Annotated in this window: 206 protein-coding genes, 9 tRNA genes and 1 other RNA gene (2 of these 216 cut by a window edge); 118 read left to right on the forward strand and 98 right to left on the reverse strand. The window is 70.8% G+C overall.

What is annotated here, in order from left to right:
- From ACWDRW_RS00275 to ffs, 6 genes are all read right to left on the reverse strand, one after another.
- Positions 1–666, reverse strand: partial view of a phosphoribosylaminoimidazolesuccinocarboxamide synthase gene (locus tag ACWDRW_RS00275; RefSeq protein WP_451717831.1) — the 5' portion only. Its footprint begins 234 nt before the window's first position; 666 of the gene's 900 nt are visible here — the first part of the coding sequence; it begins with the start codon at positions 664–666; its stop codon lies beyond the left edge, outside the window.
- 104 nt (positions 667–770) lie between these two features.
- Positions 771–2,276 carry a N,N-dimethylformamidase beta subunit family domain-containing protein gene (locus tag ACWDRW_RS00280; RefSeq protein ID WP_451717833.1) on the reverse strand — a complete coding sequence of 502 codons (1,506 nt, stop codon included), beginning with the start codon at positions 2,274–2,276 and terminating at the stop codon, positions 771–773.
- Positions 2,277–2,492: 216 nt separating this feature from the next.
- On the reverse strand, positions 2,493–4,286 hold the full coding sequence (locus tag ACWDRW_RS00285) for a hypothetical protein (RefSeq protein WP_451718646.1): 1,794 nt from the start codon (positions 4,284–4,286) through the stop codon (positions 2,493–2,495).
- 315 nt (positions 4,287–4,601) lie between these two features.
- Entirely contained in the window at positions 4,602–5,852 is a 1,251-nt protein-coding gene (purD, locus tag ACWDRW_RS00290; protein ID WP_451717835.1) for a phosphoribosylamine--glycine ligase, read from the reverse strand.
- Between the two features lie 311 nt (positions 5,853–6,163).
- A complete protein-coding gene (locus ACWDRW_RS00295; protein WP_451717838.1) occupies positions 6,164–8,416 on the reverse strand; it encodes a DNA polymerase III subunit gamma and tau in 2,253 nt (750 codons plus the stop codon).
- A 43-nt stretch (positions 8,417–8,459) separates the two neighbouring features.
- An RNA gene (gene ffs / locus ACWDRW_RS00300) (signal recognition particle sRNA small type) lies at positions 8,460–8,558 on the reverse strand.
- Between the two features lie 72 nt (positions 8,559–8,630).
- On the opposite strand from ffs, the gene ACWDRW_RS00305 reads away from it, so the two are divergent.
- Positions 8,631–8,718: transfer RNA gene (locus tag ACWDRW_RS00305), tRNA-Ser, on the forward strand.
- A 74-nt stretch (positions 8,719–8,792) separates the two neighbouring features.
- On the opposite strand, the gene ACWDRW_RS00310 is transcribed toward ACWDRW_RS00305, so the two are convergent.
- Entirely contained in the window at positions 8,793–9,254 is a 462-nt protein-coding gene (locus ACWDRW_RS00310) for a hypothetical protein (protein WP_451717841.1), read from the reverse strand.
- A 253-nt stretch (positions 9,255–9,507) separates the two neighbouring features.
- Between ACWDRW_RS00310 and ACWDRW_RS00315 the strand changes: the two genes are divergently transcribed.
- The gene (locus ACWDRW_RS00315) at positions 9,508–10,017 is read left to right on the forward strand and encodes a DUF4396 domain-containing protein (protein ID WP_451717844.1); all 510 of its coding nucleotides are present in this window, start codon (positions 9,508–9,510) and stop codon (positions 10,015–10,017) included.
- Positions 10,018–10,037: 20 nt separating this feature from the next.
- On the opposite strand, the gene ACWDRW_RS00320 is transcribed toward ACWDRW_RS00315, so the two are convergent.
- The 5 genes from ACWDRW_RS00320 to ACWDRW_RS00340 all read right to left on the reverse strand — a co-directional run bounded on the left by ACWDRW_RS00320 (position 10,038) and on the right by ACWDRW_RS00340 (position 15,614).
- Positions 10,038–11,648 (reverse strand): copper resistance CopC/CopD family protein, encoded by a 1,611-nt coding sequence (locus ACWDRW_RS00320; RefSeq protein WP_451718649.1) that lies wholly within the window; start codon positions 11,646–11,648, stop codon positions 10,038–10,040.
- 94 nt (positions 11,649–11,742) lie between these two features.
- Positions 11,743–12,495 carry an SDR family NAD(P)-dependent oxidoreductase gene (locus ACWDRW_RS00325; protein ID WP_451717846.1) on the reverse strand — a complete coding sequence of 251 codons (753 nt, stop codon included), beginning with the start codon at positions 12,493–12,495 and terminating at the stop codon, positions 11,743–11,745.
- A complete protein-coding gene (locus tag ACWDRW_RS00330) occupies positions 12,492–12,971 on the reverse strand; it encodes a cupin domain-containing protein (protein ID WP_451717849.1) in 480 nt (159 codons plus the stop codon). Before ACWDRW_RS00330 ends, ACWDRW_RS00325 begins: the two co-directional genes overlap by 4 nt.
- A complete protein-coding gene (locus tag ACWDRW_RS00335; protein WP_451717852.1) occupies positions 12,968–13,567 on the reverse strand; it encodes a GNAT family N-acetyltransferase in 600 nt (199 codons plus the stop codon). The genes ACWDRW_RS00330 and ACWDRW_RS00335 overlap by 4 nt, the downstream gene beginning before the upstream one ends.
- Entirely contained in the window at positions 13,560–15,614 is a 2,055-nt protein-coding gene (locus ACWDRW_RS00340) for a penicillin acylase family protein (RefSeq protein ID WP_451717854.1), read from the reverse strand. Before ACWDRW_RS00340 ends, ACWDRW_RS00335 begins: the two co-directional genes overlap by 8 nt.
- Positions 15,615–15,702: 88 nt before the next feature.
- Between ACWDRW_RS00340 and ACWDRW_RS00345 the strand changes: the two genes are divergently transcribed.
- The 4 genes from ACWDRW_RS00345 to ACWDRW_RS00360 all read left to right on the forward strand — a co-directional run bounded on the left by ACWDRW_RS00345 (position 15,703) and on the right by ACWDRW_RS00360 (position 18,125).
- The gene (locus tag ACWDRW_RS00345; RefSeq protein WP_451717857.1) at positions 15,703–16,413 is read left to right on the forward strand and encodes a siderophore-interacting protein; all 711 of its coding nucleotides are present in this window, start codon (positions 15,703–15,705) and stop codon (positions 16,411–16,413) included.
- 24 nt (positions 16,414–16,437) lie between these two features.
- Entirely contained in the window at positions 16,438–17,022 is a 585-nt protein-coding gene (locus tag ACWDRW_RS00350) for an HhH-GPD-type base excision DNA repair protein (protein ID WP_451717859.1), read from the forward strand.
- 55 nt (positions 17,023–17,077) lie between these two features.
- The gene (locus ACWDRW_RS00355; RefSeq protein WP_451717862.1) at positions 17,078–17,746 is read left to right on the forward strand and encodes an HdeD family acid-resistance protein; all 669 of its coding nucleotides are present in this window, start codon (positions 17,078–17,080) and stop codon (positions 17,744–17,746) included.
- Between the two features lie 79 nt (positions 17,747–17,825).
- Entirely contained in the window at positions 17,826–18,125 is a 300-nt protein-coding gene (locus ACWDRW_RS00360) for a hypothetical protein (RefSeq protein WP_451717865.1), read from the forward strand.
- A 187-nt stretch (positions 18,126–18,312) separates the two neighbouring features.
- Here ACWDRW_RS00360 and ACWDRW_RS00365 read toward each other — a convergent pair whose 3' ends face one another.
- The gene (locus tag ACWDRW_RS00365) at positions 18,313–19,893 is read right to left on the reverse strand and encodes a helicase HerA-like domain-containing protein (protein WP_451717868.1); all 1,581 of its coding nucleotides are present in this window, start codon (positions 19,891–19,893) and stop codon (positions 18,313–18,315) included.
- A gap of 104 nt (positions 19,894–19,997) precedes the next feature.
- On the opposite strand from ACWDRW_RS00365, the gene ACWDRW_RS00370 reads away from it, so the two are divergent.
- Together ACWDRW_RS00370 and ACWDRW_RS00375 are read left to right on the forward strand one after the other, a co-directional pair.
- Positions 19,998–20,294 carry a type II toxin-antitoxin system VapB family antitoxin gene (locus ACWDRW_RS00370; RefSeq protein ID WP_003999914.1) on the forward strand — a complete coding sequence of 99 codons (297 nt, stop codon included), beginning with the start codon at positions 19,998–20,000 and terminating at the stop codon, positions 20,292–20,294.
- Positions 20,295–20,435: 141 nt separating this feature from the next.
- Positions 20,436–21,080, forward strand: coding sequence for a LytR C-terminal domain-containing protein (locus ACWDRW_RS00375; RefSeq protein ID WP_451717870.1), 645 nt, complete (start codon positions 20,436–20,438; stop codon positions 21,078–21,080).
- Between the two features lie 127 nt (positions 21,081–21,207).
- On the opposite strand, the gene upp is transcribed toward ACWDRW_RS00375, so the two are convergent.
- Positions 21,208–21,843, reverse strand: a complete 636-nt coding sequence (gene upp, locus ACWDRW_RS00380) for a uracil phosphoribosyltransferase (RefSeq protein WP_451717873.1) — start codon at positions 21,841–21,843, stop codon at positions 21,208–21,210.
- A 93-nt stretch (positions 21,844–21,936) separates the two neighbouring features.
- On the opposite strand from upp, the gene ACWDRW_RS00385 reads away from it, so the two are divergent.
- The 9 genes from ACWDRW_RS00385 (at position 21,937) to ACWDRW_RS00425 (ending at position 27,117) form a co-directional block, all read left to right on the forward strand.
- Positions 21,937–22,122: a hypothetical protein gene (locus ACWDRW_RS00385; RefSeq protein WP_451717876.1), complete on the forward strand. Its 186-nt coding sequence runs from the start codon at positions 21,937–21,939 to the stop codon at positions 22,120–22,122.
- Between the two features lie 231 nt (positions 22,123–22,353).
- Complete coding sequence (locus ACWDRW_RS00390; protein ID WP_451718651.1) at positions 22,354–22,881, forward strand: tRNA adenosine deaminase-associated protein; 528 nt, start codon at positions 22,354–22,356, stop codon at positions 22,879–22,881.
- A 56-nt stretch (positions 22,882–22,937) separates the two neighbouring features.
- The gene (tadA, locus tag ACWDRW_RS00395) at positions 22,938–23,369 is read left to right on the forward strand and encodes a tRNA adenosine(34) deaminase TadA (RefSeq protein WP_451717879.1); all 432 of its coding nucleotides are present in this window, start codon (positions 22,938–22,940) and stop codon (positions 23,367–23,369) included.
- A 56-nt stretch (positions 23,370–23,425) separates the two neighbouring features.
- Positions 23,426–23,510 (forward strand) — tRNA-Ser (locus ACWDRW_RS00400).
- Positions 23,511–23,637: 127 nt separating this feature from the next.
- Positions 23,638–23,817: a hypothetical protein gene (locus ACWDRW_RS00405; RefSeq protein WP_451717882.1), complete on the forward strand. Its 180-nt coding sequence runs from the start codon at positions 23,638–23,640 to the stop codon at positions 23,815–23,817.
- On the forward strand, positions 23,814–24,107 hold the full coding sequence (locus ACWDRW_RS00410; RefSeq protein ID WP_451717885.1) for a Dabb family protein: 294 nt from the start codon (positions 23,814–23,816) through the stop codon (positions 24,105–24,107). Before ACWDRW_RS00405 ends, ACWDRW_RS00410 begins: the two co-directional genes overlap by 4 nt.
- A gap of 147 nt (positions 24,108–24,254) precedes the next feature.
- Positions 24,255–25,106 (forward strand): RNA polymerase sigma factor SigF, encoded by an 852-nt coding sequence (locus ACWDRW_RS00415; protein ID WP_451717888.1) that lies wholly within the window; start codon positions 24,255–24,257, stop codon positions 25,104–25,106.
- Between the two features lie 346 nt (positions 25,107–25,452).
- Positions 25,453–26,334: an RNA polymerase sigma factor SigF gene (locus ACWDRW_RS00420; protein WP_451717891.1), complete on the forward strand. Its 882-nt coding sequence runs from the start codon at positions 25,453–25,455 to the stop codon at positions 26,332–26,334.
- 90 nt (positions 26,335–26,424) lie between these two features.
- Positions 26,425–27,117, forward strand: coding sequence for a hypothetical protein (locus tag ACWDRW_RS00425; RefSeq protein ID WP_451717894.1), 693 nt, complete (start codon positions 26,425–26,427; stop codon positions 27,115–27,117).
- A 4-nt stretch (positions 27,118–27,121) separates the two neighbouring features.
- On the opposite strand, the gene ACWDRW_RS00430 is transcribed toward ACWDRW_RS00425, so the two are convergent.
- On the reverse strand, positions 27,122–27,316 hold the full coding sequence (locus ACWDRW_RS00430) for a hypothetical protein (protein ID WP_451717897.1): 195 nt from the start codon (positions 27,314–27,316) through the stop codon (positions 27,122–27,124).
- Positions 27,317–27,522: 206 nt separating this feature from the next.
- On the opposite strand from ACWDRW_RS00430, the gene ACWDRW_RS00435 reads away from it, so the two are divergent.
- From ACWDRW_RS00435 to ACWDRW_RS00450, 4 genes are all read left to right on the forward strand, one after another.
- The gene (locus ACWDRW_RS00435; protein WP_451717900.1) at positions 27,523–27,984 is read left to right on the forward strand and encodes a MarR family winged helix-turn-helix transcriptional regulator; all 462 of its coding nucleotides are present in this window, start codon (positions 27,523–27,525) and stop codon (positions 27,982–27,984) included.
- 22 nt (positions 27,985–28,006) lie between these two features.
- Positions 28,007–30,463 (forward strand): MFS transporter, encoded by a 2,457-nt coding sequence (locus ACWDRW_RS00440; RefSeq protein WP_451717903.1) that lies wholly within the window; start codon positions 28,007–28,009, stop codon positions 30,461–30,463.
- A gap of 84 nt (positions 30,464–30,547) precedes the next feature.
- Entirely contained in the window at positions 30,548–31,375 is an 828-nt protein-coding gene (locus ACWDRW_RS00445; RefSeq protein ID WP_451717906.1) for a YceI family protein, read from the forward strand.
- A gap of 4 nt (positions 31,376–31,379) precedes the next feature.
- Entirely contained in the window at positions 31,380–31,850 is a 471-nt protein-coding gene (locus tag ACWDRW_RS00450; protein ID WP_451717908.1) for a PPOX class F420-dependent oxidoreductase, read from the forward strand.
- Between the two features lie 8 nt (positions 31,851–31,858).
- Here ACWDRW_RS00450 and ACWDRW_RS00455 read toward each other — a convergent pair whose 3' ends face one another.
- From ACWDRW_RS00455 to ACWDRW_RS00500, 10 genes are all read right to left on the reverse strand, one after another.
- Positions 31,859–32,188 (reverse strand): hypothetical protein, encoded by a 330-nt coding sequence (locus tag ACWDRW_RS00455; protein ID WP_451717911.1) that lies wholly within the window; start codon positions 32,186–32,188, stop codon positions 31,859–31,861.
- A 72-nt stretch (positions 32,189–32,260) separates the two neighbouring features.
- On the reverse strand, positions 32,261–33,130 hold the full coding sequence (locus ACWDRW_RS00460) for an IS5 family transposase (RefSeq protein WP_451717914.1): 870 nt from the start codon (positions 33,128–33,130) through the stop codon (positions 32,261–32,263).
- Positions 33,131–33,267: 137 nt separating this feature from the next.
- On the reverse strand, positions 33,268–34,020 hold the full coding sequence (locus ACWDRW_RS00465) for a TetR/AcrR family transcriptional regulator (RefSeq protein WP_451717917.1): 753 nt from the start codon (positions 34,018–34,020) through the stop codon (positions 33,268–33,270).
- 49 nt (positions 34,021–34,069) lie between these two features.
- Positions 34,070–35,578 (reverse strand): MFS transporter, encoded by a 1,509-nt coding sequence (locus tag ACWDRW_RS00470; RefSeq protein WP_451717920.1) that lies wholly within the window; start codon positions 35,576–35,578, stop codon positions 34,070–34,072.
- 75 nt (positions 35,579–35,653) lie between these two features.
- Positions 35,654–37,795 carry an ArnT family glycosyltransferase gene (locus tag ACWDRW_RS00475; protein ID WP_451717923.1) on the reverse strand — a complete coding sequence of 714 codons (2,142 nt, stop codon included), beginning with the start codon at positions 37,793–37,795 and terminating at the stop codon, positions 35,654–35,656.
- On the reverse strand, positions 37,792–39,201 hold the full coding sequence (locus tag ACWDRW_RS00480; protein WP_451717925.1) for a glycosyltransferase: 1,410 nt from the start codon (positions 39,199–39,201) through the stop codon (positions 37,792–37,794). The genes ACWDRW_RS00475 and ACWDRW_RS00480 overlap by 4 nt, the downstream gene beginning before the upstream one ends.
- A 14-nt stretch (positions 39,202–39,215) precedes the next feature.
- Complete coding sequence (locus tag ACWDRW_RS00485) at positions 39,216–40,850, reverse strand: ATP-binding protein (RefSeq protein ID WP_451717928.1); 1,635 nt, start codon at positions 40,848–40,850, stop codon at positions 39,216–39,218.
- Positions 40,847–41,587 carry a response regulator transcription factor gene (locus ACWDRW_RS00490; RefSeq protein WP_194078854.1) on the reverse strand — a complete coding sequence of 247 codons (741 nt, stop codon included), beginning with the start codon at positions 41,585–41,587 and terminating at the stop codon, positions 40,847–40,849. The genes ACWDRW_RS00485 and ACWDRW_RS00490 overlap by 4 nt, the downstream gene beginning before the upstream one ends.
- Positions 41,588–41,699: 112 nt before the next feature.
- Positions 41,700–42,575, reverse strand: coding sequence for a DUF2797 domain-containing protein (locus ACWDRW_RS00495; RefSeq protein WP_451717931.1), 876 nt, complete (start codon positions 42,573–42,575; stop codon positions 41,700–41,702).
- A gap of 114 nt (positions 42,576–42,689) precedes the next feature.
- Entirely contained in the window at positions 42,690–43,061 is a 372-nt protein-coding gene (locus ACWDRW_RS00500) for an HGxxPAAW family protein (protein ID WP_451717934.1), read from the reverse strand.
- A gap of 99 nt (positions 43,062–43,160) precedes the next feature.
- Here ACWDRW_RS00500 and ACWDRW_RS00505 point away from each other — a divergent pair, with 99 nt between their 5' ends.
- On the forward strand, positions 43,161–43,640 hold the full coding sequence (locus ACWDRW_RS00505; protein WP_451717937.1) for a MarR family winged helix-turn-helix transcriptional regulator: 480 nt from the start codon (positions 43,161–43,163) through the stop codon (positions 43,638–43,640).
- Between the two features lie 15 nt (positions 43,641–43,655).
- Here the strand turns inward: ACWDRW_RS00505 and ACWDRW_RS00510 are convergent, their stop codons facing one another.
- Positions 43,656–44,054 carry a winged helix-turn-helix transcriptional regulator gene (locus ACWDRW_RS00510; RefSeq protein ID WP_451717939.1) on the reverse strand — a complete coding sequence of 133 codons (399 nt, stop codon included), beginning with the start codon at positions 44,052–44,054 and terminating at the stop codon, positions 43,656–43,658.
- Positions 44,055–44,155: 101 nt separating this feature from the next.
- Between ACWDRW_RS00510 and ACWDRW_RS00515 the strand changes: the two genes are divergently transcribed.
- Both ACWDRW_RS00515 and ACWDRW_RS00520 read left to right on the forward strand, forming a co-directional pair.
- A complete protein-coding gene (locus tag ACWDRW_RS00515; protein ID WP_451717942.1) occupies positions 44,156–44,989 on the forward strand; it encodes an NAD(P)H-binding protein in 834 nt (277 codons plus the stop codon).
- A gap of 160 nt (positions 44,990–45,149) precedes the next feature.
- A complete protein-coding gene (locus tag ACWDRW_RS00520) occupies positions 45,150–45,644 on the forward strand; it encodes a GtrA family protein (RefSeq protein WP_451717945.1) in 495 nt (164 codons plus the stop codon).
- A gap of 79 nt (positions 45,645–45,723) precedes the next feature.
- Here ACWDRW_RS00520 and ACWDRW_RS00525 read toward each other — a convergent pair.
- Positions 45,724–45,796 (reverse strand) — tRNA-Arg (locus ACWDRW_RS00525).
- A gap of 175 nt (positions 45,797–45,971) precedes the next feature.
- A tRNA-Ser gene (locus ACWDRW_RS00530) sits at positions 45,972–46,062 on the reverse strand.
- 171 nt (positions 46,063–46,233) lie between these two features.
- On the opposite strand from ACWDRW_RS00530, the gene ACWDRW_RS00535 reads away from it, so the two are divergent.
- Together ACWDRW_RS00535 and ACWDRW_RS00540 are read left to right on the forward strand one after the other, a co-directional pair.
- The gene (locus ACWDRW_RS00535) at positions 46,234–46,734 is read left to right on the forward strand and encodes an SSI family serine proteinase inhibitor (protein ID WP_451717947.1); all 501 of its coding nucleotides are present in this window, start codon (positions 46,234–46,236) and stop codon (positions 46,732–46,734) included.
- 230 nt (positions 46,735–46,964) lie between these two features.
- Entirely contained in the window at positions 46,965–51,464 is a 4,500-nt protein-coding gene (locus ACWDRW_RS00540) for a PAS domain-containing protein (protein ID WP_451717950.1), read from the forward strand.
- A 56-nt stretch (positions 51,465–51,520) separates the two neighbouring features.
- On the opposite strand, the gene ACWDRW_RS00545 is transcribed toward ACWDRW_RS00540, so the two are convergent.
- From ACWDRW_RS00545 to ACWDRW_RS00570, 6 genes are all read right to left on the reverse strand, one after another.
- Entirely contained in the window at positions 51,521–53,179 is a 1,659-nt protein-coding gene (locus ACWDRW_RS00545) for a long-chain fatty acid--CoA ligase (protein WP_451717953.1), read from the reverse strand.
- Between the two features lie 128 nt (positions 53,180–53,307).
- Positions 53,308–53,865: a SigE family RNA polymerase sigma factor gene (locus tag ACWDRW_RS00550; protein WP_451717955.1), complete on the reverse strand. Its 558-nt coding sequence runs from the start codon at positions 53,863–53,865 to the stop codon at positions 53,308–53,310.
- Positions 53,866–54,024: 159 nt separating this feature from the next.
- Positions 54,025–55,164, reverse strand: coding sequence for a lipid-transfer protein (locus ACWDRW_RS00555; protein ID WP_451717958.1), 1,140 nt, complete (start codon positions 55,162–55,164; stop codon positions 54,025–54,027).
- The gene (locus ACWDRW_RS00560) at positions 55,161–55,550 is read right to left on the reverse strand and encodes a MaoC family dehydratase (RefSeq protein ID WP_451717960.1); all 390 of its coding nucleotides are present in this window, start codon (positions 55,548–55,550) and stop codon (positions 55,161–55,163) included. The genes ACWDRW_RS00555 and ACWDRW_RS00560 overlap by 4 nt, the downstream gene beginning before the upstream one ends.
- Positions 55,547–56,479, reverse strand: coding sequence for a bifunctional MaoC family dehydratase N-terminal/OB-fold nucleic acid binding domain-containing protein (locus ACWDRW_RS00565; protein ID WP_451717963.1), 933 nt, complete (start codon positions 56,477–56,479; stop codon positions 55,547–55,549). The genes ACWDRW_RS00560 and ACWDRW_RS00565 overlap by 4 nt, the downstream gene beginning before the upstream one ends.
- 182 nt (positions 56,480–56,661) lie before the next feature.
- Complete coding sequence (locus tag ACWDRW_RS00570) at positions 56,662–56,988, reverse strand: hypothetical protein (protein WP_451717966.1); 327 nt, start codon at positions 56,986–56,988, stop codon at positions 56,662–56,664.
- Positions 56,989–57,347: 359 nt separating this feature from the next.
- On the opposite strand from ACWDRW_RS00570, the gene ACWDRW_RS00575 reads away from it, so the two are divergent.
- Positions 57,348–58,217: a bifunctional DNA primase/polymerase gene (locus tag ACWDRW_RS00575; protein ID WP_451717968.1), complete on the forward strand. Its 870-nt coding sequence runs from the start codon at positions 57,348–57,350 to the stop codon at positions 58,215–58,217.
- Positions 58,218–58,270: 53 nt separating this feature from the next.
- Here ACWDRW_RS00575 and ACWDRW_RS00580 read toward each other — a convergent pair.
- Both ACWDRW_RS00580 and ACWDRW_RS00585 read right to left on the reverse strand, forming a co-directional pair.
- Positions 58,271–58,355, reverse strand: a tRNA-Ser gene (locus ACWDRW_RS00580).
- A 52-nt stretch (positions 58,356–58,407) separates the two neighbouring features.
- Positions 58,408–59,895, reverse strand: coding sequence for a S1C family serine protease (locus tag ACWDRW_RS00585; RefSeq protein ID WP_451717971.1), 1,488 nt, complete (start codon positions 59,893–59,895; stop codon positions 58,408–58,410).
- A 255-nt stretch (positions 59,896–60,150) separates the two neighbouring features.
- Here ACWDRW_RS00585 and ACWDRW_RS00590 point away from each other — a divergent pair, with 255 nt between their 5' ends.
- The 3 genes from ACWDRW_RS00590 to ACWDRW_RS00600 all read left to right on the forward strand — a co-directional run bounded on the left by ACWDRW_RS00590 (position 60,151) and on the right by ACWDRW_RS00600 (position 62,931).
- Complete coding sequence (locus ACWDRW_RS00590) at positions 60,151–60,960, forward strand: glycerophosphodiester phosphodiesterase (RefSeq protein WP_451717974.1); 810 nt, start codon at positions 60,151–60,153, stop codon at positions 60,958–60,960.
- Between the two features lie 254 nt (positions 60,961–61,214).
- Positions 61,215–61,853, forward strand: a complete 639-nt coding sequence (locus ACWDRW_RS00595) for an ATP-binding protein (protein ID WP_451717977.1) — start codon at positions 61,215–61,217, stop codon at positions 61,851–61,853.
- A 112-nt stretch (positions 61,854–61,965) separates the two neighbouring features.
- Positions 61,966–62,931: a DUF5926 family protein gene (locus ACWDRW_RS00600; protein ID WP_451717980.1), complete on the forward strand. Its 966-nt coding sequence runs from the start codon at positions 61,966–61,968 to the stop codon at positions 62,929–62,931.
- 264 nt (positions 62,932–63,195) lie between these two features.
- Here the strand turns inward: ACWDRW_RS00600 and ACWDRW_RS00605 are convergent, their stop codons facing one another.
- Both ACWDRW_RS00605 and ACWDRW_RS00610 read right to left on the reverse strand, forming a co-directional pair.
- Positions 63,196–63,738 (reverse strand): hypothetical protein, encoded by a 543-nt coding sequence (locus ACWDRW_RS00605; protein ID WP_451717983.1) that lies wholly within the window; start codon positions 63,736–63,738, stop codon positions 63,196–63,198.
- 56 nt (positions 63,739–63,794) lie between these two features.
- Positions 63,795–64,460, reverse strand: coding sequence for a bifunctional DNA primase/polymerase (locus tag ACWDRW_RS00610; protein WP_451717985.1), 666 nt, complete (start codon positions 64,458–64,460; stop codon positions 63,795–63,797).
- Positions 64,461–64,963: 503 nt separating this feature from the next.
- Here ACWDRW_RS00610 and ACWDRW_RS00615 point away from each other — a divergent pair.
- The 4 genes from ACWDRW_RS00615 (at position 64,964) to ACWDRW_RS00630 (ending at position 70,814) form a co-directional block, all read left to right on the forward strand.
- Positions 64,964–66,502: a PP2C family protein-serine/threonine phosphatase gene (locus tag ACWDRW_RS00615; protein WP_451717988.1), complete on the forward strand. Its 1,539-nt coding sequence runs from the start codon at positions 64,964–64,966 to the stop codon at positions 66,500–66,502.
- A 111-nt stretch (positions 66,503–66,613) separates the two neighbouring features.
- Entirely contained in the window at positions 66,614–68,071 is a 1,458-nt protein-coding gene (locus ACWDRW_RS00620) for an aminopeptidase P family protein (protein ID WP_451717990.1), read from the forward strand.
- A 95-nt stretch (positions 68,072–68,166) separates the two neighbouring features.
- A complete protein-coding gene (gene pdxR / locus ACWDRW_RS00625; RefSeq protein WP_451718654.1) occupies positions 68,167–69,525 on the forward strand; it encodes a MocR-like pyridoxine biosynthesis transcription factor PdxR in 1,359 nt (452 codons plus the stop codon).
- Between the two features lie 68 nt (positions 69,526–69,593).
- Positions 69,594–70,814: an MFS transporter gene (locus tag ACWDRW_RS00630; RefSeq protein ID WP_451717992.1), complete on the forward strand. Its 1,221-nt coding sequence runs from the start codon at positions 69,594–69,596 to the stop codon at positions 70,812–70,814.
- Positions 70,815–71,126: 312 nt separating this feature from the next.
- On the opposite strand, the gene ACWDRW_RS00635 is transcribed toward ACWDRW_RS00630, so the two are convergent.
- The 4 genes from ACWDRW_RS00635 to ACWDRW_RS00650 all read right to left on the reverse strand — a co-directional run bounded on the left by ACWDRW_RS00635 (position 71,127) and on the right by ACWDRW_RS00650 (position 73,640).
- Positions 71,127–71,837, reverse strand: a complete 711-nt coding sequence (locus tag ACWDRW_RS00635) for an HAD family hydrolase (RefSeq protein WP_451717995.1) — start codon at positions 71,835–71,837, stop codon at positions 71,127–71,129.
- A gap of 79 nt (positions 71,838–71,916) precedes the next feature.
- On the reverse strand, positions 71,917–72,393 hold the full coding sequence (locus ACWDRW_RS00640) for a carboxymuconolactone decarboxylase family protein (RefSeq protein WP_451717998.1): 477 nt from the start codon (positions 72,391–72,393) through the stop codon (positions 71,917–71,919).
- Complete coding sequence (locus ACWDRW_RS00645) at positions 72,390–73,136, reverse strand: dienelactone hydrolase family protein (RefSeq protein WP_451718001.1); 747 nt, start codon at positions 73,134–73,136, stop codon at positions 72,390–72,392. The genes ACWDRW_RS00640 and ACWDRW_RS00645 overlap by 4 nt, the downstream gene beginning before the upstream one ends.
- Before the next feature lie 57 nt (positions 73,137–73,193).
- The gene (locus tag ACWDRW_RS00650) at positions 73,194–73,640 is read right to left on the reverse strand and encodes a hotdog fold thioesterase (protein WP_451718004.1); all 447 of its coding nucleotides are present in this window, start codon (positions 73,638–73,640) and stop codon (positions 73,194–73,196) included.
- A 229-nt stretch (positions 73,641–73,869) separates the two neighbouring features.
- On the opposite strand from ACWDRW_RS00650, the gene ACWDRW_RS00655 reads away from it, so the two are divergent.
- The 9 genes from ACWDRW_RS00655 to ACWDRW_RS00695 all read left to right on the forward strand — a co-directional run bounded on the left by ACWDRW_RS00655 (position 73,870) and on the right by ACWDRW_RS00695 (position 82,756).
- Positions 73,870–74,883, forward strand: coding sequence for an AvrD family protein (locus tag ACWDRW_RS00655; protein ID WP_451718657.1), 1,014 nt, complete (start codon positions 73,870–73,872; stop codon positions 74,881–74,883).
- Positions 74,884–74,932: 49 nt separating this feature from the next.
- Positions 74,933–75,646: an AAA family ATPase gene (locus ACWDRW_RS00660; RefSeq protein WP_451718006.1), complete on the forward strand. Its 714-nt coding sequence runs from the start codon at positions 74,933–74,935 to the stop codon at positions 75,644–75,646.
- On the forward strand, positions 75,643–76,698 hold the full coding sequence (locus ACWDRW_RS00665; protein ID WP_451718009.1) for a beta-ketoacyl-ACP synthase III: 1,056 nt from the start codon (positions 75,643–75,645) through the stop codon (positions 76,696–76,698). The genes ACWDRW_RS00660 and ACWDRW_RS00665 overlap by 4 nt, the downstream gene beginning before the upstream one ends.
- A 137-nt stretch (positions 76,699–76,835) precedes the next feature.
- Positions 76,836–77,075, forward strand: coding sequence for an acyl carrier protein (locus tag ACWDRW_RS00670; protein ID WP_451718011.1), 240 nt, complete (start codon positions 76,836–76,838; stop codon positions 77,073–77,075).
- Complete coding sequence (locus ACWDRW_RS00675; RefSeq protein ID WP_451718014.1) at positions 77,072–78,007, forward strand: NADP-dependent oxidoreductase; 936 nt, start codon at positions 77,072–77,074, stop codon at positions 78,005–78,007. The genes ACWDRW_RS00670 and ACWDRW_RS00675 overlap by 4 nt, the downstream gene beginning before the upstream one ends.
- Positions 78,004–79,245, forward strand: coding sequence for an MFS transporter (locus ACWDRW_RS00680; protein WP_451718016.1), 1,242 nt, complete (start codon positions 78,004–78,006; stop codon positions 79,243–79,245). Before ACWDRW_RS00675 ends, ACWDRW_RS00680 begins: the two co-directional genes overlap by 4 nt.
- A 48-nt stretch (positions 79,246–79,293) precedes the next feature.
- Positions 79,294–80,850, forward strand: coding sequence for an MFS transporter (locus ACWDRW_RS00685; RefSeq protein ID WP_451718018.1), 1,557 nt, complete (start codon positions 79,294–79,296; stop codon positions 80,848–80,850).
- The gene (locus ACWDRW_RS00690; protein ID WP_451718020.1) at positions 80,847–82,358 is read left to right on the forward strand and encodes an FAD-dependent monooxygenase; all 1,512 of its coding nucleotides are present in this window, start codon (positions 80,847–80,849) and stop codon (positions 82,356–82,358) included. The genes ACWDRW_RS00685 and ACWDRW_RS00690 overlap by 4 nt, the downstream gene beginning before the upstream one ends.
- Complete coding sequence (locus tag ACWDRW_RS00695; RefSeq protein WP_451718023.1) at positions 82,355–82,756, forward strand: nuclear transport factor 2 family protein; 402 nt, start codon at positions 82,355–82,357, stop codon at positions 82,754–82,756. The genes ACWDRW_RS00690 and ACWDRW_RS00695 overlap by 4 nt, the downstream gene beginning before the upstream one ends.
- On the opposite strand, the gene ACWDRW_RS00700 is transcribed toward ACWDRW_RS00695, so the two are convergent.
- Entirely contained in the window at positions 82,723–83,646 is a 924-nt protein-coding gene (locus ACWDRW_RS00700; protein ID WP_451718026.1) for a helix-turn-helix transcriptional regulator, read from the reverse strand. The two genes, ACWDRW_RS00695 and ACWDRW_RS00700, sit on opposite strands and share 34 nt — an antisense overlap.
- A 273-nt stretch (positions 83,647–83,919) precedes the next feature.
- On the reverse strand, positions 83,920–84,378 hold the full coding sequence (locus ACWDRW_RS00705; protein WP_451718028.1) for an ATP-binding protein: 459 nt from the start codon (positions 84,376–84,378) through the stop codon (positions 83,920–83,922).
- 250 nt (positions 84,379–84,628) lie between these two features.
- Between ACWDRW_RS00705 and ACWDRW_RS00710 the strand changes: the two genes are divergently transcribed.
- The 9 genes from ACWDRW_RS00710 to ACWDRW_RS00750 all read left to right on the forward strand — a co-directional run bounded on the left by ACWDRW_RS00710 (position 84,629) and on the right by ACWDRW_RS00750 (position 94,354).
- Positions 84,629–85,423, forward strand: a complete 795-nt coding sequence (locus ACWDRW_RS00710; protein ID WP_451718031.1) for a hypothetical protein — start codon at positions 84,629–84,631, stop codon at positions 85,421–85,423.
- Positions 85,424–85,568: 145 nt separating this feature from the next.
- Entirely contained in the window at positions 85,569–86,309 is a 741-nt protein-coding gene (locus tag ACWDRW_RS00715; protein WP_451718034.1) for a YcnI family copper-binding membrane protein, read from the forward strand.
- A gap of 81 nt (positions 86,310–86,390) precedes the next feature.
- Complete coding sequence (locus ACWDRW_RS00720) at positions 86,391–87,041, forward strand: SCO family protein (protein ID WP_451718036.1); 651 nt, start codon at positions 86,391–86,393, stop codon at positions 87,039–87,041.
- A complete protein-coding gene (locus ACWDRW_RS00725) occupies positions 87,038–87,490 on the forward strand; it encodes a copper chaperone PCu(A)C (protein ID WP_451718038.1) in 453 nt (150 codons plus the stop codon). The genes ACWDRW_RS00720 and ACWDRW_RS00725 overlap by 4 nt, the downstream gene beginning before the upstream one ends.
- A gap of 14 nt (positions 87,491–87,504) precedes the next feature.
- Complete coding sequence (locus ACWDRW_RS00730; protein ID WP_451718041.1) at positions 87,505–89,397, forward strand: copper resistance CopC/CopD family protein; 1,893 nt, start codon at positions 87,505–87,507, stop codon at positions 89,395–89,397.
- A 5-nt stretch (positions 89,398–89,402) separates the two neighbouring features.
- Entirely contained in the window at positions 89,403–90,698 is a 1,296-nt protein-coding gene (gene efeB / locus ACWDRW_RS00735) for an iron uptake transporter deferrochelatase/peroxidase subunit (protein WP_451718043.1), read from the forward strand.
- A 68-nt stretch (positions 90,699–90,766) separates the two neighbouring features.
- A complete protein-coding gene (pheA, locus tag ACWDRW_RS00740; RefSeq protein WP_451718045.1) occupies positions 90,767–91,699 on the forward strand; it encodes a prephenate dehydratase in 933 nt (310 codons plus the stop codon).
- Between the two features lie 577 nt (positions 91,700–92,276).
- Complete coding sequence (gene serS / locus ACWDRW_RS00745) at positions 92,277–93,554, forward strand: serine--tRNA ligase (RefSeq protein ID WP_451718048.1); 1,278 nt, start codon at positions 92,277–92,279, stop codon at positions 93,552–93,554.
- Positions 93,551–94,354 (forward strand): HAD family hydrolase, encoded by an 804-nt coding sequence (locus tag ACWDRW_RS00750; RefSeq protein WP_451718050.1) that lies wholly within the window; start codon positions 93,551–93,553, stop codon positions 94,352–94,354. The genes serS and ACWDRW_RS00750 overlap by 4 nt, the downstream gene beginning before the upstream one ends.
- Before the next feature lie 116 nt (positions 94,355–94,470).
- Here the strand turns inward: ACWDRW_RS00750 and ACWDRW_RS00755 are convergent.
- The 6 genes from ACWDRW_RS00755 to ACWDRW_RS00780 all read right to left on the reverse strand — a co-directional run bounded on the left by ACWDRW_RS00755 (position 94,471) and on the right by ACWDRW_RS00780 (position 98,646).
- Positions 94,471–94,555, reverse strand: a tRNA-Ser gene (locus tag ACWDRW_RS00755).
- Positions 94,556–94,813: 258 nt separating this feature from the next.
- Complete coding sequence (locus ACWDRW_RS00760) at positions 94,814–95,035, reverse strand: SGM_3592 family protein (RefSeq protein ID WP_451718659.1); 222 nt, start codon at positions 95,033–95,035, stop codon at positions 94,814–94,816.
- A gap of 97 nt (positions 95,036–95,132) precedes the next feature.
- The gene (locus ACWDRW_RS00765) at positions 95,133–95,852 is read right to left on the reverse strand and encodes an ABC transporter permease (RefSeq protein ID WP_451718053.1); all 720 of its coding nucleotides are present in this window, start codon (positions 95,850–95,852) and stop codon (positions 95,133–95,135) included.
- Between the two features lie 10 nt (positions 95,853–95,862).
- A complete protein-coding gene (locus ACWDRW_RS00770; protein WP_451718056.1) occupies positions 95,863–96,774 on the reverse strand; it encodes an ABC transporter ATP-binding protein in 912 nt (303 codons plus the stop codon).
- Positions 96,771–97,679, reverse strand: coding sequence for an ABC transporter permease (locus ACWDRW_RS00775; RefSeq protein ID WP_451718059.1), 909 nt, complete (start codon positions 97,677–97,679; stop codon positions 96,771–96,773). Before ACWDRW_RS00775 ends, ACWDRW_RS00770 begins: the two co-directional genes overlap by 4 nt.
- Positions 97,669–98,646: an ATP-binding cassette domain-containing protein gene (locus tag ACWDRW_RS00780; protein WP_451718662.1), complete on the reverse strand. Its 978-nt coding sequence runs from the start codon at positions 98,644–98,646 to the stop codon at positions 97,669–97,671. Before ACWDRW_RS00780 ends, ACWDRW_RS00775 begins: the two co-directional genes overlap by 11 nt.
- Positions 98,647–98,850: 204 nt before the next feature.
- Between ACWDRW_RS00780 and ACWDRW_RS00785 the strand changes: the two genes are divergently transcribed.
- The 5 genes from ACWDRW_RS00785 to ACWDRW_RS00805 all read left to right on the forward strand — a co-directional run bounded on the left by ACWDRW_RS00785 (position 98,851) and on the right by ACWDRW_RS00805 (position 104,091).
- Complete coding sequence (locus ACWDRW_RS00785) at positions 98,851–99,693, forward strand: M24 family metallopeptidase (RefSeq protein WP_451718062.1); 843 nt, start codon at positions 98,851–98,853, stop codon at positions 99,691–99,693.
- On the forward strand, positions 99,693–101,450 hold the full coding sequence (locus tag ACWDRW_RS00790; protein WP_451718064.1) for an SDR family oxidoreductase: 1,758 nt from the start codon (positions 99,693–99,695) through the stop codon (positions 101,448–101,450). Before ACWDRW_RS00785 ends, ACWDRW_RS00790 begins: the two co-directional genes overlap by 1 nt.
- A 158-nt stretch (positions 101,451–101,608) precedes the next feature.
- On the forward strand, positions 101,609–102,169 hold the full coding sequence (locus tag ACWDRW_RS00795; RefSeq protein ID WP_451718665.1) for an RNA 2'-phosphotransferase: 561 nt from the start codon (positions 101,609–101,611) through the stop codon (positions 102,167–102,169).
- Positions 102,170–102,210: 41 nt separating this feature from the next.
- Positions 102,211–103,113 (forward strand): LLM class flavin-dependent oxidoreductase, encoded by a 903-nt coding sequence (locus ACWDRW_RS00800; protein WP_451718067.1) that lies wholly within the window; start codon positions 102,211–102,213, stop codon positions 103,111–103,113.
- A 93-nt stretch (positions 103,114–103,206) separates the two neighbouring features.
- Positions 103,207–104,091, forward strand: a complete 885-nt coding sequence (locus tag ACWDRW_RS00805) for an HAD-IIB family hydrolase (protein WP_451718070.1) — start codon at positions 103,207–103,209, stop codon at positions 104,089–104,091.
- Positions 104,092–104,127: 36 nt separating this feature from the next.
- Here ACWDRW_RS00805 and ACWDRW_RS00810 read toward each other — a convergent pair whose 3' ends face one another.
- From ACWDRW_RS00810 to ACWDRW_RS00825, 4 genes are all read right to left on the reverse strand, one after another.
- The gene (locus ACWDRW_RS00810; RefSeq protein ID WP_451718073.1) at positions 104,128–105,198 is read right to left on the reverse strand and encodes a M23 family metallopeptidase; all 1,071 of its coding nucleotides are present in this window, start codon (positions 105,196–105,198) and stop codon (positions 104,128–104,130) included.
- 129 nt (positions 105,199–105,327) lie between these two features.
- A complete protein-coding gene (gene cydD, locus ACWDRW_RS00815; RefSeq protein ID WP_451718076.1) occupies positions 105,328–108,816 on the reverse strand; it encodes a thiol reductant ABC exporter subunit CydD in 3,489 nt (1,162 codons plus the stop codon).
- A 12-nt stretch (positions 108,817–108,828) separates the two neighbouring features.
- A complete protein-coding gene (gene cydB / locus ACWDRW_RS00820; RefSeq protein ID WP_451718078.1) occupies positions 108,829–109,836 on the reverse strand; it encodes a cytochrome d ubiquinol oxidase subunit II in 1,008 nt (335 codons plus the stop codon).
- Between the two features lie 20 nt (positions 109,837–109,856).
- On the reverse strand, positions 109,857–111,365 hold the full coding sequence (locus tag ACWDRW_RS00825) for a cytochrome ubiquinol oxidase subunit I (protein WP_451718081.1): 1,509 nt from the start codon (positions 111,363–111,365) through the stop codon (positions 109,857–109,859).
- A 208-nt stretch (positions 111,366–111,573) separates the two neighbouring features.
- On the opposite strand from ACWDRW_RS00825, the gene ACWDRW_RS00830 reads away from it, so the two are divergent.
- On the forward strand, positions 111,574–111,948 hold the full coding sequence (locus tag ACWDRW_RS00830) for a cyclophilin-like fold protein (RefSeq protein WP_451718084.1): 375 nt from the start codon (positions 111,574–111,576) through the stop codon (positions 111,946–111,948).
- Here ACWDRW_RS00830 and hisC read toward each other — a convergent pair.
- Positions 111,945–113,024: a histidinol-phosphate transaminase gene (gene hisC, locus ACWDRW_RS00835; RefSeq protein ID WP_451718087.1), complete on the reverse strand. Its 1,080-nt coding sequence runs from the start codon at positions 113,022–113,024 to the stop codon at positions 111,945–111,947. The genes ACWDRW_RS00830 and hisC overlap by 4 nt on opposite strands.
- 438 nt (positions 113,025–113,462) lie before the next feature.
- Here hisC and ACWDRW_RS00840 point away from each other — a divergent pair, with 438 nt between their 5' ends.
- The 3 genes from ACWDRW_RS00840 (at position 113,463) to ACWDRW_RS00850 (ending at position 116,916) form a co-directional block, all read left to right on the forward strand.
- The gene (locus tag ACWDRW_RS00840; RefSeq protein WP_451718090.1) at positions 113,463–114,575 is read left to right on the forward strand and encodes a LacI family DNA-binding transcriptional regulator; all 1,113 of its coding nucleotides are present in this window, start codon (positions 113,463–113,465) and stop codon (positions 114,573–114,575) included.
- 201 nt (positions 114,576–114,776) lie between these two features.
- Positions 114,777–115,853, forward strand: coding sequence for a metallophosphoesterase (locus tag ACWDRW_RS00845; protein ID WP_451718093.1), 1,077 nt, complete (start codon positions 114,777–114,779; stop codon positions 115,851–115,853).
- Between the two features lie 193 nt (positions 115,854–116,046).
- Positions 116,047–116,916, forward strand: a complete 870-nt coding sequence (locus ACWDRW_RS00850; RefSeq protein ID WP_451718096.1) for a hypothetical protein — start codon at positions 116,047–116,049, stop codon at positions 116,914–116,916.
- 153 nt (positions 116,917–117,069) lie between these two features.
- Here ACWDRW_RS00850 and ACWDRW_RS00855 read toward each other — a convergent pair whose 3' ends face one another.
- A complete protein-coding gene (locus ACWDRW_RS00855; RefSeq protein ID WP_451718099.1) occupies positions 117,070–118,494 on the reverse strand; it encodes a VWA domain-containing protein in 1,425 nt (474 codons plus the stop codon).
- 148 nt (positions 118,495–118,642) lie between these two features.
- Positions 118,643–120,430 (reverse strand): phosphomethylpyrimidine synthase ThiC, encoded by a 1,788-nt coding sequence (thiC, locus tag ACWDRW_RS00860; protein ID WP_451718102.1) that lies wholly within the window; start codon positions 120,428–120,430, stop codon positions 118,643–118,645.
- Positions 120,431–120,680: 250 nt separating this feature from the next.
- On the opposite strand from thiC, the gene ACWDRW_RS00865 reads away from it, so the two are divergent.
- Positions 120,681–122,057 carry a YibE/F family protein gene (locus tag ACWDRW_RS00865; protein WP_451718104.1) on the forward strand — a complete coding sequence of 459 codons (1,377 nt, stop codon included), beginning with the start codon at positions 120,681–120,683 and terminating at the stop codon, positions 122,055–122,057.
- Positions 122,058–122,171: 114 nt separating this feature from the next.
- On the opposite strand, the gene ACWDRW_RS00870 is transcribed toward ACWDRW_RS00865, so the two are convergent.
- The 4 genes from ACWDRW_RS00870 to ACWDRW_RS00885 all read right to left on the reverse strand — a co-directional run bounded on the left by ACWDRW_RS00870 (position 122,172) and on the right by ACWDRW_RS00885 (position 124,504).
- Positions 122,172–122,609 (reverse strand): SsgA family sporulation/cell division regulator, encoded by a 438-nt coding sequence (locus tag ACWDRW_RS00870; protein ID WP_451718106.1) that lies wholly within the window; start codon positions 122,607–122,609, stop codon positions 122,172–122,174.
- A 100-nt stretch (positions 122,610–122,709) separates the two neighbouring features.
- Positions 122,710–123,558, reverse strand: coding sequence for an IclR family transcriptional regulator (locus ACWDRW_RS00875; protein WP_451718109.1), 849 nt, complete (start codon positions 123,556–123,558; stop codon positions 122,710–122,712).
- A gap of 233 nt (positions 123,559–123,791) precedes the next feature.
- On the reverse strand, positions 123,792–124,004 hold the full coding sequence (locus tag ACWDRW_RS00880; RefSeq protein WP_451718111.1) for a DUF5326 family protein: 213 nt from the start codon (positions 124,002–124,004) through the stop codon (positions 123,792–123,794).
- Between the two features lie 182 nt (positions 124,005–124,186).
- Positions 124,187–124,504, reverse strand: coding sequence for a cupin domain-containing protein (locus tag ACWDRW_RS00885; RefSeq protein WP_067018163.1), 318 nt, complete (start codon positions 124,502–124,504; stop codon positions 124,187–124,189).
- A 60-nt stretch (positions 124,505–124,564) separates the two neighbouring features.
- Between ACWDRW_RS00885 and ACWDRW_RS00890 the strand changes: the two genes are divergently transcribed.
- The 5 genes from ACWDRW_RS00890 (at position 124,565) to ACWDRW_RS00910 (ending at position 128,270) form a co-directional block, all read left to right on the forward strand.
- Positions 124,565–124,942, forward strand: a complete 378-nt coding sequence (locus ACWDRW_RS00890) for a phage holin family protein (protein ID WP_451718114.1) — start codon at positions 124,565–124,567, stop codon at positions 124,940–124,942.
- 6 nt (positions 124,943–124,948) lie between these two features.
- Positions 124,949–125,440: a low molecular weight protein-tyrosine-phosphatase gene (locus ACWDRW_RS00895; protein WP_451718117.1), complete on the forward strand. Its 492-nt coding sequence runs from the start codon at positions 124,949–124,951 to the stop codon at positions 125,438–125,440.
- A complete protein-coding gene (locus ACWDRW_RS00900) occupies positions 125,437–126,588 on the forward strand; it encodes a cystathionine gamma-lyase (protein WP_451718120.1) in 1,152 nt (383 codons plus the stop codon). The genes ACWDRW_RS00895 and ACWDRW_RS00900 overlap by 4 nt, the downstream gene beginning before the upstream one ends.
- Positions 126,589–126,793: 205 nt before the next feature.
- Positions 126,794–127,699, forward strand: a complete 906-nt coding sequence (locus ACWDRW_RS00905) for a LysR family transcriptional regulator (protein ID WP_451718123.1) — start codon at positions 126,794–126,796, stop codon at positions 127,697–127,699.
- Positions 127,700–127,787: 88 nt separating this feature from the next.
- Positions 127,788–128,270 carry an NUDIX domain-containing protein gene (locus tag ACWDRW_RS00910; protein WP_451718126.1) on the forward strand — a complete coding sequence of 161 codons (483 nt, stop codon included), beginning with the start codon at positions 127,788–127,790 and terminating at the stop codon, positions 128,268–128,270.
- A 2-nt stretch (positions 128,271–128,272) separates the two neighbouring features.
- On the opposite strand, the gene ACWDRW_RS00915 is transcribed toward ACWDRW_RS00910, so the two are convergent.
- Positions 128,273–129,694 (reverse strand): globin domain-containing protein, encoded by a 1,422-nt coding sequence (locus tag ACWDRW_RS00915; protein WP_451718129.1) that lies wholly within the window; start codon positions 129,692–129,694, stop codon positions 128,273–128,275.
- Between the two features lie 678 nt (positions 129,695–130,372).
- On the opposite strand from ACWDRW_RS00915, the gene ACWDRW_RS00920 reads away from it, so the two are divergent.
- Positions 130,373–131,239: a GNAT family N-acetyltransferase gene (locus tag ACWDRW_RS00920; RefSeq protein WP_451718132.1), complete on the forward strand. Its 867-nt coding sequence runs from the start codon at positions 130,373–130,375 to the stop codon at positions 131,237–131,239.
- 168 nt (positions 131,240–131,407) lie between these two features.
- On the opposite strand, the gene ACWDRW_RS00925 is transcribed toward ACWDRW_RS00920, so the two are convergent.
- Positions 131,408–132,610: an MFS transporter gene (locus ACWDRW_RS00925; protein WP_451718134.1), complete on the reverse strand. Its 1,203-nt coding sequence runs from the start codon at positions 132,608–132,610 to the stop codon at positions 131,408–131,410.
- A gap of 187 nt (positions 132,611–132,797) precedes the next feature.
- Between ACWDRW_RS00925 and ACWDRW_RS00930 the strand changes: the two genes are divergently transcribed.
- Positions 132,798–133,250, forward strand: coding sequence for an N-acetyltransferase family protein (locus ACWDRW_RS00930; protein ID WP_451718136.1), 453 nt, complete (start codon positions 132,798–132,800; stop codon positions 133,248–133,250).
- A gap of 42 nt (positions 133,251–133,292) precedes the next feature.
- Here ACWDRW_RS00930 and ACWDRW_RS00935 read toward each other — a convergent pair whose 3' ends face one another.
- Positions 133,293–134,678 (reverse strand): serine hydrolase domain-containing protein, encoded by a 1,386-nt coding sequence (locus ACWDRW_RS00935; protein ID WP_451718139.1) that lies wholly within the window; start codon positions 134,676–134,678, stop codon positions 133,293–133,295.
- Positions 134,679–134,739: 61 nt separating this feature from the next.
- On the reverse strand, positions 134,740–136,218 hold the full coding sequence (dnaB, locus tag ACWDRW_RS00940) for a replicative DNA helicase (RefSeq protein WP_451718141.1): 1,479 nt from the start codon (positions 136,216–136,218) through the stop codon (positions 134,740–134,742).
- Between the two features lie 460 nt (positions 136,219–136,678).
- Here dnaB and ACWDRW_RS00945 point away from each other — a divergent pair, with 460 nt between their 5' ends.
- A complete protein-coding gene (locus ACWDRW_RS00945) occupies positions 136,679–138,016 on the forward strand; it encodes an MATE family efflux transporter (RefSeq protein ID WP_451718143.1) in 1,338 nt (445 codons plus the stop codon).
- Between the two features lie 127 nt (positions 138,017–138,143).
- On the opposite strand, the gene rplI is transcribed toward ACWDRW_RS00945, so the two are convergent.
- The 4 genes from rplI to rpsF all read right to left on the reverse strand — a co-directional run bounded on the left by rplI (position 138,144) and on the right by rpsF (position 139,874).
- Positions 138,144–138,590 carry a 50S ribosomal protein L9 gene (gene rplI, locus ACWDRW_RS00950; RefSeq protein WP_363162855.1) on the reverse strand — a complete coding sequence of 149 codons (447 nt, stop codon included), beginning with the start codon at positions 138,588–138,590 and terminating at the stop codon, positions 138,144–138,146.
- Between the two features lie 18 nt (positions 138,591–138,608).
- On the reverse strand, positions 138,609–138,845 hold the full coding sequence (gene rpsR / locus ACWDRW_RS00955; RefSeq protein WP_003949403.1) for a 30S ribosomal protein S18: 237 nt from the start codon (positions 138,843–138,845) through the stop codon (positions 138,609–138,611).
- 73 nt (positions 138,846–138,918) lie between these two features.
- Positions 138,919–139,506: a single-stranded DNA-binding protein gene (locus ACWDRW_RS00960; RefSeq protein ID WP_451718147.1), complete on the reverse strand. Its 588-nt coding sequence runs from the start codon at positions 139,504–139,506 to the stop codon at positions 138,919–138,921.
- A 77-nt stretch (positions 139,507–139,583) separates the two neighbouring features.
- Positions 139,584–139,874, reverse strand: coding sequence for a 30S ribosomal protein S6 (gene rpsF, locus ACWDRW_RS00965; RefSeq protein ID WP_003956532.1), 291 nt, complete (start codon positions 139,872–139,874; stop codon positions 139,584–139,586).
- 264 nt (positions 139,875–140,138) lie between these two features.
- On the opposite strand from rpsF, the gene ACWDRW_RS00970 reads away from it, so the two are divergent.
- From ACWDRW_RS00970 to ACWDRW_RS00980, 3 genes are all read left to right on the forward strand, one after another.
- Positions 140,139–140,453 carry a hypothetical protein gene (locus tag ACWDRW_RS00970; RefSeq protein ID WP_451718150.1) on the forward strand — a complete coding sequence of 105 codons (315 nt, stop codon included), beginning with the start codon at positions 140,139–140,141 and terminating at the stop codon, positions 140,451–140,453.
- Between the two features lie 178 nt (positions 140,454–140,631).
- Positions 140,632–141,753, forward strand: a complete 1,122-nt coding sequence (femX, locus tag ACWDRW_RS00975; RefSeq protein ID WP_451718152.1) for a peptidoglycan bridge formation glycyltransferase FemX — start codon at positions 140,632–140,634, stop codon at positions 141,751–141,753.
- Between the two features lie 92 nt (positions 141,754–141,845).
- Entirely contained in the window at positions 141,846–142,877 is a 1,032-nt protein-coding gene (locus tag ACWDRW_RS00980; RefSeq protein WP_451718154.1) for an alanine racemase, read from the forward strand.
- A gap of 131 nt (positions 142,878–143,008) precedes the next feature.
- Here ACWDRW_RS00980 and ACWDRW_RS00985 read toward each other — a convergent pair whose 3' ends face one another.
- Both ACWDRW_RS00985 and ACWDRW_RS00990 read right to left on the reverse strand, forming a co-directional pair.
- Positions 143,009–144,511, reverse strand: a complete 1,503-nt coding sequence (locus ACWDRW_RS00985; RefSeq protein WP_451718157.1) for a glycosyltransferase family 87 protein — start codon at positions 144,509–144,511, stop codon at positions 143,009–143,011.
- Between the two features lie 132 nt (positions 144,512–144,643).
- Positions 144,644–147,340 carry a transglycosylase domain-containing protein gene (locus ACWDRW_RS00990; protein WP_451718159.1) on the reverse strand — a complete coding sequence of 899 codons (2,697 nt, stop codon included), beginning with the start codon at positions 147,338–147,340 and terminating at the stop codon, positions 144,644–144,646.
- Between the two features lie 355 nt (positions 147,341–147,695).
- On the opposite strand from ACWDRW_RS00990, the gene ACWDRW_RS00995 reads away from it, so the two are divergent.
- The 4 genes from ACWDRW_RS00995 to ACWDRW_RS01010 all read left to right on the forward strand — a co-directional run bounded on the left by ACWDRW_RS00995 (position 147,696) and on the right by ACWDRW_RS01010 (position 151,481).
- The gene (locus ACWDRW_RS00995; protein WP_451718161.1) at positions 147,696–148,379 is read left to right on the forward strand and encodes a helix-turn-helix transcriptional regulator; all 684 of its coding nucleotides are present in this window, start codon (positions 147,696–147,698) and stop codon (positions 148,377–148,379) included.
- 44 nt (positions 148,380–148,423) lie between these two features.
- Positions 148,424–149,506, forward strand: coding sequence for an inositol-3-phosphate synthase (locus ACWDRW_RS01000; protein ID WP_451718164.1), 1,083 nt, complete (start codon positions 148,424–148,426; stop codon positions 149,504–149,506).
- Positions 149,507–149,599: 93 nt separating this feature from the next.
- The gene (locus ACWDRW_RS01005) at positions 149,600–150,862 is read left to right on the forward strand and encodes an MFS transporter (RefSeq protein ID WP_451718166.1); all 1,263 of its coding nucleotides are present in this window, start codon (positions 149,600–149,602) and stop codon (positions 150,860–150,862) included.
- A gap of 124 nt (positions 150,863–150,986) precedes the next feature.
- On the forward strand, positions 150,987–151,481 hold the full coding sequence (locus ACWDRW_RS01010; protein ID WP_451718169.1) for an LppU/SCO3897 family protein: 495 nt from the start codon (positions 150,987–150,989) through the stop codon (positions 151,479–151,481).
- A 101-nt stretch (positions 151,482–151,582) separates the two neighbouring features.
- On the opposite strand, the gene ACWDRW_RS01015 is transcribed toward ACWDRW_RS01010, so the two are convergent.
- The gene (locus ACWDRW_RS01015; protein WP_451718171.1) at positions 151,583–153,028 is read right to left on the reverse strand and encodes a CCA tRNA nucleotidyltransferase; all 1,446 of its coding nucleotides are present in this window, start codon (positions 153,026–153,028) and stop codon (positions 151,583–151,585) included.
- Positions 153,029–153,240: 212 nt separating this feature from the next.
- Between ACWDRW_RS01015 and ACWDRW_RS01020 the strand changes: the two genes are divergently transcribed.
- The 7 genes from ACWDRW_RS01020 to trxA all read left to right on the forward strand — a co-directional run bounded on the left by ACWDRW_RS01020 (position 153,241) and on the right by trxA (position 162,880).
- Positions 153,241–155,610, forward strand: coding sequence for a DUF6049 family protein (locus ACWDRW_RS01020; protein WP_451718174.1), 2,370 nt, complete (start codon positions 153,241–153,243; stop codon positions 155,608–155,610).
- A 44-nt stretch (positions 155,611–155,654) separates the two neighbouring features.
- Complete coding sequence (gene murJ / locus ACWDRW_RS01025; RefSeq protein WP_451718177.1) at positions 155,655–157,934, forward strand: murein biosynthesis integral membrane protein MurJ; 2,280 nt, start codon at positions 155,655–155,657, stop codon at positions 157,932–157,934.
- A 118-nt stretch (positions 157,935–158,052) separates the two neighbouring features.
- Positions 158,053–159,750, forward strand: coding sequence for a protein kinase family protein (locus tag ACWDRW_RS01030; RefSeq protein WP_451718180.1), 1,698 nt, complete (start codon positions 158,053–158,055; stop codon positions 159,748–159,750).
- A gap of 21 nt (positions 159,751–159,771) precedes the next feature.
- Complete coding sequence (gene sigM, locus ACWDRW_RS01035; RefSeq protein WP_451718182.1) at positions 159,772–160,497, forward strand: RNA polymerase sigma factor SigM; 726 nt, start codon at positions 159,772–159,774, stop codon at positions 160,495–160,497.
- Entirely contained in the window at positions 160,494–161,387 is an 894-nt protein-coding gene (locus ACWDRW_RS01040) for a hypothetical protein (RefSeq protein WP_451718185.1), read from the forward strand. The genes sigM and ACWDRW_RS01040 overlap by 4 nt, the downstream gene beginning before the upstream one ends.
- 142 nt (positions 161,388–161,529) lie before the next feature.
- The gene (gene trxB / locus ACWDRW_RS01045) at positions 161,530–162,501 is read left to right on the forward strand and encodes a thioredoxin-disulfide reductase (protein ID WP_451718188.1); all 972 of its coding nucleotides are present in this window, start codon (positions 161,530–161,532) and stop codon (positions 162,499–162,501) included.
- A gap of 46 nt (positions 162,502–162,547) precedes the next feature.
- Positions 162,548–162,880, forward strand: coding sequence for a thioredoxin (gene trxA, locus ACWDRW_RS01050; protein WP_186287959.1), 333 nt, complete (start codon positions 162,548–162,550; stop codon positions 162,878–162,880).
- A 79-nt stretch (positions 162,881–162,959) separates the two neighbouring features.
- On the opposite strand, the gene ACWDRW_RS01055 is transcribed toward trxA, so the two are convergent.
- The 9 genes from ACWDRW_RS01055 to rpmH all read right to left on the reverse strand — a co-directional run bounded on the left by ACWDRW_RS01055 (position 162,960) and on the right by rpmH (position 169,885).
- The gene (locus ACWDRW_RS01055) at positions 162,960–163,577 is read right to left on the reverse strand and encodes a GNAT family N-acetyltransferase (RefSeq protein WP_451718191.1); all 618 of its coding nucleotides are present in this window, start codon (positions 163,575–163,577) and stop codon (positions 162,960–162,962) included.
- Between the two features lie 319 nt (positions 163,578–163,896).
- The gene (locus tag ACWDRW_RS01060) at positions 163,897–164,985 is read right to left on the reverse strand and encodes a ParB/RepB/Spo0J family partition protein (RefSeq protein WP_451718194.1); all 1,089 of its coding nucleotides are present in this window, start codon (positions 164,983–164,985) and stop codon (positions 163,897–163,899) included.
- Complete coding sequence (locus ACWDRW_RS01065) at positions 164,982–166,055, reverse strand: ParA family protein (protein WP_451718197.1); 1,074 nt, start codon at positions 166,053–166,055, stop codon at positions 164,982–164,984. The genes ACWDRW_RS01060 and ACWDRW_RS01065 overlap by 4 nt, the downstream gene beginning before the upstream one ends.
- Positions 166,056–166,360: 305 nt before the next feature.
- On the reverse strand, positions 166,361–167,077 hold the full coding sequence (gene rsmG / locus ACWDRW_RS01070) for a 16S rRNA (guanine(527)-N(7))-methyltransferase RsmG (RefSeq protein WP_451718200.1): 717 nt from the start codon (positions 167,075–167,077) through the stop codon (positions 166,361–166,363).
- Positions 167,078–167,204: 127 nt separating this feature from the next.
- Positions 167,205–167,717 (reverse strand): Jag family protein, encoded by a 513-nt coding sequence (locus tag ACWDRW_RS01075; protein ID WP_451718203.1) that lies wholly within the window; start codon positions 167,715–167,717, stop codon positions 167,205–167,207.
- 15 nt (positions 167,718–167,732) lie between these two features.
- Entirely contained in the window at positions 167,733–169,001 is a 1,269-nt protein-coding gene (yidC, locus tag ACWDRW_RS01080) for a membrane protein insertase YidC (protein WP_451718206.1), read from the reverse strand.
- A gap of 3 nt (positions 169,002–169,004) precedes the next feature.
- Entirely contained in the window at positions 169,005–169,358 is a 354-nt protein-coding gene (gene yidD, locus ACWDRW_RS01085; protein WP_451718208.1) for a membrane protein insertion efficiency factor YidD, read from the reverse strand.
- Positions 169,355–169,726 (reverse strand): ribonuclease P protein component, encoded by a 372-nt coding sequence (rnpA, locus tag ACWDRW_RS01090; protein WP_078598854.1) that lies wholly within the window; start codon positions 169,724–169,726, stop codon positions 169,355–169,357. Before rnpA ends, yidD begins: the two co-directional genes overlap by 4 nt.
- 21 nt (positions 169,727–169,747) lie before the next feature.
- The gene (gene rpmH / locus ACWDRW_RS01095; protein WP_015659252.1) at positions 169,748–169,885 is read right to left on the reverse strand and encodes a 50S ribosomal protein L34; all 138 of its coding nucleotides are present in this window, start codon (positions 169,883–169,885) and stop codon (positions 169,748–169,750) included.
- A gap of 386 nt (positions 169,886–170,271) precedes the next feature.
- On the opposite strand from rpmH, the gene dnaA reads away from it, so the two are divergent.
- From dnaA to ACWDRW_RS01140, 9 genes are all read left to right on the forward strand, one after another.
- Positions 170,272–172,209: a chromosomal replication initiator protein DnaA gene (gene dnaA / locus ACWDRW_RS01100; RefSeq protein WP_451718211.1), complete on the forward strand. Its 1,938-nt coding sequence runs from the start codon at positions 170,272–170,274 to the stop codon at positions 172,207–172,209.
- A 907-nt stretch (positions 172,210–173,116) separates the two neighbouring features.
- On the forward strand, positions 173,117–174,247 hold the full coding sequence (gene dnaN / locus ACWDRW_RS01105; protein WP_451718213.1) for a DNA polymerase III subunit beta: 1,131 nt from the start codon (positions 173,117–173,119) through the stop codon (positions 174,245–174,247).
- A 146-nt stretch (positions 174,248–174,393) separates the two neighbouring features.
- Entirely contained in the window at positions 174,394–175,269 is an 876-nt protein-coding gene (gnd, locus tag ACWDRW_RS01110) for a phosphogluconate dehydrogenase (NAD(+)-dependent, decarboxylating) (RefSeq protein WP_451718216.1), read from the forward strand.
- A 41-nt stretch (positions 175,270–175,310) separates the two neighbouring features.
- Positions 175,311–176,432, forward strand: coding sequence for a DNA replication/repair protein RecF (gene recF / locus ACWDRW_RS01115; RefSeq protein WP_451718219.1), 1,122 nt, complete (start codon positions 175,311–175,313; stop codon positions 176,430–176,432).
- Complete coding sequence (locus ACWDRW_RS01120) at positions 176,429–176,959, forward strand: DUF721 domain-containing protein (protein ID WP_451718222.1); 531 nt, start codon at positions 176,429–176,431, stop codon at positions 176,957–176,959. The genes recF and ACWDRW_RS01120 overlap by 4 nt, the downstream gene beginning before the upstream one ends.
- Before the next feature lie 386 nt (positions 176,960–177,345).
- On the forward strand, positions 177,346–179,406 hold the full coding sequence (gyrB, locus tag ACWDRW_RS01125) for a DNA topoisomerase (ATP-hydrolyzing) subunit B (protein ID WP_451718225.1): 2,061 nt from the start codon (positions 177,346–177,348) through the stop codon (positions 179,404–179,406).
- 42 nt (positions 179,407–179,448) lie between these two features.
- Complete coding sequence (gene gyrA, locus ACWDRW_RS01130) at positions 179,449–182,034, forward strand: DNA gyrase subunit A (protein ID WP_451718227.1); 2,586 nt, start codon at positions 179,449–179,451, stop codon at positions 182,032–182,034.
- A 17-nt stretch (positions 182,035–182,051) separates the two neighbouring features.
- Positions 182,052–182,777 (forward strand): DUF3566 domain-containing protein, encoded by a 726-nt coding sequence (locus tag ACWDRW_RS01135; RefSeq protein ID WP_451718230.1) that lies wholly within the window; start codon positions 182,052–182,054, stop codon positions 182,775–182,777.
- Between the two features lie 112 nt (positions 182,778–182,889).
- Positions 182,890–182,966, forward strand: a tRNA-Ile gene (locus tag ACWDRW_RS01140).
- A 199-nt stretch (positions 182,967–183,165) separates the two neighbouring features.
- Here the strand turns inward: ACWDRW_RS01140 and ACWDRW_RS01145 are convergent.
- The gene (locus ACWDRW_RS01145) at positions 183,166–187,110 is read right to left on the reverse strand and encodes an nSTAND1 domain-containing NTPase (protein ID WP_451718232.1); all 3,945 of its coding nucleotides are present in this window, start codon (positions 187,108–187,110) and stop codon (positions 183,166–183,168) included.
- Between the two features lie 401 nt (positions 187,111–187,511).
- Between ACWDRW_RS01145 and ACWDRW_RS01150 the strand changes: the two genes are divergently transcribed.
- Complete coding sequence (locus ACWDRW_RS01150; RefSeq protein ID WP_451718235.1) at positions 187,512–188,735, forward strand: amidohydrolase family protein; 1,224 nt, start codon at positions 187,512–187,514, stop codon at positions 188,733–188,735.
- A 50-nt stretch (positions 188,736–188,785) separates the two neighbouring features.
- A complete protein-coding gene (locus ACWDRW_RS01155; RefSeq protein ID WP_451718238.1) occupies positions 188,786–188,980 on the forward strand; it encodes a ferredoxin in 195 nt (64 codons plus the stop codon).
- Here the strand turns inward: ACWDRW_RS01155 and ACWDRW_RS01160 are convergent.
- The 3 genes from ACWDRW_RS01160 to ACWDRW_RS01170 all read right to left on the reverse strand — a co-directional run bounded on the left by ACWDRW_RS01160 (position 188,917) and on the right by ACWDRW_RS01170 (position 190,787).
- Complete coding sequence (locus tag ACWDRW_RS01160) at positions 188,917–189,720, reverse strand: glycosyltransferase family 2 protein (RefSeq protein WP_451718240.1); 804 nt, start codon at positions 189,718–189,720, stop codon at positions 188,917–188,919. The genes ACWDRW_RS01155 and ACWDRW_RS01160 overlap by 64 nt on opposite strands.
- A gap of 8 nt (positions 189,721–189,728) precedes the next feature.
- Positions 189,729–190,313 carry a UTRA domain-containing protein gene (locus ACWDRW_RS01165; RefSeq protein ID WP_451718243.1) on the reverse strand — a complete coding sequence of 195 codons (585 nt, stop codon included), beginning with the start codon at positions 190,311–190,313 and terminating at the stop codon, positions 189,729–189,731.
- Between the two features lie 108 nt (positions 190,314–190,421).
- Complete coding sequence (locus ACWDRW_RS01170; protein WP_451718245.1) at positions 190,422–190,787, reverse strand: DUF6344 domain-containing protein; 366 nt, start codon at positions 190,785–190,787, stop codon at positions 190,422–190,424.
- 328 nt (positions 190,788–191,115) lie between these two features.
- Here ACWDRW_RS01170 and ACWDRW_RS01175 point away from each other — a divergent pair, with 328 nt between their 5' ends.
- The gene (locus ACWDRW_RS01175; protein ID WP_003999697.1) at positions 191,116–191,244 is read left to right on the forward strand and encodes a DLW-39 family protein; all 129 of its coding nucleotides are present in this window, start codon (positions 191,116–191,118) and stop codon (positions 191,242–191,244) included.
- A gap of 205 nt (positions 191,245–191,449) precedes the next feature.
- Positions 191,450–192,733 carry a hypothetical protein gene (locus ACWDRW_RS01180; protein ID WP_451718668.1) on the forward strand — a complete coding sequence of 428 codons (1,284 nt, stop codon included), beginning with the start codon at positions 191,450–191,452 and terminating at the stop codon, positions 192,731–192,733.
- Between the two features lie 67 nt (positions 192,734–192,800).
- Here ACWDRW_RS01180 and ACWDRW_RS01185 read toward each other — a convergent pair whose 3' ends face one another.
- The gene (locus ACWDRW_RS01185) at positions 192,801–194,147 is read right to left on the reverse strand and encodes a protein kinase domain-containing protein (RefSeq protein ID WP_451718248.1); all 1,347 of its coding nucleotides are present in this window, start codon (positions 194,145–194,147) and stop codon (positions 192,801–192,803) included.
- A 129-nt stretch (positions 194,148–194,276) separates the two neighbouring features.
- Positions 194,277–194,825 carry a helix-turn-helix domain-containing protein gene (locus ACWDRW_RS01190; RefSeq protein ID WP_451718250.1) on the reverse strand — a complete coding sequence of 183 codons (549 nt, stop codon included), beginning with the start codon at positions 194,823–194,825 and terminating at the stop codon, positions 194,277–194,279.
- A gap of 183 nt (positions 194,826–195,008) precedes the next feature.
- Between ACWDRW_RS01190 and ACWDRW_RS01195 the strand changes: the two genes are divergently transcribed.
- A tRNA-Ala gene (locus ACWDRW_RS01195) sits at positions 195,009–195,081 on the forward strand.
- Positions 195,082–195,296: 215 nt separating this feature from the next.
- Here ACWDRW_RS01195 and ACWDRW_RS01200 read toward each other — a convergent pair.
- Positions 195,297–195,992 carry a DUF5324 family protein gene (locus ACWDRW_RS01200; RefSeq protein ID WP_451718253.1) on the reverse strand — a complete coding sequence of 232 codons (696 nt, stop codon included), beginning with the start codon at positions 195,990–195,992 and terminating at the stop codon, positions 195,297–195,299.
- Positions 195,993–196,298: 306 nt separating this feature from the next.
- Between ACWDRW_RS01200 and ACWDRW_RS01205 the strand changes: the two genes are divergently transcribed.
- Positions 196,299–196,826, forward strand: a complete 528-nt coding sequence (locus ACWDRW_RS01205; protein ID WP_451718255.1) for a peptidylprolyl isomerase — start codon at positions 196,299–196,301, stop codon at positions 196,824–196,826.
- 113 nt (positions 196,827–196,939) lie between these two features.
- Positions 196,940–197,830 carry a rhomboid family intramembrane serine protease gene (locus ACWDRW_RS01210; protein ID WP_451718258.1) on the forward strand — a complete coding sequence of 297 codons (891 nt, stop codon included), beginning with the start codon at positions 196,940–196,942 and terminating at the stop codon, positions 197,828–197,830.
- A 280-nt stretch (positions 197,831–198,110) separates the two neighbouring features.
- Here ACWDRW_RS01210 and crgA read toward each other — a convergent pair whose 3' ends face one another.
- Positions 198,111–198,365, reverse strand: coding sequence for a cell division protein CrgA (crgA, locus tag ACWDRW_RS01215; protein ID WP_362246877.1), 255 nt, complete (start codon positions 198,363–198,365; stop codon positions 198,111–198,113).
- Between the two features lie 141 nt (positions 198,366–198,506).
- Between crgA and ACWDRW_RS01220 the strand changes: the two genes are divergently transcribed.
- The 6 genes from ACWDRW_RS01220 to ACWDRW_RS01245 are packed head-to-tail and all read left to right on the forward strand — an operon-like array spanning position 198,507 to position 202,640.
- Positions 198,507–199,286, forward strand: a complete 780-nt coding sequence (locus ACWDRW_RS01220; protein ID WP_451718261.1) for a DUF881 domain-containing protein — start codon at positions 198,507–198,509, stop codon at positions 199,284–199,286.
- A gap of 19 nt (positions 199,287–199,305) precedes the next feature.
- Positions 199,306–199,995: a class E sortase gene (locus ACWDRW_RS01225; protein WP_451718264.1), complete on the forward strand. Its 690-nt coding sequence runs from the start codon at positions 199,306–199,308 to the stop codon at positions 199,993–199,995.
- Between the two features lie 18 nt (positions 199,996–200,013).
- Entirely contained in the window at positions 200,014–200,211 is a 198-nt protein-coding gene (locus ACWDRW_RS01230) for a hypothetical protein (protein WP_451718267.1), read from the forward strand.
- Entirely contained in the window at positions 200,208–200,846 is a 639-nt protein-coding gene (locus tag ACWDRW_RS01235) for an aminodeoxychorismate/anthranilate synthase component II (RefSeq protein WP_451718270.1), read from the forward strand. The genes ACWDRW_RS01230 and ACWDRW_RS01235 overlap by 4 nt, the downstream gene beginning before the upstream one ends.
- Positions 200,843–201,886 carry a class E sortase gene (locus ACWDRW_RS01240; RefSeq protein WP_451718273.1) on the forward strand — a complete coding sequence of 348 codons (1,044 nt, stop codon included), beginning with the start codon at positions 200,843–200,845 and terminating at the stop codon, positions 201,884–201,886. The genes ACWDRW_RS01235 and ACWDRW_RS01240 overlap by 4 nt, the downstream gene beginning before the upstream one ends.
- Before the next feature lie 13 nt (positions 201,887–201,899).
- Entirely contained in the window at positions 201,900–202,640 is a 741-nt protein-coding gene (locus ACWDRW_RS01245) for a class E sortase (RefSeq protein WP_451718276.1), read from the forward strand.
- Between the two features lie 65 nt (positions 202,641–202,705).
- Here ACWDRW_RS01245 and pknB read toward each other — a convergent pair whose 3' ends face one another.
- The 6 genes from pknB to ACWDRW_RS01275 all read right to left on the reverse strand — a co-directional run bounded on the left by pknB (position 202,706) and on the right by ACWDRW_RS01275 (position 210,895).
- A complete protein-coding gene (gene pknB / locus ACWDRW_RS01250) occupies positions 202,706–204,706 on the reverse strand; it encodes a Stk1 family PASTA domain-containing Ser/Thr kinase (protein WP_451718287.1) in 2,001 nt (666 codons plus the stop codon).
- Positions 204,707–204,877: 171 nt separating this feature from the next.
- Positions 204,878–206,350, reverse strand: coding sequence for a peptidoglycan D,D-transpeptidase FtsI family protein (locus ACWDRW_RS01255; protein ID WP_451718294.1), 1,473 nt, complete (start codon positions 206,348–206,350; stop codon positions 204,878–204,880).
- A complete protein-coding gene (locus tag ACWDRW_RS01260; protein ID WP_451718297.1) occupies positions 206,347–207,795 on the reverse strand; it encodes an FtsW/RodA/SpoVE family cell cycle protein in 1,449 nt (482 codons plus the stop codon). The genes ACWDRW_RS01255 and ACWDRW_RS01260 overlap by 4 nt, the downstream gene beginning before the upstream one ends.
- Positions 207,796–207,822: 27 nt before the next feature.
- On the reverse strand, positions 207,823–209,409 hold the full coding sequence (locus ACWDRW_RS01265) for a Stp1/IreP family PP2C-type Ser/Thr phosphatase (protein ID WP_451718671.1): 1,587 nt from the start codon (positions 209,407–209,409) through the stop codon (positions 207,823–207,825).
- 96 nt (positions 209,410–209,505) lie between these two features.
- Entirely contained in the window at positions 209,506–210,021 is a 516-nt protein-coding gene (locus ACWDRW_RS01270; protein WP_451718299.1) for an FHA domain-containing protein FhaB/FipA, read from the reverse strand.
- Positions 210,022–210,031: 10 nt separating this feature from the next.
- Positions 210,032–210,895 carry an FhaA domain-containing protein gene (locus tag ACWDRW_RS01275; RefSeq protein ID WP_451718302.1) on the reverse strand — a complete coding sequence of 288 codons (864 nt, stop codon included), beginning with the start codon at positions 210,893–210,895 and terminating at the stop codon, positions 210,032–210,034.
- Between the two features lie 417 nt (positions 210,896–211,312).
- On the opposite strand from ACWDRW_RS01275, the gene ACWDRW_RS01280 reads away from it, so the two are divergent.
- A tRNA-Leu gene (locus tag ACWDRW_RS01280) sits at positions 211,313–211,396 on the forward strand.
- 124 nt (positions 211,397–211,520) lie between these two features.
- Here ACWDRW_RS01280 and ACWDRW_RS01285 read toward each other — a convergent pair.
- Together ACWDRW_RS01285 and ACWDRW_RS01290 are read right to left on the reverse strand one after the other, a co-directional pair.
- A complete protein-coding gene (locus ACWDRW_RS01285; RefSeq protein ID WP_451718305.1) occupies positions 211,521–212,741 on the reverse strand; it encodes a beta-ketoacyl-[acyl-carrier-protein] synthase family protein in 1,221 nt (406 codons plus the stop codon).
- Positions 212,742–213,049: 308 nt separating this feature from the next.
- Positions 213,050–214,036 (reverse strand): NAD-dependent epimerase/dehydratase family protein, encoded by a 987-nt coding sequence (locus ACWDRW_RS01290; protein ID WP_451718307.1) that lies wholly within the window; start codon positions 214,034–214,036, stop codon positions 213,050–213,052.
- Between the two features lie 159 nt (positions 214,037–214,195).
- Between ACWDRW_RS01290 and ACWDRW_RS01295 the strand changes: the two genes are divergently transcribed.
- Positions 214,196–214,960 (forward strand): SDR family NAD(P)-dependent oxidoreductase, encoded by a 765-nt coding sequence (locus ACWDRW_RS01295; RefSeq protein WP_451718310.1) that lies wholly within the window; start codon positions 214,196–214,198, stop codon positions 214,958–214,960.
- 554 nt (positions 214,961–215,514) lie between these two features.
- Here the strand turns inward: ACWDRW_RS01295 and ACWDRW_RS01300 are convergent.
- Entirely contained in the window at positions 215,515–216,462 is a 948-nt protein-coding gene (locus ACWDRW_RS01300; RefSeq protein ID WP_451718313.1) for a ScbA/BarX family gamma-butyrolactone biosynthesis protein, read from the reverse strand.
- A gap of 207 nt (positions 216,463–216,669) precedes the next feature.
- On the opposite strand from ACWDRW_RS01300, the gene ACWDRW_RS01305 reads away from it, so the two are divergent.
- The 10 genes from ACWDRW_RS01305 to ACWDRW_RS01350 all read left to right on the forward strand — a co-directional run.
- Positions 216,670–217,335 (forward strand): ScbR family autoregulator-binding transcription factor, encoded by a 666-nt coding sequence (locus ACWDRW_RS01305; RefSeq protein WP_451718315.1) that lies wholly within the window; start codon positions 216,670–216,672, stop codon positions 217,333–217,335.
- A gap of 50 nt (positions 217,336–217,385) precedes the next feature.
- On the forward strand, positions 217,386–217,730 hold the full coding sequence (locus ACWDRW_RS01310; protein ID WP_451718317.1) for a LysR family transcriptional regulator: 345 nt from the start codon (positions 217,386–217,388) through the stop codon (positions 217,728–217,730).
- A gap of 1,131 nt (positions 217,731–218,861) precedes the next feature.
- The gene (locus ACWDRW_RS01315) at positions 218,862–220,232 is read left to right on the forward strand and encodes a class II 3-deoxy-7-phosphoheptulonate synthase (RefSeq protein ID WP_451718320.1); all 1,371 of its coding nucleotides are present in this window, start codon (positions 218,862–218,864) and stop codon (positions 220,230–220,232) included.
- 166 nt (positions 220,233–220,398) lie between these two features.
- Positions 220,399–221,388, forward strand: a complete 990-nt coding sequence (locus ACWDRW_RS01320; RefSeq protein WP_451718323.1) for an AraC family transcriptional regulator — start codon at positions 220,399–220,401, stop codon at positions 221,386–221,388.
- Positions 221,385–221,657, forward strand: a complete 273-nt coding sequence (locus ACWDRW_RS01325; protein ID WP_451718326.1) for a hypothetical protein — start codon at positions 221,385–221,387, stop codon at positions 221,655–221,657. The genes ACWDRW_RS01320 and ACWDRW_RS01325 overlap by 4 nt, the downstream gene beginning before the upstream one ends.
- Positions 221,654–224,008 (forward strand): BTAD domain-containing putative transcriptional regulator, encoded by a 2,355-nt coding sequence (locus ACWDRW_RS01330; RefSeq protein WP_451718329.1) that lies wholly within the window; start codon positions 221,654–221,656, stop codon positions 224,006–224,008. Before ACWDRW_RS01325 ends, ACWDRW_RS01330 begins: the two co-directional genes overlap by 4 nt.
- A gap of 223 nt (positions 224,009–224,231) precedes the next feature.
- Positions 224,232–225,128, forward strand: a complete 897-nt coding sequence (locus ACWDRW_RS01335; protein ID WP_451718331.1) for an alpha/beta fold hydrolase — start codon at positions 224,232–224,234, stop codon at positions 225,126–225,128.
- 146 nt (positions 225,129–225,274) lie between these two features.
- The gene (locus tag ACWDRW_RS01340; protein ID WP_451718337.1) at positions 225,275–226,420 is read left to right on the forward strand and encodes an SDR family oxidoreductase; all 1,146 of its coding nucleotides are present in this window, start codon (positions 225,275–225,277) and stop codon (positions 226,418–226,420) included.
- 64 nt (positions 226,421–226,484) lie between these two features.
- Positions 226,485–226,766, forward strand: a complete 282-nt coding sequence (locus ACWDRW_RS01345; RefSeq protein ID WP_451718340.1) for a hypothetical protein — start codon at positions 226,485–226,487, stop codon at positions 226,764–226,766.
- Positions 226,766–227,086, forward strand: the 5' portion of a protein-coding gene (locus ACWDRW_RS01350; RefSeq protein WP_451718343.1) for a class I adenylate-forming enzyme family protein. It continues 1,242 nt past the right edge of the window; only the first 321 of its 1,563 coding nucleotides appear in the window; it begins with the start codon at positions 226,766–226,768; the stop codon falls past the right edge of the window. The genes ACWDRW_RS01345 and ACWDRW_RS01350 overlap by 1 nt, the downstream gene beginning before the upstream one ends.

Consider the following 227,086-nt stretch of genomic DNA (forward strand, 5'->3'; position numbering starts at 1 on the left):
GTCGGCGATGACGAGGGTGTCGTTCTCGAAGCCGAACTCGAACTTGGTGTCCGCCAGGATGATCCCGCGCTCCCGGGCGATGTCGCGGGCCCGGGAATAGACGGCGATGGTGGCCTGGCGCAGCTGGGCGGCGGTGTCGGCGCCGACCTGCCGGGCGACCTCCTCGTAGGAGACGTTCTCGTCGTGCTCGCCGACCGCGGCCTTGGTGGCCGGGGTGAAGATCGGGGCGGGGAGTTCACTGCCGTCGACCAGGCCCTCGGGGAGGGCGAGGCCGCAGACCGTACGGGTGTCGTTGTACTCCACCAGGCCCGAGCCGGTGAGGTAGCCGCGGGCCACGCACTCCACCGGGACCATGTTCAGCGACTTGCAGATCAGGGTGCGGCCGGCCCAGTCGGCGGGCGCGCCGGGCGGCAGCTCGGTGCTCAGGACGTGGTTGGGCGCCAGGTCGGCGAGCTGCTCGAACCACCACAGGGAGAGCCGGGTGAGGACCCGGCCCTTGTCGGGGATCTCGGTCGGCAGCACCCAGTCGTACGCCGAGATGCGGTCGCTGGCGACCATCACGAGGTCGCCCGCCTCGTTCTGGTACAGGTCGCGCACCTTGCCGGTGTGGAGGTGTACCAGGCCCGGAACCTGGATGGGCTCGGGCTTTTCTACGAATCCGGACACGGTTCCTCCCCGTGGTTCTGTCCAACGGGTCGATTGTCCCGTATGAGCCGCTGACCTTGGACTTGGGGTCCTGTTGGGCCGTCACCGGAGTCCTTGGCGTGGGGTCAGTCACGCTTGCAGATGCGGTCCAGGAGGTTGGCGGTGGCGCGCTGGACGCGGGTGTCGACGTGACCCGGGCGGTCCAGGGCCGGGGACCAGGCGAAGGTGCCGGACGCGAAGACCAGGGCGCCGGAGGGGGCGCGGTAGAGGGACGTCTCCTGGTGGCGCAGGACGCCCTCGCTGTCGGCGTACGGGGAGTGCGCCAGCAGGATGCGCTCCTCGTGCTCGGGCAGCGCGGTGCGCGGGAAGTAACGGTCGGCCTCGCCCGCGACCATGCCGGCGAGCTCGTCGCCGTCGTGGGCGCCGGTGGCGGCCCACAGCCAGTGGTCGGCGTTGCGGACGATCAGGGGGTGGGGCTCGGGGACCCGGCCCGCGTACTGGATGCCGACCAGCTGCTGCTCGGGGCGGTCGATCTCGCGCCACAGGACCGGCCTGCCCGGGCCCCTGCGCTTGCGGCAGGTCAGCAGGCGGTCGGGGACACCGGACGGGGAGGGGCCCAACTCCACCTGCCAGTACATGGTGTTGGCGGAGAGGAAGACCAGCGAGGTGCCGCTCTCCCTGGCCAGCTCCGCCGTGCGGCGCATGTGGGGGGACCAGTACTCGTCGTGGCCGGGGAAGACCAGGCCGCGGTAGCGGGTGGGGTCGACGTGTCCCGCGTGCAGGTCCCGGGCTTCGGCGTAGGCGAGGTCGTAGCCGTAGCGCTCGGCGAAGCGGATGAAGTCGTAGGCGTGGCCGACGTGGAGGGGCAGGCCCGCGCCCGCGTACGGGCGGTCGAAGGAGACGGTCGTCGCGGCGTCGGCCTCGCCGAGCAGCCGGCCGTCGTCGTCCCAGGCGTGGTAGAGGCTGGCGCCGGTGCGGCCGTCCTCCGGGTAGAGGTTGTACGCCTGCCAGGTGATGTCGGGCAGGAGCAGCAGCAGATCCGCGGGGTGGTTGTCGCGGACGGTGAACGGGATGTGGGAGCGGTAACCGTCGAGGGTGGTGAGGACCGCCACGTACGCGCCGATGCTCCAGTACGACGGGATCTGCAGCCGCCAGGAGAGCCACCAGTGGTGGCAGGAGACCGTGCGGTCGGCGGTGAGGGGCGGAGGCTGGACGATGCCGGAGAGCCGCGGGCTGGTGGTGATCTTCGCGGCGCCGTCTCCGCCGTAGTGGCCGATGCGGTAGATGTCCACGCTGAACTGCTGGGGCGGGTCGACGGTGATGTGGAAGTCGACGGCCTCGCCGGGGGCGACCGCGCCGGTGGAGGTGAAGCCCTTGATCTGACGGTTGACGTCGTCGGCGGAGCGGGGGCCCTCGGTGCGGCGGGCGCCGGCACGGGGGTGGGGGACGCGGTGTTCGTACGACGACGTCGGGGCGTCCTGGGTGTCGACGTACCAGGGGACCACCTGGCCCGTGTCGTCGAAGTACGTCTCCGTGCCGCGGAGCCAGGGGACGGGGCCTTGGCCGAAGGGGTCCGTGACGGCGTGCGCGAGTGCTCCCGACTCCCAGCGGCGGATCCGCTCCGACCCCATGGTCGCTCCCCTCCCTCATGCCCCCGTGGCCCTGCGAGTTGGTGGCCTGTCGGCCTGGCGCGTATGGCGTGATGGTGACGACCGGATGTCGTAAGCCCTTGCCATGTGCGCGATCGGTCCCAGCACATCACATTGCGCACGCATGCTGTCACTATTCGTTGCGAATTGGCCGAAAGTGGAATGAGAGGCTCCGGTCAGAGCCGGGCGTGGGGGCCGTCAGACGAGACGTACCGGCTTTTCCGGGCGTATACCGGCTTCGACGAGCCACGCCTTGAGGGGGGCCGGGTCGCCGTCCTCGATGAGGCTGAGGACCCGGGGGGTGAGGTCGGCGGCGCGCTCTCCGTTGACGAGGAGGGTGGGGCCGTCGAGCCAGTCCAGGCCGGGGGTGGCGCCCGCGGTGTCCATGGCGGCGCAGCAGACCATCGCGGTGACGTGGTCGGTGAGCAGCTCTCGCGCCGAGCGAGGAGGCTGGAGCGGGAAGAGGGGAAGGGCGCCGTCGTCCCAGAGGGAGGTCGGGTCGGGGGTGGGCGGGGTGCTGGGGGCGCTGTTCGCCTCCTCGCGGGCCAGTTCGGCGGTGAGGCCTGCGGCGAGGGCGGCCGCACGCTCGTTCTCGGCCTCGGTCTCGCCTTCGGCCCACATCGCGTGCGCGTCCGCGTCGCCCGGAGCGCTCTCGTCGCCGGGGAGCGCGGATGCGTCCGTGGAACTCGCCGTCTCCCCGCCCGTCGACCTCGCGGCCGCGGGCGCGTCCGTCGCCGACAGGTGGTCCAGGACCCGGGAGAGGGTGGGCCCGTCGGGACGGGGGCTCGGGCGGCGGACGCCCAGGGTGTCCAGCACCTTGTGGAGGCGGGCCGCGTCGGTGCGCCACTTGCGGTCGACCACCTCCTCCGGGTACTCCTGCCAGTCCACGGGGGACCAGTCCGGGCCCGATTCGGCGGGGCCGCCGTGGAACAGACGGGCGGCGAGGAGCGACGCCGCCTCGTCCACCGCGCCCGGTTCCTCCAGGAGGTCGCAGGCCGGGCGTTCGCCGAGGCGGGAGGCGAAGCCCTCGGCCAGGCGGTCCCGGCGGGACAGTTCCGTCAGGGCCGCCACCACGCCCGCGTCCAGGCGGGACGGCCAGCGGCCCATCCGCCAGGCCGGGAGGGCCACCCGGGTCAGCAGACGGTCCCAGCCCGCGTAGGCCAGCCCCACCTGTTCCTGGGCGACGATCCGCAGGCCGTAATCCACAGCCTGTGCACGCTCCGCCGCGGCCGCCGCCACCCCTCGCTCCATCTCCGCCGCGTGCTCCCGGCAGCTGCGCAGCAGCAGGCGCGACACTCGGCCGACGCCGGAGAGGGCCGTCCGGGTCAAGGGTCCGTGGTGGGGCGCCGATGACACCGCCACCGCCGCGTCCAGGCCCCGTACGAAACGGCGGGCCGCGGCTATGTCCGGGTGGGCGGACGGGCCCGTGCCCGCCACCACCGGGGCCAGGACCGCGCGGAGTTCTCCCACCCGCATCCACCACAGGAACGGCGAGCCGATGACCAGGACCGGCGCCGCGGTGGCCCGACGGTGGGGGCCGCGCAGGCCGCCCGTGAGCTCGTCGCGGCTTTCCGGCGCGGGCGGACCGTGGGCCGGGTGAGTGCGGTCCTCCAGCCAGCTGTCGCAGTCCGGCGTGAGCGCTATCGCGGACGGCGCCGGTACGTCGAGCCGGTCGGCCAGGTCACGCACCATCCGGTACAGGTCGGGGGCCGAGTCCTCCGCGATCGCGACGCTCGGACTGACGGCCGGCCTGGAACGGGCGACGACCAGCGCGATACCGGCCGCCGCGAGCAGCACGAGCACGGCGACACAGGTCACCACCCAGCGGGCGGCGTGCCAGCCCGAACCGACGAGGTGGCCGGTCGAACCGCCGGCCAGCAGCACCACGGCGAGCGCCGCGGGCAGCAGGGCCACGGCCAGGGCCCGGCTGCGGATCCGCAGCACCGCCAGCGCCCGCGCACGCGCGCTCTGCGCGCCCGCCTCCACACCCATACCGGTCACGACCGGACCTCACCCCCTCCCCGATGCGCCGCACGTGCCGGCCGCACTGCCTGTCCCACCTGTCCTGGTGTTGGTCACTCCCCCACTGTGGCACCCGCCACCGACATCGCAATGCCGGTGGGCCAAGTGCCGGAACGCTTGCGCCGCACCCTAGTTGGGGTGCGGGGCCCCGTCAGCCGGATGGGGCAGCGCTCACTCGATGGAATGGCTCTGGGGAAAGGTGGATGACGGACGGCAAGCATCAGGCCCCGGTTCCTGAGACGGATCCGGGGCCTGGAGGGTTCATCGGGGACGGCTGCGACAGGCCTACTCGGCGGCCGCCTTCGCCGCGATGTCCGTACGGTGCTGGGAGCCGTCGAGGCCGATGCGGGCGACGGCCCGGTAGGCGCGCTCACGGGCCTGCGCAAGGTCGCCGCCGGTCGCCGTGACCGACAGGACCCGCCCGCCCGCGCTGACCACGGCGCCGCCGTCGGACCTGGTGCCCGCGTGCAGCACGTACGCGTGCGGGGCGTCCTGGGCGGCGACCTCGTCGAGGCCGGTGATCGGATCGCCGGTGCGGGGGGTGCCGGGGTAGTTGTGCGAGGCGACGACCACGGTGACCGCGGCGTCGGAGCTCCAGCGCAGCGGCGCCAGATCGGCGAGGTCGCCCTTGGCGGCGGCCAGCAGGACCCCGGCGAGCGGCGTCTTCAGACGCGCGAGCACGACCTGAGTCTCGGGGTCGCCGAAGCGGGCGTTGAACTCGATCACGCGCACACCGCGGGAGGTGATGGCGAGACCGGCGTACAGCAGCCCGGAGAACGGGGTGCCCCGGCGGCGCATCTCGTCGACGGTCGGCTGGAGGACGGTCTCCATGACCTCGTCCACCAGCTTCGGGTCGGCCCAGGGCAGCGGGGAGTACGCGCCCATGCCGCCGGTGTTCGGCCCCTCGTCCCCGTCCAGGGCCCGCTTGAAGTCCTGCGCGGGCTGGAGGGGCACCACGGTCTCGCCGTCGGTGATGGCGAAGAGGGAGACCTCGGGGCCGTCGAGGAACTCCTCGATGACGACTCGGTCACACGCGTTGGCGTGCGCCTTCGCGGCCTCCAGGTCGGCGGTCACGACGACGCCCTTGCCGGCGGCGAGACCGTCGTCCTTGACGACGTAGGGGGCGCCGAAGGCGTCGAGGGCCTCGTCGACCTCCTCGGGCGTCGTGCAGACGTACGACCGCGCGGTCGGGACCCCGGCCCCGGCCATCACGTCCTTGGCGAAGGCCTTGGAGCCCTCGAGCTGCGCGGCCTCCTTGGAGGGGCCGAAGACCGGGATGCCCGCCTCCCGCACGGCGTCGGCGACACCGGCGACGAGCGGCGCCTCCGGCCCTACGACGACCAGCTCGGCGCCCAGCTCGGTCGCCAGCGCGGCGACGGCGGCGCCGTCCAGGGCGTCGACCCGGTGCAGCTCGGCGACCTCGGCGATGCCTGCGTTGCCGGGGGCGCAGTGCAGCGCGGTGACGTCGGGGTCGAGGGACAGGGAGCGGCACAGGGCGTGTTCGCGGGCGCCGCTGCCGATGACGAGGACCTTCACGGGGGTCAGCCTAACCGGAGCGGGGGCGGCGGCATTGTGCGGGCTGCTGAAGGGGGAGGGCGGCGGGGGTTGTGTTTTCGTACGAAGCGCACGAAGCGTGCGGGGTGTGCGGGGCGGCGGCGGGGTGATGGCGTACGCGGTCGGCGGTACGGCGGGGTCCCGCGCGCCCTGCTCTCAGCTCTCAGCTCGCGGCTCGCGGCTCCTTGCTCGGCGGCACACGACTGACGACCAGCGGCTCGCGGCTCGGCGGCTCCCGACTCACGACTAGCGGCTCGCTAGTCGGCGGCTCCCGACCAGCGGCCCGCGGCTCGCTACTCGTTCGTGAACTCCTCGACCACCGTCGCGCCCAGCTCCCGGACGATCAGGTCGTGGCCGGAGAGGGCCGACTCGTTGAGGTCCGGGTCGTCGTCCTCGGGGATGTCGTCCTCGGGGGCGACGGGGGCCGGGTACGGCTCAGGGGCGGGGGCCGCCTGGGGCGGGGCCGCGGGGGCGGACGGGGAGGGCATCGGCGCGGGGGCGGAGGGAGCCGGGGCCGCAGGGGCGGGCTGGGGAGGTGCCGGGCGGACGGGGGACGCCGGGGCGCCACCGCCGTAACCGCCGCCTCCGCCGAAGCCGCCGGTGCCTCCGCCACCGTAGCCGGAGGAGCCGCCCTGCGGGGGCGCGGCGCCGCCGCCCGACGGGTCGACGATCGCCTCGATCTTCCACTGGACGTTGAACTGCTCGGCGAGCGCCTGACGCAGGACGTCCTCGCTGCCGCTGCTCGCGAAGTTGTCACGGGCGCCGGCGTTGACGAAGCCGAGCTGGAGGGTCGTGCCGTCGAAGCCGGCCACCTGGGCGTTCTGGCTGAGCAGGATCCAGGTGAAGCGGCGGCGGTTCTTGACGGCCTCCAGGATGTTCGGCCAGAGCATGCGGGGGTCGACTCCGCCCGCGGGGGCGGCCGCGGGGGGTGCGGGCGGCCCGGGGGCAGGCTGGGGCGCGGGCGCTTGGGCAGCGGGCGCGGGCGTCGGGGCGCTCGGTGCGGGCTGGCCTCCAGTGCCGGCCGGGGTGGCGGTGGGCCAGCCGCCGGGACGGCGACCGCTGCCGGCGGTGGTGGCGGTGGGCCAGGCGCCGGGGGCGGGTGCGGCGGCGGGGACGGGTGCGGCAGGCGCGGGTGGGGCGGCCGGGGTGGGCTCGGCGGGCGTCGGAGCGGGGGCCGGGGGCTGCTCGGCTACAGGGGCGGGCTGCACAGGCGGCGCGGGCGGCGCGCTCGGGCTCCCGGGGCTCCCAGGGGCCCCCGCTCCTCGCACCGCCGCACGGGCCGCCGCCGGACCGCCGCCCTGCGCAACGGTGGGCACGGCTACCGGGGCATGGGCCTCCGGGCCGGGGACGTACCCCATGGCCGGGGTTCCCCCGCCGCCGGAGAAGTTCACGCCGCGCTCCAGCCGGTCCAGCCGGGCCATGACGGACCGCTCGTCGCCGTAGGCGGCGGGCAGCAGGACGCGCGCGCAGATCAGTTCGAGCTGGAGCCGGGGCGAGGTGGCTCCCCGCATCTCGGTCAGACCGTCGTTGACGAGGTCGGCGGCGCGGCTGAGCTCGGCGGCGCCGAAGGTGCCGGCCTGGGCCTGCATGCGCTCCAGGACATCGGCGGGAGCGTCGATGAGCCCCTTCTCCACGGCGTCCGGGACGGCGGCGAGGATGACGAGGTCCCGCAGCCGCTCCAGCAGGTCGGCGACGAAGCGACGCGGGTCGTTGCCCCCCTCGATGACCCGGTCGACGACCTCGAAGGCGGCGGCCCCGTCACCGGTGGCGAAGGCCTCGACGACGGAGTCGAGGAGCGAACCGTCGGTGTAGCCGAGAAGGGAGGTGGCCATGGCATACGTCACACCCTCCTCCCGCGCTCCGGCGAGGAGCTGGTCCATGACGGACATGGAGTCACGCACGGAGCCCTGGCCGGCCCGCACGACGAGCGGCAGCACGCCGTCCTCGACCGGGATGTTCTCCTTGCCGCACACCTCGCCGAGGTACTCCCGCAGGGTGCCCGGGGGGACGAGCCGGAAGGGGTAGTGGTGGGTCCGCGACCGGATGGTCCCGATGACCTTCTCGGGCTCGGTGGTGGCGAAGATGAACTTGAGGTGCTCCGGGGGTTCCTCGACGACCTTCAGCAGGGCGTTGAAGCCGGCCGACGTGACCATGTGGGCCTCGTCGATGATGTAGATCTTGTACCGGCTGCTCGCGGGCCCGAAGAACGCCTTCTCGCGCAGCTCACGGGCGTCGTCGACACCACCATGAGAAGCGGCGTCGATCTCGATGACGTCGATGGAACCGGGTCCGTTCCTGGCCAGGTCCTGGCAGGACTGGCACTCGCCGCACGGGGTGGGCGTGGGACCCTGCTCACAGTTCAGGCAGCGGGCGAGGATCCGGGCGCTGGTCGTCTTGCCGCAACCGCGCGGACCGCTGAACAGGTACGCGTGATTGACCCGGTTGTTCCGCAGCGCCTGCTGCAACGGGTCGGTGACATGCTCCTGCCCGATGACCTCGGCGAACGACTCCGGGCGATAGCGGCGGTACAGCGCGAGAGACGACACGCCTACGAGGTTATAGGCGCCCACTGACAACCCGACCCACGGGAACGCAAGCGCCCCCCACGCACCCGCCAGAGCCAACCTACCCTTGCTGCCTTCCGGCCCTGGGGGAGTTCAGTCAGATAGCGCCGCGTGAGGGGCTCCGCACAGAGTACCCGACGTCAGCGGGTGGGAACGAGTTCGCGAGCACACCTCTCGGTCATGTAATGTTCCGAGCGGAGGATTCGCCTAGAGGCCTAGGGCGCACGCTTGGAAAGCGTGTTGGGGGCAACCCCTCACGAGTTCGAATCTCGTATCCTCCGCCAGTGCCTCACCGGGCACGATGTCGAAGGGCCCCACTGTTCGCAGTGGGGCCCTTCGACGTTGTCCGTCCCGCCGGTCAGCCGAGCAGGCTGAGGAGGACACCACAGACCAGCAGCAGCGACGCGAGCTGCGCGATGCACCACGAGATCCGGTAACTGAGCGTCCGGCGATTGCGCACCTCGAGCAGCCTGGGGAAGATCTCGTGCGGGTGCTGCAGGTCGTAGGTGTCCGTCCAGTGCACCGAGACGACCGTCAGGCTGAGCGCTCCGGAGAGGCCGCTCGCCACGAGTGCCGCCGCCAGGAGCGGCGTGGCGCCGGGAGCGCCCGCCGGGACGGCCAGCACCACGGACGCGGCGGCCACCAGGAAGCCGTCATAGGCCAGCAGCACCTGGGCCTTGGAGTCCAGGACGCTCAGGCAGCCGTAGAGGTACTCGTGGGCGTAGACGTCCTGGGGCTCCGGCTGGAGTCGTTTCAGGGCTTCCAGATGCCCTCGTAGTTCGGTCCCCTGGAAGATGCCTTGCCGAAGCCAGGGCTGCATCCCACTCCCCTCTCTCGCGGTCCAGCGGCGCCGGTCTCCAGGCGGAGCATGACCGCGGGACCCCTTCGTGTCAGCGGCGCGCGGCCCTCGTGCCGCCCGCTTACGCCTGCCTCAGTAGGGGGGAGTCGTGAAGAGCGGTGACTCTCCGTCATTCAGTCACTCCTTCCGGAATACCCCCCTGGGGTATATGGTTGAGCGCAGTAAGCCCAGGAACTCGGGGCTCGCACCTCACAGGGGATTGGGGACCGTAGTCATGGAACACAGCGCTCACCACACCGAAGCCGCGCACGACCACGCAGCGCATGCCGGCCATGGCGGTCACGCCTCCGGTGCCTCCTGGTCCATGGCCGTCAAGGCCACGCTCCACTGCCTCACCGGGTGTGCCATCGGCGAGATTCTCGGCATGGTGATCGGGACCGCGCTGGGGTGGGCGAACGCGCCGACCATGGTGTTGGCGATCACCCTGGCGTTCCTCTTCGGGTACTCGTTCACCCTCTTCGCGGTCCGCCGGGCCGGGCTGGACTTCAAGTCCGCCATCAAGGTCGCCCTGGCCGCCGACACCGTCTCCATCGCCGTGATGGAGTTCGTGGACAACGCGATCATCGCCCTCACCCCCGGCGCCATGGAGGCCCATCTCGACGACGGACTGTTCTGGTCGGCCCTCCTGGGCGGCTTCGCCGTCGCCTTCGTGATCACCACGCCGGTCAACAAGTGGATGATCGGCCGCGGCAAGGGGCACGCCGTCGTCCACGCGTATCACTGAGGCCGCCCGGACCGCCGGGCTCAGCGCACCTGGACGCGGCGCTCCATGCTCACCTGGTCGATCTCCGAGGTGCGGACCGTGATCCTCATGGTCCAGGTGCCGGCCAGGGGGAGGTTGACGAAGCTGTTCGCCCAGTAGCCGCCCTGGTCCTTCAGCTCGGCGTCGAGGGGGCCGACGTCCTGGGCGGGGAGCGTGAAGGTGACGCGCAGCTCGGGAACCGCGGACAGACCGCCGTCCGGCCCGAGCACCACCGCCTGGAGCGAGTTGTCGCCGACCCGGCCGGGGTCCAGGGTGAGCTCGACCTTGCCGGTGCCGCCGGGGGTGCCGACGTCGAAGGGGACGGTGACGGAGACCGTGCCGCCGGCGGGGGGTGCGGGTTCCTTCGCCTCCGCCGCGGCTCTTCCGGGGAGGGTACTGGTCAGGACGGTCGTGATCACCAGGACGACCACGCCGGTGGCGACCTCGGCGAGAACGGATCGGCGGAGGGGGCGGCGGGCCCTCCAACGGCGGGACACGGCCGCGGCTGCCAGGAGGAGGGCCACCGCTGCCAGCTTGAGGATCAGCAGTCTGCCGTACGTCGTGCCGGTGAGCGTGTCCCAGGCGCCCAGGCCTCGCCAGGACTGGTAGGTGCCGGTGATGACCAGGACGGTCACGGAGGTGAGGGCGAGCCGGGAGAAGCGGTCGACGGTGGCGGGGGTCGGCTTCGCGCGGTACAGGGTGATCAGGAGGGCTATGAGGCCGCCCAGCCATATCGCCGTGGCGAGGAGGTGGAGGGTGGTGGAGGCGATGGCCACGGGGACCTGGATCCCCGCGGAGGCGTGGTCCGACGCGGCCCAGGTCAGAGCCAGTGCGGTACCGAGGAGCGCCGGTGGGGCGGTGCGGCGCCAATGCCCCTTGGCGGAACTTCCGAGCCGCGTGAGCACAGGCACCGCCAGCAGCAGCAAGGCCGCCCTCGCCAGCAGGGCCAGTCCCGGCCTGCCCGTCAGCGTGCGTTCGAAGGCCTCCCCGTCCAGGGCCGCCGCCGGTCCCTCCCCCGACTCGTACGGCGCCCTCAGCACCAGCAGAGCCACCGTCGTGGCGAGGAGGGTCCACCAGCCGACGAGGAGCGGTCTGCGCAGGGCCTCCGGCTCGGGAGGCCGGCACACCACGATGAAGGCGGCCGTGCCGATGAGCAGGCACGCCGCCAGGTACGCCAGATAGCGGGCGATCTTGTGGAGGGCGGCGGTGGCCGGGTTCTCCGCCGGGCCCGTGTCCACGGCGACCGGGGTCGCGGAGGGCTTGCCCACCGAGAAGGTGAACGCGCCCGAGACCGGGTGGCTGTCCGCGGACACCACTCGCCAGGCCACCGTGTAGGTGCCCTCGGCCATGCGGGACGGCATGGACACCCGGGCCGTGGCGGCGGAGTCCGCGTGGTCCGCGTCGTCCAGCTCCAGGCGTCTGCCGTCCGGTCCCAGGACGCGGACGGAGTCGTCGAGCAGGCCGACCGACTCCGTGAAGGTCAGGGTGAGGTGACGGGGGGCCGTTCGCAGGACGGCTCCGTCGTCGGGGTCGGTGCCCCGGAGGGCCGCGTGCGCCGAAGCCGTGCCCGCGCCGCCGAGGACGAGCAGGACCAGCAGGGCCGCCAGCAGCACCAGCCCTTGAACTCCCCGCCCTCGGACCACGTCGTCTCTCCGTCTTCCCCGGTCTCGGCCACGCGCTTACGTACGTACGGCGGCCGCGCACCGCTCACCACGTCGGCCTGGCGATCGCTCCCCCGTCCACCACCAGATCGTGCCCGGTGATCCAGGAGGCCAGGGAGGACGCCAGGAACACGCAGGCGTCGCCCACGTCCTCCGGGCGCCCGAGCCGCCCCAGGGCCGAGGCCCGCCGCCATCGTCGTACACCCTCGGGCCACGCCTCGGCCAGGCCGTCGCGTTCGATCAGGCCGGGCGAGACCGTGTTGACGCGGATGCCCACGGGACCGTACTCCAGGGCCGCGGAGCGGGCGTGCATCACCACCGCCGCCTTCGAGGCGGCGTAGTGCGCGTGGCCCTCGGCCGGGAGCCGGGCCTCCACCGAGGCGATGTGGGTCACCGAACCGCCGCCGTCCTGCCCGCGCATGATCTCCGCCGCCGCCTGGGTGCAGGCGAAGACGCTCGTCAGGTTGGCGTCCAGGACCGCTCGCCACTCGGCGGCCGTCATTCCCCGCAGTTCCCGCACCGGCTGCGCGCCCGCGTTGTTGACCAGCGCCGTGAGGCGTCCGCCGCCCCACTCCGCGGCCTCGCGCACCACCCGACGGCACTCCTCCTCGACGGTCAGGTCCCCGCGCAGGACGACCGACTCACCGATCTCGGCGGCCACTTCACGCGCGGACTCCACCGAGGTACGGGCGTGCAGGGCCACCGCGGCGCCCTGCTCGGCGAAGCGCAGGGCGATGCCCCGGCCGATGCCGCCGCCGGCTCCGGTGATCAGGGCGACCTGGCCCTCGAGCAGCTTCATGGACGGCACAGTTCCATGATCCGCGCGGCCTCCTGGGGATAGCGGGCGGTCAGTTCCTCCGCGTCGCCGTGCTCGTAGTCCTCGTAGGTGAAGCCGGGCGCCATCGTCGTACCGAAGAACGACCACGTGCCGCCCGCCACGACCCTGGCGCCCATCCAGGTGCCGGCGGGGACCGTCAGCTGGGGGTGCTGGCCGGTCAGCAGCGCCGGGCCGAGCGTCACTGTGCGGGAGCCGCCGTCGGGTTCCAGCAGGAGCATCTCCAGGGGATCGCCCAGGTAGAAGTGCCAGACCTCGTCGGCGGTCAGCCGGTGCAGCGCCGAGAAGTCGCCCGGCTCGGCGGTGAGCAGGGCGACTATGGCGGTGCCTGTCGGGCGGCCGTCCGGGCGCGGGGCGCCCGCCCAGGTCTGGCGGAACAGCCCGCCCTCGCGCGGTATGGGCTCCAGGCCGTAGTGGGCGACGAGGTCTTCCGGGGTCACCCGGGGAAGGCTACCTCCCGCCGCAGAAAGGCGAGTTGGGCCTTCTTCTCCGGCAGGTACACGTCCGGGATGTCGATCTCGGGCAGGGTGACGACCGGGCCGGGCTCGAAGCCCTGCCGCAGGAAGCGGGCGACGGCCTTCTCGTTGGCCACGTCGGGGTCCACCACGACCCGCTGCCGGTCGAGACCGATCAGGACGTACGAGGAGATCACCGCGACCAGCGCGGACGTCCAGCCGGGGCGGCCGCCCTCCGGACCGGCGGGCGCGAGGAGCAGGTGGACGCCGATGTCGCCGGGCTCGACCTCGTAGCACTCACTCACCCGGTCGGCCTCGGGCTCGTAGGTCTGGAGCAGGGCGACGGGGTCGCCGTCCCGCTCGATCAGGTAGGCGTGGTGGGTGTCGAGGGTGTCCAAGTGGGCGTAGATCTCGGCGACCTGCTCCCTGCTGAGGCCGTTCATGCCCCAGAAGGAGGCGCGTTCCTCGCTGACCCAGGCGTGCACGACCTCGGCGTCGGCCCGCGGGCCGAGGCGCCGGACGCGGACCGTGCCGAAGCCGTCGACCGGCTGTTCGTACACCGTGGGGCGGGGCTCAGACATCGGTCTCTTTCTCCAGTCGGTCGAAGTCCGTGACGACGGGGACCAGGTCTCCCCTGGTCCACAGGGGCAGTTGGTCACGCTGGTGGGGGGTGCCCGGCACCCCGCAGGCGCCGAACGGCACGACCCACAGGCTCTGTTCGCGGTCGGCCAGGTCCCAGACGTACCGGGCGGCGGGGCCGCGGGCGGCGCGGTCGGTGATACCGGGGACGGCGGAGGTGCACAGCACGCAGTCGTGGTCGCCGGAGAGTCCGGGCTCGTCGTACTCGGCGGGGAGAGCCCGCCAGGGGGCGAGGACGTGGGTGTCGCCCCACACGCCCCGCGGCGGATCGGCGGCCACCTCCTCCAGCGCGGCCCGCACGGCCTCCGGCCGGTCGACGCCGTACAGCTCCTCCGCGCGCAGCAGGTGTTCGAGGGCGAAGCCGATGCGCGGGACGAGGGCGAGCCAGGGGAGCAGGACTTCGGGGTAGGCGGGGAGCCTGGTCAGCGCGGCGAAGGCGGGGTGCGCCGCCAGGTGGCGTACGACGGCTCCGCGCACCGCCGCGTAGAGGGCGGCGGGTCCGCTGTCCGCGTCCATGCGGCGGTCCCACGCCAGGAGCGTCGCGCGGACGCGGGCCGCCTCGGGGGAGAGGCCGTCGAGGGCGGCCAGGTGGTCCATCAGGGGGGCGGCGGAGGCGAGGTGGGTGTCGGTGTGGATCGCGGGCATGTCGTCGGGCGACCACCGGCGCCGGGCGGCGAGCAGTTCGGCGATGCGGTCGGCGCGGTGCGGCGGGGCGAACTCGACGCCGAGGGGCGCGGCGGGGCCGCGCTGGTTGGCCATCACCGCGACCCCGTCGGCGAGTTCGCCGTACGGCGTCTCGTGCCAGCCCCGCCATTCGTGGCCGGGTTCCCAGGCGGGGACGAGACGGGTGCGGTTGGCCTCGGAGCGCAGCGGCACCTTCCCGGCGACGCGGTGCAGGAGGCCGCCCTCGGTGTCGGCGGCCTGGACGACGTTGACGGGCTCGGTCCAGTGGTCGAAGGCCCGGTCGACGTCGGCCACCCGGCGGGCCCGGAGGAGGGGGAGGAGCGCGCTGAAGCCGAGGTCGCCGGTGACGCGGGGCGGGTAGCGGAGGCTGACGGAGCACTCGGCGTCCGAGCCGTCGTACAGGCCCTCGGGGCCGCCGACGACCACCGGGCCGCGTTCGGTCTCGATGACCTCGACCTCGACCGGGTCCTCGCCCGCGACCTCGATCGTCTCGGTGTGCCGGGCGGCCCGGTGCCAGACGCCGTCGGGGCCGAGGGCCTCCACGCCCGCGCCGGTGCGGCGCAGCCGCTCCCGGTACAGGTCCTGGTAGTCGGCCATGGCGTTGGTGATGGCCCAGGCGACCGAGCCGGTGTGACCGAAGTGGGCGATGCCGGGGACACCGGGGACGGCGAGGCCGACGACGTCGAACTCGGGGCAGGAGAGGTGGATCTGCTGATAGACGCCGGCGTCCTCGATGAACCGGTGCGGGTCGCCGGCGACGATGGGCTGCCCGGAGACCGTGCGCTCGCCGCTCACCAGCCAGCCGTTGCTGCCGGAGGTCCCGGGACCGTCGATGGCGAACAGCCCGACGGCCTCCTCGCCGAGGTGCCGGACCGCCTGCTCACGCCAGAGCTTGGCCGGGAACCCCGCGAACAGGATGTGGATGCCGAGCCAGACGCCGAGCGGGGTCCAGGGCTCCCAGCGACCGGGGGCGCCGAGCGGCAGAGTCGCCTCCGCGAGGCCTTCGTTGACGCCTTCGACGTACGAGCGGATCCAGTCGGCCGTCTCCGTGTCCCGGCGTTCCAGCTCGGCCCAGCAGCGGCGGGCGGTGTCGTCGAGCCTGGCCCGGCGGACGAAGTGGTCCCAGGGCAGGGAGTCCGGGCCGAGGAGGGCGGCCGAGGTGCCCTGGGCGCGGCGCCGCTCCACCTCCAGTTGCCAGGCCCGGTCGAGGGCGGTCACGCGGCCCTGGGCCCGGGCGAGTTCGCCCACGTCGTCCGCGCGAAGATGCGGGATGCCCCAGGCGTCGCGGTAGATCTCGGCGGTCACCTGCCACCCTCCTGTGCTTGCGATGTGCTTTAGGTTAGCCTTGCCTAAGTTATTCGTGGCGGAATAGTACGCGAAGGGTGAAGACGCGATGGGGCAGGGGCACGGTTGGCAGGGCACGGTCCTGAAACTGATGGGCGCCAAGGACTTCGAGTTCACGGTCACCGGCGCCGAGGACGTCTCCTCCGACTACCGGCGGCTGCACCTCACCGACGGCGGGATGCTCGCGGCCACCGGGGTCCACCCGACGATGTGGGTCCGGCTGTGGTTCGAGAACGGCGGCAAGCCGCACCAGCGGGCGTACACGCTGGTCGACCCCGACCCCGAGGCCGGCACCTTCAGCCTCGAGTTCGCGCTCCACGAGGGGCGCGCCAGTGACTGGGCGCGGGCGGCGAAGGCCGGGAGCACCATCGAGGCGACGGTCCAGGGCACGGGCTTCCAGCATCCCCGGCCCGAGCCCTCGCACCTCTTCGCGATGGCCGACCCGGCTTCGCTGCCCGCGCTCAACTCCCTGCTCGCCGAGCTGGGTTCGGCCCCGGCGACCATCTGGTTCGAGGGGTCCCTGGACGGCCTGCCGTTCCGCGGTGACCCCTCCCGCCACGACGTCCGCACGGTCGCCCGCCACCAGCTCGTCGACGCCGTCCGCGCCGACCTCCCGGACCTGCTGAAGGGCACGCGGCAGCCGTACGTCTGGATCGCCTGCGACACACTGACGACCCGGACCCTGTCGGCGTACGTCCGCAAGGATCTGGCCGTCGCCAAGGACCGGCTGCACGCGCTGGGGTACTGGCGCGCGACCTGAGCCGGTACGCGGGATCATCGACCCATGGACGTCACCCTTCACCTCGCCCAGGATCCCGAGGCCGACGCGCTGCTCGGGCGCAGTCCGCTCGCCGCGCTGGTCGGGATGCTGCTGGATCAGCAGGTCCCGATGGAGTGGGCGTTCAAGGGTCCCCGCACGATCGCCGACCGGCTCGGCGCGGACGATCTGGACGCGCACGAGATCGCCGCGCAGGACCCGGAGGCCTTCGCCGCCGTGCTCTCGGACAAGCCGGCCGTGCACCGCTACCCGGGGTCCATGGCCAAGCGCGTCCAGCAGCTGTGCCAGTACCTGGTCGAGCACTACGACGGCAACGCCGAGCTGGTCTGGAAGGGCGTGACCGACGGCAAGGAGTTGCTCCGGCGCCTGGAGGAACTGCCCGGCTTCGGCAAGCAGAAGGCCCAGATCTTCCTGGCCCTGCTCGGCAAGCAGCTCGGCGTTGCCCCGAAGGGCTGGCGCGAGGCGGCGGGTGCGTACGGCGAGGCGGAGTCCTTCCGCTCGGTCGCTGACATCACGGGACCGGAGTCCCTGGCGAAGGTGCGGGCGCACAAGCAGGAGATGAAGGCGGCGGCGAAGGCCGCGAAGAAGTAAGCCGATCGGCCGTCCCCGGATGGCGGTCGTCGCTCGCCCGGTCCAACCATGAACCATGACCGAGGCACCGTCCGGCTCCGCTTGGGGCCCGGAGTACGACGACCGCAAGGTTCACGCGCAGCAGCGCGCCCCGCGCGACGGCCACGAGCCCGAGCCGCCCTTCGAGGGGCCCCTGCACGCCCTGTCCCAGGCCGCCTGGCAGATCGTGCTGGTCACCGGCATCGCGTCGCTGATCCTGGGCGTGCTGGTGCTGATCTGGCCGGGCTCGACCCTGCGCGCGACCGGCGTGCTGTTCGGGCTCTACCTCCTGGTCAGCGGGGTCTTCCAGCTCGTCTCCGCCTTCGGCACGCACAAGACGACCTCGCTGCGGGTCCTGGGGTTCGTCAGCGGCGCCCTGTCGATCCTGCTCGGCCTGTTCTGCTTCCGCGGCCCCATGCAGTCGCTGCTGCTGCTCGCCCTGTGGATCGGCATCGGCTGGCTGATCCGCGGCATCACCCAGACCCTGGCCGCCGCCTCCGACGCCTCGATGCCCGCCCGCGGCTGGCAGATCTTCCTCGGCATCGTCACGTTCCTCGGCGGCGTCGTGCTGATCGTCTCCCCCTTCGAGTCGGTCTTCGTCCTGACCGTCGTCGGCGGGGTCTGGCTGATCGTCGTCGGCGTCGTCGAGATCGTCAGCGCGGTGGGCATCCGCGGCCGGGCCCGACAGGTCCCGCACGAGCTGTGACCGGCACCGGTACGCCGAGCGGGCGGATCTCGGGCGCGGCGCGATGAACGGCGCGGCCCCGCCGGGGAGGTGACCTTCCATGAGCACTGCACGAAGCCTCCCACGCGGCCGCGCCTGGCTGCGGGCGTTCGTACTGCTGCTCGCCCTGTGCACCCCGGCGGCCCCGGCCGCGACGCCCATGGCGCCGGCCGCGGCGGCCGTCGAGTTCATCGAGTACGACGCCGTGGACGCCGCCCCGCGCCCGGCCGCCGCCCGCCGCGCGCACCGCCCGGACGCCGTACCCCCGCGTCCCGCATCGCGTCCCCGGACGGCGGTGCCCTGTTCGGAGCCGGTCCCCCACACCCCGCCGGCCCGGCGCTCAGTGGTCCTGCGCTGCTGACGGAACCGGTCCCCACCGGTCCATCCGTCAGTACGACACGAGGAGCACCCCCATGCCCGTCGACCCCTACGCCGTCCTGCGCGCCCTGGTGCGTGCCGAGGCCGCCCGGAGCACGCCGAAGCCGCAGGTCAAGCGGGACGAGCGGCCCCAGAAGGAACAGAACCGCTGAGCGCCAGGCGGAGGCGGCCTACCGCCTCCGCCGAGCCGTGCCGAAGACCGAGCGGGTGATCTCCCGCCCGATCTGGGTGCCGATGGAGCGGGCGAGCGACTTGAACATGCCGCTGCCGACGACCTGTTCGACCATCGAGGGCTCGTCCTTGGGCTCAGGGGTGGCCTTCGGGGCGCGGGCCCGCATCTCGTCCGGACCCTTGCCCGCGGGGGGCCGCTGGAGCCTCTCGTACGCCGACTCACGGTCGACGGCCTGCGCGTACCGCTCGTAGAGCGGCGACCGGCGCACCGCCTCCGCCAACGGCACCGGCGCCATCAGGGACTCGGGCGCCCGCAGCCGGGTCGCGGCGACCGGGGTCGGGGCGCCCTTCTCGCTGAGCACGGTGACGACGGCCTCGCCGGTGCCGAGCCCGGTGAGCAGCTCCTCCAGGTCGTACGCGCTGTTCGGGAAGGTCTTCGCCGTGGCCTTCAGCGCCTTCTGGTCGTCGGGGGTGAAGGCGCGCAGGGCGTGCTGGACGCGGTTGCCGAGCTGGGCGAGGACGTCGCCGGGTACGTCCTTCGGGGTCTGCGTGACGAAGAAGACGCCGACCCCTTTCGAGCGAATGAGCCGCACGGTCTGCGTGATGGAGTCCAGGAACGCGTTCGAGGCGTCGTGGAACAGCAGATGCGCCTCGTCGAAGAAGAACACCAGCTTCGGCTTGTCGGCGTCACCGACCTCGGGCAGATCGTGGAAGAGATCGGCGAGCAGCCACATCAGGAAGGTGGAGAACAGCTGCGGCCGGTCCTGCACGGCGGCCAGCTCCAGCACCGACACCATGCCCCGCCCGTCCTGCGCCGTCCGCAGGAACTCGGCCGTGTCGAACTCCGGTTCCCCGAAGAAGGCGCCCATGCCCTGCGCCTCGAACGCGGTGAGCGAACGCAGGATGACCCCGGCCGTCGCCGTCGACAGACCGCCGATGCCCTTCAGCTCGGCCTTGCCCTCGTCCGACGTCAGGAAGGCGACGACCGCCCTGAGGTCCTTGAGGTCGACCAGCTCCAGGCCCTTGGTGTCGGCGTAGTGGAAGATCAGGCCGAGGGACTGCTCCTGGGTCCGGTTCAGCTGGAGGACCTTCGACAGCAGGACGGGACCGAAGCTGGTGATCGTGGCCCGCAGCGGGATGCCGTCACCGAGTCCGCCGAGGGCGTAGAACTCGGCGGGGAAGCCGGTCGGAGTCCATCGCTGATGCACCTCCGAGGCCCTCGCGGAGACCTTCTCGCCCTGCTGCCCCGGTGCCGAGATCCCCGACAGGTCCCCCTTGATGTCGGCGAGGAAGACCGGCACGCCCTGCGCCGAGAGCTGCTCGGCGATCAGCTGGAGGGTCTTGGTCTTGCCGGTGCCGGTGGCGCCGGCGACCAGGCCGTGCCGGTTGAGCATCGGCAGCGGCACCCGGATCCGCGCGTCGGCCAGGCACCGGCCGTCCCACAGCAGGGCGCCGAGATCGAGCGCGGGCCCGGCGAAGGCGTACCCGGAGGCGATCTCCAGGGCCTCCTTCGGCAGGGCCGGTGCGCTCCCGGGCTTCTCGGGAACGGTGGCCGGCGGCATGGTTTCGCGCTCACTCATCTCAGGCACCTGTTCCGATTCGCCCCGATTTACAACATCTTTTCCAGCGTCGCACTCCGTCGCCATGGCTGCGCCCGGAACGTCTGGACCGGTAGGCTTTCCGTGTGATCTTCAAGCGCATCGGAAACGGCCGGCCGTACCCCGACCACGGCCGGGAGAGCACCCGGCAGTGGGCGGACGTCGCGCCGCGCCCGGTCCGCCTCGATCAGCTCGTGACGACCAAGGGCCAGCTCGACCTGGAAACCCTGCTCGCCGAGGACTCCACCTTCTACGGCGACCTGTTCGCGCATGTCGTGAAGTGGCAGGGCGACCTGTACCTGGAGGACGGCCTGCACCGGGCCGTGCGCGCCGCGCTCCAGCAGCGCCAGGTGCTGCACGCGCGCGTGCTCGAACTGGACTGACCCGCCGGACCGGCCTCCCGCACGGCCGATCGGCGCGATCGAGTGTCCGTCCGGTGAAGGGTTGGCCCTTTTGGGTTCTCCTGCCCGGCGTCGAATGATCATCTAGTAGGCATCACCGCCCCGGCGCATTACGCTGCGCCCATGAGCATGCTGACTCCCCCCGGCATGGGCGGCCAATACCGGATCACGGGGGACAAGTACCCGCGCATGCGCCGTCCCCGGCGGCGCGGCAGGCTGGTGCTTCTGGCCGTCGCCTCCGTCACCGTGCTCGGCGTCGTCGGCTGGGGCACGCTCCAGCTCGTCGACGTCTTCACCGGCGGCGGGGAGAAGGCCTCGGCGGCCGGCCCGAAGGCGGACTGCGCCACCCGGGCCACGCCGTCGGCCGGCGCGAGCCCCGCCGCCCTGCCCAAGCCGGGCCAGATCACCGTCAACGTGCTCAACGCCACGCCCGTCAGCGGCCTCGCGAAGAAGACCGCCGACGAGCTGAAGAAGCGCGGCTTCAAGATCGGCGAGGTGGGCAACGCGACGAAGGAGTACGACAAGAAGGTCAAGGGCACGGGGCTGCTGCTCGGCCCCGCTTCGGCCCTGGACACCTCGCTGCCCGTCCTCGCGACCCAGCTCACCACCGCCGAGCGCCGCACCGACGAGGCCCGCAAGGGAACCGAGGTCGACCTGATCATCGGCACGTCGTTCAAGAACCTGACGACGAAGACGGACGCGGAGAAGGCACTGGCGAAGCTGGCGGCCCCGCAGCCGAGCCCGGCGGCCTCGAAGAAGGCCTGCTAGAGAACGCCCCTAGGGGCAACGCACTCAGGGCGCGGGGCCGTATCGACACACGGGTCCGCCACGGGGGGCGGGACACGACGGTGCCGCAGCCGCGAACGCGACGGACCGCGGCACCCCCGGGTGGCGACTACTCCGCGGCTCCGTACATACGGTCCCCCGCGTCCCCCAGCCCCGGCACGATGTACCCGTGCTCGTTGAGCCGCTCGTCCACCGAGGCCGTCACCACGGTCACCGGCGCCCCCGCCAGCTCCCGCTCCATGACCTCGACGCCCTCGGGGGCGGCGAGCAGCACCACGGCCGTCACATCGTCCGCGCCGCGCTTGATGAGCTCCTGGATCGCCGCGACCAGCGTGCCGCCCGTGGCGAGCATCGGGTCCAGGACGTACACCTGCCGCCCGGAGAGGTCCTCCGGCATGCGCGTGGCGTACGTGGACGCCTGCAGCGTCTCCTCGTTGCGGATCATGCCCATGAAGCCCACCTCGGCGGTGGGGAGCAGCCGGACCATGCCTTCGAGCATGCCGAGCCCGGCGCGCAGGATCGGCACGACCAACGGCCGCGGGTGGGAGAGCTTGACGCCGGTGGTCCGCGAGACCGGCGTCTGGATGTCGACCTGTTCGGTGCGCACATCCCGCGTGGCCTCGTAGGCGAGCAGGGTGACGAGCTCGTCGGCGAGACGGCGGAACGTCGCGGAGTCGGTGCGCTGGTCGCGCAGCGTGGTGAGCTTGTGGGCGACCAGAGGGTGGTCGACGACGTGGAGACGCATGTCCCTAACAGTAACCGGGGCACCGCGCCGTCGGCGCTGGCATCAAACCGCCCATCAGGGGGAAAGTGGGAGGGACGTACTGGGGGTGCACACATGCCTGACAGTGAGTCGCTGGAGAACCCCGCGCCGCGGGAGACCGAAGCGGAGCGGCGTCGGCGCCGGGCCCGGTTCCTGCGCGAACTGGCCGAGGCCCGGGAGCTGCGCGACCGCGTCCAGCCCCGCCGCGCCAAGGCCGCACGGCTGCGCCACGCCATGCGCATGCGCACCTTCCGCTGGTAGCGCTCGGGACGTTCTCGGGCCGCCTGATGCCTGATCCACGCCGATGGCCGCGTACGATCCCGCTGGTGGACGATCAAAACGGGCGGACACAGGGAGCCGAAGACGTCCCCTGGACGCTCCGTTTCTGCCACGATTCCGAGTGGGTGGGGCTCGGAGCACCGCTCTCCCCGCCCGCAACCTCCGCCGGGGGGACCCCCAACCGGCACGCCTATGACCAGTGGGAGAGTCACGGTGTACTTCGCCGCACTGCTCGCGCGCACCGAAGACGGGTGGGAAGCGAGCGACACAGAGCTCGACGATGTGGAGACCTTGTCGGATCTGGCCGACCTGGCCCGTGAAGCCTCTCCCGAGGACGACACGGTGCTGGTGCTCATCGAGCAGGAGGACGCCTGGTTCGGTGTCGTCCGCATCGACGGCGAGGACGACCCTCGTATCTACGTCTCGGACGCCGCCGCCGCTGCCCGCAGCAGCTACGGCGAGATCCTGCTCACCGACGAACTGCTCGGAAAGGAGCCGGGCGAGGACGAAGCCGACCTGGACGCCCTCGACCTCGACGGCACGGAGGAGCCGGACGGCGACTCCGACGACGAGGACGGCACCGCCGCCGACGCCGTGCCGCACAGCCCGGTCGGCGACAGCGAGATCCTCGACGACCTGGGTGTCAGCGAGAAGGAGCTGAAGGCCCTGGACGCCGACGACGCGCTGGGCGCCATCGCCGAGGCGCTGGGCGCCGCGGAGGTCCTGGAGACCGTCCGCTGATCCCGGCCCTTCCCGCGGGTCCCCCGGACCCGGTACGCGACCGCTGGCGGGCCGCGATGCGGCTCGCCCTGGACGAGGCCGAACTGGCCGTCCGGGGCGGGGACGTGCCCGTCGGCGCCGTCGTGCTGTCCGCGGACGGCGAGACGGTGCTCGGCGCCGGGCACAACGAACGCGAGGCCACCGGCGACCCGACCGCGCACGCCGAGGTGCTGGCGATCCGCAGGGCCGCCGCCGAGGTCGGGGAGTGGCGGCTGACGGGCTGCACGCTGGTCGTCACGCTGGAGCCCTGCACGATGTGCGCGGGCGCGTTGGTGCAGTCCCGGGTGGACCGGGTCGTCTACGGCGCCCGGGACGAGAAGGCCGGCGCGGCGGGCTCCCTCTGGGACGTCGTCCGCGACCGGCGGCTCAACCACCGCCCCGAGGTCGTCGAGGGAGTGCTCGCCGAGGAGTGCGCGGGGCTGCTCACCGCGTTCTTCCGGAATCGGTGAACGGTCGGCGAATACCGATTTCGGAGCAGGGGCCCCGGTGCTGTAAGGTCTCCCTCGGTAGCGTGTCCGAGCGGCCGAAGGAGCTCGCCTCGAAAGCGAGTGTGGCGCAAGTCACCGAGGGTTCAAATCCCTCCGCTACCGCTTGAGAAGGGCCCCGTCGAGAGACGGGGCCCTTCGTGCGTCCGCGGGGTTCGGGCCGGGGTTCTTGAAAAGGGCGTGACGGATACACTCACCGCCGTCAACAGGGGGCGCGTGCAGGGAGGCCGCAGTGGCGGTGAATTCGAAGAAGGTCGCCGTCTATGTGCTCGTGGTCTTCGTGCTCTACGTGATCATCACGGACCCGGCCAAAGCGGCCGATTACGTGCAGATAGGGTTCGAGGGCATATCCAACGCCGCCAAGGCCATCGGCGACTTCATGACCTGGCTCGCCGACGGAGGAGACTCATGATCCGCCACCTGGTCCTCTTCAAGCTCAACGAGGGTGTCGAGCGGGACGACCCCCGCGTCCTGGAGGGCGAGAAGGCCTTCCAGTCGCTGGAGGGCAAGATCTCCGAGATCCGCCACTGGGAACTCGGCTGGAACCTCAGCGACCGCCCCATCGCCTACGACTACGCGATCAACTCCGCCTTCGACGACACCGACGCCCTGCGCCGGTACGTGGAGCACCCCGAGCACCAGGCGGGCGTGACCCTTTGGAAGGAGTTCGCCACCTGGGTGATCGCGGACTACGAGTACTGAGCCGCCGAACCCCGCAGCCCTCCGCCGTAACGGCGGGGGGCTTTTGTGCGTCTTCAGCACTACTTCACCCTCAACACGGCGTTATGCGGTGCTTGCACACAGTGCACATGTCTTGTGATGCTATGACCGCTTTTGACGGATGAGTTGATGGATCACGAGGTGGAGTTGACCGTGTCGGCCAGTACTGCGCCTCCCCAAGAAGCGGCCCCAGAAGCGGCGGCGGCCGCACCGCGCAGCCGTGGCGCCGACACCCGAGCGCTCACCCAGGTGCTCTTCGGGCAGCTCAAGGAGCTTCGGCCGGGCACGCCGGAGCACAACCGGGTGCGCGGGGCGCTCATCGAGGCCAATCTCCCGCTCGTGCGCTACGCGGCCGCCCGCTTCCGCTCCCGCAACGAGCCGATGGAGGACGTGATCCAGGTCGGCACGATCGGGCTCATCAACGCCATCGACCGCTTCGACCCGGACCGCGGCGTGCAGTTCCCCACCTTCGCCATGCCGACCGTCGTCGGAGAGATCAAGCGGTACTTCCGGGACAACGTCCGCACGGTCCACGTACCGCGCCGACTGCACGAGCTGTGGGTGCAGGTCAACAGCGCGAGCGAGGACCTCACCACCGCCTTCGGACGGACCCCGACGACCGCCGAGATCGCCGAGCGGCTGCGCATCAGCGAGGAGGAGGTGCTGTCCTGCATCGAGGCGGGACGGTCGTACCACGCCACCTCACTGGAGGCGGCCCAGGAGGGCGACGGGCTGCCGGGGCTGCTGGACCGGCTCGGTTACGAGGACCCCGCGCTGGACGGTGTGGAGCACCGTGATCTGGTGCGGCACCTGCTCGTCCAGCTGCCGGAACGGGAACAGCGCATTCTGCTGCTGCGCTACTACAGCAATCTCACCCAGTCGCAGATCAGCGCGGAACTCGGCGTCTCCCAGATGCATGTCTCGCGGCTGCTCGCCCGGAGCTTCCAGCGGTTGCGGTCCGCGAACCGGATCGACGCGTGAGGAGTGGCCGCGTGAGTGGCGGCGCCTGAGCATCGGCACCCGAGTATCGGCGCCCCAGCGAAGTTCGACCGGCAGTCGACCGAAAGCCTGAGCGAACAGTAACCGGGGAGAGCGAATCGCTCACCAGGGCGGTTCCCGACAGTTTCGCGCCGAAAAACCGTCAGACCCCTTGTTTCCAGGGCGGATTCACGTCTTACATGTCGACATGTCACTACAGCGTGTTGCCGACATGTGACATTCTGCGGGAAGCGCGTTTGCCGTGGCTTCGGCTCCGGTATTCAGGTGAAGGCTGACGTTCCTCGCAGGGGCGTTCGCCACGACCGTCCCGCGACCCAGAGGGGGTGGCATGTCCGCAGAACAGGGCAGCTCCAAGGTGCTCACGCTCACGAAGAGCGAGGCTGCGCCCGCGCTCGACGACGACGTAACGGCCCTTGTCGAGGCCGCGCCGACCCCGGCGACCTCAGGAGCCATCGACACCCGCACCCTGTCCCGCTCCCTGTTCCTGCGGCTCGCCGCGCTGGACGAGAACAGCCCCGAGCGCGCCTACGTCCGCGACACCCTGATCGAGCTGAACCTCCCGCTCGTGCGGTACGCCGCCGCGCGCTTCCGCTCCCGCAACGAGCCGATGGAGGACATCGTCCAGGTCGGCACGATCGGGCTGATCAAGGCGATCGACCGGTTCGACTGCGAACGGGGCGTGGAGTTCCCGACGTTCGCCATGCCGACCGTCGTCGGTGAGATCAAGCGGTTCTTCCGCGACACCTCGTGGTCCGTGCGCGTCCCGCGCCGGCTCCAGGAGCTGCGCCTGGCCCTGACGAAGGCCAGCGACGAGCTCTCCCAGAAGCTGGACCGCTCCCCGACGGTCACCGAACTCGCCGCGGTACTGGGCGTGTCCGAGGAGGACGTGGTCGACGGCCTCGCGGTCGGCAACGCCTACACGGCCTCCTCCCTCGACTCCCCGGCCCCCGAGGACGACGGCGGCGAGGGCTCCCTGGCCGACCGCCTCGGCTACGAGGACAGCGCCCTGGAGGGCGTGGAGTACCGCGAGTCCCTGAAGCCCCTGCTGGCCAAGCTCCCGCCCCGCGAGCGCCGCATCATCATGCTGCGCTTCTTCGCCAACATGACCCAGTCCCAGATCGGGGAGGAGGTCGGCATCTCCCAGATGCACGTCTCCCGGCTGCTGACCCGGACGCTGGCCCAGCTGCGGGAAGGGCTCATCTCGGACTGAGGCCCGAGGGGCCTACGAACTCGGAGGGTTCGAGGAGTCCTAGGAGTGCGAAGGGTTCCTTTCTGACGGAGCGTCAGCCACCATGGCGCGATGCTTCGGCCCACGACATGGACGTACGGCCGCGCGGGCGCACTGCTCACCGCCTCCGCGGCCGCCGTGTGCCTGGGCGGCCTCCTGGCCGCGTGCGCGGGCGACGGGGGCGGCGACGGTTATGTCGCTGTGGGGGCTCCGGGCGCGGTTCCCGCGACGGCGGCGCCCACCGGCGAGGTGACGCTGGTACCGCTGGAGCCGGAGGGGCGTGCCACCGAGGGCGACTCGCGCACCGAGCACGAGGATTCCGGGCAGGAACCGAGCAGCGCCCCACCAGCACCCGGCGATCCCCCCAACCCGGCGCCGTCGGCGGCACGCGCCAACCCCGGCCGTACGCCCGCGAGTTCGGCCGCGCCGACGCCCAGCGGCTCGGCGACAGCCGCCCCCGCCGCGCTCACCTGGTCCGAACCGGAGCGGGCGGGGGCACAGCAGCGGTGGTGCGAGAAGGTGACGCTGGAATTCCACAACTCGGGTGGCGATCCGGTCCGTTCGGGCACCGTGACCTTCGGGACGCACATCATCGGGGCGCTCGGAGTCGACTGGGGGACCGTGGAGTCGGCCGAGGAGCTTCCGGCGCCGATCGAGGGCGGCGCGCGGAAGGGGAAGACCTGGACGGTGTGCGTCGACGCGTGGCGCGTGCCCTTGGGAATGCACGTGGAGACGCGGGACGTGACCGTCCGGTGGGAAGGGTGAGGGGTTACTTCAGCGCCAGCCACGCCACGGCGGCGACGACCGCGACGGCGACGACGATGCCGATGATCAGGCCGATGCGGGGACCGCTGGAGGCGGCCGCCTGCTGACGCCCCTGCGGCGCCTCGTCCACGAACGCACGGAACATCTGGGTGCTGCCGGCGGGGTCGTAGTTGCCCTGGGGGCCCTGGGTGTTAGCCATGGCCCGAAACCCTAGCGAATCCGGGGGTGCCGCCCAAGTGCGGGCCCGGCACCTGCACCGACGCTCACGGAACCCGCCCCACCTGCACATTTACGGTCGCAATACTTGCCTTTGCCAAGTTTTTATGCCGTGCTCACCGAATTTATTTGCCTGTAGCAACCAACGGCTTCTACGGTTGCCCCAAGCAACGAAATCCGGGAGGTGCGATGGCCGAACAGGCGCAGTACGAGGAGCTCGTCCGCCAGTTCAGCGCCTTCGGCGCCGTGAAGCGGGAGATGGGGCGGACGCTGCCGTCCGACTGTCCCAGCGGTTCCGCCGCCGTACTGACCCTGCTGGACCGGCACGGGGACATGCGCATGAGCAAGCTCGCCGAGCTGCTCGCCGTCGACATGTCCGTCACCAGCCGGCATGTCGCGCATCTCGCCGAGCGCGGCTGGATCGACCGCTCCCCGGACCCCGCGGACAAGCGCGGCCGCATCCTGCGTCTCACGCCGGCCGGGCGGGCGCAGGTCGACGAGCTGTCCCGGCGGACCACCCAGGTGCTCGCCGACCGGCTGAGCGACTGGAGCGACGAGGACGTCGCCCGGCTCACCGGGCTCATGGCACGGCTACGGCGTTGCTTCGACCAGCACGACCAGTCCCCCCGTACACCCGCGACCACCGCGTAGAAGCGCTAAGAGAAGGAAGTCCATGGCTACGACCACACCAGCCGGTGTGCGGGCTCATGCCAAGCACGGAGGAGGCTCCGGCGAGGCTCCCATGACGCATCGGCAGATCATGGAGGCGCTCTCCGGGCTGCTGCTCGGCATGTTCGCCGCCATCCTGTCCTCCACGATCGTCTCCAACGCCCTGCCCGAGATCATCCAGGACCTCGGCGGCGGGCAGAGCGCGTACACCTGGGTCGTGACCGCCGCGCTGCTGGCGATGACGGCCTCGACCCCGCTGTGGGGCAAGCTCGCCGACCTCGTCAGCAAGAAGGCCCTCGTCCAGATAGCCCTGGTCATCTACATCGCCGGATCCGTCGTCGCCGGTGTGTCCCAGAACTCCGGGATGCTCATCGGCGCCCGCGTCATCCAGGGCCTCGGCGCCGGTGGTCTGACCGCGCTCGCCCAGATCATCATGGCCGCGATGATCTCCCCCCGGGAGCGCGGCCGGTACTCCGGCTACCTCGGCGCGACCTTCGCCGTCGCGACCGTCGGCGGTCCGCTGGTCGGCGGGGTCATCACCGACACCGACTGGCTGGGCTGGCGCTGGTGCCTGTACGTGGGCATCCCGTTCGCGCTGATCGCCCTGCTCGTGCTGCAGAAGACGCTGCACCTGCCGGAGAGCAGGCGCAAGGTCAAGGTCGACTGGACCGGCGCCTTCTTCATCACGGCCGCCGTCTGTCTGCTGCTGATCTGGGTCACCTTCGCGGACGACAAGTACGCCTGGCTGTCCTGGCAGACGTACTCGATGGTCGGCGGCGCCCTCGCGCTCGTGCTGGTCTTCCTCTTCGTCGAGACCAGGGCCGCCGAGCCGATCATCCCGCTGCGCCTGTTCCGGAACCGCACGATCACCCTGGCCTCGCTGGCCTCGCTGCTCGTCGGTGTCGCGATGTTCGCGGGCACCGTCTTCTTCAGCCAGTACTTCCAGCTGGCGCGGGACGAGTCCCCGACCATGTCCGGCGTCATGACCATCCCGATGATCGCCGGTCTGTTCGTGTCGTCGACCGTCTCCGGCGCGGTCATCACCAAGACCGGCAAGTGGAAGGCCTGGCTGGTCACCGGCGGCGTGCTGGTGACCGCGGGGCTCGGGCTGCTGGGCACCATGCGCTACGACACCGAGTACTGGCACATCGCCGTCTTCATGGCGGTCATGGGCCTCGGCATCGGCATGATGATGCAGAACCTGGTCCTCTCCACGCAGAACCAGGTCGCCCCGCACGAGCTCGGCGCCGCCAGCTCGGTCGTCACCTTCTTCCGGTCCCTAGGCGGCGCGATGGGCGTCTCGGCGCTCGGCTCCGTGATGTCGACCCGGATCAGCCACTACGCCACCGACACCATCGGCTCGCTCAGCCCGCGGGAGCAGGCGGCCGCCGCCAAGGCCGTGGGCTCCGGCGAACTGCCCGACATGGACGCGCTGCCCACCCACATCCGCACCTGGCTGGAGAGCGCCTACGGCCACGGCATCGCCGACATCTTCCTGTACGTCGCCCCGATCGCCTTCCTCGCCTTCGTCGTGACCCTCTTCATCAAGGAGGTCCCGCTGCGGACGTCCGGCGCGCTGGCGCAGGCGGCGGAGGGCGCCAAGGGGGAGGCGCCGGCGGTTGTTCCGGCGCCGGTTCCGACGGCTGTCGCCGTGGCCGAGGCCCCTGTCGTGGAGGAGGGCACCGTGCGGGTCACCTCTGGTGGCGTCCCCGTGCGCGGATTCGTCCGCGGCGCCGAGAGCGTGCCCGTCCCGCGGGCCGCGGTCACCCTGATCTCGCTCTCCGGACGGCAGTTGGGCCGCGCGGTCGCCCAGGCCGATGGCTCCTACGGGGTCGACGCGCCGGCCACGGGCTCGTACGTCCTGATCGCCTCCGCCGACGGCTTCCAGCCGCAGGCGTCCACCATCGTCGTCGGCGAGGATCCGCTGACGTACGACATCCTGCTCAGCGGCACCAGCGGGCTGAGCGGTGTGGTGCGGGCCGCCGAGGGCGCGCTGCCGGTCGAGGACGCGATGGTGATCGTCACCGATGTGCGGGGGGACCTGCTGGCTACCGCGGCCACCGGCGAGCAGGGCGAGTTCGCCTTCGGCGAGCTGGTGCCGGGCACGGTGACCGTCGCGGTGAACGCCGCCGGGTTCCGGCCGCGTGCCCTCCCGGTCGAGATCGGCGGCACCGGTGTCACCCGGGTCGAGGTCGACCTCGATTCCGGCGCGCGGGTCCAGGGCGTCGTACGGGCGCCGGGGGGTCCGCTGGCCGACGCGCGGGTCACGCTCGTGGACGCGGCGGGCAACGTCGTCGGCACGGCGACGACCGGGACGGACGGGGCGTACGCCTTCACCGACCTGAACGGCGGCGAGTACACCGTCATCGCGACGGGATACCCGCCGGTGGCCTCGGCGCTCACGGTCGGCGGCCGGGGTGTCGACGACCACGACATCGAACTCGCCCACCCCGGCGAGTAGTTCCGACCCCGGCCCGTGAAGCACGCTCTGAGCGGAGGTGTGCTCCACGGGCCGGTTTTTCTTTGAGCTCGAGGAGTACGTGAGATGGGACTGACCGCGAGGATCCGTACCCGGGACGGATGGGCCGTGTCGCACGCGGTCGTCACGGTGACGGACATGACCGGTACGCAGGTGCTGCGGGCCGAGGCGGACGCGGAGGGGGCGGTACGGGACGCGACACCGCTGGCCCCCGGTTCCTACACCGTCATCGTCACCGCCGTCGGGTACGCGCCCGCCGCGGTCGGCGCGATCGTGACCGCCGGGGGAGGGCGGGCCGAGGTCGGCACGGTGACGCTGGCGCGGCGGGGCGGGACCGAGCTGCCGCCGCCGGGGCCGTGGACGGTGGACCCGGCGCACTCGACGGTCGGCGCGGTGGCCCAACATCTGGGGATCTCCAGCGTGCGCGGGCGGTTCACCGACTTCGCCGCGACCGTGGAGATCGCGTCGGACGACGTCACCAGGTCACGGGTGGAGGCGGTGATCCGGGCCGGCTCGATCGACACGGGGAACTCCACGCGGGACGAGCATCTGCGGTCGGCGGACTTCCTGGACGTGGCGCGTTTTCCGGAGATCACCTACCGGTCGACGGGTCTGACGGCGGGCGTCGGCGCGGATCGCTGGACCGTGCACGGTGAGCTGGGGCTGCACGGCGTCGTACGCCCGGTTGACCTGGACCTCGCGTATCTGGGGACGGGCGCCGACTCGTGGGGCGGTACGCGGGCCGCGTTCCGGGCGACGGCTCAGTTGCGGCGGGAGGACTTCGCCATGCACTACAACCAGGTCGTCCAGGCGGGGATCGCCGCCATCGGTACGACACTGCGGGTGGAGCTGGATGTCCAGGCGGTGCGGGGCGAGTCGCTGCCCCTAGGCTGAGGCCATGGCACCGAACATCGCGACGAACACCCGTGTCTCGCTCGAGGAGTTGCTGGACTTCGTACGGCCCCGTCATCGCGCGATCCTGATGACCCGGCGGGCGGACGGCGGCACCCAGGCCTCGCCGCTGACGTGCGGGGTGGACGACTCCGGGCGTCTGGTCGTCTCCACGTATCCGGAACGGGCGAAGACGCGGAACGCCAAGCGGGACTCCCGGGTGAGTGTCCTCGTGCTGAGCGACGACTGGAACGGGCCGTGGGTGCAGGTGGAGGGGACCGCCGAGGTGATCGACTCCCCCGAGTCCGTCGAGCCGCTGGTGGAGTACTACCGCAACATCGCCGGCGAGCATCCGGACTGGGACGAGTACCGCGCGGCGATGGTGAAGCAGGGCAAGTCCATCATCCGGGTCACTCCGGAGAAGTGGGGCCCGGTGGCCACGGGCGGTTTTCCGGCGCGGCTGGTCGAGGGCGCCTAGGCCGTGTTTTAGAACTCGCTGACCTGCTTGGTTGGCCGTCCGGGGATGTCGCGGGCGGCCATCCAGATGGTGAGGTCGTGGGCGATGTCGTTGATGCTGGTCGCCGTGGTGACCTCGTGCTCGTTGCGGGTGGTATCACGGCGGACGATCTCAAAGCCGCCTTCGTTCAGAACGGCCACTGAGGTGAACCAGGCAGGGTCGTCCTCGTCGGGCTGGACGACCACGAAGGTGTTGTCGGAGTCGTTGAGGTCGCTGATCAGCATGAACAGCGCGTCCTCGGAGGGGTCGTCGATGCGGTCGCCGTTCTCGCTGTCGGCGCCGTAGTACTGAGCCCCCATCGTTGCCTTCCCCTCGCCCTGTTCACCCTGATTGCAGCCAGCATGGCATGCGCAGACGACGCCTCGGAGCGGTCATAACCACTCGCCGATGGCCGCGATCAGGACGGTCGCTTCGAAGCGGACCGCGAGTTTGTCGAAGCGAGTGGCGACCGCCCGGTTGCGCTTGAGCCGGTTGATCCCGCATTCGACCGCGTTCCGGGCCTTGTAGTCCTCGCGGTCGAAGGCTGGAGGCCGCCCGCCAGCCTTCCCTCGCCGTTTGCGGTTGGCGGCCTGGTCGGCAGGCTCCGGGATCGTGCACCGGATTCCCCGCTTTCGCAGGTAGGCCCGGTTGGCGCGAGAGGAGTACGCCTTGTCGCCCCGCACTCGCAGCGGGCGGACACGGGGACGGCCGGGCCCGGTGCGCGGTACTCGGATGCCTTCCAGAACGGCGGTGAACTGAGGACTGTCACCACGCTGACCTGCGGTGACCAGCAAGGACAGCGGCCGTTGGCCCTGTTCGCAGGCCAGGTGAATCTTGGTGGTGAAGCCTCCCCGGGAACGGCCCAGGCCGTGGTCCTCGGGTTCGGTGCGGGTCCCGCCCGGCGGTTCCTTCTGGGCCTGGCCGTCGCGGCGGGCACCCGCGGCGTGCTGGTGGGCCCGGCAGATCGTGGAGTCGACGTTGACCTCCCACGTGATCAGCCCGTCCGCGTCCGCCCGGACCTGCAGCCGGGTCAGCAACAGAGCCCAGGTGTCGTCGCGTTGCCAGCGGCGGAAGAGTCCGTAGACCGTCTGCCACGGCCCGTACTCCGACGGCAGATCCCTCCACGGCGCACCGGTCCGCACCCGCCACCGGATCCCATCGATCAGCCTCCGCCGGCCCAACGACGGCCGCCCCAACACCGCAACCGGCAACAACGGCTCCAGCACCGCCCACTGCTCATCAGAAAGATCCCCTCGCCCCACACCGAGATCATCACTATGCAAGGCGAGGAACAGAACCGACTTTCAAAACACGGCCTAGTCGTCGGGGGCCCGGGGCTCGTGCGCGGCGGCCGGGCCGTCGTGGCCGGTCGCGCGGTGCCCCGCGCCCCCGAGTGGGATCACTTCCCGCGCGCCACCATCGCCTCGATGCCCGCCACCAACAGGTCGAGGGCGAAGGCGAAGTCGCGTTCCAGCATCTCCTCGACCGTGTCTCCGCCTCGGGCGGCCATGATGTCCTTGGCCTCCTCGATGACCCCGGCCGTCGTCGGGACCTCGCTCACCGTCGTCATGGCGTGCCGGAAGTAGGCGTCGGGGGTCATGCCGGTGTCCTCGACGCGGCTGAAGAAGTGGCCCTCGATCGTGCCGTAGCCGTACACGAACTGGAAGACGGCCGAGATCGCGCCCGTCACGCCCTCGGCGGGCAGGCCCGTCTTCCTGATCACTCGCTGGACCACCCGGGAGAAGGCCAACGAGTTGGGGCCGATGTTGAGGTAGGTCCCGGCCAGCGGGGACAGCCAGGCGTGGCGGACCAGCAGGGCGCGGTACTCCCGGGCCAGCGTGCGCAGTTGGTCGCGCCAGTCCTCGTCCGCCTCCGGATCGGGCAGCCGCAGTTCGCCGTAGACCGCGTCCAGGGCGAGTTCGAGGAGGTCGTCCTTGGTGTCTACGTACCAGTACACGGACATCGCCGTCACGTTCAGCTCGGCCGCGAGCCGGCGCATCGAGAACTTCGCCAGCCCCTCCGCGTCCAGCAGCCGCACGGACACGTCGGTGATCCGCCCGCGGTCGAGCGTGGCCGGCTGACCTCCGGAACGGCCGCTCCGGCGCCCCTTGTCCTCCAGCCAGACGCTTGCCCGCGCAGCTGCCTTACCCATGACGCACCTTCCTGGACTTTCACAACACCGATCCCGAGCTAGTGCCGCACTAGGGGGCGACCACCACCCCCGAGTCTGCCCGCTCGGCCCGACGCAGCAACGCCGCCGCGACCAACCCCCCGAGCAACACGGCCAACGCCCCTACCAACTGGCTGGTCTCCAGGCCGGAGGCGAGCGCGTCCTTGATCCGCGTCCGCTGCGCCTCGCCGTCCGCCGAGGCCAGCGCCGCCGGCAGACTGCTCGCCGCCACCGGAATCAGCGTCGCGAAACGGGAGTTGAGCACGGCCCCGAGCACCGCGACGCCCAGGCCGTTGCCGAACTCCGCCAGCGTGCCGTTGATCCCGGCGCCGACCCCCGCCTTCTCCCGGGGGATCGCGCTCATGATCGCGTGCGCCATGGCCGGGTTGGCGATCGCGCAGCCCACGCCGATGAGCACCAGCCCCAGCAGGGTCCCGGTGTAGCCGCCCGAGGCGAGCGTCGCTGTCGACACCAGCCCACCGGACATCAACACCATCCCGAGCAGGATCGACATCGGCGTCCCCAGCTTCGCCGTCCACTTCGCCGAGACGCCCGTGAAGTTCAGCGCCACGACCGTCAGCGCCAGCGGCGCGGTCCGCAGACCCGCCTCCAAGGGGCCGTATCCCAGGACGAACTGGAGGTGCTGCGTGAGCAGGAAGAGCGCGCCCCCCATGCCGAAGGTGATCAGGACGGCGCCGGCGACCGCGCCGGAGAACCGGCGGTCCCGGAAGAAGTGCAGATCGAGCATGGGGTAGGGGATCCGGCTCTCCCAGTACGCGAAGACCGCCAGCACCACGACGGCGACCGTGCCCGTCGCCAGCACCCGGCCGGACGTCCAGCCGTGCTCGGGACCGGAGATGATCGCGTAGACCAGGGAGGCCATGCCGATCGTGGAGAGCAGCGCGCCCAGCAGGTCGGGACGGTCGCCCCGGGGGTTCTTGGACTCGGGGACCAGGGCCACGACGGCCACCAGGCCCAGCGCCGCCACCGGCAGGTTGATCAGGAAGATCGCGCCCCACCAGAAGTGGTTCAGCATGAAGCCGCCGATCAGCGGGCCGCAGGCGAACCCGAGTGCGTTGACCGCGCTCCAGATGCCGATCGCCTTCGGGTGCTCCTCCGGCGCGAAGATCTGCATCGCCACCGCGAGGGTCGTGGTGAGCAGCAGCGCACCGCCGACGCCCATCCCGGCGCGGGCCGCGATCAACTGGCCGGTGTTCTCGGCCAGTCCGGCGATCAGTGAGCCGATGCCGAACAGGGCGAGGCCTGTGATCAGCATCTTCTTGCGGCCGTAGCGGTCGGCGGCGCTGCCCGCGGTGAGCAGGAGACCGGACTGCACCAGCGAGTACGCGTTGATCATCCACTGGATGTCGGAGGTCGCCGCGTCCATCTCCGTGGTGAGCGTCGGGATCGCCACGTTCAGGATCGTGTTGTCCAGCAGCACGGTGAGCTGGGCGAGACAGATGACACCCAGGATCAGCCAGCGCCGGGGGTGGCCGTGGGATGCGGGGGTGGAGGTGGCAGCGGAGGTGGACGCAGACATGCTGTACACCGTATAGCGACTCCCATACGGTGTACAGCACGTTCTTGTCGGGGCCGGGCCGCCGTCGTTTCCGCCTCAGCCGCTCGCCTTCTGCGTCAGGTCGTAGAAGGTGGCCGAACCGGCCGTCACCTGCTTGAAGTTGGCCTCGACCCACTCCGTGATCTCGGCGGACGTACCACTGTCGCCGCCGCCCATGCCGCCGCCGGAGCCGCTGGAGATGAAGTAGTGGATCCTGCCCTCCGCCACGTACTCCTTGAACTCGGCCAAGGTCGGGGACGGGTCGGTGCCGTTGAAGCCGCCGATCGCCATCACGGGTTCACCGGTGGAGAGCTGGAAACTCGCGGCGTTCTGGGCGCCGATGGCCGCGGCGGCCCAGGTGTAGTGGTCCGCGTTCTCCTCCAGCAGTTCCCTGGCCTCGTCGGAGACCGCGGCGCCGTTGAGCAGACCGCCCATACCGCCGCCGCCCATGCCGCCGTCGCCGTTCTGCGGGCCCTGCTGGTTCTGCTGGTTCTGCTGGCCCTGAGGGCCCGGCACGCCTCCGCCGAAGCCGCCGTTGCCGCCGGTCCCGCCGGTCGGGGGTTGGGCCATGCCGCCGCCCTGCTGGTTCTGCTGACCACCCTGCTGACCCGGCGTCCCGCCACCGGCACCGCCACCGGGGAAGCCACCGCCGCCGGGACCGCCGCCCCGGCCGCCCTGCACGGACGGGCCCGCGGTCACGATCGACCCGGTGTGGGCCTCGCCCACCGTCGTGAGGGTGTACGCCGCCGGCCCGGCCAGCGCTGCCGCCAGCCCCAGGCCCATGACACCCAGCGCCAGTCGACGCCCGAGCCGGTTCACGAGGATCAGGCCGAGAGCCGCCGCCAGACCGCCCACCAGCACCAGCCACCTCAGCCAGGGCAGGTAGTCGGAGGACCGGTTGAGCAGGACGTAACCCCAGGTGGCCGTCGCGGTCATGGTGGCCGCCAGCGTCAGCGACGCCCACCCCTTGTCCCGCTTCTCCCACAGCAGCGCCGAGCCCATACCGATGAGGGGCGCGAGGTAGGGGGCGAGGGCCACGGTGTAGTACTCGTGGAAGATGCCCTGCATGTAGCTGAAGACCACCATGGTGATCAGCAGCGCGCCGCCCCAGACCAGGAACGAACCGCGGGTGACCGACGTGCGGGGGGCCTTGCGCGTCGCCACCAGTCCCGCGATCAGCAGGATCAGCGCGGCCGGGATCAGCCAGGAGATCTGGCCGCCGATGCTGGAGGAGAAGAGCCGGTCCCAGCCGGTCTCGCCCCACTGTCCGGTGCCGCCCCCGCCACCACCGCCGCCGACGCTGCCGGTCTCCTCGCCGTTCAGGCGGCCGAGGCCGTTGTAGCCGAAGGTCAGTTCCAGGAAGGAGTTGTTCTGCGAGCCGCCGATGTACGGGCGGGAGGACTCCGGCCACAGTTCGACGATCGCGACCCACCAGCCGCCGGAGACCACGATCGCGGCCAGGCCCGCCGCCAGCTGTCCGATCCGCTTCTTCACCGACACCGGGGCACAGACGCCGTGGACGAGGGCGAGCGGGGGCAGGATCAGGAAGGCCTGGAGGGTCTTGGCGAGGAAGGCGAAGCCGATCGCGGCGCCCGCCCACAGCAGCCACTTCGTGCGGCCGTCCTCGACGGCGCGAAGAACGAAGTAGCAGGCCACCGCCATCAGCAGGGCCAGCATCGCGTCCGGGTTGTTGAACCGGAACATCAGCGCCGCGACCGGGGTGAGCGCGAGCACCGCGCCCGAGATCAGACCGGCGGCCGGGCTGAACCGGCGGCGGACGGCGGCGTGGACGACGGCGACCGTGCCGACGCCCATGAGGACCTCGGGGACGAGGATCGCCCAGGAGCTCAGGCCGAAGATCTTGACGGACAGGGCCATGGGCCACAGAGCGGCCGGGGGCTTGTCGACGGTGATGGCGTTGGCCGCGTCCAGCGAGCCGAAGAAGAACGCCTTCCAGGACTCGCTGCCGGCCTGCACGGCCGCGGAGTAGAAGGAGTTGGCGTAGCCGGAGGCGCTGAGATTGCAGAGATAGAGGACCGCGGTGGCGAGCAGCAGGCCGAGGAAGGCCGGGCGCGCCCAGCGCGGGTCCTCGGGGCGGCCCCGCCACAGTCTGCGGACCAGGGGCTGCTTGGGTACACCGGCGTCGGGCGCCAGTGGTGACTGCGGCTCGTGCACGGCCGTGTCGCTGGTGATGGTCATCGGGAGTCCCCCGGGTCGGTGTCGGAGGTGCGCACCGGCTGAAGCCGCATGGTGGCGTCCCTCCAGGTGTGGTCCGCGGCTTCACCGGCGCGGACATGAGTCATCGGGCGCTGCGGGAGCGGCGGCTGCGGGATGTGGCTCGTGACCACCGTCGAGGGGGTCTCGTCCCGCCGGTCGGAGAACACCCACGCCCGGAAGAGCAGGAAGCGCAGGACGGTCGCCGCGAGGTTGGCGGCGATCAGGACCGCCAGTTCGGTGGAGTGCGCGGGCTCGGCGGTGGCAGCGCTCAGGGCGGCCAGCGAACCGCTGGTGAGCGCGAGGCCGATGGCGAAGACGACCAGGCCCTGCGCCTGGTGCCGGACGGCCCCGGCCGGGCCTCGCACCCCGAAGGTGAGGCGGCGGTTGGCGGCCGTGTTGGCGATCGCCGAGACCAGCAGCGCCAGCGCGTTGGCCACCTGCGAACCGGTCAACTGGCGGAAGCCGCTGTAGAGGAGGAGGTAGAAGAGCGTGGACAGACCGCCGACCACACAGAATCCGACGAGCTGACGGGCCAGGCCCTTCGGTACGTCCTTGATGTCGCGGTCGCGCGGGTCGTCGCCGAAGGGACGGGCCAGGCGGTCCAGCGGCAGCGAACCGGTGGCCAGGGCCTTGCCGACCCGCCAGACGCCCTTGAGGTCGTCGGTGGCCGTCTTGACGATGTGGACGGTGGAGTCCGGGTCGTCGACCCAGTCGACCGGCACCTCGTGGATCCTGAGCCCCGCGCGCTCGGCGAGCACCAGCATCTCGGTGTCGAAGAACCAGCCGGTGTCCTCGATGAGCGGCATCAGCACCTGGGCGACGTCACGGCGGATCGCCTTGAAGCCGCACTGGGCGTCGGAGAAACGGGCCTGGAGCGAACCGCGCAGGATGAGGTTGTACGAGCGGCTGATGAACTCCCGCTTCGGGCCGCGCACGACCCGGGAGGAGCGGGCGAGACGGGAGCCGATCGCGAGGTCCGAGTGGCCGGAGATCAGCGGGGCCACCAGCGGCAGCAGCGCGTTCAGGTCGGTGGACAGGTCCACGTCCATGTACGCGAGGATCGGGGCGTCCGAGGCGGACCAGACGGTGCGCAGCGCCCGGCCGCGGCCCTTCTGCTCCAGCCGCACGGCCCGGACCTCCGGGATCTCCGCCTCCAGCCGCCGGGACACCAGGAGGGTGGTGTCCGTCGACGCGTTGTCCGCGATCGTGATGCGGAACGCGTACGGGAAGGTGCGGATGAGGTGATCGTGCAGTCTCAGCACACAGGGCTGGAGGTCCTTCTCCTCGTTGTAGACGGGGATCACTACGTCCAGGACAGGCGTACCGGCGTCTCCGGCCGGGAGGTGCTCCCGCGCCGGCAGGGTGCCGGGAGAAGAGTCGGTTCGCATGGAACCGACTCTTCTCAAGTGCCCTGTTCGACCCGTGTGGTGGCGCTGTGCTGGGCCTGTGAGAGGGATGGCCGGTTCGTCGCGGGCGCGGGCCGCGGCGTGAGCGCGGGCAGATGAACCGTGAAGACGGTCCGTCCGGGCACGCTGTCGACGGTCACGGCACCGCCGTGCGCGGTCGCCACGGCCTGCACGATGGCGAGGCCCAGACCGGTGGAACCGGAGGCGCGGGAGCGGGAGGAGTCGCCGCGCGCGAACCGTTCGAAGACGTGCGGCAGCAAATCGGCGGGGATGCCCTGACCGTCGTCCTCGACGTCCACACACAGCCAGGGCCCGCGCCGCCGCACCCGCGCGGTGACCGTCGTACCGGTCGGGGTGTGGGTGCGGGCGTTGGCCAGCAGGTTGACCAGCACCTGCTGCAGCCGGGCCGCGTCCGCGCTGACGAGCGCCGGCTCGTCGGGCAGGTCCAGGCGCCAGTTGTGGTCCCGGCCGGCCGCGCGGGCGTCGCTGATCGTGTCGACGACGAGGGGCACGAGGTCGGTCTGCTCGAACTGCAGGGGCCGCCCCGCGTCGAGTCGGGCGAGCAGCAGCAGGTCCTCGACCAGCAGGGTCATCCGGCCGGCCTCGGACTCGATACGGCCGAGGGCGTGCCGGGTGTCGGGGCCGACGTCCTCTCTGCCGCGCCGGGTCAGCTCGGCGTACCCGCGGATGGAGGCGAGCGGGGTTCTCAGCTCATGGCTGGCGTCGGCCACGAACTGCCGTACCCGCGTCTCGCTCTGCTGGCGGGAGTGCAGGGCGCCGTGGACGTGGTCCAGCATCCGGTTGAGGGCGGCGCCGACCCGGCCGACCTCGGTGTGCGGATCGCACTCGGACTCGGGGACCCGCTCGTTGAGGTTCACCTCGCCGGTGTGGAGCGGGAGTTCGGAGACCCGGGTGGCGGTGGCGGCGACCCTGCGCAGGGGGCGGGTGGCGACACCGACGATGACGGTCCCGGCGAGGGAGGCGGCGATGAGTCCGGCGGCGGTGACGCTGACCTCGATGAGGATCAGCGTGTTGAGGGTGCTGTTGACTTCGTCGGTGGGGATGGCGACGTAGTAGCTGCCGTTGTCGCCCGTCTTGTACTCGACCCGGTACTCGCCGAGGTCGCCGCCGAGGTCGACGGTGTGCTTCTCGCCGTCCTGGGCGACGGAGTTCAGCGCCTGGATCTGGGCCTCGGTCAGGTCCTTGGCCCGCATTCCGCTGAAGTCGGTGGAGTCCTCGTCCTTCACGCCGTACTTGGCGTCCGTGACGGAACCGTTCTGGACCTCGGCGATGACCGTGCCCTGCGGCTGGGGACCACCGCGGGTGACGAACTGTTCGAGGGTGAAGGGAGTGTCGTCGACCGCGTTGCCCTGCTGGGGATCCTGCTTGGGGTCCTGTTTCGGATCCGCGCCGGGGGGCGCGCCGAAACCGGCGGCCCGGCCGGTGACCTCGGTCAGCCGCTGGTCGAGCTGGTCGTAGAGATGGGACCGCAGCGCCAGTGTGGTGACCGTGCCGATCACCGCGCACACCACGGCGATCAGGAGCACGGATGCGACGACGAGCCGCGTCCGCAGGGTGCGCGGCTTGGCCGCCCGCCTCTTCTGCGGACGCGTCCGTCGTCGCCCGCTCATGAGGCCGCGGGCTTGATCAGATACCCGGCACCACGCCGGGTGTGGATCATCGGCTCCCGCCCGGCGTCGATCTTCCGCCGCAGGTAAGAGATGTACAGCTCGACGACATTGGCCTGGCCGCCGAAGTCGTACGACCACACCCGGTCGAGGATCTGCGCCTTGCTGAGCACGCGCCGCGGGTTGCGCATCAGGAAGCGCAGCAGCTCGAACTCGGTGGCGGTGAGGTGGATCGACTCACCGGCCCGGCTGACCTCGTGGCTGTCCTCGTCGAGGGTGAGATCACCGACGACGAGCACGGAGTCGGAGCGGCGGTCGGCGGCACCGGAGCGGCGGATGAGTCCGCGCAGCCGGGCGACGACCTCTTCGAGGCTGAACGGCTTGGTGACGTAGTCGTCGCCCCCGGCGGTGAGCCCGGCGATCCGGTCCTCGACGGCGTCCTTGGCGGTGAGGAAGAGGACCGGCACGTCGGGCAGCTCGCGGCGCAGCCGGCCGAGGACGGTGAGCCCGTCCATGTCGGGCAGCATCATGTCGAGGACGACGGCGTCCGGGCGGAACTCACGGGCGGTCTGGATGGCCCCCGTGCCGTCCCCCGCGCTGCGGATCTGCCAGCCCTCGTATCGCAGAGCCATGGACAGCAGCTCGGTGATCGACAACTCGTCGTCCACCACAAGCACTCGGACGGGGCTCCCGTCCGGCCTCAGCAGTTCGGTGCGCCCCTGGGGCGAGGTCGTGGTCATGCTGGACACCCTGTCGGGGGCCTCTGAGAACACGCTTTCTAGAACCTGTGATTTTCCTGAGAAACACACAGGAGGCTCTCAGGGAAAGCCTGGGTCCGGGGACGGCCTCGGCTCAGAACAACCCGTCCTGGGCGGTTACGGCTGCTTTGACCGGCCGCGTGGGGAGGTCGTGCCCCCTGTCGGCCGTGGCGGCCATGAGCTCCCAGCCTCTCATCAGCCGGGTGTCGAGTACGAGGACACCGCTTGCCGTCCGGAGATGGAGGTCGGGTCCGGCGGCGGCGACGAGGGTCCCACCGATGCCTCCGCCCGCGACGAGCTCGCTGACCTCCGCGACGGCGGGTTCGGGCACCGTGAGCCCGAAGACGTCGGAGTGATCGACGGGGAGGCAGAGCGCGGGGGTGAGGGACTCGGGCCAGCCGGTGAGTTCGACGGCGCGCGCGTGAAGCTGCCGAACCTCCGCGGCTCGCTCCGCGGGCGTCCCGGGAAGGTGGGTGCGAACAGCACGCTTGTCGGCGTACGGAATCCGGTCCGGCACCCCGAGTGCGGCCCGCAGCAACTCCTCGGTGCGCCGGGCGGCCATGAGCGGACCGGTGCCGAGCCAGCTGAAACAGACGGCACCCTGCTCCAGCAGCCGCGCGGAACCCCGCTCTTCGGCGGTGATCCCGACCTTGACCATGCCGGGCCCGAACCAGGCGAGGTAGACGCGGTACGGCCGCGGATCGTCGACGAGGGTGTCGGCGGCGACGGAGTGGGCGCGGTCGAGACGGGCGCATTCCTCGCATCGGGCGCCGGTGCTGCGCGCCGATACGGCGGCACGTGTCGGACAGGGGTGGCGGCGGGCCCCCACGCAGCTGCGCACACCCCCCTCCGGGACCTGGAAGGCGACCCGCTTCCCCCAGGTCAACGCGCTGCTGCGCCCGCCACCCCACACCAACTCGGGCCCCTCGCCGGACCACCGCAGCCCCGAACACGTCCATACCTGTGTCATCACTTCGAGGGTAGGGGCAGGCACTGACATCGGCCCCGGGAGGCGGCATCGAGCATCACCTCCACCACGGACACCGGCCCGGTGTGATCCAACTCCCGTACGCAGGAGACACGTTCACTCGACAGGTGACAGTCGGACCGATTCGCCGCCCGGCACCGCCACGACCCCGGGCTGCGCCTCCCGCTGCCGCCCCCGCCCCACCAACCGGCACCCCACGCACCCCGGATGCCCCGTCCGCGCCTGCGGATCGCGCACCCTCATCCCCCACTGCTCGCTGGGCCGCCGTCCCGGCGCCTTGCCCCAGCCGGCGAGATGCAGCGCCCAGGTGACCAGAAGACTCACGCCCCCGATCGCCAACCCGCCGACGATCAGCGGGCCGGACACCATGCACACCCCCAGCCCCAGCACCGCCGCCCCGACCGTCGCAATGCCGAAACCGGTCCACCCCGCGACCGTGTGCCCCTCGTCATACTGGTGTGCGCCCACGAGCATGCCCCCCGTCCAGAACGAGACCGAAGCGAGAATCTCTCAGCTGCTAAGCAATTTAGCGGAGAAATCTCTTACTAGCTAAGGCAATCACCGAACATGCCAGCCAAGCCGCGCCCCGCCGCCACCCCCGCCCAGGCACTGGAGGCGATGGACTCCCTCATCGCGGCCCACCTGCTCGGCCAGCAGGAGATGGCCCAGCGGCTGGGCCTGAACATCACCGACCTGCTCTGCTTCGGCTGTGTCCTCAAGGCCGGCGAGAACCTCCTCACCGCGGGCGACCTCGCCGAACACGCCCACGTCACCACCGGCGCGATGACCGGGATCCTCAACCGCCTCGAACGCGCCGGCTTCATCACCCGCGTCCCCGACCCGACCGACCGCCGCCGCGTCCGCGTCGCCGCGGTCCCCGCCGCCGTCACGCGCGTGGAGTCCCTGTACGGCCCCTACTACGGCCGCCTGACGACACTCTTCGCCGACTACTCGCCCGCCGAGATCGCCGTACTGGCCGACTGGTTCACCCGCACGACGGGCCTGGCACAGCAGTACATCGACGAACTCCGCGCCGGGGACGCCTGACGGCGCTCGACCGCGTCACCGCCCGCGCGCGCCCTCCCGCTCCTGCCGTGCGTCGTACGCCGCCCGCGCCTCCTCCACCCGCCCCAGATTCACCGACCACTCCGACAGCGAGGCGAAGAGCGGGGCCAGGCTGCGGCCCAGTTCGCTGATCTCGTACTCCACACGCGGCGGGACCTCCGCGTAGTACTCACGGACGACCAGGCCGTCCCGCTCCAACTGCCGCAGCCGCTGCGTCAGCACCTTCGGGGTGATCGTGGCGATCCGGCGCTCCAGCTCGACGAAGCGCTGCCGGCCGTACTCGTTGAGCGCCCACAGGATCGGAGTCGTCCAGCGGCTGAAGACGATGTCGACGACCGGGGCGACGGGACAGGCGTTCTCCGGAGCCGGGGCCGGACCCTCCGGTGTGGTCTCCATCACAAACACTCCTCCCGCCAATACTTTCCTCTAGGTACCTGCTTGCCCCAGGAAATTAGCGTTCTGACACGGCAGTTGACCACTCAGAACGGAGTACGACGATGATCGTGGTGACCGGAGCGACGGGCACCGTCGGGCGGCCCTTGGTGCGGGCGTTGGTCGAGGCGGGGGAGCAGGTCACGGCCGTCTCGCGGCGAGTCCCGGACCAGGGAACCGTGCCGGCCGGTGTCCGCCACCACCAGGCCGACCTCGCGGAGCCCTCCGCGCTCGCCCCCGCCCTGCACGGAGCCTCCGCCCTCTTCCTGCTGACCTCGGGGGAATTCCTCGGCTCGGGCGCCGGCCTCGGCCCCGTCATGGACGTCGTACGGGACGCCGGTGTGCCGCGAGTCGTCCTGCTCTCCTCGCAGGGCGTCGGGACCGGCCACCACCCCTCCCATCTGGAGGACGCCGTCAGGGGGTCCGGCGTGGAGTGGACCGTGCTGCGCCCCTCCGGTTTCCACTCCAACGCCCTGCAGTGGGCCGAGTCGGTCCGCGGCGGCCGTGAGGTCGCGGCGCCCTTCGGAGGTGTGGCCCTGCCGACCATCGACCCCGTCGACATCGCCGAGGCCGCGGCCGTGGCCCTGCGCGAGCCGGGCCGGCACGGCGGCGCGATCTACGAGCTGACCGGCCCCGCTCCCGTCTCCCCCCGTCAGCAAGCAGCCGACATCGGGGCCGTGTTGGGCGAGCCGGTGCGGTTCGTGGAGCTGACCCGGGCCGAGGCGCGGGCGCGGATGCTGGGGTTCATGCCCGAGCCGGTCGTGGAGACCACGCTCGACATGCTGGGCGAGCCGCCCGAGGCGCTGCGGCGGGTGAGCCCCGACGTCGAGCGCCTCCTCGGCCGCCGTCCGTACGGCTTCGCCGAGTGGGCGGCCCGGAACGCGGCGGCGTTCAAGTAGACCCTCACCCGAGGCCTGCCCCAACTCTCTTGGTAGGGCTGACCCCACCCCCGATTCGGGCACAGGCCTCCTCGTCCGGACGGGCCCGGCACGGGATCGTTGACGAAGGCTGATCAAGCCGACCAGCACCGTCAACGACCCTCCGCCGGAAGGAAGTTCCATGCCCTCGCCGCTCGCCTCCTTCGCCCGGTTCGTGGTGTGCGGTGGCGGCGTCGGGCTCGTCGCCGGTGCCACGGTGCCGCTGCTGGCCCACTCGATGCCGTGGGCGCTGGCCAACGCGCTGATCACCGTGGCCTCCACCCTGCTGTGCACCGAGCTGCACGCCCTGTTCACCTTCGGCACCGGCCGCCGACCCGGACTGCGCCGGCATGTGCAGTCCGGGGGTTCGGCGGCCGTCGCCTACGCGGTGACGTCCCTCGCGATCCTGGTCCTGCACCGGGTGGACCCCTCCCCCACGCTGCTGTGGGAGCAGACGGTCTACCTCACCGCCTCCGGACTGGCCGGGGTCGGCCGCTTCCTGGTGCTGCGGCTGTTCGTCTTCTCGGGCGCGGGAGAAGTCCGCCCCGAGGCCGCGGCTCAGGCACCGCCCGCCCGCACCCCGTACACGAAGCGCTTGACGCCCCTGATGCTCACGCCCGCGCTGACGGACAGGTAGGGCTCGGCGCCCCGGAGCCGCTGAATCCCCGCACCGAAACACCGAGGGCCCCGGATCTCTCCGGGGCCCTCGGCTGATGTGCACTCGGCAGGATTCGAACCTGCAACCTTCTGATCCGTAGTCAGATGCTCTATCCGTTAAGCTACGAGTGCTTGTTCTGTTTTATCGCCGCTCCTTGCCCTTCCGGGCCGCTCGCGGCGACAGGAAGAACATTACATGACTGCCGCCGCCATGTGAAATCCGTTAGGCGCACCCCTTGTGACCTGCGAAAACACGCCAGAAGCACGGAAGCCCCGGTCTACTGACCGGGGCTTCCGTGATCTTCGGCGGAGGCGGAGGGATTTGAACCCTCGATGGGCTTTAAGGCCCAAACCGCATTAGCAGTGCGGCGCCATAGACCGGACTAGGCGACGCCTCCAGCACAGCCGCCCGCGCGAGCGCGAGTGGTGCGTGCCGATGATGACACAGTCGAGCTCGGTGTCACCAATCGCCCCCCACGGTACTAGGCAGGCGGGGTGTGGGGCAAAGCCCTGAACGCTGGTGGGGCGGGGGCGCGCAACGTCCCGGCGCGCGGGGCGTTAGTCAGGTCATGTTCCCCGTCATCTCGCGTTCGCGTCGGCTCCGGCCGCTCCTCGCCCTCGCCGCCGGGTCCCTCGCGGCCGGGCCCCTCCTCGCCGCCTCCGCCGTCCCCGCCTCCGCCGTCCCCGCCCACGCGCACTCCGTCGACGGCCTGCTCGGGCTGTCCCGGGGCGGTGACCACCTCACCGTCACCGTCCGGAACGCCGGCGGGGGCGCGGACGGCACGTACGAGCTGTACTGCCACCCCGGCGCGGGCGACCACCCCGACGTCCGCGGTGCCTGCGCCGCCCTCGACCGAGGGTCCCGCTGGGGCAAGGACGCCTTCGCGCCCGTACCGGACGGCAGCGTCTGCACCATGCAGTACGGCGGAGCCGCCACCGCGCGGGTCACCGGTACCTGGGCCGGGCGGCCCGTCGACGCCCGGTTCGGCCGCGGGAACGGCTGCGAGATCGCCCGCTGGGACCGGCTCGTGCCCGTCCTGCCCGATCTGCGGCCCGCCGGACGGCGGTGAACGACGACGGTGCGGCGAACGACAACAGCTCTGTAAACGTCCCGCGAAGGTCTCGCGCAGCTCACCGAGGCGGTCATACGTTCTGGGTCACTTCGTCGTGCGACCTCGCTCTCATCCGGCGTCGCCGTCACAACCCCAGCCCTTAGACTCCCTCGCGTGACACGTCGCGGGCCGGTTGGCAAGATGGCCCGAGCGGTCGGCAAGGTGCGGTAACAGGAGGGAAGCGTCTCGTGAGCAGCAGGCCATCCCGAGGCGCTGCTCGCCTCGCAGCCATACTCGACGCTCTGCCCGACGCGTTGGTGCTGGTCAACGCCAATGGGACCGTCGTCAACGCCAACACCATCGCCCTGGAGGCCTTCGAGGCCCCGGGCACCGCTCTGGTGGGCCGGGGGCTGCTCGATCTGCTGCCCCAGTTCGACTCCAAGCTCATCCCGGGCTCCATGCGGCGGCCCGACCACATGGACCCGCGCGGGCGGACCAAGCCGACCCGGATGATGGCCCGGCGGACCGACGGCAGCGAGTTCCCCGTCGAGGTCACCTCCGCGACCCTGGAGAACGGCCAGCAGGCCTACGACGGTTACGCCTACGCCAGCGACGAGCTGCTGATGCTGGTCGTACGGGATCTCTCCGGGACCATCGACACCGAGGCCGAGCTGGCCCGTTCGCAGCGGCAGACCGAGATGATCCTGCGGGCCGCCGCCGAGGGCGTCGTGGGGACCGACACCGACGGACGGATCGTCCTCGTCAACCCGGCCGCCGCCCAGATACTGGGGTACCGGGCCAGCGACCTCGGGGGGCGGGAGCTGCACACGCTCGTGCTCCACTCCCGGCCCGACGGCTCGCCCTTCCCGTACGACGAGTCCCCGCTCGCCGACACCCTGCGCTCCGGACGCAAGCACCGGGTGCGCGGGCAGGTGCTGTTCGCCAAGAACGGCGACCACGTGCCCGTCGACCTGACGACCGCGCCGGTGCGCGACGGCGACCAGCTCGTCGGCGCCGTGATGACCTTCACCGACCGGCGGCCCTACGACGCCGTCGTCAAGGAGAAGGACGCCGCCGAGAAGCGGCACGAGGAGGAGCTGGAGCGGCTCTCCGAGGAACACGCCTCCGAGCTGACCGCGCTGCGGCAGAAGCACGTCACCGAGCTCGAGGAGCTCCAGGAGCGGCACGAGGAGGAACTCGCCGCCGGTGAGGAGCGCTACGCGGCACTCGGCGAGCGGGAGAAGGACCGTTACGAGGCCCTGGCCGGGCGGCACGAGCAGCTGCTGACGCTGCTGGCGACCTCGCTGCGCGGGCCCCTCGACGAGCTGCGGCGCGAGCTGTCCGCGCTCGCCGCGGACGACGCCGGGCAGCTGTGGCCCGAGGCCAACCAGGTACTGCACCATCTCTCGGCCGGCTACTCACGGATCACCACCCTCATCGACAACGTCCTCGGCTACCAGCGACTGGACACCGGCGCCGAGGCGGTGTCGCGTACGAAGGTGATGCTCGACGCCGTCGTCGCCGCCGGTGTCGACGGGGCCGTCGACCTCATCGGCCCGGGCCGGGTGCAGTTCGCCGTGCACGCGCCGCCCATCGAGGCGGAGGTCGACTCCCGGCTGCTCGCGACCGCGCTGGCGCATCTGGTCGCCGATGTCGCGGGCGTCGACGCGACCGGCAACGCGCCCGTGTCGGCGGGCGGCTACATGGACAACACGGTCGTCGTGGCTGCGGCCCAGCGCGGTGAGGTCGTACGGATCGAGGTGCGCGGGCCGTACGCCGGGGGAGACCCGGTGCACGAGCCGATCGTGCGCGGGATCGTGCGCGCGCACGGCGGTGTGCTGCAGACGCACGAGGTGCCGGGCATGAGCGGCAGCGCGTACGTCCTGGAGGTGCCGATCGGGGACGGGGCCGGGGCGGTTCCGGCCGCCGAGGTCGCCCTCGTGTCCGCCCCGGCGGAGGAGACCCCCGGCGGCGGCAGGCGGCGGGCCCGGCGGTCCTCCGTGGACGCCTTCCTGGAGAGCGAGGTGGCCGAGGGCTCCGGCTCCGCGTCCGGCTCCGCGACGGGTGCCGTCGCTGGTGCCGGCTCCGGTGCCGCGGAGATCGAGTCCGCGCCCACCGGGCGGCGCAGGCGCCGGGCGGCGCAGGTGGAGACGGCGCCGGTTCCGGCCCAGGCGCAGGCTCCGGTGGAGCCCTCCGGGGGTACGGGACGGCGGCGCGGGCGGCCTGCCGAAGCAGCCGGGGTGGCCGAGGGCGCCGACGCGGCCGAGGTCGCCGGGGCGGGCGTCGCCGAGGGCGCCGTCGTCACGGCCGCCGAGCACGCCGCCGGTACCGCGGCGGTGGGGACCGGTCTTGGCGGCACGGTTCCGCCGCAGGGCGTTCCGGCGCCGGGCGGACGACGGGCCCGGCGGGACTCCGGTGAGCAGCACGCGCTGCCCGCCGCCCTGCCCGCGGCCCCCACGGACGGGGCGACTCCGGCCGCCGGGCCGGTTCCGGCCCAGGGCGGCTCGGTCGAGGACGGTCGGCCGACCGGGCGTCGGCGCCGCGCACTGGCGGCGGCGAACGAGCGCGCGGCGGCGCAGGAAGCGGGCCCGCGCACGGTGTTCGCCCTCCCGCCGGCCGAGGCGGACCGCACGGAGCCGACCCCGCAGGAGGCCGCCGCGCAGGCGCAGGCCCAGGGACCGGCGCAGGCACCGGCACAGGTTCAGCCGCAGGGCCCGGGACAGGGCTTGGCACAGGTGCACCCGCAGGCTCAAGGCCCGGCGCAGGGACAGGGACTCGTCCAAGCGCAGGGTCCGGGGCAGGGGCCGGCGCAGGTCCAGCCGCAGGCTCAGGGCCCGGGGCAGGGGCCGGCGCAGGTGCACCCGCAGGCTCAAGGCCCGGAGCAGGGCCTGGCCCAAGTCCAGCCTCAGCCGCAGGGCCCCGGACAGGGCTTGGCACAGGTCCAGCCTCAGCCGCAGGGCCCCGGACAGGGCCTGGCACAGGTGCACCCGCAGGCTCAAGGCCCGGAGCAGGGCTTGGCCCAGGTCCAGCCTCAGCCGCAGGGCCCCGGACAGGGCCTGGCACAGGTCCAGCCTCAGGTTCCCGGGAACGGGCTGGCACCGCTTCAGTCGCAGGCTCACGGCGCTGGGCAGAACCCGGCCCAGGCCCCGGGCCAGCCGCACGGGCTCGGGCAGGCGCAGCCGCAGGCGCCGGTTCCGGCGCAGGCCCCCGGCGCGGAGCGTGCCGTAGCCGACGACGGCCGGCATGACGCCGTGCCGCACGACCACGCCGACGACCACACGCCGCCGCAGCCGCACCCGACGAGCGCGCCGACCGGCCGTCGCCGCCGTGCCGTGGCCCAGCCCGCCCCGGAACAGGCGGCCCCGGAACAGGCCACGCAGGCCCCCGCGGCCGTGGAGGCCGCCGGGCACCCCCTGCCCGCCCAGCATCCCGAGGCTCAGGTCCCGGCGACGGGCACCCCGCTCCCCGCCGAGGCCCCGGCCGTCGACGACACCTCCGGCGCCGGTACGGCCGTACCGGCGCACCCCGTCGCGGCGCCGGCCACGCCGCGGCCGGCCCCCGGCACCCCCGCCCAGGGCACCCCCCTCCCGCCCGAGGCCACCCCCGCGCGTGCCGCGCAGCCGCTGCCCGCCGAGGCCGCCGCGCCCGTGGATCCGAACTCCACGCAGGGGCGGGCGATCAGTGTGCGGACGTTGGGGCAGGGCGTGCCGTTCACGCGGCAGGCGGCGCAGGTGCAGCAGCCGACGCCGACGCCTCCCCCGCACCAGACCGGCGGCGGCAGGCGGCGCAAGCTGGGCACGCGCCCCGACGTGGACGCGCGCCCGCACCCGCAGGGCGAGCAGCCGCAGCCCCAGCCGTCGCTCGCCGGCCAGTCCCGGCTGGCGCAGGGCACCGAGGGCTCGGGACGGTCGTACGCCATAGGCGCGCCCGACGAGAACGCGGCCGAGGGACCCGAGCCGCTGGACGGTCCGGGCGGGGCCGTCGAGATCGCCGACACCCCGCGTCCGCAGCCGATGGACGACGAGCTGCCGCCCGAGCCGCTGGACAACCCGCGACGGCTGCTGGTGTGGCCCGCGCCGGACGTGACGACCCAGCAGGCGCTCAGCGACCGCGGCTACCGGCCCGTCATCGTGCACTCGCGGGAAGAGGTGGACGCGCAGATCGCCGCCTTCCCGGCCGCGCTCTTCGTGGACCCGCTGACCGGGCCGATCACCCGTACCGCGCTGCAGTCGCTGCGGCAGGCCGCGGTGGCCGCCGAGGTGCCGGTGATGGTGACGGCGGGGCTCGGACAGGCCTCGCGGGAGGCGGCGTACGGCGCCGACCCGGCCGTACTGCTGAAGGCGCTGGCGCCTCGGGACAGTGAGCAGCATCCCCCGCGGGTGCTGCTGATCGAGGAGCACGCGGAGATCGCGCTGGCGCTGACCGCGACGCTGGAGCGGCGCGGGATGCAGGTGGCGCGGGCCGCGAGCGACACCGACGCGGTGACGCTGGCGGGCCAGTTCCGGCCGAACCTGGTCGTGATGGACCTGATGCAGGTGCACCGGCGCCAGTCCGGCATCGTCGACTGGCTGCGCGCCAACGGCCAGCTGAACCGCACCCCGCTGGTCGTCTACACGGCCGCCGTCGATCAGGCCGACCTGCCGCGGCTCGCGTCGGGCGAGACGGTGCTGTTCCTCGCGGAGCGGTCCACCAGCGCCGAGGTGCAGGGCCGGATCGTGGACCTGCTGGCGCGGATCGGCACCAACTAGCGAGAACGGGAAAGCCCCCGGCCGAAGTGGCCGGGGGCGTTCTCCGCTGTCGAGGGTCAGCTGAGCTGGGTCACGTCCAGCGTGCCCTCCGCGTACTGCCGGCGCAGGACCTTCTTGTCGAACTTGCCGACGCTGGTCTTGGGCACCGACTCGATGACCGTCCAGCGCTCCGGGAGCTGCCACTTGGCGATGCCGGCCTGGTCGGCGAGGAAGGTGCGCAGGGCGGCGAAGTCAGCCGTCGAGCCCTCCTTCAGCACCACCGTCGCCAGCGGGCGCTCGCCCCACTTGTCGTCCGGGACCGCCACCACCGCCGCCTCCGCGACCTCCGGGTGCGACATCAGGGCGTTCTCCAGCTCCACCGACGAGATCCACTCGCCGCCGGACTTGATGACGTCCTTCGCGCGGTCGGTGAGGGTGAGGAAGCCGTCGGGGCTGATCGTGCCGACGTCGCCCGTCTTCAGCCAGCCGTCCTCGCTGAACTTGTCGGCGGGGCGCAGCGGTTCGGCGTCGGGGCCGTTGTAGTAGGCGCCCGCGATCCACGGGCCGCGGACCTCCAGCTCGCCTGCCGACTCCCCGTCCCACGGCAGGCGCTCGCCGCCCGGGCCGGTGAGGCGGGCCTCCACGGAGGTGGGGAAGCGGCCCTGGGTGAGGCGGTAGCCCAACTCGTCCTCCGTGCCCACCGCGTGGGCCGGCGGACGGGCGATCGTGCCGAGCGGGGAGGTCTCCGTCATGCCCCAGGCGTGACAGACCCGCATGCCGAGCCGGTCGAAGGCCTCCATGAGGGAGGGCGGGCAGGCCGAGCCGCCGATCGTCACCTGGCCGAGCGAGGACACGTCACGCGGCCGTGCCGTCAGCTCGCCGAGCAGGCCCTGCCAGATCGTCGGGACCGCCGCCGCGTGGGTCGGCTTCTCGCGTTCGATCATCTCCGCGAGCGGAGCGGGCTGCAGGAAGCGGTCCGGCATCAGCAGGTTGACGCCGGTCATGAAGGTGGCGTGCGGCAGGCCCCAGGCGTTGACGTGGAACTGCGGGACCACGACCAGGGAGGTGTCCGCGTCGGTCAGGCCCATCGACTGGGCCATGTTGACCTGCATCGAGTGCAGGTAGACCGAGCGGTGGCTGTACACCACGCCCTTGGGGTCGCCGGTCGTGCCGGAGGTGTAGCACATGGCCGCGGCCTGGCGCTCGTCCAGCTCGGGCCAGTCGTACGCCGTCGGCTTCCCGGCGATCAGGTCCTCGTACTCGTGCACGCGTACGGCCGCGTCCGCCAGCGCGGAACGGTCGCCCGGGCCCGACACCACCACGTGCTCGACCGTCTTCAGGTGCGGGAGCAGGGGGGCCAGGAGGGGCAGCAGGGAGCCGTTGGCGATGACCACGCGGTCGGCTGCGTGATTGACGATCCAGGCCAGCTGCTCCGGGGGGAGGCGGAGGTTGAGGGTGTGCAGGATCGCGCCCATGGAGGGGATCGCGAAGTAGGCCTCGACGTGCTCCGCGTTGTTCCACATCAGGGTGGCGACCCGCTCGTCGCCGGTCACGCCCAGGTCGTCCCGCAGCGCGTGCGCCAGCTGGGACGCGCGGGCGCCGATGTCGGCGAAGGAGCGGCGGTGCGGTTCCGCCTCGCCGGTCCAGGTGGTCACCTGAGAGGTGCCGTGGATCGTGGACCCGTGGGTCAGGATCCTGGAGATCAGCAGCGGTACGTCCTGCATGGTGCTCAGCACGGTGGTCCTCCCGGGGCGACATTGCCTGCGCGTCTGCCTACGCGCTGGTAAGGGTTGCGCAGATTGTGCGCGCATACCGAGCGGTATGTCACTAGGGGAGGGTGATCGATCACGTCACGTTGACACGGTCAGCGAACGGGCACAAGCTCAGGATCCTCCCGCAGCTTGCCGAGCGCCCGCGACACCGCCGACTTCACCGTGCCGATGGATACCCCCAGCACCTCGGCCGTCTGGGCCTCGCTGAGGTCCTCGTAGTACCTGAGGACGACCATCGCCCGCTGCCGGGCCGGCAGCTTCATGATCGCCCGCCACATGGCGTCGTGCAGCGCCTGCTGCTCGGCCGGGTCGTCGGCGCTCGGGCAGGGCTCGGGCTCGGGCAGCTCGTCGGTCGCGAACTCGTCGACCTTGCGTTTGCGCCACTGGGAGGTGCGCGTGTTCACCAGCGCCCGGCGGACATAGCCGTCGAGCGCGCGATGGTCCTCGATGCGCTCCCAGGCCACGTAGGTCTTGGTGAGCGCGGTCTGCAGCAGATCCTCCGCGTCGCACGGGTTCGAGGTCAGCGACCTCGCGGTACGCAGCAGCACCGGCTGGCGTGCCTTCACGTACGACGAGAACGACGGGTACGGAAGGGTCTGCGCCCTGGGTGTGGCGGCCTTCGAAGCGCTGGTGCAGACGGGTGTGGTCATGGCTCAACGCTAGGAGCGCGCACCACTGTCACTCATCGGCCGGAGGTCCCGAAGCAGAGTCCGCCTCAGGTTGTAGGGGCGGGGCCGCCGCCACCTCCTGAGGGTGGACGAGAGGGCGGCCTCTACTACGGGATGACCCCCAGGGGTCGTCCTGCGCCGTCATCCGTCAGCCGTCAGGACCAGGCCCGACGTCGGCACCCCCGTCCCCGCCGTCACCAGGGCGCTGCTGGCGCCGGGCACCTGGTTCACCGAGGTCCCGCGGATCTGCCGTACGCCCTCCGCGATGCCGTTCATCCCATGGAGGTACGCCTCGCCGAGCTGGCCGCCGTGGGTGTTCAGCGGCAGCCGGTCCTCCGCCACGAAGGCGGACGCCTCGCCGCGGGCGCAGAAGCCGAACTCCTCCAGTTGCATCAGCACGAACGGCGTGAAGTGGTCGTAGAGGATCCCCACGTCGATGTCGGCGGCCGTCAGTCCCGTCGTACGCCACAGCTGCCGGGCGACCACCGCCGACTCGGACAGGCCGGTGAGGTCGCCGGTGTGGAAGCCGGTCATCTGCTCCTGGCCGCGTCCGGAGCCCTGGGCCGCCGCCGCGATCACCACCGGGGGGCGGGGCAGGTCGCGGGCGCGTTCCAGGGAGGTGACGACGATCGCCTGGCCGCCGTCCGTCTCCTGGCAGCAGTCCAGCAGCCGCAGCGGCTCGGCGATCCAGCGGGAGGCGGCGTGGTCGGCGAGGGTGATGGGGCGGCCGTGGAACCAGGCGGCCGGGTTGGTCGCCGCGTACCGCCGGGCCGTGACGGCGACGGGCCCGAAGGCCTCCTCGGGAGTGAGGCCGTAGGCGTGGAGGTAGCGCTGGGCCGCCATCGCCGCCCAGGACGCCGGGGTGAGCAGCCCGAACGGCATCACCCAGCCGAGCGCAGCGCCCTCCGCCGACGGCTCCCGCTGCCGCACCCCGGAGCCGAAGCGGCGGCCGGAGCGCTCGTTGAAGGCGCGGTAGCAGACGACGACCTCCGCCGCCCCGGCCGCCACCGCGAGCGCGGCCTGCTGGACGGTCGCGCAGGCGGCGCCGCCGCCGTAGTGGACGCGGGAGAAGAAGGACAGCTCGCCCATCCCGGCCGCCTGTGCCACGGTGATCTCCGGGCTGGTGTCCATGGTGAAGGTGACCATCCCGTCCACGTCGGCGGGCGCGAGACCGGCGTCGTCCAGCGCCGCCCGCACCGCCTCCACGGCGAGCCGCAGCTCACTGCGCCCGGAGTCCTTGGAGAACTCGGTCGCCCCGATTCCGACGACGGCCGCGGTCACGGCCTGCCGCCGAGACCGAGGGTGGCCGTCCCGGTCACGTGCGCGCCGATGCCGTTGCGCCCCACGATCCGTACGGTCGCCGTGTCGCCGTCGATCTCCTCGACAGTGCCGGTCAACACCATGGTGTCCCCCGGGTAGTTGGGGGCGCCGAGGCGGATGGCGAGCCTGCGGACGGTCGCCGTCGGGCCGAAGTGGTCGGTGAGGTAGCGGCCCACGAGGCCGTTGGTGGTGAGGATGTTCATGAAGATGTCCGGGGAGCCCTTCTGCCGGGCGAGTTCCGGGTCGTGGTGCACGTCCTGGTAGTCGCGGGAGGCGATGGCTCCGGCGACGATCAGGGTGCGGGTGACGGGGATCGTCAGCGGGGGCAGTTCGTCTCCGGCTCTCATACGGCGGCCTCCTGCTCCGCGCGCCACGCCGGAAGCGTCAGCTCGTCGTCGTACGCGATGAACTCGACCCGCACCGGCAGCCCGATCCGCACTTTGTCGTACGGCACTCCGACCACGTTGCCGAGCATGCGCACGCCCTCGGGCAGCTCGATCAGGGCCACGGCGTACGGCCCCGCCGCGTCAGCGGCGTGATCGGACGCGGTGAAGGCCGGGAAGGGCGGGTGGTGCATGACGACGTACGAGTGCACCGTCCCCTCGCCGCTCGCCTCCACGGTGTCCCAGTCGAGGCCGCCGCAGGCGTTGCAGCCGGGCAGCCAGGGGTGCCTCGGTGTGACGCAGGCGGTGCAGCGCTGGAGGAGGAGCCGGTGCCGGCGGACGCCCTCCCAGAACCCGGCGTTGTCGCGGTTGATCACGGGTCGGGGGCGAGGGGGGCGGTCCGGGCGGCGCGCAGGGGCGTACTTGAGGATGCGGAAGCGGTGGGTGCCGACGAGGTCGGGGCCGACGCGCAGGTCGGTGCGGGTGGTGACGAAGTGGCCGGTGCCGAGCCTGGTGGTCTTGCGGTCCGAGACCGACTCGATGACCGTGTCGAAGGTGACCTCGTCGCCGGGGCGCAGGGGGCGCAGATACTCCTGCTCGCAGTCGGTGGCGACGACGGAGGCGCAGCCCGCCGCGTCGAGCAGGCCGAGCAGTTCGTCGTACGCCGTCGAGCGGGCCGTGTGGCCGGAGAGGCCGCCCATCGTCCAGGCCTGGAGCATGGTGGGCGGGGCGATGGCGTCCGGGCCGGTGTACGCCGGGTTCGTGTCGCCGAGGGCTTCGCACCAGTGCCGGATCATGGGCAGGTTGACGGGGTCCTTGGCGGTGCCGGCGACGGCGGCGGACCGGCCCTCGAAGGCCTTGAGTCGCGCGGTGAGGTCTTCGTCGGTGTCCACGACTTCCCCTCCCTCTCAGGGTTTCTGACTGTGTGTCAGATATGAGGGGGTGTCAAGATGCGGGAAAGCCGGTGGGAAAACGCCTGCGCGGCGATGCCGTAGCACCGCCGCGCAGACGCGTCACACCCCCCAGAGCACACCACACGAGGGACCGGTGACCGGGCGGCCTCAGCCGCCGGCGGTCACCACCAGAGCGGGGTGAAGCTGACCGCCACGTTGTCGTTGCCCTGGTTGATCGCCGTGAACGCGGAGCCGTCGACCTGGGCGGTGTTGGACTGGTTCGAGGCACCCGAGCCGATCGCCTGCTGCTGGGTGGTGGAGGAGTTGCCGTTGTTGTCGCCGCCCACACCACTGCCGATGATGCCCTGCCAGGCATTGGTGACGGCGGCGCTCGATCCGTCGTCCGCGATGGCGCCGTTGTCCGCGGTGGCGACGCCGGTGAAGAGAGCGGCGGCGAGCGGAAGAGCGGAGACGGCGGCGATGACGCGGGCGGTACGGATGCTTGCCATGTGTTCCTCCAGAACGAGAAGTACGTGAAGCACGCGAAGCTGCGAAGCCTGTGAACTACGGCTTCTGCCAAGGCAGTTGGCCTACCGCCCCGGCGTTGTGCACGACGTCGCGAATCCAGAGTTGCCCACCGAATCCCCGGCGAACCACCCCGGAAGCCGCGATTCGCCCTCAAGCGTGATGACAAGTCGATAAACCCCCTTGCCTCATCAGAAGCCCCAGCTCAGCGCAGGTGGGACAGGTCGGATCAAGCACCGCAAGAGGGGAAGCGTTCCGGCACATTTCCAGCCATTCGACGGCGGCGGGCGCGTCGCGCTCGACTCCTCTTCCCTTTTTCGAACGTACGTACGAACATGAAGGTATGGCCACCACCGACCGGCAGGCCACGACGCTGGCCCTCGCACACGCCCTGTCAGCCGCCGAACGCGGACTGGCCGTCATCCCCCTGTCCCGGACGAAACTCCCGGCCCTGCGCTCCCCCCACCGCGACGACCCTTCGCTGACGCCGTGCCACGGCGCATGCGGCCGCTTCGGCCACGGGGTGTACGACGCCTCGACGGACCCGGCCCGCATCCGCGAACTCTTCGCGGCGGCTCCCTGGGCAAGCGGCTACGGCATCGCCTGCGGCCTGCCGCCGCACCACCTGATCGGCGTCGACCTCGACACCAAATCCGGTACGGACTCCTCGGCGGCCCTGCGCGAACTGGCCCTGCGCCACCTCTTCACGATCCCCGACACCGTGGTCGTACTGACCCCCTCCGGCGGCCGCCACCTGTGGCTGAGCGGCCCCCCGGACGTCGTCGTCCCCAACTCGGCCGGCCGCCTGGCCCCCGGCATCGACATCCGCGGCGCCGGCGGTTACCTGGTCGGCCCCGGCTCCCGCACCGACCACGGCGTCTACGGCGCGGCTCCCGGCACCGCGCACCTGGCCCCGGCGGCCTGCCCACCGGCCCTCCTCCGCCTCCTGCTCCCCCCACCCCGAGCCCCCCAGAACCAGCTCCCCGCCTCGGCCGGTGACCACGGCCGGGGCCTGGTCCAGTTCGTCCTGGCCGCCCACGAGGGCCAACGCAACACCCGCCTCTTCTGGGCAGCCTGCCGCGCCTACGAGAACGGCATCGGCCCGGCCCTGGTCGCCCCCTTGGTGGAGGCGGCCCTCACCACGGGCCTGACGGAACGGGAGGCCCGGGCGACGATCGCGTCGGCGGCACGGATGACGGGGCATCGGCCGTGAGCGGGAACGCCGAGAGCCTCTGACCGCTCATGCTGGTCAGAGGCTCTCCACCGCGGTGGGTGTGGGATTTGAACCCACGGTGACTCGCGCCACGACGGTTTTCAAGACCGTTCCCTTAGGCCGCTCGGGCAACCCACCCCGCGTCACCGTTGATCGGCGGCGCGGGGACAAGAGTAACGGGTGGGTGGGATCAGCTGTCGCCCACTCGGGAGCCGAGGGTCAGGTCGACCGTGCGGGTCTCGCCGTCCCGCTCGTAGGTGATCTTGACCTTGTCGCCGGGCTTGTGGGTCCAGATCTCGCCGATCAGGGTGGGGCCGGAGTCGATGACCCGGTCGTCGAGCTTGGTGATGACGTCGCCGGGCTTCAGGCCCGCGTCCGCCGCCGGGCCGCCCGACTCCACCGCGTCCGAGCCGCTCGCGCCCTGCTCGGTGATCTTCGCGCCGCCCGTGCCCTCCTCCAGCGAGACGGAGGCGCCGATCTTGGCGTACACCGGCTTGCCGGTCTTGATCAGCTGCTGGGCGACGTACTTGGCCTGGTTGATCGGGATGGCGAAGCCCAGGCCGATGGAGCCGGACTGGCTGGTGCCGCCCAGGCCGTTCCCGGCGGACTGGATGGCGGAGTTGATGCCGATCACGTTGCCCTGGGCGTCCAGGAGAGGCCCGCCGGAGTTGCCCGGGTTGATCGACGCGTCCGTCTGCAGGGCGCTCATGTACGAGGCGTTCGAACCCGTGCCGTCGCTGGAGGCCACCGGGCGGTTCTTGGCGCTGATGATGCCCGTCGTCACCGTGTTGGACAGGCCGAAGGGGGCGCCGATCGCGATCGTGGAGTCGCCCACCGCGACCTTGTCGGAGTCGCCGAGGGTGAGGGGCTTCAGGTCGCTCGGGGCGCTCTTGAGCTTGATCACCGCTACGTCGTAGCCCTGGGCGTGGCCCACCACCTCGGCGTCGTACTTCTTGCCGTTCGGGAAGGTCGCCGACAGCTTGCCGCCGTCGACCGCGTCCGCCACCACGTGGTTGTTGGTGACGATGTGGCCCTCGGTGTCGAAGACGAACCCGGTGCCGGTGCCGCCCTCGCCGCTGCTCGACTCGGCCTCGATGGTGACCGTGCTGGGCAGCGCCCTGTTGGCCACGCCCGCGATGGTGCCCGCGTCCCGCTTGACGTCGCCGCCGGTGTCGGAGGCGGAGACCGTCGTGGAGGAGGTCTGGTCGTCCTTGGCCAGGGTGTAGCCGAGTCCGCCGCCGAGGCCGCCCGCGACCAGCGCGGCGATCAGGACCGCGGCGAGGAGGCCGCCGCGGCCGCGGCCGGACTTCGGCGCGGGGGCGGGCTGCTGGTAGGCGGCGCCCCAGACCGTGCCCGAACCGGAACCCGAGCCCGAACCGCCGTCGGCGTAGGTGGGAGTGGGCGGCGCGGGGGGCGGCCAGGAGGCGTCCGGGGCCGAGGCGGTGTGGGGCTGCTGGGGGTGGGCGGCCGGGTGCTGGGGCACCTGGGGCTGCGGCGCCTGCGGGTGAGCCGGCGGCTCCTGGCCCGGCGCCTGCGCCACCGGCGGCAGCGGGGTCGTCGGGGCGCCGGTGTCGGGGGCCGGGTGGGCCTGCGGCTCCGGAGCAGCGGGAGCGTCCACCGGCACGGGGGGTGCGGACGGGGCCGGGGGTACCGCGGCGCCCTCGTTCTCGGTGCTCACAGCTTCTCTCCTCGATCCACGGCTGTAGTTTTCGGTCGCACTCGGTCACGCCCGTTCACGTGTCGACGGCCCGGTGCGCTTCAGCTGTGCATGTCTTTTTGTATGCCGTCAGCTTTTCCCACGGGCCGTCAGAGCACCATAAGCCGTGGCTGTGGGTCCGAGGCCATTCTTTATATAGGTCATGTCTGACTAAAGGGGCGCATTGTCAACACCTCCGCCGACACGCCTACCCCCGCTCGGTGGCACCATGACGCGGTGACCCACGCCCGGCAGCACACGCCTCAAGTCGTCGCCCACCGCGGAGCCTCCGAGGAGGCCCCCGAGCACACCCTGGCCGCGTACAAGAAGGCGATCGAGGACGGGGCGGACGCCCTGGAGTGCGATGTACGCCTCACCGCGGACGGCCACCTGGTCTGCGTCCACGACCGTCGCGTCAACCGCACCTCCAACGGACGCGGCGCGGTCTCCGCCCTGGAGCTGGCCGATCTGGCCGCCCTGGACTTCGGCTCCTGGATGAGCCGGGACGAGGAGCCCGACTGGGAGCACCGCCCGGAGGACCGGGAGGACACCTCCGTACTGACCCTCGAACGCCTGCTGGAGCTCATCGCGGACGCCGGGCGGCGGGTGGAGCTCGCCATCGAGACCAAGCACCCCACGCGCTGGGCGGGCCAGGTCGAGGAGCGGCTGCTGCACCTGCTGAAGCGGTTCGGACTGGACTCACCCGCCGCCCCGACCGAGTCGTCGGTCCGTGTGATGAGCTTCTCGGCGCGTTCGCTGCATCGTGTGCGTGCCGCCTCGCCGACGCTGCCGACGGTGTATCTGATGCAGTTCGTCTCGCCCCGGCTGCGCGACGGACGGCTTCCCGCGGGCGTCCGGATCGCGGGTCCGTCGATCCGGATCGTACGCAGTCACCCCGCGTACGTGGAGCGGCTGAAGCGGGCCGGGCACCAGGTGCACGTGTGGACCGTGAACGAGCCCGAGGACGTCGATCTCTGCGTGGAACTCGGCGTCGACGCCATCATCACCAACCGCCCGCGCGCGGTGCTGCGCCGACTGGGCCGCTGAGCCACGAGGCTCGCCGAGCCGCCAGACCGCTGAGCCGCCAGAGGCGAGCCTGCTGGAACCCGGGGCCGCCGGGCCGCGTGCCTGCTGACCTGCGAGCCCGCTGACCTGCGAGAACCCATCTGTCCCGGTACGACCTCTTGACCCGAAGGTCGCATTGGCCCCATCCTCCCCACATCTCGGCCACACCGTCGATTTCCAGCCAGGCAATTACAGGGAGTGCTCCGGCGCGTTCGGTCCGTATTCGATCGTTGCGAATGCGTCACCGGACATGGATTGGCCGGTTTCCGGTACAGGCCAATGGGGCATCCACACCGTGGCGTGGGGCGAAGGAGGTCTCGGGGGTGGCGTTGGTGGTGGCACAGGAGGTGCCCACGTCGTCGAGCATGGCCGTACCCCATGGCCCTGCGGGCGTGGGTAAGGCGAGACACCGGATGCGCGATCAGTTGCGCATGGGTGGCCTGGCGGAATCGGTCATCGACGACGCCGTACTGATCCTTTCCGAACTCTTGAGCAACGCGTGCAAACACGGTCGGCCGCTGGGCGACGCCCTGGCCGGGGACGGCGACGTCCGGGCCGCATGGCGGGTCGACGCGGCCGGGCGGCTCACGGTGGAGGTGACGGACGGCGGCGGGCCCACCCGCCCGGCTCCGGCCACGCCCTCGGTCACCGCGCACGGCGGTCGGGGGCTGAACATCATCACCGCGCTGGCCGACGACTGGGGCGTCAGGGACGACGCCCGGGGCGAGGTCACGGTCTGGGTCGTCGTCCACGACGACGTACGGGATCCCGACGCGGGACACCGCCGCCACGACTTCGCTACGCGCGTCGCGGCACCGTCGGTCGCCGCGCTCCCCGAACTGGACTTCGCGGACGCGTTCGACGACCTGGACTGATCTCCGCCGGGCGGAGGGGTCCGGGACGTGTCGTCCACAGGGTCGCGTCGGCCATGGCGTGAACAGCTAGGCTCCCGCCGTACGAGACGAGCCGTTTCCGGGAGACACCCTCATGGCCAAGAAGCGACCCCAGACGAAGGCCACGCGCCCGCAGCTCACGGACGGAGAGATCCCGGTCGTCGGCGCCCGCGAGCCCTGCCCGTGCGGCAGCGGCCGCCGCTACAAGGCCTGTCACGGCAAGGCCGCGGCCGAGGCCGTGACCGAGCTGGTGCAGCGCCCGTTCGAGGGGGTGCCCGGCGAGTGCGACTGGGTGGCCCTGCGCGAGCTGGTGCCCGCCGCCACGGTTCCACTGCCCCTGAAGGGCGGTCTGCCCGAGGGCGTTCCGTCCGTCACCCTCGCGACCGTGCTGCCGATGGCGTGGCCGGCCCTGCGCCGCGACGACGGCTCGGTCCTGCTGGGACTGCAGAACGACACGGCGTCCGGTGACATCAGCCGCGATCTGGCCGACACCCTCCAGCGCGCCCTCGAGGCCAAGCCGGGCTCCCCGGTGCAGGCCCGGCGCGCCCCGGCCGACGGTCCGCGACTGCAGGATCTGCTCGACCCCGAAGGCGCGTTCGAGCCAGTTGTGCACGCGGGCTTCGAGTTCTGGGTGCCGGACGCGGAGAACGCCACCCCGGAGGTGAGCGCGTCCCTGGAGCGGGCCAACGCCGCCGCCATCCCAACCGTGCGGCTGACCGGCGTGGACGCGGCGTACTGGTGCGAGACGCCGGAGAAGAACCACCTGCGCTGGGTGATGCCGTACCCCGAGGAGCAGCTTCTGGACGCGCTGGCGCGGCTGCACGCGGCGGGCCGGTCGAACCTCGGCGAGGGCACGCGTCTCGTCGGTTCCTTCCGCGCTCACGGCCTCACCGTGCCGGTCTGGGACCTGCCGAGCGAGGTGGGCGCCCAGGACGTGGAGAAGCCGGCCGCCGAGTTCGCCGAGCGGCTCACCGCGGCCCTGGCGGCCGACGCCCCGCTCACCGCGGACGAGCGGCGGGCCCGCGGCGGTCTCACCAACCGCCAGGTCACGCTCAGCTGACGCACGGGAAGACGATCCTCCCCGGCTGCCGGAAGGCGAACCGACCGCTGACCGACCGGTCAGCCGGGGAGGGCGCGCGGAACAGGTGACTCCGATCACAACTCCCCGTGCACACACGGAAATCGGTGACCGGAAAGCCCGGATCGAATTTGCGAACCGCCGATCTCTTGTTACCGTTCCAGTAGCCCGGTTGCTGGTGCATCCCCCGTCGCCAGCAACCGGGTCTTTCCATGCGCCCGGCGCTTTACAGCGTGACGCCGTCCGTCAACTGCCCGTAGGCGCAGCGGAGTTGCTGCCGGAACGCAGCAGCAGCGGTCCCTGTCCGGCCCGGCCCGCGAACTCCGCGACGGCCGTGTAGCCCGCCAGCACGTCCCGGGTCCTCTCACGGGGTGTCTCGCAGCTGCCGGGCTCGTCCTCGGCGCCCACCGCGCAGCGCATCTGCACGGTGCGCCCGCCCGGCCCCATGAGACTGAGCACCGAGTCCAGCGCCGCGCCGGTGGTGTTGCGGTAGTAGGTGCGCGCCCATGTCTCCTCGCCCCGCGTGAGCACACACGTCTGCGCCTCGATGCCGTCGGAAGAGGTGAGTTCGGGGCCGCAGCGGGCGGCGGTGGCCAGACCCAGGCCCAGCCGCAGGGGGGCGGCGGACGGCTTCGCGTCCGAGACGGCGAAAGAGGAGGAGGCGGAGGCGGACGGCCGTACCCCGGCCTGGCCGCCCTCGTCGCCCACCTGCCCCGCGGACGCCACGGCCAGCGGCAGCGCCACCGCGCACACCGCGACGCCCGCCAGGGCGAGCAGACGAAGGTTCATACGACGGAAGATAACGAGGGAGGGCGGGCGCCCCGTCCGGCGCGCGCCCGACACCCCTACAACTCGGGTGCGCTCACACCCGTACGAGTGAGGGCCTCCACCACGGCGTCCACCACGGCCTCCACGTCCGGCACCCACGGGGAGGCCGAGCCGGGCAGCGGCGCGCGCTCCCAGCGGATGGCGCCCTGGCCGGTCTCGGACGGAGGCAGGGCGAGGTAACCGCCCGTGCCGTGGAAGCGCAGCGAACCGGGGACGAAGTCCTTGGCGTACAGCAGTTCGCCCAACTGCTCCATGGAGTACGGCTTGACGAGCAGCGCCCAGCGGTCGGGCGAGGCGATCACGGGGCCGAGCCGCATGCCCATGCCGTCGAGCGCGGTGAGGGCCTGTGCCGCCGGCACGGCCGGCAGGCTAACCGCGCAGGGCGCCCTGTCGCCGGTGGCCAGCACGATCGGCGCCGTCGGGCGGTTGGTCCACCACCAGCGCACCATGCGCTCGTCGGTGGTGGCCGCGAGGAGGCCGGGGTCGAAGGGGTGCGCACCGGGCACCGTGCACTCCGGGTCGGGGCAGCCGCAGCGGGACCGCCCCTGCGGGTCCGCCGTCACACCCGGGAGTACGGGCCACTGCCATTGAGTCGCGAAGGTCAGGGCCGGCTCAAGCAACTCGGGCCGCCCGTCGCGGCGCTGGGACAGGAGCCTGCGTCGCCTTCCGAGGATCTCGCGCATGAGCGCTCGTTCCTTTCCGTTGCACCGCTGGCAACACCGTGGTCCACATCACATCATGTGTCGATCGCTTCACTGTGCGTACCTGTTGGCGCATCACACCCCTGCCTCAAGCAAGGGGAACCCCTATGGGCCGAGCGTTGGCTGCGTCCGCGGCAGCCTCGTCCGCACCTGCGTCTGTCCGAGCATGGGCCTGGCGTGGGGTGGCGAAGTCTGGCGTTTTGCCGTCCCGCGTGTATCTCTTCGCCTCCGCCACGGGAGGATGGGGCACGGTCGTCGGTGGCTAAGACGCCCGGGTCCGCCACCAGGTTCCGGGTGACTGTCAACCACCCCTGGCCTTCTCCGAGTACGTACCCATCACGACCGCTGTGACGCTCCGTGGAGCAAGGCCAGTCGACCGCAATAAGGCGTTCCCTGAGGCAGTTTTAAGCCAACTTTGCCTTTCCGCAAGGGGTTGGGGAGATGTGCGCTCGTTACCCACGGACACCAGGAATCCCGGCAGGACAATGCTGGACATCCCCTCACGAGTGCGTGTACATGTGGAGACACTGCTAGCGGCGCAGAATGACATGGGGGTTTGCGATGCTTTTGAGCAATACGCACCGGTCGGAAAGCCGGACGCCATGAACGCCCCTCACCCTCCGAAAGTGGCCGGAATCGATTCAACGGTTCCCTCGCCCGCACACACTGTCGCGCCCGCGCCCGTGGCCCCGGAAGCCACACCACCCCCTCCCGTACCGACGCCGACAACCCCCGGCGCCCCCGGACTTCTCCTCCAGGACCGCCTCGCCGGCTGGGTCTCCGACCTCACCACGCTCCACGAGCTCACCGAGCGCCTGGTCCGCACCGGCTCGCTGTCCGACGCCGTGACGGAACTGCTGCGCGCCGGGTCCGCCCTCGTCGGCGCCCGGCGCGGACTCGTCGTGCTGGAGCCCGCCGACGGACGGGGTCCGGACACCACCGTCGGCCTGGGCCTGGCCCGCGCGGACCTCGGCCACATCGAGACCGTGCCCCGCGGCTCGATGCCGTACGGGAGCCTCCTCGACACGACGGCCGGACCGCCGGGCGGGGACGGCGGGATCGCGCACCCGGACCTCTTCGCCGAGGACGGCCTCGACCCCCGCCACCGCGAGGTGGCCGCCCGCCTCGGCTACGCCGCCAGCTACGCCCTCCCCCTGTCCACCGAGTCCGCCGGCCGGCTCGGCGTCGCGGTCTGGCTCTACGACGAGCCCGCCGAGCCGTCCGAGCGTCAGCGGCACCTCGTCGGGCTGTACACGCGCCACGCCGCCGAACACCTCGCCCGGCTGCTGGAGGTCGAGCGCACCCGCGTGTCCATGGCGACGATGGCCGAGGAACTGCTGCCTTCCCGGCTGCCGCGGGTGGCCGGCGTCCAGCTCGCCGCCCGGCACCGCACCGGGCCGCTCGGCGGCGGCGACTGGTACGACGCGCTGCCACTGCCGGACGCGGCACTCGGCCTCGCCGTCGGCTCGGTCACCGGGTCCGGGCCGAGCGCGGTCGCCGCGATGGGCCGGTTGCGGGCCTCCCTGCGGGCGTACGCCGTGATGGAGGGCGAGGACCCGGTCGCGGTCCTGTCCGACCTGGAGCTGCTGCTCCGGCTCACCGAACCGGCCCGCTCGGCCACCGCCCTGTTCGCCTACTGCGAGCCCGCGCTGCGGAAGATCACCCTCGCCGGGGCCGGGCACTGTCCGCCGCTGCTGATCGGCGAGCGGCGCACCGAGTTCGTGGAGACCTCCGTCTCCGCCCCGCTCGGCATGCTGGCCTGCTGGGAGGCGCCCAGCGTGGAGCTCCAGGCGGAGGCCGGAGAGACGGTTCTGCTGTACACGGACGGGCTGCTGCACCGTACCGGCGACGCCACGGACCGGGCCTTCGCGCGGCTGCACACGGCGGCGGCGAGCGTCCCGCGGGCGATCCGGCACGATCCGGACGCCGTCGCCGATCACGTCCTGCGCACGGTACTGCCCGACGGTCTGGACGCCGCGGACAGCGCGGAGGACGTGGTGCTGCTCGCCGCGCGCTTCGAATGAGCCGGGCACCGGCTCCTCCGGTGACCTCGGTAACAGGTCTTTCGGCCCTGGGACCCCTTCCACGCGACCGTACGATGGAGGGGGTCCAATGCCGTATCTAGGAGGATGACCGTGGCGGAAGAGCTCACGCCGGAGACCCCGGAAGAGTCTGAAGAGCCGATCAAGCAGCGCAAGAACGGCCTGTATCCGGGCGTGTCCGACGAGCTCGCCGAGAACATGAAGTCCGGCTGGGCCGACACCGAGCTGCGCGATCTGGAGCCGATCGCCCAGGCCGCCGAGACGGCCGCCCGCCGTGCCGCGCTGTCCGCCCGCTTCCCGGGCGAGCGCCTGGTGATCCCCGCGGGCAACCTGAAGACCCGCTCGAACGACACCGAGTACCCCTTCCGGGCGTCGGTCGAGTACGCCTACCTCACCGGCAACCAGACCGAGGACGGCGTCCTGGTCATGGAGCCGGTCGCCGACGGTCACCAGGCCACGATCTATCTGCTGCCCCGCTCCGACCGGGAGAACGGCGAGTTCTGGCTCTCCGGCCAGGGCGAGCTGTGGGTCGGCCGCCGGCACTCGCTGACCGAGGCCGGGAAGCTGTACGGCATTCCCGCCTCCGACGTGCGCGAGCTGGCCGAGGCGTTGCGCGAGGCCACCGGTCCGGTCCGGGTCGTCCGCGGTCACGACGCCGGCATCGAGGCCGCGCTCACCGACAAGGTCACCGCCGAGCGGGACGAGGAGCTGCGGGTCTTCCTCTCCGAGGCGCGGCTGGTGAAGGACGCGTTCGAGATCGGCGAGCTGCAGAAGGCCGTCGACTCGACGGTGCGCGGCTTCGAGGACGTGGTGAAGGTCCTCGACAGGGCCGAGGCCACCTCCGAGCGGTACATCGAGGGGACCTTCTTCCTCCGCGCCCGGGTCGAGGGCAACGACGTCGGCTACGGCTCCATCTGCGCGTCCGGTCCGCACGCCTGCACGCTGCACTGGGTGCGCAACGACGGCCCCGTGCGCTCGGGTGACCTGCTGCTGCTCGACGCGGGCGTCGAGACGCACACGTACTACACCGCCGACGTCACGCGGACGCTGCCGGTCAACGGGCGGTACACCGAGATCCAGAAGAAGATCTACGACGCCGTGTACGAGGCCCAGGAGGCCGGGATCGCGGCGGTGCAGCCCGGCGCCAAGTACCGGGACTTCCATGACGCCGCGCAGCGGGTGCTCACCGAGAAGCTCGTGGAGTGGGGGCTCGTCGAGGGGCCCGTCGAGCGGGTGCTGGAACTGGGGCTGCAGCGGCGGTGGACGCTGCACGGGACGGGGCACATGCTCGGCATGGACGTCCACGACTGCGCTGCCGCGCGGGTCGAGACGTACGTGGACGGGGTGCTCGAGCCGGGGATGTGTCTGACCGTCGAGCCCGGGCTGTACTTCCAGGCCGATGATCTGACGGTGCCGGAGGAGTACCGGGGGATCGGTGTGCGGATCGAGGACGACATCCTCGTGACGGAGGACGGGAACCGTAACCTTTCGGCGGGGCTTCCCCGGCGGTCCGATGAGGTGGAGTCCTGGATGGCTTCACTGAAGGGCTGATCTTGTCGGTTTGATGGCCGGGCACCAAGGGGGTGTCCGGCCATCGTCGCGGTCTGGCGGGTGTGTGGGGGCTGATCGCGCAGTTCCCCGCGCCCCTGAGGGGGGTTTGGGTGGACCTGCATTTGGATCTTCTCGCTGCTGACGGCCGCCGTGCCGGGTTGGAGCGGGCTCTTCGGGCTGCCGTGCGGGACGGGCGGTTGGCTCCGGGGACTCGGTTGCCCGCCACCAGGCGGCTCGCCGATGAGCTGGGGATCTCGCGGAACACCGTGAAGGGGGCCTACGACCAGCTCGTCGCCGAGGGGTATCTCACCGCTCGGCAGGGCTCGGGCACCGAGGTAGCGCCGCTGCCCTCCAGCAGCTCCGAACCCGCTGCCGCAGCCGCACGCGCGCGTGAGCCCCTGTTCGATCTGCGGCCCGGGTCGCCGGACGTGGGGGCCTTTCCGGCCGCGGCCTGGTTGCGGGCCTTGCGGCGGGCCATCGCCACCGCGCCCTCGCTGGCGTACGACTACGGCGATCCCCGGGGGCGGATCGAACTGCGGAACGCGCTGTCGGGGTATCTGGGGCGGGCCCGCGGAGTGATCGCGCCGCCCGAGCGGATCGTCGTCACCTCCGGGTATGTGCAGGGGCTCGCGCTGCTCACGCGGGTGCTGGACGGCGGCGAGTTCGCCATGGAGGACCCCGGGCTGCCCTTCCACCGGGATGTCGTGCGGCGCAACGGTGGCGCCGTGGTGCCCGTGCGGGTCGACGAGAGGGGGGTGTGTGTCGAGGAGCTCGGGGAGCCCGCCGCTGTCGTGGTCACGCCCGCCCACCAGTATCCGACCGGCGTCACGCTCCATCCCGAGCGGCGACGGGCGCTCACCGACTGGGCACGCGCGCGTGACGGGCTGATCGTCGAGGACGACTACGACGGGGAGTTCCGCTACGACCGGCAGCCGGTCGGGGCCCTGCAGGGCATGGCGCCGGGGCAGGTCGTCTATCTCGGGACCGCCTCCAAGACGCTCGGGCCCGCGTTGCGGCTCGGGTGGATGGTGCTCCCGCCGCAGCTCGTCGACGCGGTCGCCGACGCCAAGCTGCACAGCGACCATCACACCGAGTCCCTCGGGCAGTTGGCGCTCGCCGAGCTGATCGAGAGTCATGCCTACGACCGTCATGTGCGCGCCTGCCGGCTGCGGTACCGCCGGCGGCGGGACCGGCTCGTGGACCGGATCGGGGCGCGGCGCGGGGTGCGCGGGATCGCGGCCGGGCTGCACGCGCTGGTGGAGGTGGACGACGAGGCCGAGGTGCTGGCGCGGGCCGAGGCGGAGGGGCTCGCGGTGGGCTCGCTCGGGGAGCACTGGCACGCGGGGCGGGGCGAGGGGCGGCCCCAGGGGCTGGTCGTGGGATACGGGACGCCTCGGGAGCGGGTGTATCCGGAGGCCTTGGACGTGCTGGGTAAGGTGCTCGACGGCGGGTGAATTGGACCATTTCCTTCGCACACCAGTGGTGCTGTTAGGGGATCCAGTTCGGGCCTAGCGTCGTAGCCATGACGAACTCCCTCGTTCCGCCCGCGGGTCCGCAACGCGTCCTGGTGCTGGCCCAGTTGGCCAACTCCGTCGGGGACGGTGCCTTCTATGTCACCTCGGCGCTCTACTTCACCCACGTCGTCGGGCTGGACGCGGGGCGGGTGGGGCTTGGGCTGACCGTCGCGTGGGCGGTCGGGTCGCTGGCGGGGGTGCCGCTGGGGCGGCTCGCCGACCGGCGGGGGGCGCGTGGGGCGGCGGTGCTGCTGGCGCTGGCGACCGGGCTCGCGGTGGCGTCCTTCCTCTTCGTGCGCGGGTTCTGGCCCTTCGTGGCGGCGGCCGTCGGGTACGCCACCGCGCAGTCCGGGCTCGCGGCGGCCCGGCAGGCGCTGCTGGCGGGGCTGGTGTCCGCCGGGGAGCGGACCGGGCTGCTGGCGCATCTCCAGTCGACGCTCAACGCGGGGCTGGCCGTGGGGGCGGGGCTGGGCGGTCTCGCGCTGCACATGGGGACGCGGGTGGCGTATCTCGGGGTGTTCGCGCTGGACGCGCTGAGCTTTCTGCTCTGTGCGGGGGTGTTGCTGCGGCTGCCCTCGGTGGCGCCGGTGATGAAGGCGGCGGGGACCGGGCTCGCGGTGCTGCGGGACCGGCGGTATGTGGCGCTGGCCGCGCTCAACACCGTGTTGCTGCTGCGGATGCCGTTGCTCAGTCTCGGGCTGCCGCTGTGGATCGCGGAGCGGACCGCGGCGCCCACGTGGCTGGTGTCGGCGCTGTTCGTCCTGAACACCGGGGCCGTGATGCTGTTCCAGGTGCGGATGGCTCGCGGGGTGACCGGGGTCGCGTCGGCCTCGGGGGCGGTCCGGCGGGCGGGCTGGGTGATGCTCGCGGCGTGTGCGGTGTTCGCGCTGTCGGCCGAGGTGTCGCCCTGGGTGGCGGTCGGGGTGCTGGTGGTCGGAGCGGTGCTTCAGGTCGTCGCGGAGATGGACCAGTCCGCGGGTTCCTGGCAACTGTCCTTCGACCTCGCGCCGGCGGATCGGGTCGGGGAGTACCAGGGATTCTTCGGCACGGGGGTCACCGTGGCCCGTACAGCCGGGCCGCTGGTCCTCACCACGCTGCTGATCCAGTGGGGGACGGCGGGGTGGGTGCTGCTGGGCGGGCTGACGGTGGTGGCTTCGTATGCGATGGGGGCGGTCGTACGTCCTTCGGAGCGGCCCCAGGACCACGCGGCCGAGCCCGCCCCCGCGTGAGCGACGGGCTCCGTTCCCCGGTGCGGAGGTCTCTGTCCGGGCCCGCCCCGCCCGCCCCCGGGGCCTCTGCTGGTGGCGGGCACCGCCCTGGATCCCCGGGACCCCTTGCGGGCGGCCAAGCGCCTCGCGTCCGGCCCGGAACGAACTGACCGCCTCCAGGACCCGGACCCGGGGCCAGCGCCTTCGCCGACCAGCGCAGGGTGTGGTGGTCACCGCCCCTGGGGTCGGGCAGGCCCGGCTTGGGACACAGCGACAGTTGCCCCGCCGGCGCGGCCACCGCGGCCCGCGCCAACGCCCTGGGAACGGCAGCCGTCAGGAGCGTGGGGTTGCGCTGTGCGCGGGCTGAGAGTCCTGAGGAAGCCGAAGCCGGGGCCAGACCTGCCAGCCGTGCCGGCGGGCCTGTTCCCGTAGCTCCGGGTCGTCGCCCACCACGACCGCGCGGCCGGTCAGGCGGAGCAGGGGCAGGTCGGAGACGTGGTCGCCGTAGGACGTGGACTCGGCCAGGTTCAGGGCGCCCGTCGTGGTCAGGGCGCGGATCGCCTCCGCCTTCGCCTCGCCGATCATCGGGCGGTGCACCTCGCCCGTGTATCTGCCCCGCTCGGTCTCCGGGTCCGAGCAGACCACGATGTCCGCGTTCAGATGCCGGGCGATCGGGGCCAGGCAGGCCCGGAACGAGCCCGAGACCAGGACCACCAGGTCGCCGTCCCGCTGGTGCCGGCGCAGGGCGGTGACCACCTGCTCGTTGAAGAAGGCCCCCCGGCCGAGTTCGGTGCGGAACCAGTCCTCGGCAAGGGCCGCCACCTCGCGGACGCCGACGCCCGCGTACGACGCGAAGTAGGCGCGGTTGGTCTCCGTGCGCGGCACCCCGGCCGCCGTCATGGCCTTCAGGCGCTGCCGTTCGTGGCGGTACGCCGACGGCGGACGGCCCTCGGCGGCCAGCCGGAACTCCAGGAAGCGGAACATGCTGGTGACGTTGATGACCGTGCCGTCGACGTCGAAGAACGCGGCTGTGCGTCGTCGCAAGACGGTGCCTTTCACGAGGAGTGTGCGCCCGCCCCGCGCGGCCGACGGGGGGTTGAGGGCACGCGCGGGACGGGAGCTCTCACCCGGCCGGGGCCGCCTCGACCGATTCGGCCGCTTCGACCGGCTCGGTCCGCTCGGCCGGCTCGGCCACCGGCAGCAGCCCTCGCTCGGCGAACACCCGTTTCGCCGTGCTCAGGCCGTTGAAGGTGCGCGGGAAGCCGACGAAGGCCAGGCCGTGGACCAGGGCGTCCACCACTTCCCGCGGGGTGACGCCCGCGTTCAGGGCCAGGTTGAGGTGGAAGGCGAACTGGCGCTCGGTGTCGCCGAGCGCGGTGAGCAGCGCCAGGGTCACCAACTGCCGCTGCCGGTCGTCCAGTCCCTCCCGGCCGTACAGATCGCCGAAGACGAACTCGGCGACGTAGCGCCCCATGTCGGGCGCCACGTCGGCGAGCGCCGTGAAGATCGCGTCGCCCGAGTCGCCGAGTTCGAGCAGCTTGGCGTGCCCGCGCTCGAAACGGGGGTTGCCGCGCTGTTCGTCGCGGATGTCACGGCTCATGCCACGGGCTCCGCGTGGCGCGAGGTGAAGTCCAGCAGGCGCTGCCAGGCGTCGGCGCTGATGTCCTTCCACTCCGGGGAGCCACCGTCGAAGAAGGAGTGCGGGGCGCCGTCGTAGACCTTGTACTCGTACGGCTTGCCCGCGTCGTCCAGCTTGCCGCGGAAGGCGGCGAAGTCCTCCTGGGTGGTGGCGACGTCGTCGCCCGCGAGGAGGAGCAGCAGCGGGGCGGAGATGTCCGGCAGGCGGTCCTCGGCGAGGCCGGGGAGGCCGTAGAAGCCGATGGACCCGGCGAGTTCCAGGCCGCTGCCGGCGAGCCGCCAGGAGTGGCCGCCGCCGAGGCAGAAGCCGACCGAGAAGACCGTCACCCCGGGGTTCCGCTCGGTCAGGAAGGCGACCGCGGCCCGGGCGTCGTCGGCCACGCTGTCCGGCACCAGCTGCTTGAAGTGCGGCTGCCACTCGAACTCGTCGTCGCGCGGCCCGAGTCCGGCGGTACGTCCGTAGTAGTCGAGCACGACGGCGGCGAACCCGGCCTCGGCGAACCGCCGGGCCAGCTCCTGGTAGTAGGCGTGGACGCCGCGGATGTCCGGAAGGATCACCACACCGCGGCCGTTGGGCTCGCCCGGCCGCGCGTGGAAGGCGCTGAACGGCGTCCCGTCCGCGGAGGTCAGCTCGATCAGCCCTTCCTCGGCCACGCTGCCGGGGTTCTCGACGGCGGGGGGCCTGCTGTCGGTGCTGTGGCACATGGGTGTTGGCCTCTCTTCGATGGTGATTGCGGGGGGAAGCCCGGGGGCCCAGGCCTGTCACGCGGGACGCAGAACGCCCCGGGAACGGGCGGCGCGGCGGCTCACGGCGCAGGTCAGCCGGGCGGTGCAGGTGCGTCTGCCGGAGCTGTCGGTGATGACGATCTCGTAGGTGGCGGTGGTGCCGCCCTCGTGCAGGGGCCGGCACTCGCCGGTCACCGTGCCGCCGGCCACCCAGCGGTGGTGGGTGCAGGACAGGTCCAGGCCGACCGCCTGTCCGCCGGGCCCGGTGTACAGGAACGCGGCGATGGACCCCAGGGTCTCGGCCAGTACGGCGTTGGCGCCGCCGTGCATGATGCCGACCGGCTGGCGGTTGCCGTCCACGGGCATGGTGCCGATGACCAGTCCCGGCTCGCAGCGCACCAGCTCGATCCCCATCTTCGCGACGAGTTGCTGCTGGCTGAACTCGGGTGTCACGGCCCAGGGGCCGAGCGTGGTTGCGGTCATGGCTTTGCCTCCCCGTGTGCGGCACCGGAATCCGTGTCCGCGAACAGCGACGACGCTAGTCAATTCCGCGGGGTGCGGAAAAGAGCGGCAACTGGTGGTGTCCAAGGTGGTGTTGGCAGTAACCGCATGAACCGACTCTCGTTGCCGCGAAACTTTTCGGCTAGCTTCGAGCCGACCGAGAAACACACGGCGGCCGCAGGGCCCGGAAAAGGAGTTGGCGTTGACTGGAATGCTGCCCGCTAAGGAATTACTCCTCGACTCGGTCGACGACTATCTCGGGCCCGGCGAGAAGCGGTTCTTCGGATCCGGTTTCCGGCGTGTGGAGTACCGCTACGACAAGGTCGAGCTGAGCGGCGGCCGGGACGTGCCCACCGAGCTGGCGAGCCGGCTCGACGTCGTGTACCCGGCCGACTGGTCGAAGAAGTCCAGGCGCGGCGATCTGCGCCCGCATCTGTCCACCGTGGACGGCCTGATCATCGCCGTGCACCTGAGCGAGGCCGCCCTCACCCACGCCCTCGGCCTCGGCCCGGAGAGCCGGCGCGCGGGGCGGGTGCTGGCGGTGCGGATCAAGGCGGGCACCGTGCCCGACGAGGAGCTGACCGGTCTTCCGGTGCGCACCACCGTGCTGGGTGTGCCGGTGCCGGACGGCGAGGGCGAGGCGGTGTCGCGGCTGCAGACCCTGGTCGGGGCGATGCGGGTCCGCACCGACCTGCGCCATCCGTGGCCCGGCCACACCGGCGGCCCGGTCGCGGCGGCCACCTGCAACGGGCCTGCCGAGCTGCTCGGGCCGGTGGAACGGCAGTACTACGGCACCGGGTTCGCGGCCCGGACGCAGAGCGTGCGCAAGGTCGCGGTGCGGGTCGCCGAGGCCCGCGCGCACGCCGTCGTCGACGTGGCCCAGGAGCCCGGGACCGTGCTGGCCACGGAGGGCACCGAGGGCCTGTACCAGCCCTTCGTCGGGCTGATCGACACCTTCGTGACGAGCCTGCAGCTCGGCCAGATCCTGCTGTACGAGACCGACGGGATCTCCCGGGGCGCCAGCAACACGCTGTGGATGCGCACGACCGCCCTGCGGGCGAGCGCGGAACCCGACCCCATCCGCTACGAGACCCCGCTCGACGTACGGCTGGAGAACAGCACGTTGCTTCGGCGGGACGAAGAGATCTGGCGCGCCGCCGACATCGTCGGACGGCTGGCCGGAAACACCGTGCGCTGTTCGGTCGCGCATCGACTTCCCGACTGATTCCGGAACCCACGGATCGCGAATTCACTTTTCTCCCCTGGAGCCTTTCATGCGTATCGCCATATCCGGCACCTATTCCTCCGGCAAGACCCTCACCTCGTACGCCCTCGCGCATTACGTCGGAATTCCGCGCACCCGGGCCCGCACCATGCGCGAGCTGCTGCCCGAGGCGGTGCCCGGCAAGACCCTGGAGCAGTGCACCGCGGCCGAGCTGGTCCAGCTGATCGTGCGCCGCCATGTGGACCGGGCCGTGCACGAGAGCCGCTTCGAGGGCTCGTTCATCTCCGACGGCTCCTCCCTCCAGGAGTGGATCTACGGCGCGGTGCGGGTGATCGTCGGCATCAACCCCAACGACTCCGTGCACCTCAGCGAGCTGGAGAGCGTGGAACGCACCGCGGACATCCGGGTGTTCGACGCGGTCATGGAGCAACTGGGCATCGCCTTCAAGCAGCACGTGAAGCAGACCTACGACGTCTTCGTGCACCTGCCCAACGAGCTGGCGCTGGCCGCCGACGGGCACCGCCCGGTCAACGAGCGGTTCCGTTCCCTGGCCGACGAGCGGCTGCTGGAGGTCGCCGCCGAGCTCGGCATCCCCGCGCACGTGGTGGGCGGCACCGTCGAGGAGCGGCTGGTGGAGATCGCCCGGCTGTTCGAGCTGCCGGCGCTGATGTCGCCCGAGGAGGCCATCGCGCAGGCGCGGGCCGAGTACGAGGCCCTGGACATGCGCACCGAGTCCGACCGGGCGTCGGTGATCGTGCGATGACCGCACGGACCGGCCTCGGTGAGCCCGTGGCCGCGGCGCCCACCGCCGTGCTCGCGGGTCTCGGTTCCGCGCTGCCGCCGCGGGTCGTGACCAACGACGACCTCGCCGCCCGGATGGACACCTCCGACGAGTGGATCCGCACCCGGACCGGTATCACGGAGCGGCGGATCGTCGACCCCGGCACCGCCACCAGCGACCTCGCCATCGAGGCCGGACGGCGGGCGCTGGACTCGGCGGGCGGACCGGACGTCGGTGCCGTGGTGCTCGCCACCGCGACCCCGGACCACCCGTGCCCGGCGACCGGTCCGACCGTCGCCGCCGGACTCGGGCTCGGCACGGTCCCCGCCTTCGACGTCGGGGCCGTCTGCTCGGGCTTCCTGTACGCCCTGGCCACGGGCGCCGGGCTGATCGCCTCCTCGGTGGCGGACAGCGTGCTGGTGGTCGGCGCCGACGCGTTCACCACGATCGTCGACCCCTACGACCGCAACACCGCGCCGATCTTCGCGGACGGCGCCGGCGCGGTGGTGCTGCGGGCGGGCCGGGCCGACGAGCCGGGCGCGCTGCGCCGTACCGAACTCGCCAGCGACGGGCTGCAGGCGGACCTGATCCGGGTGGCGGCCGGCGGCTCCCGGCAGCGCAGCCACCACAGCGCGGCGCTGCGCGAGGACCAGTACCTGACCATGCGCGGCGGCGAGGTGTTCAAGAACGCGGTGCTGCGGATGACGGAGGCCTCCCGGACGGTCCTGGAGCGCACCGGCTGGTCCACCGCCGACGTGGACCTCCTCGTCGGCCACCAGGCCAACGTCCGCATCCTGCACGCCGTCGCCGAACAGCTCGGCATCGGCCAGGAACGGGCCTACGTCAACATCGGCCACACCGGCAACACGGCCGCCGCCTCCATCCCGCTGGCCCTGGACGACGCGCACGGCGAGGGCCGGCTGCGCCCCGGCGACAAGGTGCTCCTCACCGCCTTCGGCGCCGGTACGACCTGGGGCGCGATCACCCTCACCTGGCCCGAGGGCCTGGACCGGCCCTCGGCCATGGCCGCCTGAGCCGCCCGAGCCGGCGAGTCGTCTGAGCCGGCTGAGCCCCGCGCCCCCGTAGACCGCCCGAGCCCCCACACCGCTCACACCCCCGCCTCACCGATCCACGCAAGCCCCGGAGCACGGCTCCGAGGAGGGAGTACGAGATGCCCGTCACGGCATATCCCGGACTGGTCGCGTTCATAGCCGAGAAGGCCGAGATCGGGGTCGAGGAGATCGACCCGGAGAGGACCCTGGAGGACCTCTCGCTGGACTCGCTCACGCTGATCGAGATCGCCCTGTTCATCCAGCGCGAGTACGGCATCCAGGTGCCCGACGGCGACCTCGTCCTGGCCCAGAAGCTGTCGGAGTGGGCCGCCTACCTCGACGAGCGGAGCGGCCGATGAAAGCCGTGGTGACCACGGAGGCCGGCGCCCCGGACGTCCTGCGCCTGACCGACGTCGAGCGCCCCCGGCCACTGCCCACCGAGGTGCTGGTCCGGGTGGCGGCGGCGGGGGTCAACCCCGTCGACTGGAAGATCCGCGCCGGGGTGTTCCCGCCCGGCGCCCTGGGGGCCCCGCCGTTCGTGCAGGGCTGGGACGTCGCGGGAGTGGTGGAGTCGGGGCCCCGGGTGACCCGGTTCGAGCCGGGCGACGAGGTGTTCGGGCTCATCGGCTTCCCACGCCCGGGCGGCACGTACGCCGAGTACGTGACCGCTCCCTCCCGGCAGTTCGCCCGCAAGCCCCCGGGGCTGAGCTTCGAGGAGGCGGCCGCGCTGCCGCTCGCGGGGCTCACCGCCTGGCAGACGCTGGTGGAGACCGCGCGCGCCGGGCGGGGCGACAAGGTGCTGATCACCGCGGCGGCCGGCGGCGTCGGCCACCTGGCCGCGCAGATCGCACGGGCCCGGGGCGCGGAGGTCACCGGCACGGCCCGCGCGGAGAAGCACGACTTCCTGCGCGAGGTCGGCGTGGACCACCCGGTCGACTACACGACCGGCCCGCTCCACCACACGGTCACCGGACAGGACGTCGTCCTGGACCTGCTGGGCGGCGACCACAGCTTCGAGCTGCTGCGCACGCTGCGCCCGGGCGGCCTGCTCATCACGGTGATCGGGCACGTCAGCCCCGAACTCACCACGCTCGCCGCGAGTCTGGGCGTCCGGGTGACGGGCTTCCTGGTCGAGCCCGACCACGCGGGCCTGGAGGCGCTGGCCGAACTGGTCGAGGCGGGACGCCTGCGGGTCCGGGTGGACCAGGTCTTCAAGCTGGCGGAGGCCGCGAAGGCGCACGAGTACGGCGAGGCGGGCCGCACCACCGGAAAGATCGTGCTCGTCCCATGACCTCCCCCACCGCGCCGGTCCGGCCGACCGCCAGGACCCTGCGTCCGGCGGGCGGTCTGCCGGACCGGCTGGTCACCGTGTTCGCGGTGGCCGCCGGGATGGCCGTGGCCAACATCTACTACGCGCATCCGCTGCTCACGTCGATCGCCTCGGCGTTCGGCGTCGGCAGCACCGCCGCGTCGCTGGTGGTCACGGCCTCCACCGCCGGGTACACCGTGGGGCTCGCCCTGCTGGTGCCGCTCGGCGACACGGTGAACCGGCGCCGGCTGCTGGTGGCCCTGCTGCTGGTGACCGCCGTCGGACAGGCCGCCTCGGCCGCCGCGCCCTCGGTCGCCGCGCTGGTCGTGCTGTCCGGTCTGATGGCGGTGACGGCGGTGGGCGCCCCGCTGCTGGTGGCGTTCGCCGCCGCCCTCGCCCGGCCCGAGCAACGCGGCCGGGTCACCGGACGGATGCTCAGCGGGGTCCTCCTCGGCGTCCTGCTCGCCCGCACCGGCGCGGGCCTGCTCGCCCAGTGGACCGGCAGCTGGCGCTCGGTGTTCGCGGTCGCCGCGGTGGGCATGGTGGTGCTCGCGGCGCTGCTGTGGCGGTTGCTGCCCGACCTCGAACCGGCCGAGCGGCTCGGCTACCCGACCCTCCTGCGCTCCGTGGCGCGGGTGGTCGCCGAGGAGCCCCTGCTCCGGCTGCGCTGCCTGTACGGCTTCCTCACCTTCGCCTCCTTCAGCGTCTTCTGGACCTCGGCGGCCTTCCTGCTGGCGGCGCCGCCCTACACCTACGGCGAAGCCCTGATCGGCGCGTTCGGGCTGCTCGGTGCCGCCGGGGCGCTGGCCGCGCGGTTCATGGGGCCGCTCGTGGACCGGGGCCGGGACCGGCTGGCCTCGACCCTGCTGTACGTCGCCAACCTGGCCGCCTGGGGGCTGCTCGCCCTCGACGGAGGCCGGTTGCTGGTGTGTCTGGTGCTCGGTGTGCTGCTGCTCGACTTCGGTGTGCAGGGCGCCCAGGTGACCAACCTCGGCGTGCTCTACCGGTTGCGGCCCGAGGCGCGCAGCCGGATCACGATGGCCTACATGACCGCCTACTTCCTGGGCGGCGCGGCGGGTTCGGCGCTCTCGGGCGCCGTGCACTCCGCCGCCGGGTGGGCCGGAGTGTGCGCGGCCGGGGGCGGCCTGGCCGCGCTGGTGCTGGTGCTGTGGGGCGCCGAACAGGCGCGCGCGGCACGGGCCCTGCCGAACGCGCCGTAGCGACACCTCCTCTCGCGCATCCCTCGTTTCCCCAACTCTGGAGCTCTCGTGTCCACTCGCCCGACGGGTGCCTCACGGTCCCGTCCCGTTCTCACGCTGCTCGCGGTCTGTGTCTCCTGCGGGCTGCTGCCCGCCTCCCTGACCGGAACCTCGGTCGCGCTGCCCGATCTCGGCAGTGATCTGGACGCCTCGCTGGTGACCGTGCAGTGGGTCGTCAACGCCTACAACCTCACCTTCGCCGGCGTGATGCTGGTCGCGGGCTCGCTCGCCGATCTGCTCGGCCGGCGCCGGATGTTCACGATCGGTCTCGTCGTCTTCGTGCTGTGCACGGCCGGTGGCGCCCTCGTCTCCGAGGTCGTCCTGATCGACGTGCTGCGCGGTGCCGCCGGCGTCGGCGCGGCGATGGTGCTCACCGCGGCCACCGCGCTGCTCGCCCAGGCCTACGAAGGCGCCGCCCGCGCGCGGGCCTTCGGTTTCCTCGGCTCCTCCTTCGGGCTCGGACTCGCCCTCGGCCCCTCCCTGTCCGGACTGCTCGTCGGGGCCTGGGGCTGGCGCTCGGTGTTCCTCGCCCATGCCGCCATCGCCGCCGCCGTCCTGCTGCTGCGTCCGGCGCTGGCCGAGTCCCGGGACCCGGAGGCCACCGGGGTGGACTACGCGGGCGCGACCACGTTCAGCGGCGCGCTGTTCGCCTTCACCCTCGCCCTGGTCGAGGGTCCCCAACTGGGCTGGGCGCACCCGGTGGTGCTGGGGCTCGCCGTGCTGGCGGCCGGCCTGATGGTCTCCTTCGTACGGATCGAGAAGCGGCGGGCCCGGCCGATGCTGGAGCTGTCGCTGCTGCGCGAGCCGAAGTTCGCCGCGGTCAGCCTGATGCCGGTGCTGCTGGCCTTCGGGTTCGTGTGTCTGCTGGTCTTCCTGCCGTCCTTCTTCATCGGCGTGAACGGCATGAGTTCGGGGGCCGCCGGTCTGACCATGCTGCTGCTCAGCGGCCCGGTGCTGGCGCTGCCGGTGGTCAGCGGTCTGCTCGCGCGCAAGGTCAGCACCTCGGTCCTGCTCGGCGTGAGCCTGCTGCTCGTGGCGGGCGGCGCGGCCTGGCTCACCGTGCTGGACCAGCACTCCACCACGGCCACGCTCGCCGGGCCGCTGCTCGTCATCGGCACCGGGGTGGGCATCTCCTTCGGCCTGCTCGACGGCGCGGCCATCGGCGCGGTGGACGCGAGCCGCGCGGGCATGGCCGCCGGGCTCTTCAACACCATGCGGCTGACCGGTGAGGCCGTCGCCATCGCCGGTATGGGATCCGTGCTCGTCAGCATCGTCCAGGGCAACCTCCACAACCCCCAGGGCTGGGAGGGCGGTGTCGGTGAGCTCGCCAACCGTGTGGTGCAGGGCGAGATAGGCGACGTGGCCGCCCAGGTGCCCGCCGAGCAGCGGGCCGAGTTCACCGCGTACGTCTCCGGCGCCTACACCTCCGCCCTGCACACCGTGCTGTGGCTGCTCGCCGCGGTCTGTGCCCTGGGCGCCCCGCTGATCATGCGGATGCTGCGCCCGGCCCCGGAGACGCGGGCCGCCGACACCCGGGAACCGATCACGATGGGAGAAGCGACATGAGCACATCCGATCCCCGGCCGGTGCTGGTCGTCGGCGCCGGCCCCGTGGGCCTCACCGCCGCCGCCGAACTGGCCCGCCGGGGCACCCCGGTGCGCCTGGTGGACAGGACGGCCGAGCCCAGCCCGCTGACGAAGGCGCTGATGGTGTGGCCGCGCACCCTGGAGGTGTTCCGCGGGCTGGGTGGCGCCGCCTTCATGGACAAGCACGGGCTGCCGGTGCACTCCTTCCGCTACAACTCCGGCACCGACCCGATCTGCGACATCGTCTTCGGCGACCGCACCCGGCCGATGGTGATCATCCAGCCGGACGTCGAGGAACTCCTGCGCGAGGCCTTCGCGGACGCCGGCGGCAAGGTCGAGTGGCGCACCGAACTGACCCGGCTCAGCCAGGACCCCGACGGGGTGCTCGCGACCCTGCGCGCCCCGGACGGCACCGAGTCCACCGAGGAGTTCGCCTACGTCATCGGCGGCGACGGCGCGAGCAGCACCGTCCGCAAGTCGCTGGGCATCGAGTTCAAGGGCGCCACCTACCCGAACACCTTCATCCTCGCGGACACCGCGATCGACGGGGACCTCCAGCGGGACGCCGTGCACTACTACTGCACCAAGAACGGGATCATGGTGCTGGTCCCGCTCTACAACGGCCGCTTCCGTGTCTTCACCGCGGGCCCGCCCGGCATGCGTCCCGAGGACCTCGACCAGGAAGTCCTCCAGGACTTCGTCGACAAGCGGGGTCCGGGGGGCCTGAGGCTGCACGACGTCTCCTGGCAGACCACGTTCAGCATCCACGCCCGGCACGCCGAGCGGTTCCGGGCCGGCCGGGTCTTCCTGGCGGGCGACGCCGCCCACATCCACAGCCCGGCCGGCGGCCAGGGACTGAACACCGGGGTGACCGACGCGCACAACCTCGCCTGGAAGCTGGCGCTGGTGCACCGCGGCGCGGCCGGTGCCGGGCTGCTGGACAGCTACGGCGCCGAGCGCGCGGCGGTCGCCCAGGGGGTGGTGAAGCAGGCCGAGGTGCAGACGAAGGCGTGGATGCTGTCCAAGCGCTGGCAGATCGTGCTGCGCGATGTCTCCGCCCGTCTCGCCGAGCGCTCCGGCGTCTTCGACCGCTTCTACTCACCGTGGCTGGCCGGTCTGACCAACCACTATCCGGCGGGCCCCGCGGTCGACGAGGACCCGAGCGGACGGCTGCTGCGCCCCCGCCCGCGCAACGGCCAACTGCTCCCGGACGCGGCCCTGCGCGAGTCCCTCCCCGTCGACCGCTACAGCCTCCTGGTCACCGGTCCCCGCCCGCCGAGGCTGACCGAGCTGGAGGAGTCGTACGGCGATCTCGTGGCCGTCCGCTCCGCGCCGGGCCGGCGTTTCTCCGCCGTCCTGGTCCGCCCGGACCACTATGTCGCCGCCCAGGACCTGACCCCCGACCTCGCACGCATCCACGGCCATCTGGCCACGCTGGCGCCGGCCGGCGCCGTTTCACGTGAAACAACGGAAGGACACAGCGCATGACACGCGGTACCGCGGAGACGGTCCAGGAGTTCTTCGGACGCTTCGGAGTGGGCGATCTGCCCGGGCTGCCGGAGCTGTTCGCCGACCAGGCGGAGCTGGTGGTGGCGGGGGCCCCCGTCGTCCCGTGGACGGGGCACCTCGTCGGCCGCCATGAGGTGGAGGGCTACTTCCAGCGGTTCGTGGCCGCCGTGGAGACCCAGCGCTTCGATGTCGAGCGCATCGCCGTGGACGGCGAGGACGCCTTCGTCCTCGGGGAGTTCAGCCACAAGGTGGTGGCGACCGGCAAATCGTTCTCGGGCCCCTTCGCGATCCGGATCACGGTCCGCGACGGCCTCATCCAGCGGTATCAGACCTTCGAGGACTCCTACGCCGCCGCCACGGCGTTCGACGGCAGCTGATCGTCGCCCTCGTCGGGTTCCCCGTCCTCGCCCGGCCGGTCCGGATCGTCCGGACCGGCCGCGGCGAAGAAGGCGTCCAGTTTGTCCCTGGTCTCCTGCACCGTCGGCATGTGCAGGACCAGCTGGACCTCGTGATCGGCCGCGAGCTCCCACTCGTGCACGTCGAAGCTGAGCGCTCCGACGGTCCCGTGGGTGATGCCCTTGGTGCGGCCCCGGGACGGTTCCAGCACCTCGTGGCTGCCCCACAGCCGCGCGAACTCCGGGCTCCGCTCATGGAGCTCGTCGAGGACGCGGTCGACCTCGGGGCGGCCGAAACAGTCGGCGACGTCCGCGCGGAAGCGGGCGACCGTGCTGCGGGCGAGCTCGTCGGCGTGCGCGTAACGGCGGCGGCAGCTCTCGTCGGTGAAGAACTCCACCAGGATGTTCCCGCCCGGCCCCGGGAAGCCGAGGAACTCCGGTACGGCCGAGTTGGCGGCCAGGATGTTCCAGCAGCGGTCCCTGACGAGCGCCGGGTTGGGGAACCAGTGGTTCACGATCTCGGCCAGCCGCTCGGGGTCGGCGGGACCGCTGTCGGGGCGCTGGTCGACGTCCGGAGTCTTCAGGCCGGCCAGGCGGTGCAGGTAGATCTCCTCGGCGGGGTTGAGCCGGAGCGCTCCGCTGATCGCACCGAGGACGGATTCCGAGACGTTGATGTCCCTTCCTTGTTCCAGCCAGGTGTACCAGGACGTGCCGACCCCGGCGAGGACGGCCACTTCCTCTCTGCGCAGTCCGGGAGTACGCCGGCGACCCGACGCGCTGAGCCCGACTTCCGCCGGGGACAGTCGCATTCGCCGGGTCCGTAGAAAGTGAGACAACTCTTCAAGTTGACGCTTTCGGCGACCTATCGTCATGAATCATGAGGCTCTACGAAGGGCAATAACCAGTCAAGCAAAAGCTTCGTCAAGGATGGCTTGAAACCGCCAACTGAGGACCATCGAGCGACAGAACACCAGGTCTTGAGGGAGCGTTGAGAAATCTTCGAGTTCTCTGTGTGGCTGAAACTGGCCGCCGATAAAGACGGATCTAAGACCTCCACTTTCAGCCATGGGTGATTTCTGATTCGCCGTTCACATACCCGGATGCCGCTTTCCGGAAAAGGCGCCGGTATTTTGTGACGAGGCCCACTACACGGCCAACAAAGGAGAGGCGTCCTTCCGCCACTTGAGAATCTTGTCGAAGCTCACCACCGCGCCGCGCTGCCCCGGCTTGTTGCCGATGTGGACGTGGTCCGCGAGCTCCTGGATGAGGTACAGCCCCCGACCGTTCTCGGAGTCCGCGCCGAAGTCCATGACCGTCCCGCGCGAGCCCCGCCCCCCGAAGCCGGGTCCTGAGTCGGCGACCTCGATCCGGCAGGTCTCGCCGTCCAGATAGGCGGTGACGCGATAGGCCTGCGAACCCTCGTCGAGCGCCCCGTCCCCGCCGTGCTCCACGGCGTTCGCGCACGCCTCGCTCAGCGCGACGGAGAGGTCGTACGACACATCGGGGTCCACGCCCGCGCTCTCCATGGTGCCGAGCAGAAGCCGCCGGGCGAGCGGCACGCTCGCAGCTTCCCGCCGCAAATGGAGTGACCACCAGATGCTCATGCTCCAGCCTCCCGGCCGCGGCTCGACATACCGTTACGTATTGCCGGGAGTGCCCGTGTGTAAGCACACCGTTGACGTGATACCGCCCATATGGGCGATGCGCGCCAAGCCGTCATCGGTGTATGTGGGGCTTGTTCGCACCAGAGTGGGATGTTCCGGCTGTACGGCTCGTAAGGCATCCGGCGCCCTTACGGCATCTTGCGGACCTGCCGTATGGGCGCCCTGAGGCCAGTGCGATGATTGGCCCGCCATGAGTGCCCCCCACCCGCGCACGGCCCACGCCGGACGCGATGTCCGGATCCTGCGGGCCGCGGTGTTCGCCGCGGTCTGTGTCGTGCTGGCCGCGGTCGGACACGCACTCGGCTCCTGCACCTCGATCCCGCTGTGGACGCTGGGCGCGGGCTTCCTCGCGATCCTCGCCGTCGCCGTACCCCTCGCCGGGCGGGAGCGGACCCTGCCCGGCATCGCGGTGCTGCTCGCGCTCGGGCAGACCGTGCTGCACTCGCTGTTCGGTCTCGGCCAGCACGGCGCTGAGGCCACCCGGGCCGCCGCCTCCGCCGACGCCACGCTCGTCGCGCAGGCCGCGCGGATCCTGTGCGGCACCCGGGCGGCGGCCATCAGCCCCGCCGAGGCGCACAGGATCCTCACCGAGGCCAGGCTCCGCCCCGCCTCCGCCCACCCCCAGCACCCGGAGACGGTCACCGAGTCCGCCTCGCTGCTGCCGTCCCTGCCGATGCTGCTGGGCCATCTGCTCGCCGCCGTGGTCGCCGGTTACCTGCTGCGCCGCGGTGACATCGCGCTCGGCCGACTGGTCGAACTGTCCGCCCACTCGGTCGCCGAGGCGGCCCTCGTACGCTCCCTGCGCGCCGCCCTCGCCCTGGTCCGCGCCCTGCGCGCCGGGCTTCCGGGCACGCCCGGCGCGGCCCCGCGCCCGCACCGCACCGCGGAAGGCGCGCCGCCCCGGCTCCACGAGGCCGCGCTCCAGCACACGCTCGTGCGGCGCGGCCCGCCCGCCGCCGCGCCCGCACTCGTGCTCGCCGCCTGACGCGTCGCGCCCACCGCTGGGAGATCCGTACGGATTCCGGTCGGGGCCGCCGTCGTGCGGCCCGCGCCTGCGTTGCCACCGTCTGGCCGCAGCGCGCCTCTCCACCACCGGAACAACCGAATCTCTCACCATGGAGTGCTCCCGCATGAAGGCCTCTTCCCGCCTCGCCGCCGGCTGCGTCCTCGCCGGCACCGCCGTGCTCGCCCTGTCCGCCCCCGCCTTCGCGCATGTGACGGTGCAGCCCGAGGGCGAGGCCGCCAAGGGCGGTTACGCGGTCGTGGACTTCCGGGTCCCCAACGAGAGCGACACCGCGTCCACCGTGAAGCTGGAGGTCAGCTTCCCGATGGACACCCCGCTCGCGTCCGCGATGCCCGAGCCGGTCGCCGGGTGGACCGCGAAGGTCACCAAGGCCAAGCTCGACAAGCCGATCGAGCTGCACGGGCAGAAGATCGACGAGGCCGTCAGCAAGATCACCTGGACCGCCACGGGCAAGGGCGTCGAGCCCGGCTTCTTCCAGAAGTTCCCGGTCTCCATGGGCGTGCTGCCCGAGGACACGGACGAACTGGTCTTCAAGGCCGTCCAGACCTACTCCGACGACGAGGTCGCGCGCTGGATCGAGGTCCAGCAGGAGGGCCAGGACGAGCCGGAGAAGCCGGCGCCGGTGCTGACCCTGTCCGATGCCTCGGAGGACGGCCACCACGGCTCCGCGGCGAGCGAGGAGCCGTCCGACGACGCCTCCCAGGCCGCCGCCTCCACCACCGCCGAGGACGCCGAGTCCGACAGCAGCGACACCACCGCCCGCGTCCTGGGCGTCGTGGGCATCGTCGTCGGCGCCATCGGCGTGGCCTACGGCGTGCTCGCCGGCCGTCGGCGTACCGACGCCTGAGTCCGAACCTCCGGCGCGCACCGGCCGTACACCTGTGAAAACGGCCCGGTGCGCGCCCCCTCACCTCCGGGAAACCTCGCCATGCGCACCAAGAAGTACGCGGCGGCCGCCCTGCTCGCCGCCGCCACCCTGACCCTCTCCGCCTGCGGCGGCGGTGAGGACGACGCCTCGCCCGTCACCGTGGTCTCCGAGGAGGCCGGCTCCGACCGGGCGGCGACCGTCCTCGACAAGCCGTTCGAGAAGCCGGACCTGGTCCTCACCGACACGAACGGCAAGAAGTACGACTTCCGCGAGGAGACCGCGGGCAAGCCGACGCTGATCTACTTCGGCTACACCAACTGCCCCGACATCTGCCCGCTGACGATGAACAACATCGCCGTCGCCAAGAAGCAGCTGTCCCGGGCCGAACAGGACGAGCTGCGCGTCGTGTTCGTCACCACCGACCCCGAGCGGGACACCGCCCCCGCGCTCGGCAAGTGGCTCAAGGGCATCGACCCCCAGGTCGTGGGCCTCACCGGCGACTTCGCCACCATCCAGGCCGGTGCCCGCACCCTCGGCATCAGCATCGAGCCGCCGCACAAGGAGAAGGGCAAGACGGTCTCCACGCACGGCACCCAGGTCATCGCCTTCTCCCCGAAGACCGATGGCGGCTACGTCCTCTACGGCGAGGACGCCACCGTCGAGGACTACACCAAGGACCTCCCCAAGATCATCAAGGGAGAGAACCCGTGAGGCGCGCCGCGGCCTGCGCGGTGGTCCTGGCCGGGAGCCTCGTCGTCGCGGGCTGCGGTTCCTCCGACGACTCCGGCCCCGACCTGTCCGTCAGCGGCGCCTACATGCCGCAGCCGGTCTCCGACTCCATGGCGGCGGGCTTCCTGACGATCGAGAACACCGGCGGCACCGAGGCCGAACTGACCTCCGTCACCAGTGACATCGCCGGGACCGTCACCGTGCACGAGACCGTCGACTCCGCGATGAAGGAGGTCGAGAACCTCCCCGTGCCCGCCGACGGCGAAGTCGTGTTCAGGAGCGGCGGCAACCACCTGATGTTCGAGAAGCTGAAGCGCAAGCCGAAGCAGGGCGACACGGTGTCCGTGGTGCTGCACTTCGCCGAGGCCGACCCCGTCACGGTCGAGATGCCGGTCAAGCCGGCCACGTACACCCCCGCGACCGGACACTGAGGGAGGGACCACCCTTGACGCCGACCATCGCTCCCCGCGTCCGGACCCTGGTGCTGCTGCTCCTGGCCGCCGCCGGACTGCTCCTCACCGGTGCCGGGCCGGTCTCCGCGCATGCCGCGCTGACCGGCAGCGACCCCCGGCAGGGGGCGGTGGTCGAACAGGCCCCGGACCGGGTCTCGCTCACCTTCTCCGAAGAGGTCGCGCTCTCCGACGACTCGGTGCGCGTCCTCGCCCCCGACGGCAAGCGCGTCGACACCGCGAAGCCGACGAACGTGTCCGGCACGACGTACGCCGTGGGGCTGAACAGCGGTCTGGCGGACGGCACCTACACCGTCTCCTACCAGGTCGTCTCGGCCGACAGCCACCCGGTCGCCGGCGCCTACACCTTCTCCGTCGGCGCCCCCTCGGCGACCTCCGTCTCCGTCTCCGACCAGAGCGCGGGCGGCGGAGTCGTCGGCGCCCTCTACGGCTTCGGCCGCTATGTCTCCTACGCGGGCTTCGTCGTCCTCGCGGGCGGCGCCGCCTTCGTGCTCGCCTGCTGGCAGCGCGGCTCGGGCGTACGGGCGGTGCAGCGGCTCGTCGTCTCCGGGTGGCTCGCGCTCACCGCGGCCACGCTCGCGCTGCTCCTCATGCGCGGCTCCTACACCGGCTCCGGCAAGGTCGCCGACATCTTCGACCTGAACCTCCTCGGCGACGTCCTGCAGACCAAGACCGGCGCGGCCCTGGTCTCCCGGCTCCTGCTGCTCGCCGCGGCGGCGCTGTTCATCGCCGTGCTCTTCGGCGCCTGGGACAAACGCGAGGAGGGACAGGAGAAGCGGGACCTCACCTTCGGGCTGGCGATCGGGGGGATCGTCGTCGCGGCCGGGCTCGCGGCGAGCTGGGCGATGTCCGAGCACGCCTCCACCGGGCTGCAGCCCGGGATCGCGATGCCGGTCGACGTCCTGCACCTGCTGGCCGTCGCCGCCTGGCTCGGCGGACTCACCGCCCTGCTGGTCGCCCTGTACCGGTCCCCCGAGATCCCCTTGGACGGTCCGGCCGTACGACGGTTCTCCGCGCTCGCCTTCGGCAGCGTGGTCACGCTCGTCGGCACCGGCATCTACCAGTCCTGGCGGCAGCTCGGCTCCTGGTCGGCGTTCACCGAGACCCGCTACGGCCAGCTGCTCCTCGTCAAGATCGGCCTGGTCGCGCTGCTGGTCGGCGTCGCCTGGATCTCGCGGCGGTGGACGGCACGGCTCGCGGAGACGGTGAGCGCCGCGCCGCGCGAGCAGAAGATCGCGGCGACGGCGTCGGGTGCCGCCAAGGGGGCCGCGGCCGGGAAGGCCGACGACCCGCAGCGGGCGGCCCAACTCGCCCGGCAGCAGGCGGCCATGGACACGGCCCGGCAGAAGCGGCTGCGGGACGCCGACCCGAACCGCTTCGGGCTGCGCCGCTCGGTGCTCGCCGAGGCGGGCGTCGCCGTCGTGCTGCTGGCGGTCACCACCGCGCTGACGTCCACCGAACCGGGCCGCACCGAGCAGGACGCCGCAAGGGCCACCGCCGCCTCCTCGTCGTCCGCGGGCGTCTCCGGGGCGCTGACCCTGGACATGTCCTTCGACACCGGGGGCGAGGACGGCAAGGGCGTCGTACGGGTCGAACTGGACCCCGCGCGCGTGGGCGCCAACGCCCTGCACGTCTACGTCACGCGGCCCAACGGCCGAGGCTTCGACGTCCCCGAGGTGAAGATCGCCTTCACCCTCGAGTCCGAGGACGTCGGGCCGCTGCCCGTCGTCCCGGACCACATCGCCACCGGACACTGGTCGGCGAACGGTGTGCAGATCCCGATGGCCGGCGACTGGAAGATCGCCGCGACCGTACGGACCTCCGACATCGACCAGACCACCGTCTCCAAGAACGCGCAGATCGGCTGAACCTCATGGCTGACCAGTCCCTCCCGGAGGCCCGCACTCCCGAACGCGAGGACATCGCCGCTCCCACGGCTCCCTCGGGCATCTCGCGCCGCGCCCTCCTCGGCACCGCCGGTGCCACCGGGCTCGCGCTCGGCGCGGCGGGCGGCGCCGTGGGCTATGCCGCCGCGCCCGCCCAGGCGACCCCGCTCAGCTCGGTGGGCGCCGAGGAGGTGATGTTTCACGGGAAACATCAGCCCGGCATCCTCCAGGGCCTCCAGGCCCGCGGCCATCTGGTCGCCTTCGACCTGACGCCGGGCGCGGGCCGCAAGGAGGCAGCCGCCCTGCTGCGCCGGTGGTCCCGGACGGCACGGCTGCTGATGGCGGGCGAGGCGACCGTCACCGGCGACACCGACGTGGCGCGCGACGCCGGGCCCTCCTCGCTCACCGTCACCTTCGGCTTCGGCCACGGCTTCTTCGCCCGCACCGGACTGGAGAAGCAGCGCCCGGTCGCCCTGGACCCGCTGCCCGACTTCTCCTCCGACCGGCTCGACAAGTCCCGCAGCAACGGCGACCTGTGGGTGCAGATCGGCGCCAACGACGCCCTGGTCGCCTTCCACGCCCTGCGCGCGATCCAGAAGGACGCCGGAAGCGCGGCCCGCGTCCGCTGGCAGATGAACGGCTTCAACCGCTCGCCGGGCGCCACCGCCCACCCCATGACGGCCCGCAACCTGATGGGCCAGATCGACGGCACCCGCAACCCCAAGCCGGCCGAGTCCGACTTCGACGAGCGGATCTTCGTGCCCGCGTCCCCGACGAAGGACCCGGCGTGGATGGCGAACGGCTCCTACGCGGTCGTACGTCGGATCCGCATGCTCCTCGACGACTGGGAGCAGTTGTCGGTGAAGGAGCAGGAGGACGTCATCGGGCGCCGCAAGGCGGACGGGGCGCCGCTGTCGGCGCCCTCCGGGGGCACCGAGACGACCGAGATGGACCTGGAGAAGACCGACGCCGAGGGCAATCTGCTCGTTCCGATCAACGCCCACGCCCGGATCACCCGGCCCGACCAGAACGGCGGGGCCGCGATGCTGCGGCGGCCGTTCTCCTTCCACGACGGCATCGACCCGGACGGGACCCCGGACGCGGGCCTGCTCTTCGTCTGCTGGCAGGCGGACCCCTTGCGCGGCTTCGTCACCGTGCAGCGCAAGCTCGACCGGGGGGACGCGTTGTCGGCGTTCGTCCGCCACGAGGCGAGCGGCCTGTTCGCGGTGCCGGGCGGTGCGGCGGAGGGAGAGTACGTCGGGCAGCCCCTGCTGGAGGGGTGAGGCGGGCCGGAATCACCCGGTCGTGAGACGCGTCCCCGGTGCCGCGCCGAGGCCATTAGGGTGAGGTCATGCCAGCGAGCTACGCGTATCTCGGCCCCGAGGGCACCTTCACCGAAGTCGCCCTGCGCACGCTGCCCGAAGCGGCCACCCGAGAGCTGATCCCGTACGTGTCCGTGCAGTCCGCGCTGGACGCGGTCCGCGTGGGCGAGGCCGAGGCCGCGTTCGTGCCGATCGAGAACTCCGTCGAGGGCGGTATCACCACCACCCTCGACGAGCTGGTCGCCGGTGCCCCGCTGATGATCTACCGCGAGGTGCTGCTGTCGATCACCTTCGCGCTGCTGGTCCGCCCCGGCACGAAGCTGTCGGACATCAAGACGGTCTCCGCGCATCCGGCCGCCCAGCCGCAGGTGCGCAACTGGCTGCGCAACAACCTCCCGGACGCCGACTGGGAGTCCGCCGCCTCCAACGCGGACGCCGCCCGGCTGGTCCAGGAGGGCCGCTACGACGCCGCCTTCGCCGGGGAGTTCGCCGCCGCCCGCTACGGCCTGGAGGTCCTGGAGAGCGGGATCCACGACGCGGAGAACGCGCAGACCCGGTTCGTGCTGGTCGGCCGCCCGGCCCGGCCCGCGGCGCCGACCGGTGCCGACAAGACCTCCGTCGTGCTGTGGCAGCGCGACGACCATCCCGGCGGGCTGCGCGATCTCCTCGGCGAGTTCGCGACCCGGGGCATCAACCTGATGCTGCTCCAGTCCCGGCCGACCGGCGAGGGCATCGGCAACTACTGCTTCTGCATCGACGCCGAGGGCCACATCTCCGACCGGCGGGTGGCGGAGGCCCTGATGGGGCTGAAGCGGATCTGCCTGGAGGTGCGCTTCCTCGGCTCGTACCCGCGGGCCGATGTGCGCCCGGGCGACGTGCGGCCCCCGCGGGCGGGGACCTCCGACGCGGAGTTCGTGTCCGCGTCGGACTGGGTGGCCCGGTGCCAGGACGGGCGGTTCTGACGGCCGTCGGCCGTCTTTCTTGTAATGTCCCTGGCACCTGGTTCCGGCCAGTCCTACCTGCCGATTGTCGTTATCCACAGAAGTTATCCACAGGTCGGCCTCTCGACCTGGGGACAAGTCGACACGGCAGTGCGACTCAGTCGACAAATCGCCCTACAGCACCCCACCGCGTCCACCGGCGCGCAGTTCACCCTTCGTCCACTCGTTTCCTTCAGGCAATCCGTTGGGGCGACGCATTTCCACTCGAACGTGGGCGTAGAGGAGGTTTTACCTGGGAATCCTCGGGGTCGGCCGAGGTATTCGGAGTGATCAATTCCGCAGTCCACAGATCTTCCACACAGCCTGTGGATAACTCTTCGGAGGGTGTGGACGGCTGTGGATGACGAGACCCCAAGTCCCGTTCTCCACAAGGAAATCCGGTCAACGCGGCGCCCGCCGCTTACCCCGTCCCAGGGAGTGAGACGCCTTTTATTGACACGGTGGGCAAATCCCCTACAAAGGAACGTATGCCCACAGTTCGGGTCGCCCCGGAAATGCGAGTCGTGAGCGGGGACTCCGCCCCGGTAGCCTTGAGCGCGTGATTGACCTTCGCCTGCTCCGTGAGGACCCCGACCGTGTGCGCGCCTCCCAGCGTGCCCGTGGAGAGGACGTCGCGCTCGTCGACGCTCTCCTGTCTGCCGACGAGCGGCGCAGGTCGTCCGGCGTCCGCTTCGACGAGCTGCGCTCCGAGCAGAAGAGCCTCGGCAAGCTCATCCCCAAGGCCACGCCCGAGGAGCGCGCCGAGCTGCTGCAGAAGGCGGAGCAGCTGAAGACGGACGTGAAGGCCGCCGAGGCCGCGCAGAACGAGGCCGACGAGGAGACCAAGCGTCTCGCCCTCCAGCTCGGCAACCTCGTCCACCCCGACGTGCCCGTCGGCGGCGAGGAGGACTTCGTCGTGCTGGAGACGCACGGCACCATTCGTGACTTCGGCGCCGAGGGCTTCGAGCCCAAGGACCACCTGGAGCTCGGCGAGGCGCTGGGCGCCATCGACGTCGAGCGCGGCGCGAAGGTCTCCGGCTCGCGCTTCTACTACCTCACCGGTGTCGGCGCCCTGCTGGAGCTGGCCCTGGTCAACGCCGCCATCGCGCAGGCCACCGAGGCCGGCTTCATCCCGATGCTGACCCCGGCGCTGGTCCGCCCGCGCGCCATGGAGGGCACCGGCTTCCTCGGCCAGGCCGCGGAGAACGTGTACCACCTGGAGAAGGACGACTACTACCTGGTCGGCACCTCCGAGGTCCCGCTCGCCGCCTATCACATGGACGAGATCGTCGACGCCGACCAGCTGCCGCTGCGGTACGCCGGGTTCTCGCCCTGCTTCCGCCGCGAGGCCGGCACCTACGGCAAGGACACCCGCGGCATCTTCCGGGTGCACCAGTTCGACAAGGTCGAGATGTTCTCCTACGTCCACCCGGAGGACGCGGAGAACGAGCACAAACGGCTCCTGGACTGGGAGAAGCAGTGGCTCACCGGCCTCGAACTGCCCTTCCAGGTCATCGACGTGGCCTCGGGCGACCTCGGTGCCTCCGCCTCCCGTAAGTACGACTGCGAGGCGTGGATCCCGACCCAGGGCAAGTACCGCGAGCTGACCTCGGCCTCCAACTGCGACAGCTTCCAGGCCCGGCGCCTGTCCGTCCGGATGCGCGAGGGCAAGAAGGTACAGCCGCTGGCGACGCTCAACGGCACGCTGTGCGCGGTGCCGCGGACGATCGTGGCGATCCTGGAGAACCACCAGCTGGCCGACGGTTCGGTGCGGGTGCCCGAGGTGCTCCGTCCCTACCTCGGCGGCCGGGAGGTCCTGGAGCCGGTGGCGAAGTGACCACCGCCTTCCCCTACCGGCTCGTCGCGACCGACCTCGACGGAACGCTCCTGCGGTCCGACGACACGGTCTCGCGGCGCACCCGTGACGCTCTCGCCGCGGCGACCGAGGCCGGTGCCGCGCACATCGTGGTCACCGGCCGCGCGGTGCCCTGGACCCGGCACATCCTCGACGACCTCGGCTACCGGGGTCTGGCGGTGTGCGGGCAGGGCGCGCAGGTGTACGACGCGGGTGAGCACCGCCTGCTGACGTCGGTGACGCTCGACCGGCAACTGGCCGGGGTGGCGCTGGCGAAGATCGAGGCGGAGGTCGGCCCGCTGTACCTGGCGGCGAGCCGGGACGGGCTGGAGGGCGAGGTGCTGGTCGGCCCGGGCTACGCGGTCACCGGGCAGCTCCCCTCGACGCCGTTCACGGACGCGGCGGATCTGTGGTCGGCCCCGCTGAACAAGATCTACATACAGCACCCGGAGCTGACGGACGACGAACTGGCCGAGGCGGCCCGCAGGTCGGCGGGCGGCTTCGTCACGGTGGCGATGGCGGGCGCGGGCATCGTGGAACTGCTCCCGCTGGGCCTGTCCAAGGCGACGGGGCTGTCCATCGCGGCCCGCCGCCTGGGCCTGAAAGCCGCCGACACGATCGCCTTCGGCGACATGCCGAACGACGTGCCGATGTTCGGCTGGGCTTCGTACGGGGTGGCCATGGCCAACGCCCATGCCGAACTGAAGGCCGTGGCGGACGAGGTGACGTCGTCCCACGACGAGGACGGAATCGCTGTCGTCCTGGAGCGTCTGCTCGGCTGAGCCGTACCCACCCAGGGGCGCGGGGAACGGCGCGACCAGCCACGGATGACCGGCAGTCGCGCACGACCTCGCATGCCCATTCTCCAGGGCGGCTCGGTCCCAGTGACAACGTCTCGCGGAGGATGCACGGATCGAACGTGCGCGGGGTTTCCCCCGACCACGGCTTAGCAAGCCGGTGCCTTACCACTCGGCCAATCCTCCGGGTGGGCGGCCTCACGCGAAGTGGGATTCGCGTGCTCGAAGCGGCCGCCCCGGGCAGTTGGTTCGCGGGGTGGACTCGACGGTGGGGTAACTACACCGGAGTCCGCCGCGGACTGCCCTGTCGGGAGCTGGACGTACTGTCGTGCATGGACATCGCCCCGCTCCTCTCCCCGTCGGTGGCGCCGATACGATCCCCGGCGTCCTGGACACGACCATCGTGCCTGTAGGCCGAGTTGGACGCCACCGAATAAATCCCTCCTACCGCCGCCGCCACTTCCGGCGGCGCCCCTTGCTGAAGAACCAGCCGGCCGGCGGCTCGTCGGAGCGCCAGGGCTGCGGCTCGGGAGCCTCCTCGCGCCAGCGCGCGGCGAGCATCCGGGCCCGGGCGGACGGCTCGGCCGTCTCGGCGGACCGTATGAAGTCCTCGTCCAGGACGAGCTCGTCGTCCCAGTCGTCTGCCATGCCGTCCTCCCGGTCCAGCCGGTCCCGCGTCCCCGTCCGCCCAGTCTGCTCCGCCGCGCGTGAGGCCCCCGTCAATAAGCTCCGCGTCCACGCGCGCCGCCCACGCGCGCCGCCTCTACTCCTCGCCCGCCAGCGTCAGCGACCGCAGCTTCTGTCCCGCGTACCAGGTGGCGAGGACGGTCACCACGACCAGCAGGACCGTGGCCGTGCCGATGCCCACGTCCGAGGTCACCAGGTCGCCGCCGGTCACCTCGTGCGCCACCGCCAGCGACCACTGCTGGACGCTCAGGGTGCGCGCCCCCGAGACCAGGGAGCCGAACAGGGCCTCCCAGACCAGGGCGTAGACGAGCCCGAAGACCACCGCGTGCCGCGACACCGTGCCGAGGAGCAGGAAGAGGGCCGCGTAGGCGATGGAGGCGACCAGCGCGGCCACCGTGTAGGCGACGGCGATCTGCTGGCCGTTGCCGTTGAGAATGAACCCGGAGATCAGCGTCGGCACCGCGGAGAACACCATGGTCACCGCGATGGCCACGATCAGCTTGGTGAAGATGATCGTCGGGCGTTTGATCGGCTTGGAGAGCAGATACACCACCGAGCCGTCGTCGATCTCGGGGCCGATCGCCCCGGTGCCCGCGATGACGCCGATGATCGGCACCATGGTGGCCAGCGCGAGCCCGCCGAGCAGGTCGGACGCCGTCTGGTCGTCCGCGCCCGCGAGGGCCCGCACGATCACCGAGATCACGATCAGCAGCATCGGCAGGGCGCCGAGAATGAGGGCCCGGCGGCGGCCGAGCAGGGCTCGATAGGTGAGCCGGGCGACTGTGGGGTCGTACATCTTCGGCCTCCTACGCCGCGACCAGATACGAGAACACGGATTCGAGGGACTCGTCGGACGGCGAGACCGTGTGCAGCCGGATGCCGTGGTCCCTGGCCACCCGGGGCAGCAACGCCGTGAAGCGGGCGAAGTCGACGGCCTGGATGCGCAGCGCGCCCTCCGCCAGGTCGACCTCGATGCCGGACGTCGACGCGTCGGAGATCAGCGCGGCCGCGAGGGCGCGGTCGTCGCTGGAGCGCACCAGGTAGCGGTGCGGCCGGTCGGTCATCAGACGGCGGATCTTGCGGAAGTCGCCGCTGGCCGCGTGCCGTCCGGCGACGACGACCTCGATGTGCCAGGCGAGCTGTTCGACCTCTTCCAGGATGTGGGACGAGAACAGGACCGTGCGGCCCTCGTCGCCCATCTTCCGCAGCAGGTCCATCAGCTGCATGCGCTGGCGCGGGTCCATGCCGTTGAAGGGCTCGTCGAGCAGGAGCAGCGAGGGGTCGTGGACGAGCGCGCTCGCCATCTTCACGCGCTGGCGCATGCCCTTGGAGTACGTCTGGATCTTGCGGTCCTGGGCGTACTCCATCTCGACCGTGGCCAGGGCCTTCTGCGCGGCCTTGGCGCCCAGGCCGTGCAACTCGGCGTTGGCGACGACGAACTCGCGGCCGGTGAGGAAGTCGTACATCGCCTCGCGCTCGGGGACGATGCCGATGTGCCGGTAGATGGACTCGTTGCGCCACACCTGCACGCCGTCGAGGGTGACGGTGCCGTTGGAGGGGGCCAGGAAGCCGCCCATCATGTTGATGAGGGTGGACTTTCCGGCGCCGTTGGGACCGAGCAGGCCGGTGACGCCGGGGCCGATGGTCATGGTGATGTCGTTGACGGCGACCACGTTGCCGAACCAGCGGGAGACGTGGTCGATCTGGAGCGTGGTCACAGTCCCACCTTCTTGTAGCGGCGCATCAGGAGGCCGTAGCTCGCGGCGATCAGGCCGAGCGTGACGAGGACGTAGACCGCGCCTTCGCCGTTGTTCGGGCCGATGCCGCCGGGGAAGGCGGAGGAGGCGCCGAGGAAGGCGGACTGCACCCCGTCGATCAGCGTGATCGGCGAGAACAGGCCGATCCAGGCGATGGCGTCGAAGCTGCCCTGGGCGTCGGCGATGGCCTGGAGGGTGGAGACGGCGCCGTAGGAGATGGTCAGTACGGCGATCACGGCGGCGATGCCGAAGCCGCGGCGCGGGGTGACCGACGCGATGACCAGGCCGAGGCCGGCGAAGAGCAGTGAGAGCAGTGCGACGGACACGAGTCCCTGGGCGAATCCCTTGGTCTGGTCGGTGAAGTCGAGCTTGGCCAGCAGCGCGCCCACGTAGAGGACGAGCAGCGGGGCGGCGGTGAGGATGAACATCGCCGAGGCAAGGGCAGCGAACTTCGCCCGGACGTAGTCCGCGGTCTCGATCGGCCGCGAGAAGTACAGCGGCACGGTCTTGAAGCGCAGGTCGCGGGAGACCGACTGGGGGGCCTGGGAGGCGACGTACAGGCTGATGACCGCCTGCATGACGATGGCGTAGCGGGTGTAGTCGACCGGCAGGTCGTTGGCCTTGGTGGCGACCGCCACCGCGACCATGATGGCCGCGGGCACGCACATCACCACGAACAGCAGCATCGGCAGCACCTTGGACTTCACCGAACGGCCGAGGCCGTAGGCGCCGCGCAGGGACTGCGAGTAGAGCGAGCGGGTGGCGTAGCTCCGGCCGAGGCGGGGGCCGTCGTAGTTGCGGTAGCCGATGTCGTGGATGCGGGTCTGGTCGCCCGCGGGGGTGGCCACGGGGTGCTCAAGAGCCATGGACGGCCGCCTCCTTCTGCTGCTCGTCCCGCTGCTGCTCGGCCCCGCCGGAGAAGACCTCCGCGATGTGGTGCCGGCGCTGTTCCATGCGCACCAGGCCGAGGCCGAGGTCCGCGATGACGTCCCGGACCAGGTCGTAGGTCTCCTCGCCCTGCGCGGTCAGCAGCAGGACGTGGCCGGCGCCGGGCAGTCCGCTGCCGTCCTGGACCTCGACGCCGCGCGTGTGGAGCGCCTCGCGCACCGCGCGGGTGCCGTCGGGGTGCTCGTCGGTGTCGGTGACCTCGATGGCGAGGGTGGTGGTGGTCTGGGTGAAGTCGGTGGTGGAGCTGGAGCGCAGCAGCTTGCCGCCGTCCACGACGACGACGTGGTCGCAGGTCCGCTCCAACTCGCCCAGCAGATGGGAGGTGACCAGCACCGAGATGCCGAAGTCGGTGTGGATCCGGCGGATCAGACCGAGCATCTCGTCGCGGCCGACGGGGTCGAGACCGTTGGTTGGCTCGTCGAGGAACACCAGGTCCGGGTCGTGGACGAGGGCCTGGGCAAGCTTCACGCGCTGCTTCATGCCGGTGGAGTAGCCGCCGATGGGACGGTAGCGCTCCTCGTACAGGCCGACATGGCGCAAGGTGTCCGCGGTGCGCTCGCGGGCGGCGGTCGGGGGCAGCCCTGACATGCGCGCCATGTGGACGACGAACTCGGTGGCCGAGACGTCCGGCGGCAGACAGTCGTGCTCCGGCATGTACCCGACCCGCTCACGGATGGCGGCGCCCTTGGTGGCGACGTCGAGGCCGAGCACCTCGGCGCGGCCCTCGGTGGCGGGGGACAGACCCAGCAGGATCTTGATCAGTGTGGACTTGCCGGCTCCATTGGCTCCGACGAGTCCGGTCACACCGGGCCCGACGTCCACGGAGAGCCGGTCAAGCGCGGTCACCCGGGGGAACCGCTTGCTCAGGCTTTCGGTCGCGATCACAGTCACGTCATCGACGGTAGTGACGCGTTTCACGCCGGTCGTCAGACCGTAGAGCCGTCTTGGGGTCCCTCTGGAGTCGTACGGGTCCTTAGGGGTCCCCCTGAGGTGTCACTTGAGACCTCCCTATTGACGCTGCTTCTAACAACTGCGAGATTTCCGGTGTCAAGTTACGAGCGCGTACCGCAACCGGTGGGACGGGGTGCCATGGCGACGTCTGTGACCAGTGAACGCTCGACGGAGCTGCAGGGTTTCCGAAAGGTGCAGCGTCTTGCCTACGAGTGCGCGGAGGCCGTGGCGGCGCAGCTGCAACCGGGTGTGACGGAGCGTGAGGCGGCCCGGATGCAGCGGGAGTGGCTGCGCGAGCGCGGGGTGCGGGACTGGTTCCACCTCCCGTTCGCCTGGTTCGGCGACCGCACGGCCTTCGCGAACTTCCGGGTCCCGCTGCAGTTCTTCCCCACGAACCGCCGCCTCGAGCCGGGGATGCCGTTCATCCTGGACATGGCCCCGGTGTACGAGGGCTTCACCGCCGATATCGGCTACTCGGGTTCGCTCGGCGTCAACCAGGTGCAGAACAAGCTGATGGACGACCTCCAGGCGCATCGCGAGCTGATCCTGCGCGAGGTGCGCGAGCGCCGGTCGCTGCGCGAGATCTACGAGGACGTGGACCGGCTGATGGTCCGCCAGGGCTATGCCAACCGGCATCGCGCGTATCCCTTCGGCGTGATCGCCCACAAGGTGGACCGGGTGCGCGAGCGCCGCTGGTCCCCGCGGCTGTTCGGGTTCGGCACGCAGTCCTTGAAAGGCCTGGCCGCCGACGCGGTGCACGGGCACCGTGAGGGCTGGTCGCCGCTGTGGTCGCCGTACCGCTTCTCCGACCATCCGCCGCGGCCGGGGCTGTGGGCGGTCGAACCGCACCTCGGTTTCCGGGGTACGGGCGCGAAGTTCGAGGAGATCCTGGTCGTCACCGACTCCGCGGATCCCGAGCAGAGCGCCTTCTGGCTGGACGACGATCTGCCGCACGTGCGGCGCTGGGCGGAGGGGTGCTGATGACGGTCGAGGGCGCGCGGGAGCGCTGGGTGCGCACCGGCGGGGTGGAGCTGTGCCTGGCGGAGCTGGGGGACCCCGGCCTGCCGACGGTGGTGCTGGTGCACGGCTATCCGGACAGCAAGGAGGTCTGGTCGGAGGTCGCCGTCCGGCTGGCCGAGCGTTTCCATGTGGTGCTGTACGACGTCCGGGGCCACGGCGGCTCGACGGCCCCGCAGCCGCTGCGGGGCGGGTTCACGCTGGAGAAGCTGACGGACGACTTCCTGGCGGTCCTGGACGCGGTGAGCCCGGACCGTCCGGTGCACCTGGTGGGCCACGACTGGGGCTCGGTGCAGTCCTGGGAGTTCGTGACGGTCAAGCGCACGGAGGGCAGGATCGCCTCCTTCACCTCGATGTCGGGGCCGTCCCTGGACCACTTCGGCCACTGGATCCAGCAGCGGATGAAGCGCCCGACCCCGCGCCGGGTGGGCCAGCTCCTCGGCCAGGGCGCCAAGTCCTGGTACGTCTACCTGCTGCACACCCCGGTCCTGCCGGAGCTGGCGTGGCGGGGACCGCTGGGGAAGACCTGGCCGCGCATCCTGCAGCGGATGGAGAAGACCCCGGCCGGCTCCTACCCGACCTCGTCCCTCCCCTCGGACGCGGCCCATGGGGCCTGGCTGTACCGGGACAACGTACGGCCGCGGCTGCGCCGCCCGCGCACGGACGCCTACGCGCACGCGCCGGTGCAGCTGATCACCCCCCAGGACGACTTCTTCCTCTCCGAGCGGCTCTACGACGAACTGGAGCAGTGGGCGCCGCAGTTGACGCGGCGGACGCTCCCGGCGAAGCACTGGGTGCCGCGTACCCGGCCCGACCGGCTGGCGGCCTGGATCACCGAGTTCGTCACGTCGGTGGAGGGCGGCCGGCAGGAGCCGGTGGCCGCGCGGGGCCGCCACGCGGAACGCTTCGCGGGCCAGCTGGTCCTGATCACCGGTGCGGGCAGCGGCATCGGCCGGGCGACGGCGTACGCCTTCGCCGAGGCGGGCGCGCGCGTGGTCGCGGTCGACCGGGACGGCGAGGCGGCGGCCCGTACGGCGGAGATGTCCCGTCTGGTCGGCGCCCCCGACGCGTGGGCGGAGACGGTCGACGTCTCCGACGAGCAGGCCATGGAGAAGCTGGCGGAGAAGGTCGCCACCGAGTACGGCGTGGTGGACGTCCTGGTGAACAACGCCGGGATAGGCCTGTCGGGCTCGTTCCTGGACACCACCTCCGACGACTGGCGCAAGGTCCTGGACGTCAACCTGTGGGGCGTCATCCACGGCTGCCGCCTGTTCGGAAGGCAGATGGCGGACCGGGGCCAGGGTGGCCACATCGTCAACACGGCGTCGGCGGCGGCCTACCAGCCGTCCAGGGCCCTGCCCGCCTACAGCACCACCAAGGCGGCGGTGCTGATGCTGAGCGAGTGCCTGCGCGCCGAGCTGGCGGAGCAGGGCATCGGCGTCACCGCGATCTGCCCCGGGTTCGTGAACACCAACATCACCGCCACGGCACGGTTCGCGGGAGTGGACGCGGCGGAGGAGTCCCGCCGCCAGAAGAAGTCGGCCCGGCTGTACGGGCTGCGCAACTACCCGCCGGAGAAGGTGGCGGAGGCGATCCTGCGGGGCGTCGTCGCCAACGCCGCCGTCGTCCCGGTGACACCCGAGGCACGCGGGGCGCATCTGCTCTCCCGGTACGCGCCGGGGGTGCTGCGACGGATCGCGCGGGTGAAGCCGCCGGTGTAGAGGGTGCGCGAAACCCCCCGGAACCACAGCTCGTTGTCCACAGAACCGCCAATTCCCCTGTGGATAACCTGACTTGGCTGTGGAACAAACCTCGGCGGCAAAATCATTCGCGTGATACGCGTCTCTCCCCCCACGCTGAGGACATGAAGGAAAGACCGATGGACGACCGCCGCACGGTCAAGGTGTCCAAGTACCTCTCGAAGCATCTGCGCCACCAGCCCGAGCGCATCGGCCTGACGCTCGACGAGGCCGGCTGGGTGGAGATCGACACCCTGATCGCCGCGGCGGCGGCCCACGGGTTCCGGTTCACCAGGGAAGAGCTGGACCACGTGGTCGCCACCAACGACAAACGCCGCTTCGCGGTCGAGGGCACCCGGATCAGGGCGAGCCAGGGCCACAGCGTCGCGGTCGAGCTGGGCCTGCCCGCGGCGACGCCACCGCCGTACCTCTATCACGGCACGGTGGCGCCCGTGCTGGACGCGATCCGGGCCGAAGGGCTGCGGCCGATGAACCGCCACGACGTGCACCTGTCGGCCGACCGCGAGACCGCCACGCGGGTGGGAGCCCGGCGCGGCCGTCCCGTCGTGCTCTCGGTCGACGCCGGGGCCATGCACCGGGACGGACACGTGTTCCAGGTCAGCGCCAACGGGGTCTGGCTGACCCGGGCGGTGCCGCCCGAGTACCTGCGGTTCCCGTCGGGTCACGGTCACGGGGAGTGACTGTTTCACGTGAAACACGGTCGGCCGCATACGCTCGAACCATGAGTCTGCGTCTGAGCACCGTGATCCTCCCGTACCGCCGCTGGCACGAGGGGAGCCGTGCGGCATGGCAGCGGGCGGAACAGCTCGGCTTCCACACCGCCTATACCTACGACCACCTGTCCTGGCGCAGCTTCCGGGACGGTCCGTGGTTCGGTGCCGTGCCCACGCTGACCGCCGCCGCGGCCGTCACCGACCGGCTGCGCCTCGGCACTCTGGTGACCTCGCCGAACTTCCGGCACCCGGTGACCCTGGCCAAGGAACTGATCTCGCTCGACGACATCTCCGGCGGCCGCGTCACTCTCGGTATCGGCGCAGGCGGTACCGGTTTCGACGCCACCGCCCTCGGCCAGGACCCCTGGACGCCGCGCGAGCGGGCCGACCGGTTCGCCGAGTTCGTGCCGCTCCTGGACCGGCTGCTCACTGAGGACGCCGTCTCCTACGAGGGCGACTTCTACTCCGCCCACGAGGCCCGCAACATCCCCGGCTGCGTCCAGCGGCCCCGGCTGCCGTTCGCGGTGGCCGCCACCGGTCCGCGCGGACTGCGCCTCGCCGCCCGGCACGGGCAGGCCTGGGTGACCACGGGCGACCCGAAGCTGTACGAGAACGGCACCCCCGAGCAGTCGCTTCAGGCCATTCGCGGGCAGATCGACAAGCTGGCCGACGCCTGTGCCGCGATCGGCCGGGACGCGTCCGCGATGGACAAGACCCTGCTCACCGGCTTCACCCCCGACCGGGCCCGTCCGCTCGAGTCCCTCGACGCGTTCGTCGACTTCGCGGGCCGCCACCGCGAGCTGGGCTTCACCGAGATCGTGATCCACTGGCCCATCCCGGACTCGGACTTCGCCGCGGACGAGAAGGTCTTCGAGCAGATCGCGATGGAGGCTCCGGCCCAGCTCCACTGACCCCCGACGTGGGCGGAAGCGGGGCGGGGCAGGAGTGCGGGCCGGGGGCGTTCCTTCTCACATGTGCACACTGCCGCACGGCCGTGCGGGCATATGCGGGACAATGGCGCGGTGACCTCAGCGACTCGAGAGCCCGAGACCCCGGCCGCCGCCCTTCCGCCCCGGCTGATCGCCACCGATCTCGACGGCACCCTGCTGCGGGACGACAAGTCGGTCTCCCCCCGCACGGTCGCGGCGCTCGCCGCCGCCGAGGAGGCGGGCATCGAGGTCTTCTTCGTCACCGGTCGGCCCGCCCGCTGGATGGACGTCGTCAGCGACCACGTCCACGGCCACGGCCTGGCGATCTGCGGCAACGGCGCCGCCGTGGTCGACCTGCACGGCGGCCCCGGCGCCCACCGGTTCGTGAAGGTCCGCAAGCTGGCCCGGCAAAACGCCCTGGACGCCGTACGCAGCCTGCGGGACGCGGCGCCCGGCACGGTCTACGCGGTCGAGCAGACGTACGGCTTCCACCAGGAGCCGGACTATCCGAAGCTGCACATGGAGGTCCCGGACAGCCTGGCGCCCGCCGAGCGGCTGCTCGCCGACGACGCCCCGCACGCCGACGAGCCCGTGCTCAAGATCCTCGCCTACCACCCCGAGATCGACCCCGACGCCTTCCTCACCCTGGCCCGGCTGGCCATCGGCGACCGCGCCAACGTCACCCGCTCCAGCCCCAGCGCCCTGCTGGAGATCAGCGGTCCCGACGTCTCCAAGGCCAGCACGCTGGCCCTGTGCTGCGCCGAGCGCGGGATCTCGCACGAGGAGGTCGTCGCCTTCGGGGACATGCCGAACGACGTCGAGATGCTCACCTGGGCGGGCCGGTCCTACGCGATGGGCAACGCCCACCCGGACGTCGTCGCCGCGGCCTCCGGGCGGACGGTCGCCAACAACGACGACGGCGTGGCGGTCGTCATCGAGCGGTTGCTCGCCGAGCGTTGACCGCCGGCCTCGCGTCGGCCGAGGGGCACGCTCGGGTCAGCCGAGGGGCACCCCCCGGGCGGCCAGCCAGGCCGACGGGTCCACCGCCGAGCCCGTCTCCGGGGTGACCCGGACCTCGAAGTGCAGGTGCGGCCCGGTGGAGTTGCCGGTGGTGCCGGACTGGCCGATCCACTGGCCCGTGGCCACCCGCTCGCCCTGGTCGACGGCGACGGCGGCGAGATGGGCGTACTGCGTGTAGTAGCCGTCCCCGTGCGCCAGCACCAACTCGATGCCGAAGGGGCCGCCGCAGGACACCCGCGCCACGCGCCCCTCGCCGACCGCCCGCACCGGGGTGCCGATCGGCACCGCGAAGTCCTGTCCGGTGTGCCGCCGTGCCCAGCGCTCACCTCCGCTGCCGTAGGAAGCGGACAGCTCGTACGTCTCCAGCGGCGCGACCCAGCGGTTGGTGAAGTGCGTCTCCGGCTGGTCCAGCCGTACCGCGCCCCGGCAGGAACCGGCCGCCACCGAGGCGTCCGCGCGGCCCTGCAACTCCCAGCGTGCCTCTTCGAGTTTGCCCTCGATGTCCTTCTTCAGGGCGGCGAGTTCGGTGTTCCGCCGGTCGAGGTCCCGCCAGGCCGCCGCGGCCTTCTCCTCGTCCGCGGCGAGCCGCGCCTCGGCCCGGCGGCTCTTCTCGATGGCGTTGTTGACCGCCACGTTGGTCCGTGAGAACACATGCTGACCACGCATCAGCTCCTCGGGGCTGTTCGCGAGGATGATCTGCGCGGTGACCGGCATCCCGCCGCCGTCCCGGTACTGGGAGCGCGCGATCCTGCCGAGGTCCTCGTGCAGGGCACCGATCTCCCGCCGCTGTCGGTCCAGCAGCCCCTCCAGGTGCTGGGCCCGCGCCCGCTGTCCCTCGGCCTCCGCGCGCCCGGCCTCGTACTGCTGGGTCGCGACGGCCGCCTCCTCGTACAGCCGCGCGACCTGGGCGCTGAGCCCTGAGTCGCTCCCGGAGTGGTTCCCGTAGTCCTCGCCGGATTCGGCGGCGTTGGTGGGGCGGGCCGCGAGCACGGCGAGCGCGCAGAGCAGCGCCGGAACGAGCAGCGGATGACGGCGAGATGAGCGCATGTCAGCGATCGTGGCCCGGACGCGGGTGCCCGGGCCTGTTCAAGTCGTACGGCTGGGGGAACGGTTGGACCGGACGGGTCAATGTCCGAGCGTCAAGCGCCCTGTTCGCCCCGGAAGTCGAGCGGCCGCTCAGGCGACGGAGACCAACCGGTCCGCCTCCGCCTCGCGCTCCGCCATCGCCCGCAACGGCCCCTCCACCGCTGCCAGCTCCGCGTACGAGCCGCGCTGCACCACGCGTCCCGCGTCCAGCACGACCACCTCGTCGACGGCTTCGAGACCGGCCAGCCGGTGGGTGATGAGCAGAGTCGTACGGCCCTCGGTGGCGGCCAGCAGATCGGCGGTGAGGGCGTCGGCGGTGGGCAGGTCGAGATGCTCGGCGGGCTCGTCGAGCACGAGGACGGGGAAGTCTGCGAGCAGGGCACGGGCCAGCGCGAGCCGCTGCCGCTGCCCGCCGGAGAGCCGGGCCCCGTGCTCACCGACGAGCGTGTCCAGCCCGTCGGGCAGTGTCTCGGCCCACTCCAGCAGCCGGGCGCGCCGGAGGGCGTCGCGCAGTTCGCCGTCGTCGGCGTCCTTCTTGGCGAGCAGCAGGTTCTCGCGCACCGAGCTGTCGAAGAGGTGCGCGTCCTGCGCGCACAGCCCCACCAGCCGTCGTACGTCGTCGCTCGCCACGGCACGGGCGTCGACGCCGCCGAGCGTGTACGCGCCCGAGCCCGCGTCAAGGAAGCGCAGCAGCACCTGGGCCAGCGTGGTCTTGCCGGAGCCGGAGGGCCCGACGACAGCGGTCCGGCGGCCCTCCTCCAGGGTCAGGTCGAGCCCGGCGAGCGCGTCCCGGCCCTGCCCCGCGTGACGGGCGGTCAGGCCCTTGAGGACGACGGGGAACGGCGAAGCGGGAGCCTTCCGGGGCCGCTCCGGCTCCCGTACGGGCTCCGGGGCGTCCAGCACCTCGTACACCCGCTCGGCACTCCTGCGCACCCGCTGGCGGTACTGCACGGCGAGCGGCAGCGTGAGGACGGCCTCGAAGGCGGCGAGGGGGGTGAGGACGACCACGGCCATGGCGACCCCGCTCAACCGTCCGTCGGCGACCGCCTGGGCGCCCACGAGGGCGGTGGCGGTGACGGTGAGGCCCGAGAGCAGCGCGGTGAGTCCGTCGCCGAGCGCGGTGGCGGTGGCGGCGCGCGAGGCGATCCGGGTGAGGGTCCCGTCGGCCCGCCGTGCCTCGGCGGTACGGGCGGGCAGGGCACCGGCGACGGTCAGCTCGGCGGTTCCGGTGAGCAGATCGGTGACGCGGGTCGCCAGCACGCCCCGGGCGGGGGCCAGCCGGCGCTCGGCGCGTCGGGCGACGGCACCGGTGAGGAGGGGGACGCCGACCCCCGCAGCGAGCAGTCCGGCGGCGAGGACCGCGCCGGCCTCGGGGAGGAGCCAGGCCGTGAAACCGACGGACGCGGCGGAGACCGCGGCCGCGGCACCGGCGGGCAGCAGCCAGCGCAGCCAGTAGTCCTGCAGCGCGTCCACGTCGGCGACGAGCCGGGAGAGCAGGTCGCCGCGCCGCACCGTGCGCAGTCCGGCGGGCGCGAGCCGCTCGAGGCGCCGGTAGACGGCGACCCGGGTGTCGGCGAGCATCCGCAGCACGGCGTCGTGCGACACCAGCCGCTCGGCGTAGCGGAACACGGCCCGCCCGATCCCGAAGGCCCGCGTGGCCGTCACGGCGACCATGAGGTAGAGCACGGGCGGCTGCTGGGAGGCCCGTGAGATGAGCCACCCAGAGGTCGCCATCAGTCCGACGGCACTGCCGAGAGCGAGGGCGGCGAGCAGCAGAGCGAGCGCGAGCCTGCCGCGCCGCGCACCTGACATGGCCCGGACGCGGGTGAGCACGCCGCCCGTCGCCTGTGCCGGTGTCACCTCGGCGGCCGAGGTCTCGGCCACCGCTTCGTCGACGGCGCGCCCCGCGGCCGGCCGGGAGCCGGCGGGTGCCACCGCAGCCGGTACGGCGGCCTCCGTCAGCCGCACCACCCGGTCCGCCACCCCCAGCAACGCCGGCCGGTGCACCACCAGCAGCACCGTCCGCCCGGCCGCCAGCCGTCGTACGGCCGCAACGACCTCCGCCTCGGTGGCCCCGTCCAGCGCCGCCGTCGGCTCGTCGAGCAACAGCACGGGCCGGTCCGCGAGGAACGCCCGGGCCAGTGCGAGCCGTTGCCGCTGGCCCGCGGAGAGCCCGGCGCCGTCCTCGCCCAGCAGGGTGTCCGCGCCCTCGGGCAGCGCGGTCACGAACTCCAGTGCCCCGGCGTCCGCCAGCGCCCGCGTCACGGCGGCGTCGTCCGCGTCGGGCCGCGCCAGCCGTACGTTCTCGGCGATCGTCCCGGCGAAGAGGTGCGGGCGCTGCGGCACCCACGCGATCCGCGAGCGCCACGCCTCCAGGTCGACCGAGGCGAGATCGGCTCCCCCGATCCGCACCCGTCCCTCGGTCGGCCGTACGAACCCCAGAAGGACGTTCAGAAGCGTCGACTTGCCCGCCCCGCTCGGCCCGACCAGCGCCACGATCTCGCCGGGTTCGACCTCGAAGGACACGTCCGACACCGCGTCCCCGGAGCGCCCGGGGTAGCGGACGGTGACTCCCTCGAACGCCACGGCGCCCGTGGGGACGGCCGCGCTCCCCGCCGCCGGAACCGGCGTCTGCAGTACTTCGAAGATCTCCTCCGCGGCGGCAAGTCCTTCCGCGGCGGCGTGGTACTGCGCGCCCACCTGGCGCAGCGGCAGATAGGCCTCGGGGGCCAGGACGAGGATGACGAGACCGTCGTACAGGTGCATCTCGCCGTGCACGAGCCGCATGCCGATCGTCACCGCGACCAGCGCGACGGAGATCGTGGCCAGCAGTTCCAGCGCGAAGGAGGACAGGAAGGCGATGCGCAGCGTCCGCATCGTCGCCTGCCGGTACTCGCCGGTGATCCGGCGAATCGAGTCGGCCTGCGCCTTGGCCCGGCCGAACACCTTCAGCGTCGGCAGCCCCGCGACGACGTCCAGGAAGTGCCCGGACAGGCGGGACAGCAGCCGCCACTGGCGGTCCATCCGGGACTGCGTGGCCCAGCCGATCAGCATCATGAAGACCGGGATGAGGGGCAGGGTCCCGACGATGATGGCCGCCGAGACCCAGTCCTCGGTGACGATCCGCGCGAGCACCGCCACCGGCACCACCACCGCGAGCCCCAACTGCGGCAGATAGCGCGAGAAGTAGTCGTCGAGGGCGTCGACGCCGCGCGTGGCGAGGGCGACCAGCGATCCGGTCCGCTGCCCGCCCAGCCACCCCGGTCCGAGGGCGGCGGCCCGCTCCAGCAGCCGCCCCCGCAGCTCCGACTTCACCGCCGCGCTCGCCCGGTGCGCGGCCAGCTCGGTCAGCCAGGCCACCACCGCCCGGCCGGTCGCCACGGCGGCCAGCAGGAGCAGGGGAGTGGTCAGACCGCTCACCGACAGTCCCTGCTGGAAGGCCCCCACCACCACTTCGGCGATGAGCATCGCCTGCGCGACGACCAGGAGCGCCCCGAGGACGCCCAGGCCGACCACGGCCATCAGGAACCACCGGGTGGCCCGGGCGTACCGCAGGAGACGCGGATCGATCGGTTTCACGTGAAACACACCTCAGTGAGTGACGTCGGCGGCGATGTGCTGCGTACCGATCCGCTTGCGGAACACCCAGTACGTCCAGCCCTGGTAGAGCATGACGATCGGCGTGGCGATCACCGCGCACCAGGTCATGATCTTCAGGGTGTACGGGCTGGACGAGGCGTTGGTGACCGTCAGGCTCCACTCGTCATTGAGCGAGGAGGGCATGACGTTCGGGAAGAGCGTGAGGAACAGCATCGCCACGGCGGCCACGATGGTGACACCGGACAGCGCGAACGCCCAGCCCTCACGCCCGGCCTGATTGGCCGCCAGCGCGGCCACGAGCGCGATCACCGCGACGACGAGGGCGACCATGCTCTGCCCGTCCCCGTTCTCGACCTGCGTCCACAGCAGGAAGATCAGGGCCAGTACGGCCGTGGCGAGACCGACCTGGAGGGCCAGCCTGCGCGCCCGCTCCCGGATGTCGCCGACCGTCTTCAGCGCCACGAACACCGAGCCGTGGAACGTGAACAGCGTCAGCGTCACCAGGCCGCCGAGGAGGGCGTACGGGTTGAGCAGGTCCGCCACGTTGCCGACGTACTCGTGATCGCTGTCGAGCTCCACGCCCCGCACGATGTTGCCGAAGGCCACACCCCACAGGAACGCCGGCACCAGCGAGGTCCAGAAGATCGCGGTCTCCCAGTTGCGCTGCCAGTTCTCCTCCGGCCGCTTGGCCCGGTACTCGAAGGCCACGCCCCGGACGATCAGGGAGACCAGGATGATCAGCAGGGGCAGATAGAAGCCGGAGAAGAGGGTCGCGTACCACTCCGGGAAGGCGGCGAAGGTCGCGCCGCCCGCGGTGAGCAGCCACACCTCGTTGCCGTCCCAGACCGGGCCGATGGTGTTGATCAGCACCCGCTTCTCGGGCCGGTTCCGGGCCAGCAGCCTGGTGAGGATACCGACCCCGAAGTCGAAGCCCTCCAGGAAGAAGTAGCCGGTCCACAGGACGGCGATCAGGACGAACCAGACGTCGTGCAGTTCCATGACTGTTCAGCTCCCTCGGCCTAGTACGAGAAGGCCATCGGCTTGTCGGCGTCCGCCGAGTCGCCGCCGATCTTCGTGGGCGGGTTGAGGTCGGCCTCGGTGAGTTCGGGCGGCCCGGCCTTGACGTACTTGGCGAGCAGCTTGACCTCGACGACGGCGAGGATCGCGTAGAGCGTGGTGAAGACGATCATCGAGGTGAGCACCTCGCCCTGGGAGACCCCGGGGGAGACCGCGTCACGGGTGCGCAGGACGCCGTAGACGACCCACGGCTGGCGGCCCATCTCGGTGAAGATCCAGCCCCAGGAGTTGGCGATCAGCGGGAAGGCCATGGTCCAGAGCGCGATGCGCCAGTACCACGTGGTGAGCTTCGGGCCGAGCGCCTTCTTGCGGAACAGGACCAGGTTCGGCACCTCGTCGTCACCGACCCGCAGGTGCTGCGGCAGCATGAACTTCTTGCGCGTCAGCCACAGCCCTGCGAGGCCGATGGCGAACGACGTCATGCCGAAGCCGATCATCCAGCGGAAGCCCCAGTACGTGACGGGGATGTTGGGCCGGTAGTCGCCGGGCCCGAACTGTGCCTCCTCGGCCTTCTGCACGTCGTTGATGCCGGGGACGTAGGAGCTGAAGTCGTCCTTGGCCAGGAAGGACAGCAGGCCCGGGATCTCTATGGCGACCTTGTTGTGGCCCTTTTCGACGTCGCCGTAGGCGAAGACCGAGAAGGGCGCCGGCCCCTCGCCGTCCCACAGGGCCTCGGCGGCGGCCATCTTCATCGGCTGCTGCTCGTACATGATCTTGCCGAGGACGTCACCGCTGACCGCGGTGAGCAGACCGCCGACGGCGACGGTGACCAGGCCGAGCCGCAGCGAGGTCTTCATCTCGCGGATGTGCTTCTTGCGCAGCAGGTGGAAGGCGGAGATGCCGACCATGAACGCGCCACCGGTGAGGAAGGCGGCGGACAGGGTGTGGAAGGCCTGGGCCAGCGCGGTGTTCTGGGTCAGAACCAGCCAGAAATCGGTGAGCTCGGCCCGGCCCTTGGCCTCGTTGATCCGGTAGCCGACCGGGTGCTGCATCCACGAGTTGGCCGCGAGGATGAAGTAGGCCGACAGGATCGTCCCGATCGACACCATCCACATGCAGGCGAGGTGGATCCTCTTCGGCAGCTTGTCCCAGCCGAAGATCCACAGACCGATGAAGGTGGACTCGAAGAAGAAGGCGATCAGGGCCTCGAAGGCGAGCGGAGCGCCGAAGACGTCACCGACGAAGCGGGAGTAGTCGGACCAGTTCATGCCGAACTGGAACTCCTGCACGATGCCGGTGACGACACCCATCGCGATGTTGATCAGAAAGAGCTTGCCCCAGAACTTGGTGGCCCTGAGGTACTTCTCCTTCTCCGTGCGCACCCAGGCGGTCTGCAGGCCGGCCGTCAGGGCGGCGAGAGAGATCGTCAGGGGGACGAAGAGGAAGTGGTAGACGGTGGTGATGCCGAACTGCCATCGCGCCAGTGTCTCCGGCGCCAGAGCCAGGTCCACGTCTTCAGTCTCCTTACGTCGCCGGTACAGCGGCAGTTTGCCCCTGATGTCCCGCTCATCGCGGGATCAATCCGGACACGCTTGTGAACGCGTTCACATTCACAAGCAATTATGACGCACTGATTATCGAAGCTCGAAGGGGGGTCCCTCTTGGGCCGTTCGGGCCCTCTCTTGGCAGCAAGTTCAACATCTTGTTGAATTGCCTGCCATGCAGATACGGATCTCCTGGCCCGCGGGACACCTCACCGCGACGCTCGACGACACCCCGACCACCCAGGCCCTCGCGAAGGCCCTGCCGCTCGCCTCCACCGCCCGCACCTGGGGCGAGGAGGTCTACTTCGACACCGGCGTCTCGGTTCCACGTGAAACCGACGCCCGGCAGGTCGTCGAGCCGGGCACGGTGGCCTTCTGGACGGACGGGGACGCCCTCGCCCTCCCCTACGGCCCCACACCGATCTCGCGAGGCGACGAGTGCCGCCTCGCGAGCCCGTGCAACGTCCTGGGCCGCCTCGACGGGGACCCGCGACTGCTGGCGACCGTGCGGAACGGGGATCCCGTCCGGGTGGAGCCGGTGCAGGACTAAAGCTCCTTGCGGAACCCTTCCGTCACCTTCAGGAAGATGTCATTCGCCTCGGTCTCGCCGATCGTCACCCGCACGCCCTCACCCACGAACGGCCGGACCACCACGCCGTGCCGCTCGCACGCCGCCGCGAAGTCGGCCGTGCGCTCCCCCAGCCGCAGCCACACGAAGTTCGCCTGGGTCTCGGGCACCGTCCAGCCCTGAGCGCGCAGCGCGTCGACCACGCGGTTGCGTTCACACACCAGCGAGCCCACCCGGCCCAGCAGTTCGTCCTCCGCCCGCAGCGAGGCCACCGCCGCGTCCTGCGCGAGCTGGCTGACACCGAAGGGCACCGCGGTCTTGCGCAGGGCCGCCGCGACCGGCTCGTGGGCGATGGCGAAGCCGACCCGGAGCCCGGCAAGGCCGTACGCCTTGGAGAAGGTGCGCAGGACGCAGACGTTCGGCCGGTCCCGGTAGATCTCCACGCCGTCCGGCACCTCGGGGTCGCGGATGAACTCGCGGTAGGCCTCGTCCAGCACCACCAGCACATCGCCGGGCACCCGGTCCAGGAACCGCTCCAGCTCGGGCCGCTTCACGACCGTGCCGGTGGGGTTGTTGGGGTTGCAGACGAAGATCAGCCGGGTCCGCTCGGTGATGGCGTCGGCCATCGCGTCCAGGTCGTGCACATCACCGGGGGTCAGCGGCACCCGTACCGAGGTCGCGCCGCTGATCTGCGTGATGATCGGGTACGCCTCGAAGGAGCGCCAGGCGTAGATGACCTCGTCGCCGGGGCCCGAGGTGGCCTGGAGCAGCTGCTGGGCGACGCCGACGGAGCCGGTGCCGGTGGACAGGTGGGAGAGCGGGACGCCGAAGCGCTCGGAGAGCTCGTTCATCAGGCCCGTGCACGCCATGTCCGGGTAGCGGTTGAAGGCGGCGGCCGCGGCCGTCACGCTCTCCATCACCCCGGGCAGCGGCGGATAGGGGTTCTCGTTGGAGGACAGCTTGTAGGCGACCGGGCCGCCGGCCGCGGCGGGCTTGCCCGGCTTGTAGGTGGGGATACCCTCCAGCTCGGCGCGCAGCTTCGGGCTCGTCTCGCTCACCGCAGTCCTCCTCACGACCACCGGCGGCCATCGTCACCACCGGCTTCCAATGCTTCTCACCTTATGAGGATTCGGCCCGGCTGCGTACAGGTGAGAGCGACCTTCGTATCGCCGGGCTCCGGACCCCGTCCGTCACACCGGCATCAGGGGCATCACACCGCGAAGTCGTACGAATCGGGGGCGCGTCGCACATATATCTATGCGCCGGTGGCTCACGCCGTGGCGCGCATCCCTCGTGAAGGTGAGTTGAGACCTCTTCGAAACATCGGAACCTTGGCAGGTGTGCGCACTCCGACAAGTCACACATTGCTATGGGAGCGCTTAACTCCCTTGCAATCCAATGCATTTGACGGTTCATGACCTTGCAGAAACGTGCCTGTCAACCGCTGCATATGCGTCCGCACTACCCCACCGCATGAGCCCTACTATCGGCTCGCCATGACAGCAGCAGGGAAGCACCAGGTGAGCCGCGCGGAAACCGCCCGCCGGGGCAACCGGCCGGGCCGGGCAGGCATCAGAGACGTCGCCGCCGCCGCCGGAGTCTCCATCACGACCGTCTCCGACGCCCTCAACGGCAAGGGCCGGCTCCCCGACGCCACCCGACGCCACGTCCGCGAAGTCGCCGACCGGCTGGGCTACCGCCCGTCGGCCGCGGCCCGAACCCTCCGTACCGGCAAATCAGGACTCATCGGCCTGACCGTGACGACGTACGGGGATGAACCTTTCACCTTCACCGAGTTCGCGTACTTCGCCGAGATGGCCAGAGCCGCCACCTCGGCCGCGCTCGCCCGCGGCTACGCCCTCGTGATCCTCCCCGCGACCTCCCGCCACGACGTGTGGTCGAACGTCGCCCTGGACGGCACGGTCGTCATCGACCCGTCCGACCAGGATCCGGTGGTCAGCGAGCTGGTGCGGCAGGGGCTGCCGGTCGTCTCCGACGGCCGCCCGGTCGGCTCGCTGCCGGTCACCGCCTGGGTCGACAACGACCACGAGGCCGCCGTCCTCGGCATCCTGGACCATCTGGCCGACGCCGGCGCCCGCCGGATCGGTCTGCTGACCGGGACGACGACGGACACGTACACCCGTCTGTCCACCACCGCCTACCTCCGCTGGTGCGAGCGCGTCGGACAGGACCCCGTGTACGAGGCGTACCCGGCCCACGACCCGTGTGCCGGCGCCGTGGCCGCCGACCGGCTGCTGGCCCGCCCCGACCGCCCGGACGCCGTCTACGGCCTGTTCGACCCCAACGGCACGGACCTGCTCGCCGCCGCCCGCCGCTACGGATTGCGCGTACCGGACGACCTGCTTCTGGTCTGTTGCAGCGAATCCACGGTGTACGCCAACACCGAGCCGCCCATCACCACGCTCTCGCTCAAACCGCGCCGGATCGGCACGGCGGTGGTGCAGCTCCTCATCGACGCCATCGAGGGGGTCGAATCGGACCAACCGGTCGAGCAGGTGATACCGACCGAGCTGATCGTCCGTACCTCGTCCCAGCGACGTCCGCCGAGGACGACCGTCAGTCCGCCCCGGTCGCCCGAGGAGCAGTAGAACCGGACCGGAAGGCAGGCGGCAGAAGCCCTGCCCAACCGGGGCGAAAGCCGCGGTGAACCGGAGCCTTGCTCTGATTCACCACCCCTGGGTCATCACATGGCGCGATCGGCATTCCTATGATGGGCCCACGACACCGCGGGCCGCTGCGACCAGGCAGTCCGATGCGGTGCAGATGCGGCGCGATGGTGGAGGGGTCTGATGACTCAGGGGGCCGGTCAGGGACCCGAGGTGGAGCGGACGGCGACGTTGCGCGACTTCCGGGTACCCGCGTACGTCCACGAGACCGCTCCGTACGCACCCGGCATGCACCCGGGCGACATCGCGCCGCCGATGGAGGAGACCTACCCCGAGGGGTACACCCCGACCCAGCGCGACCTGCCGGTGATCAACCGCGGTGACACGCTTCAGGTGACCGTCGAGCCGGCGGCGGCCGCGGCGCCGCAGCCGTCCGGCGGTGCCGGTCCCCTCTTCGTCGTGGGCGATGTGCACGGCTACCTCGACGAACTCATGGCCGCCCTCCAGGAGAAGGGCCTGATCGACTCCGCGGGCAGCTGGTGCGCGGGCACGGCCCGGCTCTGGTTCCTCGGCGACTTCACCGACCGCGGGCCGGACGGCATCGGCGTCATCGACCTGGTGATGCGGCTGTCCGCCGAGGCGGCCGCGGCCGGCGGCTACTGCAAGGCCCTGATGGGCAACCACGAACTGCTGCTGATCGGCGCCAAGCGGTTCTCCGACACCCCCGTCAACTCCGGCGCGGGCACCGCCACCTTCCAGGCGGCCTGGCTGCTCAACGGCGGCCAGAAGACCGACATGGACCGTCTCCAGGACCACCATCTGCAATGGATGGCCCGGCTCGACGCCATGGAGGAGGTCGACGGGCATCTGCTCGTCCACTCCGACACCACCGCCTACCTGGACTACGGTCACTCCATCGAAGAGGTCAACGACACCGTCCGCGAGACGCTCACCCGTAACGACGCGGACGAGTGCTGGGACCTGTTCCGCAAGTTCACCAAGCGCTTCTCCTTCCGCGACGAGGGCGGCGCCGACCATGTGCGCTCCCTGCTCGATACGTACGGCGGCACCCGCATCGTTCACGGGCACAGCCCGATTCCCTATCTGCTGGGCGAGGTCGGCTCCGAGGACGGAGAGGACAGCGGCGGCCCGGTGGTCGAGGGACCGCACGTCTACGCCGACGGTCTGGCCATCGCGATGGACGGCGGGGTGACCATGGCCGGAAAGCTGCTGGTCCAGCAACTTCCCCTGGATATCTGACCGTTCCCGGGGCAGGTGTCCCCCGGGCCGGAACGACCTTGAGCGAACGCAGGCCAGGGGCCAATTTCTGGAAACCCCCTGTCACCGTGTGCCGTCGCCGCTCTACCATCGGCTTATCCGTAGCAGGCTCCCCTCCGTTTCTGCCCGACGGCTCGTCGCCATGCGAGCCCCAAGCCCTACGGAGCATCGGGGGATGCACATGAACAGCGTTCCGCAGCACCTGCACAGTGAGGACCGCCAGGAGTACGAGCGGATCCTCGATGAGGTGCTGCGCTCCGCACCGACCCGACCGGAACTGGCCGCTGTCGGACAGCGGCTCAACTCCGAACAGCTGCGCACCATGGCGCTCAACGCCACCGCGATCATCACGGCGGCCGCGGCGACCGAGTACCAGCACTACGTGAAGGTCCGCGAGGAACTGCGCCAGCCAGCGCCGTCCACCCCGTCGTCCGTCCGTGAAACCGGCTCCACCGAGTCGGGATCGGGCGCGATGGGGCTCGCCGCCACCATGGGAGAGGCCACCGCCGAGACCGCGGGCGCCGGTGTCGTCGCCGTCGCGGCCGTCCTCACCCCCGTCCTCGCCGGGATCGCCGCGGCGATCTTCCTGCTCGTGGGGTACATCCTGAAGATGCTCACTCCCGAGCCGGCGTTCGCCCAGACGATGCTCACCACCGGGTGGGTGTTCGGCGCCGTGACGGCGGCCGCGATCCTCGTCGCCGCCGTCGGACTGCTGCTCACCGCTCTGCGCAACCGGCCGGCGCTCGACACCGGCCCCTACGGAGAGCTGAGCATTGAGGTGACCCGGGCCAGGGAAGCCTGGCGAGAAGCCCTGCTGGAGCGCGGCATCCTGCCGTTCCTGCGGGACGCCCTGGCCGACCCCGGCACCGCGGCCCTGCACCGCACCGCACCCCCGGCGCCGACCAGCCGTATCCCGAACCTCGGTTACGACCGCCCGGGCTTCAGCAGCCCCGGCGAGGGTCCTGCGTCGGGCCCGCGCCCGAGTTTCACCAGCCCGGACTACACCAGCCCGGACTTCGGGGGCCCGGAGCACCAGCCGGAGTGACCCTGGTCCCTCGGCTTGCGCCCCCGTCGTGGGGAGCGCAAGCCGAACGTCCGGGGTGCTCCGCGAGGGCTCTTCCCAGCTGCCCTGCGGGGCTCATCGGCGGCTCACCGGCAGTGGCCTGCCGAAGGCTCGTCCGAGCCGCGCGCGGGCTGCTCAGAGGATGCCGGCGGTGCGTGCCGCCACCGTCCACCGCGGGAACTCCGACAGCAGCCGGTCGTACAGCTCCTGGTCCGGGACCGAGCTGATGTCGTCCACCGCGAAGAAGCCGACGTTGTCGACCCGGCGGCCGGGCAGGGTGTCGAAGCGCTCCAGGACGCCGTAGTCGGACTTGCCGAGGCCGACGAACTGCCAGAAGATCGGCTCCTCGACCGCGGCCCTGAGCTCCTTCTCGATCTGGGCGTTGCGGTAGATGCCGCCGTCGGAGAAGAAGAGCACCAGGGTGGGCGCGGAGACGGGGTTCTGCCGTACGAAGTCGCGGACCTCCGCGATCACCTTCTGTTCCTCGTTCTGGATACCGACCGCGCGCATGTCGACCTGGCTGTCGTCCAGGCCCTTCTTCCTCTTCCTGCCGCCGAACAGGCTCAGCTCACCGCACCGCACGTGCAGCCGCGTCCACTCCGGAAGCTCACCGATCCGGAAGTCGGGCAGCCGGGCCGGGTTCGAGGCGAACGTCCAGGCCTGCATCTCGCCGTCGTCGTCCAACTGCGCGGCCACGGCGGCCATCCGCTCCACCACGTCAGCGACGACACCCCGGGAGTACAGGAACGACATGGACCCGGAGGCGTCCAGGACGAGGATGACGCGGGCGACGATCCCGGTGGCGCCGTGCTTGGTGAGGCTGACCGCGACCTGCTGCTTGCGCAGGTCCAGCCGCTTGCGCATGTCGACCGGCAGCCGCTCCTCGCCCTTGGTGAGGTTGGGGGAGGCGGAGGGGGTGGCGGGGGTCGAGGCTGGGGCGGGCGGTGTGACGACCGCGGCGGGCGCGGGCGGCGCGGCGGGAGGCGCAGTCGGTACGGCGGGGGCGGGTGCCGGCGTCGGTACGGCCGCCTCCTCCTCGTCCACCGTGATGCCGAAGTCCGTGGCCAGCCCGGCCAGTCCGGAGGCGTAGCCCTGCCCCACCGCCCGGAACTTCCACTTCCCCTGGCGCAGATACAGCTCCCCGCCGATGAAGGCGGTCTCGGTCCCGGCCTCCATCACGAAGTGCGCGATCTCGGCGCCACTGCGCTCGTCGACCAGCGTCATCCTCAGTCCCGGCACCTGCCCGAACGTGCCGCCGTCGGCCGAGGCGCACAGCACGATCCGCTCCACGACCGTTTCCAGTGAACCGAGTTCCACACCGACGGTGTCGGTCGTGGTGCCCGCGCCCCGCTGCTTGCCCAGATGGCTCACGGCCTTCGACGCGTGATGCGGCTGGTTGTAGAAGACGAAGTCCCCGTCGTCGCGCACGCGTCCCGCCGCGGTGAGCAGCAGCGCCGACGCGTCCACATCGGGCACACCCGGCCCGTCGGACCAGGTCAGCTCCACGCGCACCGCCGTGGCGTCTACAGGAAGGTTGGCGCCCTTGCTCAGTGCTGTCATGGCATCAGTGTGCCGACTGATCCACCGCCCCCGGAAGAGCTCCGGCAGGTGAGGGGCCGGGGGCCCGCGGGCGTCGGCGCGGCCGAGGGGGCGGGTGTTTCACGTGAAACACCCGCCCCTGGGCAGACGTGGACCGGGGTTCCGGCCGTCAGTCCGCGAGCGGCAGATACACCCGGTTGCCCGCGGCGGCGAACTCCTTGGACTTCTGGGCCATGCCCTCCTCGATCTCCCCCGCCGTGCTGCCGTGCTGACGGCGGATGTCCTGGGAGATCTTCATCGAGCAGAACTTCGGACCACACATGGAGCAGAAGTGCGCGGTCTTGGCGGGCTCCGCCGGGAGGGTCTCGTCGTGGAACTCCCGGGCCGTGTCCGGGTCGAGGGCCAGGTTGAACTGGTCCTCCCAGCGGAACTCGAAGCGGGCGTCCGACAGGGCGTCGTCCCAGTCCTGTGCCCCGGGGTGGCCCTTGGCGAGGTCGGCCGCGTGGGCGGCGATCTTGTAGGTGATGACGCCGGTCTTGACGTCATCACGGTTCGGCAGCCCCAGGTGCTCCTTGGGCGTGACGTAGCAGAGCATGGCCGTGCCCCACCAGGCGATCATCGCGGCACCGATGCCGGAGGTGATGTGGTCGTACGCCGGAGCGACGTCCGTGGTCAGCGGGCCGAGCGTGTAGAACGGGGCCTCCTCGCAGATCTCCTGCTGGAGGTCGATGTTCTCCTTGATCTTGTGCATCGGGACATGTCCCGGGCCCTCGATCATGGTCTGCACGTTGTGCCGCTTCGCGATCCGGTTGAGCTCCCCGAGCGTCCGCAGTTCGGCGAACTGCGCCTCGTCGTTGGCGTCCGCGATCGAACCGGGCCGCAGCCCGTCGCCGAGCGAGTACGTGACGTCGTAGGCGGCGAGGATCTCGCAGAGCTCCTCGAAGTTCTCGTACAGGAAGCTCTCCTTGTGGTGCGCGAGGCACCACGCGGCCATGATCGAGCCACCGCGCGAGACGATGCCGGTCTTCCGGTTGGCCGTGAGCGGTACGTACGGCAGGCGGACGCCCGCGTGGACCGTCATGTAGTCCACGCCCTGCTCGGCCTGCTCGATGACCGTGTCCTTGTAGATCTCCCAGGTCAGCTCCTCGGCCTTGCCGTCGACCTTCTCGAGGGCCTGGTAGAGCGGCACGGTGCCGATGGGGACGGGGGAGTTGCGCAGCACCCACTCGCGGGTGGTGTGGATGTTGCGGCCGGTGGAGAGGTCCATGACCGTGTCGGCGCCCCAGCGGGTCGCCCAGGTCATCTTCTCCACCTCCTCCTCGATGGAGGAGGTCACCGCGGAGTTGCCGATGTTGGCGTTGACCTTCACCAGAAACCGCTTGCCGATGATCATCGGCTCGATCTCCGGGTGGTTGACGTTCGCGGGCAGCACCGCACGCCCGGCCGCGATCTCCTCGCGGACCACCTCGGGCGAGACGTTCTCCCGGATGGCCACGTACTCCATCTCGGGCGTGACCTCGCCCCGGCGGGCGTACGCGAGCTGGGTGACCGCCTGCCCGTCGCGGCCCCGGCGGGGCAGCCGGGGGCGGCCGGGGAAGACCGCGTCGAGGTTGCGCAGATTGCCGCCGCGCGGCGAGGTGTGCTTGATCCCGTCGTCCTCGGGTCGGACGGGACGGCCCGCGTACTCCTCGGTGTCGCCGCGGGAGATGATCCAGTTCTCCCGGAGCGGGGCCAGGCCCCGGCGGACGTCGGTGTCGACGAGTGGATCGGTGTACGGGCCGGAGGTGTCGTACAGCGTGACGGACTGCCCGTTGGTGAGGTGCACCTGGCGGACCGGCACCCGTAGATCGGGGCGCGAGCCCTCGACGTACGCCTTGTGCCAGCCGATGGACTTCCCGGCCTCCTGGGACTTGTCGTCCTGGACGGAGGCAGGCGTGCGTGCGTCCTTGATGGTCATGAGACCTACTCCCTACGCCGGCATTACCCGGTAACAGGTTCGGCGGTCGACGCAGCTGTATCCGTCTGCCGATGTTCCGTGGGGAAAGTCACTCGCGTGTGACGTTCCACGTGAAACATCGCTGGGACGGAGGTCAGCGCCCTCTCAGCCCGGTGCTCCGAGCTCCCGCGTGTACAAAGGTGCCCCCACGCTAGCGTCAATTCGGGCGCGGTGAACAGGGGGCCCCTGTCGTTCTTGCGATGATCGGTCCGTGACCTCGACGCATGAACCCCCGTTCCCCCCCGAGCCGCCGCGCGGCCCCGGCTCCACCGGCGGCGGTGACGGGCAGGGGCACGGACACGGCCACTCCCACAGTCCGGCGGCGCCGGTCTCCCAACACCTGCGCAAGGTGATCGCGGCGATCCTCATCCCGTTCGCCGCCGCGGTGGTCGTCGGGCTCGTGGTGCTGTGGCCGGGCGGCGCTCCACCGCACGAGCGGACCGGAGTCGGCTTCGACCGGCAGACCGAGCAGGCGACCGTCACCAAGGTCGAGGAGGTCAGCTGCTCGTCGGTGAACGCCTCGGGGGTCCCCCCGACCGGCGACACCTCCACGGCCGAGGGCTCCTCGGCCCAGCAACAGGCCGACGGCACCTGCAAGAAGGCGACGGTCCGCGTCGACACCGGCAAGGACGAGGGCCGAACCTTCACCGAGATCGTGCAGCCCGACCAGTCCCGGCAGCTGCACGAGGGCCAGAAGGTGGTGGTGGCCTACGAACCGTCGGCGCCCAAGGACCTCCAGTACGCGGTCGCCGACGTCAACCGCCGGGTCCCCATGGCGGTGCTCGCCGGTATCTTCGCCATCGCCGTCGTGGTGGTGGGCCGGCTGCGCGGGGTCATGGCGTTGGTCGCACTGGCCATCAGTTTCCTGGTGCTGACCCTGTTCATCCTGCCCGCCATCCTCCAGGGGTCGAACCCACTGGTCGTGGCGGTGGTCGGGTCGAGCGCCATCATGCTGATCGCCCTGTACATGTGTCATGGCCTGTCGGCCCGGACATCGGTGGCGGTGCTCGGCACACTCATCTCGCTGCTGCTGATCGGCATCCTCGGTTCCGTCTTCATCGACTGGGCCTCGCTCACCGGCAACACCGACGACAACACCGGTCTGATCCACGGGCTGTACCCGGAGATCGACATGAGCGGCCTGCTGCTCGCGGGCATCATCATCGGCTCGCTCGGTGTCCTCGACGACGTGACGGTCACCCAGACCTCGGCGGTGTGGGAGCTGCACGAGGCCAACCCCACGATGGGCTGGCGTGGGCTGTACCGCGCCGGTATCCGCATCGGCCGCGACCACATCGCCTCCGTCGTCAACACCCTCGTCCTCGCCTACGCGGGCGCCGCGTTGCCGCTGCTGCTGCTCTTCTCGATCGCGGAGAGCAGCGTGGGCACGGTCGCCAACAGCGAGCTGGTGGCGGAGGAGATCGTGCGCACACTGGTCGGCTCGATCGGCCTGGTCGCCTCGGTTCCGGTCACGACGGCCCTGGCGGCGCTCATGGTCTCGACGGACCGTCCCGAGAAGCGGCTCGCGACGTCCGCCGGCGGGCCGGCTCCGGCGCGTGGCGGGCGGGGGCGACGCCGGAAGCGCTGACGCTGCCGCGGGCTGTGCGGAGGAGGAGGCTTCCGCTCGGAGAAGAAGCGTTCCTGCACAACCCCACAGTCCGCGCTGAAGCGTTACGCCCTCGCGCGGCCCGGCCGTAACGCTTCAGCCGGCGCTCTGCTCCTCCGCCAGGATGCGGTCCAGGGCCTCGTCCAGGCTGGCGTCGAAGTCGGAGAGCGCGCCCTCCTGGCCGAGCGGCACCAGCTTGTCGGTCCGGTCGAGGAAGGCGATCAGTGGTGCCGAGGAGGAACGGAACAGCGCGTGGTCGCCGCCGACCTGAAGCCGGATCAGCACATCGCCCAGGGTGTCGGGATCGGCGGGCGCGACCCGCACGTCCCCCTCCCCGCACGGCCGGCCCACCCCGTCGATCATCAGCTCCCGTCCGAACGCCCAGGTCACCGGGGCGTCTCCGGGCAGATGAAAGGTCAGCCGCACGGCATAGGGATCGTAGGTCTCGTACCGCAACTCCACCGGGATGCGGAAGGAGAGCTCCTCTGAGACGAGGAAGCTCATCATGACCTCTGCCTGTACGGACTCGCGCATCGCCTACCCCGTCATCTGCCGTGGTTTGGCCAGGAATGATCCACCTGGCACTTAATGGCATCTTGCTGAAAGTACACGGCAGATCACAAGGAGTGAGTTTTCAGATACTGATAGAGATCGCCAGTGACCCGAGATGTCGCCCGATCTCGGCCTGCAACTGCCGTGCCGCGTCCAGCAGTCGGCCCGCCTGGTGGACCGGAAGGGACAGGGCCATGGTCGCCGCGGTGTTACCGACAGTGATCGGAATGGCGGCACACACCGTGCCCAGCGCGTACTCCTGCCGTTCGGTCACCAGCTCCATGCGCCGCATGCGGTCCAGGCGCCGGAGCAGGGTGTGGTCGTCGCACACGGTGTACGGGGTGATGGGCTGCACGGGATAGCGCTCCAGGTGGTCCCGGCGCGTGGCCTCGTCGACCTGGGCCAGCAGACACTGTCCGATGGCGTGCGCGTGCCCGGTCTCGCGGAAGTCGGCCCACTCCTCGACCGCCGGGTTGCCCGGAGTGTCGGAGACGCCCATGACCTCGATCTCGCCCTCGCGGTACAGCGCGTAGTACACGGGTACGCCGATGGCGTCCCGCCAGTGGGCGAGCGCGTCGGCGACCGTGGTGCGACGTTTCTCCTGTGCTCCGCTGCTGCCCAGCCGCTCGGCCGCCTCCCCGAGGAAGAACAGGCCCTTGTCGCGCCGGAGATAGCCCTCGTGGACGAGGGTGCGCAGCAGATGGTAGGCGGTCGGCAGCGCCAGACCGTTCTCCCGGGCCAGTTGCTTGGCGGGGGCGCCGTGCTCATGGTCGGCGACGGACTCCAGCAGACGCATGGCGCGCTGGACGGATCCGATGAGGGTCGCCGACTGGGCGGGGTGGGTCGGGCTCACGGGGTCCTGGGCCGTCGGCTGGGTCGGGGGCCGGGCGCAGGTTCCGGTGGCGGGATAGGCGGTGTCAACCGTGGCCAAGGGGCACTCCCGTAGCGCGAGGGGGCAGCCCGTGCGGGGAACACGGGTGGTGGTGTACGCCGCTCACGGGGATGTCCCCGCGTCGATTTTCCGGACTCTATTCGTCCGCCACCGCTCGCAGACGGCCTGCTCGGAAAACTTCCCCCGGCCGAGGGAACCGATGATTCTGGTTACCGCTCAGCGGTTGCCCCGTCGCACTCCCCGACCGGTCGCACCGGTCACCCTCGGCTCCGTCAGAAGTCGCCCCGTGAAGAGGAACTGGCGGTGAACTTCCGCACGACGTAGATGAGTCCACCGACCAGCGCGACGAAGACCAGCACCTTGAACAGCAGCCCGATGACGAAGCCGACGACGCTCGCTATCAGCCCGCCGAAGACGACCAGGGCGATGACCGGCACCGCGATCCACTTCACCCACCACGGCAGTCCCGCGAAGATCTCACCCATCGCCCTCGTCCTTACCTCTCCGCCCGTCGCAGTGCCGGGTCCGATCGGACGGCCCGCGCTCTGTCCGCGGCCCCGTCTGTCCTTGTCTGCCTTCGATGCTAGGGCCGTGAAGGGTGCCGACGGGCGCCTCGCGCCCCCCGTCCTCCCCTGATCGATCCCCTAGGGAATCCGGGGGCGGGCCCTCAGCTCTCGGGCGGAGAGAACACCACGAGCACCCGCAGATCCTCGCTGATGTGATGGAACTTGTGGGCCACACCGGCCGGCACGTACACCACGCTGCCCCGAGCCACCTGCGTGGTCTCCATGCCCACGGTGATCGCGGCGCGGCCGCTCACAACGAAGTAGACCTCGTCCTGGTTGTGCGGCTTCTGTGGATCGTGCTCGCCCGCGTTGAGCGCGTACAGCCCGACCGACATGTTCCGCTCCCGCAGAAACTGCAGGTAGGCGCCCTCATTGGCGGCGCGCTCCGCCTCCAGTTCGTCCAGCCGGAATGCCTTCATCGCTGTCGTCCGCCCTCGTCCCTCTGCTCGATTCCGATCTCGTCTGCCACGATCAGACACATGAAGAATTTCGTAGTCAAGACGATCGCCAACGCGGGCGCCCTGGCGGTCGCCGTATGGCTGCTGGACAAGATCACCCTCACCGGTGACAGCACGGGCAAGAAGGCCGGAACCCTGCTGCTGGTCGCACTGATCTTCGGCCTGGTCAACTCTCTGGTGAAGCCGGTGGTGAACCTGCTGAGCCTGCCGCTGCTCATCCTCACGCTCGGCCTGTTCACCCTGGTCGTGAACGCGCTGATGCTGCTGCTGACCTCCTGGCTCGCCGACGTGCTCGACCTGAGCTTCCATGTCGAGGGCTTCTGGACCGCCGTTCTCGGCGGCCTGATCATCTCGATCGTCTCCTGGGCGCTCAACGTCGCCCTGCCCGACGGGGACTGAGCGCCGATGTCGTACCGCGTCTGCTTCGTCTGCACCGGCAACATCTGCCGCTCCCCGATGGCCGAGTCCGTCTTCCGGGCGCGCGTGGCGGAGGCCGGGCTCGACGGTTTGGTCGAGGTCGACAGCGCCGGCACGGGCGGCTGGCACGAGGGCGACCCGGCCGACCCGCGCACGGTCGCCGTCCTGGAGGCGAACGGCTACGACGGCGGGCACACCGCACGGCAGTTCCAGGCCTCCTGGTTCGCCCGCCTGGACCTGGTCGTGGCGCTCGACGAGGGACACCTCAAGGCGCTGCGCCGGCTCGCCCCGACCGAGGGGGACGCGGCGAAGGTACGGCTGTTGCGCTCGTACGACCCCACCGCGGACGACGATCTCGACGTCCCCGATCCCTACTACGGGGGCATGGAGGGCTTCGAGGAGTGTCTGGCGATGGTCGAGGCGGCGAGCACCGGGCTGCTCGCCGCGGTGCGCGAGAAGGCGGAGGAGCGGGCGGCATGAACGAGCCCGCGCGGGGACCGGGTGACGGCACGCGCGCGGTGCGTGCCGGTCTGCCCGAACCGGTCAAGTACGAGCCGACGCTGCCGGGGCCGGTGTTCGCCGCCCACTTCCATCTGCCGGGCGACCCCACGGGGCCGTACACCTACGGCCGTGACGAGAACCCGACCTGGACCCGTCTGGAACAGGCCGTGGGTGAGTTGGAGGCGCCGGACGAGGAAGGCGTCGAGACGCTCGTCTTCGCCTCCGGGATGGCCGCCGTCTCCTCCGTCCTCTTCTCCCAGCTGCGCGCCGGGGAGGCGGTCGTGCTGCCCAGCGACGGCTACCAGGCGCTGCCCCTGGTGCGCGGGCAACTGGAGGCGTACGGCGTCGAGGTGCGCACCGCGCCGACGGGCGGCGAGGCCCAGCTCGACGTCCTCGACGGCGCACGGCTGCTGTGGATCGAGACGCCCTCCAACCCGGGCCTGGACGTCTGCGACATCCGGCGGCTCGTCGAGGCGGCACACGCGCGTGGCGCTCTCGTCGCCGTGGACAACACGCTCGCCACCCCGCTCGGGCAGCGCCCGCTGGAACTCGGCGCCGACTTCTCGGTGGCGAGCGGCACCAAACAGCTCACCGGACACGGCGACATCCTTCTCGGATACGTCTGTGGACGCGGCGCCGAGACGATGGCCGCCGTCCGCCGCTGGCGCAAGATCATCGGCGCCATCCCCGGTCCCATGGAGGCGTGGCTCGCGCACCGCTCCCTGGCCACGCTCCAGTTGCGGGTGGACCGGCAGAACGCCACCGCCCTCGCGGTCGCCGAGGCGCTGCGGGACTGGCCGGAGGAGCTCGGGGTGCGCTACCCGGGGCTGCCGGCCGACCCGGCGCACGCGACCGCCGTACGCCAGATGCGCCGCTATGGGTGCGTGGTCTCCTTCACGCTCCCCTCACGCGCGCGTGCCGACCGTTTCCTCGACGCGCTGCGGCTCGTGGACGACGCGACCAGCTTCGGCGGGGTGCGGTCCACGGCGGAGCGGCGCGGGCGCTGGGGAGGGGACGCGGTACCGGAGGGCTTCATCAGGCTCTCGGTCGGCGCGGAGGACCCCGAGGACCTGGTGGCGGATGTGCTGCGTGCGCTGGACGAGTCAGCGCACCGAACAGCTCGGTGAGGGGTACACCTACGCTCCACGGACGGTCCGAGCCTCCCCCCTCGTGGCTCGGACCGTCCTCGGTTCCGCGCGCGAAGAACCGCGCGAACAAGGCTAGTTGACTGTGTGTCAGTGTCCAATCACAGTAGCGACAGAGACCTATCGACTTATTTATAGTTGGGCGCGGCCGGGGGGCCGAGGGAGGGCGGAGAAGGGAGGGTGTGCCATGGACTTGGCCTTGCTGCGCACCTTCGTGACGGTGCACAGAGCCGGCTCCTTCACCCGCGCCGCCGCCCTGCTGGGCCTCTCCCAGCCCGCCGTGACCTCCCAGATCCGAACCCTTGAACGACAGCTGGGCCGCCCGCTGTTCCTCCGGCAGGCCAGGGGCGTGACGCCCACGACCATCGGCGACGAGCTCGCGCACAAGGCCGCGCCGCACCTGGACGCCCTCGTCGAGATCACCGAGAGCGGCCTGGACGACGAGTCCTCGGTACGGACACTCCATCTCGCGGGGCCTCCCGAGTTCACCGCCGAACGGGCCCTGCCCGCACTCACCGAGCTGACCGGCGAGGACGGCCAGGGTTTCGCGCTGCGGGCCTCCTTCGGCACCGCCGAGGAGACGCTGGAGGGGTTGGCCGCCGGACATCATGATCTGGCCATCACCACGGCCCGGCCGCGGGGCGCTCTGCTCACCGCGACTGCGCTCTGCGACGAAGTGCACGTCCTGCTCGCCGCCCCGCGCTGGGCCGAGAAGATTGGTTCCGGAGCGTCCCGCCGCAACGGCGAGCCCACGCTGGAGGGCGTTCCGGTGATCGAGGTGCACGAGACGCTGCCCTTCGTCTCCCGCTACTGGGCCTCCGTCTTCGACTCCCGCCCGGCCGCCGCCGGAACCGTCATCGTGCCCGACCTGCGCGCGGTCCTGGCCTGCGCGGTCGCGGGCGCCGGGCTCGCGGTGCTGCCCCGCTATCTCTGCGCGCCGGCACTGGAGCGCGGGGAGGTCGTCGCCCTGCACGAGCCGGCGGTACCGCCGCTGCGGACGTACTTCCTGGTGGTGCGGACCGGCACGCTGGCGATGCCGCACATCGCGCGGGCCCATGAGTGGCTCTTGCGGTCGGCGTCCGAGTGGTGCTGAGGTCCGCGCCGTCCGCCGTCACCCGTAGAGCTCGCCTCGTGACGTTTCGCAATGTTTCACGTGGAACCAGCCGGGCCACATTTCCTCCATGACCGTCCGACCCGTGGTCAAGCGCACCGCCCGCGCCGTTCTGCTGGACGGTGACGACCTGATCCTGATCAAGCGCACCAAGCCGGGCATGGATCCCTACTGGCTCACTCCCGGCGGCGGGGTCGAGCCCACGGACACGACCGTCGTGGCGGCCCTGCACCGCGAGGTGTACGAGGAACTCGGCGCCAAGATCATCGATGTGGTGCCCTGTTTCGTCGACACCGTCGAGCACATCGGCGAGGACGGTGGCGCGACCGGTGTGAAGGTGCAGCACTTCTTCGTCTGCCGGCTGGAGTCGATGGACCCGTCCCTGCGGCACGGCCCGGAGGTCGACGAGCCGGTGGGCGAGTACGAGATCGTGCGGGTGCCGTTCACCCGCGTCGGCATCGCCTCCGTCCACCTCGTCCCGCTGTCGCTGCGCCACTATCTGGACGGCAACATCGAGGGCGTACGGGCGATGCACGCACCGGACCTGGGCTGAGCTCAGCCGCCGGCGGCGACGAGTTCCTCCAGCGCGTCATGGCGTATGCGCTCCGAGGGGACGCCGATGTCCCTGAGGACGTCCACACCGCTACGGATCATCCCAGGTGGTCCCGACACATAGGCGTCGTACTCGTACCAGGGACCGAACTCCCGGATGGCGTCGGGAAGCTGGACCAGACCGTGCCGGTCGACCACCGGGCGGACCGCCAGCCAGGGGTGGGACTGCTGAAGCCTGAGCATCGTGTCGATGTCGTACAGGTCGTGGTCGCTGCGCGCGCCGTAGAACACCTCGACCGGGCGCCGCTCACCGTGCTCGGCCACGTCCTCGACGAGCGCCTTGATGGGGGCTATGCCGGTGCCGCCGCCCAGGCAGAGCAGCCCGGTGTCGGTGGTGTGGTCCACGGTCATCGAACCGGCCGGGGGGCCGAGCCGGACGATGTCGCCGGGGCGGGCCCGGTGCACCAGCGCGTTCGACACCCACCCCGCGGGGACGGCCTTCACGTGGAACGACAGCAGGCCGTCGGAGCGAGGCGCCGAGGCGAAGGAGTAGTGCCGCCATATCCGAGGCCACCAGGGGGTCTCCAGGCTCGTGTACTGCCCGGCGAGGAAGGGGTAGGGCTGGTCGGGGCGGACGGTGACGACCGCGACGTCCGGGGTCCTCAGGTCGTGCGCGACGACCTCCGCGTACCACCAGGCGGGGGCGCGCAGTTCGTCCGCGGCCGCCGCGTCGATCATCACCTGCGAGATCGTCGTGTACGTCCGGACCCAGGCGGCCTCCGTCTCCGCGTCCCAGACGGCCGAGGCGTACCTGCTCAGCGCGCCGATGAGGCACTCGCCCACGGCCGGGTAGTGCTCGGGGCGGGTGCCGTACTTGCGGTGGCCCCGGCCGAGGTTCTGCAGATACGCGACCAGGACCTCGGTGTTGTCGATGTGCTCGGCGGCCGTGAGCAACGCCTTGAGCAGCCGGTCCCTCTGGGTGTCCATCGCGGCGGGGAAGAGGGAGCGCAGGTCGGGGTGACGCACGAAGAGCAGCGCGTAGAAGTACGACGTCACCTTGTCGGCCACGGGAGCGACCTCGGCCATCGTCCGGCGCACGAGGACGGCGTCCGGGGAGGCCGGCTGTGCCGGGGCCGAGTGTGCCTGGCCGGAGGCTGTGAGGCTTGTGGGCTGCGGGCCGGAGGGTGCGTGGTGGCCCTGGACAGGCGGGTTGGAGGGTGCGTGGCCCGGGGGCTGCGGGTTTGAGGTGGCTTCGTCGAGGCGCTGGGCGGGGACACGGGGTTCGGCCGGCGGGACCGCGGGCTCCGAGGGCCGGGCCCGCTCCGGCGCGCTGCCCTGATCCGGCGACGGCTGCTGTTGGGGCGTGAACCAGCCGCCCCCGCCGGACGTGCCGTTGTCGGCCGACGTGGTGGTCGGAGCGTCCATGGTGTGTGCCTCGCCTCGAACATCTTTCGGTCGGTCTGCGCACTTCCTCGTCCGGAAGCTGCCTGCTTTCCCCCGCGGACGGCTTGCTTTCCCGGTCGGCGCCCTGGCCACTGCGGCCACATTCAACCCGTATCCACACGGTGTACGGACAAGTAAGGGAAGAGTGTGACATTGGCCGCAGTTCCCCCTCCGCAGCATTCCACCGGGCACGCATACCCCGGTCGCGTAGGCGCAAATGCGGGTCTTCGATCTCTCCGTCCCGTTAGGCTGCCGTGCCCTGCTCGCGGTTCGCACGAATCGTGTGCGCCGGGCCCGGAGTTCCGTCCCGGATGCGAACCGGAGTCGACCCTACCGGCCAGCGCCGCGCACACAAGTCCCCCCTTCCCTCGTCACCGATTGACCAGGGGCGAAGCCGCGTTTTCGTTCAATTCCCGGGCGGGCCGCACCAATTCACAGACTTCCGGCAGATCCCTGCCCGGGCAGGAGCGAGTCGCGCGACCGGTCGGACGCCGGTCAGCGGTGACCGCCACGGAGGTCGGTACAGCTGCGAAGAGTTTCACGTGAAACGGCCCGCGCCCGCAGGCACCGCGGTCTCTGCCGCACACATTGGCCAAAAGCCCGTACGTCTCCCCGGAAACAGGTGGACGGCGAGCCCACCGGTCGGACAGCCTGACCTGCGTGCCGACTCCTTCCCCCGCCGCTCCGCCCATCCGCCGTCTGACGCCACGCGATCTCACCGCCTGCGCCGACCTGTCCGAGAACCGGGGTTGGCCCCGGGAGGAACACAAGTGGGGCTTCCTCCTCACCGCGGGCAGGGGGTACGGCATCGACGACCCCGAGGGCGGCCTCGTGGGCGCCTGTGTGGTCACCCGGTACGGCCCCCACGACGCCCCCGATCTGGCGGCCGTCGGCATGGTGCTGGTCGCCGAACGGCACGCCCGTCAGGGCATCGGACGCCATCTGATGCGGCATGTCCTGGCGGCACATGACGCCACCCCGCTGACCCTGCACGCGACGCCGAACGGCCGCCCGCTCTACGAGGAGCTCGGCTTCAAGGTCACCGGCCGGGCGGAGATGCTGCGCGGGCACTTCACGCCCCGCGGCCCGGCTGCGGAGGTCCCCACGCGTGCGGCCACCGCCGAGGACCTCACCGCGATCCTTCGGCTCGACGAAGAGGTCTTCGGTTCCGACCGCACCCCGCTCCTCACCCGGCTGCCCGCCTTCGCCGACCAGCTGCGGGTGGCCGAGGAGGACGGCCGGATCACCGGGTACGCGGCCGCCTGGCCCAACATGGACACCCACGTCGTGGGACCGCTGATCGCGCGTGACACGAGGACCGCTCAGGCCCTGATCGCCTCCCTGGCCGCCCACACCGACCGCCCCCTGCGCACGGACATCGACGTGCGGCACGAAGAGCTGCTGGCCTGGGCCAAGGAGCGAGGGCTGGCCTCCGTCGCCTTCAACGCGGTGATGACGTACGGCATCCCCGAGCTGCCCGGGGACTGGACGCGCCGGTTCGCCCCGCTGACGGTGGCGGCGGGTTGAGGCCTCGGCCTCCGCTGACATGACCGTGGCGGCGGGTTGAGGCCTCGACTGGCGTGCCGGCAGAACTGCCGGCGCCCTCCCTGTCGTGATCACGACGGCGGGATAAGCCTCGCGGACGCGGCGACGCCGGTTCCCGTGTGGTTCGGGAACCGGCGTTTCGAGGGTCGGTCAGCGATGGGCGAGCGCTTCGGCGGGCGCGGATCCGGCCACGACCGCGCTGGGCCTGCGGTCCCGGCGCTCCAAGGCGGCCGAGAGGACGGCCAGGAACAGCGCCGCGGCGGCGAGAGCGGCTCCGACCCAGTTGGGGGAGGTGTAGCCGAGGCCGCCCGCGATGACGAGGCCGCCGAGCCACGCCGAGAGCGCGTTGCCGAGGTTGAAGGCGCCGATGTTGACCGCCGAGGCCAGGGTCGGGGCACCGTGGGCCTGGTCCAGGACGCGCTTCTGCAGCGGCGGGACGGTGGCGAAGCCCAGGGCCCCGATGAGCGCGATCGTGACGGCCGCCAGGACCTTGTTGTGCGCGGTGAGGGTGAACAGGGCCAGCACGACGGCGAGGGCGCCCAGCGAGACGTACAGCAGGGGCATCAGGGCACGGTCGGCGAACCTGCCGCCGACGAGGTTGCCGCCCACCATGCCGAGTCCGAAGAGGACCAGCAGCCAGGTGACCGAGCCCTCGGCGAAACCGGCGACGTGGGTCATCATCGGCGCGATGTAGGTGATCGCGGCGAACACCCCGCCGAAGCCGAGGACCGTCATCGCCATCGCGAGCAGCACCTGGGCGTTCTTGAAGGCGGCCAGCTCGTGACGCAGCCGTACGCCTTCCGGCTTGGGCATGTCGGGGACGAGCCGCGCGATCCCGGCGAGACCGATCACCCCGAGGGCGGCGACGATCCCGAAGGTGACGCGCCAGCCGATGGACTGTCCGACGAAGGTGCCGAGCGGGACACCGACCACGTTGGCGACGGTGAGGCCGGTGAACATCATCGCGATGGCGCCGGCCTTCTTGTCCGGGGCGACCAGCTCGGCCGCGACGACCGAACCGATGCCGAAGAAGGCGCCATGGGCGAGTGAGGCGACCACCCGGCCGATGAGCATGACGGAGAAGGTCGGGGCGAGCGCGGACAGCAGGTTCCCGGCGATGAACAGGCCCATCAGCAGCATCAGCATCCGCTTGCGGGAGACCTTGGTGCCGAGCACCGTCATCAGCGGCGCACCGGCCACCACACCGAGCGCGTAGCCGGTCACCAGCAGGCCGGCGGTGGGGATGGAGACCCCGAAGTCGCCCGCGACCTCGGGCAGCAAGCCCATGATCACGAACTCGGTCGTTCCGATTCCGAAGGCCCCGATCGCCAGGGCCAGGAGGGCGAGCGGCATGGGGGTGCCACCTTCCAGAAGATTGCAGGAGAGCTTTACGTGACCCCACAATACTTGCGCACGCCTTATATTTGCAAGCGATGGCAATTGCGCACCAGCGCTACCCCTGTCGCAGCCGCTCCAGGGCGAGGGAGGTCCCGCGGCGGTCACGGATCCCGCCTTCGGCCGTCCGCATAGGCTGAGCGCCATGGGAGACCTCGAAATACGTCCCGCCGTCGCCGACGACATTCCGGCGATCGTCGCGATGCTCGCCGACGACCCGCTGGGTGCCCAGCGTGAGTCGCCAGACGATCTGACCCCGTACCTGCCGGCCCTGGAACGCCTGCGCCTCGACCCCAACCAGCACCTCATGGTGGCCGAGCGCGCGGGACGGGTGGTCGGCACTCTCCAGCTCACGATCATCCCCGGGCTCTCCCGCAAGGGCGCGACCCGCTCGATCATCGAGGCCGTCCGCATCCACGCCGACGAGCGGGGCAGCGGTCTGGGAACCCGGTTCATCGAGTGGGCGGTCGAGGAGTCCCGGCGCCAGGACTGCCAATTGGTCCAGCTGACGTCGGACGCCTCCCGCACCGACGCCCACCGCTTCTACGAGCGGCTCGGATTCACGGCCTCCCACGTGGGCTTCAAGCTCACCCTGTGACCGGCCACGGCGCCCTGTTTCACGTGAAACAGGCGCCCCTGACTACTTGATGCCGCGCCACCCGTCCGGGTCGACCCCGCCCGGCACCGGAGCCCCCTCGTCGTACGGCTGGCGCGTGAACACGAACGACCCGAGGTCGAGGTGGCTCACGCTCCCGTCCGGCCGCCGTACGGCCTCCAGGAGCTCTCCGGCGTAATAGCCCTCGAGGCCGGTCCACGTGCCGTCGCCGTTCGCCCGGAACCGCGAGCGACGGCCGGTGCCGGACAACGGCTCCAGCGAGACAAGCCCGTCGGCCGTCACCCTCAGCGCGAAGCCGTGCGTCCCCCAGTACCACTGCCCCGCCAACTCGAGCACGGCCGGATCGGCTTCGGCCATCGGCCGCCAGGGCTCGGGGATCCGAGGCTCCGCCTCGGCCACGATGCGTACGAGATCGGCGGCGACCAGGGAGAGCAGCGGTCCCGAGGTGCAGTTGGCGAGCACCACCGCCGCGACGTCGTCGCTCTCGCTGAAGAGCAGGCTCGCCAGGAAGCCGGGCAGCGAACCCGCGTGCCCCGCCAGCAGCCGGCCGTGCCGGTGCTGGATCTGAAGTCCCAGCCCGTACGAGGTCCCGTCGGCGATGTCCGCGGCCTCGCCGGGCGCGGCGGGCGTGCGCATCTCCCGTACGGTCTCCGCGCTCAGCACCCGGTCGTCGCCCTTGGCCAGGAACACGGCGAACCGCGCCAAGTCGGCCGTCGTGGACCACAGTTGCCCGGCAGGAGCCATCCGCCCGAGGTCCTCGGAGGGTTCCGGAAGCATCACATCGGCCCAGGGATGCACGGCCCAGCCACCCGCGTGCGGCGCCCGCGGTCGCCCGCTCGTCCGGTTCAGGCCCAGCGGTTCGAGCACTTCACGCCGCAGCACGTCCTCCCACGGCTCCCCGCGGAGCTTCTCCACCAGCGCGCCCAGCAGGGTGTAACCGGGGTTGGAGTAGTGGTGCCGGCGGCCGACAGGATGCAGGAGGGGCTGTTCGCCCAGCACGTCGGAGAGCTCGGGCCGCATCGAACCGGGCGTCCGCTCCCACCACGGGCCGGGGGACTCCGCGGCCAGTCCGCCGGTGTGGGCGAGGAGTTCGGCGACAGTGGCCTCCCCCGCTCCCGTACCGGGCAGATGCTTCTCCAGCGGGTCACCGAGGTCGAGCAGCCCCTCGTCGCGCAGCCTCAGCACCAGAACGGCCGTGAAGGTCTTGGTGATCGAGCCGATCCGGTACTGCACGTTCTCGTCCGGCCCATGCCCGTCGACCGACGTCCGGGCCCCGTGCCACACCACCCGCCCGTCCCGTACGACCGCCGCGACCAGCGAGGGCGCTCGCCCCTCGGCCTGGGCCACGGCGATCCGGTGCAGCAAGCCCCGGCGCGTACCGGGCAGCAGCTCTTCCTGAGATGTCGTCATGCCCCCAGTCCACCCCGAGTTACCTCGGGGAGTCGAGCGCATAAGTCCCGGTGCCGGTGGATCAGGTCTGTGCCATGTCGACGAAGCGGGAGTAGTGACCCTGGAAGGCCACGGTGATCGTCGCCGTCGGACCGTTACGGTGCTTGCCGACGATGATGTCCGCCTCGCCCGCGCGCGGGGACTCCTTCTCGTAGGCGTCCTCACGGTGCAGCAGGATGACCATGTCGGCGTCCTGCTCGATGGAGCCGGACTCACGCAGGTCGGAGACCATCGGCTTCTTGTCCGTGCGCTGCTCGGGCCCACGGTTGAGCTGGGAGAGCGCGATCACCGGGACCTCCAGCTCCTTGGCCAGCAGCTTGAGGTTTCGGGACATGTCCGAGACCTCCTGCTGACGGCTCTCGGAGCGCTTGGAGCCACCGGACTGCATCAGCTGCAGGTAGTCGATGATCACGAGTTTGATGTCGTTGCGCTGCTTCAGCCGGCGGCACTTCGCGCGGATCTCCATCATCGACAGGTTCGGCGAGTCGTCGATGTAGAGGGGTGCGGCCGAGACCTCGGGCATCCGGCGCGCGAGGCGCGTCCAGTCCTCGTCCGTCATGGTGCCGGAGCGCATGTGGTGCAGCGCCACCCGCGCCTCGGCCGACAGCAGACGCATCGCGATCTCGTTGCGCCCCATTTCGAGGGAGAAGATGACGCTGGCGAGGTTGTGCTTGATCGACGCTGCTCGCGCGAAGTCCAGGGCGAGCGTGGACTTACCCATGGCGGGGCGGGCCGCGATGACGATCATCTGACCCGGGTGCAGGCCGTTGGTGAGCGAGTCGAGGTCGGTGAACCCGGTCGGCACACCGGTCATCTCGCCGGTGCGTGAGCCGATCGCCTCGATCTCGTCGAGCGCGCCCTCCATGATGTCGCCGAGCGGAAGGTAGTCCTCGCTGGTGCGCTGCTCGGTGACCGCGTAGATCTCGGCCTGGGCGCGGTTGACGATCTCGTCCACGTCGTCGTCGGCCGCGTATCCCATCTGGGTGATGCGGGTGCCGGCCTCGACCAGGCGGCGCAGGACAGCCCGTTCGTGCACGATCTCGGCGTAGTACTCGGCGTTCGCCGCCGTCGGGACCGTCTGGACGAGGGTGTGCAGATAGGAGGCGCCGCCGACCTTGTTGATCTCACCTCGTTTGGTGAGTTCGGCGGCGATGGTGATCGGGTCGGCCGGCTCGCCCTTGGCGTAGACGTCGAGGATCGCCTGGAAGATCGTTTCGTGTGCGGGCTTGTAGAAGTCGTGGCCCTTGAGGACCTCGACCACGTCCGCGATGGCGTCCTTGGACAGGAGCATGCCGCCGAGGACGGACTGCTCCGCGTCGAGGTCCTGGGGCGGCACCCGCTCGAAGGCCGAACCGCCGCCGTCCCACTCGCCGTTCTCCCGGCCGCGGTCGTGCTGCTCATCGCGGCCCCGGCCTCCGTCGCTACGGCGGCGGGAAGCGGGCAGACGATCACTGGGCCCGCTGTCGGCCCACGGGTCGTCCAAGGGCTCGGAAATGCTCACCGAGCCACCTCCTCCCGTCCGCCGCGCGGACCTCGCCGTGCCTCTCTTTTCTACGGCACGGCACTGACAAAACGAGAAGCCCAACTCCGTTTCTAGCGCGTCGGTTTTGTGTCGTTTTCACGGCCGACGGACGGAGCGGGCGCCGGACCACGGTAGGCCCCCGGCCACCGTCAGCCAATCTGGTTATCCACAGGCCATGTGGAAGACGGCCCGGATGCTGTGGAGAACTGCGCAAAACCTGTGCACGACACGGTGGACAGCCCTGTGAACAAGCTGCGCCGCTTTCCGGGGCACACACCCTGACCTGCACGTTTCCCGTCCACCGGCTGTGCAGAAGAAAAACTTTCTCACTCGGCTCAAGATCACATCGAACGGTATGCGAAAGCCCACATCCCCAGACGATGAGTAAGGGTCAGTCTCGCATTGCATCTCTTACCTGTGGACGATTAGATTAGTGCTCATGACACAGGCTCCCGCGACCCCCCAGGCCATCCGCCGCCGGCACGATCGAGAGATCGTGGCACTGGCCGTCCCGGCCTTCGGCGCCCTGGTCGCCGAGCCCCTGTTCGTCATCGCCGACAGCGCGATCGTCGGCCATCTCGGGACCGCCCAGCTCGCCGGTCTCGGCATCGCATCGGCGCTTCTCGTGACCGCCGTGAGCGTCTTCGTCTTCCTGGCCTACGCCACCACCGCGGCCGTCGCCCGCCGTGTCGGAGCGGGCGACCTCCGGTCCGCCATCCGCCAGGGCATGGACGGCATTTGGCTGGCCGTCGTACTCGGCATCGCCGTCATCGCGTTCGTCCTGCCTTCGGCACCATTCCTGGTGGACCTCTTCGGCGCCTCAGACACAGCGGCCCCGTACGCGACCACCTATCTGAGGATCTCCGCCCTCGGCATACCGGCCATGCTCGTCGTGCTCGCCGCCACCGGAGTCCTGCGAGGTCTCCAGGACACGAGGACACCGCTCTACGTCGCCGGCGCGGGCTTCGTCGCCAACGCCGCCCTCAACGCCGCTCTCGTCTACGGCGCCGATCTCGGCATCGCGGGCTCCGCCTGGGGAACCGTCCTCGCCCAGTGGGGTATGGCCGCCGCCTATCTCGTGGTCGTCGTCCGGGGAGCCCGCGAGCACCAGGCATCGCTGCGCCCCGACGCGGCGGGCATCAAGGCCTCCGCCCAGGCCGGCGTCCCGCTGCTGGTGCGTACGCTGTCGCTGCGGGCGATCCTGATGATCGCCACCGCTGTCGCCGCCCGCCTGGGCGATGCCGACATCGCCGCGCACCAGATCATCCTGTCGCTGTGGAGCCTGCTGGCCTTTGCCCTCGACGCCATCGCGATCGCCGGCCAGGCCATCATCGGACGCTATCTCGGTGCCGGTGACGCCGAGGGTGCCCGTCAGGCGTGCCGCCGCATGGTGGAGTGGGGCATAGCGGTCGGGGCGGTGCTCGGCGTACTGGTCCTGCTCTCCCGGCCACTGTTCCTGCCCCTGTTCACCAGCGACCCCATGGTCAAAGACGCCGCTTTGCCCGCGCTGGTGATCGTCGCCCTGTCCCAGCCGATCTCAGGTGTGGTGTTCACCCTGGACGGAGTCCTCATGGGAGCCGGGGACGGTCCCTATCTGGCATGGGCGATGGTGATCACCCTGGCGGTCTTCACTCCGGTCGCCCTGCTCGTCCCCGCCCTGGGCGGCGGACTCACAGCCCTGTGGGCCGCCATGACGCTGATGATGACGGTACGGATGCTGACGCTCTGGCTGCGGACCCGATCGGGCCGCTGGCTGGTCACCGGCGCGACGCGCTGACCGTTTCACGTGAAACCGACGTTTCACGTGAAACATGGCCCCGCGGCGTCAGGCCCAGGCAGGCGGAAGGGGCCGCACCCCTGGGGGTGCGGCCCCTTCTCACAGACTGCTCAAACCGAGCGCAGCGTCAGGCCGCGACGACCTCGATGTTGACCTTGGCGGCAACCTCGGGGTGCAGACGCACGGACGTCTCGTGGGCGCCCAGGGTCTTGATCGGAGCGGTCAGCTCAATGCGGCGCTTGTCGACCTCGGGGCCACCGGAAGCCTTGATCGCCGAAGCGATGTCGGCCGGGGTGACGGAACCGAAGAGACGACCGGCGTCGCCGGAGCGGACGGCCAGACGGACCTTGACGCCCTCGAGCTGGGCCTTCACAGCGTTGGCCTGCTCGATGGTCTGGATCTCGTGGATCTTGCGAGCACGACGGATCTGCTCGACGTCCTTCTCGCCACCCTTGGTCCAACGGATCGCGAAGTTCCGCGGGATCAGGTAGTTGCGAGCGTAACCGTCCTTGACGTCGACGACGTCGCCCGCGGCACCGAGGCCGGAGACCTCGTGGGTGAGGATGATCTTCATGTTTCGGTCACCCTTCCCTTATCGCGCGGTGGAGGTGTAGGGCAGCAGCGCCATCTCACGGCTGTTCTTGACGGCCGTGGCGACGTCACGCTGGTGCTGCGTGCAGTTGCCGGTCACGCGGCGGGCACGGATCTTGCCGCGGTCGGAAATGAACTTCCGCAGCATGTTCGTGTCCTTGTAGTCCACGTACGTGACCTTGTCCTTGCAGAAAGCGCAGACCTTCTTCTTCGGCTTGCGCACAGGCGGCTTCGCCATGGTGTTTCTCCTGTGTGATCAAGAAGTTTGGGATACGACCCGCCCTCGATCAACGGGCACAAGGCCCGGGGATCTAGAAGGGGGGCTCGTCCGAGTAGCCGCCACCGCCGCCGCCGGAGTTTCCACCCCAGCCACCGCCGCCGCCCTGCTGGCCACCGGCGGGAGCACCGGTCGCCCACGGGTCGTCGGCGGGAGCGCCGCCGCCCTGCTGACCGCCACCGGGGCCACCGCCCCAGCCGCCGCCACCCTGGCCGCCACCGCCGCCGAAGCCACCGCCGCCCTGCTGGCCACCGCGGCCGGCGGTCTTGGTGACCTTGGCCGTGGCGTTGCGCAGGCTGGCGCCGACTTCCTCGACATCCAGCTCGTAGACCGTGCGCTTGACGCCCTCACGGTCCTCGTAGGACCGCTGCTTCAGCCGGCCCTGCACGATGACGCGCATGCCTCGCTGGAGCGACTCGGCGACGTTCTCCGCCGCCTGACGCCAGACCGAGCAGGTCAGGAACAGGCTCTCGCCGTCCTTCCACTCGTTGGTCTGACGGTCGAAGGTGCGGGGAGTGGACGCGACACGGAACTTCGCGACCGCCGCACCGGAAGGGGTGAAGCGCAGCTCGGGGTCGTCGACAAGATTGCCGACGACCGTGATGACGGTCTCGCCTGCCATGGGGGAACCTCTCGGCGGGTTTGCTGCTGGCTGCTTGTGCTGCTACTCGAATCCCGAGATCAGCTGAGCGGAAGAGCTCAGTGGGTCTCGGGGCGGAGGACCTTGGTCCGGAGGACCGACTCGTTCAGGTTCATCTGGCGGTCGAGCTCCTTGACGACCGCAGGCTCGGCCTGCAGGTCGATGACCGAGTAGATGCCCTCGGGCTTCTTCTTGATCTCGTACGCGAGACGACGACGGCCCCAGGTGTCGACCTTCTCCACCTTGCCGTTGCCCTCACGGACGACGGAGAGGAAGTTCTCGATCAGGGGGGCGACAGCGCGCTCCTCCAGATCGGGGTCGAGGATGACCATCACCTCGTAGTGACGCATGTGGAACCCACCTCCTTTGGACTCAGCGGCCACGGTCGTTCCGTGGCAGGAGGGTTGTGATGCGTACGCAACGGTATCCGCCGCCACTGACAATTGGGGTCCCTCTCGGAAGTCCCTGGTCGTGACATGGGCAGACACAGCTGCAGACGGTACAGAGTACCCGCACACCCGCTTCCGGTTGAAATCCGGCCGTGAGCGCCGACAATCTGGATACATCGGGTGTGTATGGCGCTACGATGCGCCGCCTCACGCAGGAGGTGCCCTATGGCACAGACAATGCGACCCAACACCGTCGGAGGCCTCTTCGCCACGGACGGAAAGCCCCACCCCCTCCAGGACACCCTGCTCGCGGTGACCCTGGTGCTGGGCGTCATTTCCTTCGTCACGGCGATGTTCCACGACCTGCATCTGCTGAGCTCCTGGACCGGTCTGGTGGGAATCGCCACCGGTGCCTACGGCCAGTGGGTCTCGGAGACGACGCGGGAACGCTTCGGCCTGATCCTGGGCCTGGGCGCCTCGGCTGTCGGCTTCTTCCTGGGCATGGCGCACGGAGGCCTCTTCGGCGGGGTCGTCGGCTGAGGCCGTAGCCACTCCTCCCGCACCCCTTCGACCCCACCCCGCAGCGCCCCGGCGGCCGACAGGCCGGGGCGTGGCTTCCGTACGCCCGGTCGGACCGCTCGCGAGGCGCAGTAGGCTTCGGCGCGAGAGCCGGAGCCCCTGAACCCATGGGGACACACCAGCCCGAGGAGCGCCCCGAATGAGCCTGACCCTGAGGACGATCAGTCGCGAGCAGCATCTGGCCTACATCCAGAGCCTGCCGGCGGCGAGCCACATGCAGGTTCCGGCCTGGGCCGACGTCAAGGCGGAGTGGCGCTCCGAGAACCTCGGGTGGTTCGACGACCGGACCGGTGAGATGGTCGGCGCGGGCCTGGTCCTCTACCGGCAGCTGCCCAAGATCAAGCGCTACCTCGCCTATCTGCCCGAGGGCCCGGTCATCAACTGGTTCGCGCCGAATCTGACCGACTGGCTGGAACCGATGCTCGCGCACCTGAAGCAGCAGGGTGCCTTCTCGGTGAAGATGGGCCCGCCGGTCATCATCCGGCGCTGGGAGGCGGGCTCCATCAAGGCCGGCATCCAGAACCCGGACGTGAAGCGGCTGCGCGACATCGAGGCCGACTTCATCGAGCCGCGCGCCTTCGAGGTCGCCGACAAGCTCCGCCGTATGGGCTGGCAGCAGGGCGAGGACGGCGGCGCCGGCTTCGGCGACGTGCAGCCCCGCTACGTGTACCAGGTGCCGCTGGCCAACCGGTCCCTGGAAGAGGTCCACAAGAACTTCAACCAGCTGTGGCGCCGCAACATCAAGAAGGCCGAGAAGGCCGGCGTCGAGGTCGTCCAGGGCGGCTACCACGACCTCGAGGAATGGCAGCGGCTGTACGAGATCACGGCTGTGCGCGACCACTTCCGGCCCCGCCCGCTGGGGTACTTCCAGCGCATGTGGACGGCCCTCAACACCGAGGACCCCAACCGCATGCGGCTGTACTTCGCCCGGCACAACGGCGTGAACCTGGCCGCGGCGACGATGCTGGTGGTCGGCGGGCACGTCTGGTACTCCTACGGCGCCTCCGACAACATCGGCCGTGAGGTCCGGCCCTCGAACGCGATGCAGTGGCGGATGCTGCGCGACGCCTACGCGCTCGGCGCGACCGTCTACGACCTGCGCGGCATCTCCGACTCGCTGGACGAGTCCGACCACCTCTTCGGCCTGATCCAGTTCAAGGTGGGCACCGGCGGCCAGGCGGCCGAGTACCTCGGCGAGTGGGACTTCCCGCTGAACAAGCTGCTCCACAAGGCGCTCGACATCTACATGTCGCGCCGCTGAGCCACGGGCGGGTGCCGAACCACGGGCATTTGCTTCGATAGCTTCCATACCTCTGATACACCGCAGCCACCAGAAAGGTTCCAGGTCCGGCCATGGCGCTCACGCTCTACGTCGACACCGCGCGCTGGCGGGCGCACCACAAGCACGTGCAGGAGCAGTTCCCGGGGCTCGTCCCGGTCTGCAAGGGCAACGGCTACGGCTTCGGACACGAACGCCTGGCGGAGGAGGCCACCCGGATGGGGTCGGACATCCTCGCCGTGGGCACGACGTACGAGGCCGCCCGCATCAAGGACTGGTTCGGCGGCGACCTGCTGGTGCTGACGCCGTACCGGCGGGGCGAGGAGCCCGTCCCGCTGCCCGACCGGGTCATCCGCTCGGTGTCCTCGATCGATGGCGTGTACGGCCTCGTGGGGGCCCGGGTCGTCATCGAGGTGATGTCCTCGATGAAGCGGCACGGCGTGAGCGAGCAGGAACTGGCGCAGCTGCACGCCGCCATAGAGAACGTCCGGCTGGAGGGCTTCGCCATCCACCTGCCCCTGGACCGCACCGACGGCTCGGACGCGGTCGAGGAGGTCATCGGCTGGATGGACCGGCTGCGCGCGGCCCGTCTGCCGCTGCACACGATGTTCGTCAGCCACCTCAAGGCCGAGGAACTCGCCCGTCTGCAGCAGCAGTTCCCGCAGACCCGCTTCCGCGCCCGGATCGGCACCCGGCTGTGGCTGGGGGACCACGACGCCACGCAGTACGGCGGTGCGGTCCTGGACGTCACCCGCGTCTCCAAGGGCGACCGTTTCGGCTACCGGCAGCAGAAGGCGGCCTCCGACGGCTTCCTGGTGGTCGTGGCGGGCGGAACCTCGCACGGGGTGGGCCTGGAGGCCCCCAAGGCGCTGCACGGCGTCATGCCGCGCGCCAAGGGGGTCGCCCGGGCCGGCCTCGCCACGGTCAACCGGAACCTTTCTCCGTTCGTCTGGGGCGGCAAGCAGCGCTGGTTCGCCGAGCCGCCGCACATGCAGGTCTCCATCCTGTTCGTCCCGTCGGACGCCCCGGAGCCGAAGGTCGGCGACGAGCTGGTGGCCCATCTGCGCCACACCACCACGCAGTTCGACCGCATCGTCGACCGCTGAGCGTCGCCCCATAGGCACCATGCCGCCGACGAGGCCAACGAGAAGGCCGTGCACGGTTCTCCCGTGCACGGCCTTTCGCGTCCCTCAGCGCTTGCCTTCGGCGCCCCCTGCGGCTCACAGGCACCGTTCGCTCAGAGCGAACGGCCGTCCGGGCCGCCCCACTCCACCTGCGGTCCCTCGAAGTGGGCCGCGTGCTTGGGCGGATGGGCCGCGGCCCCGAACACGAAGACGTCCTCCGCCCCGTCGAGCACCCCGCCCGACGGATCGTCGTCGCCCGCCCGGCGCACCACGTCCCGCTCGGGCATGAGGATGTCGCGGACCACCACGGCGCACAGGTAGAGCGTGCCGAGCAGGTGCACGCCGATGGCCCAGTGGTAGCCGTCGGTCGGCAGTCCCTTGTGGGCGTCTCCGCTGGTCGTGTACGCGAGGTACATCCAGATCCCGAGGAAGTAGGCCACCTCGCAGGCCTGCCAGATCAGGAAGTCGCGCCACTTCGGGCGGGCCAGCGCGGCCAGCGGGATCAGCCACAGGACGTACTGCGGGGAGTAGACCTTGTTGGTGAGGATGAACGCCGCGACGATCAGGAACGCGAGCTGCGCGAAGCGCGGCCGCCGCGGGGCGGTGAGCGTGAGCGCGGCGACGCCGGCGCAGCACAGCAGCATCAGCAGGGTGGCGAGGGTGTTGACGGTGTCGGTGCTCAGCGGGTCGCTGGAGTTCTGGGCCAGGATCAGCCAGAAGGACCCGAAGTCGACGCCCCGCTCCTGGCTGAACGTGTAGAACTTCGACCAGCCGTCGAAGGCGAGCAGCATCACCGGCCCGTTCACGACGACCCAGGCGATGACCGTGCCGCCCAGTGCCTTGCCGAAGTCCCGCCACTTGCCCGCGCGCCAGCACAGCACGAACAGCGCGCCGAGCAGGAAGACGGGATAGAGCTTGGCGGCCGTGGCGAGCCCCAGGAGGACGCCGAAGGCGAGGGAGCGGCCCCGCGACCACATCAGCATCGCGGCGGCGGTCAGGGCGACGGCCAGCAGGTCCCAGTTGATGGTCGCGGTCAGCGCGAAGGCGGGTGCGAGCGCGACCAGCAATCCGTCCCAGGGGCGCCGGGCGTGCGTGCGGGTCACACAGACGGCGATGACGGCCGCGCAGGCCATCAGCATCCCCGCGTTGACCATCCAGTACCACTGCTCCTGGTGCTGGATGCTGCCGCTGCCCGGCGTGAGCCAGGACGCCACCTCCATGAACACACCGGTGAGCACCGGGTACTCGAGGTACTCCATATCGCCGGAGAGCTTGTCGAAGTACGGCACGAGACCGTCGGCGAAGCCGCGCCCCTGGTAGAGGTGGGGGATGTCGGAGTAGCAGGCGTGCGTGTACTGCGAGCTGGCACCGAAGAACCAGGCGCCGTTGTAGCAGGGCGCCTTCTGGACCAGGCCGAGGGCGAACACGCCGATCGCGACGAGCGCGATGATCCGCACGGGGGTCCACCACGACGTCCCCAGCAGGGCGAACCGTCCGACCGGACCGCCGATCAGCTCACTGCCGCTGCGGGCCACCTCGTCGTCCTTGGTCGGCCGTACCGGGTCCGGCTCGTGCACGCTCGCTCGCGTCGTCTCTGCGCTGGGCATGGGGCACATCCTGCCGTACGCGCCTGGGAACACGCCGTGGGCCGCCGCACCTGGTCGGTGCGACGGCCCATGTTTCACGTGAAACACCCGCGCCGGGCGATAGGGCGCCGAATCGGACACCCCTCTTCCCGGCCGCTCGGGCTAGCCGGTACTGCCGCCGAAGAGGCCTCCGTTGCCGTTGCCGTTGCCGTTGCTGTCTCCGGTGTCCCCGGTCTCCGTCGGTGTCGGTGACGTCGTCACGCCTCCGTCGGTGCCGCCGGTGTCGGTCCCGCCGTCGGTCTCCTCGCAGCCGAAGAACCCGCATTCCGGCGCTGTCTCCGTGGGCTTCGGATTGGGCTTGGTCTTGGTCGGCGTCGGGCTCGGCGTCGGGCTGGCCTCCTCCGTCTCCGTGGGCGTGGGAGTGGGCGTCGGGGACGGGACGTCGTTGATGACCTCGCCGATGGGCTCCGGCGTGGGGAAGTCCTTCGCCGGCTCGCCCTTCAGCGCCTGCTCCATGTAGTCGTGCCAGATCTCGGCCGGGAACGAGGCACCGTGGATCGACTCCTGGTCACCCGTGCCGTACATCTCCAGGAACTTGCGGTTCTTGACCGTCTCGTCGTCCGGGTACCGGAACATGCTGATCGCGGTCGACAGCTGCGGGGTGTACCCGACGAACCAGGCCGACTTGTTGCCGTCGGTCGTACCGGTCTTGCCGGCGACCTCGCGGCCGGTCAGCTGGGCGTTGGTACCCGTGCCCTTCTCGACCACGGTCTTCAGGACGTCCGTGACGTTGTCGGCCACCTGCGCGGTGAACGCCTGCTTCGTCTTGTCCTCGTGCTGGTAGACCGGGCCGTCCGCGCTCTTGACCTCGGTCACGGAGTACGGCTCACGCTGCTTGCCGCTGGCCGCGAAGGTGGCGTACGAGCCCGCCATGCGGATCGCGCTGGGCTCGGAGATGCCGATGGAGAAGGACGGGAAGGTGGTACCCGTCAGGGTGTCCTCCTTGATGCCCGCGTCGACGGCGGCCTCCTTCACCTTGTCCAGGCCGACGTCCATGCCGAGCTGCACGAAGGCGGAGTTCGCCGAGAACTGCATCGCCGTCCGCAGATCGACCTGGTAGTTCGGCGGGTCGCCGAGCGACTCGTCGCCGTCGTTGGCCTGGAGCCACTCCTTGCCCTTGTCGTCCTGCCAGACCGACCCGTCGTAGTTCTTGATCTTCAGGTCGTTCTGGCCGCTGTACAGGCTCTTCGGGGACACCTTGGTTCGCTCGTCCTGTGCCTGCGTCTCGCCGAGCTCGGGGTTGCGGACGCCCCACTTCATGGCCGCCGCGAGGACGAACGGCTTGAACGTCGATCCGACCTGGGCGCCGGTGACGTCGGCGTTGTTGGTGAAGTGCTTGGTCGCGTCCGAACCGCCGTAGATCGCCTTGATGGCACCCGTCTCCGGGTCCACCGAAGCCCCGCCGAACTGGACGTGCGTGTCCGTCTCCGGGCGCTTCTTGGGATCGATGTTGGCCTTCTCGACCTTCTTGACCGCGGACTCGAGCTCCTTGACCTTCTTCTTGTCGAAGGTCGTGTAGATCGAGTAGCCGCCCTGCTGCAGGTCTTCGGCGGTGATGTTCGTGTTGTTGACCACGTACGCCTTGGCGAGGTCGACGAGGTAGCCGACCTGGCCGCTCAGCGCGGTGTTGGAGCGGGGGTTCTGCACCTTCGGAAGCTTGGTGTACTTGGCCCGCTCGGAGGCACCGAGGTGGCCGTACTCGACCATCTTGTCCAGGGTGTCCTGCATCTGGATCGTGGCCCGCCTGCTGTTCGCCTCTTCCGTCGCGGCCGGGTCGATGGACGTCGCGCCCGCGGGGTCGTAGTACGTGGCGCCCTTCAGCATGGCCGACAGGAAGGCGCACTGCCCGGCGTTGAGGTCGATCGAGTCCTTGTTGAAGTACGCCCGCGAAGCGGCCTGGATGCCGTAGGCGCCACGGCCGTAGTACGCGGAGTTCAGGTAGCCGGCCAGGATCTCGTCCTTGGAGAACTGGGAGCCCACCTTGACCGAGACCATGATCTCCTGGAACTTGCGGGAGATCGTCTGGGACTGGTCGTCCAGCATCGCGTTCTTGACGAACTGCTGGGTGATGGTGGAACCGCCCTGCGTCTCGCCGCCCCGTGCCATGTTCAGCACGGCGCGGGCGATGCCCTTGGGGTCGATGCCGCTGTCGTCGTAGAAGGTCTTGTTCTCCTGGGAGATGACCGCGTTGCGCATGTCCTCCGGGATCTGGTCGAGCGCCACGATCTGCCGGTTGGTCTCACCACCCGTGGCGACCATCTGGGAGCCGTCGGACCAGTAGAAGACGTTGTTCTGCGCCTCGGCGGTCTTGGCCACGTCGGGGACGCCCACCATCGCGTAGCCGATGCCGGCGATGGCCACCAGGCTGCCGAAGAAGCCCAGGCACAGCCCCGACACGAGCTTCCAGGACGGCATCCAGCGACGCCATCCGTACTTGCCCGCGCGCGGATAGTCGATGATCCGCTTCTTGCCGGGAGGCGTTGCCCGGCCCCGGCCCCTGCCGGGACCGGTCGGGCCGCCGGGAGCGCCGCGCCGGCCCGGCTCGGCAGCCCTGCGTCGGCCGCCCGCGCTTCTCTGGGCGGCGCGGCGGGCTTCGGCGCGGCCGCCGTACAGGCGTTCCTCACCACCCGATCCGTGGGGGACCGACCCATGGGAACTCGTCCCATAGGAGTCGGCGGGAGACCCGGTGGCGCCTCGCGGTGCCGCGCGGCGGCCGGAGGACGGGCCGGGCTGGCCGCGTCGGGCCGCGGCACGTCCGCCTTCCTGCGGCTGCGGCGGTTTGCGACGGTGCTCGCTCATCGAACGATTACTCCTAGGGCAGGCGCACCCGTGTGACGCGCCTGGAAACGGCGGCAGGTTTCCGGTCCCCCCGAAGTACGGATGTGGCCGGTTCCGCATTCACCCGTACTGCACCGAGGACGACGACGCCCCCAGACGTCACTTGGTTCCCGGTGGTGTGCATGGCGCACAGACTACGCACCGTCAAAACCTGCCTAGCCCCGAAGTTCACCCCAAATCAGGCACATCGCATCCCATGAATCAGTGATGTGATCCCGTTCACCATCCTCCCTCTTGTCGCATGCGGAAGGCCGTTCTATCGTCTTGATGTATCGAGTCGATACATCAGCGCGAGATAAGACGAGGAGGCGAGAGGATGAGCCGGCGTTCCGGGATCCTTGAGTTCGCCGTACTCGGCCTGCTCCGCGAGTCCCCGATGCACGGCTATGAGCTGCGCAAACGACTCAACACGTCACTGGGCGTGTTCCGGGCGTTCAGCTACGGAACCCTCTACCCCTGCCTCAAGACGCTGGTCGCCAACGGCTGGTTGATCGAGGAGCCGGGGAACGCCCCCGAGGACGCCCTCGCAGCGTCCCTCGCCGGCCGCCGCGCCAAGATCGTCTACCGGTTGACGGCGGAAGGTAAGGAGCACTTCGAGGACCTGCTCTCCCAGACCGGCCCCGACGCGTACGAGGACGAGCACTTCGCCGCTCGGTTCGCCTTCTTCGGGCAGACCTCGCGCGATGTCCGCATGCGCGTACTGGAGGGCCGCCGCAGCCGCCTGGAGGAGCGTCTGGAGAAGATGCGCGCCTCCCTGGCGCGCACCCGGGAGCGCCTCGACGACTACACGCTTGAGCTCCAGCGCCACGGGATGGAGTCCGTGGAGCGCGAAGTGCGCTGGCTGAACGAGCTCATCGAGAGCGAGCGGGCCGGGAGGGACCTCAAGGGGTCCGCCACCGGGGGGCCCGCTCAGCAGGACACCACACATGGATCGACGGGCGGCCTGCCCCGACCCGGGGACACCCCCGGGTCGGATACGCCCGACGACACCGCCACGTGAGCGCTCACTCAGAGCCTCACTCGTACACACAGGGAGCAACCGGAATGGGTTCGGTTCGCGTAGCCATCGTCGGCGTGGGCAACTGCGCCGCGTCGCTGGTGCAGGGCGTCGAGTACTACAAGGACGCCGACCCGGCGTCCAAGGTCCCGGGCCTCATGCACGTCCAGTTCGGCGACTACCACGTCGGTGACGTGGAGTTCGTCGCGGCCTTCGACGTCGACGCGAAGAAGGTCGGCCTCGACCTCGCTGACGCCATCGGCGCCTCCGAGAACAACACCATCAAGATCTGCGACGTGCCGCACTCCGGCGTGACCGTCCAGCGCGGCCACACCCTCGACGGTCTCGGCAAGTACTACCGCCAGACCATCGAGGAGTCCGCCGAGGAGCCGGTCGACGTCGTCCAGATCCTCAAGGACAAGCAGGTCGACGTCCTCGTCTGCTACCTGCCCGTCGGCTCCGAGGACGCGGCGAAGTTCTACGCCCAGTGCGCCATCGACGCCAAGGTCGCCTTCGTCAACGCCCTCCCGGTCTTCATCGCCGGCACCAAGGAGTGGGCGGACAAGTTCACCGAGGCGGGCGTCCCGATCGTCGGTGACGACATCAAGTCGCAGGTCGGCGCCACCATCACGCACCGCGTCATGGCGAAGCTGTTCGAGGACCGTGGCGTGCGCCTGGAGCGCACCATGCAGCTGAACGTCGGCGGCAACATGGACTTCAAGAACATGCTCGAGCGGGACCGCCTCGAGTCCAAGAAGATCTCCAAGACGCAGGCCGTCACCTCGCAGATCCCCGACCGGGACCTCGGCGAGAAGAACGTCCACATCGGCCCGTCCGACTACGTCGCGTGGCTCGACGACCGCAAGTGGGCCTACGTCCGCCTCGAGGGCCGCGCGTTCGGTGACGTCCCGCTGAACCTGGAGTACAAGCTCGAGGTCTGGGACTCCCCGAACTCCGCGGGTGTCATCATCGACGCCCTGCGCGCAGCGAAGATCGCCAAGGACCGCGGCATCGGCGGCCCGATCCTGTCGGCGTCCTCGTACTTCATGAAGTCCCCGCCGGTGCAGTACTTCGACGACGAGGCCTTCGAGAACGTCGAGAAGTTCATCAAGGGCGAGGTCGAGCGCTAAGCAGGCCGCTCCTCGAATCTGCTCCTGCCAGGGCCGAGAAGGGTCCCCGGGTCATACGGCCCGGGGACCTTCCCGTATGTGAGGCTGAGCCCCATGTCCGTCGCCCGCGACCTGCGCGTCCTGCTGCGTTTTCGGAACTTCAGGCGTCTGCTCGCCCTCCGGCTGCTCTCTCAGGGCGCCGACGGCGTCTATCAGGTCGCGCTCGCCACCTACGTCGTCTTCTCCCCCGAGAAGCAGACCTCGGCCGCCGCGATCGCCTCCGCGATGGCGGTCCTGCTCCTTCCGTACTCCCTCGTCGGCCCCTTCGCCGGAGTCCTCCTCGACCGCTGGGAACGCCGCCAGGTCTTCCTCTACGGCAGTCTCCTGCGCGCTCTGCTGGCATGCGCCACAGCCGTCCTGATGGTCAGCCAGGTCCCGGACTGGCTCTTCTACGCCTCCGCCCTGTGCGTCACCGCCGTCAACCGCTTCGTCCTGTCAGGCCTGTCCGCGGCCCTCCCGCGCGTGGTCGACGAGGAGCGACTGGTGATGGCCAACTCCCTGTCCCCGACGGCCGGAACGCTCGCGGCGACGCTGGGCGGCGGTCTCGCCTTCGTCGTACGACTGTTGGTGTCGGACTCCGACGCGGCCGTCGTGCTGCTCGGCGCGGCCCTGTACCTCTGCGCGGCGCTGGCCTCGCTGCGAATGTCACGGGATCTGCTGGGACCCGACCGGGAGTTGGTGCGGCCCGGGCTGCGCACGGCCCTGGCCGAGACCGCGCGCGATCTGGGATCGGCGGTACGTCATCTGGCCGCGCCGGCGCGCAGGGAGGCGACCTGGGCGCTGGCCGCGATGACCCTGATGCGCTTCTGCTACGGCGCCCTGCTGGTAATGCTGCTGATGCTGTGCCGGTACTCCTTCTCCACGACCACGGACGAGGGACTCGCCCTGCTGGGGCTGGCCTTGGGCATCTCCGGCTCGGGCTTCTTCGTGGCGGCCGTGCTGACACCGTGGGCGGCGCGGCGGCTCGGTCCTGGGCGCTGGATCGTGGTGTGCGCCGGCGTCGCCGCCGTGCTGGAACCGGCGTTGGGGCTGCCGTTCGCCACTGCCCCCATGCTGGCGGGGGCGTTCGTGCTGGGCCTGAGCACGCAGGGCGCGAAGATCGCCACGGACACCATCGTCCAGTCCTCCGTCGAGGACGGCTTCCGCGGCCGGGTCTTCTCCTTCTACGACGTCCTGTTCAACGTCGCCTTCGTCGGCGCCGCCGCGGTGGCCGCGCTGATACTGCCGCCGGACGGCCGCTCGGTGCCGCTGGTGGTAACGGTCGCCGTTATCTACGGAGTGATTGCTGTGGCTATGGCCCGCTTTGAGCGCCGGTAAGTGTCACATCAATGCCACAGAGCACCTCCTGACTACTGGTGTGTCAGTGGGGCCCGATAACTTACGTGAGTCTTATGCGCGCTCTGTTCGCGTCACTCACCCATGTTCCTAGGGGGACCCCCAAGTGACCACTCCGCCGCCCCAGGGCCAGAACCCGTTCGCTCAGGGCCAGAACCCTTACGCCCAGCAGCCCCAGGGCCAGGCCCCGTACCCGCAGCAGCCGGGCTTCCCGCAGCAGGGTGCGGCCCCGTACGCCCCGGTCCCGCCGGAGCAGCCCCGCCGCAAGCTCAGCTTCAAGACGATCAAGAACATCGTCATCGGCGTGGCCGTCGTCTCGGTCGTCGTCGGCGGCTTCATAGCCAGCCGGGACGACGCCAACACCGCCGCTGTGGGCGACTGCATGCACCGCGGCAGCACCGACGACAACAACCCGGACCTCGAGGTCGTGGAGTGCAGCTCCTCCGAGGCCGAGTACGAGGTGCTCGCCAAGATCGAGGGCTCGTTCAGCGGCCTGACGGCGGAGACGCAGTGCGAGTCCAAGGCGAAGGACTTCCAGTACGTCTACACCGAGTCCGGTGACGGCAGCGACTTCCTGCTCTGCCTGAAGGACTACAAGTAATAGGCAGTCAGCGAGAGGGGGCGGTGTTTCACGTGAAACACCGCCCCCTCTCGCATTCCCGGGGTCATGTTTCACGTGAAACATGACCCCGTTTCAGGCTCTCAGCCCTGCTGCTCGGCCCACCACTCCTTGAGTGCCGTCACCGCAGCGTCGCGCTCCATGGGGCCGTTCTCCAGGCGCAGCTCCAGCATGTGCTTGTAGGCGCTGCCGATCACCGGCCCCGGACCGACCCCGAGGATCTGCATGATGTCGTTGCCGTCGAGGTCCGGGCGGATCGCGTCGAGCTCCTCCTGCTCCTGGAGCTGGGCGATGCGCTCCTCCAGGCCGTCGTAGGCCCGGGAGAGGGCGGCGGCCTTGCGCTTGTTGCGGGTCGTGCAGTCCGAGCGGGTCAGCTTGTGCAGCCGGTCGAGCAGCGGGCCCGCGTCCCGCACATAACGGCGGACCGCGGAGTCCGTCCACTCCCCGGTGCCGTAGCCGTGGAAGCGCAGGTGGAGCTCGACCAGCCGGGAGACGTCCTTCACCAGCTCGTTGGAGTACTTCAGAGCCGTCATCCGCTTCTTGGTCATCTTCGCCCCGACCACCTCGTGGTGGTGGAAGGAGACCCGGCCGTCCTGCTCGAAGCGGCGCGTGCGCGGCTTACCGATGTCGTGCAGCAGCGCGGCCAGCCGGAGGGTCAGGTCGGGACCGTTCTCCTCCAGCGCCATCGCCTGCTCCAGGACGATCAGCGTGTGCTCGTAGACGTCCTTGTGACGGTGGTGCTCGTCGCTCTCCAGCCGCAGGGCCGGCAGCTCGGGCAGCACCCGCCCGCCGAGCCCGGTGTCCACGAGCAGCGTCAGACCCTTGCGAGGGTGTGCCGACAGGATCAGCTTGTTCAGCTCGTCCCGCACCCGCTCCGCCGAGACGATCTCGATGCGCTCGGCCATCTCCTTCATCGCCGTGACTACCTCGGGAGCCACCTCGAAGTCGAGCTGGGCCGCGAACCGTGCGGCCCGCATCATCCGCAGGGGGTCGTCGGAGAACGACTCCTCCGGGGTGCCCGGGGTGCGCAGCACCCGCGCCGCGAGGTCGTCGAGCCCTCCGTGCGGGTCGATGAACTCCTTCGCCGGCAGCGCGACGGCCATCGCGTTCACCGTGAAGTCGCGGCGGACCAGGTCCTCCTCGATGGAGTCGCCGTACGAGACCTCCGGCTTGCGGGAGGTCCGGTCGTACGCCTCGGACCGGTAGGTCGTGACCTCGATCTGGTAGCCGTCCTTCTGGGCGCCCACCGTGCCGAACGCGATCCCGACCTCCCAGACGGCGTCCGCCCACGGCCGCACGATCCTGAGGACGTCCTCGGGCCGGGCGTCGGTCGTGAAGTCCAGGTCGTTGCCGAGCCGGCCGAGCAGAGCGTCCCGGACCGACCCGCCGACCAGGGCCAGCGAGAACCCGGCCTCCTCGAAGCGGCGGGCGAGGTCGTCGGCGACCGGCGCGACCCGCAGCAGTTCACTCACCGCGCGGTGCTGCACCTGGCTCAGGACGTTGAGGTTGTCTTCGTTGGCGTTCGGCACAACAAAAGAGGGTACGTGGCCGGAACGGCCCCCAGCGCCTCCATTAAACGTGCACAAACCCGGTCCCCTTTATACGGGCACATACGGGACAGGCCACGGGGGTGGGCCGATCTTGTGGCGCAGTCCGCGGCACTTCCCCTCAGCGCGCATCGTTACCATGCGTGGACGCACATTCCGACGACCACTGACGACGACGAGGGACGGGCGAGCGCGTGGCCGAGGCGGCAGACTTCCAGGGGACCAGTGCCTCACCTGCCCGCCGGTGGCTGCGGCGCACCGGGGCACTGCTCGCCGGCGCCCCCCTGCTGGCGGGGCTCCTCCAGCTGCCCGCAGCGTCCCCCGCCCAGGCCGCCGAGACCGACGAGACGGTCGCCGTCGCTGTGGACTCGCTCACCCCGAGCATCCCCACGGACGGCGACACCCTGACCGTCTCCGGCACGGTGACCAACACGGGCAAGCAGGCCGTCAGCGACGCCCAGGTGGACCTGCGGGTGGGACAGGAGCTGACCACGCGCTCCGGCATCGACACCGCCGCCAAGGCCACCGGCTCACAGCCGGGCATCGACGGGCTGCCGGTGGGCGACAAGTACGTCGCGAAGTTCCCCAAGCTCACGCCGGGCGTCTCGGAGCCCTTCAGCATCTCCGTGCCGGTCGACGAACTCGATCTCGACGGCAACGGCATCTACCAGCTCGCCGTCTCCCTGTCCGGCGAGACCTCCGCACAGCCCTGGCCCCAGGTGCTCGGCGTCCAGCGGACCTTCCTGCCGTACCAGCCCGACGAGGCCGACACCCGAACGAAGACGACCGTGCTGTGGCCGCTGATCTCCACCGTCCACATGACGGCGCAGACGGGGTCGAACGAGTCGCAGACGCCGGTCTTCCGGGACAACGCCCTCGCCAAGGAGATCGCCCCGGGCGGCCGCCTGGAGCAGCTGGTCGCCCTCGGCAAGGACCTCGACGTCACCTGGGTGGTCGACCCGGACCTGCTGGCCTCCGTCGACGCCATGACCCGCAGCTACCGCATCCAGGGCGAGAACGGCACCACCACCGTCGGCACCCGTGCCGACCAGGATCTCGCCAGGCGGTGGCTCGCCGACGTGCAGGACGCGGTGGCGGACGACGAGGTCGTCGCCCTGCCCTTCGCCGACCCCGACCTGGCCTCCCTCGCCCACAACGGCACGAACGTCACCGGGTCCCTCGGGCACCTCAAGGAGGCGACCGACGTCGCCGCCGACACCGTCGACTCGATCCTGCACGTGGAGCCGACGACCGACTTCGCCTGGCCCGTGGACGGCGCCGTGGCCCCCTCGATCGTCAAGGTCGCCACGTCCGCCGGCGCGGACAAGGTGATCGCGCGCAGCGACAGCCTCCAGGAGACGGCCGGTCTGACCTATACGCCCTCGGCGGCCCGTCCCATTGGCGGCGGCACGACGGCCGTGGTCGCGGACGCCCGGCTGTCCACGGCGTTCCAGGGCGACATGACGAGGGCCTCCACCTCGACCCTCGCCGTGCAGCGTTTCCTGGCCCAGAGCCTGGCGCTGAACCTCCAGACGGACGACCAGCGCAGCATCGTGGTCGCCCCGCAGCGCATGCCGACGGCCGGGCAGGCCCGGGCGCTGGCGGAGGCGGTCACGGCCCTTCAGGACGGCGGCTGGACCGAGTTCCAGGACCTTACGACCACCGCCGCGGCCAAGCCGGACCCAGGTGCCACCACGAAGATCCCGTCGCGGTCCGCGTACCCCTCCGGTCTGCGCAAGCAGGAGCTGCAGCGGTCGGCCTTCGAGCAGATCGCGGCCACCCAGGACAAGCTCGACAGGTTCAAGGTGGTCCTCAGCGACGAGTCCCGGGTCGTGACCCCCTTCGGGCGGTCCATGAACCGCGAGATGTCCACGTCGTGGCGGGGCCGGGCCACCGAGGCGGCCGAGTACCGCGACGACATGGAGCGGTACCTGGAGTCCCTGGCCGAACAGGTCAGCCTCATCGAGAAGTCCGAGACCAAGCTCTCCGGGCGCAGCGCCACCATCCCGGTGACCGTGCAGAACAACCTGGTGCAGGGCGTCGACAACCTGGTCCTGCGGCTCACCTCGACCAGCCCGAGGCGCCTGAAGATCGGGGGCGCCACCTACGACGAGCAGCCGGTCGCGGTCTCGGGCGGACACAGCCAGACGGTGAAGTTCACCACCTCCGCCGAGGCCAACGGACAGGCCGAGGTGATCGCCCAGCTCTACACGGAGGACGGGCAGAAGTACGGCGACCCGGTCAGGTTCAACGTGAAGGTGACCGAGTTCACCGCCACGGTCATGCTGGTCATCGGCGGCGGCTTCCTCCTTCTCGTCCTCGCCGGCTTCCGGATGTACACGCAGCGCAAGCGGGCCGCCCGCGACGCGCGAAAGAGCGGACCCGACGGCCTCGGCGAGGCCGAGCAGGCGCCGGAGAACCCCGAGGGCGCCGAGGATCGTCCTACGGAGGAGTCCGGATCCGGTGCCGGGGCAGGCGCCCCGGAGCAGCCGAGTGACCTGACACCGGACACCCCAGCGGAAAGCGCCGACCCGTCCGGCACGGGTGAGAGAGTGGACCGTTGAGGATGTCGTGGCCGGTCGGCCCGGGACGATGAGGTGGGGTAACCATGAACGCGCCGTACGACGGTGACCGCGGCCAGGCCGCGGGCAGCTCGGGCTACCCCGAGGGCCCGCCGCCCGAGCACGGCCAGGTACCGCCGCAGCCCCCCGCGGACATGTACCTCCAGGACGCCTACGACCAGGACCCCTACCGGGCGCAGGACCTCTCGGCCCAGGACCCGGTCGCCGAGGCCCTCTACGACCGCGCCGCGCACCCCCCGCCGCCCCCCGGCACCTATCCTCAGCAGCCGCTCTACGCCCAGCCCCAGCAGTCGCCGTACGCCCCCGACCCGCACGTGTGGGCCCAGACCCCCGCCCCCGAGCCCGACGGCGCGACCCAGTACCTGCCGTACGGCGACGACCCGCGCACCACGCAGTACGTGGGCGTCGACGACCTGGTCACGCACTCCGCCGAGGAGCGGCAGGAGCCGGACGCCTTCGCGCACCTGTTCAGGGACCAGCAGCAGGGCGGCGCCCGCCAGCCCTACGAGCCTCCCTCGGTGCCGGGCCCCGCGGCGGCGCCCGGGCAGTACCAGCAGCCCCAGCAGGCCGCCGTGCCCGCGGCCGACGCGACCATGAACCTCGGCACCGCCCCCGTACCGCCGCCGGCCGCACCGGCACCCGCGGCCGCGGCTTCCCCGGCTCCGGCGAAGAAGGCCGGGAAGGCGGGCGGTTTGCTGAAGTCGAGCGCTGTGATGGCGGCGGGCACGATGGTGTCCCGGCTCACCGGCTTCATCCGCTCCGCGCTCATCGTCTCGGCGCTCGGCGTCGGTCTGCTCGGTGACACCTTCCAGGTCGCCTACCAGCTGCCCACGATGATCTACATCCTGACCGTGGGCGGCGGTCTCAACTCCGTCTTCGTGCCCCAGCTCGTGCGCGCGATGAAGGAGGACGAGGACGGCGGCGAGGCCTACGCCAACCGGCTGCTGACCCTCGTCATGGTGGCGCTCGGCGCGCTCACCGTGCTCTCGGTCCTCGCCGCGCCGCTGCTGATCCGGATGCTGTCCGACTCGGTCGCCAGCGACCCGGCGGCCAACGAGGTCGGCATCACCTTCGTCCAGTACTTCCTGCCCTCGATCTTCTTCATGGGCATCCACGTGGTGATGGGGCAGATCCTCAACGCCCGCGGGAAGTTCGGCGCGATGATGTGGACCCCGGTCCTCAACAACATCGTCATCATCGTGACCCTGGGCATGTTCATGTGGGTCTACGGCACCGCCGCCGACTCGGGCATGACGGTCACGAACATCCCGCCGGAGGGCCAGCGGCTGCTCGGCATCGGCGTCCTTCTGGGCCTGGTCGTCCAGGCGCTGGCGATGATCCCCTACCTGCGCGAGACCGGGTTCCGGCTGCGCCCGCGGTTCGACTGGAAGGGCCACGGCCTCGGCAAGGCCGTCACGCTCGCCAAGTGGACCGTGCTGTTCGTCCTCGCCAACCAGGCGGGCGCGATCGTCGTCTCCCAACTGTCCACGGCGGCGGGCACGGAATCGCCCGTCGACGGCACCGGCTTCGCCGCCTACGCCAACGCCCAGCTCATCTGGGGGCTCCCGCAGGCGATCATCACGGTCTCACTGATGGCCGCCCTGCTGCCGCGCCTGTCCCGCTCGGCTGCCGAGGACGACGCCGGGGCCGTTCGCGACGACATCTCGCAGGGCCTGCGCACGACGGCCGTCGCGATCGTGCCGATCGCCTTCGGTTTCCTCGCCCTCGGCATCCCGATGTGCACGCTGATCTTCGGCTCGTCGGGCACCAGCGAGGCCACCAACATGGGGTTCATGCTGATGGCCTTCGGCCTCGGCCTGGTCCCGTACTCCGTGCAGTACGTCGTCCTGCGCGCTTTCTACGCCTACGAGGACACGCGCACGCCCTTCTACAACACGGTCATCGTGGCGGGGGTCAACGCCGCTGCCTCCGCCGCGTGTTTCGTCGTTCTCCCGGCCCGCTGGGCCGTGGTCGGCATGGCCGCCTCGTACGGCCTCGCGTACGCGATCGGCGTGGGTGTCGCCTGGAGCCGTCTGCGCAAGCGGCTCGGCGGTGACCTCGACGGCGCCCGGGTCCTGCGGACGTACGCGAGGCTCTGCATCGCCTCGGTGCCCGCGGCTCTGCTCAGCGGCGCGGCCTGCTACGGCATCGGCAACGCCCTGGGGCAGGGCGTGGTCGGCTCGTTGGCCGCCCTGGTGGTCGGCGGAGCGGTCCTGCTCGGAATCTTCTTCGTGTTCGCCCGCAAGATGCGCATCGAGGAGCTGAACTCGCTGGTCGGGATGGTCCGCGGGCGTCTGGGGCGCTGAAGCGGGGGTACGCGCACAACCATCATCCGCCACCGTGTGTCGTGCATAGCGGCGGACTGTGGGCACAATTGGTCTCGGCGTCTCAGAGCGCGCAACGGATGGGGAGGCAGGAGCGACGGTGGCGGAACGGAGCACGGCTGCCGTCGACGTGGCAGACAACAGCGGCGACGAGTCGCTGACCGCACAGGCGGACCAGTCCACGTCCGACGGGGTGGTCAAGAATCGGGAGCGGGACACGGACACCGACGAGGCACAGGGGAGTGGCGGGACCGACGGTTCCGGGAAGGCCTCACCACCCGAACTGCACAGCGGCCACAAGCTCGCCAGACGCTACCGCCTCGAGGAGTGCGTTACCCGTCTGGACGGCTTCAGCAGCTGGCGGGCGGTGGACGAGAAGCTACGGCGTGCCGTGGGCGTCCACATTCTGCCCGCGGACCACACTCGGGCCCGCTCCGTGCTGGCCGCGGCCCGCTCCTCCGCGCTGCTCGGCGACCCCCGCTTCGTCCAGGTGCTCGACGCCGTCGAGGAGAACGACCTCGTCTACGTCGTCCACGAGTGGCTGCCCGACGCCACCGAGCTGACCACCCTGCTCTCCTCGGGCCCCCTGGAGCCGTACGACGGCTACCAGATGGTCTCCCAGGTCGCGGCAGCCATGGCCGCCGCGCACCGAGAGGGCCTCGCACATCTGCGGCTGAATCCCAACGCGGTGCTGCGAACGTCCTCCGGGCAGTGGCGGATCCGCGGACTCGCCGTCAACGCCGCGCTGCGCGGCATCAGTTCGGACACCCCGCAGCGCACCGACACCGAGGCGATCGGCGCCCTGCTGTACGCGGCGCTCACCCAGCGCTGGCCGTACGAAAGCGACGCCTACGGTCTCTCCGGGCTGCCCAAGGACGTGGGCCTGATCGCCCCCGACCAGGTGCGGGCCGGAGTGCACCGGGGCCTGTCCGAGCTGTCCATGCGCGCGCTCGCCAACGACGGCGCGACCGCCTCCCGCCACGAGTCCGCGTGCACCACGCCGGAGGAACTGGTGAAGGCGATCAGCGAGATGCCCCGCATCCGCCCGCCGGAGCCGACGTTCACCGCGCCCCCGGAGTATCAGCGCACGACGTACCAGCAGGGCACGTACGGCCGCCAGGCCCCGCACCCCGGTGCCACCCAGCCGGTGACGGTGCCGCCGCCCCCGCTCCAGAGCCGCACGGGCAGGGCGCTGAAGTGGGCCGTGTCGGCGCTTCTCATCGCCGCCCTGGGCCTGGGCAGCTGGCAGCTCGCGGACGCCCTGATGGACCAGGGAAAGTCCGACAACTCGAACCAGACGCAGACGACCGACGGGGACGACAAGAGCCCGAAGAAGCCGACGGTCGGCAAGCCGATCGCGATCCAGGAAGCCCACGACTTCGACCCGCAGGGCAGCGACGGCTCCGAGTACCCGGAGGACGTCTACAAGGTCTTCGACGACGACCCGAAGTCGTACTGGCAGACCAGCTATTACGAGGGCGCCAACTTCGGGAACCTGAAGCCCGGCGTCGGTGTCATCCTCGACCTCGGCAAGGCCCAGCAGGTCGGCAAGGTGACCGTCAGCTTCATGGGGAGCACCTCCGTCGATCTGCTCGCCGCCTCCGGCGACGCCGGCACGATGCCGACGTCCCTGGACGGCTACACCAAGGTCGCCGACGGCTCCGGCCAGACGGTGACGCTGAAGCCGGACGAGACACTCAAGTCCCGGTACCTGCTGGTATGGCTGACCGAGCTGCCGATACAGGCCGACGACGGCAAGTGGCGTGGCCGGGTGCTCGACGTCAAGGTCACCAGCTGAGGCTGCGAGGGAGGGGGTCCGATGGCAGACGGCACCGCATACGGCGACACGAGCGATCAGGACCTCCTGGCCCGCCATGTGGAGGGGGATCCCGACGCCTTCGCCGAGTTGGTACGCCGTCATCGTGACCGCCTCTGGGCCGTGGCCCTGCGCACCCTGGGCGATCGCGAGGAGGCCGCTGACGCCGTTCAGGACGCGTTGGTCTCCGCCTACCGGGCCGCCCACACCTTCCGTGGTCAGTCGGCCGTCACGACCTGGCTGCACCGGATCACGGTGAACGCCTGCCTGGACCGGGCCCGCAAGGCGGCCTCCCGCAAGACCTCTCCCGTCGACGACACCGAGCGGCTGGAGCAGCTCCTGGAGCCGCACGAGTCGGCCGCAGCGCCCGCAGAGCGCAAGGACCTGCACCGGCAGCTGCTGGAGGCCCTCGGCACCCTTCCGCCCGATCAGCGGGCCGCCCTCGTCTTGGTGGACATGCAGGGGTACCCCGTCGCCGAGGCCGCCCGCGTCCTCGACGTGCCCACCGGGACGGTCAAAAGCCGCTGCGCCCGGGGCAGGGCGAGACTGCTGCCCCTCCTCACCCATCTGCGGCCGGAAAAGGCCGGTGCCGGAAGAGCGGCGGGTCAGGAGCGGAACCACGAGGAGGGGACATCCGTCCCACCGGCAGCGGGACCGCATGCCGAGCGTCCGGGCGAGGCCGGGCCGAATGATTCAGCTGCTGTGAAGGGCGGAGGTGGGCGAGCGTGACGTCGACGACAGACACGGCCGGGCACCCGGAAGTCACCGAACTCTCCGACCTCAGCGAGGGCCTGTTGCCCACGACCCGGAGCACCGGCGTACGCCGGCACCTGGACCAGTGCGAGCTGTGCGCGGACGTCTACGCGTCGCTGGAGGAGATTCGTGGGCTGCTCGGAACACTGCCGGGTCCGCCGCGCATGCCCGCCGATGTCGCGGGACGGATCGACGCCGCCCTGGCCGCCGAGGCGCTGCTGAACGCCACGACTTCCAAGGAGGCCGCGGCCTCCAGTCCACAGAGCCTCGACGTCGGCACGCGTGTTTCACGTGAAACATCGGTCACCGCCGACCGTCCCGCGGGCCACGCCCGCACCTCGTCCTCCGGCCCCGGCCGCAAGGAACGCCGGCGGGGCGGACGCCGTCGCGTCGCCGTCCTCGGCACCGTCTTCACGGTTGCCGCCCTCGGACTCGGGTCCGCGCTGCTGGCGTCACTGAACGACGGCTCGTCCGACGAGGGGGGCGGTGGCCGGTCCACCGCCGCGGACACCTTCGCCGCGACCACACTGGAGAAGCAGGTCTCCGACCTGCTCGCCGAGTCGTCGACGGACGAGCGTCGCTCCCCCAACAGCAGCATGGGCGCTCAGTCCCATCCCCCCTCCAGGGAGCCCCACGTCTTCAAGCAGCCCACGGTCCCCGGCTGCGTCCAGAAAGGCATCGGGCGCGACGACCCCGCCCTCGCCACCGAGCAGGGCACGTATCAGGGCACCGACGCCCTGCTCGTGGTGCTGTCCGACGCCGACGACGCCGACAAGGTCACCGCCTACATCGTGGCCACGACCTGCGTGAGTGATCCATCCGTGGGCAAGGGCGAAGTCCTGCTGACCCACACCTACAGCCGCTGACCCACATCGGTAAGGCGTCGCCCCTTCGTGTGCCCGGACACAGCGGGAATGCGCGCCCCTTAGGATCCGTTGGGTGGGGTGAGAGCTCTGAGAAGGGCTCCCGCCGGACCTATGACGCAGTCCAGAGACGAGGAATCAAGCCGTGAGCGACGTCCGTAACGTGATCATCATCGGCTCCGGGCCCGCCGGCTACACGGCGGCGCTCTACACCGCGCGCGCGTCGCTGAAGCCGCTGGTGTTCGAAGGTGCCGTCACCGCCGGTGGCGCGCTGATGAACACCACCGAGGTCGAGAACTTCCCCGGCTTCCAGGACGGCATCATGGGCCCCGAGCTCATGGACAACATGCGCGGCCAGGCCGAGCGTTTCGGTGCCGAGCTGATTCCGGACGACATCGTCTCCGTCGACCTCACCGGCGAGATCAAGACCGTCACCGACACCGCGGGCACCGTTCACCGCGCCAAGGCCGTCATCGTCACCACCGGCTCCCAGCACCGCAAGCTCGGTCTGCCGAACGAGGACGCCCTGTCCGGCCGCGGTGTCTCCTGGTGCGCCACCTGTGACGGGTTCTTCTTCAAGGACCAGGACATCGCCGTGATCGGCGGCGGCGACACCGCGATGGAGGAGGCCACCTTCCTCTCGCGCTTCGCCAAGTCCGTGACGATCGTCCACCGCCGCGACACCCTGCGCGCCTCGAAGGCCATGCAGGAGCGCGCCTTCGCCGACCCGAAGATCAAGTTCGTGTGGGACAGCGAGGTCGCCGAGGTCCAGGGCGACCAGAAGCTCTCGGGTCTGAAGCTGCGCAACGTCAAGACGGGCGAGCTCTCCGACCTCGCGGTGACCGGCCTGTTCATCGCGATCGGCCACGACCCGCGCACCGAGCTCTTCAAGGGCCAGCTGGATCTGGACGAGGAGGGCTACCTCAAGGTGGACGCCCCCTCCACCCGTACCAACCTGACCGGCGTCTTCGGCGCCGGCGACGTGGTCGACCACACCTACCGCCAGGCGATCACCGCGGCCGGCACCGGCTGCTCCGCCGCCCTCGACGCGGAGCGTTTCCTCGCCGCCCTCGCGGACGAGGAGAAGGCCGAGCCCGAGAAGACCGCCGCCGTCTGACCTCCCACCCACCCGCCCCACGCACCAACCAGTTAAGGAGCCCGCCGTGGCCGGCACCCTGAAGAATGTGACCGACGACTCCTTCGAGCAGGACGTCATCAAGAGCGACAAGCCCGTCCTCGTGGACTTCTGGGCCGCCTGGTGCGGTCCGTGCCGCCAGATCGCGCCGTCTCTCGAGGCCATTGCCGCCGAGTACGGAGACAAGATCGAGATCGTCAAGCTGAACATCGACGAGAACCCGGGTACGGCCGCCAAGTACGGCGTCATGTCCATCCCGACGCTGAACGTCTACCAGAACGGCGAGGTCGCCAAGACCATCGTCGGTGCGAAGCCGAAGGCCGCGATCCTCCGCGACCTCGAGGACTTCATCGCCGAGTAGGCGTTGTTTCACGTGAAACACGAATGGGCCAACCCGCCGAGGGTTGGCCCATTCGCTTGTCCCGAGGGAGCAGCCACGCTCACAGCGGTCGCAGCGCGGGTTCCTTCTGCACGGCCCCCAACAGACGGTCCAGTGCCATCTCCACGTCTTCCTTCCAGGACAGCGTCGTCCGCAGCTCCAGCCTCAGCCGCGGATAGGTCGGGTGCGGTCGTACCGTCTTGAAGCCCACCGCCAGCAGGTGGTCGGCCGGGAGCACACACGCGGGCTCCTTCCAGCGCGCGTCCCCGAACGCCTCGATGGCCTTGAAGCCCCGGCGCAGCAGATCCTTGGCGACCGTCTGGACCATCACCCGCCCCAGCCCTTGCCCCTGGTACCCCGGCAGGATGAACGCCGTCATCAACTGCACGGCGTCGGGCGAGACCGGGCTCGTGGGAAACGCGGTGGAACGAGGAACGTAGGCCGGAGGCGCGTAGAGCACGAAACCCACCGGGACGTCGTCGACGTAGACGACCCGTCCGCAGGATCCCCAGTCCAGCAGAACGGCGGAGATCCACCCCTCCTTCTCGAGCGCCGAGGTGCCGGCGGCTACCGCTGCTTCGCCACTGACGGGATCCAGCTCCCAGAAGACACACGAGCGGCAACGCTGGGGAAGGTCCTGAAGGTTGTCCAGCGTGAGCGGTACGAGCCGACGCCCCATGAAGGCTGATCCTCGCTTCCCTCGCCCGCTGCGTCACGGGCGGCTGTCAGAGCGCTCCTTTCCCTGAGCAGGCTGCCGACGAATCCGCCGACCGCGCCCAGGCCCAGGCCCGCGCTCACCAGTCCGGTCCGGCTCACCGTTCGCATGGCCCCTGCCTCCCCTAAGAGGTGCCGCCAGGTGGATGCGCCATACCCGATCGCATCGTATCGACGATGCGATTACCTCGATACCGCCAGAAAGCAAAGGGCGGGCCGTGTTCCGGTACTCACCGGACACGGCCCGCCCTTCATCCGCCGACCACGGCACTAGGCTTCCGAGATCAGTCCTCGGTGTCCTCCGCGCCGTCCTCCATCAGGCTCTTCTGAAGAGCCAGCCGCTCGCCCGGGGCGAGCGTGTTGAGGATCCGCTCAAGGTCGTCCGGCGAGGCGAACTCGACGGTGATCTTGCCCTTCTTCTGGCCGAGCTCGACCTTCACCCGCGTCTCGAAGCGATCCGAGAGCCGGGTCGCGAGGTCGGTCAGCGCCGGGGAAACCCGGGCACCGGCCCGCGGCCCCTTGGACCTCGGGGCCTTCTGGACCCGGGAGCCCATCAAGGTGACGATCTCCTCGATGGACCGGACGGACAGGCCCTCGGCCACGACTCGGTGAGCCAGCCGCTCCTGCTCCTCCGGGTCCTCCACGGAGAGCAGCGCTCGCGCGTGTCCGGCGGAGAGCACGCCCGCCGCCACCCGGTTCTGGACCCTCGGCGAAAGCTTCAGCAGCCGCAGCGTGTTGGAGACCTGCGGACGGGACCGGCCGATGCGGTCCGCCAGCTGGTCGTGGGTGCAGTTGAAGTCCTTCAGCAACTGGTCGTAGGCGGCGGCCTCTTCCAGCGGGTTCAGCTGGGCGCGGTGCAGGTTCTCCAGCAGGGCGTCCAGGAGGAGCTTCTCGTCGTCCGTGGCCCTCACGATCGCCGGGATGGCCGTCAGGCCCGCCTCGCGGCACGCCCGCCAGCGGCGCTCACCCATGATGAGCTCGTACTGGCCCCCACCCACCTGCCGTACGACGACCGGCTGGAGGAGACCGACCTCCTTGATGGAGGTGATGAGCTCCTGCAGCGCGTCCTCGTCGAACACCTCACGCGGCTGGCGCGGGTTCGGCGTGATGTCGTCCAGGGGGATCTCGGCGAAGTGGGCGCCCATCGGAGGCGCGGGCGCCTCCGCGATGCCGTTGACGACCGGCTCCTCGGTTTCACGGGAAACCGGCGGGAGGGCGGCCACCTTAGCGGCGGCGACTCCCCGATCACCGGTCAGTACCGGGACGGCCGCCGGAGAGGTGGGGGCGGGGCTTCCCGCCGTGGCCTGCTCCGCCGGTCCGGGGATCAGCGCGCCGAGACCACGGCCCAAACCAATTCTCCGTCGGTCGCTCACTGGATCCCCTCCACCATGCTCGGGTCGCTCTGGGCGCCGATATGGGCGTGCGTCGCGTCGTAGCGAACGCCGACACCCCTCAGCGCGATTTCTCGTGCCGCCTCAAGATAGGACAGGGCACCGCTGGATCCGGGATCGTAGGTCAGCACCGTCTGTCCATAACTCGGCGCCTCGGAGATACGGACCGAGCGGGGGATGCTCGTCCGCAGCACCTCCTCGCCGAAGTGACTGCGCACCTCGTCCGCGACCTGGGACGCCAGGCGGGTCCGGCCGTCGTACATGGTGAGCAGGATCGTCGATACATGCAGCGTGGGGTTGAGGTGCCCCCGCACCAGGTCGACATTGCGCAGTAGTTGGCCCAGGCCCTCCAGCGCGTAGTACTCGCACTGGATCGGGATCAAAACCTCCTGCCCGGCCACCAGCGCGTTGACCGTCAGCAGGCCGAGCGAGGGCGGGCAGTCGATGAGGATGTAGTCCAGCGGCTGCTCGTAGGCCTGGATGGCCCGCTGCAGCCGGCTCTCGCGGGCCACCAGGGACACCAGCTCGATCTCCGCACCGGCGAGGTCGATCGTGGCGGGGGCGCAGAAGAGGCCCTCCACATCAGGGACCGGCTGGACGACTTCGGCGAGCGGCCTGCTCTCGACCAACACGTCGTAGATCGACGGAACTTCCGCGTGATGGTCGATACCCAGGGCGGTGGACGCGTTGCCCTGGGGGTCGAGGTCGATCACCAGGACGCGGGCACCGTGCAGAGCCAGTGAGGCGGCCAGGTTGACGGTCGTCGTCGTCTTGCCGACGCCGCCCTTCTGGTTGGCGACCACGATGAACCGGGTCTGCTCGGGTCGTGGGAGACCCTCACCGGCACGGCCCAGAGCCTCTACCGCCAGTTGGGCGGCACGACCGATGGGAGTGTCGTCCATCGGGGGCGGTGTTTCACGTGAAACATCCTCCCCCATCGACTCGGTACGGGGACCGGGGACCGGATCGGTCATCGGTCCCGCGATGTTGGCGTCGGACCGCAAGGATTCACTCTCCTCGACTACAGGCTCGCAATGAACAGAGCCTCCCATGTCTTCGGGGTCGTGAACCAGTGAGCCCTGGTCTTCTGTGGAGAATTCCACCTCTGTGGACAACTCCGTTACCTCTCCGAGTGACCCGAGAGGCTTCCGGTCGCGGGGTTCGGCCGCGGCGCGGCCCCGGCTGATGATGCCGTGCAGCAGTGAGCGACGTTTCACGTGAAACACGATGCACAGCAGCACAGGCCGATCTGTCGCCGACACTCCGGCATGCGTAGGTTAGGCAGCTTGTGTGGAGTACGTCTCGTCCTCAGGACGGATCAGCACCGCCGGGACAGAATCAGCACCGCCGGACAGGATCAGCGACGCCGACGCGCTCGCCCTGTCCGGGCCGCCTTCGCCCGCTTCGCCGCGAAGCGGACGCCGCCGGGGCTCTCCCCGACCTCGACCCGCACGACCGTGGACAGCGGATCCACCACGCCCTCACCCACATGCAGGACGGATGTCCCCACCGCACCGAGCTTGCTCAGCGCCGTGGCGGCGCTCTTCAGCTCCTCCTCGGCGGTGTCGCCCTTGAGGGCGAGCATCTCGCCGTAGGGACGCAGCAGCGGGATGCCCCAGGTGGCCAGCCGGTCCAGCGGAGCCACGGCCCGAGCCGTCACCACGTGCACCGGCTGGAGCTTGCCCATGACCTCCTCGGCCCGGCCCCGCACGACGGTCACATGATCCAGGCCCAGCAGCTCGACCACCTCGGTCAGGAAGGTCGTCCGGCGCAGCAGCGGTTCCAGCAGCGTGATCTTCAGGTCCTCCCGGACCAGGGCCAGCGGAATGCCGGGCAGCCCCGCCCCGGAGCCGACGTCGCACACCGTCACCCCCTCGGGCACGACCTCCGAGAGCACGGCGCAGTTCAGCAGATGCCGCTCCCACAGCCGGGGCACCTCACGCGGCCCGATCAGACCGCGCTGCACGCCCGCCTCCGCGAGCAGCTCCGCGTATCGGACCGCGTCCGCGAAGCGATCACCGAACACCGCACGCGCCTGCTCGGGCGCGGGGGGAAGCTCCGCTGCCTCCGTCACGGGGGACCGTCCTTCCGTACCGCGCCGGCGCACTCGGGCGCCGGCACCAGAACCACCAGAACTATCAGGCTGACAAAGTTCGGCCCCGCCTGCCGGGCAGACGGGGCCGGAGGAACCTACGGACCGATCAGGCGGGCAGCACGACGACGAAGCGCTGCGGCTCCTCGCCCTCGGACTCGCTGCGCAGACCCGCGGCCTTGACCGCGTCGTGGACGACCTTGCGCTCGAAGGGCGTCATCGGCTTCAGCTTCACCGGCTCGCCGGTGTTCTTCACGTCGGCCGCCGCCTTGGCGCCCAGCTCGGAGAGCTCGGCGCGCTTGTTGGCGCGGTAGCCGGCGATGTCCAGCATCAGTCGGCTGCGGTCGCCGGTCTCCCGGTGCACGGCCAGGCGCGTGAGCTCCTGGAGTGCCTCCAGCACCTCACCGTCGCGGCCGACCAGCTTCTGCAGGTCGCGGCCGCCCGTGTCGCTGATGATCGAGACAGCGGCGCGGTCGGCCTCGACGTCCATGTCGATGTCGCCGTCGAGATCGGCGATGTCGAGCAGACCCTCGAGGTAGTCCGCCGCGATCTCGCCCTCCTGCTCCAGGCGGGTCAGGGTGTCTGCACCCTCGGCAGCGGCGGAGGTGGTGCCTTCCGTCACGGGATGGACTCCTTCTTACTTCTTGGACGGGGACTTGGGCCGCTGCGGACCCTTGCGCTGTCCGGACTGGGCCTTGCTGCGGGCGCCGGACCCGGGCTTCTGGGCCTGCTTGGCGGTGGAGGGCTTGGCGTCCTCGGGGGCGTCGGACTTGGTCAGCGACGTCTTGGTCTCGGGCTCACCGCCCGCCGCCTTGGCCCCGCCGGACTGGCGCTGGGACTTACTCTGCCGCTTGGGCTGCTGGCGCTTCGGCGCCGCCGTGGGCGTACCGTCCTCGGTCGCGACCGCGACGGGCGTCTCGCTCTTCACCACGGTGCCGTCGGTCTGCGCGGCGAGACCCGCCTTGTTCAGGCCGTTGATGAACTTGCGCTCGTACTCGTTGCGGTCGCGGCCCTTGGCGACGATCGCCTTGATGATGTTGCGCTCACCGCGTCGGCGGACCTTGCCGTGGTGCGTGACGTGCTTGCTCAGGCGCTCCAGGTACGCGGCCTGGGCCTTGGAGCCCGGGGTCGGGTTGTTGCGGATGACGTACATCTGCTGACCCATGGTCCACACGTTGGTGGTCAGCCAGTAGACGAGGACACCGACCGGGAAGTTGATGCCGAAGACGGCGAACATGACCGGGAAGATGTACATCAGCATCTTCTGCTGCTGCATGAACGGCGTCTTCACCGTGGTGTCGACGTTCTTCGTCATCAGCTGGCGCTGCGTGTAGAACTGCGACGCCGACATGAGGATGATCATGATCGCGGTGACGACACGGACGTCGGTGATCGTGGAGCCGAGCGCCTCGACCTTGGACGCGCTGTCCGTGAACTTCGACGCGAGCGGCGCGCCGAAGATGTGCGCCTGCTGCGCGCTCTCCAGCAGCCGGTCGTTGATGACGCCGACCTTCTCGTTGTTCGCGATGCTGTTGAGCACGTGGTACAGGGCGAAGAAGAACGGCGACTGCGCCAGGATGGGAAGACACGAGGAGAGCGGGTTGGTGCCCGTCTCCTTGTAGAGCTTCATCATCTCTTCGGACTGGCGCTGCTTGTCGTTCTTGTAGCGCTCCTGGATCTTCTTCATCTCGGGCTGCAGCGTCTGCATGGCCCGGGTCGCCTTGATCTGCTTCACGAAGAGCGGGATCAGGCAGATACGGATCAGGATCACCAAGGACACGATGGACAGGCCCCAGGCCCACCCTGTGTCATCGCCGAAGATGGCGCCGTACACCGTGTGGAACTGGACGATGACCCAGGAGACAGGTGTCGTGATGAAGCTGAAGAGGCTGGCAATCGTGTCCACTAATCATGCTCCTTGGGCATGGGACGGGGTCTCTGCGGCCGGGCTCGAAGAAGCTTGGTCTTCGGTGGCCGTTTCGGCGGCGGAGGTCCCGCCCTTGCGTGCGCGCCATGCGCCTCGCAACATCTCGTGCCACCGCGGGCGCTTGCGCGGCGGGACATGGTCCACACCGCCCAGCGACCACGGATTGCAGCGCAGGATGCGCCAGGCCGTGAGCGCCGTGCCCTTGATCGCACCGTGCCGGTCGATGGCCGTGTAGCCGTAGTGGGAACACGACGGGTAGTACTTGCACACCGGCCCGAGCAGCGGGCTGATGGTCCACTGGTAGATCTTGATCAGAGCCAGCAGCGGGTACTTCATCGCGCGCCCCCTCCCAGCAGCCGCTGCAGAGCGGCATCCAGGTCTCGGGCCAGCTGTGCATGGTCGGCGTCACCCGCACCGGGCAGCGCTCGTACGACTACCAGGCTACCGGGGGGAAAGACGTCGACTCGATCGCGCACCAGATGGCGAAGCCTGCGCTTCACCTTGTTGCGCACGACCGCACCGCCGACGGCCTTGCTGACGACGAAACCCGCACGCGTCGGGGGAGCGCTCTCCCCAGGCGCGTGCGGGTCCGTGGCACCGCTACGAAGGTGGACGACGAGGGTCGGGCGCCCGGCCCGGCGGCCTCGTCGTACCGCGGTCGCGAAGTCCTCGCGCCGCCTCAGCCGGTTCTCGGTGGGCAGCACGACGTCATGACCTGACCGGAATCAGGCGGACAGGCTGGCGCGACCCTTGGCACGACGGTTCGCGAGAATCGCGCGGCCGGCACGGGTACGCATCCGCAGGCGGAAGCCGTGGGTCTTCGCGCGACGACGGTTGTTCGGCTGGAAGGTGCGCTTGCTCACTCGGGGGCTCCAGAAATCAAATCGGTGGTGGCGGGTGCCGTCCTGGCTGTCACCGTGCGCCCACGAGTAGCTCGCGTTACGCCCGAGTGCACCGCTTCCCGATCACCGGTTCACCCCCGCCGTGGCGGGGACGTGATCTTGTGCCCATCGGAGGCAGGCGGCAGCAGCCATCGACAACTCGACCTGGTTACGGTACGCGGGGCTACGCCATCCGGTCAAACCAGGGGTCACCGGGAGACACTATCCACAGCCTGGGGACAACAACTTGAACCGCACCCGTCGCCCTGACTACCGTGGCTGAACTCCGATTCGCCCGTCCCACCCGATTTGAATCCCGACCCGTCCCACAATCACACGTTCGTGGGACCCGTGAGAGAGCGTGCCCTGTGGCTGACGTACCTGCCGATCTTGCCGCAGTGTGGCCACGAGTACTCGAGCAGCTCCTCGGCGAGGGTCGCGGCCAGGGTGTCGAGGCGAAGGACGAACACTGGATCCGCCGCTGCCAGCCGCTCGCGCTGGTCGCGGACACCGCCCTGCTCGCCGTCCCGAACGAGTTCGCGAAGGGCGTACTGGAGGGCCGTCTCGCCCCGATCGTCAGCGAGACCCTGAGCCGCGAGTGCGGCCGCCCCATCCGCATCGCGATCACCGTCGACGACTCCGCGGGCGAGGCCCCGGCCCCGCCGACGCCCCCCGCCCGCCCCCAGCCGCGGTACGAGGAGCCCGAACTCCCCTCCGGCCAGTACGAGGGCTACGGCCGCCATCGCGGCGCCGACGGCGACGCCTACCCCTCCCGGTCCGACCAGGGCGACCAGCTCCCCACGGCCCGGCCCGCTTACCCGGGCGAGTACCAGCGCCCCGAGCCCGGCGCCTGGCCGCGCCCGCAGCAGGACGAGTACAGCTGGCAGCAGCAGCGCCTGGGCTTCCCCGAGCGCGACCCGTACGCCACCCCGTCCTCCCAGGACTCCTACGGCCAGGACGGCTACGGCCAGCCGCAGCAGGACTACCGCCCGCAGCCGATGGACCGCCCGCCCTACGACGGCCAGCGCTCCGAGTACGACGGCCCCCGCGGCGACTACGACGCCAAGCGCCCCGACTACGACAAGCCGCGCGGCGACTACGACCAGGGCCGGCCCGACTACGACCAGCGCGACGCCCGCCGGGAGCTGCCCGAGCCGGGCACCGGCCACGGCCCCGCCCACCGCGGCCCCGTCGGCTCCTCGCTGCCCACCTCCAGCGGCGCCCCCGGCCCGCTGGCCGCGCAGCCCGCGCCGGCCACCGGTCCCGGCGAGCCGACCGCGCGCCTGAACCCGAAGTACCTCTTCGACACCTTCGTCATCGGGGCGTCGAACCGTTTCGCCCACGCGGCGGCGGTCGCCGTCGCCGAGGCGCCCGCGAAGGCCTACAACCCCCTCTTCATCTATGGGGAGTCCGGGCTCGGCAAGACGCACCTGCTGCACGCGATCGGGCATTACGCGCGAAGCCTGTATCCCGGCACGCGCGTGCGCTACGTGAGCTCCGAGGAGTTCACCAACGAGTTCATCAACTCCATCCGCGACGGCAAGGGCGACAGCTTCCGCAAGCGGTACCGCGAGATGGACATCCTGCTCGTCGACGACATCCAGTTCCTCGCGGACAAGGAGTCGACGCAGGAGGAGTTCTTCCACACCTTCAACACGCTCCACAACGCCAACAAGCAGATCGTGCTCTCCAGCGACCGGCCGCCCAAGCAGCTGGTCACGCTGGAGGACCGGCTGCGCAACCGGTTCGAGTGGGGACTGATCACCGACGTCCAGCCGCCCGAGCTGGAGACGCGGATCGCCATCCTGCGCAAGAAGGCGGTGCAGGAGCAGCTGAACGCCCCGCCGGAGGTGCTGGAGTTCATCGCCTCCCGGATCTCGCGGAACATCCGGGAGCTGGAGGGCGCGCTGATCCGCGTGACCGCGTTCGCCTCGCTCAACCGGCAGCCGGTGGACCTGGGCCTGACGGAGATCGTCCTGAAGGACCTGATCCCGGGCGGCGAGGACTCGGCGCCGGAGATCACCTCCACGGCCATCATGAGCGCCACCGCCGACTACTTCGGCCTCACGGTCGAGGACCTGTGCGGCACTTCGCGCGGGCGCGCGCTGGTGACGGCCCGCCAGATCGCCATGTATCTGTGCCGGGAACTGACGGACCTCTCCCTGCCGAAGATCGGCGCCCTCTTCGGCGGCCGCGACCACACCACGGTCATGCACGCGGACCGCAAGATCCGCAATCTGATGGCCGAGCGGCGCTCCATCTACAACCAGGTCACCGAGCTCACCAACCGCATCAAGAACGGCTGACAGCCGCCTCGATACGGCGTCCAGGGCGCCCTCCGGAGCAGATCCGGGGGGCGCCCTTCGCTGTGCCGGCGCGGTACAGGCCCTCCGCCGACACGGCGCCGACGCCGCCCGGTGTTCGATTACTCGCCGGGTTACGGCCACTCTCCACAGATTCGGGGACTTTCTTCCGTCCACATCCTGGGGACTGTGGAGTTGTCCAGATCGTCGTCCACAGCTGTGCGGTTGACAGACCATCAGCCCAGCTCAGCCGGTTGTGGATTCGTGGACGAAGGATCTCCACAGACTGTGGACAACGAGATGGTCCACAGGCTGTGCATCGAGTTGTCCACCGGCAACCCACAGGATGAGGCCGGTTGTCCCCAGCGATCGGCAGCTTCTCCACATGACTGTCCACTGTTCGGCAACGCGACGCGCCTTCTCACCGAGTCGAGTGAAAGGCGTCACACGAAGGTGCCGGGTTGCCCTGTGGGAAAGGTGGGTAAAGCTGGGGACGGCGCTGGGGAGAACTCGCCCCGGCCTGTGCACGGGGTGTGCAGAACTTTCTGTTCTCCACAGAAGCACCCGGTTGTCCACCGGCTCCGCCCACAGGGGCAGTGGACAAAATTCCCGCTCTGAGCTGGGCAAACGTGGTTATCCACGGTTTCCACAGGCCCTACTACTACTCCCAACTAGAGAGAGCGGGGAATTCGTTTCGAAGGGGGTCCTGTGCACAACTCGCCGTCCGGCGCCCGGCTGCCCCTCGTCACGACTTGACCCCGAGGGGCACCTACTGTCAGTGCCGTGCGTCAGACTGTTCCCCGGTGTCCTTCCCGTCACAGGAACCGATGACACGGGGACCGGCGACACCGAGACAGACGACGTAGCCAGGCAGGGCGAGAAGCGCCGGCAACAGCAGGAGGCGGCAACAGTGAAGATCCGGGTGGAACGCGACGTACTCGCGGAGGCCGTGGCCTGGGCGGCGCGCAGCCTCCCGGCCCGTCCGCCGGCGCCTGTCCTCGCCGGCCTGCTGCTGAAGGCCGAGGACGGTCAGCTGAGCCTGTCCGGCTTCGACTACGAGGTCTCCGCGCGGGTCTCGGTGGACGCCGAGGTCGAGGAGGAGGGCACGGTCCTCGTCTCCGGCCGGCTCCTCGCCGACATCTGCCGTGCGCTGCCGAACCGGCCGGTGGAGATTTCCACAGACGGTGTACGGGCGAGCGTGGTCTGCGGCTCCTCGCGATTCACACTCCACACCCTGCCTGTGGAGGAGTACCCGGCGCTGCCGCAGATGCCGTCGGCGACCGGCACGGTCCCCGGTGAGGTCTTCGCCTCGGCCGCTTCCCAGGTGGCCATCGCGGCGGGCCGTGACGACACGCTGCCGGTGCTGACCGGTGTGCGCATCGAGATCGAGGGCGACCGGGTCACGCTGGCCTCCACCGACCGGTACCGCTTCGCGGTCCGTGAGTTCCTGTGGAAGCCGGAGAACCCGGACGCGTCCGCGGTGGCCCTGGTCCCCGCGAAGACGCTCCTCGACACGGCCAAGGCGCTGACCAGCGGTGACAGTGTGACGCTCGCGCTGTCCGGCTCCGGCTCGGGCGAGGGCCTGATCGGTTTCGAGGGCGCGGGCCGGCGGACCACCACCCGGCTGCTGGAGGGCGACCTCCCGAAGTACCGGACGCTGTTCCCGACCGAGTTCAACTCCGTCGCGGTGATCGAGACGGCACCCTTCGTGGAGGCCGTGAAGCGTGTGGCGCTGGTGGCCGAGCGGAACACCCCGGTGCGGCTGAGCTTCGAGCAGGGCGTGCTGATCCTGGAGGCCGGGTCGAGCGACGACGCACAGGCTGTGGAAAGGGTCGACGCGCAGCTCGAGGGCGACGACATCTCGATCGCCTTCAACCCGACCTTCCTGCTGGACGGGCTCAGCGCGATCGACTCCCCGGTGGCGCAGCTGTCGTTCACGACGTCCACCAAGCCGGCGCTGCTGTCCGGCAAGCCGGCGCTGGATGCCGAGGCCGATGAGGCGTACAAGTACCTGATCATGCCGGTCCGTCTGAGCGGCTGACCTGCGTCAGGGCCGGTCAGAGGGTGGGCTCGGTGGGCTGGGTCATCTGAGCGGCTATGCCCACAGTTGTGCGTGAGAGTCCGGGTTTAGGCTCGGACGTAGGTACGAAGGTGCCACTCACGCCACAGCAACCTAAGGAACAACTGATGGAGCTCGGTCTCGTCGGCCTCGGCAAGATGGGCGGCAACATGCGCGAGCGGATCCGCCGCGCGGGCCACACCGTCGTCGGATACGACCGCAACCCTGACCTCGCGGATGTCCACAGCCTGGAAGAGCTTGTGGGCAAGCTCAAGGGCCCGCGCGTGGTCTGGGTGATGGTCCCGGCGGGTGCGCCGACCCAGTCGACCGTCGACGAACTGGCCGAGCTCCTGGAGCCCGGTGACGTCGTCGTGGACGGCGGCAACTCGCGCTGGACGGACGACGAGAAGCACGCCGAGGAGCTGGCCGCCAAGGGCATCGGCTTCGTCGACTGCGGTGTCTCCGGCGGCGTCTGGGGCCTGGAGAACGGCTACGCGCTGATGTACGGCGGCGACGCGGAGAACGTCGCCAAGGTGCAGCCGATCTTCGACGCGCTCAAGCCCGAGGGCGACTTCGGCTCGGTGCACGCCGGCAAGGTCGGCGCGGGCCACTTCGCGAAGATGGTCCACAACGGCATCGAGTACGCGATGATGCAGGCCTACGCCGAGGGCTGGGAGCTGCTGGAGAAGGTCGACTCCGTCACCGACGTGCGCGAGGTCTTCCGCTCCTGGCAGGAGGGCACGGTCATCCGCTCCTGGCTGCTGGACCTCGCGGTCAACGCCCTCGACGAGGACGAGCACCTGGAGAAGCTGCGCGGTTATGCACAGGACTCCGGCGAGGGCCGCTGGACTGTGGAAGCCGCCATCGACAACGCCGTGCCGCTGCCCGCGATCACGGCCTCCCTGTTCGCGCGGTTCGCCTCGCGGCAGGAGGACTCTCCGCAGATGAAGATGATCGCCGCGCTGCGGAACCAGTTCGGCGGCCACGCGGTCGAGAAGAAGTAACACCAGCACCACACGAGACCGGGGGAGGTCGGCGCACCACCATGCACGTCACGCATCTGTCGCTGGCCGACTTCCGCTCGTACGCCCGGGTCGAAGTTCCGCTCGACCCGGGCGTCACCGCGTTCGTGGGCCCGAACGGCCAGGGCAAGACCAACCTCGTCGAGGCCGTCGGCTATCTCGCCACCCTCGGCAGCCACCGCGTCGCCTCCGACGCGCCGCTGGTCCGGATGGGCGCCGAGCGCGCGATCATCCGGGCCCAGGTCCGGCAGGGCGAGCGGCAGCAGCTGGTGGAGCTGGAGCTGAACCCGGGCCGGGCGAACCGCGCCCGGATCAACAGGTCCTCGCAGGTCAGGCCCCGGGACATCCTCGGGATCGTGCGGACGGTCCTGTTCGCGCCGGAGGATCTGGCCCTGGTCAAGGGAGACCCCGGTGAGCGCCGCCGTTTCCTGGACGAGCTGATCACCGCGCGCTCCCCGCGCATGGCCGGGGTGCGCTCTGACTACGACCGGGTCCTCAAGCAACGCAACACCCTGCTCAAGACGGCCGCGCTCGCCCGGCGGCACGGCGGCCGCTCCATGGACCTGTCCACCCTCGACGTCTGGGACCAGCACCTCGCCCGCGCGGGCGCCGAACTGCTCGCCCAGCGCCTCGACCTGATCGCCGCGCTCCAGCCGCTGGCGGACAAGGCGTACGAGCAACTGGCCCCCGGCGGCGGTCCGCTGGCGCTGGAGTACAAGCCGTCCGCGCCCGGCGAGGCGCACACGCGCGAGGATCTGTACGAGCAGGTGATGGCCGCGCTCGCGGAGTCCCGCAAGCAGGAGATCGAGCGGGGCGTCACCCTCGTAGGACCCCATCGGGACGATCTGCTGCTCAAGCTCGGGCAGTTGCCCGCCAAGGGGTACGCCTCGCACGGCGAGTCCTGGTCCTACGCGCTCGCGCTCCGGCTGGCCTCCTACGACCTGCTGCGCGCCGAGGGCAATGAGCCGGTGCTCGTCCTGGACGACGTCTTCGCCGAGCTGGACACCCGGCGCCGGGAGCGGCTGGCCGAGCTGGTCGCGCCCGGGGAGCAGGTGCTGGTGACGGCGGCGGTCGACGACGACGTGCCGCATGTGCTGGCGGGGGCGCGGTACGGCGTGGCCGAGGGGACGGTGGAGCGCGTATGACCGCCGAGGAGCCCAAGAAGTCCGCCGAGCCTTCCGGTGTCGACCTCGCGCGCGTGGCGCTGCGGGCGGCCAAGGAACAGGCACGCGCGCGGGGTGACGCGCAGGCGCAGAAGAAGCAGGCGCGCCGCGGTGGCGGTCTGCGCTCCGGCGCGCGCGCCGACGGCCGCGACCCCATGGCGCTCGGCGCCGCCATCAACCGGCTGATCACCGAGCGCGGCTGGGAGACGCCGGCCGCGGTGGGCGGTGTGATGGGCCGCTGGCCGCAGATCGTGGGGCCGGATCTGGCCAAGCACTGTGTGCCGGTCACGTACGACGAGGACGAGCGGGTGCTGGTCGTGCGGTGCGACTCGACGGCGTGGGCGACGAATCTGCGGCTGCTCGCCCCGCAGTTGGTGGCCCGCCTGAACGAGGATCTCGGGCACGGCACGGTGAAGGCGATCAAGGTTTTGGGCCCCGGCGGCCCCGAGCGCCGCTACGGCCCCTTGCGCGCCCCGGGCAGCACCGGTCCCGGTGACACCTACGGGTGACGTACATCACGTATTGGCATGTCGGAGCGGTCCCGTCGTACTCCTGGGCGCGGCGGTGGATCCCGGCGCGCGGCCTACCTGACTCCCAAGTAGCAAAGGGTTGACCCCCAGAAGCGCTGAGTGCCGCTGTGAGCCTCTTGGAGCCCCGCTCCGCATATGGGGAGTCGGGCGGGACCGGTTCAGGGCGGCACATGCGGACTCAGGTACCGGCAAACCCCCATCACTGTCGGTGCTACCGGTAGACTGGAAGCTAATCCCGCCCCAAACGTGGGGACCGTCCGGGAAAAGCTGAGCAACGCTGATCAAGGCTTACCAACGCAACATGCCGCAGCCGCTCCGGCAACCGCCGACGAGCCCGGCTCGTGCTGTGCCAGAAAGGGCGCTTCGTGGCCGATTCCGGCAACCCCAACGAGAACATCCCGTCCACCGACGCCGGCGAGAACGGCGCTGTGACCTCGTCGACCGGCGAGGCCACAGCTTCGTACGACGCCAGCGCCATCACCGTCCTCGAAGGCCTGGACGCGGTCCGCAAGCGCCCCGGTATGTACATCGGCTCCACCGGCGAGCGCGGTCTGCACCACCTCGTCTACGAGGTGGTCGACAACTCGGTCGACGAGGCGCTGGCCGGGCACGCGGACACCATCGACGTGACGATCCTGGCCGACGGCGGCGTACGGGTCGTCGACAACGGCCGCGGCATCCCGGTCGGCATCGTGCCCTCCGAGGGCAAGCCCGCCGTCGAGGTCGTGCTGACGGTGCTGCACGCGGGCGGCAAGTTCGGCGGCGGCGGCTACGCGGTCTCCGGCGGTCTGCACGGCGTGGGCGTCTCCGTCGTCAACGCCCTGTCGAGCAAGGTCTCCGTCGAGGTCAGGACGGACGGTCACCGCTGGACGCAGGACTACAAGATGGGCGTCCCCACGGCGCCGCTCGCCCAGCACGAGGCCATCGAGGAGACCGGCACCTCGGTCACCTTCTGGGCCGACGGCGACATCTTCGAGACCACCGACTACTCCTTCGAGACGCTCTCTCGGCGCTTCCAGGAGATGGCGTTCCTCAACAAGGGTTTGACGATCAAACTCACTGACGAGCGCGAGTCGGCGAAGGCCACGTCCGGGGCGGACGAGGCGGGCGCCGACGAGAAGGCCGAGGTCAAGCACGTCACGTACCACTACGAAGGCGGCATCGTCGACTTCGTGAAGTACCTCAACTCCCGCAAGGGGGACGCGGTGCACCCCTCGGTCATCGACCTCGAGGCCGAGGACAAGGACAAGGCCCTGTCCCTCGAAGTCGCCATGCAGTGGAACAGCGGCTACAGCGAGGGCGTGTACTCCTTCGCCAACATCATCCACACGCACGAGGGCGGTACCCACGAAGAGGGCTTCCGCGCCGCGCTCACCAACCTGATCAACAAGTACGCGCGCGACAAGAAGCTGCTGCGCGAGAAGGACGACAACCTCACGGGTGACGACATCCGCGAGGGTCTGACGGCGATCATCTCGGTGAAGCTGAGCGAGCCGCAGTTCGAGGGCCAGACGAAGACCAAGCTGGGCAACACGGAGGCCAAGACCTTCGTGCAGAAGGCGGTCTACGAGCACCTCAACGACTGGCTGGACCGCAACCCGGTCGAGGCCGCCGACATCGTCCGCAAGGGCATCCAGGCGGCCACCGCGCGCGTGGCGGCCCGCAAGGCGCGGGACCTGACCCGCCGCAAGGGCCTGCTGGAGTCGGCGTCGCTGCCGGGCAAGCTCTCGGACTGCCAGTCGAACGACCCGACCAAGTGCGAGATCTTCATCGTCGAGGGTGACTCCGCCGGCGGCTCGGCCAAGTCCGGCCGCAACCCGCAGTACCAGGCGATCCTCCCGATCCGAGGCAAGATCCTCAACGTCGAGAAGGCGCGGATCGACAAGATCCTGCAGAACCAGGAGATCCAGGCGCTGATCTCGGCCTTCGGCACGGGTGTGCACGAGGACTTCGACATCGAGAAGCTCCGCTATCACAAGATCATCCTGATGGCGGACGCCGACGTCGACGGCCAGCACATCAACACCCTGCTGCTGACCTTCCTGTTCCGCTTCATGCGGCCGCTGGTCGAGGCCGGGCACGTGTTCCTGTCGCGTCCGCCGCTGTACAAGCTCAAGTGGGGCCGGGACGACGTCGAGTACGCCTACTCGGACCGCGAGCGCGACGCGCTGATCGAGATGGGCCGCCAGCGCGGCAAGCGCGTGCGCGAGGACTCCATCCAGCGCTTCAAGGGTCTCGGTGAGATGAACGCCGAGGAGCTGCGCGTGACGACCATGGACCAGGAGCACCGCGTCCTCGGCCAGGTCACCCTCGACGACGCCGCCCAGGCCGACGACCTGTTCTCGGTCCTCATGGGCGAGGACGTCGAGGCCCGCCGCGCCTTCATCCAGCGCAACGCCAAGGACGTCCGCTTCCTCGACATCTGAGTCGGTCTCAGCTGACCGCACCAGGAAGGATCTTCACCAGCAATGGCCGACGAGAACACCCCAGTCACCCCTGAAGAGGGCGGCGAACTCGCGATGCGCATCGAGCCCGTCGGGCTCGAGACGGAGATGCAGCGCTCGTACCTCGACTACGCGATGTCCGTCATCGTCTCGCGCGCGCTGCCGGACGTGCGGGACGGTCTCAAGCCCGTCCACCGCCGTGTCCTGTACGCCATGTACGACGGGGGCTACCGCCCCGAGCGCGGCTTCTACAAGTGCGCCCGCGTCGTCGGCGACGTCATGGGCAACTACCACCCCCACGGCGACTCCTCGATCTACGACGCCCTGGTGCGCCTCGCCCAGCCGTGGTCGATGCGCATGCCGCTCGTGGACTCCAACGGCAACTTCGGCTCGCCGGGCAACGACCCGGCGGCGGCCATGCGCTACACCGAGTGCAAGATGGCGCCGCTGTCGATGGAGATGGTGCGTGACATCGACGAGGAGACCGTCGACTTCACGGACAACTACGACGGCCGCTCCCAGGAGCCGACCGTCCTGCCCGCCCGCTTCCCCAACCTGCTGATCAACGGCTCGGCGGGCATCGCGGTCGGTATGGCGACGAACATCCCGCCGCACAACCTCCGCGAGGTCGCGGCCGGCGCCCAGTGGTACCTGGAGAACCCGGAGGCCTCGCACGAGGAGCTGCTGGACGCCCTCATCGAGCGCATCAAGGGCCCGGACTTCCCGACGGGCGCGCTGGTCGTCGGTCGCAAGGGCATCGAGGAGGCGTACCGCACGGGCCGCGGCTCGATCACCATGCGGGCGGTCGTCGAGGTCGAGGAGATCCAGAACCGCCAGTGCCTGGTGGTCACCGAGCTGCCCTACCAGGTCAACCCGGACAACCTCGCGCAGAAGATCGCCGACCTGGTGAAGGACGGCAAGATCGGTGGCATCGCGGACGTCCGCGACGAGACGTCGAGCCGCACCGGCCAGCGTCTGGTCATCGTCCTGAAGCGGGACGCGGTCGCCAAGGTCGTGCTGAACAACCTGTACAAGCACACCGACCTGCAGACGAACTTCGGCGCCAACATGCTGGCGCTGGTGGACGGCGTGCCGCGCACGCTCTCCCTGGACGCGTTCATCCGGCACTGGGTGACGCACCAGATCGAGGTCATCGTCCGCCGTACGCGCTTCCGCCTGCGCAAGGCCGAGGAGCGGGCGCACATCCTGCGCGGCCTGCTGAAGGCCCTGGACGCCATCGACGAGGTCATCGCGCTGATCCGGGCCAGTGACACGGTCGAGATCGCGCGCACGGGCCTGATGGAGCTCCTGCAGATCGACGAGATCCAGGCCAACGCCATCCTCGAGATGCAGCTGCGCCGACTGGCCGCCCTGGAGCGCCAGAAGATCATCCAGGAGCACGACGAACTCCAGGCGAAGATCACCGAGTACAACGCGATCCTCGCCTCCCCGGTCCGCCAGCGCGGCATCGTCAGCGAGGAGCTCGCCGCGATCGTCGAGAAGTACGGCGACGACCGCAAGACGATGCTGGTGCCCTACGACGGCGACATGTCCATCGAGGACCTCATCGCCGAAGAGGACATCGTGGTCACCGTCACCCGCGGCGGCTACGTCAAGCGCACCAAGACGGACGACTACCGGGCGCAGAAGCGCGGCGGCAAGGGTGTCCGCGGGGCGAAGCTGAAGGAAGACGACATCGTCGACCACTTCTTCGTCTCGACGACCCACCACTGGCTGCTGTTCTTCACCAACAAGGGCCGGGTCTACCGGGCGAAGGCGTACGAGCTCCCGGACGCGGGGCGTGACGCGCGCGGGCAGCACGTGGCGAACCTGCTGGCCTTCCAGCCGGACGAGGCCATCGCCGAGATCCTCGCGATCCGCGACTACGAGGCGGTGCCCTACCTCGTGCTCGCCACCAAGGCGGGTCTGGTGAAGAAGACGCCTCTGAAGGATTACGATTCGCCGCGCTCCGGCGGTGTCATCGCGATCAACCTTCGTGAGACGGCGGACGGTTCCGACGACGAACTGATCGGTGCCGAGCTGGTCTCGGCCGAGGATGATCTGCTGCTGATCAGCAAGAAGGCCCAGTCGATCAGGTTCACCGCCACGGACGACGCGCTGCGGCCCATGGGCCGTGCCACCTCGGGTGTGAAGGGCATGAGTTTCCGCGAGGGGGACGAGCTGCTCTCGATGAATGTTGTTCGACCCGGTACGTTCGTGTTCACTGCAACCGACGGCGGGTACGCGAAGCGGACTCCCGTCGACGAGTACCGCGTCCAGGGGCGCGGCGGCCTCGGTATCAAGGCCGCCAAGATCGTTGAGGACCGTGGATCGCTCGTCGGTGCGCTGGTGGTCGAGGAGACGGACGAGATCCTCGCCATCACGCTGTCCGGCGGCGTGATTCGTACGCGAGTCAACGGGGTCAGGGAGACGGGCCGTGACACCATGGGCGTCCAACTGATCAATCTGGGCAAGCGCGATGCCGTGGTCGGCATCGCACGTAACGCCGAAGCGGGGCGCGAGGCGGAGGAGGTCGACGGCGACGTCGCCGACGACGAGACCGCCGAGACCGCCGGCACGGACGAGGGTGAGGCGCCCTCGGCCGAGTAGCACGAGGAGTGAGTCACGTGAGCGGAGCCACGGGCGCCGGATCGACCGGTACCTCTACGGGTACGGAGACGGACGGCGGCGGCCGTGGCTCCGCCGCGCAGACCAGTGACTCGCCCTCACCCGACACGCATGGATCCCAGGGGGGAACTGTGACGGACACCCGAGGCCCGCAGGCCCAGCAGTACGCGGGCGGCCCGGCCCCGGCGAACCAGCAGCAGCCGGCGCAACCGGCGCCCACGGCTTCGCCGCTGCCCGGCGAGCGACAGCCGCAGCCCTCCTCCGGGCCCTACCACCCGCCGCAGGCGTACCCGGCGGCGGCCGCGCCGAGCGGCGCGGTGCGCAGGCCGCGCACGGGGGCGCGCACGGTGCCGCGGACCCGTAAGGCGCGGCTGCGGGTGGCCAAGGCCGACCCGTGGTCGGTGATGAAGGTCAGCTTCCTGCTGTCCATCGCGCTCGGCATCTGCACGATCGTCGCGTCGGCGGTGCTGTGGATGGTCATGGACGCCATGGGCGTCTTCTCCACGGTCGGCGGCACGATCTCGGAGGCGACCGGCTCCAACGAGTCGAACGGCTTCGACCTCCAGTCGTTCCTGTCCCTGCCGAACGTCCTGATGTTCACGGCGATCATCGCGGTCATCGACGTCGTCCTCGCGACGGCCCTCGCCACGCTCGGCGCGTTCATCTACAACCTCTCCGCCGGCTTCGTGGGCGGTGTCGAACTGACGCTGGCCGAAGACGAGTGAGCGCCTGTTCAAACCTCTCCTGACGGTTCCCCGACAACCGATTTTGGGACTGCGCACCACGTGCGCTAATCTTCAGGAGTCAGCGCGCGGGACACACCCCGCAAAGCGCGGCGGGGCTATAGCTCAGTTGGTTAGAGCGCATCCCTGATAAGGATGAGGCCACAGGTTCAAATCCTGTTAGCCCCACCACCCACATGACCCCCGGTCCACCAGGACCGGGGGTCATGTGCGTTGCTGGTCGATCGAAAGGGGTGCGAAAGCGCCCGATCGCTGGCGACGGGGGATGCACCAGCGATCGGGCTGTGGCCAACAGTAACAAGGCTGGTTGAACGGCGGGAGGCAGCCGTTCGGGACCGGGTGGGCTATGTGAGCGGGATCACGTTCCTGGTCAGTGGTCGCACGGGGGGTCGTAGGAGAGGCGGGGCAGGTACTCGTCCCACTTCTCCTCGGTCAGGACGCCCCGGGTGGTGGCGCAGATCCGGCGGACGGCACGGTCGACGTCGAGGTGCCACAGGCGGACGGTGTCGGTGCCGCTGGAGACCCCGAGCATCTGGCTCTTGGGGCTGAAGGACAGGAAGTTGCCCGTCTTGGCGTTGGGGCTCATCGACTGACCGATGGGGGCGGCTTCCGCGGGCGCGGAGACGTTCCACAGGTGGACCGTGTTGTCGTTGCCGCCGCTGGCGAGGGTGCGGCCGTCCTGGCTGAAGGTGAGGGAGACGACCGCCTCGGTGTGGCCGGTCAGCGTGGCCACCGGCTCGCTCACCGCCGCGGGGTCCGTCACGTCCCACAGGCGCACCGAGTCGTCGTCGCTGCCGCTGGCGAGGGTTCTGCCGTCCGGGCTGAAGGCGACCATGTTCACGGGACCCTCGTGGGCGGCGAGCGAGCCGCCCCGCGCGGTCGTCCGCCCGGGGTCCGCGGTGTTCCACAGGCGGATCGTGCCGTCCGCGCTGCCACTGGCGAGGGTGGCGCCGTCCGAGGAGAAGGCGAGGGTGTTGACGTAGCCGCGGTGGCCGGTGAGGGGGGCGCCGTACGGGGTCGGGCGGGAGGGGTCCGAGACGTCCCACAGCTGGAGGGTGCGGTCGTCGTAGGCGGTTGCCAGGGTGCGGCCGTCGGGGCTGAAGGCCAGCGCGTCCGGGCCCATGAAGCGGGTGCGCAGGGTCAGGGGCGGGCCGTGGGAGACCGGGCGGGTGGGGTCGGAGACGTCCCACAGGTACACCGAGCGGTTGCCGGTCAGCACCGCGAGGGTGCGGCCGTCGGGCGCGAACTGCAGGGAGCGCTGGCCGCCGTCGTCGGGCATGAACGGCTTGTTCAGCGCCATCGGGCGGTCGGGGGTGCGCACGTCCCACAGCCGTACGCTGCCGTCCCGGGCGGCCGTGGCGAGGACCCGTCCGTCGGGGCGGAAGGCTCCGCTGCGGCCGAACATGTCGGACGTGGGGATCGACCACAGCCGCACCTTGCTGTCGCCGCTGCCCGTGGCCAGGGTTCTGCCGTCCGGGCTGAAGCCCAGGGCGTACATCTCGCCGCTGCTGCCCGCGAGTGGCTCGCCCACTCGGGAGGGGTACGCCGGGTCGCTGACGTTCCACAGGCTCGCGGTGCTGTCGGCGCTGGCCGCGGCGAGGGTGGCGCCGTCCGGGCTGAAGGCCACCGACCAGATGGGCCCGGTGTGGCCGGTCAGGGGTGGACCGAGCGCGGACGCGTCCCCGGGGTCCGCCACGTTCCACAGCCGTACGGTGTCGTCGGCGGCGCCGCTGGCGAGGGTGCGCCCGTCGGGGCTGAAGGCGACGGAGTGCACCAGGTCGGTGTGGCCGGTCAGACGGCTGTCGTAGGGCTTCGGGCGGCGCGGGTCGGCCACGTTCCACAGGTGGATCGTGTCGTCGTCGCCGCCCGCGGCCAGGGTGTCGCCGTCCGGGCTGAACGCCACCGAGCGGACGGCGGCGCCGGCACCGGTCAGGGTGCTGACGGTCCTCGGCCGGTCCGGCCCCGAGACGTCCCACAGGCGGACGGTGCGGTCCTCGCTGGCGGAGGCCAGGGTACGCCCGTCGGGACTGAACGCGACCAGGTAGACGGTGCCCTCGTGCCCCGTCATCGGGGTGCGCAGCGGCTTGGGGTGTCCCGGGTCCGTCACGTCCCACAGGCGGATCGTGCCGTCGTCCGCCGCGCTGGCGAGGGTCCGGCCGTCCGGGCTGAACACCGCGCTGCTCACCCAGCTCGTATGGCCGATCAGGGGCTTGCCCAGGGGCTTCGGGCGGCCTCGGTCCGACACGTCCCACAGCCGGACCGTGCGGTCGTAGCTGGCCGTCGCCAGGAGCTTGCCGTCGGGGCTGAAGGAGGTGAGGTAGACGGCGCCGGTGTGGCCGAGGAGGGGGGTGGCCAACGGGGCGTTCACGATGGACACCAGCCGGTTGTTGGTGCCCTCGTCGCCCGGGCGCAGCCGGTGCGCGACCAGGTCCAGCTGGGCCGACAGCGACGGGTCGGTGTACTGGACGCGGTCGGCCTCGGCGACCACCTGCTCGAACACGGCGTCATTGCGCTGTTGCCAGGCCACCACCGCCGAACCGACGGCCACCAGGGCCAGCACCATCAGCGCCGCCACCGCGCCCCGCCGGATCCACTGGGAGCGCCGACGCAGTCGTACGGAGGCGGCCAGGAACTCCACCGCGCTGCGGGTCAGGAGGGTGTCCCCGGCCGACTTGGCCCAGCTGTCCGCCTGGTCCAGCCGGGAGCCCCGGTAGAGCAGGGAGGAGTCGCGGTGGGAGTCCTCCCAGGAGCGGCCGTCCTCCTCCAGACGCTGGCGCAGCAGGTTGCCGCCCCGGTCCTCGTCGATCCACTCCCGCAGCCTCGGCCAGGCGTGCAGCAGGGCCTCGTGGGTGATCTCCACGGTCTCCGCGTCGAGGGTGACCAGACGGGCGCGGACCAGCGCCTCGAGGGACTCCTCCGTCTTGTCGGGATCCGTCGACTCCGCCGCCAGCTGCCGCCGGGTGCCGCGCCTGCGGGTGGCCTGGGTGTCCTCGCCGAGGCGCACCAGGCGGAGCAGCAGCAGCCGGGCCGCGGTCCGGGCCGCCGGGTCCAGGCTGGACCAGGCCCGTTCGGCGGTCGCCGCGACGGCTCCTTGGATGCCGCCGGCGGCCCGGTAGCCGGCCAGGGTCAGCCGCCCCGACTTGCGGCGCTGCCAGGTGGCCAGCAGGGCGTGCGAGAGCAGCGGGAGCACACCCGCGTCATGGGCGCCGCGCGGGCCGTCGGCGCTGACCTCCCGGACGATGAGCTCGGCGAGCCCGGGCTCCAGCTCCAGACCGACGGCCTTGGCCGGCCCGGTCACCGCCTCCCGCAGTTCGGCGGCGGTCAGGGGGCCGAGGACCATGTGCCGGTGCTGGAGCGCGTCGGCGAGTTCGGGGTAGCCGAGGCACTGTTCGTAGAAGTCGGCGCGGATGCCGAGGACGACGAGCGCGGGGGCCGGGGTGCCGTCGGTCGCGGGGGTGGCGGCGGCGTGCAGGAGCTGGATGAAGGCGTCCCGGTCGCGCTCCTCGGCGCAGAGCGTGAAGGCCTCCTCGAACTGGTCGACGATGACGACCAGCGGGGCGGCCGAGGACGCTGCCGTGAAGGCCTCACGGACGGCGGCCCCGAACTCCGGGCTGCCGGGCGCCTCCTCGGGGCGCGATGTTTCACGTGAAACACCAGGCAGCCCCGGAACCCGACGGCTCAGCTCCCCCAGCGGATCCGCTCCCGGGACGAGTTGGAGCACCTCCCCGCCCGCCTCCCGTAACGCGGGCACGAGGCCGGCGTGGAGCAGGGAGGACTTCCCGGCCCCCGAGGCGCCCACGAGCATCAGCAGTCCGCCGGTCCGCTCCGCGGCCCGGAGATGGGCGACGAGCGCGTCCGTGCTGCGCTCCCGGCCGAAGAACCAGCGGGCGTCCTCCTGCCGGTAGGAGGCGAGGCCCCGGTACGGACAGACGGTCTCCATGGCCGGCGCCTCGGAGGCGGGCTCCTCGGCGACGACCGGATCGGCCACGGCCCGCTCCCACAGGAGCTGCCACTGGGTCATGTCGTACAGGCCGGGCGAGACCGCCGCCGCCCGTGCGCGCCGCGCCTGCGGGATGAGGACCTGGAGGACGGCGGCCAGGGCGGCGAACTGCGCCGGTACGTTCTTCGCGCGCCGCCAGTCGCTGATGCGCTGCGCGGACACCCGTACCGGACGCCCTCGTTCGTCCACGCGCTGGAGTTGGGCGACCGCCTCGGACACCCGCTTCAGGGGCGGGTTGCCGGCCTCCCGGTACAGCAGCGCAAGGCGTTCCGCGAAGGCTGTGCGTGCCCCTGAGTCGGAACTCAAGGCGTCCACCCCTTACTTCACCCGCACCTGGACGTCCGGACCGGAAAACTCACTTTATACGGCTGACCTGCGAGGAAGCCCAGGGTTGAAAACCGGAACCTCCTCGGAACGGGCCCCAACTGGCAGGATCACACCGCGTAGCCAGTCAACCGCGCGTCGTCCGGGGAGGCTGCCCGCGTCAGCCGCCTTCGCCGCAGTGACGGAACGTCTACCCCGTCCGCGAGCCTTCCCGACCACCCCGACTTCGGTCCCCGCCACGGTGTGGGACCGACACCGGCGCGTCGTTTGGCACCGGTCCCCGCGAGGGGAGGGACCGGTGCCGAACGACGCGGCACTCGGGTGCCGACGCCTCCCGCTTCTTGCCGCTGCCCCCGTCCCGCCGTACCTTCGTATCTGACGAACCGTCAGATATGCGGTGGGAGGCAGCCGGCGTGGACGGCACCAGGGAACTGCCCAAGGTCATCAGCGTGGACGATCACGTGATCGAGCCCGCGCACCTCTTCGAGACCTGGCTCCCGGCCAAGTACCGGGACAAAGGCCCCAAACCCTTCACCGCCGGGATCGGTGAGCTCGCATACGTCGGCGGGAAGTACCGGTTCACCACCGATCCGGACGGACAGATCACCGACTGGTGGGAGTACGAGGGCGAGTTCTTCCCGTACAAGCGGATCATCGCGGCGGTCGGGTTCTCCCGGGACGAGATGACGCTCGACGGCATCACCCGGGAGCAGATGCGGCGGGGCTGCTGGGACCCCAAGGCGCGCCTGGAGGACATGGAGATGAACCATGTCGAGGCCTCGCTCTGCTTCCCCACCTTTCCCCGCTTCTGTGGACAGACCTTCGCGGAGGCCAAGGACAAGGAGGTCGGGCTGGCCTGTGTGCGCGCCTACAACGACTGGATGGTCGAGGAGTGGTGCGGCGACAGCGGCGGCCGGCTCATCCCGCTGTGTCTGATCCCGCTGTGGGACATCGACCTGGCGGTCGCGGAGATCCACCGCAACGCCGCCCGCGGGGTGCGCGCGGTGACGTTCAGCGAGATCCCGACCTATCTCGGGCTGCCCTCGATTCACTCCGGCTACTGGGACCCCTTCTTCGCGGCCTGCGAGGAGACCGGGACGGTCGTGAACATGCACATCGGGTCCTCCTCGCAGATGCCGGCCGCCTCCCCGGACGCGCCGCCCGCCGTGCAGGCCTCGCTGAGCTTCAACAACGCCATGGCGTCGATGATGGACTTCCTCTTCTCCGGGGTGCTGGTGAAGTTCCCGCGGCTGAAACTCGCCTACAGCGAGGGACAGATGGGCTGGATCCCGTACGCCCTCGAACGCGCGGACGACGTGTGGGAGGAGCACCGGGCGTGGGGCGGGGTGAAGGACCTGATTCCGGAACCGCCGTCGACGTATTACTACCGGCAGATCTTCTGCTGCTTCTTCCGGGACAGGCACGGCATCGAGGCGATCGACACGGTGGGGGTGGACAACGCCACCTTCGAGACGGACTACCCGCACGTCGACTCGACCTGGCCGCACACCAAGCAGGTCGCGGCCGAGCATGTGGCGGGTCTGTCCGACGAGGTGACGTACAAGCTGCTGCGCGGGAACGCGATCCGGATGCTGGATCTGCCCTTCGACCGCTGATTGGCGGCCCCGCGGCCGGGGCAGGCACCCGGTGAGAGACGGGAGTGCGGATGTCGAAGGTCTCCGTGGATCCGGAGCTGTGTTACGGCTCCGGCGAGTGCGTGTACCGGGTGCCGTCCGTGTTCACCGTGGCGGACGGGTTCGGGGCCGTCATCGCCGGGCGGGAGGACCGCGGGGACGATCAGGAGGTGCGGGAGGCGGCGGAGCTGTGTCCGTCGCAGGCGATCGTGCTCGGCGGCCCGTAGGTCCAGCCGGTGGCGGCCAGCGCCCGTGCCCGGGCCTCCGCCACGGCCATCCGCGCCGCCCGCTCCGCCGGATCGACGTGCGAGGCCTGGCCCGTGGCCTGCCCCTCCCACTTCCGGTACAGCAGCCCGGCCTCCGCGGTGAACCAGCCCCGGCTCACGGCGTTCAGCGCCAGCAGCAGCCCGGTGTCCTCGGACGCGGGCAGCGCCATCCAGCCGCCGAGCGCGAGCAGCAGGTCCCGGCGGACGCAGAGCGTGGCCGGATGCACCTGGGCGAGGAAGTCGTGCGCCCGCCAGTGCTCGAGCACCGCGCCCCGCTCGACGGGACCGTCGCCGGGGTCGCCGGGGAAGCCCACGGTGGAGCCGTCGGACAGCAGGTCCAACGCCCGGGAAGTCGTCCAGCCGATGCCGGGATCGCCCTCCAGAACGGCCAGATCGCGGGCGAGCGCGCCGGGCGTCAGCCGGTCGTCGGCGTCCAGCACCTTCACGTACGGCCCGTCGGCGTGCGCCAGCGCGATGGTCCGGGCGACCCCGGGACCACCGGAGCGGCCCTGCCGGAAGGTGACGCGGGCGTCGTCGGGGACGTACGGCGCCACGGCGTCGGTCGTGCCGTCCTCCTGGACCAGCCAGTGCCACTCCCAGCCGTCCGGCAGTTCCTGCGCGCACAGCGACGCGTGGGCGTCCGGGAGGAAGCGGGCCGAGGGGCCGTGGACAGCGGTCACGATGATGATGCGCCGGCGCACGGCGGCCCTCACCACCTTTCCAGCTCGGTGGTGAACAGCAGTTCGGTACGGTCGCCGGGGAGCGTCACCCGGGAGACCTCCACGACACGGTCCCTGATGTCGTACGACGTCTTGCGCAGCACCAGCACCGGGCTGCCGGCGGGCAGTTCCAGTTCCCGCGCCTCCTCGGGCGTCGGGGGACGGGCCGTGACGCGTTCCTCGACGCGGGCCACCTCGACGCCCACGGTGTGAAGTTGGTGCTGGGTGCCGCCTGGCCACGGCTCGTTGGCCGGGTCCAGCAGGTCGGGGTTGGCCGCGATCAGGTCGTGCGGCAGAAAGCTGGTGACCAGGCCGAACGGGGCGCTCTCGGTGGCCCGGCGGGTGCGGTAGACGCGTCGCAGGAGCGGGGTGCCGAGGGGGACGCCGAACGCCTCCGCGAGGTCGGCGGGGGCCTCGATCTCGTCGTACTCGGCGTGGAAGGTCAGATCGGAGCAGTCCAGGCCGGTGTCGTGCTCGGTGGCACCGAGACCGGTCCGCTCGGCGCACGGGCGGCGCACCCGGTTCTTCTCCCACTGATGGCGCCGACTGTCGCGGACGGCGGGCGAGCGAGGCATGGGCCCAGGCTACGACGAGGCCCGGCCACTCTTCCGGGTGGCCGGGCCTGGTGAGGCGTACGCAAGTTCGCCGGATGGACAGGGAGGATGGAGCGAGCGAAGGCTCTGTCAGCGCTGAAGCGGGATGAGGGTGTCCTCGGCCGTGGGCGCGGCGGTGTCGCAGTCGGCGGGCGTGGCCTGGTCCGCCTCGGTGTCCTCGACCGGGCGGTGGCGGCAGCTCGGTGTCTTGCCGTGGGCCTCGGCGCGGATGCGCTGCTTCATCGTGGGGGGCAGTGACCTGGCGTAGGCCCAGGCCCAGTGGGACATCGCCGGCGCCGTGAACTCCGTGGCGCTCTCGCTGCCGGTCTCACGAGCCGACTCGCTGTGCGGTACGGCCGCGGCGGCGGTCGTGGTGACGAGTCCGAGCGCCGTGCACAGCGCGAGGAAGGCGGTGACGATGGCGGTCCACAGCTTCATGACCTTGTTCCGGGCCATGGCCCCTCACTTTCAGGTTGGGCGATTTGCGTACTTTCCTCATGATGTGTATGGGGGCCGCGAAGTGGTGGACCTACGCCGGTGGCGCGTCGATGTTCAGATGAACACCACCCGGATGGGTCCAAGCACCCCGAAAAGTGGAGAAGAGGGCTCAAAGTAACCGTCTGTAGGGGTGTGATCACCCTCAGATCGGAGTGGTGTTCTCCGCTTCTACTGCGGGCCGCGGGCGCTGAGTTGAGGGCCCCGCACAGGTCACCGATCGATATCGGTCGGTGTGTATAGTCGGGCGCCAGAGGTCCCCTACGTCAAGGAAAGACGAGGTCGCGCGGTGAAGAAGCTTCTCCTGGTCGCACTGGCCGCCATCGGCGGGCTCCTCGTGTACCGCCAGATCCAGGCGGATCGCGCCGAGCAGGATCTGTGGACGGAGGCGACTGACTCCGTGCCCACGGGTTCGTGACAACCTGATCTGAGAACAGACCCCGGCCGTGGTTGCGGTCGGGGTTTTGTGTTGTTGGGCGGGCGGGGCGCGGCCCGGGTGGGCAGGATGGGGCACGTTCCGGGCCCGGCGATGGCAGGGCTCGCGATGTCGAGGGCCTGATGGCTGGGGCCGCGAGGACGAGGGCCTGACGACGGGGCCCGGCGAGGGCAGGGGGCGGTGCGTGATGGGGCGGCGTGCGGTGTGCCGCGTGGCGGTGGCGGGGGCGGTGCTGTGGACGGCCGTCGCCGGGACCGGTGGACCGTCCGCGGTTGCGGCGGGGACGCCGACGCCGTATGGCTTCTCACCGGACGCCACGACCGTCCCCGGCGTGGCCGGAACCGCGGACGCCACCCGTCTGGAGTCCGGGCGGACCTTCCGCAGTTCGCTCCCGGTGAGCGAGAAGGTCTACTACCGCCTCGAACTCGACGCCACCTCCAGTGCGTACGTCTCCGCCACCGCGGTTCCCCCGGCCGACGCCGTCGTCTCCGCCTCGGACGGGGTCCGGGTGTCCGTGCAGGACGCCGACGGGCGCCCCTGCGGCTCGGAGACGGAGAACTTCGGCGGCGGCAGCAGCGCGCGGCCGATCACCGCCGTGGGGATGCGCGAGCCGTCCGCGTCCCGTTCGCGGTGCGCGGAGGCGGGCACGTACTACGTGGTCGTCGAGCGGGTCGGCACCACGGCTCCGGAGGATGTCGCCTGGGACCTGGAACTCGCCACGTTCTCCGAGCCTCCCCTGGCGAAGGCGGCCGCGACCACGGCCCCCGAGGCCTGGAACTCCGCCGCTCCCCGGCCGCTGCCGGGCGAGGCCGTACGGCGGCCCGGTGGAGCGGGGTTCTCCTCGGCCGTCCCCGTCGGGCAGGGCGTCTGGCGCTCCGACCTCCCGCCCGGGCAGACCGTCTTCTACAAGGTGCCGGTCGGCTGGGGAGAGCAGGTCTACGCCACCGCTGAGCTGGCCGGTTCCGCCGCGGGCTCCCGGGTGGTGGTGGGCGCGCTGGAGCTGTCGCTGCACAACCCGGTGCGCGCCCCGCTCGACGACGTGAGCCTCAACTACACCGGCAGCCAGCGGTCCGAGTCGCTGGAACCGCTGCCGCCCGTGGCGTACGCCAACCGGTACGGCGGCACCGACCGGGTCGCGGGGATGCGATTCGGGGGCTCCTACTACCTGGTGGCGCATCTGTCCGCGCAGGTGGCCGAGCGGTTCGGGGACGGCCCGTTCGAGGTGACGCTGCGGATCCGGATCGAGGGTTCGCGACAGTCCGGGCCGGCGTACGACGGGCGGTTCGAGCCGCAGGGCGTGTTCTCGCCGGTGGCCGGTCCGGGGGAGTCGGGCGCGGTGGCCTCCGGGGGCGGGGAGGACGACACGGCCATGACCATCGTCGCGGTGAGCGGGATCGGCGGGGGGACCGTGATTCTGGCCGTGCTCGGGGGCTGGGCGGCTGTGGGGCGGCGGAAGGTTTCGTCGCTCTAGCGCTGGTGGCTGTGAGCCGTGCTCCAGGGCTGGTGGCCGTGAGCCGTCAAGGCTTTCGACGGGCTCCTCAGATGTGAGCCAGCGCCCAGAACCCCGCGATGTAACAGGCCAGGGCCAACAGCAGCAGCGGGATCGCGATCCTCGCGGGCGGTCCCGTGCGGCGGGCTGCGCGGCGGCGTGCCGTGCGCGGACCTACGGGAGTGGGAACCTCCGGGACCCGAGCGGTGTACGAAGCAGTAGAGGCAGTCTCGGACCGCAGGTGCGGAACCGGGGTCGGGGGCTGCGCGGGGTACTGCGGGACCGGGGTGTGCGAGCGGGGGGAGGACACGACATGGGCGGGGCCGTACGGAGTGGAGCCGGGTTGTTCCTGGGGCTGCTGCCGGTGCTGGGCGTGGGCCTGGGGGTGGGACTGCGGCTGTGCTGGTGGCCGGGGCTGTGCCGGTGGTCGAGGTGGCGCCAGGGGAAAGCTGCCCGGGTCCGACAGGCTGGGCAGGGGTTTCGTCGTCGTGGTGCGCTCCACCCCGGGCGCCTGCTGCAGCGGACCCTGCGGCCCGTAGCCGTCCGGCAGGGGCCCGAGTTGGTCGAAGATCTCGATCAGCTCGTCGTCGGGGCCCGGGTCCGGGAGGAGTTCGACGGCCGAGGCGAGGGCCTTGCGGGCGCCGGTCGCGGTGCGGAACCGCGCCTGCGGGTCCGGCTGGAGCAGCGTCGCCACGATCTGCCACAGCGGCTCCGGAATCCCCTTGGGCGCCCCCGGTGTGCCGTGCGCGGCGAAGTACTCGATGAGCGCCTTGGCGTCCGGCTTGGCGCCCTCCAGCAGATACAGCGCCACCAGCCCTACGGCGAACAGGTCCGCGGGGAAGTCCGGTTCCGCGCCCAGCAGTTGCTCGGGCGCCAGGTAACCGGGCGTTCCCACCACGAGGTTGGTCTCGGTCAGCCGCGGTTCGCCCAGCCGCATCGCGATGCCGAAGTCCGACAGCCGCAGCCGCGGGCGACCGGTGCCGGTGGCCTCCAGCAGCACATTGGCGGGCTTGATGTCGCGATGCACCACCTCCTCCGCGTGCACCGCGGCGAGCCCCGCGAGGAGCTGGTCGAGCAGCGTGCACACGAAGCGCGGGGGCAGGGGGCCGTAGTCGCCGACCAGGTGGACCAGCGAACCGCCGGCGACCAGGTCCATGGTGAACAGGACCTTGTCGTCGTCGGCGGCCCAGCTGGCGGGGGCGAGCACATGGGGGTGGTCGATCCTCAGGGCCTGCTCGCGCACGAACCGCAGCAGCGAGTGCGCGTCGCTCTGCTGGAGCACCTTGGCGGCCACGTACCGGCGGCGGCGGTGATCCCAGGCACGCCAGACGGCGCCCACCCCTCCGCGTCCGATCGGGTCGACCAGTTCGTACCGCCCGGCGAAGACCTCACCCATGGCTGTGCGTCGCTCCTCCCCCTCCGCCTACCCCCCTTGCTTCCCCCTCGACGAGAGAAACGACTCCCCCTCACGCCGCTTTGCCGTCCGCCCGGTCGCCGAACCCCCTTCGGCCACCGGGATGCGGGGTCAGCTCTGGTGCGACTGGTAGTGCGCGACCGCGTCGGAGGTGCGGCCCGCCCCGTAGACGCGCAGGAACTCCGCGAGCTCCGGGTGGGTCGGGGCGAGGGTGTCCGCGGCGTCGATGATGTCGCCGGCGGCGGCGACCGAGCGCAGCAGCGACTGGATCTCGCGGACGACCCGCTTGACCGTGGGCGCACCCGAACTGTTCGTCGACTGCGTGGCGTTGCTGAGCACCGAGCCCCCCTGCGACTTCTTGATCTCGTCCATGCGCTCGGTGGCCTCGGCCGCGCTCACACTGCCGTCCGCGACCTGCCCCGCCAGGTCCTGGAGCAGCTGTACCCGCTGCACCACGGCCGGATTGCCGATTTTCGCCCGCTGACCGCTCATCAGCTGGGACAGCATCGGTGCGGACAGTCCCAGTACCCCCGCCAGACGAGCCTGGTTCAGACCAAGATCGTCTATAAGCTTACGGAAGAGCGCCCCCAGCGGCTCCCCGTACCAGTTCCGCTGCAGTTCCCGCGCTCTTGCGGTGGCTTCCTGCTGTGCGGCGTCCATTGCGTCTCCCCATCGCTTCCCCATGAACCGCGGTTCGCTGTAGCGAACCACGCGGAGCATCTTACGGAGAGTGGTCGTCCATCGGGACCCCCAATCTTTTTGCGGGATACCGGGGGCGACCCGGTACTCTGGTTCGCGGCGCCCACCGGAGAAGTGGTTCTTCCGGCGGACGTCGCCTTTCCAGGGGCCTTAGCTCAGTTGGTAGAGCGCTGTCTTTGCATGGCAGATGTCAGGGGTTCGACTCCCCTAGGCTCCACACCCCAAGACCCCTCCGACCTGCGTAAACGCGGGGTCGGAGGGGTCTTTGTGTTCCGTGTGCGGGCGCGGCCGGCCGTGGGGGTGGGCCCCTGCGATCAGCTGGGCGCGCGGGGCCCGGCACTGCGGGTCTGCTCCCAAAGAACAGCCCCGCGAGGCGGGAAACCCCCGACAGGTCTCCCGCCCCACGGGGCGCTTGGGGGGTGCGGGCTCAGGTCATTGGCTGTCGTCGCGGTTCGCGGCCTCTTCCTCGGCCTGCTTCGCCTGGACCTCGGGGTCGAGGGGGGCGCTGCCGTCCACCGAGGTGAGGTGGCCCGACTCCGGGACCTCCGTCGCGGCGGGCGGCTCGACCAGCCAGTCCGGGTTGGCCTGCTTGTCCCACCACTTCCACGCGGCGAACGCGCCGCCGGCCACCGCGCCCAGCACCAGCAGCGTCTTCGCGAACCGGCCCGCCCGCGCCCGGCGGTCGTGCTTGCGGACCAGCTTCTGGATCTCCTCGGGCGTCACCTGACCGCGCAGCGCGGCCAGCGCGGCCACCCCACGGGCGGCGGCCTCGTCCTTCATGGGCCCTGCCACCGCCACGGCATGTTCCAGCCGTGGCCGCGAATAATCGGCCGCCTGCCGGGCAGCCACCATGGTGCGGGCGGCGGCTTCATGCGCGGCGTGGTCGACCTTCGGCGGCACATGGGTACGGGCCTGTTCCAGGCGCGGCACGACGAGGGTGTCGTACTGCACGCGGGCCTGTTCGGCGGCCTGGGACACCTTCGGCGCGAGGCGTACGCGTGCCTCGTGTGCGTAGTGCGCGGCCGTGTCCTTGGCCGTGCCGGCGTAGGGCGCCACCACGTCCGCGGCGTGCCGCACGCTGTCCTTCGCCGAGCCGGCTGCGGCGCGCACGCTGTCTTTGCGGGTCACGGGATCCTCCTCCTCGGTGGCGTTACGTATTTCGACTTTCCACCCTTTTAGGGATCATGCCTGTCAATGGACATGAGGGCATGTGCGGGCGGGCATCCGGGTCACACAGATGAATACGGACCAACAGGAGCTTGTCGACGACAATGCCACGGATCGCCCGTCCGCGCCCCCGACCCGGGGCGACTCGACCGGATTTCCGCTAGCGAAAGCCCCCGGAGTGCGCCGGAAGACGACGTCAGGGGACCTACGGGCCGCGAGGACCGTGCGAGGATCGGGGAATCACCGCAGGACGACGGAAGGCACCCCGTGGCCGAGCAGCTCTACGCCACCCTGAGGACCACCCAGGGCGACATCGTGGTCCGGCTCCTGCCGAACCACGCCCCGAAGACGGTCCGGAACTTCGTCGAGCTCGCCACGGGGGAACGGGAGTGGACGAACCCCGCCACCGGTGAGCGCTCCAGCACCCCCCTGTACGACGGCACGGTCTTCCACCGCGTGCTGAGCGGTTTCATGATCCAGGGCGGCGACCCGCTGGGCACCGGGATCGGCGGCCCCGGCTACGAGTTCGAGGACGAGTTCCACCCCGACCTGCGCTTCGACCGGCCGTATCTGCTGGCCATGGCCAACGCCGGACCGGGCACCAACGGCTCGCAGTTCTTCATCACCGTCGCCCCGACCCCGCACCTCAACCGCAAGCACACGATCTTCGGCGAGGTGACCGATCCGGCCAGCCAGAAGGTCGTGGACGCCATCGCCGTCACCCAGACCAACCCGCGCACCGCCCGCCCGGTCAACGACGTCGTCATCGACTCGGTCGTGGTCGAGACGCGCTGAGCCGCCGCCCGGTTCAAAGGCCCACGGCTTCGCCCGAAGGGAACCAAACGCCCCGCTCGTCCGTAAGACATGGGCGGGGCGGACGCGTGCCGGACGACGACTTAGGGGATCTCATGGACCAGGCGCCAGACAGTGCGCACCAGGCCCAGGGCCTGCCCGGCTGCTACCGGCACCCGGAGCGCGAGACCGGCGTCCGCTGCACCCGCTGCGAGCGCCCGATCTGTCCCGAGTGCATGGTCAGCGCCTCCGTCGGCTTCCAGTGCCCCGACTGCGTCCGCACCGGCTCCGGCACCGGGCACCCGCCCGCCGCGGCCCGTCCCCGCACGATGGCGGGCGGCAACCTCACGGCCGACCCGCACCTGGTCACCAAGATCCTCATCGGCGTCTGCGTCGTGGCCTACCTGTTCCAGATGGCCGTCGGCGACCGCTTCACGGACAGCTTCGACCTCATCGGCCGGGCCTTCGTCCCCCACCTCGGCGATGTCGAGGGCGTCGCCGAAGGCCAGTCGTACCGGCTGCTGACGTCGACGTTCCTGCACGGCAGCGTCATCCACCTGCTGTTCAACATGCTCAGCCTGTGGTGGCTTGGCGGCCCGCTGGAAGCCGCCCTCGGCCGCGCCCGCTACCTCGTTCTCTATTTCGTCTCGGGCCTGGCGGGCAGTGCCCTCGCCTATCTGCTGGCCGAACCGAACACCGCCACCCTCGGCGCCTCCGGCGCCATCTTCGGCCTGTTCGGAGCCACCGCCGTCCTGATGCGGCGCATGAACTACGACATGCGGCCCATCATCGCGCTGCTGGCGATCAACCTGATCTTCACCTTCAGCCCGGGCTTCAACATCTCCTGGCAGGCCCACATCGGCGGCCTTGTCGCGGGCGTCCTGGTCGGGTACGGCATGGTCCACGCCCCGCGCGAGCGCCGTGCTCTCGTCCAGTACGGCATCGCCGCCGTAGTGCTGGCGGTGGTGGTCGGCCTCACCGTGCTCCGGACCGCCCAGCTCACCTGAGCCCCGCGTTTCCACAGCTGAGCGCCCCTGTTGTCCACAGCATGTGCCGGATCTTGTGCACACTGTGCGGGAACAACTGTGCCCCCTGTCACCGACTGGTATTTCCGCAGGTCAGACAGGGGGCGAACGCGTTTTCGATTGCCAGTACTTCGGTCACACCGGCGTCAACGTCCCGGGGGTTATCCACAGATCGTCTTTCTTTTCCACTCCGTGTGGACAACGGCTGTGGATAACTCCGTGGATAGCCCTGGGCAGAGGTGTGTTCACCGGGCCGTGGCCGCTACTTCCACTGCGTGGAGACGCCGAATCCGGCGGCGATGAACCCGAAACCGACCACGATGTTCCAGTTGCCCAGAGCGTCGATGGGCAGCGAGCCGTCGGTCACGTAGAACACCACGATCCAGGCCAGCCCGATCACGAACATGGCCAGCATCACGGGTGCGACCCAGGCGCGGCTGTTCAGCTTGATGGCGGTCGCCTGCTTCGCCGGCGGCGGCGTGTAGTCGGCCTTCTTGCGGATACGTGACTTCGGCACGAGGGTCTCTCCTGTCGATGCGCTGCGTGGCCGCGCAGGGAACTGGGGCTGGCTCGGGGCAGCGTAACTGGGGACTCTTAGTGCTCCCCCGGGCGTCCGTTAGCGTAGTGCTTCCGTGGCGCCGAAGGAGATAAGGGTACGTTGAGCAATTCTGCCGACTTCCCCCCGCCGGGATCCAGTCCTGCCCGCGGGCGCCGCTTCCGGCCCGTGCGGGTGCTCACCGCTGCCGTCTTCGCGCTCGCCGGCCTCATTTTCTTCACCAGCTTCAATACGGCCAAGGGCACCAACATCCGTACGGACGACTCGTTGCTGAAGCTGTCGGACCTGATCCATGAGCGCAGCCTGAAGAACGGCGAGCTGGACGAGTCCAACGCGGCCCTGCGCGAGGACGTGGAGACGCTCGCGGAGCGGGACGACGGCAGCACCAGGGCCGAGGACGAGAAGCTCGCCGGCCTGGAGAAGAGCGCGGGCACCCAGAAGCTGAAGGGCGAGGCGATAAGCGTCACGCTCAACGACGCCCCGCCGGACGCCACCGCGAAGCTGCCGGGCTATCCCGAGCCGCAGCCCGACTACCTGGTCATCCACCAGCAGGACCTCCAGGCCGTGGTGAACGCGCTCTGGGAGGGCGGCGCCAAGGGCATCAAGGTCATGGACCAGCGGCTGATCTCGACCAGCGCCGTGCGCTGTGTGGGCAACACCCTGATCCTCCAGGGCCGCGTCTACTCACCGCCGTACAAGATCACGGCCGTCGGGGAGCCGGAGAAGCTGCAGCAGGCGCTCGCGGAGAGTCCGGCGATCCAGAACTACATGGTCTACGTCAACGTGTACGGCCTGGGCTGGAAAGTGACCGAGGACGGGACGGTGACTCTTCCCGGTTACTCGGGCACAGTGGATCTGCAGTACGCCCAGCCCGTGGAGTGAGACCGACCGGGAGCTGCCGGTGCGCGTTGTCGTCAGGACCGTCAGCGAGCTGTGCATCACCTTCGGCACCGTGATCGTGCTGTTCGTCGTCTATGTGCTGTTCTGGACGGGCGTGAAGGCCGATCATGTGATGGACGACCAGATCGACCAGCTGGAAGAGCAGTGGGCGCGGGGGACCGTGAAGCCCACCGGCTCACCCGGCGCCGCGGCCACCGGTCCGCCCGAGCCGGCTACGTACAGGAGCGGGAAGCCGTTCGCGATCATGTACATCCCCCGGCTCGGTTTCACGTGGAACAAGCCGGTGCTGGAGGGCACGGCGACCGGCACCCTCAAGAAGGGGCTCGGACACTACGCGCACACCGCGCGGCTCGGGCAGCAGGGCAACTTCTCGGTCGCGGGCCATCGGCGGACCTACGGAGATCCGTTCAAGGACTTCCCCAGGCTGCGGCCGGGCGACGCGGTGGTTCTCACGGACGGGACGACCTGGTTCACCTATCGCGTCGACAAGGGTCCCTACAAAACAGTGCCGTCGGACGTTGAGGTGATCGACCCTGTGCCACGTAAATCGGGGTACACGCGCGCGGGGCGCTACCTGACGCTGACCACATGCGATCCGGAGTGGGGTCACAGTCACCGGCTGATCGTCTGGGCGCACCTGGACGCCACACAGCCCGTGGAGGCCGGGAAACCAGCGGCCCTGCGCCGTTAGTCTGGTGGGCGGTACGGCGTGAGTCCGGTGCCGTGGCGCAACGGAAGGGACGGCATGTACGGCTGGATCTGGCGGCATCTGCCGGGAAACGCGTGGGTGAAGGCGCTGCTCTCACTCATGCTGGTCGTCGCCGTGGTCTACATCCTTTTCCAGTACGTCTTTCCGTGGGCCGAGCCTCTTCTTCCCTTCGGTGATGTGACGGTGGACAACCAGTGAGCGCGCGCATTCTCGTCGTCGACAACTACGACAGCTTCGTCTTCAACCTGGTCCAGTACCTGTACCAGCTGGGCGCCGAGTGCGAGGTCCTGCGCAACGACGAGGTCTCCACGGCCCACGCCCAGGACGGCTTCGACGGCGTCCTGCTGTCCCCGGGCCCCGGCACCCCCGAAGAGGCGGGCGTCTGCGTCGAGATGGTCCGCCACTGCGCCGCCACCGGCGTCCCCGTCTTCGGCGTCTGCCTCGGCATGCAGTCGATGCAGGTGGCGTACGGCGGTGTCGTGGACCGCGCGCCGGAGCTGCTGCACGGCAAGACCTCGCCCGTCGAGCACGAGGGCAAGGGAGTCTTCGCGGGCCTGCCCTCTCCCTTCACGGCGACGCGCTACCACTCCCTGGCCGCCGAGCCGGCCACCGTGCCGGACGCGCTGGAGGTCACCGCGCGCACCCACGACGGCATCATCATGGGCCTGCGCCACCGTGAACTCCCGGTCGAGGGCGTGCAGTTCCACCCGGAGTCGGTGCTGACCGAGCACGGCCACCGGATGCTGGCGAACTGGCTGGTGGAGTGCGGTGACCAGGGCGCCGTGGCGAGGTCGGCGGGGCTCGCCCCGGTGGTGGGCAGGGCCACGGCGTGACCCAACTGCGCCCCGAGCGCGAGTCCGGTGCCTCGTACGGGGAGCAGCCGTACGGGGATTCCGGTGCGCTCGGGGAGTGGTACGGCAGCGCCGGGGCGGGCGAGCCCTGGGCGCCGCAGGCCGACGAGGAGACGGTGGCGCTGCGGGTTCCGGATCCGCCTCCGCCGACGCGGACGTCCGCGTCTGGAGGCCGTTCCACCGCTTCCCCTTCCGGGAGCCCGGACGGTGGCCGCGCGGCCCGCAGAAAGGCCGCCAAGCGGCGTCACGGGCGTCATGGGGGCGCTCCCGGCGCACCCCAGGAGGCGACGCCGCAGGGCGGCCGTCCGCTTTCCCGGGTGGAGGCGCGCCGGCAGGCGCGGGCGCGCAAGCCCAGTGCGGGAGTGGTGGCCAGCCGGGCGATCGGCGAGGTGTTCATCACGACCGGCGTGCTGATGCTGCTGTTCGTGAGCTACCAGCTGTGGTGGACGAACGTCCGGGCGCACGCGCAGGCCGACAAGGCGAAGGACTCCCTCCAGGAGGACTGGGCGAGCGGCAAGCGCAACCCGGGGACCTTCGAGCCGGGCCAGGGCTTCGCGATCCTGCACATCCCCAAGCTGGACGTGGTCGTCCCGATCGCCGAGGGGATCAGCAACAAGAAGGTGCTGGACCGGGGGATGGTCGGGCACTACGCCGAGGGCGCGCTGAAGACGGCGATGCCGGAGGCCAAGTCGGGCAACTTCGGTCTGGCGGGCCACCGCAACACGCACGGGGAACCGTTCCGCTACATCAACCGGCTCGAGCCGGGCGACCCCATCGTGGTGGAGACGCAGGACGAGTACTTCGTCTACAAGATGGCGTCGATGCTGCCGTCGACGTCGCCGAGCAATGTGAGCGTGCTGGAGCCGGTCCCGCCGGGCTCGGGTTTCACCGGCCCCGGCCGCTACATCACGCTCACCACGTGCACGCCGGAGTTCACCAGCAAGTACCGGTTGATCGTCTGGGGCAAGATGGTCGAGGAACGGCCGCGCAGCAAGGGCAAGCCGGATGCGCTCGTGCAGTAAGGGCAGATGAACAGTGGCAGCCACGACCGAGCAGCAAGAGCTCGTCGACCCCCCCGCCGCGCCGCGCCGCCGGGGTTCCGGCCGGATCGCCGCGGCCGTCAGCGTCTTCGGTGAACTCCTCATCACGGCGGGCCTGGTGCTGGGCCTGTTCGTCGTGTACTCGCTGTGGTGGACCAACGTCATAGCGGACCGCAAGGCGGACCGGCAGGGCGACAGGGTCCGCGACGGCTGGGCACAGCAGGACGGGGACGGACCGGTCGCCTACGACTCCAGGAACGGCGTCGGCTTCCTCCACGTCCCCGACATGAGCAAGGGCGAGATCCTGGTCGAGAAGGGCACGGCGTCGAAGATCCTCAACGACGGCGTCGCCGGCTACTACACCGACCCGGTCAAGGCGGTCCTGCCCACCTCCGGCAAGAAGGGCAACTTCTCCCTGGCCGCCCATCGTGACGGCCACGGCGCGAAGTTCCACAACATCGACAAGCTGGGGAAGGGCGACCCGATCGTCTTCGAGACGAAGGACAAGTGGTACGTCTACAAGGTCTACGCCACGCTCCCCGAGACCTCGAAGTACAACGTGAAGGTCCTCGGCGCCGTCCCGGAGGAGTCCGGCAAGCGGAAGGCCGGCCACTACATCACCCTGACGACCTGCACCCCGGTCTACACGAGCCGCTACCGCTACGTCGTGTGGGGCGAGCTGGAGCGGGTGGAGAAGGTGGACGACCAGCGGACTCCGCCGAAGGAACTGCGCTAGACGTACGAGGGCCCCGGCTCCTCCTCTTCAGGGGAGCCGGGGCCCTCGTACGTTCTGGCGGTGGGTCAGTTCTCGGTGCGGTAGGCCACGCCGTTCACGCCGCCGAAGATGCCGCCGTCGCCCTGGCCGCCGTCGCCCTGGCCGCTGTCGACCGCGATGAGGTTGACGGTCGTGCCCTGCTGGACCGTGCTCCCGGGGGCCGGGTCCGAGCTGAAGACGGTGGCGTTGTCGTCCTGGGAGCCCTGGACGTTACCGACCACCAGGCCGGCGTCCTGCAGCGCCTTCTTGGCGTCCTTCAGCTTCTGGCCCTGGATCTGCGGGACCTGGACCTGGGTGTTCGCCTGCTTGCCGACCTGGATGTTGACCTTGGATCCCGGGTCCGCCTCCTGGCCCGCCGACGGGGTGGTCGTGATGACCTTGCCCACCTGGTTCGGGTCCTGGGTGTCGACCTCGGTGCACTCACCGACCAGGTCGCTGGCCGTCATCTGGGCCTTGGCCTCGTCACAGGTCTTGCCGACGACGTCGGGGACGGTGGCCTTCTCCTCGGCCTTGGCGACCGTGAGGGTGATCGTGGAACCCTTCTCGACCTCCTCGCCGAGTTCGGGGTCCTGTGCCGTCACGGTGCCCTCCGGCTCCGACGACACCTCTACCACCTTCTTGACGTCGAACTGGTACTTGTCGTCCTCCAGGGTGGCCTTGGCCTCGTCGAAGTCCCTGCCGAGGACACTCGGCACGGCGACCTTCGGCGCCCCGGTGGAGACCACGACGTTGATGGTGGACTCCTTCTTGACCGACGTGCCCTGCTTCGGGTCCTGGCTGCAGATCTTGCCCTTGGGCTGGTCCTCGCAGGGCTTCTCCGTGGGGACGAGCTGCACTTCGGCGTTCTTGGCCAGCTGTTCGGCCTCGTCCAGGGTCACGCCGATCAGGGCCGGCGCCTTCGTGGTGTCGTTGGCCACACCGTCGTTGTCGAAGATCCACCGGCCGATCAGGATCGCGCCGACGAGGACCAGCACCGCGGCCACGACCAGCAGGATCGTGGAGGTGTTGTTCTTCTTCTGACGGCGGCGGTCCGGGCGGTCGTCGTAGCCGAAGCCGCCGTCGTCGGGGTTCATCGGCGGGAGCATCGACGTGGCGCCGGCGTCCGTGGCGCGCAGGGCCGTCGTGGCCTGGTCGTCGGGGTAGCCGCCGTAGCCGACCGAGCCCATCGCCGCGGTGGCCGCGACCGGCTGGCCGTCGAGGCAGGCCTCGATGTCGACCCGCATCTCGTCGGCCGACTGGTAGCGGTAGTTGGGGTCCTTGACCAGCGCCTTCAGGACGATGGCGTCCATTTCAGGGGTGATCTCGGGGTCGAACACCGACGGGGGCTGGGCTTCTTCCCGTACGTGCTGGTAGGCCACCGCCACCGGGGAGTCGCCCACGAAGGGCGGCCGTACCGTCAGCAGCTCGTACAGCAGACAGCCGGTCGAGTACAGGTCGGAGCGTGCGTCGACCTGCTCGCCCTTGGCCTGCTCCGGAGAGAGGTACTGGGCCGTGCCGATGACCGCGGAGGTCTGCGTCATCGTCATGCCGGAGTCGCCCATGGCGCGGGCGATGCCGAAGTCCATCACCTTGACCTGGCCGTTGCGCGTCAGCATGACGTTCGCGGGCTTGATGTCGCGGTGGACGATGCCGTTGCGGTGCGAGTACTCCAGCGCCTGGAGGATGCCGATGGTCATCTCCATCGAGCGCTCCGGCAGCAGCTTGCGGCCGCTGTGCAGGAGCTCACGCAGGGTGGAGCCGTCGACGTACTCCATGACGATGTACGGGATCGACACGTTGTCGATGTAGTCCTCGCCCGTGTCGTAGACCGCCACGATCGCGGGGTGGTTGAGCGAGGCGGCCGACTGGGCCTCCCGGCGGAAGCGGGCCTGGAAGGACGGGTCGCGCGCGAGGTCCGCGCGCAGCGTCTTCACCGCCACGGTGCGGCCGAGCCGGGTGTCGTGCGCGAGGTATACCTCGGCCATGCCACCACGGCCGAGCACCTGGCCCAGCTCGTACCGGCCGCCGAGGCGACGCGGCTCTTCCATAAGCTACCTACCAGCCCTCTCCGTCGGTCCCGACCCGCACGCTCGTACGGTTCGGAGGCTGCCGTCCGGGCCTACCGTACCCGGCTCGCTTTGTGTGACCTGGCCAAGCCCGTCAGCCGATACAGGACCGGTATCGCAACGTGCACCGATGTGAAGGCGACGTGAGCGGGGTCACTTCTTGCTGTCGATGACTGCCTTCATCACGTCCCTTGCGATCGGAGCGGCCAGACCGCCACCACTGATGTCGTCGCGGTTGGCCGAGCCGTCCTCGACGACGACGGCCACGGCCACCGGGGAACTGCCGTCGGACAGCTTGGCGTAGGAGATGAACCAGGCGTACGGCTTCTCGCTGTTGTTCAGGCCGTGCTGGGCGGTACCGGTCTTGCCGCCGACCGTCACGCCGTCGATCCTCGCGTTGCCGCCCGTGCCCTGCTGGGCGTTGACGACCGTCTCCATCATTTCCTGGAGCTTCTGCGCGGTCTCCGAGGACACCGCCTGGGACAGCTCCTCCGGGTCGGTCGTGGCGATCGTGTCGAGGTTCGCGGCCTTGAGCTGGTCGACCATGTACGGCTTCATCAGCTTGCCGTCGTTGGCGACGGCCGAGGCGACCATGGCCATCTGCAGCGGCGTGGCCCGGTTGGAGGCCTGGCCGATGCCGTCCATGGCGTTCTGCGGGTCGTTGTCCTCGGGGTAGACGCTCGCGGCGGCGCGGACCGGGGTGTCCAGCTCGTCGTCGTTGTAGCCGAACTTCTCCGCCTGCTCGATCATCTTCTCGTTGCCGACGTCGTGGGCCAACTTCGCGAAGACGGTGTTGCAGGACACCATGAGCGCGTACTTCAACGAGGCGTTCTTGCACTCACCGTGCTCGTTGGTGAGATCGGTGGTGGTCCCCGGCAGCTGGTACGGGTCCGGCGCCTTGGTGGCGTCGTCGATACCGGAGACCTCGCCGTTCTCCAGCGCGGCGGCCGCGGTGACCACCTTGAAGGTGGAGCCCGGCGGGTAGGTCTCGCGCAGCGCCCGGTTCAGCATCGGGTCGTCGGGGTTGTTCGCCTTCTGCACCGCGTTCCACGCCTTGGCGTCGGAGTCGCCGGTGCCGGCGAACTTCGAGGGGTCGTACGACGGCGTGGAGACCAGCGCCAGGATCTTGCCGGTCGCCGGGTCGATCGCGGCGACGGCGCCCTTCTTGTCGCCGAGCCCCTCGTAGGCGGCCTTCTGCGCGGCGGCGTTGAGGGTGGTGACGACGCTGCCGCCCTCCTTCGGCTTGCCCGTGAGCATGTCGAGGGTGTTGCGGAAGAAGAGCCGGTCGTCGTTGCCGGTGAGGATGCCGTCCTCGAGCTTCTCCAGCTGGTTGGCGCCGAAGGCCTGCGAGGAGTACCCGGTCACCGGCGCCCACATGGGGCCGTTCGTCCAGGTGCGCTTGTACTTGTAGTCCCCGGACTTGCTCTCGACGCTGCCGGTGATGGCCTTGCCCTCGACGATGATGTCGCCGCGCGGGGTCGAGTAGCGCTCGATGTTGACGCGGCGGTTGTCGTCGTCGTCGGCCAGGTCGTCCGCCTTGACGTACTGCAGGTAGTTGTTGCGGACCAGCAGGGCCAGGATCAGGAGTCCGCAGAAGATCGCGATACGGCGCAGGGGCTTGTTCACGGTCGGACCACCTGGGTCATCTCGGCGTCGGGGTTGGGGGCGGGGGAGGGCGCCGGGCGGCGCGCGGTGTCGCTGATCCGCATCAGGATGCCGATCAGGGCCCAGTTGGCGATCACGGACGAACCGCCGTAGGCCACGAAGGGCAGCGTCATACCGGTCAGCGGGATGAGGCCCATGACACCGCCGGCCACCACGAAGACCTGGAGGGCGAAGGCGCCGGACAGGCCGATCGCGAGCAGCTTGCCGAACGGGTCGCGGGCCGCGAGGGAGGTGCGGATGCCGCGCTCGATGATCAGCCCGTAGAGCAGCAGGATCGCCATGACGCCGGCCAGGCCCAGCTCCTCGCCGAAGGTGGCGAGGATGAAGTCGGAGTTGGCGGCGAAGCCGATGAGGTCGGAATTGCCCTGTCCGAGTCCGGTGCCGAGGGTGCCGCCGGAGCCGAAGGCCCACAGCGCCTGCATGGCCTGCTCGGAGTGGACGATGCCGTCCTGGACGCCCTCCCGGCTGAGCGTGAACTCGCGCATCGGGTCGAGCCAGGCCTGCACACGGGTCTGGATGTGCGGTTCGAAGCTCGCCACACCGACCGCGCCCACCGCGGACATCAGCAGACCGAAGACGATCCAGCTGGTCCGCTCGGTGGCGACGTACAGCATGATGACGAACATTCCGAAGAACAGCAGCGAGGTGCCGAGGTCGGTCTCGAAGACCAGGATGAGGATCGACATCACCCAGACCACGAGGATCGGACCGAGGTCACGGCCGCGCGGCAGGTACAGGCCCATGAAGCGGCGGCTGGCCAGGGCCAGGGCGTCTCGCTTGACCATGAGATAGCCGGCGAAGAACACCGCCAGGGCGATCTTCGCGAACTCACCGGGCTGCAGCGTGCCGAGGCCGGGGATCTTGATCCAGATCTTGGCGCCGTAGACGTTCGCGCCGAGTCCGGGCACGAGCGGCAGCACCAGCAGGACCAGCGCGCCGGCCATCGAGATGTACGTGTAGCGCTGCAGGACTCGGTGGTCCTTCAGGAAGATCAGCACGGCCACCAGCAGGGCCACGCCCATCGCCGAGTACAGCAGCTGGCGCGGTGCGGCCTCGACGTACGTGCTGCTCGCCTGGAGCTTCTTGGACTGGTCCAGGCGCCAGATGACGACGAGTCCGAGTCCGTTCAGCAGGGTGGCCAGAGGCAGCATCAGCGGGTCCGCGTACGGGGCGAACTTCCGTACGGCGAGGTGGCCGACGCCGGCCAGCAGGCCGAGACCCAGGCCGTAGGCCAGCAGACCGGCCGGCACCTCGTCGTTCAGCGCGAGGCCGACGTTGGCGTAGGCGAAGACCGGGATGACGACCGCGAACACCAGCAGCGCGAGCTCGGTGTTGCGCCGGCTCGGCGCTCCGATGGAGCCGATCGTGGACGTGTGGTGCGTCGACGGGTTGGAAGTACTGCTCATCGTGTGACGGGGCCTCTCACGGCTTGCCTACTGCGTACCGCACTTCGAGACGACCTTCTGCTCTTCCTCCGAGAGTGTGGGGCCGGGAGTGGGCGTGGGTGCGGTCGTGGACGGGGACGGGGAGGTCGACGGGGAGCCCGAGGACTTGTCCGACGGGTTCGGTGTCGGTGTCGCCTTGGACGTGAGGGAGGTACGGGTGGTTCCCGTGGTGCCTCCGGCCTCGCCCTCGCCGGTCTTCGAGTTCTGCTCGCTCGCGGCCGCCTGCCGCTCCGCCTGCTTCTTGCACGCGGAGGCCTGCAGGGCCAGTTCGTCGATCTTCTGCTGGGCGGCCTTCAGGCCCCCCTCGGCGATCGTCGCCTCGACCAGCTCCTGCTGGTACGGCGGGAGGTACTTGAGTTCGATCTCGGGGTGATCCTTCTCCACCTCCGACAGCGAGACCCAGGCCAGGTCCTGGCTGATGCCGCGGTACAGGGCGACGTGCTCGCCGTTGGCGCCGACGTAGTACTGGGTCTGCGTCCACTTCCAGCCGCCGTACAGACCGCCGCCGAGGACGGCCAGCGCGAGCGCCGAGTAGAAGGATCTCTTCAGCCACTTGCGGTTCTTGCGCGGCTTCACGAAGTCGTCGTCGGAGTAGTCGCCGAAGCCGGAGGTGTCGATGTAGCCGGTGATGTCGCCACCGGAGCCGGGCGGGCCGAACTCGCCGCCCCCGCCGCCCTGTCCGGGCACCTGGCGGCCGAGCCCGGAGGCGCGGCCCGCGGGGGTCTGCATGATGCCGTTGTCGTGCAGCTGGTGCTGGTTCTCGGCGACCGCGCCGACCACGACGGGCTGGTCGGAGATCTGTCCGGCGAGGGTGTCGCCGGTGTCCAGGTCGAGGACGTCCGCGACGATCACGGTGATGTTGTCGGGGCCGCCGCCGCGCAGCGCGAGCTGGATCAGCTCCTGCACGGTCTCCTGCGGTCCCTGGTAGCTGGCGAGGGTCTCCTCCAGGGTCTGGTGGGAGACCACACCGGAGAGGCCGTCGGAGCAGATCAAGTACCGGTCGCCGGCCCGGACTTCGCGGATCGACAGGTCCGGCTCGACATGGTCGCCGCTGCCCAGCGCGCGCATCAGCAGGGAGCGCTGCGGGTGGGTGGTGGCCTCCTCCTCGGTGATCCGGCCCTCGTCGACCAGCCGCTGCACCCAGGTGTGGTCCTGGGTGATCTGGGTGAGCACCCCGTCGCGCAGCAGATAGGCGCGCGAGTCGCCGACGTGCACCAGCCCGAGCCGCTGCCCGGTCCACAGCAGGGCGGTGAGCGTGGTGCCCATGCCCTCCAGCTGCGGGTCGTCCTCGACCATCGAGCGCAACTGGTCGTTGGCGCGCTGCACGGCGGTGCCGAGCGAGGTGAGGATGTCGGAACCGGGGACGTCGTCGTCGAGGGCGACGATCGTGGAGATGGCCTCGGAGGAGGCGACCTCGCCGGCCGCGGCGCCGCCCATGCCGTCGGCGATCGCGAGCAGGCGGGGACCGGCGTATCCGGAGTCCTCGTTGCCCTCCCGGATCATGCCTTTGTGCGATCCGGCGGCGAAGCGCAGTGACAGACTCATGCGCACCTCGCCCGTCGGCTCCGGGTACATCCGCACGGTGCCCACCCTCCGGTCGGGAGCGCGCCGGGGCCCGTCGTGGGGGCCGCCGCTGCGTGCTCGCTCCGCTCGCGCTCATTCATGATGCAGCTACTTCCGCAGCTCGATGACGGTCTTGCCGATGCGGATCGGCGCGCCCAGCGGGATCGGCGTGGGAGTCGTCAATCGGTTCCGGTCGAGATATGTGCCGTTGGTGGAGCCGAGGTCCTCGACGATCCACTGCCCGTCGCGGTCCGGGTAGATCCTGGCATGCCGGCTCGACGCGTAGTCGTCGTCCAGCACGATCGTGCTGTCGTGCGCCCGGCCCAGCGTGATGGTCTGGCCCTGGAGCGCGACCGTGGTGCCGGTGAGGGTGCCCTCGGAGACCACGAGCTTGGTGGGGGCGTTACGGCGCTGGCGGCCGCCCCCTGCGGCCTGCTGGCGCTGCTGCGGCGGCGCGGCCTGCCGGGCGGCCGGCTGGGCCCGGCCCGCTTCCCGGCGCGACCCGCGCTGGGTGACGCGCGTACCGAACAGGTCGCTGCGGATGACCTGCACGGCCACGATCACGAACAGCCACAGGACGGCCAGGAAACCCAGCCGCATGACCGTGAGGGTCAGCTCTGACATTGCCCCCGCTTCACCCTTCGGCTTGCCTATAGATAACGGTGGTGTTGCCCACGACGATCCGCGAGCCGTCGCGGAGCGTAGCGCGGGTGGTGTGCTGCCCGTCCACCACGATGCCGTTGGTGGACCCGAGATCCGCGATCGTCGAGGGCGTTCCGGTCCGGATCTCACAGTGCCGGCGGGAGACGCCGGGGTCGTCGATCCGCACGTCGGCGTCGGTGCTGCGGCCCAGCACCAGCGTCGCGCGGGAGATCTGATGGCGGGTGCCGTTGATCTCGATCCAGTAGCGGGTGCGGCCGCCGGCCGCGGGCGCCGTGGGGCGCTGTCCCGCGGCGGGCTGCGGGTAGCCGTAGCCGCCGGGGCGGGCGCCGCCGGGGGGCGGCGCGCTCGGCATGGGCGGGGCTCCCGCGGGCGCGGGGGGAGCCGCGGCGGGCGGGTAGCCGTAGCCGCCGGGCCGGCCGGCCGGGGCGGAGGGCTGCTGGCCGCCGCCCTGCTGGTCGGTGGAGCCGGCCAGGGTGCGGCTGCGCACGCGGTACAGGCCGGTGTCGAGGTCGTCGGCCTTCTCCAGGTGGACCTTGATGGGGCCCATGAAGCTGTAGCGCTGCTGCTTGGCGTAGTCGCGGACCATGCCGGCGAGCTCGTCGCCGAGCTGCCCGGAGTAGGGGCTCAGCCGCTCGAAGTCCGGCGTGCTCAGCTCCACGATGAAGTCATTGGGGACGACCGTGCGGTCGCGGTTCCAGATGGTCGCGTTGTTGTCGCACTCGCGCTGCAGCGCGCCCGCGATCTCCACGGGCTGGACCTCGGACTTGAACACCTTGGCGAAGGTGCCGTTGACCAGACCTTCGAGACGCTGCTCGAACTTCTTCAGGACTCCCATGGGGCACCTCCTCCGTAGCTGCTTCCGTCGTATGCCTCGTACTGCTTACTGATCGTATCCACGCGCCGGTGAATCGGCTGGTTCCCCCTGTCCGGCCCGGCCGACGGGTGTCGACGCCTGACGAAGTTCCCTGTGGAGCGCGCCCTCGAACTCTCCTCGGACGTACTCCTGCCCAGGATCGTAGAGGCGGCCGCAGACCAGTGTCCCGCACCTGACTGTGGACCCGGACCGGCTCCTGGGCAGACGGGCCGGACCGGTACGAGGTTGATACGTGAACAGACACGGTCCGAGACAGGGGCCCTCGTCGGGCTGCTGCCCGGGCAGAAGGGATGTGAACCCACCCTGGCCGGCGTGCTAATGTTCTGGATGTCGGAAGGCGCCGCACCGCAAGGAACGGAGCCCGAGGACACACCCAATGCGCGGGTGGCGGAATAGGCAGACGCGCTGGATTCAGGTTCCAGTGCCCGCAAGGGCGTGGGGGTTCAACTCCCCCCTCGCGCACCGTCGAAAGGGCGGCATCGATCAGATGCCGCCCTTTCTCGTTGTCCGCGACGACTGTGACGGTTGTCTCGCGCGGACCGGCGACGGTCCTCACCGTGCCGCCGGTCCGCGTGTGAGGAAGCTCTCAGGCGCGCTTCAGGACCAGGCTCACGTTGTGCCCGCCGAAGCCGAAGGAGTTGGCGAGGGCCGCGTCCCAGCTGCCGGTGCGGTTCTCGCCCCGGACCACGTCCAGCCGGATCTCCGGGTCCTGGCGGTCGAGGTTGCGGACCGCGGGAACCACTCCGTGGTGCAGCGAGAGCAGGGTCGACAGGGCGCCGAACGCCCCGGAGGCGCCGAGCATGTGGCCCGTCATGGACTTGGTGGCGGTGACCGCCGCGCCCTCGCCGACCACCTTCGCCAGCGCCTCGCCCTCCGCGAGGTCGCCGCTCGGGGTGGAGGTGGCGTGCGCGTGGACGTGCCCGATGTCCCGGGCCTCCACGCCCGCGTCCGCCAGCGCCGTCCGCATCGCCTGCACCTGGCCCTCCGCGTCGGAGGAGGTGATGTGGTGCGCGCTGGAGTGCACCGCGGCGCCCGCGACGGCGCCGTAGACCCGCGCCCCGCGGGCCCGGGCGAACTCCGCCCGTTCCAGTACGACCAGGGCGGCGCCCTCGGCGATCACGAAGCCGGAGCGGTCCGCGTCGAAGGGGCGGGACACCGCGGCCGGGTCGCCGCCCCGCACGGACAGCGCCTTCATCTGGGTGAAGGCGGCGGCCATGAACGGGGTCAGGGTGGCCTCGGTGCCGCCCGCGACCACCACGTCCGCGCGGCCCGCCCGGATCAGGTCCAGGCCCAGCGCGATCGACTCCGCTCCGGACGCACAGGCGCTCACGGGGGCGCGGGCGCCGGCCCGGGCGCCGAGCTCCATGGAGACCCAGGCGGCGGGACCGTTGGGCATCAGCATCGGCACCGCGAAGGGTGACAGGCGGCGCATCCCGGAGCCCTCGTAGAGGTTGTACTGGGCCAGCGTGGTGAGGACGCCGCCGATGCCGGTGCCGACCACGACGGCCAGCCGCTCCGGCTCGACCTGCGGGGCGCCCGCGTCCTGCCAGGCCTGGCGGGCGGTGACCACGGCCAGTTGCTCGCCCCGGTCCAGCTTGCGGGCCTGCGCCCGGCCGAGCTCTTCGACCGGGTCGCTCTCCACGGTGCCGGCGATGCGCACCGGCAGTTCCGCGGGCCAGTCGGGGCCGAGGTCGCGGATGCCGGAGCGCCCGGCCAGCAGTCCCTCCCAGGACGCGGCGGCGCTCGCGCCCAGCGGTGTCAGCGCACCGACACCCGTCACCAGTACGTCGTCACCGTGCGCGGCCATCTCATGTCTCCTCGGATCCGGCGGGGCCTTCGTCGATATGTCCTGTCACCATCGCCCGGCCACCGGTCGGGCGGGCCCGCCGGACGCGAACGGGCCAGAGATCCTGCGTGAACGTGGCACGGGGTACCGGCAGGTCAACCCGGCGTTCCGGCACCCCCGTCGTCGTGCGCGGATGTGCCACAGCGCGTGCGCGGGCGGGCGAGAAGATCGCGCCCGCGGCCCTTAACTTGAGCACCGGTGCAGCAGGCCCCACCGGGCCGGGGACAGTCCGGTGGGGTTCGCGGCCGGGGTGCGCGGCCGACCGGTCGTCACCTCGTGGGGAACAGCTCGCCGTCCGTACGGCGGGCCAGAAGCGACCGGTACCAGGTGGCACCGACGGCGAAGTCACGGGCGAACCCGCCCGTGGGCGCCGTCCCGAGCAACTGCCACAGACGGGAGCTGTCGTACCAGTGGTCGACCGCCATCAACGACAGACGCCGCCGGACCAGACGGTCCCGGTCGGCGCCGGTCAGGGCGGCGGCCCGGGCGTAGGACACCTCGCCCCGGGGCAGCGGGAGCCGCAGCTCCCGGCAGACCGTCTCGACCAGGTCCCGCACGGACACCGGCTCCGGCCGGGCGGCGTGCAGGACCGCACCGCGCGGCAGCTCGGGCCGCACGGCCAGCGCGGCCACGACCCGGGCCAGGTCGTGCACACCGATCACGGACGTACGGGCACGCCCGGCGTCGATCCAACGGGGGAAGGCGGTGAGGAAGTCCACCAGCGCGGGGACCACCCAGACGTCTCCGGGGCCGTAGACGAGATGCGGGCGCAGGACGAGACCGCCGGCCGCGAGGACGCGCTGTTCCCCCGCCAGCCTGCTGACGCTCGTCGGCGAGGAGGGGCCGAGTTCCGGCTCGCCCTCCTTGGCGCCGGTGTGCGGCTCGTCCCGGTACACGGCCGTGGTGCCCAGCTGGATGATCCGCTCGACCCCCGCGCGAGCGGCCTCTGCCAGCAGGGCCTCGGTGCCCGTGTCGTTGACGGCCGCGCACTCGGCGGGGCTGCCGCCGATCCGCGAGGCCAGATGGAGCACGGTGTCCACGCCGTCGCAGACGCCGCGCAGGGAACGGGGATCGCCGAGTGAACCGCGGCGCACCTCCACCCGGCCCGTGTCGTCGGGGACGGGCGGACGGTTGTGGACGAGGAGACGTAGGGAGGGGGCGTCCGCCGGGTCGGTGCCGGTGGAGAGCAGACCGGTCACGTGGGAGCCCACGAACCCGGTCCCGCCGGTGATGAGGATCCGTCGCGTCGGTGCCATGTCTTCTTTCCGATCTCGTCTCGGGAAGTGTGGAACGGAGGGGGGAAGAAAAACGGGGCGTGGGGGGGCAGGTCTCTCGATATAGAGACGGGGAAAGGATTCGAGCCAGAATCTAGTGCGGCGCGAATCAGGGACTTAAATTACGGGTAGCGTGAGGCCATGTGGCAGGGCGGACTTCTTCAGGGAAAGCACGCGTTCATCACGGGTGCGAGCAGTGGGATCGGGGCGGCCGCGGCCCGGGTCTTTTGCCGGGAGGGCGCCGCGGTGACGTTGGCCGCGCGCCGTGAGGAACGGCTCGCGGCGCTGGTCGAGGAACTGTCCGCCGAGGGATTCCAAGCGCAGTACGTGGTGGTCGATGTCGCGAGAAACCAGCAGGTGGCGGAGGGGGTGGCGCGGGCGGTGGAGAGATTCGGCAGGCTGGACGTGGCGTTCAACAACGCCGGCGTCGCGGCCGAGGGAACGCCCATGCACATGATGAGCGATGAGGTCTACGACACCGTCATGGACACCAATGTCCGCGGAATGTGGAACTGTCTTCGCCATGAAGTCGCCGCAATGCTCCAGCGGGGCGGCGCCATTGTGAACACCAGCAGTACGGCCGGTCTCGTGGCGACACCGGTGGCCGCGCCCTACATTGCCGCCAAGCATGCCGTCATCGGATTGACTAAAGCGGTCGCAGCGGAATATGCGGCGCGCGGAATTCGGGTCAATGTCATTGTTCCCGGGGCGACCCACAGCGAAATGACGGACGCGTGGATGGCCGCCGTGCCCGGAGTGGCGGAGGAACTCGCGCGGGCGGCGCTGCTGCCGCGGATCGCCGTGCCGGAGGAGATCGCCGAGGCGGCGGCCTGGCTCAGCAGTGACCGGGCGTCCTTCGTGGTCGGCGCGACGGTGCCGGTGGACGGCGGCTGGACGGTGCGGTGAGTGGGGTGAGCGGAGTGACGGGGAGGGGGAGCGACGGTGCCTCGTGGGCAGCCGGCGCCGAGGGACCACGGTGGCAGGTCGTGCCGTGCGGGTTCCGTCGGTGCGGGTCATGGGACGGGCTCCTGTGCTGACGGTGGATCGCGGTGCGGGTCCGGCGCGGGCCGGGGGCCCGCCCGCCCGGGCCGCCGCGCACACGGCGGGTCACGGGTCGGGGCGGGTGATCGAAGCAGCTGGGGTCGAGGGTGAGGGTGGTGAGAGTGGATGGGCGGTGGTCGGCGGGATCACGCACGGCGCCACACATGTCGGGGCACGGACGTGCGGATCGGACGGCACGAGCGCGTGGGTGTCGGCAGGGGATCGTCACGGCGACGCTGCCGGGACGGGGACCGCACGGCCGGTGAGGGACCGGCGGTGTCGGGGAGGGTCTGCCGACTGTGCGCGCATTAGGGGCGGGCGGTCCGAAGGCGCCGGGAGCGGCGTGGGGCCGCATCGGGGTGCGGCTCCGCCGCGAGGGCGCGACCGGCCACGACGGCGCGGAGGCCGAGGAACGACCCTTAGCGGTCCGCGCCCCGGAACAGGATCTCGAAGACCCGCTCGCCGTTCTGATGGCCCGTCACGGACAGGACGTAGCCGTGCCCGGCCTCTTCCTTGAGGTCGGTCCGGACGACACAGGGGGAGTCGAACTCGACGTAGCGGGAGCACGAGACGACGCACGAGGAGGGCCGGAAGGGGCGCGGTCCGAAGACCACGTGCGCGGCCTGCTGCGCGGCGTCGAGAAGAACCATCGCGGGCATGTGGTCGTTCGGGTGGTCGAACATCAGCTCGTTCGACACGTCGGCCCGCAGCAGCCACTCGCCGGAACGCTCGCCGGGGGCGAGGGCCACGTCGGAGGCGAGGGAGCGGCCGACCGTGTGCGGGGGCACCGGCGCGGGCAGCGGAGCCGCGAGCGCGGCGGGCCAGGCGGTCTCGGTACGGCCGCGGCGCAGCCGGCGGTAGACCTCCGCGGTCATGACGGAGCACTCGCCGCCGCCGGTGCCGATGATCTCGCCGTTCACCCGGAGGACCACACGGGCCTCCAGCGACGAGGGAACACCGCGGCGGTGCTTGAGGTCGTGGATGGACACGTCCAGATCGAGGCGGGCGGGCGCGTCGGGCGCGCGCAGCCGGCCGGGGTCCACCCGGTGGTGGGCGGACGAGACGAGGAACTGGTGGCCGAGCGGGACACCGAGGCCCTCGTGGGCGACCAGGATCACGGCCTGGCGGACGCTCTCGATCACCAGGGAGGGCAGGAAGTCGCCCTGGGCGTCGGTGAATCGGCGGTGGTCGGCGGGCCACTGCGTGGAGACGGTGTAGTGAAGAGCGTCGTGCTTGGTGATGCCGGTGGGCAGTACGTCCTTCCGGTGCGTGCGATGTACGAGCCTGGTGTCGATCGACGCCGCGGGCGGCAGGATGACGGGCCTGGCCGGTATGACCGGCCGGACCGGAAACGCGGTCTTCCTCATCCCCCCGTGGCGGCGTCGGCCCCTGTGAATACCAATGTTGGTGGTCATTGCTCTTCCTTCTGGAACGAGAAGGTGCATGACGGGTGACTGGTTCCAACCCCGCCGGTAAGATACGCGCATGCGGGTATGTTTTTCAATGAGGGCGGGTGGTTCCGCATACGAACCCGCTGACAGACATCATCAACAACGACGACGGAAGGGGGCCCCGTGGCACAGCAGGATCGAGCCATCAGGACACGCCAGGCGATTCTGGAGGCGGCGGGCGAGGTCTTCGCGGAGTGCGGCTACTCCGCCACGAGGATCTCGGACGTTTACCAGCGGTGCGGTGTGACGAAGGGCGCCTTCTACTTCCATTTCACCTCCAAGGCCGAGCTGGCGCAGGCGGTGCTGGACGAGCAGGTGGCGGAGCAGATCAGGTACTTCGCGCCGCCGCAGGAGGCGGGGGCGCCGAAGCTCCAGGAGTGGGTGGACGTGACGCTGCTCGTGGCGCACCGGCTCACCTTCGACCGCATGCTCCAGGGGAGCATCCGTCTCGCGGTCGACCAGGGGCACGACGTGATCGACCGCAAGGTGCCGTACCAGGCCTGGATCGAGGTCAGCTCGAGGCTGCTCGGAGAGGCCCAGGAGCGGGGGGAGTTGGTGCCGGGCATCGAGGTGGCCTCGGTGTCGGAGGCGGCGGTGGGCGCGTTCACCGGGGTGCAGCTGCTGTCGGAGGTCATGACGAACCGGGCCGACGTGGAGGAACGGATCGCGGTTCTCTACGACCTGATGGCCCGTTCGCTGGCCCGGCCCGAGGTGTACGCGCGGCTGGACATCACCGCGGATCGGGGGAAGGTCCTGACGCGTGGGGCGGCGGTCCGCAGCTCCGTCTGAGGGCAGTTCTGGGGCGGCCCTCGTCCGGCCGCCTGCGAAGGGAGCGGCACGTGCAGATCCAGCAGCTTCGGGCATTTCGTGAGGTGGCGGCCGAGTTGAGCGTGACTCGGGCGGCGCGGAACCTCAACTACGCGCAGTCCACGGTGACGGCGCAGATCCAGAACCTCGAGGAGTCGGTGGGGGCGGCGCTGTTCGATCGGAGCCGGCGGCGGTTGGCGTTGACGGAGGCGGGGGTGCGGTTGTTGCCGTACGCCGAGATCATCATCGACGCGGCGGAGGCGGGGCGGCGGGCGGCGGTGGAGGGGGGCGTGGGGTGTACGGCGCCGGTGCGGAGGGGGCCGGGCCGGGTCAGGCGGGCGGGTGTGCGTGAACCTGCCAGGGGTGGTGCGCGTTAGGGCGAGTTCTGGCTTGTGGTGACTTTGAGGGGCGCCCTGGGTGGGGTGACCCCGTTCGGCTGAGGCTGGTGTGACCCGGTACCCGGGGTTGTGGGTGCCGGGTCTTTGCTTGCCCGCGCCGGCGGGGTGCCGCTGCGCCCACCCGTGCCGCCCCAGCGCCACGACTGCCCGCAGCGGCGGTGGGTGCAGCGGGGCGGGTGGCCTGGGCCGTGCGGTTGGTGGCGTTGGCGTTGGCGTTGGTGGGTGGGGCCGCCCTTTGGCGCGACTGCCGGCGGCGGTGGGGGCATCGGTGTGGGTGGCCGCGGCGGTGGGTGCAGCGGGGGCGGGTGGCCTCGGCCATGGGGTTGGTGGCGTTGGCATTGGTGGGTGGGGCCGCCCTTTGGCGCGACTGCCGGCGGCGGTGGGGGCATCGGTGTGGGTGGCCGCGGCGGTGGGTGCAGCGGGGGCGGGTGGCCTCGGCCATGGGGTTGGTGGCGTTGGCGTTGGTGGGTGGGGCCGCCCTTTGGTGCGACTGCCGGCGGCGGCGGTGTGGGTGGCGACGGCGGGTGGAGCCGTGCGGCTGTCCCCAGCCGCGAGTGGTGGGGGTGGAGGTGGTCGCCGCCTGCGGTGATTGCTGGCGGAATTGGTCATTCCTGGGGTTGTGGTTTTGGTTTTGTTTGCGGAATTTGTTGTTCCGTAAGGCACTTGCCATTTCTGTCTGGCCGGAAAAAGTCGTCCCCCAGGGTTCTTTGTCGGCGCACCGGGGCGGAATTGGTCATTCCAATAGATCTTCCGTTCCGTGTCCGGCCCTCGGAATGTGAAGTTCCGGGGCCGGGTCCGTTCGCGCGTGTTTCGGCAAAGGGCGGTGCGCGGTGCGGCAACCAGCGGGGCGGAGGGGTTCGTAGAGTCGGAGTATCGCGGTGAGTCCGGGGCCGTAGACGGGCCGGATGCCGCTCGCCCCCCGAGTCGCGGCCCTCCCGTCGACCGGTGCCCTCCTCGTACTTCCCCCGGCGAGGAGCGCCCCGGCGGTGGGAGGGCCGCTCCGTACCCCCGGGGCCCCGGGCCCGCGTACCGCCCCGACCCCTCCCCCGGACCCACGAACTTTCCCCGGACAAGAGTGAGGCTCAGCCCAACATGAATGCTGATCAGCGCATGACGGACGTGGACTCCTGGCGCCTGCTGCCGGCCGCCCAGCAGCCCGACTGGCCCGACCCGGACGCCCTCAAGGGCGTACTCGAAGAACTGGCGTCCTACCCGCCGCTCGTGTTCGCCGGGGAGTGCGACCAACTGCGCGAGCGCATCGCGCGGGTGGCCAAGGGCGAGGCCTTCCTGCTCCAGGGCGGCGACTGCGCCGAGACCTTCGACGGGGTCACCGCCGACCAGGTGCGGGACAAGGTCAAGACGCTGCTGCAGATGGCCGCCGTGCTCACGTACGCCACCTCCGTCCCCGTCGTGAAGATCGGGCGGATCGCCGGGCAGTACTCCAAGCCCCGGTCCCGGCCGGTCGAGGTCCGCGGGGACGTCACCCTGCCCGTCTACCGCGGCGACGCCGTCAACGGACAGGAGTTCACCCCCGAGGCCCGCCGCCCGGATCCGGAACGCCTCAAACGCATGTACCACGCCTCCGCCTCCACCCTGAACCTCATACGGGCCTTCGTGACCGGCGGCTACGGCGATCTGCGGCAGGTGCACGAGTGGAACCGCGACTTCGTCAACTCCTCCCCCATCGGCGCCCGTTACGAGGCCCTCGCCCGGGACATCGACCGCGCGCTGACCTTCCTCGCCGCCTGTGGCGCCGACCCCGGTGAGTTCCACCTCGCCGAGTTCTACTCCAGCCACGAGGCGCTGCTGCTCGACTACGAGGCCGCCCTCACCCGCATCGACTCCCGCACCGGCCACGCCTACGACGTCTCCGGGCACATGGTCTGGATCGGCGAGCGGACCCGGCAACTCGACCACGCGCACATCGAGTTCGCGGCCAAGGTCCGCAACCCCGTCGCCGTCAAGCTCGGTCCCACGGTCACCCGGGACGAGGTGCTCTCGCTCATCGACCGGCTGGACCCGGAGCGGGAGGCCGGCCGGCTCTCGTTCATCACGCGCATGGGGCGCGAGAAGGTCCGTGACCTGCTGCCCTCCCTCATCGAGATCGTGGGCGAGACCGAGGCGCCCGTCGCCTGGATCTGCGACCCCATGCACGGCAACACCTTCTCGGCGGCCAGCGGCCACAAGACCCGCCACTTCGACGACGTACTGGACGAGGTGACCGGCTTCTTCGAGGCGCACCGCGAGCTCGGCAGCCACCCCGGCGGCATCCACATCGAGCTGACCGGCGACGACGTCACCGAGTGCGTGGGCGGCGGGCACCCGATCGGCCTGACGGATCTGCACCGGCGCTACCAGACCGCCTGCGACCCCCGGCTCAACCGCTACCAGGCGCTCGATCTCGCCTTCCAGGTCGCCGAGTTGTACGCGGACCGCGCGGTCCCGGCCGTGCCGCGGCCGCGTATCGCGCAGGCGGCCTGACCTGGTCCGACCCTGGCCCGGTGAGGTCGGCGGAAGCCCGGCCTCACCGGCCGCGCGACCCCTCGTATCCATCGAAACTCTCGATCGAAGTAGAAAACCCGCATGCGGGTATGTTTCTCTATGAGTGCTTCTTCGAGAGCTCCGACATCGGAACAGGGGGTACGCGATGCAACGTGTCAGTGAGGTGAAGCCTCGGCAGGTACGCAGGTGCACCGCCGATCCGCCGCCCGCCCAGCGCGGTGGACTGCAGATCGTCAAGAACCATCAGGAGATCCTCGAGGGGACGACCGCTCGCCATCGCTTCGGCGAGGTGACCGTCTCGCTCGTGCAGGGCGGGCCGCGTGAGCTCGTCCGGCCCGGGCGGCTGATCGGCGCCGGTGAGGGTGCCCGGCTGCGCATGTGCCGGCCGCTGCACGGCGAGGTCTGGGTCTTCCAGGACGGCCGGCACGGTGTCGTACGGCCGCCGCAGCTGATCTCCTTCGACACCGGACGCCCGTTCAAGGTGATCATGCCGGAGGAGTTCCGGATGGTCGACGTCATGGTGACGCACTCCCTGGTCGGGCTCACCGCCGCGGACACCCAGCGGCTCACCGCCCGGGCCTGGAGCGGTGACCAGGGCGCCGCCGCGCTGCTGAGCAGCCTCCTCGAAGGGCTCGGCCGGCACGGTGAGGAAGTCGAGACGGCCGTGGACCTGCTCGGCGGGAGTGTCGCCCAGCTGACCGCCGTCCTGTTCGCCGAGCGGATGCGCGAGGTCGGCGCCGACAGCGAGATCGCCCGGCAGGCGCTGATGCTGCGGATCCAGGCCCATGTGCGCGAGCACCTGGCCGAGCCGAGCCTCAGCCCGATCGAGGTCGCCCGCCGGCACAACATCTCCCTGCGCTATCTCCAGAAGATCTTCCAGGAGTTCGGCGTCAGCCCGGCCCGCTGGATCCGCGACGAGCGGCTCGCCCGCTGCCGCTCCGAACTGGCCGACGCCTCCCTCGACCACCTGCCCGTCGCGCTGATCGGCGAGCGGGCGGGACTGTACGGGGCCTCCCACTTCAGCCGCCTCTTCCGGGGCCGGTACGGGGTCACCCCGAGCGAGTTCCGGAAGGAGCGCCGCGCCATGGACCACCACCTGGACACCGATCCCGCGAGCTCGGGAGCCCGGCCGTGAGCGCGCCCACCGAGGCCGCCCGCACGACGGCGGACCGGACGACGGCCGGCAGGGCGACGGCGGGCGGTACGGCCACGGCCGGTACGGCCACTGCCGGTACGACGGCGGGCTACGGAACCGTCGAGCACTTCCTCGGCCTGCTGCTGCCCGGCGGACTGGAGCCGGAGGCGTCCTGCCCCGGCCGGCTGGTCTCCGCGCGGACCGTGACCCATCAGAACCCGCCCGCCCGCGAGCGGGGCAAGGGCCAGGGCCGGAGGAGGAAGACATGACCACCGCCACCGGCCTGCCCGAGCTGCGCATCAAGGTGCTCGGCCCGCTCGAGATCCACGTGGGCGGCGAGCGGCGCACCCTCACCGCCCCGATGGCGCGGCGCGCCATGGCCGTACTGCTGCTGGACGCCAACCACCTGGTGTCCACGCAGGCCCTCGTCGAGGAGCTGTGGGACGAGGAGCCGCCGCGGCTCGCCCGCAAGACCGTGCAGACCTACATCTACCAACTGCGCCAGGCCCTGAGGTTCCCCGGCGCCGACGGCTCCGGCGAGCGCCTGGAGACCGGGCCCGGCGGCTATCGCCTGACCGCCCGGCAAGGAGAGCTCGACCTCTGGGAGTTCGAGCAGCGGGTGACCCGTGCCCGGGCCGCGCTCGCCTCCGGGGCGCCCGAGGACGCCGCCCGGCTGCTGCGCGAGGGGCTCGCGCTGTGGCGCGGGGACCCGTTCGCGGGGCTGGAGGCCGGGCCGCTGCTCACCGCGCGGATCGCGCAGATCGGCGAGGCCCGGCTCGGCGCGCTGGAGCTGCGGATCGAGGCCGATCTGCAGCTCGGCCGCCACCAGGCGCTGGTGGCCGAGCTGCGCCGGCTCACCGTGGACCATCCGCTCGACGAGCGGTTCACCGCCCAACTGATGATCGCCGCGCACCGGTCGGGACAGCGCAGTACGGCACTCGACGCCTATCTGCGGCTGCGGCAGCGGCTCGTCGACGAGCTGGGCATCGAGCCGAGCGAGCGGGTGCGCAAGCTGCAGCAGGACATACTGCGCGAGGTCCTGCCGCCCGCCGGGAAGGCGGACCAGGCGGTGGTCGTACGGCGGCCCGTGCCATCCCCTCGCGTCTCACCCGCGGTGGACCAACTGCCTCTGACCGCGCCCGACTTCGTGGGCCGCGAGCAGGAACTGGAGCGGATCGGCGAGCGGTTCACCGGCCAGGTCGTCACCCTGCTCGGACCGGCCGGCGTCGGCAAGTCCGCGCTCGCCGTACGAGCCGCCCGCGCGCTGGCCGAACGGTTCCCCGACGGGCTCCTCTACGCCTCCCTGCACGACGGATCCGACCGGCCGCGCGCCCCGGAGGCGGTACTGCGGTCGCTGCTGGACGGGCTCGGCATTCCGCGGCAACGGCAGCCCGAGGACCCGGAGGGACTCGCCGCGCTGTTCCGGGGCACCGCCCGGGAACGGTCCCTGCTCGTCCTGCTCGACGACGCGGCCGGTACCGACCAGGTGCTTCCGCTGCTGCCCGGCGGTGACTCCTGCCTGACCCTCGTGACCTCCCGGGTCCGGCTGTCGGGACTGCCCGGCGCCCGGCGCCTGACCCTCGGTCCGCTCGGCGCCGAGGACGCGGCCCGCTTCTTCGAGCGCCTGGTCGGCGCGGAGCGCATCGCCGGGCACCGGGCGGCGCTGCGCCACGTGGTGGCACGCCTCGGCGGTCATCCGCTGATGCTGCGGTCGGTGGGCGAGCTGTTCGCGGCCCGGCCGATGTGGACGCTGACCGACCTGGCCGCGGGCCTGCTGGACGACGACCGGCTGGTCGCCGAGCTGCGGGACGAGGCCTGTGCGGCGCTCGCCCGGGCCGACAGTGCCCTGGCCCGGCTGGCGCCATGGCTGCGCCGGTCGACGTTCCTGCTCGCGGCGGCGGGTCCCGGCTCCTTCGACACCGAGCAGGTCAAGAAGGTGCTGGAGCTCGACACCTGGAGCGCCCAGTCGGTGGTGGGGCGGCTGCTGGACCGGCAGGTCCTGGTCCTCGACGAGGCCCCGCCGGGCGGCACCGCCACCTTCCGGGTCCCGGAACTGATCCGGGTCGGGGTGCTGGCCCACGGGGGCGGGGGGTGGAGCGGGCTGACCGGCGGCGACACGGGTGAGGTTGAACCGACTGAGGCCGGTTGGGTCGACGGGGGCCGTGGTGACGCGGGTCGGCCGGAAGACGGTCGTATGGCACGTATGGCATCCGGTCGTATCGAAGCCGGTCGTATCGAAGCCGGTCGTATCGAGGCCGATCGCCCCGACAGCGGCGGGTCCGACGCCCTTCCGACCGACTCGGCCTGTTCCGACTCCAGTTGGTCCCACACCGGTCGTACCGACAGCGGTCGTACCGATGGCGGTCGTGCCGAAAGCGCCCGCCCTGACGCCGGTCGTGCCGATGCCGGTCACCTCGACGCCGGTCCTGCCGATACCGGACGCCCCGACACCACCCGCCCCGACACCGCCCGTACCGAAGCCACTCGGTTCGACGCCGTGCGGCCCGACTCCGATCGGTCCCACGCCCCCGGAGCCGTCCGGCGCGGTCTGCTGCCGGGCCGGCCGCACGGTGCCGTTCCCGGGCCGCCGAGGCGGCGGTCGGTGACCCCGACCACATAGGCGCCCCGGCCGCCCGCCGGCCGGTCGTTTCAGGCCGTCCCCACCCGTCCGCGACAGCGCCCCGCGCAACCCCTGAAAAGCGGCTCTGAACAGCACGTTTTCCGCCTCTTGGACACGCCTTGGGCGGGTGTTGAACGGGCCACCCCAGTCTGGACACAGGCGACGGTCGCCCGTCCGGATCGCTCCCCGTCGCACGTCCGAACGAACCATCCAAGGAGACCCCATGACGGACCAGCAGTTCGGCCAGCTCGACGTCCGCTACCTCAACCACTCCGCGCTCGCCCTGCCCGGCGGCGGCGAGCTGTACTACGAGGACAGCGGCGAGGGCCCCGCGGTGACCCTGCTGAACAACTTCTACATCGTCAGCCCGATCTGGCGGAACTTCACCACCGAACTGGCCGACGACTTCCGGCTCGTCCACTACGACCTGCGCAACCAGGGCGCCTCCAACCCGGGCCCGGAGCCGGTCGAGTTCATGGACCACGTGGAGGACGTGCGCCGTCTGCTGGACCACCTCGGCATCGAGAAGACCTACCTGGTCGGCACGTCCATATCCACCCTCATCGCCCGCGAGTTCGCGCTGAAGTACCCCGAGCGCGTGGCCGGCCTGGTCCTGGTGGGCCCGGCGTTCTCGCCCAACGGCACCCTGCGCCGCAAGCTGGTCAGCCGCTCCTGGCTGGCGAGCCTGGAGTCCGGCGGCACCCAGCAGCTCTTCGGCCACCTCTACCCGCTGGTCTTCCCGGACCAGATGATCCACGAGGGCGGCACCGCGGCCTACCTGGCGCTCAAGGACAACTTCCTGTCCCTGCTCTCCGTCGGCTCCATCCGGGAGAACCTGCTCGCCTCCCTGGAGATCGAGGACGACCCGGAGCAGCTCGCCCGCCTCGCCGCCCCGACGCTGATCATCAACGGTGACGGCGACTTCGCGTGGAGCGAGTCCGTCGTCGAGGACGCGCTGGCCCGCATCCCGGACAGCCGGGCGATCACCCTTCCCCGCGCCGGTCACGTGCCCTTCTTCGACGACCCGCAGGGCTTCCAGACGGCCGTCTCCGAGTTCGTACACGAGCTCGAGGCGCGCCGCGGTGCCGAGACCGCCACCGCGGTCAACGGCGCCGCGTAGCGGGACGGGCGACACGGGGGCGGCCGGGGCCCGGTGATCCCGTACCCGCGGCCCCCCTCCCCGTCCCACTTCCCCCAGGCATTTCGCTGCACCACCGCAGCACCACATCGACGCACACCACGTCCCGACGCTGGAGACAAGCACTCATGACAACACGTCTGTTGACCGGGGCCACCGGCTTCGTCGGCGGAGCCGTGGTCCTCGAACTGCTCGACAAGACCGACGACCCCGTCCTCGCACTGGTCCGCGGCAAGGACGACGCCGAGGCGACGCAGCGCCTGCACGAGACGCTCTCGGCGATGGCGGACGGCTACGGCCGGTCCGACCTGCACCCGGAGATCCTGCGTCGGACCCTGGCCGTGCACGGTGACATGACCGTCGACGGCTGCGGGGTCGACACGGCCGGGCTGCCGCCCGTCGACGAGGTCTGGCACTGCGCCGCCTCGCTGCGCTACGAGGAGGAGTACCGCGCCGAGATCGAGGCCCAGAACGTCCAGGGCACCGCCAACGTCCTCGACCTCGCCCGCACGCTGGGCGCGCGCGCCTTCAACTACGTCAGCACCGCCTACGTCGCCGGCTCGCGCACCGACCTGATCACCGAGGGTCCGGTGACCGACCAGTCGGTGGCCAACAACTGCTACGAGCAGACCAAGATGCGGGCCGAGGCCCTCGTCGAGGAGGCCGCGGCCGACATGCGGATCCGCATCCTGCGGCCCACCGTCGTCATCGGCCACAGCGTCACCCGGCACGGGCTGAACTGGTCGGGTCTGTACGGCTTCGCCCGCCAGGTGCTGGTCTTCAAGAAGACCGCCTCGCGCAAGCTCGGCACGTTCCTCTCGCACGCCCGGGTGCGGCTGCTCGCCGACCCCGAGACCGTCGTGAACCTCGTCCCGGTCGACATCGTGGCCCGCAACGCGGTCGCCATCTCGCTGTCGGACTCCCCGGAGACGTACTTCCACCTCGGCAACTCCGACGGTCCGAAGGTCCGTGACATGGTCACCCAGATCTTCGAGCTGATCGGTCTGCGCGAGCCGCTGTGGGTGGACGACCGCGACGGCTTCACCGCGATCGACGAGGCCCTCGACGGCGGCATGAACTTCTACCGCTCCTACCTGCGCTACAACAAGCGCTTCGACCTCACCAACACCGCCGCCGTCTGCGGCCCGGACGCCTCCTACGCCCCCACCGGCGAGGAGGAACTCGCCGAGTACCTCCTGTACTACCTGCGCACCCTGCGCGGCTTCCAGGAGAACACCGGCAACGAGCGGATCGTCCACCGCGTCGCCGCCTGACCCGTCCGTCGACGACGAGAACCCCTGAGCCTGCGGTTCCGCGCGGGCCGTCACTGGAGGAGACATGTACGACAGCACGACGGTCGCGGAGCACCTGCGCGGCCTGCTGGAGAACGCGGTCGGCGCTCCGCTGCCGCTGGAGGACCCGGCGGCCCGTGCGGCGTCGCTGTGGAACCTGGGGCTCACCTCGGCGGGCTTCATGCGCCTGCTCGCCGACGTCGAGGACGCCTTCGGCATCGAGTGGGACCTGGACGAGCCGACCGACGCGTTCGGGTCCTACGACGCCCTGCTCGCCCACATCACCGCGCAACTGGAGCGCCGTGCGGCGAAGGCGGGGGGTGTGTGATGGCGCGCGTGAACCGCCGGCTCGCGCTGGCCACCGCCCCCGCCGAGGCCCGCCGCCGCCACGGCGCGGTGCCGATCCGCCTCGACAAGCCGCTCGACCTGTTCCCGCAGGCCGGCCGGAACTTCGACTACGCCACCTTCGCCGACCTGGTCGAGGAGGCCGCCGCCCTGCTCGCCGGGGCCGGCGTCACCGACGGTCAGCGCATCCTCATCGTCAAGCAGCCGAACTTCGACATCCCCCTGCTGGCCTTCGCCTGCGCCCGCATCGGCGCCGTACCGGTGCTCGTGCACTCCGCCGTCGGCTTCCAGGCCCTCGGCGTG

This window comes from Streptomyces sp. NPDC003635 (genome assembly GCF_053587635.1).

Excerpts from the sequence above, each read along its gene's own strand:
- ACWDRW_RS00280 (WP_451717833.1), bottom strand. The coding sequence starts at position 2,276 with ATGGGGTCGGAGCGGATCCGCCGCTGGGAGTCGGGAGCACTCGCGCAC.
- ACWDRW_RS00285 (WP_451718646.1), bottom strand. The coding sequence starts at position 4,286 with ATGGGTGTGGAGGCGGGCGCGCAGAGCGCGCGTGCGCGGGCGCTGGCG.
- ACWDRW_RS00310 (WP_451717841.1), bottom strand. The coding sequence starts at position 9,254 with ATGCAGCCCTGGCTTCGGCAAGGCATCTTCCAGGGGACCGAACTACGA.
- ACWDRW_RS00315 (WP_451717844.1), top strand. The coding sequence starts at position 9,508 with ATGGAACACAGCGCTCACCACACCGAAGCCGCGCACGACCACGCAGCG.
- ACWDRW_RS00325 (WP_451717846.1), bottom strand. The coding sequence starts at position 12,495 with ATGAAGCTGCTCGAGGGCCAGGTCGCCCTGATCACCGGAGCCGGCGGC.
- ACWDRW_RS00335 (WP_451717852.1), bottom strand. The coding sequence starts at position 13,567 with ATGTCTGAGCCCCGCCCCACGGTGTACGAACAGCCGGTCGACGGCTTC.
- ACWDRW_RS00345 (WP_451717857.1), top strand. The coding sequence starts at position 15,703 with ATGGGGCAGGGGCACGGTTGGCAGGGCACGGTCCTGAAACTGATGGGC.
- ACWDRW_RS00350 (WP_451717859.1), top strand. The coding sequence starts at position 16,438 with ATGGACGTCACCCTTCACCTCGCCCAGGATCCCGAGGCCGACGCGCTG.
- ACWDRW_RS00355 (WP_451717862.1), top strand. The coding sequence starts at position 17,078 with ATGACCGAGGCACCGTCCGGCTCCGCTTGGGGCCCGGAGTACGACGAC.
- ACWDRW_RS00360 (WP_451717865.1), top strand. The coding sequence starts at position 17,826 with ATGAGCACTGCACGAAGCCTCCCACGCGGCCGCGCCTGGCTGCGGGCG.
- ACWDRW_RS00365 (WP_451717868.1), bottom strand. The coding sequence starts at position 19,893 with ATGAGTGAGCGCGAAACCATGCCGCCGGCCACCGTTCCCGAGAAGCCC.
- ACWDRW_RS00375 (WP_451717870.1), top strand. The coding sequence starts at position 20,436 with ATGAGCATGCTGACTCCCCCCGGCATGGGCGGCCAATACCGGATCACG.
- upp (WP_451717873.1), bottom strand. The coding sequence starts at position 21,843 with ATGCGTCTCCACGTCGTCGACCACCCTCTGGTCGCCCACAAGCTCACC.
- ACWDRW_RS00385 (WP_451717876.1), top strand. The coding sequence starts at position 21,937 with ATGCCTGACAGTGAGTCGCTGGAGAACCCCGCGCCGCGGGAGACCGAA.
- tadA (WP_451717879.1), top strand. The coding sequence starts at position 22,938 with ATGCGGCTCGCCCTGGACGAGGCCGAACTGGCCGTCCGGGGCGGGGAC.
- ACWDRW_RS00410 (WP_451717885.1), top strand. The coding sequence starts at position 23,814 with ATGATCCGCCACCTGGTCCTCTTCAAGCTCAACGAGGGTGTCGAGCGG.
- ACWDRW_RS00415 (WP_451717888.1), top strand. The coding sequence starts at position 24,255 with ATGGATCACGAGGTGGAGTTGACCGTGTCGGCCAGTACTGCGCCTCCC.
- ACWDRW_RS00420 (WP_451717891.1), top strand. The coding sequence starts at position 25,453 with ATGTCCGCAGAACAGGGCAGCTCCAAGGTGCTCACGCTCACGAAGAGC.
- ACWDRW_RS00425 (WP_451717894.1), top strand. The coding sequence starts at position 26,425 with ATGCTTCGGCCCACGACATGGACGTACGGCCGCGCGGGCGCACTGCTC.
- ACWDRW_RS00430 (WP_451717897.1), bottom strand. The coding sequence starts at position 27,316 with ATGGCTAACACCCAGGGCCCCCAGGGCAACTACGACCCCGCCGGCAGC.
- ACWDRW_RS00435 (WP_451717900.1), top strand. The coding sequence starts at position 27,523 with ATGGCCGAACAGGCGCAGTACGAGGAGCTCGTCCGCCAGTTCAGCGCC.
- ACWDRW_RS00440 (WP_451717903.1), top strand. The coding sequence starts at position 28,007 with ATGGCTACGACCACACCAGCCGGTGTGCGGGCTCATGCCAAGCACGGA.
- ACWDRW_RS00445 (WP_451717906.1), top strand. The coding sequence starts at position 30,548 with ATGGGACTGACCGCGAGGATCCGTACCCGGGACGGATGGGCCGTGTCG.
- ACWDRW_RS00450 (WP_451717908.1), top strand. The coding sequence starts at position 31,380 with ATGGCACCGAACATCGCGACGAACACCCGTGTCTCGCTCGAGGAGTTG.
- ACWDRW_RS00455 (WP_451717911.1), bottom strand. The coding sequence starts at position 32,188 with ATGGGGGCTCAGTACTACGGCGCCGACAGCGAGAACGGCGACCGCATC.
- ACWDRW_RS00465 (WP_451717917.1), bottom strand. The coding sequence starts at position 34,020 with ATGGGTAAGGCAGCTGCGCGGGCAAGCGTCTGGCTGGAGGACAAGGGG.
- ACWDRW_RS00470 (WP_451717920.1), bottom strand. The coding sequence starts at position 35,578 with ATGTCTGCGTCCACCTCCGCTGCCACCTCCACCCCCGCATCCCACGGC.
- ACWDRW_RS00475 (WP_451717923.1), bottom strand. The coding sequence starts at position 37,795 with ATGACCATCACCAGCGACACGGCCGTGCACGAGCCGCAGTCACCACTG.
- ACWDRW_RS00480 (WP_451717925.1), bottom strand. The coding sequence starts at position 39,201 with ATGCGAACCGACTCTTCTCCCGGCACCCTGCCGGCGCGGGAGCACCTC.
- ACWDRW_RS00485 (WP_451717928.1), bottom strand. The coding sequence starts at position 40,850 with ATGAGCGGGCGACGACGGACGCGTCCGCAGAAGAGGCGGGCGGCCAAG.
- ACWDRW_RS00490 (WP_194078854.1), bottom strand. The coding sequence starts at position 41,587 with ATGACCACGACCTCGCCCCAGGGGCGCACCGAACTGCTGAGGCCGGAC.
- ACWDRW_RS00495 (WP_451717931.1), bottom strand. The coding sequence starts at position 42,575 with ATGACACAGGTATGGACGTGTTCGGGGCTGCGGTGGTCCGGCGAGGGG.
- ACWDRW_RS00505 (WP_451717937.1), top strand. The coding sequence starts at position 43,161 with ATGCCAGCCAAGCCGCGCCCCGCCGCCACCCCCGCCCAGGCACTGGAG.
- ACWDRW_RS00510 (WP_451717939.1), bottom strand. The coding sequence starts at position 44,054 with ATGGAGACCACACCGGAGGGTCCGGCCCCGGCTCCGGAGAACGCCTGT.
- ACWDRW_RS00515 (WP_451717942.1), top strand. The coding sequence starts at position 44,156 with ATGATCGTGGTGACCGGAGCGACGGGCACCGTCGGGCGGCCCTTGGTG.
- ACWDRW_RS00520 (WP_451717945.1), top strand. The coding sequence starts at position 45,150 with ATGCCCTCGCCGCTCGCCTCCTTCGCCCGGTTCGTGGTGTGCGGTGGC.
- ACWDRW_RS00535 (WP_451717947.1), top strand. The coding sequence starts at position 46,234 with ATGTTCCCCGTCATCTCGCGTTCGCGTCGGCTCCGGCCGCTCCTCGCC.
- ACWDRW_RS00550 (WP_451717955.1), bottom strand. The coding sequence starts at position 53,865 with ATGACCACACCCGTCTGCACCAGCGCTTCGAAGGCCGCCACACCCAGG.
- ACWDRW_RS00560 (WP_451717960.1), bottom strand. The coding sequence starts at position 55,550 with ATGAGAGCCGGAGACGAACTGCCCCCGCTGACGATCCCCGTCACCCGC.
- ACWDRW_RS00570 (WP_451717966.1), bottom strand. The coding sequence starts at position 56,988 with ATGGCAAGCATCCGTACCGCCCGCGTCATCGCCGCCGTCTCCGCTCTT.
- ACWDRW_RS00575 (WP_451717968.1), top strand. The coding sequence starts at position 57,348 with ATGGCCACCACCGACCGGCAGGCCACGACGCTGGCCCTCGCACACGCC.
- ACWDRW_RS00595 (WP_451717977.1), top strand. The coding sequence starts at position 61,215 with ATGCGTCACCGGACATGGATTGGCCGGTTTCCGGTACAGGCCAATGGG.
- ACWDRW_RS00600 (WP_451717980.1), top strand. The coding sequence starts at position 61,966 with ATGGCCAAGAAGCGACCCCAGACGAAGGCCACGCGCCCGCAGCTCACG.
- ACWDRW_RS00605 (WP_451717983.1), bottom strand. The coding sequence starts at position 63,738 with ATGAACCTTCGTCTGCTCGCCCTGGCGGGCGTCGCGGTGTGCGCGGTG.
- ACWDRW_RS00610 (WP_451717985.1), bottom strand. The coding sequence starts at position 64,460 with ATGCGCGAGATCCTCGGAAGGCGACGCAGGCTCCTGTCCCAGCGCCGC.
- ACWDRW_RS00615 (WP_451717988.1), top strand. The coding sequence starts at position 64,964 with ATGCTGGACATCCCCTCACGAGTGCGTGTACATGTGGAGACACTGCTA.
- ACWDRW_RS00630 (WP_451717992.1), top strand. The coding sequence starts at position 69,594 with ATGACGAACTCCCTCGTTCCGCCCGCGGGTCCGCAACGCGTCCTGGTG.
- ACWDRW_RS00640 (WP_451717998.1), bottom strand. The coding sequence starts at position 72,393 with ATGAGCCGTGACATCCGCGACGAACAGCGCGGCAACCCCCGTTTCGAG.
- ACWDRW_RS00645 (WP_451718001.1), bottom strand. The coding sequence starts at position 73,136 with ATGTGCCACAGCACCGACAGCAGGCCCCCCGCCGTCGAGAACCCCGGC.
- ACWDRW_RS00650 (WP_451718004.1), bottom strand. The coding sequence starts at position 73,640 with ATGACCGCAACCACGCTCGGCCCCTGGGCCGTGACACCCGAGTTCAGC.
- ACWDRW_RS00655 (WP_451718657.1), top strand. The coding sequence starts at position 73,870 with ATGCTGCCCGCTAAGGAATTACTCCTCGACTCGGTCGACGACTATCTC.
- ACWDRW_RS00660 (WP_451718006.1), top strand. The coding sequence starts at position 74,933 with ATGCGTATCGCCATATCCGGCACCTATTCCTCCGGCAAGACCCTCACC.
- ACWDRW_RS00665 (WP_451718009.1), top strand. The coding sequence starts at position 75,643 with ATGACCGCACGGACCGGCCTCGGTGAGCCCGTGGCCGCGGCGCCCACC.
- ACWDRW_RS00670 (WP_451718011.1), top strand. The coding sequence starts at position 76,836 with ATGCCCGTCACGGCATATCCCGGACTGGTCGCGTTCATAGCCGAGAAG.
- ACWDRW_RS00675 (WP_451718014.1), top strand. The coding sequence starts at position 77,072 with ATGAAAGCCGTGGTGACCACGGAGGCCGGCGCCCCGGACGTCCTGCGC.
- ACWDRW_RS00680 (WP_451718016.1), top strand. The coding sequence starts at position 78,004 with ATGACCTCCCCCACCGCGCCGGTCCGGCCGACCGCCAGGACCCTGCGT.
- ACWDRW_RS00690 (WP_451718020.1), top strand. The coding sequence starts at position 80,847 with ATGAGCACATCCGATCCCCGGCCGGTGCTGGTCGTCGGCGCCGGCCCC.
- ACWDRW_RS00695 (WP_451718023.1), top strand. The coding sequence starts at position 82,355 with ATGACACGCGGTACCGCGGAGACGGTCCAGGAGTTCTTCGGACGCTTC.
- ACWDRW_RS00700 (WP_451718026.1), bottom strand. The coding sequence starts at position 83,646 with ATGACGATAGGTCGCCGAAAGCGTCAACTTGAAGAGTTGTCTCACTTT.
- ACWDRW_RS00705 (WP_451718028.1), bottom strand. The coding sequence starts at position 84,378 with ATGAGCATCTGGTGGTCACTCCATTTGCGGCGGGAAGCTGCGAGCGTG.
- ACWDRW_RS00710 (WP_451718031.1), top strand. The coding sequence starts at position 84,629 with ATGAGTGCCCCCCACCCGCGCACGGCCCACGCCGGACGCGATGTCCGG.
- ACWDRW_RS00715 (WP_451718034.1), top strand. The coding sequence starts at position 85,569 with ATGAAGGCCTCTTCCCGCCTCGCCGCCGGCTGCGTCCTCGCCGGCACC.
- ACWDRW_RS00720 (WP_451718036.1), top strand. The coding sequence starts at position 86,391 with ATGCGCACCAAGAAGTACGCGGCGGCCGCCCTGCTCGCCGCCGCCACC.
- efeB (WP_451718043.1), top strand. The coding sequence starts at position 89,403 with ATGGCTGACCAGTCCCTCCCGGAGGCCCGCACTCCCGAACGCGAGGAC.
- pheA (WP_451718045.1), top strand. The coding sequence starts at position 90,767 with ATGCCAGCGAGCTACGCGTATCTCGGCCCCGAGGGCACCTTCACCGAA.
- ACWDRW_RS00765 (WP_451718053.1), bottom strand. The coding sequence starts at position 95,852 with ATGTACGACCCCACAGTCGCCCGGCTCACCTATCGAGCCCTGCTCGGC.
- ACWDRW_RS00775 (WP_451718059.1), bottom strand. The coding sequence starts at position 97,679 with ATGGCTCTTGAGCACCCCGTGGCCACCCCCGCGGGCGACCAGACCCGC.
- ACWDRW_RS00785 (WP_451718062.1), top strand. The coding sequence starts at position 98,851 with ATGGCGACGTCTGTGACCAGTGAACGCTCGACGGAGCTGCAGGGTTTC.
- ACWDRW_RS00790 (WP_451718064.1), top strand. The coding sequence starts at position 99,693 with ATGACGGTCGAGGGCGCGCGGGAGCGCTGGGTGCGCACCGGCGGGGTG.
- ACWDRW_RS00795 (WP_451718665.1), top strand. The coding sequence starts at position 101,609 with ATGGACGACCGCCGCACGGTCAAGGTGTCCAAGTACCTCTCGAAGCAT.
- ACWDRW_RS00800 (WP_451718067.1), top strand. The coding sequence starts at position 102,211 with ATGAGTCTGCGTCTGAGCACCGTGATCCTCCCGTACCGCCGCTGGCAC.
- ACWDRW_RS00805 (WP_451718070.1), top strand. The coding sequence starts at position 103,207 with ATGCGGGACAATGGCGCGGTGACCTCAGCGACTCGAGAGCCCGAGACC.
- ACWDRW_RS00810 (WP_451718073.1), bottom strand. The coding sequence starts at position 105,198 with ATGCGCTCATCTCGCCGTCATCCGCTGCTCGTTCCGGCGCTGCTCTGC.
- cydB (WP_451718078.1), bottom strand. The coding sequence starts at position 109,836 with ATGGAACTGCACGACGTCTGGTTCGTCCTGATCGCCGTCCTGTGGACC.
- ACWDRW_RS00830 (WP_451718084.1), top strand. The coding sequence starts at position 111,574 with ATGCAGATACGGATCTCCTGGCCCGCGGGACACCTCACCGCGACGCTC.
- ACWDRW_RS00840 (WP_451718090.1), top strand. The coding sequence starts at position 113,463 with ATGACAGCAGCAGGGAAGCACCAGGTGAGCCGCGCGGAAACCGCCCGC.
- ACWDRW_RS00845 (WP_451718093.1), top strand. The coding sequence starts at position 114,777 with ATGACTCAGGGGGCCGGTCAGGGACCCGAGGTGGAGCGGACGGCGACG.
- ACWDRW_RS00850 (WP_451718096.1), top strand. The coding sequence starts at position 116,047 with ATGCACATGAACAGCGTTCCGCAGCACCTGCACAGTGAGGACCGCCAG.
- ACWDRW_RS00855 (WP_451718099.1), bottom strand. The coding sequence starts at position 118,494 with ATGACAGCACTGAGCAAGGGCGCCAACCTTCCTGTAGACGCCACGGCG.
- thiC (WP_451718102.1), bottom strand. The coding sequence starts at position 120,430 with ATGACCATCAAGGACGCACGCACGCCTGCCTCCGTCCAGGACGACAAG.
- ACWDRW_RS00870 (WP_451718106.1), bottom strand. The coding sequence starts at position 122,609 with ATGCGCGAGTCCGTACAGGCAGAGGTCATGATGAGCTTCCTCGTCTCA.
- ACWDRW_RS00880 (WP_451718111.1), bottom strand. The coding sequence starts at position 124,004 with ATGGGTGAGATCTTCGCGGGACTGCCGTGGTGGGTGAAGTGGATCGCG.
- ACWDRW_RS00885 (WP_067018163.1), bottom strand. The coding sequence starts at position 124,504 with ATGAAGGCATTCCGGCTGGACGAACTGGAGGCGGAGCGCGCCGCCAAT.
- ACWDRW_RS00890 (WP_451718114.1), top strand. The coding sequence starts at position 124,565 with ATGAAGAATTTCGTAGTCAAGACGATCGCCAACGCGGGCGCCCTGGCG.
- ACWDRW_RS00895 (WP_451718117.1), top strand. The coding sequence starts at position 124,949 with ATGTCGTACCGCGTCTGCTTCGTCTGCACCGGCAACATCTGCCGCTCC.
- ACWDRW_RS00900 (WP_451718120.1), top strand. The coding sequence starts at position 125,437 with ATGAACGAGCCCGCGCGGGGACCGGGTGACGGCACGCGCGCGGTGCGT.
- ACWDRW_RS00905 (WP_451718123.1), top strand. The coding sequence starts at position 126,794 with ATGGACTTGGCCTTGCTGCGCACCTTCGTGACGGTGCACAGAGCCGGC.
- ACWDRW_RS00910 (WP_451718126.1), top strand. The coding sequence starts at position 127,788 with ATGACCGTCCGACCCGTGGTCAAGCGCACCGCCCGCGCCGTTCTGCTG.
- ACWDRW_RS00915 (WP_451718129.1), bottom strand. The coding sequence starts at position 129,694 with ATGGACGCTCCGACCACCACGTCGGCCGACAACGGCACGTCCGGCGGG.
- ACWDRW_RS00925 (WP_451718134.1), bottom strand. The coding sequence starts at position 132,610 with ATGCCGCTCGCCCTCCTGGCCCTGGCGATCGGGGCCTTCGGAATCGGA.
- ACWDRW_RS00930 (WP_451718136.1), top strand. The coding sequence starts at position 132,798 with ATGGGAGACCTCGAAATACGTCCCGCCGTCGCCGACGACATTCCGGCG.
- ACWDRW_RS00935 (WP_451718139.1), bottom strand. The coding sequence starts at position 134,678 with ATGACGACATCTCAGGAAGAGCTGCTGCCCGGTACGCGCCGGGGCTTG.
- ACWDRW_RS00945 (WP_451718143.1), top strand. The coding sequence starts at position 136,679 with ATGACACAGGCTCCCGCGACCCCCCAGGCCATCCGCCGCCGGCACGAT.
- rplI (WP_363162855.1), bottom strand. The coding sequence starts at position 138,590 with ATGAAGATCATCCTCACCCACGAGGTCTCCGGCCTCGGTGCCGCGGGC.
- rpsR (WP_003949403.1), bottom strand. The coding sequence starts at position 138,845 with ATGGCGAAGCCGCCTGTGCGCAAGCCGAAGAAGAAGGTCTGCGCTTTC.
- ACWDRW_RS00960 (WP_451718147.1), bottom strand. The coding sequence starts at position 139,506 with ATGGCAGGCGAGACCGTCATCACGGTCGTCGGCAATCTTGTCGACGAC.
- rpsF (WP_003956532.1), bottom strand. The coding sequence starts at position 139,874 with ATGCGTCACTACGAGGTGATGGTCATCCTCGACCCCGATCTGGAGGAG.
- ACWDRW_RS00970 (WP_451718150.1), top strand. The coding sequence starts at position 140,139 with ATGGCACAGACAATGCGACCCAACACCGTCGGAGGCCTCTTCGCCACG.
- femX (WP_451718152.1), top strand. The coding sequence starts at position 140,632 with ATGAGCCTGACCCTGAGGACGATCAGTCGCGAGCAGCATCTGGCCTAC.
- ACWDRW_RS00980 (WP_451718154.1), top strand. The coding sequence starts at position 141,846 with ATGGCGCTCACGCTCTACGTCGACACCGCGCGCTGGCGGGCGCACCAC.
- ACWDRW_RS00985 (WP_451718157.1), bottom strand. The coding sequence starts at position 144,511 with ATGTGCCCCATGCCCAGCGCAGAGACGACGCGAGCGAGCGTGCACGAG.
- ACWDRW_RS00990 (WP_451718159.1), bottom strand. The coding sequence starts at position 147,340 with ATGAGCGAGCACCGTCGCAAACCGCCGCAGCCGCAGGAAGGCGGACGT.
- ACWDRW_RS00995 (WP_451718161.1), top strand. The coding sequence starts at position 147,696 with ATGAGCCGGCGTTCCGGGATCCTTGAGTTCGCCGTACTCGGCCTGCTC.
- ACWDRW_RS01000 (WP_451718164.1), top strand. The coding sequence starts at position 148,424 with ATGGGTTCGGTTCGCGTAGCCATCGTCGGCGTGGGCAACTGCGCCGCG.
- ACWDRW_RS01005 (WP_451718166.1), top strand. The coding sequence starts at position 149,600 with ATGTCCGTCGCCCGCGACCTGCGCGTCCTGCTGCGTTTTCGGAACTTC.
- murJ (WP_451718177.1), top strand. The coding sequence starts at position 155,655 with ATGAACGCGCCGTACGACGGTGACCGCGGCCAGGCCGCGGGCAGCTCG.
- sigM (WP_451718182.1), top strand. The coding sequence starts at position 159,772 with ATGGCAGACGGCACCGCATACGGCGACACGAGCGATCAGGACCTCCTG.
- ACWDRW_RS01055 (WP_451718191.1), bottom strand. The coding sequence starts at position 163,577 with ATGGGGCGTCGGCTCGTACCGCTCACGCTGGACAACCTTCAGGACCTT.
- ACWDRW_RS01065 (WP_451718197.1), bottom strand. The coding sequence starts at position 166,055 with ATGGGAGGCTCTGTTCATTGCGAGCCTGTAGTCGAGGAGAGTGAATCC.
- yidD (WP_451718208.1), bottom strand. The coding sequence starts at position 169,358 with ATGAAGTACCCGCTGCTGGCTCTGATCAAGATCTACCAGTGGACCATC.
- gnd (WP_451718216.1), top strand. The coding sequence starts at position 174,394 with ATGGAGCTCGGTCTCGTCGGCCTCGGCAAGATGGGCGGCAACATGCGC.
- recF (WP_451718219.1), top strand. The coding sequence starts at position 175,311 with ATGCACGTCACGCATCTGTCGCTGGCCGACTTCCGCTCGTACGCCCGG.
- ACWDRW_RS01120 (WP_451718222.1), top strand. The coding sequence starts at position 176,429 with ATGACCGCCGAGGAGCCCAAGAAGTCCGCCGAGCCTTCCGGTGTCGAC.
- gyrA (WP_451718227.1), top strand. The coding sequence starts at position 179,449 with ATGGCCGACGAGAACACCCCAGTCACCCCTGAAGAGGGCGGCGAACTC.
- ACWDRW_RS01150 (WP_451718235.1), top strand. The coding sequence starts at position 187,512 with ATGCGGTGGGAGGCAGCCGGCGTGGACGGCACCAGGGAACTGCCCAAG.
- ACWDRW_RS01155 (WP_451718238.1), top strand. The coding sequence starts at position 188,786 with ATGTCGAAGGTCTCCGTGGATCCGGAGCTGTGTTACGGCTCCGGCGAG.
- ACWDRW_RS01165 (WP_451718243.1), bottom strand. The coding sequence starts at position 190,313 with ATGCCTCGCTCGCCCGCCGTCCGCGACAGTCGGCGCCATCAGTGGGAG.
- ACWDRW_RS01170 (WP_451718245.1), bottom strand. The coding sequence starts at position 190,787 with ATGGCCCGGAACAAGGTCATGAAGCTGTGGACCGCCATCGTCACCGCC.
- ACWDRW_RS01180 (WP_451718668.1), top strand. The coding sequence starts at position 191,450 with ATGGGGCGGCGTGCGGTGTGCCGCGTGGCGGTGGCGGGGGCGGTGCTG.
- ACWDRW_RS01185 (WP_451718248.1), bottom strand. The coding sequence starts at position 194,147 with ATGGGTGAGGTCTTCGCCGGGCGGTACGAACTGGTCGACCCGATCGGA.
- ACWDRW_RS01190 (WP_451718250.1), bottom strand. The coding sequence starts at position 194,825 with ATGGACGCCGCACAGCAGGAAGCCACCGCAAGAGCGCGGGAACTGCAG.
- ACWDRW_RS01210 (WP_451718258.1), top strand. The coding sequence starts at position 196,940 with ATGGACCAGGCGCCAGACAGTGCGCACCAGGCCCAGGGCCTGCCCGGC.
- pknB (WP_451718287.1), bottom strand. The coding sequence starts at position 204,706 with ATGGAAGAGCCGCGTCGCCTCGGCGGCCGGTACGAGCTGGGCCAGGTG.
- ACWDRW_RS01260 (WP_451718297.1), bottom strand. The coding sequence starts at position 207,795 with ATGAGCAGTACTTCCAACCCGTCGACGCACCACACGTCCACGATCGGC.
- ACWDRW_RS01265 (WP_451718671.1), bottom strand. The coding sequence starts at position 209,409 with ATGTACCCGGAGCCGACGGGCGAGGTGCGCATGAGTCTGTCACTGCGC.
- ACWDRW_RS01270 (WP_451718299.1), bottom strand. The coding sequence starts at position 210,021 with ATGTCAGAGCTGACCCTCACGGTCATGCGGCTGGGTTTCCTGGCCGTC.
- ACWDRW_RS01275 (WP_451718302.1), bottom strand. The coding sequence starts at position 210,895 with ATGGGAGTCCTGAAGAAGTTCGAGCAGCGTCTCGAAGGTCTGGTCAAC.
- ACWDRW_RS01285 (WP_451718305.1), bottom strand. The coding sequence starts at position 212,741 with ATGGCCGCGCACGGTGACGACGTACTGGTGACGGGTGTCGGTGCGCTG.
- ACWDRW_RS01290 (WP_451718307.1), bottom strand. The coding sequence starts at position 214,036 with ATGGCACCGACGCGACGGATCCTCATCACCGGCGGGACCGGGTTCGTG.
- ACWDRW_RS01295 (WP_451718310.1), top strand. The coding sequence starts at position 214,196 with ATGTGGCAGGGCGGACTTCTTCAGGGAAAGCACGCGTTCATCACGGGT.
- ACWDRW_RS01300 (WP_451718313.1), bottom strand. The coding sequence starts at position 216,462 with ATGAGGAAGACCGCGTTTCCGGTCCGGCCGGTCATACCGGCCAGGCCC.
- ACWDRW_RS01315 (WP_451718320.1), top strand. The coding sequence starts at position 218,862 with ATGACGGACGTGGACTCCTGGCGCCTGCTGCCGGCCGCCCAGCAGCCC.
- ACWDRW_RS01320 (WP_451718323.1), top strand. The coding sequence starts at position 220,399 with ATGCAACGTGTCAGTGAGGTGAAGCCTCGGCAGGTACGCAGGTGCACC.
- ACWDRW_RS01330 (WP_451718329.1), top strand. The coding sequence starts at position 221,654 with ATGACCACCGCCACCGGCCTGCCCGAGCTGCGCATCAAGGTGCTCGGC.
- ACWDRW_RS01335 (WP_451718331.1), top strand. The coding sequence starts at position 224,232 with ATGACGGACCAGCAGTTCGGCCAGCTCGACGTCCGCTACCTCAACCAC.
- ACWDRW_RS01340 (WP_451718337.1), top strand. The coding sequence starts at position 225,275 with ATGACAACACGTCTGTTGACCGGGGCCACCGGCTTCGTCGGCGGAGCC.
- ACWDRW_RS01345 (WP_451718340.1), top strand. The coding sequence starts at position 226,485 with ATGTACGACAGCACGACGGTCGCGGAGCACCTGCGCGGCCTGCTGGAG.